Origin of the sequence: Streptomyces sp. WMMB 714 (assembly GCF_900090125.1) — a bacterium.
In the GTDB taxonomy this organism is placed as follows: domain Bacteria; phylum Actinomycetota; class Actinomycetes; order Streptomycetales; family Streptomycetaceae; genus Streptomyces; species Streptomyces daqingensis.
The window spans coordinates 57,672-270,093 of sequence record NZ_FMHJ01000009.1; the positions used below are offsets into that span (position 1 = coordinate 57,672).

171 protein-coding genes, 1 rRNA gene and 2 pseudogenes (1 of these 174 running past the window's edge) are annotated in these 212,422 nt (G+C 72.1%); 99 read left to right on the forward strand and 75 right to left on the reverse strand.

The genetic code is table 11. The annotated features are described in order from the left end of the window. From metH to H181DRAFT_RS17720, 3 genes are all read left to right on the forward strand, one after another. On the forward strand, positions 1 to 805 hold the 3' portion of the coding sequence (gene metH, locus H181DRAFT_RS17710) for a methionine synthase (protein WP_045865495.1). It extends 2,720 nt beyond the left edge of the window; the window shows 805 of its 3,525 coding nt (coding positions 2,721-3,525); its start codon lies beyond the left edge, outside the window; it ends in the stop codon at positions 803 to 805. 105 nt (positions 806 to 910) lie between these two features. Next, a complete protein-coding gene (locus H181DRAFT_RS17715) occupies positions 911 to 1,612 on the forward strand; it encodes an HAD family hydrolase (protein WP_045865496.1) in 702 nt (233 codons plus the stop codon). 343 nt (positions 1,613 to 1,955) lie between these two features. Continuing rightward, positions 1,956 to 3,548: an ABC transporter substrate-binding protein gene (locus H181DRAFT_RS17720; RefSeq protein ID WP_045865497.1), complete on the forward strand. Its 1,593-nt coding sequence runs from the start codon at positions 1,956 to 1,958 to the stop codon at positions 3,546 to 3,548. Positions 3,549 to 3,628: 80 nt separating this feature from the next. Here the strand turns inward: H181DRAFT_RS17720 and H181DRAFT_RS17725 are convergent, their stop codons facing one another. Continuing rightward, positions 3,629 to 4,297 carry a response regulator gene (locus tag H181DRAFT_RS17725; RefSeq protein WP_045865498.1) on the reverse strand — a complete coding sequence of 223 codons (669 nt, stop codon included), beginning with the start codon at positions 4,295 to 4,297 and terminating at the stop codon, positions 3,629 to 3,631. A 45-nt stretch (positions 4,298 to 4,342) separates the two neighbouring features. Further along, the gene (locus tag H181DRAFT_RS17730; RefSeq protein ID WP_045865499.1) at positions 4,343 to 5,263 is read right to left on the reverse strand and encodes a RecB family exonuclease; all 921 of its coding nucleotides are present in this window, start codon (positions 5,261 to 5,263) and stop codon (positions 4,343 to 4,345) included. A 191-nt stretch (positions 5,264 to 5,454) separates the two neighbouring features. On the opposite strand from H181DRAFT_RS17730, the gene H181DRAFT_RS17735 reads away from it, so the two are divergent. The 3 genes from H181DRAFT_RS17735 to H181DRAFT_RS17745 all read left to right on the forward strand — a co-directional run bounded on the left by H181DRAFT_RS17735 (position 5,455) and on the right by H181DRAFT_RS17745 (position 8,679). After that, complete coding sequence (locus H181DRAFT_RS17735) at positions 5,455 to 6,963, forward strand: site-2 protease family protein (RefSeq protein WP_107068794.1); 1,509 nt, start codon at positions 5,455 to 5,457, stop codon at positions 6,961 to 6,963. A gap of 32 nt (positions 6,964 to 6,995) precedes the next feature. Then, positions 6,996 to 7,928: a tRNA (adenine-N1)-methyltransferase gene (locus H181DRAFT_RS17740; RefSeq protein ID WP_045865501.1), complete on the forward strand. Its 933-nt coding sequence runs from the start codon at positions 6,996 to 6,998 to the stop codon at positions 7,926 to 7,928. Positions 7,929 to 8,109: 181 nt separating this feature from the next. After that, positions 8,110 to 8,679 carry a hypothetical protein gene (locus tag H181DRAFT_RS17745; RefSeq protein WP_175439793.1) on the forward strand — a complete coding sequence of 190 codons (570 nt, stop codon included), beginning with the start codon at positions 8,110 to 8,112 and terminating at the stop codon, positions 8,677 to 8,679. Between the two features lie 54 nt (positions 8,680 to 8,733). Here the strand turns inward: H181DRAFT_RS17745 and H181DRAFT_RS17750 are convergent, their stop codons facing one another. Next, the gene (locus H181DRAFT_RS17750; RefSeq protein WP_045865503.1) at positions 8,734 to 9,033 is read right to left on the reverse strand and encodes a ferredoxin; all 300 of its coding nucleotides are present in this window, start codon (positions 9,031 to 9,033) and stop codon (positions 8,734 to 8,736) included. Positions 9,034 to 9,276: 243 nt separating this feature from the next. Here H181DRAFT_RS17750 and arc point away from each other — a divergent pair, with 243 nt between their 5' ends. The 5 genes from arc (at position 9,277) to prcA (ending at position 14,980) form a co-directional block, all read left to right on the forward strand. Then, positions 9,277 to 11,043, forward strand: coding sequence for a proteasome ATPase (arc, locus tag H181DRAFT_RS17755; RefSeq protein ID WP_045865504.1), 1,767 nt, complete (start codon positions 9,277 to 9,279; stop codon positions 11,041 to 11,043). 257 nt (positions 11,044 to 11,300) lie between these two features. Beyond that, entirely contained in the window at positions 11,301 to 12,812 is a 1,512-nt protein-coding gene (dop, locus tag H181DRAFT_RS17760) for a depupylase/deamidase Dop (protein WP_074467925.1), read from the forward strand. Between the two features lie 141 nt (positions 12,813 to 12,953). Beyond that, positions 12,954 to 13,172, forward strand: coding sequence for a ubiquitin-like protein Pup (locus H181DRAFT_RS17765; RefSeq protein WP_045865506.1), 219 nt, complete (start codon positions 12,954 to 12,956; stop codon positions 13,170 to 13,172). A 132-nt stretch (positions 13,173 to 13,304) separates the two neighbouring features. Further along, entirely contained in the window at positions 13,305 to 14,150 is an 846-nt protein-coding gene (prcB, locus tag H181DRAFT_RS17770) for a proteasome subunit beta (RefSeq protein ID WP_045865507.1), read from the forward strand. 53 nt (positions 14,151 to 14,203) lie between these two features. Next, positions 14,204 to 14,980 carry a proteasome subunit alpha gene (gene prcA, locus H181DRAFT_RS17775; RefSeq protein ID WP_045865508.1) on the forward strand — a complete coding sequence of 259 codons (777 nt, stop codon included), beginning with the start codon at positions 14,204 to 14,206 and terminating at the stop codon, positions 14,978 to 14,980. A 147-nt stretch (positions 14,981 to 15,127) separates the two neighbouring features. On the opposite strand, the gene H181DRAFT_RS17780 is transcribed toward prcA, so the two are convergent. Beyond that, positions 15,128 to 16,234: a LacI family DNA-binding transcriptional regulator gene (locus tag H181DRAFT_RS17780; protein WP_078895815.1), complete on the reverse strand. Its 1,107-nt coding sequence runs from the start codon at positions 16,232 to 16,234 to the stop codon at positions 15,128 to 15,130. Between the two features lie 124 nt (positions 16,235 to 16,358). Here H181DRAFT_RS17780 and H181DRAFT_RS17785 point away from each other — a divergent pair, with 124 nt between their 5' ends. From H181DRAFT_RS17785 to H181DRAFT_RS17840, 12 genes are all read left to right on the forward strand, one after another. Next, positions 16,359 to 17,666, forward strand: a complete 1,308-nt coding sequence (locus tag H181DRAFT_RS17785) for an MFS transporter (protein ID WP_045865509.1) — start codon at positions 16,359 to 16,361, stop codon at positions 17,664 to 17,666. A gap of 9 nt (positions 17,667 to 17,675) precedes the next feature. Further along, positions 17,676 to 19,037: a Pup--protein ligase gene (gene pafA, locus H181DRAFT_RS17790; protein WP_045865510.1), complete on the forward strand. Its 1,362-nt coding sequence runs from the start codon at positions 17,676 to 17,678 to the stop codon at positions 19,035 to 19,037. A 172-nt stretch (positions 19,038 to 19,209) separates the two neighbouring features. Then, positions 19,210 to 20,088 carry an FKBP-type peptidyl-prolyl cis-trans isomerase gene (locus tag H181DRAFT_RS17795; RefSeq protein ID WP_254666894.1) on the forward strand — a complete coding sequence of 293 codons (879 nt, stop codon included), beginning with the start codon at positions 19,210 to 19,212 and terminating at the stop codon, positions 20,086 to 20,088. A 62-nt stretch (positions 20,089 to 20,150) separates the two neighbouring features. Further along, positions 20,151 to 20,525, forward strand: coding sequence for an FKBP-type peptidyl-prolyl cis-trans isomerase (locus H181DRAFT_RS17800; protein ID WP_045865512.1), 375 nt, complete (start codon positions 20,151 to 20,153; stop codon positions 20,523 to 20,525). A 161-nt stretch (positions 20,526 to 20,686) separates the two neighbouring features. After that, positions 20,687 to 21,661 (forward strand): helix-turn-helix transcriptional regulator, encoded by a 975-nt coding sequence (locus tag H181DRAFT_RS17805; RefSeq protein WP_045865513.1) that lies wholly within the window; start codon positions 20,687 to 20,689, stop codon positions 21,659 to 21,661. A 16-nt stretch (positions 21,662 to 21,677) separates the two neighbouring features. Further along, positions 21,678 to 22,640, forward strand: coding sequence for a helix-turn-helix transcriptional regulator (locus H181DRAFT_RS17810; protein WP_045865514.1), 963 nt, complete (start codon positions 21,678 to 21,680; stop codon positions 22,638 to 22,640). A gap of 106 nt (positions 22,641 to 22,746) precedes the next feature. Further along, positions 22,747 to 23,022 (forward strand): hypothetical protein, encoded by a 276-nt coding sequence (locus H181DRAFT_RS17815; protein WP_045865515.1) that lies wholly within the window; start codon positions 22,747 to 22,749, stop codon positions 23,020 to 23,022. Positions 23,023 to 23,245: 223 nt separating this feature from the next. Then, positions 23,246 to 23,533, forward strand: a complete 288-nt coding sequence (gene tatA / locus H181DRAFT_RS17820) for a Sec-independent protein translocase subunit TatA (RefSeq protein ID WP_045865516.1) — start codon at positions 23,246 to 23,248, stop codon at positions 23,531 to 23,533. A 68-nt stretch (positions 23,534 to 23,601) separates the two neighbouring features. After that, positions 23,602 to 24,591, forward strand: coding sequence for a twin-arginine translocase subunit TatC (tatC, locus tag H181DRAFT_RS17825; protein ID WP_074467926.1), 990 nt, complete (start codon positions 23,602 to 23,604; stop codon positions 24,589 to 24,591). 17 nt (positions 24,592 to 24,608) lie between these two features. Next, positions 24,609 to 25,502 carry a diacylglycerol kinase gene (locus H181DRAFT_RS17830; RefSeq protein WP_045865518.1) on the forward strand — a complete coding sequence of 298 codons (894 nt, stop codon included), beginning with the start codon at positions 24,609 to 24,611 and terminating at the stop codon, positions 25,500 to 25,502. Between the two features lie 45 nt (positions 25,503 to 25,547). Then, a complete protein-coding gene (locus H181DRAFT_RS17835) occupies positions 25,548 to 28,355 on the forward strand; it encodes a DEAD/DEAH box helicase (RefSeq protein ID WP_045865519.1) in 2,808 nt (935 codons plus the stop codon). 320 nt (positions 28,356 to 28,675) lie between these two features. Next, positions 28,676 to 29,860, forward strand: coding sequence for a phosphatidylinositol-specific phospholipase C1-like protein (locus H181DRAFT_RS17840; RefSeq protein WP_254666895.1), 1,185 nt, complete (start codon positions 28,676 to 28,678; stop codon positions 29,858 to 29,860). A 147-nt stretch (positions 29,861 to 30,007) separates the two neighbouring features. Here the strand turns inward: H181DRAFT_RS17840 and H181DRAFT_RS17845 are convergent, their stop codons facing one another. Together H181DRAFT_RS17845 and H181DRAFT_RS17850 are read right to left on the reverse strand one after the other, a co-directional pair. After that, positions 30,008 to 30,865, reverse strand: a complete 858-nt coding sequence (locus tag H181DRAFT_RS17845; RefSeq protein ID WP_045865520.1) for a siderophore-interacting protein — start codon at positions 30,863 to 30,865, stop codon at positions 30,008 to 30,010. Positions 30,866 to 30,942: 77 nt separating this feature from the next. Further along, entirely contained in the window at positions 30,943 to 31,872 is a 930-nt protein-coding gene (locus tag H181DRAFT_RS17850) for a 5'-3' exonuclease (RefSeq protein ID WP_045865646.1), read from the reverse strand. 394 nt (positions 31,873 to 32,266) lie between these two features. Here H181DRAFT_RS17850 and H181DRAFT_RS17855 point away from each other — a divergent pair, with 394 nt between their 5' ends. Beyond that, positions 32,267 to 33,013, forward strand: coding sequence for a helical backbone metal receptor (locus H181DRAFT_RS17855; RefSeq protein WP_045865521.1), 747 nt, complete (start codon positions 32,267 to 32,269; stop codon positions 33,011 to 33,013). A 71-nt stretch (positions 33,014 to 33,084) separates the two neighbouring features. Here H181DRAFT_RS17855 and H181DRAFT_RS17860 read toward each other — a convergent pair whose 3' ends face one another. Further along, on the reverse strand, positions 33,085 to 33,831 hold the full coding sequence (locus H181DRAFT_RS17860; RefSeq protein WP_045865522.1) for a helix-turn-helix domain-containing protein: 747 nt from the start codon (positions 33,829 to 33,831) through the stop codon (positions 33,085 to 33,087). A 53-nt stretch (positions 33,832 to 33,884) separates the two neighbouring features. Here H181DRAFT_RS17860 and H181DRAFT_RS17865 point away from each other — a divergent pair, with 53 nt between their 5' ends. After that, the gene (locus H181DRAFT_RS17865) at positions 33,885 to 35,114 is read left to right on the forward strand and encodes an MFS transporter (protein ID WP_045865523.1); all 1,230 of its coding nucleotides are present in this window, start codon (positions 33,885 to 33,887) and stop codon (positions 35,112 to 35,114) included. Positions 35,115 to 35,267: 153 nt separating this feature from the next. Here the strand turns inward: H181DRAFT_RS17865 and H181DRAFT_RS17870 are convergent, their stop codons facing one another. The 3 genes from H181DRAFT_RS17870 to H181DRAFT_RS17880 form a co-directional block, all read right to left on the reverse strand. Next, positions 35,268 to 36,008: a gamma-glutamyl-gamma-aminobutyrate hydrolase family protein gene (locus H181DRAFT_RS17870; protein ID WP_045865524.1), complete on the reverse strand. Its 741-nt coding sequence runs from the start codon at positions 36,006 to 36,008 to the stop codon at positions 35,268 to 35,270. Positions 36,009 to 36,149: 141 nt separating this feature from the next. Next, a complete protein-coding gene (eat, locus tag H181DRAFT_RS17875; protein ID WP_045865525.1) occupies positions 36,150 to 37,661 on the reverse strand; it encodes an ethanolamine permease in 1,512 nt (503 codons plus the stop codon). A 162-nt stretch (positions 37,662 to 37,823) separates the two neighbouring features. After that, positions 37,824 to 38,600 (reverse strand): FadR/GntR family transcriptional regulator, encoded by a 777-nt coding sequence (locus tag H181DRAFT_RS17880; RefSeq protein WP_045865526.1) that lies wholly within the window; start codon positions 38,598 to 38,600, stop codon positions 37,824 to 37,826. Positions 38,601 to 38,685: 85 nt separating this feature from the next. Here H181DRAFT_RS17880 and H181DRAFT_RS17885 point away from each other — a divergent pair, with 85 nt between their 5' ends. From H181DRAFT_RS17885 to H181DRAFT_RS17900, 4 genes are all read left to right on the forward strand, one after another. After that, a complete protein-coding gene (locus H181DRAFT_RS17885; protein WP_045865527.1) occupies positions 38,686 to 40,053 on the forward strand; it encodes a glutamine synthetase family protein in 1,368 nt (455 codons plus the stop codon). A 10-nt stretch (positions 40,054 to 40,063) separates the two neighbouring features. Then, positions 40,064 to 41,449: an aldehyde dehydrogenase family protein gene (locus H181DRAFT_RS17890; RefSeq protein WP_045865528.1), complete on the forward strand. Its 1,386-nt coding sequence runs from the start codon at positions 40,064 to 40,066 to the stop codon at positions 41,447 to 41,449. Then, entirely contained in the window at positions 41,446 to 42,252 is an 807-nt protein-coding gene (locus tag H181DRAFT_RS17895; RefSeq protein WP_045865529.1) for a 3-oxoacyl-ACP reductase, read from the forward strand. Before H181DRAFT_RS17890 ends, H181DRAFT_RS17895 begins: the two co-directional genes overlap by 4 nt. 124 nt (positions 42,253 to 42,376) lie before the next feature. Continuing rightward, positions 42,377 to 43,222 (forward strand): DUF2510 domain-containing protein, encoded by an 846-nt coding sequence (locus H181DRAFT_RS17900; RefSeq protein WP_052708629.1) that lies wholly within the window; start codon positions 42,377 to 42,379, stop codon positions 43,220 to 43,222. A gap of 82 nt (positions 43,223 to 43,304) precedes the next feature. Here H181DRAFT_RS17900 and H181DRAFT_RS17905 read toward each other — a convergent pair whose 3' ends face one another. After that, a complete protein-coding gene (locus tag H181DRAFT_RS17905; RefSeq protein WP_045865530.1) occupies positions 43,305 to 44,519 on the reverse strand; it encodes an amino acid deaminase/aldolase in 1,215 nt (404 codons plus the stop codon). Between the two features lie 431 nt (positions 44,520 to 44,950). On the opposite strand from H181DRAFT_RS17905, the gene H181DRAFT_RS17910 reads away from it, so the two are divergent. The 4 genes from H181DRAFT_RS17910 (at position 44,951) to H181DRAFT_RS17925 (ending at position 49,094) form a co-directional block, all read left to right on the forward strand. Further along, positions 44,951 to 46,087, forward strand: coding sequence for a hypothetical protein (locus tag H181DRAFT_RS17910; protein WP_254666896.1), 1,137 nt, complete (start codon positions 44,951 to 44,953; stop codon positions 46,085 to 46,087). Between the two features lie 182 nt (positions 46,088 to 46,269). After that, positions 46,270 to 47,424, forward strand: a complete 1,155-nt coding sequence (gene mycP / locus H181DRAFT_RS17915) for a type VII secretion-associated serine protease mycosin (RefSeq protein WP_045865649.1) — start codon at positions 46,270 to 46,272, stop codon at positions 47,422 to 47,424. A 77-nt stretch (positions 47,425 to 47,501) separates the two neighbouring features. Then, the gene (locus H181DRAFT_RS17920; RefSeq protein WP_045865531.1) at positions 47,502 to 48,248 is read left to right on the forward strand and encodes an SseB family protein; all 747 of its coding nucleotides are present in this window, start codon (positions 47,502 to 47,504) and stop codon (positions 48,246 to 48,248) included. 108 nt (positions 48,249 to 48,356) lie between these two features. After that, complete coding sequence (locus tag H181DRAFT_RS17925) at positions 48,357 to 49,094, forward strand: MIP family channel protein (RefSeq protein WP_045865532.1); 738 nt, start codon at positions 48,357 to 48,359, stop codon at positions 49,092 to 49,094. A gap of 35 nt (positions 49,095 to 49,129) precedes the next feature. Here H181DRAFT_RS17925 and H181DRAFT_RS17930 read toward each other — a convergent pair whose 3' ends face one another. Continuing rightward, positions 49,130 to 49,528, reverse strand: coding sequence for a DUF1844 domain-containing protein (locus tag H181DRAFT_RS17930; RefSeq protein WP_045865533.1), 399 nt, complete (start codon positions 49,526 to 49,528; stop codon positions 49,130 to 49,132). A 272-nt stretch (positions 49,529 to 49,800) separates the two neighbouring features. Between H181DRAFT_RS17930 and infC the strand changes: the two genes are divergently transcribed. The 8 genes from infC (at position 49,801) to H181DRAFT_RS17970 (ending at position 59,520) form a co-directional block, all read left to right on the forward strand. Next, positions 49,801 to 50,472 (forward strand): translation initiation factor IF-3, encoded by a 672-nt coding sequence (gene infC / locus H181DRAFT_RS17935; protein WP_074467927.1) that lies wholly within the window; start codon positions 49,801 to 49,803, stop codon positions 50,470 to 50,472. 107 nt (positions 50,473 to 50,579) lie between these two features. Continuing rightward, entirely contained in the window at positions 50,580 to 50,774 is a 195-nt protein-coding gene (rpmI, locus tag H181DRAFT_RS17940; protein ID WP_045865535.1) for a 50S ribosomal protein L35, read from the forward strand. Between the two features lie 81 nt (positions 50,775 to 50,855). Then, a complete protein-coding gene (gene rplT, locus H181DRAFT_RS17945; RefSeq protein ID WP_045865536.1) occupies positions 50,856 to 51,239 on the forward strand; it encodes a 50S ribosomal protein L20 in 384 nt (127 codons plus the stop codon). A gap of 162 nt (positions 51,240 to 51,401) precedes the next feature. Next, entirely contained in the window at positions 51,402 to 52,295 is an 894-nt protein-coding gene (locus H181DRAFT_RS17950; RefSeq protein ID WP_045865537.1) for a TrmH family RNA methyltransferase, read from the forward strand. A gap of 159 nt (positions 52,296 to 52,454) precedes the next feature. Next, positions 52,455 to 53,675 (forward strand): sensor histidine kinase, encoded by a 1,221-nt coding sequence (locus tag H181DRAFT_RS17955; protein ID WP_045865538.1) that lies wholly within the window; start codon positions 52,455 to 52,457, stop codon positions 53,673 to 53,675. A gap of 176 nt (positions 53,676 to 53,851) precedes the next feature. After that, positions 53,852 to 55,006 carry a phenylalanine--tRNA ligase subunit alpha gene (gene pheS / locus H181DRAFT_RS17960; RefSeq protein WP_045865650.1) on the forward strand — a complete coding sequence of 385 codons (1,155 nt, stop codon included), beginning with the start codon at positions 53,852 to 53,854 and terminating at the stop codon, positions 55,004 to 55,006. After that, positions 55,006 to 57,573: a phenylalanine--tRNA ligase subunit beta gene (pheT, locus tag H181DRAFT_RS17965; RefSeq protein ID WP_045865539.1), complete on the forward strand. Its 2,568-nt coding sequence runs from the start codon at positions 55,006 to 55,008 to the stop codon at positions 57,571 to 57,573. The genes pheS and pheT overlap by 1 nt, the downstream gene beginning before the upstream one ends. A 603-nt stretch (positions 57,574 to 58,176) precedes the next feature. Then, entirely contained in the window at positions 58,177 to 59,520 is a 1,344-nt protein-coding gene (locus tag H181DRAFT_RS17970) for a PP2C family protein-serine/threonine phosphatase (protein WP_074467928.1), read from the forward strand. A 30-nt stretch (positions 59,521 to 59,550) separates the two neighbouring features. On the opposite strand, the gene H181DRAFT_RS17975 is transcribed toward H181DRAFT_RS17970, so the two are convergent. Continuing rightward, positions 59,551 to 60,411: a 3-hydroxybutyryl-CoA dehydrogenase gene (locus tag H181DRAFT_RS17975; RefSeq protein WP_045865540.1), complete on the reverse strand. Its 861-nt coding sequence runs from the start codon at positions 60,409 to 60,411 to the stop codon at positions 59,551 to 59,553. 254 nt (positions 60,412 to 60,665) lie between these two features. Between H181DRAFT_RS17975 and H181DRAFT_RS17980 the strand changes: the two genes are divergently transcribed. After that, positions 60,666 to 61,928, forward strand: a complete 1,263-nt coding sequence (locus H181DRAFT_RS17980; RefSeq protein WP_045865541.1) for a glycoside hydrolase family 10-like protein — start codon at positions 60,666 to 60,668, stop codon at positions 61,926 to 61,928. Between the two features lie 39 nt (positions 61,929 to 61,967). Here the strand turns inward: H181DRAFT_RS17980 and H181DRAFT_RS17985 are convergent, their stop codons facing one another. From H181DRAFT_RS17985 to H181DRAFT_RS18040, 13 genes are all read right to left on the reverse strand, one after another. Beyond that, positions 61,968 to 62,687 carry an NADase-type glycan-binding domain-containing protein gene (locus tag H181DRAFT_RS17985; protein WP_078895816.1) on the reverse strand — a complete coding sequence of 240 codons (720 nt, stop codon included), beginning with the start codon at positions 62,685 to 62,687 and terminating at the stop codon, positions 61,968 to 61,970. A gap of 548 nt (positions 62,688 to 63,235) precedes the next feature. Next, a complete protein-coding gene (locus H181DRAFT_RS17990; RefSeq protein WP_045865542.1) occupies positions 63,236 to 63,793 on the reverse strand; it encodes a phage tail protein in 558 nt (185 codons plus the stop codon). Position 63,794: 1 nt separating this feature from the next. Next, positions 63,795 to 65,789 (reverse strand): putative baseplate assembly protein, encoded by a 1,995-nt coding sequence (locus H181DRAFT_RS17995; protein WP_045865543.1) that lies wholly within the window; start codon positions 65,787 to 65,789, stop codon positions 63,795 to 63,797. Further along, on the reverse strand, positions 65,786 to 66,196 hold the full coding sequence (locus tag H181DRAFT_RS18000; protein ID WP_045865544.1) for a GPW/gp25 family protein: 411 nt from the start codon (positions 66,194 to 66,196) through the stop codon (positions 65,786 to 65,788). Before H181DRAFT_RS18000 ends, H181DRAFT_RS17995 begins: the two co-directional genes overlap by 4 nt. 1 nt (position 66,197) lies before the next feature. Then, positions 66,198 to 66,473: a PAAR domain-containing protein gene (locus H181DRAFT_RS18005; RefSeq protein ID WP_045865545.1), complete on the reverse strand. Its 276-nt coding sequence runs from the start codon at positions 66,471 to 66,473 to the stop codon at positions 66,198 to 66,200. A 92-nt stretch (positions 66,474 to 66,565) separates the two neighbouring features. Beyond that, positions 66,566 to 68,506 carry a VgrG-related protein gene (locus H181DRAFT_RS18010; protein ID WP_045865546.1) on the reverse strand — a complete coding sequence of 647 codons (1,941 nt, stop codon included), beginning with the start codon at positions 68,504 to 68,506 and terminating at the stop codon, positions 66,566 to 66,568. Between the two features lie 9 nt (positions 68,507 to 68,515). Then, positions 68,516 to 69,415 carry a CIS tube protein gene (locus H181DRAFT_RS18015; RefSeq protein ID WP_045865547.1) on the reverse strand — a complete coding sequence of 300 codons (900 nt, stop codon included), beginning with the start codon at positions 69,413 to 69,415 and terminating at the stop codon, positions 68,516 to 68,518. Between the two features lie 3 nt (positions 69,416 to 69,418). After that, positions 69,419 to 69,850: a phage tail protein gene (locus H181DRAFT_RS18020; RefSeq protein WP_045865548.1), complete on the reverse strand. Its 432-nt coding sequence runs from the start codon at positions 69,848 to 69,850 to the stop codon at positions 69,419 to 69,421. 104 nt (positions 69,851 to 69,954) lie between these two features. Further along, entirely contained in the window at positions 69,955 to 71,307 is a 1,353-nt protein-coding gene (locus tag H181DRAFT_RS18025; protein WP_254666897.1) for a hypothetical protein, read from the reverse strand. Positions 71,308 to 71,758: 451 nt separating this feature from the next. Further along, a complete protein-coding gene (locus H181DRAFT_RS29495) occupies positions 71,759 to 71,899 on the reverse strand; it encodes a DUF6760 family protein (RefSeq protein ID WP_175439794.1) in 141 nt (46 codons plus the stop codon). Next, positions 71,896 to 72,357 (reverse strand): hypothetical protein, encoded by a 462-nt coding sequence (locus tag H181DRAFT_RS18030; RefSeq protein ID WP_045865550.1) that lies wholly within the window; start codon positions 72,355 to 72,357, stop codon positions 71,896 to 71,898. The genes H181DRAFT_RS29495 and H181DRAFT_RS18030 overlap by 4 nt, the downstream gene beginning before the upstream one ends. Next, complete coding sequence (locus H181DRAFT_RS18035; RefSeq protein WP_045865551.1) at positions 72,357 to 72,800, reverse strand: phage tail protein; 444 nt, start codon at positions 72,798 to 72,800, stop codon at positions 72,357 to 72,359. Before H181DRAFT_RS18035 ends, H181DRAFT_RS18030 begins: the two co-directional genes overlap by 1 nt. 160 nt (positions 72,801 to 72,960) lie before the next feature. Further along, positions 72,961 to 74,499: a phage tail sheath family protein gene (locus H181DRAFT_RS18040; RefSeq protein ID WP_045865552.1), complete on the reverse strand. Its 1,539-nt coding sequence runs from the start codon at positions 74,497 to 74,499 to the stop codon at positions 72,961 to 72,963. Between the two features lie 271 nt (positions 74,500 to 74,770). Here H181DRAFT_RS18040 and H181DRAFT_RS29975 point away from each other — a divergent pair, with 271 nt between their 5' ends. Then, the gene (locus H181DRAFT_RS29975; protein ID WP_254666898.1) at positions 74,771 to 79,522 is read left to right on the forward strand and encodes a phage tail protein; all 4,752 of its coding nucleotides are present in this window, start codon (positions 74,771 to 74,773) and stop codon (positions 79,520 to 79,522) included. Positions 79,523 to 79,614: 92 nt separating this feature from the next. Next, complete coding sequence (locus H181DRAFT_RS29205) at positions 79,615 to 80,169, forward strand: hypothetical protein (protein WP_139131721.1); 555 nt, start codon at positions 79,615 to 79,617, stop codon at positions 80,167 to 80,169. A 1,164-nt stretch (positions 80,170 to 81,333) separates the two neighbouring features. Here H181DRAFT_RS29205 and H181DRAFT_RS18055 read toward each other — a convergent pair. The 4 genes from H181DRAFT_RS18055 to H181DRAFT_RS18070 all read right to left on the reverse strand — a co-directional run bounded on the left by H181DRAFT_RS18055 (position 81,334) and on the right by H181DRAFT_RS18070 (position 87,930). Beyond that, on the reverse strand, positions 81,334 to 83,424 hold the full coding sequence (locus H181DRAFT_RS18055) for an ATP-binding protein (protein ID WP_045865553.1): 2,091 nt from the start codon (positions 83,422 to 83,424) through the stop codon (positions 81,334 to 81,336). Continuing rightward, positions 83,421 to 84,185 (reverse strand): Pvc16 family protein, encoded by a 765-nt coding sequence (locus H181DRAFT_RS18060; protein WP_045865554.1) that lies wholly within the window; start codon positions 84,183 to 84,185, stop codon positions 83,421 to 83,423. The genes H181DRAFT_RS18055 and H181DRAFT_RS18060 overlap by 4 nt, the downstream gene beginning before the upstream one ends. Before the next feature lie 55 nt (positions 84,186 to 84,240). After that, complete coding sequence (locus tag H181DRAFT_RS18065; RefSeq protein WP_254666899.1) at positions 84,241 to 86,973, reverse strand: HYR domain-containing protein; 2,733 nt, start codon at positions 86,971 to 86,973, stop codon at positions 84,241 to 84,243. A gap of 315 nt (positions 86,974 to 87,288) precedes the next feature. Further along, positions 87,289 to 87,930 (reverse strand): helix-turn-helix transcriptional regulator, encoded by a 642-nt coding sequence (locus H181DRAFT_RS18070; RefSeq protein WP_078895817.1) that lies wholly within the window; start codon positions 87,928 to 87,930, stop codon positions 87,289 to 87,291. 221 nt (positions 87,931 to 88,151) lie between these two features. Between H181DRAFT_RS18070 and H181DRAFT_RS18075 the strand changes: the two genes are divergently transcribed. Further along, positions 88,152 to 89,474 carry a COG1470 family protein gene (locus H181DRAFT_RS18075; protein WP_175439795.1) on the forward strand — a complete coding sequence of 441 codons (1,323 nt, stop codon included), beginning with the start codon at positions 88,152 to 88,154 and terminating at the stop codon, positions 89,472 to 89,474. A 213-nt stretch (positions 89,475 to 89,687) separates the two neighbouring features. On the opposite strand, the gene H181DRAFT_RS18080 is transcribed toward H181DRAFT_RS18075, so the two are convergent. The 3 genes from H181DRAFT_RS18080 to H181DRAFT_RS18090 all read right to left on the reverse strand — a co-directional run bounded on the left by H181DRAFT_RS18080 (position 89,688) and on the right by H181DRAFT_RS18090 (position 92,113). Next, positions 89,688 to 90,521: an eCIS core domain-containing protein gene (locus H181DRAFT_RS18080; protein WP_045865555.1), complete on the reverse strand. Its 834-nt coding sequence runs from the start codon at positions 90,519 to 90,521 to the stop codon at positions 89,688 to 89,690. A 245-nt stretch (positions 90,522 to 90,766) separates the two neighbouring features. Beyond that, positions 90,767 to 90,958 carry a DUF1918 domain-containing protein gene (locus tag H181DRAFT_RS18085; RefSeq protein WP_045865556.1) on the reverse strand — a complete coding sequence of 64 codons (192 nt, stop codon included), beginning with the start codon at positions 90,956 to 90,958 and terminating at the stop codon, positions 90,767 to 90,769. Between the two features lie 150 nt (positions 90,959 to 91,108). Continuing rightward, entirely contained in the window at positions 91,109 to 92,113 is a 1,005-nt protein-coding gene (locus H181DRAFT_RS18090) for a DMT family transporter (protein WP_074467930.1), read from the reverse strand. On the opposite strand from H181DRAFT_RS18090, the gene H181DRAFT_RS18095 reads away from it, so the two are divergent. Then, positions 92,112 to 93,608, forward strand: coding sequence for an aminotransferase-like domain-containing protein (locus H181DRAFT_RS18095; protein ID WP_074467931.1), 1,497 nt, complete (start codon positions 92,112 to 92,114; stop codon positions 93,606 to 93,608). The genes H181DRAFT_RS18090 and H181DRAFT_RS18095 overlap by 2 nt on opposite strands. A 239-nt stretch (positions 93,609 to 93,847) precedes the next feature. On the opposite strand, the gene H181DRAFT_RS29980 is transcribed toward H181DRAFT_RS18095, so the two are convergent. Beyond that, a complete protein-coding gene (locus H181DRAFT_RS29980) occupies positions 93,848 to 93,976 on the reverse strand; it encodes an LPFR motif small protein (protein ID WP_254666900.1) in 129 nt (42 codons plus the stop codon). Positions 93,977 to 94,218: 242 nt separating this feature from the next. Between H181DRAFT_RS29980 and ligD the strand changes: the two genes are divergently transcribed. After that, the gene (ligD, locus tag H181DRAFT_RS18100) at positions 94,219 to 95,238 is read left to right on the forward strand and encodes a non-homologous end-joining DNA ligase (protein ID WP_045865559.1); all 1,020 of its coding nucleotides are present in this window, start codon (positions 94,219 to 94,221) and stop codon (positions 95,236 to 95,238) included. Positions 95,239 to 95,314: 76 nt separating this feature from the next. On the opposite strand, the gene H181DRAFT_RS18105 is transcribed toward ligD, so the two are convergent. Next, positions 95,315 to 96,313, reverse strand: a complete 999-nt coding sequence (locus H181DRAFT_RS18105) for a hypothetical protein (protein WP_045865560.1) — start codon at positions 96,311 to 96,313, stop codon at positions 95,315 to 95,317. 153 nt (positions 96,314 to 96,466) lie between these two features. Between H181DRAFT_RS18105 and H181DRAFT_RS18110 the strand changes: the two genes are divergently transcribed. Further along, on the forward strand, positions 96,467 to 97,033 hold the full coding sequence (locus H181DRAFT_RS18110) for a histidine phosphatase family protein (RefSeq protein WP_045865561.1): 567 nt from the start codon (positions 96,467 to 96,469) through the stop codon (positions 97,031 to 97,033). 60 nt (positions 97,034 to 97,093) lie between these two features. Here the strand turns inward: H181DRAFT_RS18110 and H181DRAFT_RS18115 are convergent, their stop codons facing one another. The 3 genes from H181DRAFT_RS18115 to H181DRAFT_RS18125 form a co-directional block, all read right to left on the reverse strand. Next, positions 97,094 to 97,612 (reverse strand): hypothetical protein, encoded by a 519-nt coding sequence (locus tag H181DRAFT_RS18115; protein WP_045865562.1) that lies wholly within the window; start codon positions 97,610 to 97,612, stop codon positions 97,094 to 97,096. 202 nt (positions 97,613 to 97,814) lie between these two features. Further along, positions 97,815 to 98,825: a MerR family transcriptional regulator gene (locus tag H181DRAFT_RS18120; protein WP_045865563.1), complete on the reverse strand. Its 1,011-nt coding sequence runs from the start codon at positions 98,823 to 98,825 to the stop codon at positions 97,815 to 97,817. Positions 98,826 to 98,828: 3 nt separating this feature from the next. Beyond that, entirely contained in the window at positions 98,829 to 99,500 is a 672-nt protein-coding gene (locus H181DRAFT_RS18125; protein ID WP_045865564.1) for a HEAT repeat domain-containing protein, read from the reverse strand. Positions 99,501 to 99,658: 158 nt separating this feature from the next. On the opposite strand from H181DRAFT_RS18125, the gene argC reads away from it, so the two are divergent. Genes argC through H181DRAFT_RS18150 form a run of 5 tightly spaced genes read left to right on the forward strand, consistent with a single transcriptional unit; the run spans position 99,659 to position 104,693 of the window. Then, positions 99,659 to 100,687 carry an N-acetyl-gamma-glutamyl-phosphate reductase gene (argC, locus tag H181DRAFT_RS18130; RefSeq protein ID WP_045865565.1) on the forward strand — a complete coding sequence of 343 codons (1,029 nt, stop codon included), beginning with the start codon at positions 99,659 to 99,661 and terminating at the stop codon, positions 100,685 to 100,687. A gap of 49 nt (positions 100,688 to 100,736) precedes the next feature. After that, a complete protein-coding gene (argJ, locus tag H181DRAFT_RS18135; protein WP_045865566.1) occupies positions 100,737 to 101,888 on the forward strand; it encodes a bifunctional glutamate N-acetyltransferase/amino-acid acetyltransferase ArgJ in 1,152 nt (383 codons plus the stop codon). Next, on the forward strand, positions 101,885 to 102,844 hold the full coding sequence (argB, locus tag H181DRAFT_RS18140) for an acetylglutamate kinase (RefSeq protein ID WP_045865567.1): 960 nt from the start codon (positions 101,885 to 101,887) through the stop codon (positions 102,842 to 102,844). Before argJ ends, argB begins: the two co-directional genes overlap by 4 nt. Next, positions 102,841 to 104,103, forward strand: coding sequence for an acetylornithine transaminase (locus tag H181DRAFT_RS18145; protein ID WP_074467932.1), 1,263 nt, complete (start codon positions 102,841 to 102,843; stop codon positions 104,101 to 104,103). The genes argB and H181DRAFT_RS18145 overlap by 4 nt, the downstream gene beginning before the upstream one ends. Positions 104,104 to 104,126: 23 nt before the next feature. Next, positions 104,127 to 104,693, forward strand: coding sequence for an arginine repressor (locus H181DRAFT_RS18150; protein ID WP_045865568.1), 567 nt, complete (start codon positions 104,127 to 104,129; stop codon positions 104,691 to 104,693). Positions 104,694 to 104,744: 51 nt separating this feature from the next. Here the strand turns inward: H181DRAFT_RS18150 and H181DRAFT_RS18155 are convergent, their stop codons facing one another. Further along, the gene (locus tag H181DRAFT_RS18155; protein WP_045865569.1) at positions 104,745 to 105,713 is read right to left on the reverse strand and encodes a bile acid:sodium symporter family protein; all 969 of its coding nucleotides are present in this window, start codon (positions 105,711 to 105,713) and stop codon (positions 104,745 to 104,747) included. 188 nt (positions 105,714 to 105,901) lie between these two features. Here H181DRAFT_RS18155 and H181DRAFT_RS18160 point away from each other — a divergent pair, with 188 nt between their 5' ends. The 6 genes from H181DRAFT_RS18160 to H181DRAFT_RS18185 all read left to right on the forward strand — a co-directional run bounded on the left by H181DRAFT_RS18160 (position 105,902) and on the right by H181DRAFT_RS18185 (position 110,353). Further along, positions 105,902 to 106,276, forward strand: a complete 375-nt coding sequence (locus H181DRAFT_RS18160; protein WP_045865570.1) for a DUF488 domain-containing protein — start codon at positions 105,902 to 105,904, stop codon at positions 106,274 to 106,276. A gap of 187 nt (positions 106,277 to 106,463) precedes the next feature. Continuing rightward, entirely contained in the window at positions 106,464 to 107,660 is a 1,197-nt protein-coding gene (locus H181DRAFT_RS18165) for an argininosuccinate synthase (RefSeq protein ID WP_045865571.1), read from the forward strand. 103 nt (positions 107,661 to 107,763) lie between these two features. After that, positions 107,764 to 109,215, forward strand: coding sequence for an argininosuccinate lyase (argH, locus tag H181DRAFT_RS18170; RefSeq protein WP_045865572.1), 1,452 nt, complete (start codon positions 107,764 to 107,766; stop codon positions 109,213 to 109,215). Positions 109,216 to 109,299: 84 nt separating this feature from the next. Continuing rightward, complete coding sequence (locus tag H181DRAFT_RS18175) at positions 109,300 to 109,731, forward strand: phage holin family protein (RefSeq protein WP_074467933.1); 432 nt, start codon at positions 109,300 to 109,302, stop codon at positions 109,729 to 109,731. After that, positions 109,728 to 110,087 carry a DUF3618 domain-containing protein gene (locus H181DRAFT_RS18180; protein ID WP_052708632.1) on the forward strand — a complete coding sequence of 120 codons (360 nt, stop codon included), beginning with the start codon at positions 109,728 to 109,730 and terminating at the stop codon, positions 110,085 to 110,087. The genes H181DRAFT_RS18175 and H181DRAFT_RS18180 overlap by 4 nt, the downstream gene beginning before the upstream one ends. A gap of 5 nt (positions 110,088 to 110,092) precedes the next feature. Next, the gene (locus H181DRAFT_RS18185; protein ID WP_045865660.1) at positions 110,093 to 110,353 is read left to right on the forward strand and encodes a DUF4235 domain-containing protein; all 261 of its coding nucleotides are present in this window, start codon (positions 110,093 to 110,095) and stop codon (positions 110,351 to 110,353) included. 90 nt (positions 110,354 to 110,443) lie between these two features. Here the strand turns inward: H181DRAFT_RS18185 and H181DRAFT_RS18190 are convergent, their stop codons facing one another. Beyond that, positions 110,444 to 111,640 (reverse strand): YihY/virulence factor BrkB family protein, encoded by a 1,197-nt coding sequence (locus tag H181DRAFT_RS18190; RefSeq protein ID WP_078895818.1) that lies wholly within the window; start codon positions 111,638 to 111,640, stop codon positions 110,444 to 110,446. Positions 111,641 to 111,718: 78 nt separating this feature from the next. Beyond that, positions 111,719 to 112,399 (reverse strand): lysophospholipid acyltransferase family protein, encoded by a 681-nt coding sequence (locus tag H181DRAFT_RS18195; protein WP_045865573.1) that lies wholly within the window; start codon positions 112,397 to 112,399, stop codon positions 111,719 to 111,721. Between the two features lie 313 nt (positions 112,400 to 112,712). Between H181DRAFT_RS18195 and H181DRAFT_RS18200 the strand changes: the two genes are divergently transcribed. The 3 genes from H181DRAFT_RS18200 (at position 112,713) to H181DRAFT_RS18210 (ending at position 115,287) form a co-directional block, all read left to right on the forward strand. Beyond that, complete coding sequence (locus H181DRAFT_RS18200; RefSeq protein ID WP_045865574.1) at positions 112,713 to 113,867, forward strand: glycerophosphodiester phosphodiesterase; 1,155 nt, start codon at positions 112,713 to 112,715, stop codon at positions 113,865 to 113,867. A gap of 169 nt (positions 113,868 to 114,036) precedes the next feature. Beyond that, on the forward strand, positions 114,037 to 114,663 hold the full coding sequence (locus tag H181DRAFT_RS18205) for a sigma-70 RNA polymerase sigma factor region 4 domain-containing protein (protein WP_254666901.1): 627 nt from the start codon (positions 114,037 to 114,039) through the stop codon (positions 114,661 to 114,663). A 114-nt stretch (positions 114,664 to 114,777) separates the two neighbouring features. Next, positions 114,778 to 115,287: a GNAT family N-acetyltransferase gene (locus tag H181DRAFT_RS18210; RefSeq protein WP_045865575.1), complete on the forward strand. Its 510-nt coding sequence runs from the start codon at positions 114,778 to 114,780 to the stop codon at positions 115,285 to 115,287. Positions 115,288 to 115,412: 125 nt separating this feature from the next. Here the strand turns inward: H181DRAFT_RS18210 and H181DRAFT_RS18215 are convergent, their stop codons facing one another. Together H181DRAFT_RS18215 and H181DRAFT_RS18220 are read right to left on the reverse strand one after the other, a co-directional pair. After that, on the reverse strand, positions 115,413 to 115,799 hold the full coding sequence (locus tag H181DRAFT_RS18215; protein WP_254666903.1) for a hypothetical protein: 387 nt from the start codon (positions 115,797 to 115,799) through the stop codon (positions 115,413 to 115,415). Positions 115,800 to 115,866: 67 nt separating this feature from the next. Beyond that, positions 115,867 to 116,238, reverse strand: a complete 372-nt coding sequence (locus H181DRAFT_RS18220; RefSeq protein ID WP_045865577.1) for a hypothetical protein — start codon at positions 116,236 to 116,238, stop codon at positions 115,867 to 115,869. Between the two features lie 445 nt (positions 116,239 to 116,683). Here H181DRAFT_RS18220 and H181DRAFT_RS18225 point away from each other — a divergent pair, with 445 nt between their 5' ends. The 5 genes from H181DRAFT_RS18225 to H181DRAFT_RS18245 all read left to right on the forward strand — a co-directional run bounded on the left by H181DRAFT_RS18225 (position 116,684) and on the right by H181DRAFT_RS18245 (position 125,317). After that, positions 116,684 to 117,331, forward strand: a complete 648-nt coding sequence (locus H181DRAFT_RS18225) for a GNAT family N-acetyltransferase (RefSeq protein WP_045865578.1) — start codon at positions 116,684 to 116,686, stop codon at positions 117,329 to 117,331. A 187-nt stretch (positions 117,332 to 117,518) separates the two neighbouring features. Beyond that, positions 117,519 to 118,844: a precorrin-6y C5,15-methyltransferase (decarboxylating) subunit CbiE gene (cbiE, locus tag H181DRAFT_RS18230; RefSeq protein WP_045865579.1), complete on the forward strand. Its 1,326-nt coding sequence runs from the start codon at positions 117,519 to 117,521 to the stop codon at positions 118,842 to 118,844. 257 nt (positions 118,845 to 119,101) lie between these two features. Then, positions 119,102 to 122,890 carry a nicotinate-nucleotide--dimethylbenzimidazole phosphoribosyltransferase gene (gene cobT, locus H181DRAFT_RS18235; RefSeq protein WP_045865580.1) on the forward strand — a complete coding sequence of 1,263 codons (3,789 nt, stop codon included), beginning with the start codon at positions 119,102 to 119,104 and terminating at the stop codon, positions 122,888 to 122,890. Positions 122,891 to 123,165: 275 nt separating this feature from the next. Next, positions 123,166 to 124,434: a uroporphyrinogen-III C-methyltransferase gene (cobA, locus tag H181DRAFT_RS18240; protein ID WP_045865581.1), complete on the forward strand. Its 1,269-nt coding sequence runs from the start codon at positions 123,166 to 123,168 to the stop codon at positions 124,432 to 124,434. A gap of 76 nt (positions 124,435 to 124,510) precedes the next feature. Beyond that, positions 124,511 to 125,317 carry a TrmH family RNA methyltransferase gene (locus H181DRAFT_RS18245; protein ID WP_045865582.1) on the forward strand — a complete coding sequence of 269 codons (807 nt, stop codon included), beginning with the start codon at positions 124,511 to 124,513 and terminating at the stop codon, positions 125,315 to 125,317. A gap of 82 nt (positions 125,318 to 125,399) precedes the next feature. Here H181DRAFT_RS18245 and H181DRAFT_RS29210 read toward each other — a convergent pair whose 3' ends face one another. Further along, positions 125,400 to 126,911 (reverse strand): serine/threonine-protein kinase, encoded by a 1,512-nt coding sequence (locus H181DRAFT_RS29210; RefSeq protein ID WP_045865583.1) that lies wholly within the window; start codon positions 126,909 to 126,911, stop codon positions 125,400 to 125,402. A 758-nt stretch (positions 126,912 to 127,669) separates the two neighbouring features. Here H181DRAFT_RS29210 and H181DRAFT_RS18255 point away from each other — a divergent pair. Further along, positions 127,670 to 127,879: a hypothetical protein gene (locus H181DRAFT_RS18255; protein ID WP_045865584.1), complete on the forward strand. Its 210-nt coding sequence runs from the start codon at positions 127,670 to 127,672 to the stop codon at positions 127,877 to 127,879. A gap of 202 nt (positions 127,880 to 128,081) precedes the next feature. Next, positions 128,082 to 128,477, forward strand: a complete 396-nt coding sequence (locus H181DRAFT_RS18260) for a PPOX class F420-dependent oxidoreductase (RefSeq protein ID WP_045865585.1) — start codon at positions 128,082 to 128,084, stop codon at positions 128,475 to 128,477. A 128-nt stretch (positions 128,478 to 128,605) separates the two neighbouring features. Here the strand turns inward: H181DRAFT_RS18260 and H181DRAFT_RS18265 are convergent, their stop codons facing one another. Continuing rightward, entirely contained in the window at positions 128,606 to 129,130 is a 525-nt protein-coding gene (locus H181DRAFT_RS18265) for an ATP-binding protein (protein WP_078895819.1), read from the reverse strand. 213 nt (positions 129,131 to 129,343) lie between these two features. Next, the gene (locus H181DRAFT_RS18270; RefSeq protein ID WP_045865586.1) at positions 129,344 to 129,655 is read right to left on the reverse strand and encodes a hypothetical protein; all 312 of its coding nucleotides are present in this window, start codon (positions 129,653 to 129,655) and stop codon (positions 129,344 to 129,346) included. 117 nt (positions 129,656 to 129,772) lie between these two features. Between H181DRAFT_RS18270 and H181DRAFT_RS18275 the strand changes: the two genes are divergently transcribed. Next, positions 129,773 to 130,981: a PLP-dependent cysteine synthase family protein gene (locus tag H181DRAFT_RS18275; protein ID WP_045865587.1), complete on the forward strand. Its 1,209-nt coding sequence runs from the start codon at positions 129,773 to 129,775 to the stop codon at positions 130,979 to 130,981. A 272-nt stretch (positions 130,982 to 131,253) separates the two neighbouring features. On the opposite strand, the gene H181DRAFT_RS18280 is transcribed toward H181DRAFT_RS18275, so the two are convergent. Continuing rightward, positions 131,254 to 132,045, reverse strand: a complete 792-nt coding sequence (locus H181DRAFT_RS18280) for an arylamine N-acetyltransferase family protein (protein ID WP_045865588.1) — start codon at positions 132,043 to 132,045, stop codon at positions 131,254 to 131,256. 143 nt (positions 132,046 to 132,188) lie between these two features. Then, on the reverse strand, positions 132,189 to 133,025 hold the full coding sequence (locus H181DRAFT_RS18285) for a DeoR/GlpR family DNA-binding transcription regulator (RefSeq protein ID WP_045865589.1): 837 nt from the start codon (positions 133,023 to 133,025) through the stop codon (positions 132,189 to 132,191). A gap of 310 nt (positions 133,026 to 133,335) precedes the next feature. On the opposite strand from H181DRAFT_RS18285, the pseudogene H181DRAFT_RS18290 reads away from it, so the two are divergent. Beyond that, positions 133,336 to 135,537 (forward strand): annotated as a pseudogene (locus tag H181DRAFT_RS18290) (hypothetical protein); the annotation flags it as partial. Positions 135,538 to 136,121: 584 nt separating this feature from the next. Here H181DRAFT_RS18290 and H181DRAFT_RS18295 read toward each other — a convergent pair. The 3 genes from H181DRAFT_RS18295 to H181DRAFT_RS18305 all read right to left on the reverse strand — a co-directional run bounded on the left by H181DRAFT_RS18295 (position 136,122) and on the right by H181DRAFT_RS18305 (position 142,104). Then, on the reverse strand, positions 136,122 to 138,575 hold the full coding sequence (locus H181DRAFT_RS18295; protein ID WP_045865590.1) for a right-handed parallel beta-helix repeat-containing protein: 2,454 nt from the start codon (positions 138,573 to 138,575) through the stop codon (positions 136,122 to 136,124). A 175-nt stretch (positions 138,576 to 138,750) separates the two neighbouring features. Further along, on the reverse strand, positions 138,751 to 139,353 hold the full coding sequence (locus H181DRAFT_RS18300) for an Rv1733c family protein (protein ID WP_045865591.1): 603 nt from the start codon (positions 139,351 to 139,353) through the stop codon (positions 138,751 to 138,753). Between the two features lie 357 nt (positions 139,354 to 139,710). Continuing rightward, positions 139,711 to 142,104 carry a phosphoketolase family protein gene (locus H181DRAFT_RS18305; protein WP_045865592.1) on the reverse strand — a complete coding sequence of 798 codons (2,394 nt, stop codon included), beginning with the start codon at positions 142,102 to 142,104 and terminating at the stop codon, positions 139,711 to 139,713. A 128-nt stretch (positions 142,105 to 142,232) separates the two neighbouring features. Here H181DRAFT_RS18305 and H181DRAFT_RS18310 point away from each other — a divergent pair, with 128 nt between their 5' ends. From H181DRAFT_RS18310 to H181DRAFT_RS18320, 3 genes are all read left to right on the forward strand, one after another. Continuing rightward, complete coding sequence (locus tag H181DRAFT_RS18310) at positions 142,233 to 143,636, forward strand: GAF domain-containing protein (RefSeq protein WP_045865593.1); 1,404 nt, start codon at positions 142,233 to 142,235, stop codon at positions 143,634 to 143,636. 65 nt (positions 143,637 to 143,701) lie between these two features. Further along, entirely contained in the window at positions 143,702 to 145,225 is a 1,524-nt protein-coding gene (locus H181DRAFT_RS18315) for an acetaldehyde dehydrogenase ExaC (RefSeq protein ID WP_045865594.1), read from the forward strand. After that, the gene (locus H181DRAFT_RS18320; RefSeq protein ID WP_045865595.1) at positions 145,225 to 145,644 is read left to right on the forward strand and encodes a DUF779 domain-containing protein; all 420 of its coding nucleotides are present in this window, start codon (positions 145,225 to 145,227) and stop codon (positions 145,642 to 145,644) included. Before H181DRAFT_RS18315 ends, H181DRAFT_RS18320 begins: the two co-directional genes overlap by 1 nt. A gap of 312 nt (positions 145,645 to 145,956) precedes the next feature. On the opposite strand, the gene H181DRAFT_RS18325 is transcribed toward H181DRAFT_RS18320, so the two are convergent. Then, positions 145,957 to 146,811, reverse strand: coding sequence for an MOSC domain-containing protein (locus H181DRAFT_RS18325; RefSeq protein WP_045865596.1), 855 nt, complete (start codon positions 146,809 to 146,811; stop codon positions 145,957 to 145,959). A gap of 49 nt (positions 146,812 to 146,860) precedes the next feature. Beyond that, positions 146,861 to 147,421 carry a DUF6643 family protein gene (locus H181DRAFT_RS18330; RefSeq protein ID WP_045865665.1) on the reverse strand — a complete coding sequence of 187 codons (561 nt, stop codon included), beginning with the start codon at positions 147,419 to 147,421 and terminating at the stop codon, positions 146,861 to 146,863. 230 nt (positions 147,422 to 147,651) lie between these two features. Between H181DRAFT_RS18330 and H181DRAFT_RS18335 the strand changes: the two genes are divergently transcribed. Next, positions 147,652 to 148,917 carry a TerD family protein gene (locus H181DRAFT_RS18335; protein ID WP_045865597.1) on the forward strand — a complete coding sequence of 422 codons (1,266 nt, stop codon included), beginning with the start codon at positions 147,652 to 147,654 and terminating at the stop codon, positions 148,915 to 148,917. A 44-nt stretch (positions 148,918 to 148,961) separates the two neighbouring features. On the opposite strand, the gene H181DRAFT_RS18340 is transcribed toward H181DRAFT_RS18335, so the two are convergent. Then, positions 148,962 to 150,095: a glycosyltransferase gene (locus tag H181DRAFT_RS18340; protein ID WP_175439797.1), complete on the reverse strand. Its 1,134-nt coding sequence runs from the start codon at positions 150,093 to 150,095 to the stop codon at positions 148,962 to 148,964. Between the two features lie 117 nt (positions 150,096 to 150,212). Between H181DRAFT_RS18340 and H181DRAFT_RS18345 the strand changes: the two genes are divergently transcribed. Continuing rightward, the gene (locus H181DRAFT_RS18345) at positions 150,213 to 151,001 is read left to right on the forward strand and encodes a glutamate racemase (RefSeq protein ID WP_045865598.1); all 789 of its coding nucleotides are present in this window, start codon (positions 150,213 to 150,215) and stop codon (positions 150,999 to 151,001) included. A gap of 22 nt (positions 151,002 to 151,023) precedes the next feature. On the opposite strand, the gene H181DRAFT_RS18350 is transcribed toward H181DRAFT_RS18345, so the two are convergent. Next, positions 151,024 to 152,058, reverse strand: a complete 1,035-nt coding sequence (locus tag H181DRAFT_RS18350) for an O-antigen ligase family protein (protein WP_045865599.1) — start codon at positions 152,056 to 152,058, stop codon at positions 151,024 to 151,026. A gap of 322 nt (positions 152,059 to 152,380) precedes the next feature. Between H181DRAFT_RS18350 and H181DRAFT_RS18355 the strand changes: the two genes are divergently transcribed. Continuing rightward, the gene (locus tag H181DRAFT_RS18355; protein WP_045865667.1) at positions 152,381 to 152,851 is read left to right on the forward strand and encodes a hypothetical protein; all 471 of its coding nucleotides are present in this window, start codon (positions 152,381 to 152,383) and stop codon (positions 152,849 to 152,851) included. 100 nt (positions 152,852 to 152,951) lie between these two features. Here the strand turns inward: H181DRAFT_RS18355 and H181DRAFT_RS29500 are convergent, their stop codons facing one another. Beyond that, positions 152,952 to 153,101, reverse strand: coding sequence for a hypothetical protein (locus tag H181DRAFT_RS29500; protein ID WP_158715452.1), 150 nt, complete (start codon positions 153,099 to 153,101; stop codon positions 152,952 to 152,954). A gap of 252 nt (positions 153,102 to 153,353) precedes the next feature. Here H181DRAFT_RS29500 and H181DRAFT_RS18360 point away from each other — a divergent pair, with 252 nt between their 5' ends. Continuing rightward, a complete protein-coding gene (locus H181DRAFT_RS18360; protein WP_045865600.1) occupies positions 153,354 to 153,836 on the forward strand; it encodes an NUDIX hydrolase in 483 nt (160 codons plus the stop codon). 160 nt (positions 153,837 to 153,996) lie between these two features. Continuing rightward, positions 153,997 to 154,680, forward strand: coding sequence for a DUF309 domain-containing protein (locus H181DRAFT_RS18365; RefSeq protein ID WP_045865601.1), 684 nt, complete (start codon positions 153,997 to 153,999; stop codon positions 154,678 to 154,680). A gap of 54 nt (positions 154,681 to 154,734) precedes the next feature. Here H181DRAFT_RS18365 and dhaM read toward each other — a convergent pair whose 3' ends face one another. The 7 genes from dhaM to H181DRAFT_RS18400 form a co-directional block, all read right to left on the reverse strand. Continuing rightward, positions 154,735 to 155,187 carry a dihydroxyacetone kinase phosphoryl donor subunit DhaM gene (dhaM, locus tag H181DRAFT_RS18370; RefSeq protein WP_045865602.1) on the reverse strand — a complete coding sequence of 151 codons (453 nt, stop codon included), beginning with the start codon at positions 155,185 to 155,187 and terminating at the stop codon, positions 154,735 to 154,737. Beyond that, entirely contained in the window at positions 155,180 to 155,812 is a 633-nt protein-coding gene (gene dhaL, locus H181DRAFT_RS18375) for a dihydroxyacetone kinase subunit DhaL (protein WP_254666902.1), read from the reverse strand. Before dhaL ends, dhaM begins: the two co-directional genes overlap by 8 nt. Positions 155,813 to 155,891: 79 nt before the next feature. Next, on the reverse strand, positions 155,892 to 156,884 hold the full coding sequence (gene dhaK / locus H181DRAFT_RS18380) for a dihydroxyacetone kinase subunit DhaK (RefSeq protein ID WP_045865603.1): 993 nt from the start codon (positions 156,882 to 156,884) through the stop codon (positions 155,892 to 155,894). 369 nt (positions 156,885 to 157,253) lie between these two features. Next, the gene (locus tag H181DRAFT_RS18385) at positions 157,254 to 158,159 is read right to left on the reverse strand and encodes a GNAT family N-acetyltransferase (protein ID WP_078895821.1); all 906 of its coding nucleotides are present in this window, start codon (positions 158,157 to 158,159) and stop codon (positions 157,254 to 157,256) included. A 74-nt stretch (positions 158,160 to 158,233) separates the two neighbouring features. Continuing rightward, positions 158,234 to 159,685, reverse strand: a complete 1,452-nt coding sequence (locus H181DRAFT_RS18390; RefSeq protein ID WP_045865670.1) for an amino acid permease — start codon at positions 159,683 to 159,685, stop codon at positions 158,234 to 158,236. 204 nt (positions 159,686 to 159,889) lie between these two features. Further along, positions 159,890 to 160,846 carry a hypothetical protein gene (locus tag H181DRAFT_RS18395; protein WP_045865604.1) on the reverse strand — a complete coding sequence of 319 codons (957 nt, stop codon included), beginning with the start codon at positions 160,844 to 160,846 and terminating at the stop codon, positions 159,890 to 159,892. Positions 160,847 to 161,459: 613 nt separating this feature from the next. After that, complete coding sequence (locus H181DRAFT_RS18400) at positions 161,460 to 162,152, reverse strand: peptidoglycan-binding protein (protein ID WP_175439798.1); 693 nt, start codon at positions 162,150 to 162,152, stop codon at positions 161,460 to 161,462. Between the two features lie 233 nt (positions 162,153 to 162,385). On the opposite strand from H181DRAFT_RS18400, the gene H181DRAFT_RS18405 reads away from it, so the two are divergent. The 6 genes from H181DRAFT_RS18405 (at position 162,386) to H181DRAFT_RS29985 (ending at position 168,250) form a co-directional block, all read left to right on the forward strand. Beyond that, positions 162,386 to 163,171, forward strand: coding sequence for an MgtC/SapB family protein (locus H181DRAFT_RS18405; RefSeq protein ID WP_045865605.1), 786 nt, complete (start codon positions 162,386 to 162,388; stop codon positions 163,169 to 163,171). Positions 163,172 to 163,208: 37 nt separating this feature from the next. Beyond that, positions 163,209 to 164,816: a phytoene desaturase family protein gene (locus tag H181DRAFT_RS18410; protein WP_045865606.1), complete on the forward strand. Its 1,608-nt coding sequence runs from the start codon at positions 163,209 to 163,211 to the stop codon at positions 164,814 to 164,816. A 196-nt stretch (positions 164,817 to 165,012) separates the two neighbouring features. Then, positions 165,013 to 166,452 (forward strand): amino acid permease, encoded by a 1,440-nt coding sequence (locus H181DRAFT_RS18415; protein WP_045865607.1) that lies wholly within the window; start codon positions 165,013 to 165,015, stop codon positions 166,450 to 166,452. Positions 166,453 to 166,462: 10 nt separating this feature from the next. After that, entirely contained in the window at positions 166,463 to 167,185 is a 723-nt protein-coding gene (locus H181DRAFT_RS18420; RefSeq protein WP_045865608.1) for an alpha/beta fold hydrolase, read from the forward strand. 209 nt (positions 167,186 to 167,394) lie between these two features. After that, entirely contained in the window at positions 167,395 to 167,910 is a 516-nt protein-coding gene (locus tag H181DRAFT_RS18425; protein WP_045865609.1) for a VOC family protein, read from the forward strand. A 109-nt stretch (positions 167,911 to 168,019) separates the two neighbouring features. Continuing rightward, positions 168,020 to 168,250 (forward strand): DUF397 domain-containing protein, encoded by a 231-nt coding sequence (locus H181DRAFT_RS29985; protein ID WP_045865610.1) that lies wholly within the window; start codon positions 168,020 to 168,022, stop codon positions 168,248 to 168,250. A gap of 99 nt (positions 168,251 to 168,349) precedes the next feature. On the opposite strand, the gene H181DRAFT_RS18435 is transcribed toward H181DRAFT_RS29985, so the two are convergent. Further along, the gene (locus H181DRAFT_RS18435) at positions 168,350 to 170,656 is read right to left on the reverse strand and encodes a HelD family protein (protein WP_045865611.1); all 2,307 of its coding nucleotides are present in this window, start codon (positions 170,654 to 170,656) and stop codon (positions 168,350 to 168,352) included. A gap of 389 nt (positions 170,657 to 171,045) precedes the next feature. Here H181DRAFT_RS18435 and H181DRAFT_RS18440 point away from each other — a divergent pair, with 389 nt between their 5' ends. Then, on the forward strand, positions 171,046 to 171,543 hold the full coding sequence (locus H181DRAFT_RS18440) for a hypothetical protein (RefSeq protein WP_045865612.1): 498 nt from the start codon (positions 171,046 to 171,048) through the stop codon (positions 171,541 to 171,543). An 85-nt stretch (positions 171,544 to 171,628) separates the two neighbouring features. Here the strand turns inward: H181DRAFT_RS18440 and H181DRAFT_RS18445 are convergent, their stop codons facing one another. Next, positions 171,629 to 173,629: an N-acetylmuramoyl-L-alanine amidase gene (locus H181DRAFT_RS18445; RefSeq protein WP_045865613.1), complete on the reverse strand. Its 2,001-nt coding sequence runs from the start codon at positions 173,627 to 173,629 to the stop codon at positions 171,629 to 171,631. 394 nt (positions 173,630 to 174,023) lie between these two features. Beyond that, a complete protein-coding gene (locus tag H181DRAFT_RS18450; RefSeq protein WP_045865614.1) occupies positions 174,024 to 175,187 on the reverse strand; it encodes an aminoglycoside phosphotransferase family protein in 1,164 nt (387 codons plus the stop codon). Positions 175,188 to 175,427: 240 nt separating this feature from the next. Between H181DRAFT_RS18450 and H181DRAFT_RS18455 the strand changes: the two genes are divergently transcribed. Further along, positions 175,428 to 176,930, forward strand: a complete 1,503-nt coding sequence (locus tag H181DRAFT_RS18455; RefSeq protein WP_045865615.1) for a DNA-binding protein NsdB — start codon at positions 175,428 to 175,430, stop codon at positions 176,928 to 176,930. 59 nt (positions 176,931 to 176,989) lie between these two features. Here H181DRAFT_RS18455 and H181DRAFT_RS18460 read toward each other — a convergent pair whose 3' ends face one another. From H181DRAFT_RS18460 to H181DRAFT_RS18470, 3 genes are all read right to left on the reverse strand, one after another. Then, on the reverse strand, positions 176,990 to 179,212 hold the full coding sequence (locus H181DRAFT_RS18460; protein ID WP_199810834.1) for a glycoside hydrolase family 15 protein: 2,223 nt from the start codon (positions 179,210 to 179,212) through the stop codon (positions 176,990 to 176,992). Positions 179,213 to 180,490: 1,278 nt separating this feature from the next. Further along, a complete protein-coding gene (dnaK, locus tag H181DRAFT_RS18465; RefSeq protein ID WP_045865616.1) occupies positions 180,491 to 182,395 on the reverse strand; it encodes a molecular chaperone DnaK in 1,905 nt (634 codons plus the stop codon). 279 nt (positions 182,396 to 182,674) lie between these two features. Continuing rightward, entirely contained in the window at positions 182,675 to 184,198 is a 1,524-nt protein-coding gene (locus H181DRAFT_RS18470) for a PP2C family protein-serine/threonine phosphatase (RefSeq protein ID WP_045865617.1), read from the reverse strand. Positions 184,199 to 184,505: 307 nt separating this feature from the next. Here H181DRAFT_RS18470 and H181DRAFT_RS18475 point away from each other — a divergent pair, with 307 nt between their 5' ends. The 4 genes from H181DRAFT_RS18475 (at position 184,506) to H181DRAFT_RS18490 (ending at position 193,727) form a co-directional block, all read left to right on the forward strand. After that, positions 184,506 to 185,966 carry a hypothetical protein gene (locus H181DRAFT_RS18475; RefSeq protein WP_045865618.1) on the forward strand — a complete coding sequence of 487 codons (1,461 nt, stop codon included), beginning with the start codon at positions 184,506 to 184,508 and terminating at the stop codon, positions 185,964 to 185,966. 181 nt (positions 185,967 to 186,147) lie between these two features. Beyond that, positions 186,148 to 187,656, forward strand: a complete 1,509-nt coding sequence (locus tag H181DRAFT_RS18480; protein ID WP_045865673.1) for a hypothetical protein — start codon at positions 186,148 to 186,150, stop codon at positions 187,654 to 187,656. A gap of 154 nt (positions 187,657 to 187,810) precedes the next feature. Further along, positions 187,811 to 188,806, forward strand: coding sequence for a hypothetical protein (locus H181DRAFT_RS18485; protein WP_045865619.1), 996 nt, complete (start codon positions 187,811 to 187,813; stop codon positions 188,804 to 188,806). A 139-nt stretch (positions 188,807 to 188,945) separates the two neighbouring features. Continuing rightward, positions 188,946 to 193,727 (forward strand): coiled-coil domain-containing protein, encoded by a 4,782-nt coding sequence (locus tag H181DRAFT_RS18490; protein ID WP_045865620.1) that lies wholly within the window; start codon positions 188,946 to 188,948, stop codon positions 193,725 to 193,727. A gap of 81 nt (positions 193,728 to 193,808) precedes the next feature. On the opposite strand, the pseudogene H181DRAFT_RS18495 reads toward H181DRAFT_RS18490, so the two are convergent. Continuing rightward, positions 193,809 to 194,096, reverse strand: a pseudogene (locus H181DRAFT_RS18495) (hypothetical protein); the annotation flags it as partial. A 205-nt stretch (positions 194,097 to 194,301) separates the two neighbouring features. Here H181DRAFT_RS18495 and H181DRAFT_RS18500 point away from each other — a divergent pair. The 4 genes from H181DRAFT_RS18500 to H181DRAFT_RS18515 are packed head-to-tail and all read left to right on the forward strand — an operon-like array spanning position 194,302 to position 198,608. After that, positions 194,302 to 197,061, forward strand: a complete 2,760-nt coding sequence (locus H181DRAFT_RS18500; RefSeq protein ID WP_045865622.1) for a sensor histidine kinase — start codon at positions 194,302 to 194,304, stop codon at positions 197,059 to 197,061. Then, a complete protein-coding gene (locus H181DRAFT_RS18505; protein WP_045865623.1) occupies positions 197,058 to 197,486 on the forward strand; it encodes a roadblock/LC7 domain-containing protein in 429 nt (142 codons plus the stop codon). The genes H181DRAFT_RS18500 and H181DRAFT_RS18505 overlap by 4 nt, the downstream gene beginning before the upstream one ends. 38 nt (positions 197,487 to 197,524) lie before the next feature. Then, positions 197,525 to 198,004, forward strand: coding sequence for a DUF742 domain-containing protein (locus tag H181DRAFT_RS18510; protein WP_045865624.1), 480 nt, complete (start codon positions 197,525 to 197,527; stop codon positions 198,002 to 198,004). Continuing rightward, positions 197,985 to 198,608, forward strand: coding sequence for a GTP-binding protein (locus H181DRAFT_RS18515; protein ID WP_045865625.1), 624 nt, complete (start codon positions 197,985 to 197,987; stop codon positions 198,606 to 198,608). Before H181DRAFT_RS18510 ends, H181DRAFT_RS18515 begins: the two co-directional genes overlap by 20 nt. A 154-nt stretch (positions 198,609 to 198,762) precedes the next feature. On the opposite strand, the gene glpK is transcribed toward H181DRAFT_RS18515, so the two are convergent. Further along, positions 198,763 to 200,271, reverse strand: a complete 1,509-nt coding sequence (glpK, locus tag H181DRAFT_RS18520) for a glycerol kinase GlpK (RefSeq protein ID WP_045865626.1) — start codon at positions 200,269 to 200,271, stop codon at positions 198,763 to 198,765. Between the two features lie 811 nt (positions 200,272 to 201,082). On the opposite strand from glpK, the gene H181DRAFT_RS18525 reads away from it, so the two are divergent. Beyond that, a complete protein-coding gene (locus H181DRAFT_RS18525; protein WP_045865627.1) occupies positions 201,083 to 202,546 on the forward strand; it encodes an aldehyde dehydrogenase family protein in 1,464 nt (487 codons plus the stop codon). 305 nt (positions 202,547 to 202,851) lie between these two features. Here the strand turns inward: H181DRAFT_RS18525 and H181DRAFT_RS18530 are convergent, their stop codons facing one another. Next, the gene (locus H181DRAFT_RS18530) at positions 202,852 to 203,721 is read right to left on the reverse strand and encodes a M15 family metallopeptidase (RefSeq protein WP_045865674.1); all 870 of its coding nucleotides are present in this window, start codon (positions 203,719 to 203,721) and stop codon (positions 202,852 to 202,854) included. A 12-nt stretch (positions 203,722 to 203,733) separates the two neighbouring features. Further along, positions 203,734 to 206,181, reverse strand: a complete 2,448-nt coding sequence (locus tag H181DRAFT_RS18535) for a glycoside hydrolase family 31 protein (protein ID WP_045865628.1) — start codon at positions 206,179 to 206,181, stop codon at positions 203,734 to 203,736. A gap of 320 nt (positions 206,182 to 206,501) precedes the next feature. Here H181DRAFT_RS18535 and H181DRAFT_RS18540 point away from each other — a divergent pair, with 320 nt between their 5' ends. Beyond that, positions 206,502 to 208,538, forward strand: a complete 2,037-nt coding sequence (locus H181DRAFT_RS18540) for an acetoacetate--CoA ligase (RefSeq protein ID WP_045865629.1) — start codon at positions 206,502 to 206,504, stop codon at positions 208,536 to 208,538. 76 nt (positions 208,539 to 208,614) lie between these two features. Further along, positions 208,615 to 209,532, forward strand: coding sequence for a hypothetical protein (locus tag H181DRAFT_RS18545; protein WP_045865630.1), 918 nt, complete (start codon positions 208,615 to 208,617; stop codon positions 209,530 to 209,532). Between the two features lie 56 nt (positions 209,533 to 209,588). Here the strand turns inward: H181DRAFT_RS18545 and ptsP are convergent, their stop codons facing one another. Together ptsP and H181DRAFT_RS18555 are read right to left on the reverse strand one after the other, a co-directional pair. Then, positions 209,589 to 211,259 carry a phosphoenolpyruvate--protein phosphotransferase gene (ptsP, locus tag H181DRAFT_RS18550; RefSeq protein WP_045865631.1) on the reverse strand — a complete coding sequence of 557 codons (1,671 nt, stop codon included), beginning with the start codon at positions 211,257 to 211,259 and terminating at the stop codon, positions 209,589 to 209,591. A gap of 88 nt (positions 211,260 to 211,347) precedes the next feature. Continuing rightward, a complete protein-coding gene (locus H181DRAFT_RS18555; RefSeq protein ID WP_045865632.1) occupies positions 211,348 to 211,797 on the reverse strand; it encodes a PTS sugar transporter subunit IIA in 450 nt (149 codons plus the stop codon). A gap of 494 nt (positions 211,798 to 212,291) precedes the next feature. On the opposite strand from H181DRAFT_RS18555, the gene H181DRAFT_RS18560 reads away from it, so the two are divergent. Next, positions 212,292 to 212,422 (forward strand): 16S ribosomal RNA (locus H181DRAFT_RS18560); the annotation flags it as partial.

Here is a 212,422-nt window from a genome sequence, read left to right on the forward strand (position 1 = left end):
CGACAACCCGCTGCCGTCCCCGCCGTTCTGGGGGAGCCGCGTCGTGAAGGGCATCGGCCTCAAGGACTACGCGTCCTGGATCGACGAGGGCGCCCTCTTCAAGGGCCAGTGGGGGCTGAAGGAGTCCCGCAAGGGCGACGGCCCCAGCTACGAGGAGCTGGTCGAGTCCGAGGGGCGTCCCCGGCTGCGCGGCCTGCTGGAGAAGCTGCACACCGAGAACCTGCTCGAGGCGGCCGTCGTCTACGGCTACTACCCCTGCGTCTCCAAGGGCGACGACCTGATCCTGCTGAACGAGGACGGCAGCGAGCGCACCCGCTTCACCTTCCCCCGCCAGCGGCGTGGGCGGCGGCTGTGCCTGGCGGACTTCTTCCGTCCCGAGGAATCCGGCGAGCAGGACGTCGTCGGGCTCCAGGTGGTCACCGTGGGATCCAAGATCGGCGAGAAGACGGCGGAGCTCTTCGCCTCCGACGCCTACCGGGACTACCTGGAGCTGCACGGCCTCTCCGTGCAGCTCGCGGAGGCCCTGGCGGAGTACTGGCACGCCCGGGTCCGCTCCGAGCTGGGATTCGCGGGGGAGGACCCGGAGGCGATGACGGACATGTTCGACCTGAAGTACCGCGGGGCGCGCTTCTCCCTCGGCTACGGGGCCTGCCCGAACCTCGAGGACAGGGCGAAGATCGCCGATCTGCTGCAGCCGGAGCGCATCGGGGTGGAGCTCTCCGAGGAGTTCCAGCTGCACCCCGAGCAGTCCACGGACGCCATCGTCATCCACCATCCGGAGGCCAAGTACTTCAACGCCCGATAACGGGTATGAGCGAACCATCGTAGAATGGTCGGTCCGGTAGAGGCCGGTCGTCCGCTCCCCCGAGCGGCCGACCGGCCTTGTTGTCCCTTACGGAGGTGTACGCGGATGACCAGTTCCACCCCCGCGCTCGGCACTCTGACGGCCGAAGGCTCGTCCCTGCAGGCAGTGCTCCTCGACATGGACGGCACCCTTGTCGACACGGAGGACTTCTGGTGGGACGCCGAGAGTGAGGCATTCGCGGAACTGGGACACGTCCTGAAGGACGAATGGCGGCAGGTCGTGGTCGGCGGCCCCATGACCCGCAGCGCCGGCTTCCTCATCGAAGCCACGCAGGCCGACATCACGGTGGAGGAGCTGACCGGGCTGCTCAACGCCAAGTTCACCGAGCGGCTCCGGCGCGGCGTGCCGCTCGCCCCCGGGGCCCGGCGGCTCCTCACGGAGCTGCGCCTGCACGGCGTCCCGACGGCGCTGGTCTCCGCGTCGCACCGCGCGATCGTCGACGAGATGCTCAAGTCCCTGGGCCCGGAGCACTTCGACGTCACCATCGCCGGTGACGAACTGTCGCGCACCAAGCCGCACCCCGATCCGTATCTGACGGCCGCGAGGCGGCTGGGCGCCGATCCCGCCCGCTGCGCCGTCATCGAGGACACGGTGACCGGAGTGGCCGCGGGGGAGGCGGCGGGGTGCCAGGTGGTCGCCGTGCCGTCCGTGTCGCCGATCGAGGCCGCCGAGGGACGCACTGTCGTGAAGTCCCTCGAGGAAGTGAATCTGGCTTTTCTGCGGTCGCTCGTCATGGTGCCCCACTAGGCATTTCCCGCCGACTGCCAACTTTTCAGCGGTGATTCGCGAACTGGCCCCCTTGACGCGGCGCGTAGGGGACAGTGGCATACACCACGCACCGCTCGCCGCCGCCGGTTTCGGTGTGCGGCATGTCCCCTGAAGTGCGACGCAAATGCCGCTGTGTCCACATTGACCGACTGTTCGGACAGTTCGTTTCGGGCTATCCGTGCAATGGATCGGAGGTGATCCCCACGGGCCCCGAGTCCGTTGGCAGAACGAGCCTTCCGGATTTCTTTCTGTCGATGTTCCAGCTTTCCCTCCCGGCCTTCCGCCGCGTGGAGAATCCGGCCGGAGGAGAGGACCGCCGTTCATGATCCGCAAAACCATCGCGCTGCCCGCGGCAGCCGCTCTTCTGACGTCCCTGCTCGCCGGCTGCGGCGTGGAGCCCGCTGACGGAGAGGGGATCGTCGTGGGTACGACGGATTCCTTCGCAGTCACCGACTCCACCCCGGCGCCCTTCGACCCGGCGGCCTCCTACGACGTCAGCGCGTGGAACGTCATGCGCAACACGTTCCAGACGCTGCTGCGAATACCCCGCTCCGGCACCCGCCCCGTGACCGACGCGGCCGAGCGCTGCGGCTTCGTCGACAAGCAGAACGTCCACTACACCTGCACGCTGCGCAAGGGGCTCACCTTCTCGAACGGGCACAAGCTCGACGCCCGCGACGTCGAGTACTCGGTGCGACGGATACTGAACATCCGTTACGCCAACGGGCCCGTCTCGCTGCTCAGCGGCATCAAGAAGGTCAAGGCCACCAGCTCCCACGACATCGAGTTCCGGCTGAAGAAGTCGGACGCGACCTTCCCGTACAAGCTCGCCACCCCGGCCGCTGCCATCGTCGACAGCGAGACGTATCCCGACGACGGCTTCATCAAGAGCTTCAAGATCACGGGATCGGGCCCCTACCTGCTGGAGAGCCTCGACGACAAGGCGGGCAAGGCGGTCTTCACCCGCAACCCGGACTACAAGGGCGGGCTCAAGATCCGCAACGAGCGGATCGAACTGCGTTTCTACCCGAGCTCCAAGGCCATGGAGAAGGCGCTCCGCGACGGCGACATCGATCTGATGAACCGTACGATCTCGCCGAAGCAGGTGGCCGATCTGGAGGCGGCCGGCGACGACCGCGTCGACCTGGTCGAGCAGCCCGGCCAGGAGATCCGCTACCTCGTCTTCAACACCGAGGACGAGACGATGGGCCGGCGTTCGGTGCGGCGGGCGATGGCCGAGGTCATCGACCGCAAGGAACTCGTACGGGACGTCTACTCGCGCACCGCCGAACCGCTCTACTCGCTGGTCCCCTCCGGCGTGACGGGCCACCGCAACTCCTTCTTCAACGAGTACGGCGAGCCGGGGAAGGGCGCCGCGCGCGACATCCTGGAGGAGGCGGGCGTCGAGATCCCCGTGAAGATGGAGCTCGCCTACACCACGGACCACTACGGCAGTGTCACCGAGAAGGAGTTCGACAACCTCGAGAAGCAGCTGGACGACAGCGGGCTCTTCGAAGTGAAGACCAAGGGCGTGCCCTGGGCGAAGTACCGCACCGCGGCGCTGGAGGGCAAGTACGAGGTCTACGGCTATGGCTGGTTCCCCGACTTCCCGGACGCCGACAACTACATCGCCCCGTTCTTCGAGAAGAACAACTTCCTCGGCAGCTCCTACACGAACCCGGAGATCCGGGACCAGCTGATTCCGCTGACGCGCCGCGTGGCCGACCGGGTCCGCACCGCCGACGGCTTCGGACGCGCGCAGGACATCGTGGCCGAAGAGGTGCCGGTACTGCCGCTGTGGCAGGGCAAGCAGTTCATCGCCGCGCGGGACGACATCACGGGCGTGGAGTGGGCGCTCAACTCCTCATCCGTGCTGCAGCTGTGGGAACTGGGCCGCAGCACCGACGCGGGCTGAACCTTCGTCAGCAGGATTCCGCGGGCCGAAGGGTCCGAGCGGCCTGAGGAGCGGTCAGACGGCCTCGTCCGTCCCGGCGGTCACGTGCCGGGGCGGACGAGGCCGCTCTCGTAGGCGTAGACGGCGGCCTGCACGCGGTCGCGCAGCCCCAGCTTCGTCAGCACGTGACCGACGTGCGTCTTCACCGTCGTCTCGGAGACGAAGAGGTCGGCGGCGATCTCCGAGTTCGACAGGCCGCGTGCCACCAGCTTCAGCACCTCCACCTCACGGTCCGTCAGCTGGTTGAGGGCATCGGGCACCGGCTCCTCGCCGGAGGGGAGCTTCCCCGCGTACTTGTCCAGCAGGCGCCGGGTGATGCTGGGGGCCAGCATGGCCTCGCCGTCGGCGACCACGCGGATCGCCTGCACCAGTTCGGCCGCGGGCGCGTCCTTCAGCAGGAAGCCGCTGGCGCCTGCGCGCAGGGCCTCCACCACGTACTCGTCCAGGTCGAACGTGGTCAGCACCAGCACCTTCGCGGGGCCGTCCTTCGCGGGGCCGGTGATGCGGCGGGTCGCCTCGACGCCGTCCATCCTCGGCATCCGGATGTCCATCAGCACCACGTCCGGCTGCAGCGCCCGCACCTGGTCCAGGGCCTGGAGGCCGTCGCCCGCCTCGCCGACGACGGCGATGTCCTGCTCCGCCTCGAGGATCATCCGGAAGCCGGTGCGCAGCAGCGGCTGATCGTCTACCAGCAGAACGCGGACAGCCACGGAATCTCCTCCAGCAAGCGGCAGGTCATGTGGCCCCATTCTCGCTCAAGCCTGCGCGGGCGACTCCCGGGACCCTTCGGTGCGCGGCTCGGGCAGCCGGGGCTGGACGGTGAGCGGGTAGGGCGGGGGAGAGCCCCCGAACTCCGGGCAGTGCGCCTGATGGTCGCACCAGTCGCACAGCTTGCCCCGCCGGGGGCGCCAGTCACCCGTCTCCGTCGCACGGGTGATGGCCTCCCAGAGGGCGAGCAGCTTGCGCTCGACACGCAGCAGGTCGTTCTCGTCCGGGTCGTACGTCAGCACGTCGCCGCTGCCGAGGAAGACGAGCTGCAGACGCCTGGGCACCACGCCGCGCAGCCGCCACACGACCAGCGCGTAGAACTTCATCTGGAACAGCGGACCGTCGGCGAACTGCGGAGGCGGCGCCTTGCCCGTCTTGTAGTCGACGATCCGAACCTCCCCGGTGGGAGCGACGTCGACGCGGTCGATGATGCCGCGCAGCCGCAGCCCGGAGTCGAGCTTCGTCTCCACGAACAGCTCGCGCTCCGCCGGTTCCAGACGGGTCGGATCCTCCAGCGAGAACCACCGCTCGACCAGTGCTTCCGCCTCGGCGAGCCACAGGGCGAGCTGCTCCCCGTCGAGCGGAACCTCTCCGTCCTCTCCCTCCTCGCCGTCCGCGCTGCCACCCTCCGGGGTGAACAGCTGCCGCAGCTCGGGCCGTTTGGCCAGCAGCCGCTCCCACTCGCCCGCGACCAGGGACCGCGCCCGCCGCACGTCGCGGTGCTCGGCCGGCGCGTCGAAGAGCCGTTCCAGCACCGCGTGGACGACGGTTCCCCGCGTGGCGGCGGCTGAAGGTTTCTCAGGCAGTTTGTCGATCACCCGGAAGCGGTAGAGCAGCGGGCACTGCATGAAGTCGCTGGCGCGGGAAGGCGAAAGGGAGTTGGGCGGCGAGGCGACTCGGGTCTTCATGGGGTACGACCCTAGGGCCCCGCACCGACAGCGGACGCATACCATCGAGGACGACGCACAGCACTGCACGATCATGGGACCGGCAGCGCTGCGGAGTGCGAGGAAGCGGCAGAGGGGAACCCGTGGCGGACACGGACAACGGCGGCGGGCCGCACGACGGCTCCGGCGAACCGGAAAGGGAGGGAGCGGACATGGACCGTGCCCCCGACCGTCCCGGCAGCCGGACGCACCCCGAAGGGCAGCCGGAGCGCGGCGCGACGCCGGAGCCGGATCGAGATCGTGCAGGCGCTTCCCCCGGCGACGAGCCCGCAGACGGCGGCCCCGAATCCGGTGACTCCCGGCCCGGCGGCCCCCCGCCCGGCGCCGAGGAGGACGCGCGGGACGCGAAGGGCCCCGAGCAGCGCCCCGGTCAGGACGCCACGGCGCCCGGACGCGGCCCCGGCACCGGGAACGAGCCGCCACCCGCCGCGGGCCCGCGCCCGCCCGGCCCGGAGGCCGGGAGCTCGCAGCGCCCCACCCCCCTCGCCACCGACAGGGCCCGGCGCAACGGCCCTTTCGGCGGCGGCATCCTGATGGGCCGTCCCTTCGGCGTCCCCGTCTACGTGGCGCCCAGCTGGTTCCTCGTCGCGGCGCTCATCACATGGGTCTTCGGAGGCCAGCTCGACCGCGTCCTGCCCGAGCTGGGCGCCCTGCGCTACCTCATCGCGCTCTTCTTCGCGGTCGCCTTCTACGCCTCCGTCCTCGTGCACGAACTCGCCCACACCGTCGTGGCGCTCCGCTTCAAGCTGCCGGTCCGCCGCATCCAGCTCCAGTTCTTCGGCGGCGTCTCCGAGATCGAGAAGGAGGCCGAGAACCCCGGACGCGAGTTCTGGCTCGCGTTCGTCGGCCCGCTGCTCTCCCTGGTGCTCGCGGCGCTCTTCTACGGCGGGATGCAGGTCGTGCGGCCCGGCACCGTCCCCGGCGTGCTACTGGCCGGCCTGATGGTCTCCAACCTCATCGTGGCGGCCTTCAACCTGCTCCCCGGGCTGCCGCTGGACGGCGGACGCATGCTGCGCGCGCTGGTGTGGAAGCTCAGCGGACGCCCCATGACCGGAACCGTCTTCGCCGCCTGGACGGGCCGCGCCCTCGCCGTCGCCGTGCTGATCGGCCTGCCGCTGGCCACGTACGCGGGCGGCTTCACGCAGCAGAGCATCGGCGGCGTCGACTCGCTCATGGACGCGCTGCTCGCCGCCATCCTCGCGGCGATCATCTGGACCGGCGCCGGCAACAGCCTCCGCATGGCGCGGCTGCGCGAACACCTGCCGGACCTGCGGGCCCGGGCGCTCACCAGGCGTGCCGTCCCGGTGACGGCCGACACCCCGCTCTCGGAGGCGCTGCGCCGCGCGAACGAGGCCGGAGCACGGGCCCTCGTCGTCGTCGACGCCCTGGGCGCTCCGCTGTCGCTCGTACGGGAGGCCGCCATCGCCGGGGTCCCCGAGCACCGCCGCCCCTGGGTGGCCGTCTCGACCCTCGCCCAGGAGCTGAAGGAGGGCATGCGCGTCCCCGCGGAGCTGGCCGGGGAGGAGCTGCTGGAGTACCTGCGGGCCACCCCCGCCACCGAGTACCTGGTCGTCGAGGAGACCGGCGAGATCTACGGCGTCCTCGCCACGGGCGATGTCGAGCGGGCCTTCGTCGCGGCCATGGCGAAGCCCTCGGCGTGAACCGCGCAGGACACACCCGTTAGTCTGTGCGCATGTCCGAACCGACCGGTGCCGCCCGCCGTCGCGGGCCCTTCAAGGTCGGGGACCAGGTCCAGCTCACCGATCCCAAGGGACGCCACTACACGTTCACGCTCGAAGCGGGGAAGAGCTTCCACACCCACAAGGGAGCCTTCCCCCACGACGAGCTGATCGGCGCCCCCGAGGGCAGTGTCGTCCGTACCACGGGAAACGTCGCCTATCTCGCGCTGCGCCCCCTGCTCCCCGACTACGTCCTGTCCATGCCGCGCGGAGCCGCCGTCGTCTATCCCAAGGACGCGGGTCAAGTCCTTGCGATGGCCGACATCTTCCCCGGTGCGCGCATCGTCGAGGCCGGCGTCGGCTCCGGCTCCCTGAGCACCTTCCTGCTGCGCGCCATCGGCGACCAGGGCATGCTGCACAGCTACGAGCGCCGCGCCGACTTCGCCGAGATCGCGCAGCAGAACGTCGAGCGCTACTTCGGCGAGCCGCACCCCGCCTGGACGCTCACCGTCGGAGACCTCCAGGACCACCTCTCGGACACCGAGGTCGACCGCGTCATCCTCGACATGCTCGCCCCCTGGGAGTGCCTGGAGGCGGTCTCCAAGGCGCTCGTCCCCGGCGGCATCGTCTGCTGCTACGTCGCGACCACGACGCAGCTTGCGCGCATGGTCGAATCCATCCGCGAGCACGGCACGTTCAACGAGCCGCAGGCATGGGAGACCATGGTCCGCAACTGGCACGTCGAGGGTCTCGCCGTACGCCCCGACCACCGCATGATCGGCCACACGGGCTTCCTGCTCACCGCCCGCCGCCTCGCCGACGGCGTGGAGCCGCCGCTGCGCCGCCGCCGCCCCGCCAAGGGCGCCTACGGCGAGGACTACACAGGTCCGGGCAGCGCCTCCGGCGGCGCGAAGAAGGACTCCGGCGGCTCCTCGCCCGCGAGCTGAGCCGCCCCCGCGTACACCTGGACGCCCTGCCCCGCGGTTCTGAACTCGGGGGCGGGGCGCGGGTGTTGACGCACCGCCAGAGTTGCCGCGCCAAAGTGCGGACCCGGCCGTTCCGATGCGGTGTGACCTGTGGCACGATGCTGGGCATCCCCCGGCACACACTTCACAGGAGTCACCCGGCGTGACGGAACTGCCGCACACCCGTACCCGCATGGTGCACTGGCTGAGCACGGCTGTGGCCCTCGCCGCCGTCGTCGGCGCCTCGTCGTTCATCCAGCCCGCCGGCGCCAGCGCCCAGGCCCCGCTCACGACCAAGGCGGCCGGCCCCGCCCCGGATCCGGAGGCGGCGCGCTATCCCGTCGACTGCGGAAGAGGTCCCGGAGTCAAGGTCGATGTCGTGGACCAGGGTTCGGCGGACTTCGACGGGGACGGACAGAGCGAGACGGTCGCCTCCGTCCGCTGCCACTCGGGCACCGGCACGCCTCCCAACGCGCTGTACGTACTGGCCGCGGCGGCCGAACCGGATGCTCCGCCGCGGATAGTGGCCACGATGCTGCGCACCAAGGAGCGCATGACGGTCCAGGACCTGAAGGTCCGCGGCACCACGGTCTCCGCGAAGCTCCTCGGCTACTCGTCACCGTCCGTGCCCAGCTGCTGCCCCGACAAGCAGCGGAAGGTGAAGTGGGAGTGGAAGGACGGGAAGTTCGCCCTCAGGGCAGCGCCCGTCCCCGGAGCTCCGGAGAGCGTCTGAGAGCAACGGGCCGGTGCTGCCAGCCTTCTTCGATGACGCCGAGTGCCGGGCCGGTCACTCCGCGGAGTCGTCGGCGTCGGGGCCGTAGACCTCAACGCTGTCCGAAACCCTGCGTACATGGATGCAGTCGCCGGGGCACTCCTTGGCGGAGTCCACGACGTCGTTGAGGAGCGGAAGCGGCACCGGCGTCGCGGCGCCCTTCTCCTGAAGCAGCTCGTCCTGGGCGTCTTTCACGTAGGCCAAGCCATCGATGTCCAGCTCGAACACCTCTGGTGCGTACTGCGCGCAGATGCCGTCGCCGGTGCACAGGTCCTGGTCGATCCAGACCTCGAGTGCGTCGTTCCCGGTGCTCATCCTGTCGCCTGCCGTTCCTGCGGTCGTGAGGGAAGCTGCCGCCCATCAAGGGCTGTTGACCACCTCGACCCTACAACCGGCTGCTTCCGGATGATGATGGGTGGGTATCCCCCCTGTGGTGAGGGAGCGCGCAAGGGTGAAGATCAGACACACCGCGAGAGTCTTTCTGATCTAGGGTTTCAACCCGTACCGGTACAGGTAGGGTCAGGAAGCGTCCAGCTCCCCCTGGAGGAGGTGAGGACCGTGGCAGCCCACGACGACGACATCAACCGCGGCATCCGGCCCGGGCGGGGTTCCGAAGACCCCTCCGGCCAGGTCGCGTATCTCGAGCAGGAAATCGCCGTCCTGCGCCGCAAGCTCGCCGACTCTCCGCGGCACACTCGCATTCTCGAGGAGCGGATCGTCGAGCTGCAGACCAACCTGGCAGGCGTCTCGGCACAGAACGAGCGGCTCTCCAACACTCTCCGTGAGGCGCGCGATCAGATCGTGGCCCTCAAGGAAGAGGTGGACCGTCTCGCCCAGCCGCCCGCCGGATTCGGTGTCTTCCTGCAGGCCAACGACGACGGCACGGCGGACATCTTCACCGGCGGCCGCAAGCTCCGCGTGAACGTCAGCCCCAGCGTCGAACTCGAAGAGCTCCGGCGCGGCCAGGAAGTGATGCTCAACGAAGCGCTCAACGTGGTCGACGCGATGAAGTTCGAGAGCGCCGGCGACATCGTCACGCTCAAGGAGGTCCTCGAGGACGGCGAGCGCGCCCTGGTCGTCGGCCACACCGACGAGGAGCGCGTGGTGCGCCTCGCGGAGCCGCTGCTCGAAGCGACGCTCCGTGCCGGTGACGCACTGCTGCTGGAGCCGCGCTCCGGTTACGTCTTCGAGGTCGTTCCGAAGAGCGAGGTCGAGGAGCTCGTCCTCGAAGAGGTCCCGGACATCGACTACGCCAAGATCGGCGGTCTGCGCGGGCAGATCGAGCAGATTCGCGACGCGGTGGAGCTCCCGTACCTGCACCCCGACCTCTTCAAGGAGCACGAACTCCGGCCGCCCAAGGGCGTCCTGCTCTACGGCCCGCCCGGCTGCGGCAAGACGCTGATCGCCAAGGCCGTCGCCAACTCGCTGGCGAAGAAGGTCGCGGAAGTCACCGGGAAGCCCCAGGGGAAGAGCTACTTCCTCAACATCAAGGGCCCCGAGCTGCTCAACAAGTACGTGGGCGAGACCGAGCGGCACATCCGCCTGGTCTTCCAGCGGGCCAGGGAGAAGGCGAGCGAGGGCACTCCCGTCATCGTCTTCTTCGACGAGATGGACTCCCTCTTCCGCACCCGCGGCTCGGGTGTCAGCTCGGACGTCGAGAACACGATCGTCCCGCAGCTGCTCTCCGAGATCGACGGTGTGGAGGGCCTGGAGAACGTCATCGTCATCGGCGCCTCGAACCGCGAGGACATGATCGACCCGGCGATCCTGCGTCCCGGCCGTCTCGACGTGAAGATCAAGATCGAGCGTCCCGACGCCGAGGCCGCGAAGGACATCTTCTCGAAGTACCTGACCGCGAACCTTCCGCTGCACGCGGACGACGTGGCCGAGCACGGCGGGAACACGAACGCCGCAGTCGACGCCATGATCCAGTCCGTCGTGGAGCAGATGTACGCGGAGTCGGAGGAGAACCGCTTCCTGGAGGTCACGTACGCCAACGGAGACAAGGAAGTCCTCTACTTCAAGGACTTCAACTCCGGCGCCATGATCGAGAACATCGTCGGCCGTGCGAAGAAGATGGCGATCAAGGCGTTCCTCGACCAGAACCAGAAGGGTCTGCGCGTCGCCCATCTGCTCGCCGCCTGCGTCGACGAGTTCAAGGAGAACGAGGACCTTCCCAACACCACCAACCCCGACGACTGGGCCCGCATCTCCGGCAAGAAGGGCGAGCGGATCGTCTACATCCGTACGCTCGTCACCGGAAAGCAGGGTGCGGACACGGGCCGTTCCATCGACACCGTGGCCAATACCGGTCAGTACTTGTAAGCAGACAGCGATCCGGCTGCGGACGCCCCGGGTGGACCCCCGCCGAGAGCAGGGGGGCGGGGGCGGCCGTGGCCGGATCGTTTTGAGCAGACTGAGGAAGTCCGCTGAGTGATGTCCCGGCTTCAGTCCGTGCGTTCTAGGCTCGTGCGTAGTGCCGCTGCGTGCGGTGCCCAGGAGCGGAGCGCACGCGGGCAGATCGCGCAGCGGGACTTGAGCGGAGGCCCATCGGCGGGCCGTCGCCGGGCAAGGAGGGCCGCATGACCGTACGGCGAGTAATGGGCATCGAGACCGAGTACGGAATCTCCGTGCCCGGCCACCCCAACGCCAATGCCATGCTCACCTCGTCCCAGATCGTCAACGCCTACGCCGCGGCGATGCACCGGGCGCGCCGCGCCCGCTGGGACTTCGAGGAGGAGAACCCGCTGCGGGACGCGCGGGGATTCGACCTGGCACGGGAGTCCGCCGACGCGAGCCAGCTCACGGACGAGGACATCGGCCTGGCGAACGTGATCCTCACCAACGGCGCGCGCCTCTACGTCGACCACGCCCACCCCGAGTACAGCTCGCCCGAGATCACCAACCCTCTCGACGCCGTGCTGTGGGACAAGGCGGGGGAGAGGATCATGGCGGAGGCCGCAGAGCGCGCCGCCGAGGTCCCCGGCACCCAGGCGATCCATCTGTACAAGAACAACACCGACAACAAGGGCGCCTCCTACGGCACCCACGAGAACTACCTGATGAAGCGGGAGACGGCGTTCTCCGACATCGTGCGGCACCTGACGCCGTTCTTCGTCTCCCGCCAGGTGGTCTGCGGGGCCGGCCGCGTGGGGCTGGGCCAGGACGGCAGCGAGCACGGCTTCCAGCTCAGCCAGCGCGCGGACTACTTCGAGGTCGAGGTCGGCCTCGAGACGACGCTGAAGCGGCCCATCATCAACACGCGGGACGAGCCGCACGCGGACGCCGAGAAGTACCGCCGCCTGCACGTGATCATCGGTGACGCCAACCTCTCGGAGATCTCCACCTACCTCAAGCTCGGCACCACGGCTCTGGTGCTCTCCATGATCGAGGACGGGTTCATCGCCGTCGACCTGGCCGTCGACCAGCCCGTACGCACCCTGCACCAGGTCTCGCACGATCCGACGTTGCGGAAGCTGATCACGCTCCGCAGCGGCCGTACGCTCACGGGCGTCCAGCTCCAGATGGAGTACTGCGAGCTCGCGCGCAAGTACGTCGAGGAGCGCTGGGGGGCCGACGCCGACGAGCAGACGAAGGACGTGCTGACCCGCTGGGAGGACGTGCTCTCCAGGCTGGAGACGGATCCGATGAGTCTCTCCGGCGAGCTGGACTGGGTCGCCAAGCGGGAGCTCATGGAGGGCTACCGGCGCCGCGACGGCCTGGGCTGGGACGCGGCCCGGCTGCACCTCGTGGACCTGCAGTACGCGGACGTGCGCCTGGACAAGGGCCTGTACAACCGGCTCGCGAACCGCGGCAGCATCCAGCGGCTCCTGGAGGAGGACGACATCCGGCGGGCGGTGGGGAAGCCCCCGGAGGACACCAGGGCCTACTTCCGCGGCCGCTGCCTGGAGCAGTACGCGGACGACGTGGCCGCCGCCTCCTGGGACTCGGTGATCTTCGATCTGCCCGGCCGTGACTCTCTGCAGCGGGTGCCCACACTCGAGCCGCTGCGGGGTACCCGGGACCACGTCAAGGAGCTCCTGGACCGCTGCGGCTCGGCGGAGGAGCTGGTGAGAGTGCTTTCCGGACGTTGAAAAGGGCTATTCCGCGCCGGATACGGGAATCACCGGGGTGGTCCTCCGACGTTGGGAGAAGTGAAGGGCCGATGTCAGTCCCTGCTTGTAGGGTCTGATCTTGTACGTCACGCGTACACCGAACCGAGCGGGGTGAGGGATATGGCGACCAAGGACACCGGCGGCGGGCAGCAGAAGGCCTCCCGTCAGACCGAGGAGACCGAGGAGCAGGCCGAGGAGACGCAGGTCTCCGAGGATCTCAAGGAGCGCCAGGAGGCACTCTCCGAGGACGTCGACTCCGTTCTGGACGAGATCGACGACGTCCTCGAGGAGAACGCCGAGGACTTCGTGCGGTCCTTCGTTCAGAAGGGCGGAGAGTAAGGCGCGTGAGTCACCGTCCTGCGTCCCCGAAGCCCGGGGGCGCAGGACGGATGACATTCGAGCCTCCGGGTATGGTCCGATCAGCATTCCAAGATCCGTCTGATTCGACTTCCGACTCGTGGAAGGAAACGTGTGGAAGCCAACACTCGTGACACGGGGCGTCTGCCGGCAGCCTTCCTGACGCCCGGCTCGTCCTCGTTCATGGACTTCCTGTCCGATCACGCCCCGGACGTGCTGCCCGGCAACCGGCCGCTGCCGGCTGTCGAGGGCGCCGTACAGGCTCCGCACGGCACCACCATCGTCGCGGCGACGTATGCCGGCGGTGTGGTGCTCGCGGGCGACCGGCGCGCGACGATGGGCAACGTCATCGCGCAGCGGGACATCGAGAAGGTCTTTCCGGCCGACGAGTTCTCCGCGGTCGGCATCGCCGGCACGGCCGGCCTCGCGGTGGAGATGGTCAAGCTCTTCCAGCTGGAGCTGGAGCACTTCGAGAAGGTGGAGGGGTCCGCACTCTCCCTGGAGGGCAAGGCCAACAGGCTCTCCACGATGATCCGCAGCAACCTGGGCATGGCGCTGCAGGGCCTCGCCGTGGTCCCGGTGTTCGCCGGGTACGACGTGGACCGCGAGAAGGGCCGCATCTTCTCCTACGACGTGACGGGCGGCCGTTCCGAAGAGGTCGGCTTCACCGCCGTCGGTTCCGGATCCGTCTTCGCGCGCGGCTCTTTGAAGAAGCTGCACCGCGACGACCTGACGGAAGAGCAGGTCGCCACTGTCGCGTTGCAGGCGCTGTACGACGCGGCGGACGACGACTCGGCCACCGGCGGCCCCGACATGGCCCGGCGGATCTACCCGACCCTGACGGCCATCTCCGACGAAGGCTGCCGCAAGCTCCCCGAGGACGAGGTCTCCGGGCTCGTCCGCGCGATGCACGAGGGCAGGCTCGAGCAGCCCAACGGGCCGAAGGCCCCGCTCTCCTAATGGCCACGGGGCCTTCGGTGCCCTCTTACAGGACAGGAAGGGACGGATAGCCGGTGTCGACGCCGTTCTACGTCTCACCCCAGCAGGCCATGGCGGACCGCGCCGAGTATGCCCGCAAGGGCATCGCGCGGGGACGCAGCGTGGTCGTGCTGCAATACGCCGACGGCATCGTGTTCGTCGCCGAGAACCCCTCGAGGTCGCTGCACAAGATCAGTGAGATCTACGACCGCATCGCCTTCGCGGCGGTCGGCAAGTACAACGAGTTCGAGAATCTGCGCATCGGCGGTGTGCGGTACGCGGACCTGCGGGGCTTCACCTACGACCGGGCCGATGTGACGGCACGGGGCCTTGCGAACGTCTACGCCCAGACCCTCGGCACGATCTTCTCGAGCGCCGCGGAGAAGCCGTACGAGGTGGAGCTGATCGTCGCGGAGGTCGGTCCGGCCCCCGAGGACGACCAGATCTACCGGCTGCCGCACGACGGTTCGATCGTGGACGAGCACGGTTCGCTCGCCGTCGGCGGCAACTCGGACCAGATCAACAGCTTCCTGGAGGAGCGCCACCGCGACGACATGACGCTGGCCGAGGCCGTGAAGCTCGGCAAGGAGTCCCTCGCACGGGACAACAACGGCGGTGAACGAGAGCTGACCGCCGACCAGTTGGAGGTCGCCCTGCTGGACCGCAGCCGCGTGCAGCAGCGGAAGTTCAAGCGCGTGCTCGGCCCGCAGTTGCGGCGGTTGCTCGGCGAGGACTCCTCGTCCGGCGGTTCCTCCGCGACGTCGGGGAGCGGCGCTTCGGACAGCTCGTCGGAGGGCGACTCGGAGGAGTAGCGACAGCGAGGGTGCTGCCGGGTGTGCCCGGCGCATCCGGATCCGTATCCGCGCGGTGCCCTGGCGGGTTGCGACCTGCCGGGGCACCGCGCGTTGCGTGAGGGCCGGACGCAGGGGTGTCCTCGTCGCCTGGGCGGCTCCTGACGGTCAGGGGCGCTCTTCGTGCGGGGGGCGGGCCGTCGAGCCCCTGCGGACCAGTTCGACGGGGAGGACGGGCGTGCTGGCCGTACGCCCGTCGAGCACGGCCAGCAGAGCGCGCATACCTTCCGCGCCGACTTCCTCCGCGGGCAGCCGAACAGTCGTCAGCTCCGGTTCCAGCGCGGTGGCGAGGCTCAGGTCGTCGAAGCCGGTGACGGACAGATCTTCCGGCACCCGGAGCCCGAGCCGCCGCGCCGCCTTGCACGCACCGGCCGCCAGCAGGTCGTCGTCGCAGACCAGCGCGGTGGGCCGGGGGCCGGCCGCCTCGAGGATGCGCGTGGCGGCGTGCAGGGCGTCCTCCACGCTCAGGGGCGAGCGTTCCGTCCGGACGACCGTTCCGGCGGTTCCGGCGACCGCCTCGTGGAGCGCACGCGCCCGTACGCCGAACGTCCAGGTGTCGATCTCTGCGGCCAGGTGCGCGAGGCGCCGGTGGCCCAGCTCCAGCAGGTGGTCGGCGGCCTGCCGCATGCCGTCGGCGATGTCGAGGTTGACGGTAGCGGGGGAGTGGCCGGCGTCGGGGTCGCTGTCGAGCATGACCAGGGGCAGCTGGCCGCCGTCGCGCAGGGCGGCGAGGGCCTCGGGGGCCATCGAGGAGGCGATCACGCCGTCGAGGGCGGCGCGGGCGGACCCGAAGGGGTCGACGGCGGGGCCCGTCCCCTCGGGGGAGGGGTAGAGCACCACGCCGAAGTCGTGCTCTGCGGCGACGCGTGACGCGCCGGTGTGCACGCGGGCGAAGTAGTCGTGGGTCAGTGCGGGGACGACGAGCAGCGCGGTGCGGGTGCGCCCCAGCCGGAGGCTGCGTGCCGCGAGGTTGGGCCGGTACCCGAGAGCGCGCGCGGAGGACCGTACGTTTTCGGCCGTACGCGGAGAGACCCTCCCCTGCCACTTGCCGCCCAGGACGAGGGAGACGGTGGCCTGCGAGACGTCGGCGTGGCGGGCCACGTCACGGCTGGTGGGGCGGGCGCCGGCAGGGGTGCCGCCCTGGGAGGGGGGACCGTCCGCGGGCGGCTCCGCACGGGAAGGGGCAGCGGTGCCGGGCCGCCTGCTGCTGGCCATCCGTGCGCTCCCTCCCGCTGTCGGCGATGTCCCCCAGGTGGACCGCGGGTCAGCGACATGGTACGTATGACGCGGCTAGTTATACGTACAACGTTTCCGAGTGACGCGGAGAGAGGGGCCACGGATGGCCACGGGCTATGCCGAACTGCTCAGGGCCCGGCACGCGGTGCGGCTGCTCACCGGCACTCTGGTCGGGCGGCTGCCCAATGCCACGGCCGCGCTGATCATCGTCCTCTTCACGCGAGCGGAGGGCGGCAGCTACACGCTCGCCGGCGTCCTCTCCGCGGTCTACGGACTCGCGACGGCGGTCGGGCAGCCAATGCTGGGTCGTCTCGTCGACCTCTACGGGCAGCCGCGCGTGATGTTCCCGGCCGCGCTGCTCTCCGCGCTGGGCATGGCGCTGTTCGCCTGGACCGGAATCGGCGTGGTGGCGGTGGCCGTCGCGGCGGTGTTCGTCGCCGGGATCGCCACGCCTCCGCTGGAGGGCGGGCTGCGCGCGCTGTGGCCCGGCGTCCTCGACGGGCCCGGGAAGGTGCACAGGGCGTATGCGCTGGACGCCGTGGCGCAGGAAGTGATGTTCGCGGTGGGGCCCCTGCTCGTCACGCTCCTCGTCGCGTTCTGGAACGAGGCCGTCGCGCTGCTGGTCATCAACGTGTTCGGACTGGCGGGGGCCGTCTCGGTCCTCGTCTCGCCCCCGTCCCGGGCATGGCGGTCCGAGCCGAGGGAGGCGCACTGGCTGGGGGCGCTCCGCTCGGCGGGGCTGCTCGTGCTGCTGGGGGCCTTCTTCTTCGTGGGGTTCGCCCTCGGCGGCATCGCCGTCGCGGCGGTGAGTTACGCGGACGACCACGGCGAGGCGCTCATCTCCAGCTACCTCCTCTCGGCGCTGGGATTCGGGGCGCTCGTCGGCGGCGTCGTGTACGGGGCGCGGCACTGGCCGGGGGCTCCCGAGCGGCGCCTGAGGTGGCTGGTTCTCGCTCTTGCGCTGGGCTATGTGCCGCTGGTGCTGGTGCCCGGTGTGGTCGCGATGACGGCGCTGGCGGGCCTCGCGGGGGTCTTCCTCGCCCCGGCACTCGCGTGCGCCTTCGTCGTCGTGGACCGGCACGCTCCCGCGGGCACCGTCACCGAGGCCTTCTCCTGGCTCGTCACCACCTTCGGAGTGGGCGCCGCGGCGGGGACCGCCGTGGTGGGCCCGGTGATCGAACGCGGGGGACCGGCCGCGGGCTTCGCGGTCGTCGCCGCCGGAGGCGCCGCCGCGCTGCTGGTGCTGCTGCTGACCGGACGGGCTCTTTCGGTGGACGCCGGATCGTCGCGCGGCGGACCGCGGACCCGCCTCGCCGCAGGTCCCGGCCGTGCTCAGGAGCCGGTCGCGGCGGTGGAAAATGATCGGAACGGTGCCGCCGAACCCGGTTTCAGAACAGGCCGTCAGGCGTAATGTTCAGTCATGGACCGCCGAATCTTCGGGCTTGAGAACGAGTACGGCGTCACGTGTACGTTCCGGGGACAGCGCAGGCTCTCCCCCGACGAGGTGGCGCGGTACCTCTTCCGCCGGGTCGTGTCATGGGGCCGCAGCAGCAACGTCTTCCTCCGCAACGGCGCACGCCTCTATCTGGACGTGGGCTCCCACCCCGAGTACGCGACCCCCGAGTGCGACAACGTGACCGAACTGGTCACTCACGACAAGGCGGGCGAGCGCATCCTCGAGGGCCTCCTCGTCGACGCCGAACGCCGCCTGCACGAGGAGGGGATCGCGGGCGACGTCTACCTCTTCAAGAACAACACCGACTCGGCCGGCAACTCCTACGGCTGCCACGAGAACTACCTCGTGGCGCGGCACGGGGAGTTCTCCCGTCTCGCGGACGTGCTCATCCCCTTCCTCGTCACGCGCCAACTCGTGTGCGGCGCGGGCAAGGTGCTGCAGACGCCGCGCGGCGCCGTGTACTGCGTCAGCCAGCGGGCCGAGCACATCTGGGAGGGGGTCAGCTCGGCGACGACGCGCTCCCGGCCGATCATCAACACCCGGGACGAGCCGCACGCGGACGCCGAGCGCTACCGCCGCCTGCACGTGATCGTCGGCGACTCCAACATGTCGGAGACGACGATGCTGCTGAAGGTCGGCGCCACCGACCTGGTGCTGCGGATGATCGAAGCCGGCACCGTGATGCGCGACCTGACCCTGGAGAACCCGATCCGGGCCATCCGCGAGGTCAGCCACGACATCACCGGGCAGCGCAAGGTGCGGCTCGCCAGCGGCCGGGAGGCCTCCGCGCTGGAGGTGCAGCAGGAGTACTACGAGAAGGCGCTGGACTTCTGCGAGCGCCGCGGCATCCGCACCGGCCGGGTGGAGCGCGTGCTGGAACTGTGGGGCAGATCACTCGACGCCATCCGCTCCGGGGAGCTCGACAAGATCAACACCGAGATCGACTGGGTCATGAAGTACCAGTTGATCGAGCGCTACCGCGCCAAGAACAACATCACCATGTCGCACCCCCGGATCGCGCAGATAGACCTCGCGTACCACGACATCCACCGCCGTCGCGGCCTGTACTACCTGCTGGAGCGGAACGGTCAGGCGGCCCGCATCTGCAACGATCTCAAGATCTTCGAGGGCAAGTCGGTGCCCCCGCAGACGACGCGGGCCCGGCTGCGCGGAGACTTCATCAGGCGGGCGCAGGAGCAGCGGCGGGACTTCACCGTCGACTGGGTCCACCTGAAGCTCAACGACCAGGCACAGCGCACCGTGTTGTGCAAAGACCCCTTCCGGTCGGTCGACGAGCGGGTGGAGAAACTGATCGCTGGTATGTGAGTCGCGTCGAGTGGTGGCAGGGACGGGCGGGAGGGGCCGTAGGGTTGCCCCGACCGTCCGGACATCCCCTAGACCGCGAGTTGGACACATGCTGCAGACTCCCGGGGGAACAACCCCCCACCCCAGGAAGCCCTACACGCGCCGTTTCGCGACGGCGCTGGCTGTATCCGTCATGGCCGTGTCCCTCGCGGCATGCGGGAGCGAGGACGGCTCCAAGTCCGAGGACGGAGCCGTCCCGAAGGTCACCGGGGCCGCCGACAAGAAGCCCAAGGTCGAGAAGGGCAAGGGCAAGCCGCCGAAGGACCTCAAGGTCGACGTCCTCAAGGAGGGCAAGGGCCAGAAGGTCGAGAAGGGCGACTCGCTGAACGCGCACTACCTCGGCCAGCTCTGGAACGGCAAGGAGTTCGACAGCAGCTGGAAGCGCGGTCAGACCGCCACCTTCCAGATCGGCACCAAGAAGGTCATCAAGGGCTGGGACGAGGCCCTGGTGGGCAAGAGCGTCGGCAGCCGCGTCGAGATCGTCGTCCCGCCGTCGAAGGGCTACGGCAAGCAGGGCCAGCCGCCGACGATCCCGAAGAACGCGACGCTGGTCTTCGTCGTCGACCTGAAGAAGATTCTGCCGAGCACGATCGACGGCAAGCCCGTCGAGGGCGAGCACAACCCCGACCTGCCCGAGGTCAGCTCGAAGGTCGTGAAGAACGAGGCCCCCGAGATCAAGATGCCCAAGGGCGTCGACAAGGCGCCGGACGAGCTTCTGGACGAGACCGTCGTCGAGGGCGACGGCAAGAAGATCACGAAGAAGAGCACCGTCCTGACCAACTTCACCGCGAAGATGTGGAAGGACGGCAAGCAGCTGGACGACACGTGGGCGCAGAGCGGCCCGCAGGAGATCCCCGTCTCCAAGATCCCCGGCTGGGCCGACGCGCTGGACGGCAAGAAGGCCGGAAGCCGCGTGGTGATCTCCGTGCCCAAGAAGGAGTTCCCGAAGGAGCAGCAGAAGCAGTTCTCCTCCGGCGTCGTCTTCTCGGTGGACGTGCTCAGCGTGAAGTGAGACCTCCGCGACGTGAAACACTGGCGCGGTTGTCCGAATGATTCGTTGGTAGGAGCCATTTCGTGAGCATCGAGAAGCCCGAGGTCGACTTCCCCGAGGGCGCGCCGCCTGCCGACCTGGAGATCGTGGATCTCTGGGAGGGCGACGGGCCCGAGGCCAAGGCCGGCGACAACGTCTCCGTCCACTACGTGGGCGTCTCCTTCTCCAGTGGCGAGGAGTTCGACGCCAGCTGGAACCGCGGCAAGCCGCTGCAGTTCCAGCTCGGCGCCGGCCAGGTCATCCCCGGCTGGGACCGGGGAGTCCAGGGCATGAAGGTTGGCGGGCGCCGCCGGCTGACGATCCCGCCCCACCTCGCCTACGGCGAGCAGGGCGCGGGCGGCGGCCGTATCAAGCCGAACGAGACGCTGATCTTCGTCTGCGATCTGGTCTCCGTCTGACGCGGCTCCGCAGAGCGGCATCCGAGGACCTCGCCCTGGGGCGGGGTCCTCGGTCTTTGCTTTGGCGGGGCAGGCGAGGAGCGGTACGGTCAAGTGCCCGGCATCACACCGGGCGATCCCTGAACAGCACAGAGCAGCACGAGAAGAGGCACGAGGAGCCCATGGCGATTGCCAAGGCCGAGCGGCTGATGAATCTGGCGCTGTGCCTGCTCGGAACCCGGCGCCCGCTGACGAAGCGTGAGCTGCGTACCTCGATCGAGGCATACATGGAGGCGGGCAGCGACGAGTCCTTCAACCGGATGTTCGAGCGCGACAAGGACGATCTGCGTGAACTCGGCCTCGTCATCGACACGGTGGAGAACCTCGACGGAGACATCGGCTACCGCGCCCAGCACGACAACAACAGGCTCCCGCCCATCGCGCTCGACGCCGAGGAGGCCACCGCTCTGGGCCTGGCGGCGCGCGTATGGCAGCAGGCCCGTCTCGCCGGGGCGGCCAGCGGTGCCCTGCAGAAGCTGCACGCCGCCGGCGGCATGCCGCAGCAGGACGGCGGGTCCGACGGCGCCGAGCCGCCCATCCCGCACAGCACGCTGGAACCGCACATCCCCGCCCGCGAGGCCGCGTTCGAGCCGCTGATGCTCGCCTGCCGCGACCGGCGTCCCGTCGTCTTCGACTACCGCAAGTCCAACGCCGTACGGGCCGAGCGGCGCCACGTCGAGCCCTGGACGCTGGAGTGCTGGCGGGGCCACTGGTACCTGGCCGGCTACGACAGGGAGCGGCAGGCCGAACGCGTCTTCCGGCTCTCCCGCATCACGGGGGCCGTGCGCTCGCGTGCCGGAGCCTTCACCGCGCCCGTACCGGACCAGGTGACGGTGCGGGAGGCCGTCGAGCGCTGGGCGGGGGAGAGCGCGTCACGCACCGCGCTCATCAGGCTGCGTGCCGGATCGGGGTACCCGCTGCGGGCCCGTGCCACGCAGGTACGTGAACTCCCCGACGGCTGGGAGGAGTTGGAGATCCCGTACGGACACGGGCTGGACGCCTGGCTCGTGGAGTTCGGGCCCGACGTGATCGTTCTGGAACCGGCCGAACTGCGGGCCGAAGTGGTCGACCGGCTGCGCGCCGTCGCCAAGGGCTGAGGGGGAGAGCGACTCCGTGGCATCGAACGCCATCGACCAGACGCGGCGGATGCTGTCGCTGGTGACATACCTGCGGGACCGCCCCGGGGCCAGGATCGACGACGTGGCCCGTGCGTTCGGCATCTCCGCGGACGAACTGATCTCGGACCTCGACGTGCTGCCGATGTGCGGCACCAGCTTCCGCGGCGGCGACCTGCTGGAGATCGACACCGACGGTGAGCGGATCTGGTGGCGCAACGCCGACGCGCTGGGCAGCGACACGGCACAGCCGCTCCGGCTGGCCTCCGACGAGGCCACGGCGCTGCTCGTGGCCGCCCGTGCGGTCGCCACGCTGCCGGGCCTGCGCGAGAGCGACAGGGACGCACTGCAGCGCGCGACCGCCAAGCTGGAGGCGGCCGCGGGGGAGAACGCGGGGGCGAGCTCGCGGCTGTCGGTCACCTTCGAGGCGGAGGGCGGCGTCTTCGCCGACGTCGACAGGGCCATCGCCGAGCGGCGCAGGCTCTGGCTGCGCTACTACTCGCCCGCCCGGGACGAGCTGACCGAGCGCGAGGTCGACCCCATCCGGCTCTTCGCGGTGGGGCACACCTACCTGGAGGCGTGGTGCCGCCTCTCCGAGGCCCGCCGTACCTTCCGGCTCGACCGGGTCGCCGAGATCAAGCTGCTGGACGAGCCGGCCGATCCGCCGCCGGTCGAGCTGCGGGACCTGAGCGAGGGGCTCGTACAGCCGTCCGCCGAGGACCCCGAGGTCGTCGTGGAAGTCGGTCCCGGCGGCCGCTGGGTCGCGGAGTACTACCCGTACGACAGCGCCGAGGAACTGCCCGACGGCGGATTGCGCGTCACGCTGCGCACCCCCGATCCCGCGTCACTGCGCCGGCTGGCGCTCCGGCTCGGACGGGACGGCCGGATCGTGGAGCCGCGCGAGCTGGCGGACAGTGCGCGCGAGGCGGCGAGGCTCGCCCTGGCGGCATACGGGGAGTGAGCCCGCGGGGAGCGGACCGGGCGCCGGTCCGCCTCCGGCTCGTGCCGGGCCGCACGGCGGGGGGAGGCGGAGGTTCCGATCGGCGCCGAGCCACTAGGCTCGGCTCATGCTCTGGCCCATGTTCTTCCTCGCGCTCGCCTTCTGCGGCATCGCCGTGCTCGGTGTGCTGGCCGTCCGGGTCGGGCTGGAGGTGCGCCGTTTCACAAAGGCCGTCGGCGACAGCTCGGAGCGGATCACCCGGGCCGCAGAGGACCTGGAGCGCGCGGCCGGACCGCTGGCGGGACGGGCGGGCGCAGCGGGCGCCTCCGGTGGTGCCCGTGGTGGCGGTGCGGCTCAGGAGGGCCGTGTGACCGGGGGTTCGCACGAGCCCGGGCGTCCGTGAGGACGTGGTCCTTACGTGTACTGCCTGGCCCGTACCTTTGAACGGTAAGCTGCTTGGTGCCGCGTCCGCGGTGAAAGGGGACCGCAATCCGGAGTGGGAACGGGCATTGCCCGTCCTTCACTCCTCAGGGTTACGATCGCTGGCAGCACGCGCTTCACGCAGCCCGTCCGATTCACACGGCAGGCAAGGACTCACGCCGGCCCCGGCGAGAAGGTAGTGGCACATGATCGGCAATTTGAAGCCCCTGGAGATCGTCCTGATCGTCCTGGTCATCCTGCTGCTGTTCGGCGCCAAGAAGCTCCCGGACATGGCTCGTTCGCTGGGCAAGTCGGCCCGCATCCTCAAGAGCGAAGCCAAGCAGATGAAGAAGGACGGCGGCGACGACAACGACGCCGGCACCACCGCCGACTCCCAGCAGGCCGCTCCGCGCACCATCCAGGCGGCGCCCGGGGACGTGGCCAGCTCACGGCCCGTCGCGGAGCCGAGCGAGCAGCAGCAGAAGCAGTCCTGAATGCCGTCCGGCCACGGAGAGCCGGACATGTGAGGCACTTCCGACAACTCAGACAATGAGGACGAGGGTTGCTGAAGTCAGCCCGTAAAGAGGGCAAAAGGGAGAAGGACCCCGAGGGGCGGATGCCCCTCGCGGAGCATCTGAGGGAGCTGCGCAACCGCCTGATGAAGGCGGTGCTGGCGATTCTCGTGGTGACGATCGTGGCGCTGGTCTACTACGAGCCCATCGCCGCTTTCCTCACCGATCCCGTCGCCGCGTCCGTGGGCTGCGAGAAGGGCTTCGGGCGTGCGGCGTCCGAGGGCGAGACGTGCGCGGAGATCACCCTCAACGGCCTCATCGCGCCCTTCACCGTCATGCTCAAGGTCGGGCTCATGGTCGGTGTCGTCGTGGCGTCCCCGATCTGGCTGTACCAGCTCTGGGCCTTCCTCGCGCCGGGGCTCCACAGCCACGAGAAGAAGTACGCGCGCAGCTTCGTCGCCGCCGGCGTGCCGCTCTTCGTCGGCGGCGCCTACCTGGCGTACCTCATCCTCCCGAAGGCCGCCAAGACGCTGCTGGACTTCAGCCCCGAGGGCGTCGGCAACCTGATCCCGCTGGACGACTTCCTCGACATCGTCACCCGGCTCGTGATCGTCTTCGGCCTCGCCTTCGAGCTGCCGCTGCTGCTGGTGATGCTGAACTTCACGGGCATCCTCGGCGGACGCCAACTGCTGGGCTGGTGGCGGATCATGGTGCTGTGCATCACCGTCTTCTCCGCCGTGGCGACACCGACGGGCGACCCGCTGACGATGGGCGCCCTCGCGGCACCGATCGTCCTCCTCTACTTCGGTGCCGTGGCGATCTGCCTCCTCAACGACCGGCGGCGGGCCAAGAAGGACCCCTATGCCGGACTGGACGACGACGAGGCGTCGCAGATCGACCGGCCCGAGGCCCTGGACGAGGGCGAGACGGTGCCCTCGCAGCGTGCCCTCGCCGACGGTGAGGGAGAGGCCAGGCCGCGGGGCGAGACCAGGGGCTCAGGAGGCCCGGTGCGGCAGGACGGTTTCGACGACGCGACCTGACCCTGTAGGGTCCGCGCGTGACCAGCGAGATCACTCTTTTCGTCAACCCCACGGCCGGCCGCGGACGCGGCGCCGGAGCCGCACAGCCGGCTGCCCAAGCGCTGCGCGAGGCCGGATTCGCCGTGCGCACCGTCGTCGGGAACGACGCCCCCGACGCCCTTGAACGCGCCCGCGAGGCGGTCGGCGCGGGCACCGGAGCACTGATCGCGGTCGGCGGTGACGGAATGGTCTCCCTGGCCCTCCAGGCCGTCGCGGGGACGGACACCCCTCTCGGCGTCGTCGCCGTCGGGACCGGAAACGACTTCGCGCGGGCGACGGGACTTCCCGTACGGGCTCCCGCCGAGGCGGGACGGGTGGTCGCCGAGGCGCTCAAGGGCGGGCGCCACCGCACGCTCGACCTGGGGCGGGTGGGGGAGCGGTGGTTCGGCTCGGTGCTCGCCTCCGGCTTCGACTCCCGGGTGAACGACCGCGGCAACCGGATGCGCTGGCCGGCCGGACGCCTGAAGTACGACCTGGCGATCCTCGCGGAGCTGGCCGCCTTCCGTACGATCCCCTACCGGCTGACGCTCGACGACGGGGAGCCGCGGGACATCGAGGCCACCCTCGTGGCCGTGGGCAACGGGCCCTCGTACGGCGGTGGCATGCGCATCTGCCACGGGGCGGAGATGAACGACGGGCTCCTCGACGTGACGGTGGTCGGGGACTGCAGCCGGGGCACGCTGCTGCGCGTCTTCCCGCGCGTCTACAAGGGCACGCATCTCAGCCATCCGGCCGTCACCACGTACAAGGCGCGCAGCGTGCGCCTGGAGGCGGACGGCGTGACGGGGTACGCCGACGGGGAGCCCTTCGGGCGGCTTCCGCTGACCGCGCGGGTGGTGCCGGGGGCGGTGCGGCTTCTCGCTGCGGAGTAACGACCGTGAGCGGTGTCGGGGGTGGCCGGTAGGCTCGTAGTCACGATGACCGAGGACCTGTCCCCCGCGGAGCGATATGCCGAGGCGCGGAAACGCGCCCAAGAGCAGGCCACCGCTCTCGCCCCTTTCCGTGACCTCTACGACTTCGATCTCGACGATTTCCAGATCGAGGCGTGCCAAGCTCTCGAAGCCGGGAAGGGCGTGCTGGTTGCGGCACCGACCGGTTCCGGCAAGACGATCGTCGGCGAGTTCGCCGTGCACCTGGCGCTCACCCGCGGCCGCAAGTGCTTCTACACCACGCCCATCAAGGCCCTCTCGAACCAGAAGTACAACGACCTGGCCAAGAGGTACGGCGCCGACCGCGTGGGGCTGCTGACCGGTGACAACTCGGTCAACGCCGACGCACCCGTGATCGTGATGACGACCGAGGTGCTGCGGAACATGCTCTACGCGGGCTCCCAGGCCCTCGTGGGGCTGGGACACGTGGTGATGGACGAGGTGCACTACCTCTCCGACCGCTTCCGCGGCGCCGTCTGGGAGGAGGTCATCATCCACCTCCCGGAGTCCGTCACCCTCGTCTCGCTGTCGGCGACCGTCTCCAACGCCGAGGAGTTCGGCGACTGGCTGGACACGGTGCGCGGCGACACCCGGGTGATCGTCTCCGAGCACCGGCCCGTGCCGCTGTGGCAGCACGTCCTCGCCGGACGGCGGATGTACGACCTCTTCGAGGAGAAGGCCGACAAGCGGGAGGTCAACCCGGACCTGGTGCGGATGGCCCGGATGGAGAACAGCCGGGTCACCTCGCCCCGCGACCGCCGCCGCGGCAATCCACGCCGCGAGGCGGACCGGGAGCGCGAGCGCCGCCGCCGCGCCCGGGTGTGGACGCCGAGCCGGCCGGAGGTCATCGACCGGCTCGATTCCGAGGGGCTGCTCCCCGCCATCACCTTCATCTTCAGCCGCGCGGGCTGCGAGTCGGCGGTGCAGCAGTGCCTGTACGCGGGTCTGCGGCTCAACGACAACGCCGCGCGGGCCCGTGTGCGCGAGATCGTCGAGGCGCGCACCGCCGACATCCCGGACGCCGACCTGCACGTCCTGGGCTACTTCGAGTGGCTGGAGGGCCTGGAGCGGGGCATCGCCGCGCACCACGCCGGGATGCTGCCGACCTTCAAGGAGGTCGTCGAGGAGCTGTTCGTACGCGGCCTCGTCAAGGCCGTCTTCGCGACGGAGACGCTCGCCCTGGGCATCAACATGCCCGCCCGTTCCGTGGTGCTGGAGAAGCTGGTCAAGTGGAACGGCGAGCAGCACGCGGACATCACGCCCGGGGAGTTCACGCAGCTGACGGGCCGTGCCGGACGGCGCGGTATCGACATCGAGGGCCATGCCGTCGTGCTGTGGCAGCGCGGCATGGATCCTGCCGCGCTGGCGGGCCTGGCCGGCACGCGTACGTATCCGCTGCGCTCGTCCTTCAAGCCCTCGTACAACATGGCCGTCAACCTGGTCGGCCAGTTCGGGCGGCACCGCTCGCGCGAACTGCTGGAGACCTCCTTCGCGCAGTTCCAGGCGGACCGGTCCGTGGTGGGCATCTCCCGGCAGGTGCAGCGCAACGAGGAGGGGCTGGAGGGCTACCGCGACTCCATGACCTGCCACCTCGGCGACTTCGAGGAGTACTCGCGGCTGCGCCGGCAGCTGAAGGACCGTGAGACGGAGCTCGCGAAGCAGGGCGCCGTGCAGCGCAGGGCGCAGGCCGCGGCGGCGCTGGAGAAGCTCCGGCCAGGGGACGTCATCCACGTCCCGACCGGCAAGTTCGCCGGTCTCGCGCTCGTGCTGGACCCGGGGACGGGCGGGGGGCGCGGCCCGTCGCACCACAGGGGCTGGCAGCAGAACGACGGCCCCCGTCCGCTCGTACTGACCGCGCAGCGTCAGGTGAAGCGGCTCGGGTCGATCGACTTCCCGGTGCCGGTGGAGCCGCTGGAGCGGATGCGCATCCCCAGGTCGTTCAACGCCCGCAGCCCCGAGTCGCGCCGCGACCTGGCCTCGGCGCTGCGGACGAAGGCGGGCCACCACGCGCCGCCCCGGCACCGCAAGCAGCGTTCGGCCGCCGCCGACGACGGCGAGATCGCGCGGCTGCGCGCCGAGATCCGCCGTCACCCCTGCCACGGCTGCGACGAGCGGGAGAACCACGCCCGCTGGGCGGAGCGCTACCACCGGCTCCGCCGGGACACGAGGCAGCTCGAGCGCAAGATCGAGGGCAGGACGAACACCATCGCCCGCACCTTCGACCGCGTCTCCGCGCTGCTGACGGAGCTGGGCTATCTGCGCGGCGACGAAGTGACCGACGACGGGCGGCGGTTGGGACGTCTCTACGGCGAGCTGGACCTGCTGGCGAGCGAATGCCTGCGGGACAAGGTGTGGGACGGCCTCCCGCCGTCCGAACTGGCCGCGTGCGTCTCGGCGTTGGTGTACGAGTCGCGTGCCGCCGACGACGCGCTGCCGCCCAAGCTGCCCGGCGGCGGTGCCCGGGGTGCCCTGGAGGAGATGGTCCGCATCTGGGGCCGCCTGGACGCCCTGGAGGAGGAGCACCGCATCAGCCAGACGGAGGGCGTGGGCCAGCGCGAACCGGATCTGGGCTTCGCCTGGGCCGCGTACCGCTGGGCCGAGGGGCACGGCCTCGACGCCGTGCTCCGCGAGGCCGACATGCCCGCGGGCGACTTCGTCCGCTGGTGCAAGCAGTGCATCGACGTGCTCGGCCAGATCGCCGTCGCGGCGCCGGAGGGCGACAGCGTCGCGAAGAACGCGCGCAAGGCGGTCGAGGCGATGCGTCGCGGGGTCGTGGCGTACACGAGCGTGGGCTGACGGCGCGGCGGGCGGGGCGGCCACGGGGAGCGCCGTGGCCGGCTGTCCCGTCGCGGGTCAGGGAGCGTTAGGGGGCCGCCGGGCCCCGCTCCGCGCGAGGTGCGCAAGAGCGGTGCGGGTACCGGGTGTTGAGCACTGGCTCGGCCGGGGCATGTTCACCCCGGCGCCGCTGCGGACGGTACGCCGGAGTATTCGCCAGAGGGTGCGCTGTGCCGGAGCCCGTGCGGCACTGCGCGCGTCGGCGCGAGCCTCCGGCTCTGTCGTGACCGGGCTGTGGGCGCCGTCCTGTCCCCGTGTTCCTTGCCGCAACGGAGGTCGATGTGCGCACCACGATCAGATCCGGGGTCCGACGCTGGGCCGCCACGGCCGCCGCCCTCGCCGCCGTCGCGGCGCTGACCTCGGCGACGCCGGCGCCCTCCTCCCTCTCCGGGGAGGCCCACGACCCCGCGGGCAGGCTGCGGCTCACGCAGCTCCAGGCCATGGCGACACACAACAGCTACCACCGTGAAGTCTCCTTCGCCGAACAGAAGTTGATGGGTGAGCACGACCCCGGCTTCGGAACGCTGCTCTACAGCCACGCCTCGCTGCCCGTACAGCTCTCCCGCCAGCAGGTCCGGGGGATCGAGCTGGACGTCTTCCCCGACCCGGACGGCGGCCTGTACGCGGACCCGCTCATCCGGAAGGACGCCGGGCTTCCTCCGCTGGACGAACCGGAGTTGCGCGGGCCCGGCTTCAAGGTCCAGCACTGGGCGGACTTCGACTACCGCAGCAACTGCGTGAGCCTGCGCGGCTGTCTGCGGCAGGTGAAGAAGTGGTCCGAGGGGCGGCCCGGTCACGTGCCCGTGCCGGTGCTTCTCGAACTGAAGGAGACCGACCCGGAGTTGGAGGAGCGCGGCGGTGCCGTCAGTCCTCCGTGGGACACGGAGATGCTCGACGCGCTGGATGCGGAGATCCGCACGGTCTTCCCCGACGAGGCGACCCTCACCCCGGACGACGTGCGGCGTCCCGGGCAGACCCTGGGGCAGTCGGTGCGCGAACACGGCTGGCCGCGGCTCGCCGCGGCCAGCGGCAAGGTGATGTTCCTGATGGACAACGACGACCAGGAACTCCAGGACGCCTACCGTGCGGGCGGCCGGGAGAGCCTGCAGGGCAGGGTGCTGTTCACGGACTCCGAACCGGGGCGTGCGGATGCCGCGTTCATGAAGGTCAACGACCCCACCGGATCCGGCAAGGCCGGCATCCGGAAGCTGGTGGAGCAGGGCTACTTCGTGCGCACCCGCTCCGACGTGCCGCTCGACCAGGCCACCAGCGGCGACACCGCCATGCTCGAGGACGCTCTGGCATCGGGCGCCCAGATGGTCTCGACGGACTTCCCCGTACCGGGGCTCGCCGCGCGCTACGGCAGCGACTACGTCGCGGAGCTGCCCGACGGCTCGGGGCCGGTCCGCTGCAACCCGGTCACCGTGCGGCCGGGGGAATGCCCGAAGCGGCCGATCGAGCGCTGAGCGGGGCCGGCGGACGGCTGGGCGGCGCGCTGAGCGGAGGAACGCCGGCCTGAGTGCCGGAACGCGGACCCGGCCCCTGCCGGAGGACAGGGGCCGGGGCGTGGGCGCCGTGGGCGCGTCAGGTGGTGAGCGGGGGCCGGAACGGTGTCAGGCGCCGCCGGACGCCCCGCCCGCTTCCTGCTCGGCCTCCACCTGCGCGTTCCACTCCTTCTTGGAGGACTGCCAGCCGTCCTCGTCGTGACCCAGCCGCCAGTAGCCGGAGATGGACAAGTGCTCGCGTGCCACGCCCCGTTCGAGCCGCAGGTGGCGGCGGAGCTCCTTCACCGCACCTGCCTCGCCGTGCACGAAGGCCTGCACCCGTCCCGTCGGGAAGTCCAGCGCCCGCACGGCCTCCACGAGCCGCTCGCCGACCCGGGCAGGGCCCCGGTGGAGCCAGACCACGTGGGCGGTGTCCGGGACGCTGAGCTTGACCTCCTCCTCCGGGCCCGCGACCTCGATCAGTGCCTCGACGCGGGCGTGTGCGGGCATCGCCTCCAGAGCGGTGGCGATCGCGGGCAGGGCGCTCTCGTCGCCCGCGAGCAGGTGCCAGTCCGCGTCCGGCTCCGGGGCGTAGGCGCCGCCCGGCCCGAGGAAGAGGATCTCGTCGCCCGGGGCGGCGTTCCGCGCCCAGGGCCCGGCCAGCCCGGCGTCGCCGTGCACGACGAAGTCGAGGGTCAGCTCACGGGCCGAGGGCGCCCACGAGCGCACGGTGTACGTACGTGTGACCGGCCACTGGTCGCGCGGGTAGTCGGCGCGGATGCGGACGATGTCGAACGGCTCCGGATACTCGACGCCAGGGGCCGGGAAGAGCAGCTTGACGTAGTGGTCCGTGTACTCGCCCGCGAGGAACGCCTCCAGACCTGGGCCGCCCAGGACGACGCGCACCATGTGGGGGGTGAGCTGCTCCGTGCGGATCACTCGGCCCCGGTGGACGTGCGTCTTGCGGCTGGGCGTGCGGTCTGCCACGTGGAACTCCAGAGACGGTGGGCGCAGGAAGTGGTTAGGGTTACCTAAGCTACCACTCGCGCCCGTGGTCGGCCCGTTCAGCTCGGCCCGGCTCCGCCGTCCCGCTCGGCCAGCACCGTCAGCAGCCGTTCCAGGGAGCCGCCGAGGCCCCACCGCTCCGCCAGCGCGCCGAGGGCGTCCGGGTGGCGCGGTGCGGCGGGCAGCGAGCTGTCGAAGGGCGGCAGGGCGACGTCGTCAGCGACCCGCACGACCTTGGGCGCGACGGCGAGGTAGGGCCGCGCCTCCGCGAGACGCCTGCGCTGCGTGGGCGTGAGGCGGGACGACGGGTCGTCGACGGCGGCCATGACGCCCGCGAGGTCGCCGTAGCTTTCCAGCAGCTTCGCCGCCGTCTTCTCCCCGACGCCGGGGACGCCGGGCAGGCCGTCGCTCGGGTCGCCGCGCAGCAGCGCGAGGTCGGCGTAACCGGCGCCGTCCACGCCGTACTTGGCACGCAGCGCCGCGCCGTCGTAGACGTCGAGGTTGCCGACGCCCTTCACGGGATACAGCACCCGGACGCCGAGTTCGTCGTCGACCAGCTGGAACAGGTCGCGGTCGCCCGTCACGATGTCGACCGGCGTCCGCGCGCGTGCCGTGAGCGTGCCGATGACGTCGTCCGCCTCGAAACCGGCCGCGCCGACCCGTGCGATGCCGATGGCGTCCAGCACCTCGTCGATGACCGGGACCTGCGGACTGAGGGTGTCGGGAACCTCCTCCGCGTCCGGGCCCTGGTCCGTCTCCTCGACGACCCGGTGCGCCTTGTACGACGGGACGAGCTCCACCCGCCAGGCGGGGCGCCAGTCGAAGTCCATGCAGGCCACCAGGGAGTCCGGGTGCCGGTTGGCCACCAGCCGCGCGATGAAGTCGAGCAGGCCCCGTACGGCGTTGACCGGCGTCCCGTCGGGTGCCCTGACCGACTCCGGCACTCCGAAGTAGGCGCGGAAGTAGAGGGACGAGGTGTCCAGGAGCATCAGGCGTCGCGGCGTCGTCGTAGTCACGGGGCCGATGATGCCGTACGGCTCCGACAGCGGCCCCCAGGAGCCCGGCAGGGCGGCGGTGCCGGACGCGCCTCCTCCGGGACCGGGGCGCCGTCGTGCGGACGCATGGCCCGTGGGGGCACCGATGATCTCCCGCAAAGGCCCTAACCGGCCTTCCTGCCTCCAACACTTGTACGTGTGGCGCAAATTGGCCTGACTCATCGGCCTACCCGCGCCTACTCTCTTGTCCGTACGAGGACGTCCCTCCGGACCTCCGGCAGCGGTCGTGCGCGAAGAGCGCGACGGGCCTGCCGGGGGAGGACCGCCGGAGGAGCGGAACGCCGTCCGGGGGAGCAAGCCCGCCGCACGGGGGGCGTACGGTGCCGGTATGGCGCACACGAATACCGGCACCGTGCGGAGCGTGGTCTCCCTCGTCCCCTCCCTCACGGAGGCCCTGGCGGCCACGGCGCCCGAACTGCTCACCGGCGCGACGGACTGGTGCAGCCACCCTCCCGGCCTGGACGTCACCCGGGTCCGCGGCACCAAGAACCCCGACCTGGAGCGCATCGCCTCCCTCGCCCCCGACCTCGTCGTCGCCAACGAGGAGGAGAACCGCGGGAGCGACCTCGACGCGCTGCGGGCCGCCGGCATCGAGGTCCTGGTGACCGAAGTACGTTCGCTGCCGCAGGCGTTCGGCGAACTGGAGCGCATGCTGACCCGCGGATGCGGGCTGCCGCGCCCAGGATGGCTGCGGGAGGCGGAGGACGCCTGGCACGAGGCCCGGGCGGAGTTCGACCTGCGGGCGGTCGTGCCCGTCTGGCGCAGGCCGTGGATGGTCCTCGGCCGGGACACCTTCGCGGGTGCGCTCCTGGCCCACCTCGGCGTGCACAACGTCTACGAGACGCACCCGGAGCGGTATCCGCGGGTGACTCTCCAGGAGTTGAACGAAACGGGCCGCGCGGACCTCGTCGTCCTGCCCGACGAGCCGTACGCCTTCACGGCCGAGGACGGGCCGGAGGCCTTCCCCGAGCTGCCCGCCGCGCTCGTCTGCGGCCGTCACCTCACCTGGTACGGCCCCTCGCTCACCGAGGCGCCGGCGGTTCTGGCCGCGCAGCTGCGCAAGGCCCTGGACTGACCGGCCGGTCGGCAGGCCGGCTCCCTGCACGCACCCGGGCGGGCCTCAGCGGCCGAACGTGAACGCGGCGTTCAGGGGCGGCTGTTGTGGGTGCCAGGGGTGTAGCCGAAGGCTCGGCGGAAGACGTCGATGAAGGCGCTGGTCGAGGCCCAGCCGCAGCGGTGGGCGACCGCGGTGACCGGTTCGTCCGCGGCCAGCAGCCGAAGCGCGTGGTAGAGGCGGAGCTGGGTGCGCCACTGCGGGAACGTCATCCCCAGTTCCCGCCGGAAGAGACGGCTGAGCGTGCGCTCACCGGCACCCGCGGCATGCCCGAGCGCCGCGAGCGTGCGGGAGTCGGCCGGGTTCTCGTGGAGGAGGCCGCAGACGGTGCGCAGGCGGGCGTCCCGGGGCGCGGGGAGAGGGAGGGGCTGCTGCGGCGACACCTTGAGCTGGTCGAGCAGCACGGCGCGCAGGCGGCGCCGCTCGGGCCCGTCCTGCCCGCCGTCGCGTGTGCACTCGAGGATCAGCTCACGCAGGAGGGGACTGACGGTGAGGACCGTCGGCGCGTCCAGCCGGAGGGGGTTGACCGTGGCGGGGATGCCCAGCAGGTGCAGGTCCAGGTGCCCGTGGGCCCGGTGGGCGTGCACACACCCGGCGGGGACCCAGATCGCCCGGGTGCCGGGCGCGAACCAGGTTCCCGCGTCGGTGGTCACCGCCAGCACGCCCGAGCCGGCGTAGATGATCTGGTGGTCGTCGTGCCGGTGGGCGTCGATGCTCTGGCCCGCGGCCAGTGTCTGCGTGCGGGTCGGTGCCTGCGGGGTGTGGCGGATCTCCGGCATGAACCGGCAGATTATCGGAAGCGGGCCGGGGCCTCCCTGCGGACGATCGACGGATGGCAACGAAGCAGAGCCCACGCACCGGGCCGGTGGTGCGGCTGTCCCTCGGGCACGCCTGCGTGGACGTGTACCAGGGCGCGGTCGCGGCCCTCGTGCCCTTCTTCGTCCTGGAACGGGCGTACAGCTACGCGGCGGCCTCGGGCATCGTCCTGGCCGCGTCCCTCCTCTCCTCGGTGGTGCAGCCGCTGTTCGGCGCGCTCACCGACCGGTGGACCATGCGCTGGCTGCTGCCGGTGAGCACGCTGACGGGCGGCGCGGGGGTGGCGCTGGCCGGCGTCAGCGACTCCTACGCCGTCACGCTCGCCGTCGTGGCCGTCTCCGGCATCGGCGTGGCCGCCTACCACCCGGAGGCCGCCCGGGTGGCGCGTCTGGCGAGCCGGGGCAGTCACACCGCGATGGGCTGGTTCTCCCTCGGGGGCAATCTCGGCTTCGCGGCGGCCCCGCTGCTCGTCACGGCTGTCGTCGCCACCGGAGGACTGCGCGCCTCCCCGCTCCTCGTCGTACCGGCCCTGGCCGGAGCGGCGCTGTGCGTCGCGGCGCTGCGCGCGACCGGCCCCGCGAGCGGGACGCGGTCCGCCGGAGGGAGCGCCGGCAGCGAGGGCACGGACGACTGGCCCTCGTTCCTCAGGCTGACCGGGGCGATCGTGTGCCGCTCGATCGTCTTCGTCGGACTGAGCACCTTCATCGCGCTGTACGTGCGCCAGCGGACGGGGGGAGGGGAAGCCGTCGGCACCGCCGCGCTGACCGTGCTCTACCTGGGAGGGGCGGTGGGCACCGTGGCCGGGGGGAAGCTGGCTCAGCGCTCGGGCCGGATCCGGGTCGTGCAGTGGTCCTACGCGCTCACGGTTCTCGCCGTGGCCGGAGTGGTGCTGGTGCCCGGCCCCCTGGTCCTGGTCTTCGTCGCTGCCGCCTCGGCCGGTCTCTACGTGCCGTTCTCCCTGCACATCACGCTCGGCCAGGACTACCTGCCCCGCCGGGTGGGCACGGCCTCCGGCGTCACCCTCGGCCTGACCGTCAGCGTCGGCGGGCTCGCCAGCCCGCTCATCGGGACGGTGGCGGACGCCACGTCTCTCCGGACGGCGCTCGCGCCGCTGATCGTGTTCCCGGCGCTCGGCTGGCTGCTGCTGCGCCGCCTCGAGGAGCCCGGCATGTTCGCCGGGGCGACGACGGAGCGGACCGGGGACACCGGTGCTGAGGACGGTGCGGTGGCGCCCGACCGCGAGTGACGGGCCGCCCCCGCCACCGGCCGACGGCGCGTGCGGCCTGCTGGCGGGACGCGGGGAGCCTGGAGCCGTCGACCGGAAACCGTCAGCCAGGGCGCCCGTACGCCGGGACGTGCGCACCCGGGCTGCCGGGGGCGCACGTCCGCAGCCGCGGTCTCAGGCTCGCGTGACTTCCGGCTCCGGGGGCGCCGTGGCCGGTTCCGGGGCGCCGGAGGCCGCTTCCACCAGCGCCCGCATGACACGGGTGTCCTCGCCCTCCTCCGGGTGCCACTGCACCGCGAGGACGAACGGGTGCTGCTCGCTGCCGGGCAGCTCGACTGCCTCGACGGTGCCGTCCTCGGCGTACGCGCCCGGCACCAGCCCGCCGCCGAGGCTGCCCAGGGACTGGTGGTGGTACGTCGGCACGGAGACGGGTTCCGGGAGAGCCCGGGCGAGCCGGGTGCCCGCCACCGGCCGTACGTCGTGCTGGGCGAAGACCCCGGGGCCGCCCCTGTGGCCCTCCAGATGCTGGACGAGGGTGCCGCCCAGCGCCACGTTCAGCAGTTGCATGCCCCGGCAGATGCCCAGCAGGGGGAGGCCCCGTTCGAGGGCGGCCCCGATGAGGGCGAGCTCCCAGTCGTCGCGCTCCCGGTCGGGCGGCCCGCACTCCGGCTCGGGGGCGGCGCCGTAGCGCACCGGTTCCACGTCCGGGCCGCCGGAGACGACGAGCCCGTCCAGACGGGAGACGACCGCCTCCGCACGCTCCGGGACGTCCGGGGGCAGCATCACCGCGCAGCCGCCCGACCGCTGGACGAGGCGGGGGTATCCGGCGGGCAGCACCGCGGCGCGGTGCTGCCACACCCCCCACCGGACGTGGTTCTCCAGATAGGTGCTGATGCCGATCAGCGGCGTGTGCATCGGTGCCTCCGGCGGCGGACGGCCGCGTCCGGCCCCGGTGCCGGGGCCTCGGCGGTCTTGACGGTTCCGGGTTCGCGGAGCCCGCCACGTCCCGGCCGCCGGGCGGCCGGCGCGGTGGGCTCCCGCGGACCTTCTGGCAGCTTACGGACCGGCCTTGGCGGCAGGTGCCTCCGGCTCGCCCCGGCCGCTGTCCCGCTCCAGCTCCGCCTCGGCCGCCGCCAGCGCGGCGAACTCCTCCTCCGGGGCCGCGGCCACCAGGTGGTGGCGGCTGTAGAGGGCGAAGTAGCCGACGGCGACGGCGTACAGCACGAACGCGATGCCCGCCGCCTTCGGGTCCACCAGGAACGTGGCGACCACCGCGGCGCACGCGAGCACGAAGCCCACGGACGACGTCACGAGACCGCCGGGCGTGCGGTACGGGCGGGGCAGCTCGGGCTCACGGCGGCGCAGGACGATGTGGGAGAGCGTCATCAGGACGTAGCTGATCGCGGCGCCGAAGACGGCGATGTTCAGCATCCGCGCGCCGTCGCCGGTGTAGGCCGCCAGCGAGAAGCCGATCACGCCCGGCACCAGCAGGCCCAGGTAGGGGGCCTTGCGGCGGCTCGTCAGCGACAGGAACCGGGGCAGGTAACCGGCGCGCGAGAGGGCGAACAGCTGCCGCGACCCGGCGAAGATGAGGGAGAAGAAGGAGGCCACCAGCCCGGCCAGGCCCGCGTAGTTGACGATCCTGCTGAGGGTCGTCGGATCGCCGCCGGACGCCGCCTCCAGCGCCGCGACGAGCGGGTTGTCGGCGTCCTTGATCGCGTCGGAGCCGGCGGCGCCCGCCGCGGGCAGCAGCGTGAGGAGGGCCAGCAGCACCAGGATGCCGATGGACCACGCGAGGGCCTTCGGCATCGACCTGACGGGGTCGCGCGTCTCCTCGGCCGCGAGCGGTACGCCCTCGACGCCGAGGAAGAACCACATCCCGAACGGGAAGGCGGCCCAGATGCCCAGCAGGCCCAGCGGCAGCCACGAGTTGGAGCCGAAGGCCGACCCGTCCACGGCGACGTCGTTCAGCGAACCCGCGTCGAAGTGGGTGAACGCGCCGATGCAGAAGACGAGCAGCGCCGCGACCGCGATGCCGGTGACGACGAAGCTGAAGCGCAGCGCCTCCCCGACGCCCCACAGGTGGATGCCGATGAACAGCGCGAAGCACACGAGGTAGACGGGCCAGCCCGCTTCCACGCCGAAGAGGCCGAGGGACTCGACGTATCCGCCGATGAACACGGCGATGGCCGCCGGCGCGAGGATGTACTCGATGAGGATGGCGGTGCCGGTCAGGAAGCCGCCCCAGGTGCCGAGCGCGCGCCGCGCGAAGCCGTAACCGCCGCCGGCGGTGGGGAGGATCGAGGAGAGCTCCGCCAGGGAGAAGACGAGGCAGGTGTACATCGTGCCCATCAGCACGGTGGCGATGGCGAGGCCGCCGAACCCGCCCTCCGCGAGGCCGAAGTTCCAGCCCGCGTAGTCGCCCGAGACGACGTACGCGACACCGAGACCGGTCAGCAGCAGCCAGCCGGCGCTGCCGCGCCGCAGCGAACGGCGCTGGAGGTATTGTTCGGCGCTCTCCTGGCCGGTCTCCGATGACGGGTGCGAGGGTTTCGTTCCTTCGGCCATGACCGCTCCTGCCTACGGCATTGGTGTGGGGACATACCTTTGCCCTGCCGAGGACTCCAGCGCAACCCCCTGCACATTACGTCGGGGTCACACCTCGGGTACCGCCCGCCCCCTGCGTACAGCGCACGACAGCTGGCGTACTCGCCGCCGGCGCAGGGCCGTTCACCCCAGGAAGCCCCGCAGCAGGGCCGCCGTACCGGCGCAGTGCTCGCGCGCGACCGCGCGTGCGCGCTCCGGATCCCGGGCGAGGACGGCGTCGACGAGGGCCGCGTGCTGCTGCTGCGCGTGCTCCAGGTTCCGTACGAGCAGCGGTATCCGTCCCAGCAGGTCGTTGACCTTGGCGCGCACAGAAGCGTACTGGGCCGTCAGCGACGGGCATTCCGCCAGTTCGACCAGGGTGAGGTGGAAGAGGGTGTCGCTTCGCCGGTAGTCGGCGAGCGCGGCGTCACGGGTGTCGTCGAGAGCGGCGCGCAGCCGGGCCGCCCCCGGCTCCGACAGGCCCTGCGAGGCGCACAGTTCTGCGGCGCCCGCCTCCAGGACCTCGCGGAAGCGCAGCGCGTCGGCCACGTCCACGCCGGAGGCGCCGGCCAGGGCGCGCGGTTCGTCCGCCGAGTCGGCGCCCTCGACGGGCGGCTCGGGGTGGTGCACGAACGTGCCGCCGTAGCGCCCGCGGCGGCTGACGACCAGGCCCTCCTCGGCGAGGACGCGCAGCACCTCGCGGAGGGTGACGCGGCTGATACCGAGGCGTTCCGCGAGCTCACGCTCGGCCGGGAGGCGCTCGCCGTCCGGCACGAGGCCCAGGCGGACGATCTGCAGTATCTGCTCCAGCGCCTCCTCGAAACCGTTGCCTGCCCGCACCGGCCGCAGCACGGCGGCCAGCCGGTCCGGTTCGGGACGGCCCGCCGCGGCCCCCGCCCCGCGGCCGCCCCCGGACGTCACCGGCTCTCCCTCATCGGAACCCCTTCCGAACCAATGGTCTTCCGGACTACCTTATGACTTCCCGTGGAACGACAGGAGGCCGGACGTGGCAGAACGCACACCCCCACTCTCCGTCGACGAGCTGCGAGTGCTCGTCGAGAGGGAGGAGATCGACACCGTCGCGCTCGCCTTCACCGACATGCAAGGGCGGCTCCAGGGAAAACGGTTCGCGGCGCGCCATTTCCTCGACGAGGTCATGGACCACGGCACGGAGGGCTGCAACTACCTTCTCGCTGTCGACGTGGATCTGAACACCGTCGACGGCTACGCGATGTCCTCCTGGGAGCGCGGCTACGGCGACTTCGCCATGCACGCCGACATGAGCACCCTGCGGCGCGTCCCGTGGAACCCGGGCACCGCGATGGTCACCGCCGACCTCGCGTGGCACGACGGCTCTCCCGTCGTGGCCTCGCCCCGGCAGATCCTCCGGCGCCAGCTCGACCGGCTCGCCGAGCGCGGCTGGAGCGCGTACATCGGCACGGAGCTGGAGTTCATGGTCTTCCAGGACTCCTTCGAACAGGCCTGGAGCAGCGCGTACCGCGGCCTGACGCCGGCCAACCAGTACAACGTGGACTACTCGATACTGGGGACCGCCCGGGTCGAGCCGCTGCTGCGCCGCATCCGCAACGAGATGGGCGCCGCCGGGATGCAGGTCGAGTCGGCCAAGGGCGAGTGCAACCTCGGCCAGCACGAGATCGCGTTCCGCTACGACGAGGCGCTCACCACCTGCGACCAGCACGTCGTGTACAAGACCGGCGCGAAGGAGATCGCGGCGCAGTCCGGTCAGGCGCTCACGTTCATGGCCAAGTTCGACGAGCGTGAAGGCAATTCCTGCCACATCCACCTCTCGCTGCGTGACGAGGACGGGTCGCCCGTCTTCGCCGACGAGGCGGGCGAGTACGGCATGTCCGACACGATGCGGCACTTCCTCGCCGGACAGCTCGCGGCGCTGCGGGAGTTCACCCTCCTCTACGCCCCGAACATCAACTCCTACAAGAGGTTCCAGCCGGGTTCCTTCGCCCCGACGGCCGTCGCCTGGGGCCCCGACAACCGCACCTGCGCCCTGCGCATCGTCGGCCACGGACACGGCCACAGGCTGGAGAACCGGGTACCGGGCGGCGACGTCAACCCGTATCTCGCGGTGGCGGGCATGATCGCCGCCGGGCTGCACGGCGTCGACAGGAAGCTGGAGCTGCAGGACGCCTGCACCGGCAACGCCTACACCGGCGACGCGGATCACGTGCCCGCCACGCTGCGGGAGGCCTCGGAGCTGTGGGAGCGGAGCACGATCGCGCAGGAGGCGTTCGGGTCCGACGTGGTGGCGCACTACCTGAACATGGCGCACGTGGAGCAGCAGGCATACGACACGGCGGTCACGGACTGGGAGCGGTTCCGCTCCTTCGAACGGATGTAAGGACGCGACTTTGCACGACGAGCACCAGCAGTACGAACTCCCGGTCGTCAACCCGGCGACCGAGGAACTGATCACCACCGTTTCCGCCGCGACACCCGCCGACGTCGACGCGGCCGTGCGCCGGGCCGCGTCCGCCCAGACGGCCTGGGCGGCCCTCGCCCCGGGCGAACGCGCGAGGCTGCTGCGCCGGTTCGCGGTCGTCGTCGACGAACACCTGGAGGAACTGGCCCAGTTGGAGGTCCAGGAGGCCGGGCACCCGGTGGGCAACGCCCGCTGGGAGGCCGGCAACGCCCGGGACCTGCTCGACTACGCCGCCGGGGGAGTGGAGCGCCTCAACGGCAGGCAGATCCCCGTCGACGGGGGCATCAGCGTCACCTTCGCCGAACCGCTCGGCGTCGTGACCGTCATCGCCCCGTGGAACTTCCCGATGCCGGTCGCCGCATGGGGCACCGCTCCGGCGCTCGCCGCCGGGAACGCCGTGATCCTCAAACCGGCCGAGACCACGCCGCTGACCGCGCTGCGCCTCGCCGAGCTCGGCCTCGAGGCGGGCCTGCCCGAGGGCCTCTTCCAGGTCCTGCCGGGCGAGGGGCCTGTGGCGGGCACCGCGCTGGTGGAGCACCCCGGGGTCGCCAAGGTCGTCTTCACAGGGTCGACGGCGGTCGGCAAGGACATCATGGCCAGGTGCGCGGCGGGCGTGAAGCGGGTGACGCTCGAACTGGGCGGCAAGAGCCCCAACATCGTCTTCTCCGACGCCGACCTCGCGCTGGCCGCCACCGCCGCACCGGGCTCGTTCCTCGACAACACCGGACAGGACTGCTGCGCCCGCAGCCGCATCCTCGTCCAGCGCGACGTGTACGACCGCTTCCTCGAACTGCTGGAACCGGCCGTCAAGTCGTTCGTCGCGGGCGACCCCGCCGACCCCGCCACGCAGATGGGGCCGCTCATCTCCGAGCGCCAGCGTGAACGCGTCCGCGGCTACGTCCCCGAGGACGCCTCCGCGCTCATCCGCGGGGAGGTGCCGGACGGCAAGGGCTACTGGTACCCGGCCACGGTCCTGGAGGGTGCGCCGGGCGACCGGCGCAGCGCGGAGGAGATCTTCGGCCCCGTCGCGGTGGCGATCCCCTTCGAGGACGAGGCCGAGGCCGTGCGCATCGCCAACGCGTCCGACTACGGCCTCTCCGGCTCCATCTGGACCCGCGACGTCGGCCGCGCGCTGCGCGTCTCGCGTGCCGTGGCCGCCGGGAACCTGTCGGTCAACTCGCACAGCGCCGTGCGCTACACGACCCCCTTCGGGGGCTTCAAGCAGTCGGGTCTCGGCCGTGAACTCGGTCCGGACGCACTGACCGCCTTCACCGAGACCAAGAACGTCTTCATCAGTACGGAGGAGCAGCCGTGACCGATTCGCTCACAGGCTCCGCAGGAGCAACGTCCGAGTGCCGCCGACTCGTCGGCCGCACCGCCGTCGTCACGGGCGCCGGCAGCGGGATCGGCCTCGCGGCCGTGCGGCGCCTCGCGTCGGAGGGGGCGCGCGTGGTGTGCGCCGACGTCGACGCCGAGCGCGGAAAGGCGGCGGCGGAGGAGGCCGGGGGCCTGTACGTCGAGACGGACGTCACCGACCCCGACCAGGTCGAGGCCCTCTTCAAGGCGGCGTACGACACGTACGGCAGCGTCGACGTCGCCTTCAACAACGCGGGCATCTCGCCGCCCGACGACGACTCGATCCTCACCACCGGGCTGGACGCCTGGCAGCGCGTGCAGCAGGTCAACCTCACGTCCGTCTACCTGTGCTGCAAGGCCGCGCTGCCGTACATGCGCGAGCAGGGGCGCGGGTCCATCATCAACACCGCCTCGTTCGTCGCGGTGATGGGCGCGGCGACCTCGCAGATCAGCTACACCGCCTCCAAGGGCGGAGTGCTGGCGATGTCGCGGGAGCTGGGCGTGCAGTTCGCGCGCGAGGGGATCCGCGTCAACGCGATCTGCCCGGGGCCCGTCAACACCCCGCTGCTGAAGGAGCTGTTCGCGAAGGATCCCGAGCGTGCGCAGCGCAGGCTCGTCCACGTGCCGCCGGGGCGCTTCGCGGAGCCGGAGGAGATCGCCGCGGCCGTGGCGTTCCTGGCCAGCGACGACTCGTCCTTCGTCAACGCCACCGACTTCATGGTGGACGGCGGGATCTCCGGGGCGTACGTGACGCCGGTCTGATCCCGCACCGGCGCAAGGGTCCCGGGGTGGTTCCCCGTGCCGGTGATTTCCCGTCGGCGGCCACCCGGCCGGGCGGAGTCCATGTGACTCGCACACGTGTTGCCCTACAGTGCGAGAGGTGAGCATGACGACACCGCCCGGCTGGTACCCCGACCCGGGAAGCGCGTACAAGCCCAAGTCCCGCGCGCAGGAACGCTGGTGGGACGGGAGTGCGTGGAGCGGCCAGACGCGTACCCGCGGGGCGGTGCGCGGCCCGCTCGTGGCCGGGATCGTCGGCGGGCTCGTGCTCGTATCGGCGCTGCTCGTGGCCTCCGTGCTCGTCTTCGGCGCCGGCGTGGGGCGGAGCACGGGCGACGAGGCGGGCAGCGGGCCGCCCCAGCCGGAAGCCCCGCCCCGCGGCGACGGGCCGGGCGGCAGCGGCGAACTCCCCGAGGAGGACGGCGGGGAGGGGGAGGTCCCGGCGACCGGCGTCGACCTGCCCGTGCTGGACGGCTGGCAGCACGACCCCCTCGCGCCCATGGTCACCACGGGCGAGTACACGTGTCCCGGAGACGGGGGCGAGAACTGCCTGCGCGGCTCCGCGGTCATCGTCGTGGCCGGAACGGACACCGGCAGCGCGGAGGACGCGGCGAAGAGCGACATCGGCCGCTTCGCGAAGACCGCCTACAGCAAGGGCACGTACGGCGGCATCACCTCCCACAAGGCGGTGGCGTCGGAGAAGACCACCGTGGCCGGGGAGGAGGGCTACCGGGTGCGCTGGAAGATCGTCAACCGGACCAAGCCGGACGCGTACGTGGAGTCGCTGGCGTTCCCCCACCCCTCCGGCTCCGGGGAGATGCTCCTGCTGCGCAGCGGTTTCGACATCCACCGCTCCGCGCCCCCGCTGAAGGACATGGACAAGCTGGCCGAAGGCGTCAGGGAACAGCCGGACGCAGAGACCGGCGGAGGGCCCCCGGGCGAATCCGTCTGACCGCCACCGGCGGAACGCCGGCTCGGACGCTCCGGGCCGCGCCCCGTGACGTACCGGGCGGCGCGCGCCCCCGGCCACAGCGCTAGAGGAACGTGCGGCCCTCGCCCCGGTACGTCGGCAGCACACCCGTGACGCGGTCGCCCTCCACCATGTGCAGCTCGGCGAAGCGCTCGCACAGCTCGCCGGCCTTGGCGTGCCGGAACCACACGCGGTCCCCGACCAGCAGGTCGTCGGCGGGCGGTCCGAGCAGCGGCGTCTGCACCTCGCCTGCCCCCTCCTGGGCGTCGTAGCGCAGCCCCTGCGGCAGATACGGCTGGGGCAGCCGGTCCCTGCCGGGTGCGCCGGAAGCCGGGTAGCCGCCGCCGAGCACGGTCACCACGCCCACCCCGGGCCGCCGGACGACGGGCAGCGCGAACAGCGCGGCCGGACGGCCCGTGAAGGAGCGGTAGTTGTCGAAGAGGCGCGGAACGAACAGCCCGGAGCCGGCGGCGACCTCCGTCACCGCCTCCTCGGCGGCCGTGTGCTGCACGCTTCCCGTCCCGCCGCCGTTGACGAACTCCAGGCCGGGCTCGACACGGCGCACCGCCTCCACCGCCGCCGCCCGCCGTACCGCCAGCTCCCGTCTCGCCGCAGCCTGCATGAGGCGTACGCCGCGCGAGCGCAGCCGGCTGTCCGGGGCCGCGTCGCCGACGCCCGCGATGTGCCCCTCGTAGGCCATCAGGCCGACCAGCCGGAAACCCTTCCGGCTGGTCACCGACCGGGCCAGCTCGGCCAGTTGGAGCGGCGTGCGGACGGGGGAGCGGCGCGCCCCGATCCGTACCCGGCCGCCCAGCAGCCGCAGCGAGGTGTCGAGTTCGAGACAGATCCGGATCTCCTGCGTCCCGCCGTCCCGCGCGGAGTCGATGAACGCCAGCTGTTCCGGATCGTCGGCCATGACGGTCACGGCCTCCGCGAGCTTGGGGTCGGAGGCGAGTTCCGCGAACCCGGCCCTGTCGGCCGACGGGTAGGCGAGTACGACGTCGCCGATGCCCGAGCGGGCGAGCCACAGCGACTCCGCGAGCGTGAAGCTGAGCACCCCGGCGAAGCCGTCGCGGGCGAGCACCCGCTCCAGCAGTCCGCGGCAGCGCACCGACTTGCTGGCCACCCGGATCGGCTTTCCGCCTCCGCGGCGCACCAGGTCGTCGGCGTTCGCGTCGAACGCGTCGAGGTCCACGGCGGCGAACGGGGCGTCGAGAAGCGAGGTGGCCCGGTCGTACCGGGCCCGGTCCGCTGCGAGGTCGGCTGAGGTGTCGAACACCCGTGCAGCTTGCCAGAGCGAGGCGGCCCGCGACAGTGGACGAGGGGAGGCCGAGCCTCGCCGACCGGGTTGCCGGAACCACCAGTTCGCCCCGTAGAGTGACGGCCGCACGCTGCGTGAGGCCGACCCTGCGGCGTGTTGTCCGTTACGAACCGGCATGCCCCGAAAGGCATTCGTGTGGGGTGGGACTGCGCGCGGGAGGGGTGCAGATGAGCACTGACGCCGACCGCACGGAGCCCCCGGATTCACCCAGGCCCCACCCGGAGCCGCCGCGCGAGCACTCCAGGGTTCCGGCGCCGCCGGCCTTCCCGCCCCGCCCAGCGGTCCCGCCGCGTCCCAGCGCCCCGCCGATGCCTTCCTCGCCGCCGCAGCCCAACTGGCCCGGAAGCACGGCCGGTTCGGCCGCCGGGCGCGGCCAAGCAGGTAGGGGCGTGCGCGGCCCCGCGGAGCACACCCAGAAAGACGAGCCCACCGCACAGATGCCGCACGATTCGGAATCGGACGACGTCCGTACCGCCGCATCGAAGTCCCTTCCCGCACAGGACGCGAGGCTGCGCCTGCCCGCCCCGTCCGCGCCTCCGCAGCCTCCGCCGCCCACCGGCGCACCGCTCACCTCGGAGACGCTCCGCCGCAGGAGCTACGCCGGAGGCGCCGGACCGGGCGCGCTCCCGGCAGGCAACCCGATGCCGCCCGAGGCGGGCCGGGCAGAGTTCGGCTCCGCGCGCCTGCCGGAGGCCGACGTAGAAGGCGGGGCTTCCGGATACGGGCCGCCCACCGCCCGGCTGCTTCCCGTACGTGACGCCTCGGCGCACCGCCCCGCGCCCCGCACGGTCGCGGCGGCCGTCTGCCTCGTGCTCGGCGTGGGCCTGCTGGGCGGTGCCGGGGCGGGGATGACGCTCACCGACGACTCCTCCGAACCGGCCTCTCCTGAGCAGGTGTTCGAGCGGGCGGGGACGATGTGGCACGAGACCCCCGTGGACGAGCTGTTCCCGCGCGTACTCGAAGGGCTGGGCGCCGGCCCCGGCAGCGCCGACCGCAAGTGGGTACGCGTCGCCGTCGCACCCGACTCCGACTGCCGCAACGCGTTCGACCCCTTGCTGGCCAAGGCCCTCTCGCCGGTGGGCTGCGAGCGTCTGCTGCGCGCCACCTACGCCGACGAGACGACCAGCAGCGTCACCACGGTCGGACTGGTCTTCACCCGCAGCGGCCAGAGCGGCATGCGGAGTCTGCGCAAGCGCTTCGCGGTCGAGAACCTCACCGAGCGCACGGACCTGATGCCGCGCCCGTACCCGGCGCGCGGCACCGTCGCCGCCGACTTCGGCGACGCGCAGCGCGCCAGCTGGACGGTGCGGGTGCTCGCCGACGCGCCGGTAGTCGTCTACGCCGTCACCGGGTTCGCCGACGGACGCGTCGTCAGCGACCCGCAGGCGGCCGCGGAGGCGACCGAGAAGGGCGAGACGTCCGCCGCCGCGCAGGCGGGGCTCGGGCACGACGCACAGGGCATCGCGGACCGTATCGAGCGCCGGCTGCGCAACACGGCCGCAGGACGAGGGGGAGGCGACCGGTGACGCACAGCCGTCGCGAACAGCAGCGTGTACCCGCGGGGAGGGGCGGCCCGGCCGGAGCCGCACCGGCGGGCTCGTGCGGGAGCCGCCCGGGCCAGGCTCAGGCCCGGCTGCACGCCGAGTCCCGCTCGCGCCGTCCCGCCCGGCGGCACCGCGTGCGCCGCGCCGCCGTCCTTCCGCTCGCGATGCTGCTGGCGCTGCTGCCGGCGGCCGGGAGCGCGTACGCCGCCGGTGAGGACCTGCCGCGGGAGAAGTGGGGACTGAAGGCCATCCAGGCGCCGGACGCCTGGAAGACGACGAAGGGCAAGGGCATCACCGTCGCTGTCCTCGACACCGGTGTGGCGGCCGACCACCCCGATCTGAGGGGCAACGTGCTGCCCGGCCGGGATTTCGTCCGCGTCGGAGCCAAGAAGGGCGACCGCGAATGGGCCCGGCACGGGACCGCCATGGCCAGCCTCATCGCGGGGCACGGACACGGTGGCCGCGGCTCCGAGGGAGTCACGGGCGTCGCGCCCGAGGCGAAGATCCTTCCCGTGCGGGTGCTCCTCGAGGACGCCGACCCGCAGCGCAAGAAGGCCCGCGAGGAGAGCGCGGGAGCACTGGCCGAGGGCATCCGCTGGGCGGCCGACAAGGGCGCCGACGTCATCAACCTCTCCCTCGGCGACGACAGCGACTCCGCGCACCCGGAGGCCCGCGAGGACGCCGCCGTGCGGTACGCCCTGAAGAAGGGGTCCGTCGTCGTCGCCTCCGCCGGCAATGGCGGGGAGGAGGGCGACCACGTCTCCTATCCGGCCGCCTACCCCGGCGTGATCGCCGTGACCGCGGTCGACCGGCGCGGCGCGCGGGCCGCGTTCTCCACACGCCGCTGGTACGCGACCGTGGCGGCACCGGGCAAGGACGTGCTGATAGCGGATCCGGACCGCCGCTACTACGAGGGCTGGGGGACGAGCGCCGCGTCGGCCTTCGCCTCCGGCGCGATCGCGCTCGTACGGGCGGCACACCCCGACCTGAGCCCGGCCCAGATCAAGGAACTCGTCTCCGACACGGCCCGGAACACCCCCGAGGGCGGCCGCAGCGACGCCCTCGGCACGGGCGTCATCGACCCGGCGGCGGCGATCGAGATGGGTTCCAACATCAAGCCGCGCAAGCAGCAGCCCAGCCCGCAGCCGTACCGGAACGAGTTCTTCGGCGCGGGCCCGGACGACGGCCTCAGCGCGGGCTGGCTGGCCGCCATCACCGGATTCGTCGGCCTGCTGCTGATCGCGAGCGCGGTGGCGGTGCACCGCGGCGTGAACGTGGAGACGCTGCGCGGAATGCGCGGCCGCATGCCCTGGCAGTGACGCCCCGGGCGCAGACCGGGGCGCAGGCCGGGGCCGCCCGCAGCAGGTCCCGGGGCCACGGTCTAGGCTCGTGGCCCGTGGCGCTGAAGAACATCCCGGACCCCGGCTTCGCCGACGACACCGGCGCGGCGGACCCCGCGCTCGCCGAGGCCCTCGCGTCCTGGCACGCGGACCGCACGGACCCGGACGCGGAACCGGCCGTCCTGCGGGCGCTCCGGAAGGCGCGCCTGCTCGTACCCGTCGTCGCCGTCCTCGGCGAGAGCACGACGGACGCCTCCGGGCTGCGCCGCGACAAGTCCAGCGACATGGCGGTGCCGACGCTCACCGCCGCGGGCGGACGCCGCGCCCTGCCGGCGTTCACCAGCACCGACGCGCTGAACCGCTGGCGCGAGGACGCCCGGCCGGTGGCCGTCCGGCTGCCCCAGGTGCTGCAGGCCCTCGCGCAGGAGGAGGCCGACACCCTCGTCCTCGACCTCGCTGGGCCGGTCACCTACCAGCTCACCGGGCCCGCCCTGCGGGCCCTCGCCGAGGGCCGCAGCGAGCTCCGTCCCGGCCGCGACCCGGACGTCGTGGCGGCGCTGCGGGCGATCCTGGCCGCGGAACCGGACGTCGCCGGCGCGCATCTGCTGCCCGGCGGCGCGGACTGCGACGCCACGCTGGCCCTCGCGCTGACCCCCGGCGCGGAGGCGGCCGCCACGGCACGGCGCCTTTCCGGCGCCCTCACCGCCGACGGGACGCTCCGTGCCCGGCTGGTGCACGGCCTGGCACTGGCGCTCCTCCCCTCGGGCAGCGCGCTGCCCGAGGGCGCCTTCTTCGTGCGCTGACGGGCCTGAGGGCCCCTCCACCGGCATTCAACCGCTCGACGTGCGAGCCCGGCGGTGCCGCCACAGACTCGAAGCATGATGGAGCAATTCAGACATGTCAGGAGTGCCATGTCGGCCGACACCGAGCTGCAGACCACTGCGGCGGAGTTCCTGGGGACCCTGGTCCTCGTGTTCTTCGCGGTCGGCGCCTCGGTGCTGTCGGGCGAGTACATCGGCACCCTCGGTATCGCCCTCGCCTTCGGCCTCACGCTGCTGGCGCTCGCCTACGCGATCGGACCCGTCTCGGGTGCACACGTCAATCCAGCCGTCACCCTGGGCATGCTCCTCGCCAAGCGCCTCGACATGCAGACGGCCGTGCGCTACTGGGTCGCGCAGATCGCCGGTGCCATCGCCGGAGCGGCGCTGCTCTTCCTGGTGGCGAAGCAGGTCCCCGGCCTGCGCACGAGTGAGGCCTTCGGCACCAACGGCTTCGGCGACCGCTCGGCGGTGCGCATCAACCTCGGCGGAGCCTTCATCACGGAGCTGCTGCTGACCGCGCTGCTCGTGTACGTGTTCCTGTGCATGACGCACAAGGTGACCGTCGCGGGCTTCGCGGGCCTCCCGATCGGCATCACGCTGGCCGTCGTCAGCCTCATCGGCATCCCGCTCACGGGCGCCTCGGTCAACCCGGCCCGCAGCCTCGGCCCGGCCATCTTCGCAGGCGGTGCCGCCCTGACGCAGTTGTGGCTGTTCCTGGTGGCACCACTGCTGGGCGGCGTGCTGGCGGTGGTCGTGCACCACGTCACGCACCCCGCCGCGGGCGCCGAGATGAACAGGAACCTGCAGCCCTCGGGAAGCCCCCGCTGAACGGAGGCCGCAGAGGCGTCAGGCCGGTGCCGGACTCAGCCGATCACGGGGCCCGTGAACTTCTCACCGGGCCCCTGCCCCGGCTCGTCCGGCACGGCCGAAGCCTCCCGGAAGGCCAACTGCAGCGACTTCAGGCCGTCACGCAGGGGAGCGGCGTGGTACGTGCCGATCTCGGTGGCGCTCGCGCTGACCAGGCCGGCGAGGGCGTGGATCAGCTTCCGCGCCTCGTCCAGGTCGCGGTGCTCCTCGCCCCCTTCCGAGAGCCCGAGATTCACCGCCGCAGAACTCATCAGGTGCACGGCGACGGTGGTGATCACCTCCACCGCCGGCACGTCCGCGATGTCGCGCGTCATGCTGTCGAAGTCGGGGGTGCCGGACGTACCGGGGGAACCGCCGGCGGACCCGGCCGGGCCGGTGGATGCGGAGTCGCTCATGCGTGCCAGCCTAGAGCTTCCGGCCTCCGGGGACCCCGGTGGGGAGCACCCCCGGCCCCTGGTATGCTGGGATATCGACCGGCTGGAGAACATCTCTTCAGCCCGCAAGTGGAGGCTCCGAACTCCCACCTGACGGTCCCCGGGACCGCGGGTCAACGGTCAGGCTGCGCCCCCGCGGAATGTCGCGTCGGTGCTCCCGGTCTTTGAGGAGCCCCGCCTGTGTCCGTGAGGGGCTTTTTGTGCGTCCCGGCGCGGTGGTCATCGAAACCTGACTGCGCGCGGCCGTCCGCCAGACCGCCGCGTGGTGTACCCGAGGAGGCCCCATCAGCGCCGAGCCCCGCATCAACGACCGGATTCGCGTCCCCGAGGTGCGACTCGTCGGTCCCAGTGGCGAGCAGGTCGGCATCGTGCCGCTTGCCAAGGCCCTGGAGCTTGCGCAGGAGTACGACCTCGACCTGGTCGAGGTGGCAGCGACGGCACGTCCGCCCGTGTGCAAGCTCATGGACTACGGAAAGTTCAAGTACGAGTCGGCCATGAAGGCCCGTGAGGCGCGCAAGAACCAGGCGCACACGGTCATCAAGGAGATGAAGCTCCGGCCGAAGATCGACCCGCACGACTACGACACCAAGAAGGGTCACGTCGTCCGGTTCCTCAAGCAGGGTGACAAGGTCAAGATCACGATCATGTTCCGCGGACGTGAGCAGTCCCGCCCCGAGCTGGGCTTCAGGCTGCTGCAGCGCCTCGCGGACGACGTAGCCGACCTGGGTTTCGTGGAATCCAACCCGAAGCAGGACGGCCGTAACATGATCATGGTGCTCGGTCCGCACAAGAAGAAGACCGAGGCGATGGCCGAGGCCCGTGAGGCTCAGGCGGCCCGCAAGGCCGGCCGCCAGCAGGACAGCAGCCCTGTGGAGGAGCCCGCCGAGGAGCCCGCCGAGGCGTGAGCCCTCCTGGGGCCCCGCCTCGGAAACCCGAAACAGCGACACATGACGCTTCCGTATGCCGGTGCGCCGGCGGACCGGGACGTCTCCGACGAGGAGTGAACGGCGACATGCCGAAGAACAAGACGCACAGTGGTGCCCGTAAGCGCTTCAAGATCACCGGCTCCGGCAAGGTGATGCGCCAGCGTGCCGGTCGCCGCCACCTTCTCGAGCACAAGCCGTCCACGCTGACGCGCCGCCTTGCCGGCAAGACCGAGATGGCCCCGGCCGACGCCAAGAAGGTCAAGAAGCTTCTCGGCAAGTAAGGCCAGCCCGACCGGGACCCAATCGATTCGGGCTGGGTGGTCCACCCACCAGACCGGCCCCGTGTACCAAGGAGTTATCAAGTGGCACGCGTCAAGCGGGCAGTGAACGCACACAAGAAGCGCCGGGCGATCCTGGAGCAGGCCAGCGGCTACCGCGGCCAGCGCTCGCGGCTGTACAGGAAGGCGAAGGAGCAGGTCACCCACTCCTACGTCTACAACTACAACGACCGCAAGCGGCGCAAGGGCGACTTCCGGCAGCTGTGGATCCAGCGGATCAACGCCGCCGCCCGCGCCAACGGCATCACCTACAACCGCTTCATCCAGGGTCTGAAGGCCGCCAACATCGAGGTGGACCGCAAGATCCTCGCCGACCTGGCGGTCAACGACGCGGGCGCCTTCACGGCTCTCGTCGAGGTGGCGCAGAAGGCCCTTCCGAGCGACGTCAACGCTCCGAAGGCCGCCTGAAGCACGCGCCGCGCACGCGTATGACGCACAGCAGCGGACCGGCAGGCACGTGCCTGCCGGTCCGCTGCTGTGCGTGGCCGCCCGCCGGCCGGCCGTGCGTCCCCCGCCGCGGGTGCGCTGAGCCCGCCGAGCCGCAACGAACCGTGAAGTGAGCCGCCGCCCATGGGCACCACCCCCGATCCGATCTCGCCTCGCTCCGCCCGCGTCGCCGCCGCACGGCGGCTGGTCCGGCGCAACTTCCGTGCCAAGGACCGGCGTTTCCTCGCGGAGGGCCCCCAGGCCGTACGCGAGGCGGCCGCACGGAGCGCCGCCTCCGGTGAGCGGGGCAGCGGGGAAGGCCCCGTGCTGCTGGAACTGTTCGCGACCGCCGAGGCCGCCGAACGGCATCCGGAGATCCTGGAGCAGGCCCGCGCCGGCGGCGCACGCGTCCATCTCGCCGAGGGCCCGACCCTGGACGGCATCGCGCAGACGGTCAGCCCGCAGGGGCTCATCGGGGTCTGCCGCTTCGTCGACCGCCCGCTGGACGAGCTGATCGCCGCACGGCCCCGCCTCGTGGCCGTCCTCGCGCACGTACGCGACCCCGGCAACGCGGGCACGGTGCTGCGCTGCGCCGACGCCGCGGGAGCCGACGCGGTCGTCCTCACCGACGCCTCCGTCGACGTCTACAACCCCAAGGCGGTGCGGGCGTCGGCCGGTTCGCTCTTCCACCTGCCAGTGGCGGTGGGTGTGCCCGCCGCCACCGCCGCGGAAGAGCTGCGGGGCGCCGGGGTGCGCGTGCTGGCCGCCGACGGCACGGGGGAGCGCGACCTCGACGGTGAACTCGACGCCGGCACGATGGGCCGTCCCACCGCGTGGTTCTTCGGCAACGAGGCCTGGGGCCTGCCCGAGGAGACGCGTGCTCTGGCCGACGCGGCGGTGCGGGTCCCCATCCACGGCCGGGCGGAGAGCCTGAACCTCGCCACCGCAGCCGCCGTCTGCCTCTACGCCTCCGCCCGCGCGCAGCGTTCGCCCGGCGGGTGCCGGGCGGGGACGCAGCACGAGGAAGCACGGGCATAGACACGGTGCGGGCGTGCGCTCCGGTTCGTACGCCTGGCGCGCTCCCCCCGGCTCGCGTGCGGCTTCAATGCCACGTCACGGGGAGGGACAGTGCGCAGAGCGCCTAGTAGGGTGGCTCGCCCGGGGGCGGAGGCGAGTGGTCAGAAGGGGGCGGCGTCGATGGACGTCCGGGCGTACGGCACCCAGGCACGCGGGGTGGTCTCCGGCGCCGACGGCCACGGCAGGAGGACCGGGGGCCTCACAGACCCGGCCCCGGGTCCGCCGGCGGGTCCCGCCGCCGGGCAGGCTTCCGGGGAGACCGCCGCGAACCGCCACTCCTACGGCGAGGGACAGGCCGTGCACCCCGACGATCTTCCCGACGGGCTCGTCGTCGCCGACAGCACCGGGCACGTCGTCTGCTTCAACGCCGCCGCCGCACGCCTCACGGGCTGCGACCCGTCCGAAGCCCTCGGACTGCCGCTGCACAGCGCGCTGCCTCTCGAGGACCTGGAAGGCCGGCGCTGGTGGCAGCTGACCGACCCCTACGGCGGTCTCGCCACCCGCACCCGCCAGCCCGAGCGGAACCTGCTGCTGCCGGGCGGCCGCGAGGTGCTGGTGGCAGCGCGGTACGTACGCGCACGCCCCCAGGGCCCCCTGGAGCGGCTGGTCGTGAGCCTGCGGGGAACGGAGGCCCGCAGGCGGGCGGAGCGCAGCCACGCCGAGCTGATAGCCACCGTCGCCCACGAGCTCCGCTCCCCGCTCACCTCGGTGAAGGGCTTCACCGCGACGCTGCTCGCCAAGTGGGAGCGCTTCACCGACGACCAGAAGCAGCTGATGCTGGAGACCGTCGACGCCGACGCCAACCGCATCACGCGGCTCATCGCCGAACTGCTCGACATATCGCGCATCGACTCCGGGCGCCTCGAGGTGCGCCGGCAGCCCCTGGACATCGCCGCCGCCGTGCGCCGTCACGTCGGGGCGCACATCGCCGCGGGACGCTCCGCCGACCGCTTCGTCGTGCGCATCGCCGACCGGCTGCCGGGGCTGTGGGCCGACCCGGACAAGGTCGACCAGGTGCTGGGCAACCTGCTGGAAAACGCCGTGCGCCACGGGGAGGGAACTGTCACGATCGATGTGGCACCCGCACGTGCCCGCAGCGACGAGCAAGGGACGGCAGTCACCGTGAGCGACGAAGGCCCCGGCATCCCCGAGGAGTCGATGAGCCGCGTCTTCACCCGCTTCTGGCGGGGCAGCCGGCGCGGCGGCACCGGCCTGGGCCTGTACATCGTCAAGGGCATCGTCGAGGCGCACGGCGGAACGATCACGGTGGGCCGCTCGGCCGCCGGCGGCGCCGAGTTCCGATTTACCCTGCCCGTGAGCGCCCCGGCCTTCATGGCCTGAGCGGCGCACACGGGCTTCTCCGGCCCCTGGGGCAGGCACGCCTCCCTCCCGGCTGCGAGCGGGGGAGGGGGAGGGCGCCCGGTGATCACATCCGTGTACGAGTGGTCACGCCCGCCCCTCTAGACTCGGCTGTCGGCACTCTGCGCAGCCAAAGCCAATCGGAAGCACGGGAAATGATGTCCGCACCCAATAAGTCCTACGACCCTGTCGAGGTCGAGGCGCTCAAACCGGAAGTGATCGACCAGGCCAAGGCCGAGGCGCTCGCCGCCGTCGCCGCCGCCGGTGATCTCGAAGAGCTGCGTGAGGTGAAGGCCGCCCACGCCGGCGACCGATCCCCGCTGGCCCTCGCCAACCGCGAGATCGGCGCGCTGCCCCCGCACGCCAAGGCCGAGGCCGGCAAGCGCGTCGGCCAGGCCCGCGGGGCGGTCGGGCAGGCGCTCAAGCAGCGGCAGGAGGAGCTCGAGCGCGAGCGCGACGAGCGCGTGCTCGTCGAGGAGGCCGTCGACGTCACGCTGCCCTACGACCGCATGCCCGCAGGCGCCCGCCACCCGCTGACGACGTTCTCCGAGCGCGTCGAGGACATCTTCGTCGCGATGGGGTACGAGGTCGCCGAGGGGCCCGAGGTCGAGGCCGAGTGGTTCAACTTCGACGCCCTCAACATCGCCCCCGACCATCCCGCGCGCACCATGCAGGACACCTTCTTCGTGAAGGCCGGCCAGGGCGCCGGGGACGGCGGGGAATCCGGCGGGGACGAGGAGGGGGAGAGCGGCGTCGTGCTGCGCACCCACACCTCGCCCGTGCAGATCCGCACGATGCTGGAGCGCCGGCCGCCCCTGTACGTCATCTGCCCCGGCCGTGTCTTCCGCACCGACGAGCTGGACGCCACGCACACCCCCGTCTTCACGCAGGTCGAACTCCTCGCCGTGGACGAGGGCCTGACGATGGCCGACCTCAAGGGCACCCTCGACCACATGGTGCGCGAGCTGTTCGGCGAGGGCGTCCACACGAGGCTGCGTCCCAACTACTTCCCGTTCACCGAGCCTTCGGCCGAGATGGACATGGTCTGCTACCGCTGCCACGGCGCGTCCGTCGGTGACCCGGACCGCCCGTGCCGCACCTGCTCCAGCGAGGGCTGGATCGAGCTGGGCGGCTGCGGGATGGTCAACCCCCGTGTCCTGACGGCCTGCGGTGTGGACCCGGAGAAGTACAGCGGGTTCGCCTTCGGATTCGGGATCGAGCGGATGATGATGTTCCGCCACAACGTCGAGGACATGCGAGACATGGTCGAGGGTGACGTGCGCTTCACCAGGCCGTTCGGGATGGAGATCTGATGCGCGCCCCGCTTTCGTGGCTGCGAGAGTACGTAGAGCTGCCTGCCGGCGAGACGGGCCGGGACGTCGCGGCGAAGCTGATCGAGGCCGGCCTGGAGGTCGAGACCGTCGAGCAGCTCGGCGCCGGGCTGAAGGGCCCGCTCGTCGTCGGCAAGGTCCTCGCCATCGAGGAGCTGATCGGTTTCAAGAAGCCCATCCGCTACTGCCAGGTCGACGTGGGCCAGGCCGGTCGAGGGGCCGGCGAGCCGCAGAACATCGTCTGCGGCGCCACCAACTTCGCCGTCGGCGACAAGGTCGTCGTCGTGCTGCCCGGCGCGGTGCTGCCCGGTGACTTCGCCATCAGCGCCCGCAAGACCTACGGCAAGGTCTCCGAGGGCATGATCTGCTCCGCCGCCGAGCTGGGCATGGGCGACGACCACGCGGGCATCATCGTCCTCCCGCCCGAGCACGAGCCGGGTGCCGACGCCATCGAGCTGCTCGAACTCGTCGACGAGGTACTGGACATCGCGGTCACGCCGGACCGCGGCTACTGCCTGTCCATGCGCGGCATCGCCCGCGAGACCGCGACGGCGTACGGTCGGCAGCTCCGCGACCCGGCGCTGCTGGACGTCCCCTCGCCCGACGAGCACGGCTTCCGCGTCGAGGTGGCCGACCCGAAGGGGTGCGACCGCTTCTCCGCCCGTACGGTCACCGGTCTGCGCCCCGACGCCAGGTCGCCGATCTGGCTGCAGCGGCGGCTGCAGAAGGCCGGGATGCGCCCTGTCTCGCTGCCCGTCGACATCACCAACTACGTGATGCTGGAGCTCGGTTCGCCTCTCCACGCATACGACAGGGAGCGGCTGCACGGGCACATCAGCGTCCGCCGCGCCGCGCCCGGCGAGCGGCTGACGACCCTGGACGGCGGCAAGCGCAAGCTGGATCCGGAGGATCTGGTCATCGCCGACGAGCAGGGGCCGATCGGGCTCGCCGGCGTGATGGGCGGCGTCAACAGCGAGATCGCCGACCCGGAGCAGGACCCGGCGACCGGCGAGTGGCGCGGCACCACCGAAGTCGTCGTGGAGGCCGCGCACTTCGACCCGGTCACCGTGGCGCGCACCAGCCGCCGCCACAAGATCTCCTCGGAGGCGTCGCGCCGCTTCGAGCGCGGCGTCGACCCGGAGGCGGCGGCAGCAGCGGCGCAGCGGACCGTCGACCTGCTGGTGCTGCTGGCCGGAGGCACCGCGGAGGCGGGCGTCACCGAGTTCGCCGCTCCGCACGGGCCGCGCACGATCAAGATCGACGCGGGGCACCCCGACCGCGTCGCGGGCGTCACCTACGGCCGGGAGGCGGTCGTACGCCGGCTGCAGCAGGTGGGCTGCGACGTCTACGGGCAGGACGAGCTGACCGTCACCGTGCCTTCGTGGCGGTCCGACCTGACGGACCCCAACGACCTCGCGGAAGAGGTCATCCGCCTGGAGGGGTACGAGAACCTGCCCTCCACGCTGCCCCGCCCGCCCGCCGGCCGGGGCCTGACCGAACGGCAGCGGCTGCTGCGGCGGACGGGCCGCGCGCTGGCCGGCGCCGGATACGTCGAGGCCCTCAACTACCCCTTCGTGGGGGCGGCCTCCTTCGACCAGCTGGGCCTCCCCGAGGACGACCCGCGCCGCCGCACCGTCACCCTGGTCAACCCTCTCTCCGACGAGGAACCGGGGATGCGCACCACGCTGCTGCCCGGGCTCCTCGCCACGCTGCGCCGCAACGAGGGACGCGGCAGCCAGGGCGGCCAGGGCGGTCTCGCCCTGTTCGAGACGGGCCTCGTCTTCCGGCCGACGGGCGCCGAGACCCGCGCCACGCGGCTGCGCGTCGACGCACGCCCCGGCGACGAGGAGATCGCCGCGCTCGGGAACGCCCTTCCCGAACAGCCGCGGCACGTCGCCACCGTGCTGGCGGGCCAGCGCGAGACCACCGGCTGGTGGGGCAAGGGACGTGTGGCGGGGTGGGCGGACGCCGTCGAGTCGGCCCGTACCGTCGCCCGCGAGGCAGGCGTGGAACTGACCGTCCGCAACGCGCAGTACGACCCCTGGCACCCGGGGCGCTGCGCCGCGCTGTACGTCACGCACGACGGCGCCGAGGTACTGGCGGGGCACGCCGGCGAGTTGCACCCGCGGGTGGTCAAGGCCATGGGGCTGCCGGAGCGCACCAGCGCCATGGAGCTCGACCTGGACCTCCTCGGCCGGGCGGGCGGCGGCGTCGTCCCGGCGCCGCGTGTCTCCGGATTCCCAGTGGCGACGCGGGACGTGGCGCTGGTCGTGGACGAGTCCGTGCCCGCCGCGGAGGTGGAGTCGGCGCTGCGGGGCGGCGCGGGCGAACTCCTGGAGTCGGTGCGCCTGTTCGACGTCTTCACCGGTGAGCAGCTCGGCGAGGGCAAGAAGTCGCTGGCGTACGCCCTGCGCTTCCGCGCTGCCGACCGCACCCTCAAGGCGGAGGAGGCCTCCGTCGCCCGGGACGCGGCCGTCGCGGCGGCCGTGGAACGTACGGGCGCGGTGCTGCGGGGCGCCGAAGCGGGGTCGGAGGCTCCGGCGGGCTGACGCCCCTGATCGCCGGCTGCCGGCGCTCGCCCGACGCGGCGGTGGTGCGGAACGTCCCGAGGTGGACGCCCCGCACCACCGCCGCTGTGCTTCACCCCCGCACCCGGCCGCCGGCGCACCGCTGGCTCGTCATGCCCACATCCGGGGGCTGTTCACGGCGGCGAACCCGCGGGTCCGCCGGCCTTTCGAGGGGCGCACGGAGTGAGCGCGCGGACTGAAGTCCGGGCGCCTCCGCCGAAGTTCGCACGACTGTGCGCACTGCGCGTGCCCGCTCTCACTCAATCGAGTGAGGTATCGCGGACCCAGGGCATCCGCCTCCCGGCCTCGACCACCATCGTGCTGATCGCAGACAGGCCCTGGGCCCTGTCTGACAGATCTCGCCTTGCTCGCGACGGCTGGCACGCACATCCCCGGCGTTGTCGCATCGGCCGAGTAGCCCACTACGAGGGCGATCCTCCGCCTCGGGGCTGCACGCGCCGTCCGCCGCGAGCACCGCCTGCGGTGGACGGCGCTATTTGTCGGACAGGCCCTGGGCGCGGGAGGGAGCCGAGCGACAGCACGGGTGAGGCGGGCGACCGCCGCACAGGCCGGAGGGACCGCCGTATGACCGCACACCGGGCAGCGAGCGCCGACGTCAGGACTCCTGAAGGTGCCGGGCCTGCCGCGGAGGCACCCGGCGTCCACCGGCACTTCTCCATCCGGCGCCTCGTGGGCCGTCTCGCGCCTGCCCTGTGGGTCGCCGGGATCATGCTGTGGGAGTGCAGCCTCCCCGAGGGGACGCACGTCCTCGCGCTGCTGGCGGCGACCCCCGCCCTCGCCTGCGCCGGCAGCGCGGGCCGGTCGGGCATCTGGCTGGGCGGCGCGTGCGCGCTCCTCGCGCTCTACCCCCTCGGCCTGTGCTCGGGCTACCAGCAGTTCGGCGGCCGGGCCGCGACGACCGCCTCCATCCTCTGCGTCGCACTGGCCAGTTGCTACGCGGTGCGCCGCCGGACGCGGCTCGCCGACGAGCTGGCGAGCACCCGCGAAGTGGCCACCGCCGCGCAGCAGGCGCTGATAAGGCCGCTGCCCCCGCGTATCGAGGGTTTCACGGTGGCGGGCGTGTATCTCTCCGCGGCTCGCTGCGCGGCGGTCGGCGGCGATCTGTACGACGTGGCGGCCACCGCTCACGGCGTGCGCGTCGTCATCGGCGACGTACGGGGCCACGGGCTGGGTGCGGTCAGTACGGTCGCCGCCGTGCTCGGCGCCTTCCGAGAGGCGGCGCACGACGAGAGCGAACTGGCGCAGGTGCTGCGCCGTCTGGAGAGGTCCCTCGACCGGCATCTGAACTGCCGCCGGCTGTCCGTGCCGGGGAAGGCCGCCCCGGGCCCGGCGCAGCCGCCGGGGGCCGGGGACCCGGCGGCAGCCGGCGGATACGACGACGCCGACGAGGAGTTCGTGACGCTCCTGCTGCTGGAGGTCCGCACCGAAGGCTCCGTCACGGTGCTCAACTGCGGCCACCCGTGGCCCTACCGGCTCTCCCAGGAGCGTGACGGGGCACCGGTCGTCGAACCCGTGGCGGGAGGCGAACCGCTGCCCCCGCTCGGGCTGCTGCCGCTGCCGCCGGGGGCGCCGCGGCCGTTGCGGCTCCAACTCCCGCCCGGCGAGACGTTGTTCCTCTACACGGACGGGGCGGAGGACGCCCGTGACCGGTCCGGCGAGTTCTTCCCGCTGCCGGAGGTGCTGCGTGCCGCTGTCACCGAGAGGACGCGCGCGGTACCCCCGGTCCCGGCGGCTCCGGCCGAGATCGTCGGCCGCGTACGGCACGAACTGCTCGGCCACACGCGCACCCGGCTGCCGGACGACGTGGCGCTTCTCGCTCTGCGCAACGACCGGTGCCGGGTGCACGGGCAGGCGCAGGGACCCGTCAGGGAACGGGTCGCGGTGCGGCTGCCGTGCTCGTGCCCGTGAGCCCTTCCGGCGTCGGCGGGGTGGGGGCGGTCAGCTGTAGGCGTAGAAACCCGCGCCGGCCTTACGTCCCAGCCGTCCCGCGTCCACCATCCGCTGCAGCAGCGGGGGAGCGGCGTACAGGGGCTCCTTGAACTCCTCGTACATGGAGTAGGCGACGGACGCGACGGTGTCCAGCCCGATGAGGTCGGTGAGCTTGAGGGGGCCCATCGGGTGGGCGCAGCCCATCTCCATGCCGTTGTCGATGTCCTCGCGGCTGGCGATCCCCGACTCGAACATGCGGATCGCCGAGAGCAGGTACGGGATGAGCAGCGCGTTGACGACGAAGCCGGAGCGGTCCTGGGCGCGGATCGTGTGCTTGCCCAGGAGACCGGTCACCGCGGCCTCGGCCCGCTTGATCGTTTCTTCGCTGGTGGTGAGCGCAGGGATGATCTCCACGAGCTGCTGTACCGGGGCGGGGTTGAAGAAGTGGATCCCGATGACCTGGTCGGGACGGGACGTGGCGACCGCGAGCCTGACCAGCGGGATCGAGGACGTGTTCGACGCGAGGATGGCGTCGCCGCGGGTGACGACCTGGTCGAGGACCTGGAAGATCTCCGTCTTGACCTGCTCGTTCTCGATCACGGCCTCCACGACGAGGTCGCGGTCGGCGAAGTCTCCGAGGTCCGTGGTGAAGGCGAGCCGGTCGAGCGTGGCGTCCCTCTCCTCCTCGGTGATCTTGCCTCGCTGTGCGGCCTTGCCGAGGGAGTTCACAAGCCGGGTGCGGCCGAGCTCCAGCGCTTCGCCCGTGGTCTCGGCGACCATGACGTCCAGACCTGCCCGCGCGCACACCTCGGCGATGCCGGCGCCCATCTGGCCGCAGCCCACCACTCCGACGCGTTCGATGTCCGTCACCTCGTGCCTTTCGCTGATCCAGTGGTCCGGGGCGGCGCGGGCATGCGCGGCCGTCCCCTCAGAGCCCCGTATGCCGCTCGACGTTACCCCCCACGTCCGGTCATCGTGGAGCGGGGGCGACCGGCGCGGGGGGTTGTCCGTACGCGGTCAGCGCGACAGCATCGGCGAATTGGTCTCCGCCGCTGCGAGGGACCATGGAGCCAGGGACCGCGGCTCACCGGACGGCAGAGCGACGAGGACGCAGGGGGATAGGGATGCGACGGATCACGCGAAGGAGCTTCGCCGCGGGCACGGCGGGAGCGGCCGGGACGCTGTGGGGCGCCACCGGCTCGACCAACGCCCGCGCGGCGGCCTACGACCGCAAGCGGCTCAGCGGCGGCGCCCGCCACGGAGGCGGCCACCGCGACGTACGCGGCATGTGGATCGCGACCGTCGACAACCGCGACTGGCCGAGCGAGGCCGGCCTCTCCCCGAAGGAGCAGCAGGCGGAGCTGGTCGGCCATCTGGAGACGGCGTGCCGCCGCCGCCTCGACACCGTCTACCTGCAGGTCCGCCCGACCGCTGACGCGTTGTGGCCCTCGCGTTACGAACCGTGGTCGCAGTGGCTGACCGGCACGCAGGGCAAGGAGCCGGGCTGGGATCCGCTGCGTTTCGCCGTCCGCGAGGCGCACCGGCGGGACCTGGCCGTCGAAGCGTGGTTCAACCCGTACCGCGTCGCGCTGCACGACGATCCCGGGAAGCTCGTCGGCGACCACCCCGCGCGCAGGCACCCGGAGTGGGTCGTCCCCTACGGCGGCAAGCTCTACTACAACCCCGGGCTGCCGCAGGTCAGGCGCTTCGTGCAGGACGCCATGCTGGACGCGGTGGTGCGCTACGACATCGACGCCGTCCACTGGGACGACTACTTCTACCCCTATCCGGTGCCCGGCGAGACCTTCGACGACAGCGACGCCTTCGAGCAGTACGGCAAGGACTTCCCCGACCTCGCGTCCTGGCGCCGCAACAACATCGACCTGCTGGTGAGGGAGTTCGCCCACCGCGTGCACCGCGTCAAGCCCCGGCTGCCGTTCGGCGTCTCGCCCTTCGGGGTCTGGCGCAACAAGACGAGCGATCCCGCCGGTTCGGACACCGCCGCGCAGGTGCAGAGCTACGACGACAACTTCGCGGACACCCGCCGCTGGGTGCGGGAGGGCTGGATCGACTACATCCTCCCGCAGATCTACTGGCACATGGGCTTCGAGGACGCCGACTACGCGAAGCTGGCGCCCTGGTGGGCGGAGACCGTACGCGGCACCGGCACCCGCCTGTACCTCGGTGAGGCGCTGTACAAGGCGGGCGACCCGGCGCAGCCGGAGGCCTGGCAGGATCCCGCTGAGCTGTCGCGGCACCTCACGCTCTGCAAGCCGCTGCCCGAGGTGCGGGGTCACGTCTTCTTCTCCGCGAAGGAGGTCGGCGAGGACAAGATCGGTGCGATGGACCGCGTCGTGGCCGACCACTACACGGCGCGGCGCCGCTGAAACAGCCGTGGCAGCCCGCGAGTCGAGGGCGCCGCTGTCTCAGCGGTGCCCGAAGAACTCGAGTTCGGCGATCGCGGGGCGCCGTCCAGGGCGTGCTCCGTAGGCGTCCTCGACCGCGACGGTGACCTGTACGACGTCCGAGCCGCGTACGTCGAAACTCTGGTCGCCCGCCTGGTCCTTGAGGCGGATCGGCTTGGTGGACCGCTCGCCGGACTCCTCGTGGAGCGTCAGCGTGAGATGCGAGGGCCGCGCCTCCTTGAGGTACTCGTCCTGCTTGGCCGAAGTCCCCGGCGTGATCAGCAACTTGGTCAGGCGGACCGGCTTCTCGAACGACGCGCGCACGTAGTGGCCGGTGAACGTGCCGGCCCGTTCCGGGGCCCAGTAGCGGTTGCTGAGCTTGTCGAACGCGGCGGCCGGGGCGTGGCCGCGTGCGGAGCTGGAGGCGGTGGGCCGGACCACCTGCAGCGCCTCCGGCTTGCCCGCGCTCTGCCGGGCGAAGTCGAAGGCCCCGGCCAGCTCCGCACGGAAGATCCACGCGAGGCACGCGAGAAGCAGCAGCACCAGAGGCAGAGCGAGCCGCGGGCGGGACATCACGCGATGCCGCGGCCGGCTGCCCGCCGCCAGGCGGCGCTCCGAGCGTGCGCCGAACAGCCGCCGCCACCACGGGAGTTCCCCGGCATCCGGCGGCGCTCCCGCGGTCCGCGAGGGGCCCAGGACGCTGCCGCAGCCGAGGCAGAGCCTGCGGTCGCCGGGGTTCACCGTGCGGCAGCGGGGACAGGTACGGGTGGTTCGCGGCGGCTGCGGCAAAGGCGTGCCAGGGGGAGCGGGCGGCGGCTCCTCGTGGTGGCGGGGGCCCGTGCCGCCGGTGAGTTCGTCGCCCGGGCGGCGGGGCGCGGCCGCCGCCGGCTCCGGTGCCGCGGCAGGCGGGACCGCCGGAGGGGTCGGCGGAGGGGCCGGCGGTGCCGGGGGTGGGGGCGCTGCGGGCGGGGAGGTTCCCGGGGCGGCGTCCGGGGCGCGCCGCGGCAGGGGCGGAGTGACCGCGTTCTCCGGCCAGTTGGCGCCGGGCGGTCGTCCGCTCTCGTTCCCTTCTTCCGGGGCGCGGGGTGGAGAGGCGACGGGATCCGGTGAGCCGGGAGGCCCGCCGGGGGGCTCTTCGCCGGACGGGCCGGGCCGCCCCCGCGGCCGCTGTCCGCCCTGCGCGCCCTGTCCGGCCTGGCCGTCCTCGTCGTCCCAGCCGAGGAACGCCTGGCAGGACGTGCAGAACTGCGTGTCCGGCGGGTTGTTCCGGCCGCATTCGGGACAGGTCGTCACGGTCCCGCTCCCTCCGTCTCGGGCAGGATCTCCAGCTCGTACCGCACGTGCGCCGGAACCTCGGCGGTGATCAGCTTCTCCAGCCGCGCCCGGTCCATCCGGTCCGGTTCCCGTGTCGTCAACCGCACGCGCACCCACGGGACTTCGTCACCGGGAAGCTCCACGTCCGGGTCCGCCGACCACGTGCACGCGCCGCTCTCCGCGATCTCGGGTTCGAGGCCGGTCTCGACGCGCAGGGCGGCAGCGAGGCCCTCCTTCGTGCCTCGCCTCCGGTGCCGTACCACTGCGCTGGAGACCACGGCACGCCGCTGGGTGAGCGGGCGCTCCTCGTCGACCTCCACCGACACCCAGCTCGCCAGCCACGTGAGGAAGTCGTCCGGTGCGGTGACGGGGTGCAGGTGCGCCGGGAGGTTGTCGAGGGTCAGCAGCACCGGCGCCAGCACCTCGTCCAGGGCGCTGAGGAAGCGCTGGAGGAAGTCGTCCTCCACGTACAGGGCGGGAAGCTGGTTCAGCAGCGGGTAGGGGGTCGGCAGCCGGGGGACGGAGGCGCGCATGTCAGGCCTCCCGTACGCGGAACTGGTGCTCGTAGCTGAAGACGAGGGCGTGCCGGTCGAGGGTGATCTTGTCGGTGGCCTCGTCGCGTTCCCCCGTGACGGGGTCGGCGGGGAAGAGCCGCACGTCCTCCACAAGGTCGACGCCCCGCACCCGCTGGAGCACCGCGAAGGCCTCGCCGGAGTGCACCGGACGCCCGAACGGCCAGCCGTGACCGTCGGGACCTCCGGTGAGCGCGTTGAAGTAGCCGTACAGCGCCGCCAGCGCCTCGTCGCGCAGCCTCTCGTGGGAGGCGCCCCGCACCGCCTGGACGGAGGCGACGATCGTGACGCCCTGGTAGTACGGCGGCCCCACGACGAGCCGGGCGCCGATGGGCCGCCGCGACTCCAGATGCGCGGCGATCGTGGCGAGGGTGTCCTCCGGCGGTTTCAGCTGCCCGAACTCGATACGGCCCAGCGCGTCGCTGCTGCCGGCCGGGACCACCAGCAGCCTTACGCCGCCGCCCTGTTGACCGGAGGCTTCGCCGCCCTGCGGGCCGTCCGGCCCGTCCGCGCCTGCGGCGCCCACCGGGACGCAGCACACGCGGGCGGCGTCCGGGGCGACCTCCGCGGCGAGCTGCTCGTAGTCCGCGGGAACCACGGCGCGGTGCAGCGTACGCAGCGTCATGGGGCCCCGCACGCGGACGTTGTCCATGCTCTCCCCGTCGACACCGCCCAGGGCGGGACGGCGGTTCTCCACCCGCGCCACGTAGGGCAGCGAACTGCGCAGCACCCGCAGCGCACCGCGGGCCACGTTGCCCGGACTCCCGCCGCCCGTGCGGTAACGGCGCACCCGGACGTGGCACCCCTTGGGCGGCACGGCCCCGTTCAGCCGGAGGCTGCCGTCCCGTTCGCGCAGGGCCGGACCGAACTCCACGCGGCCCGAGTTGGGGTCGAGCGTGATGTGCCGGTCGGCGGGCGTGGAGTGCGCGAAGCTGTCGACGCGCGTCCACTCCACCCAGCCCTCGCCCTCGGCCACCTCGACGGTGAACGGCTCCTCGTCCTGCACCACCGGCGGCCGGGCGACGTGGAACTGCTGCCCCGGCACCCCCTCCGACAGCCCCAGCGACTCCTCGTGGACTGTCTCGGCGTGCGCGGCCTCGACCGTCCCGCCGATGGTGAACGCCGTCACGCCCCGCACGGTCGGCGACTGCAGATACGTCGGCTGTCCCTCGACCGCCTCCACGAGGCGGCAGCGGACCCAGCCGCCCGCATGGCCGGCGACCGTCGTGACGCCGTGCGTGGCGGGCATGTGCAGGATGACCTCGCCCGCCTTGTTGAAGCCGCCCGTGTCGTCCTTGTCGACGTCGCAGGGCGCCCAGTTCTCGCCGTCCCACGCCTCCCACAGCAGCGGCGGCCGGCGCGGGTCGACACCGACGCCCTCCACGCGGCAGTCGAGCCGCAGCACCAGCACGCAGCCCGGCACAGGACCGGACAGGCCGATGTACAGGCAGTCGCCCGGCACGGGCGCGGCCTGGAAGCACGTCACGTCCCGCTGGAGCGTCAGCTCCTCCGAACGGTCGGCGGGCCGTCCGGAGCCGGGCGACGTCGCCAGGTTCGCGTACGAGCACGGCACCACCGACAGGTCCCGCCGGGTCGTGAAGACCACCGCCTCCTCCGTCTCGGTGCGCAGCGTCGCCACCTCCGTGCCCGCGCGGACGCGCACCGGCTCCGGCTGCGGGGCGGACAGCCAGAACGTCACGTCCGTACGTGCCGCGGTCGGCGGATACAGCCGGACGCCGATCAGGTCGAGGAAGGCCAGGTAGTTCTTGTCCGGAACCCTGTTGAGCCGGTAGACGAGCTGGTCGACCATCGACGCGAACGCCTCGATCAGCGTCACCCCGGGATCGGAGACGTTGTGGTCCGTCCACTCCGGACAGCGCTGCTGCACCAGCCGCTTCGCCTCGTCGACCAGGGTCTGGAAGCGCCGGTCGTCCAGGTTGGGACTGGGGAGCGTCATGCTCCGCCCTCCTCGCGCTGCGGGATCACATAGAACGGGAAGACGAGGTTGCGCGGATCGTTGGTGCCGCGCACCGCGTAGCTGATGTCGATGTACAGGACTCCGTCGTCCGCGGCGTCGAACCGCACGGCCACGTCCGCCACTTCGATGCGGGGCTCCCAGCGCTCCAGCGCCAGCCGCACCTCGTACGAAAGCTGCCCGGCGGTGGCCGCGTCGGCCGGAGCGAAGACGTACTCGCCCAGCGCGCAGCCGAACTCCGGCCGCATGGGCCGCTCACCGGGCGAGGTGCCCAGAACGATCCTGATGGCCTCCTCGATCTCCCGGTCACCCCCCACCAGGGCGATGCTTCCGGTCGCGTCGGTACGGGGCGGGAACGCCCAGCCGCGGCCGACGAACTGCTGCGCCACCTCACCCTCCGATCAGGACGGTCGGGCACCCGGACGTGACGGCGGCGCCGCAGCCGGCCTTGTCGCCGACGCGTGCCGCGGGCTTGCCGCCGATGAGGACGCTCGAACTCCCGGGCCCCACAAGGGGACCGGGCGGGTGAGCGGCGGGCGACGCGCACTGGTGCGAGGTCCCCACGGTCGCGGCGGGCCTGCCGCCGACGAGCACGCTGGGAACGCCGGGGGGACCGACGGTGCCGGGGTGCCCCGTGGGGTCGCCGACGCGTGCGGCTTGCGGCACTGGCTCTCCTCCTGTTCTTTCGCACGGCGTCCCCGGGGACTCCCGCGCGGGCCCGGCCGGGCCCGAAAGGCTCGCGGTATCGGTTCAGGGACTCAATTCAGGCGCACCATGGGCGCGTTGACGGTGACGGTCTGACCGCCCCTGACCTCCGTACGGGTGTCGCCGGACACGGTCACCCGGTCACCCTTGACCTCCATGGCGCCGCCGGTCGTGAGCTTGACGCCGCCGCTGCCGCCGTCGACGTCGACGCCGCCACGCGAGGTCAACTTCACGGAGCCGCCCGAGAGTTCGAGAGCGCCGTCCCCCGCGTCGAGCGCGACTCCGTTCCCGGCCTCGATCGACACCTTCTCCTTCGCGTCGATCTGGACGGTGCCGTCGCTGTGCAGGACGATCGTCGTGCCCTTGCGGTCCAGAGCCAGCTTCAGCTTGCCGTCGCCCGTCACCAGCCGCACGCCCTGCGCACCGTTGGCGGCGTCCAGGACCTCCAGCTTGTTGCCGCTCTTGGAGCCGAACGCCCGCTTGTTGACCGCGCCGGTCGTCGGGTCGACGGACTCGCCGTCCTCGCTCCCGGCACCGCCTCCCGCTCCGCCGGGACCCCCGGCGGCCGCCGCACCGCCGCCGCCACCTCCTCCCGCGCCCGCCCCTCCTCCGCCGCCGGGCTTGTCCTGCCCGTTGTAGAGCGCGGCCAGGACGAACGGGCGGTCCAGGAAGCCCTGTTCGAAACCGACCAGCACCTCGTCGTCCACCTCCGGGATGAACGCCTCGCCGCCGCCCGTGCCGCCGGCCTGCGCCGTACGGGCCCAGTCGCTCGCGTACTCGTCGGACAGCCACGGGAAGCGGACCTTGACCCTGCCCAGGCCCTCCGGGTCCTTGGTGTCGGTGACCGTGCCGTTCACCAGGCCCGTGCAGCGTGCCCCGCCCGCTGGCCCCCGTCCGTCACTGCCGGTGAGGCCGAACAGAGTCCGCTCCTGCTGGCCGGAGACCGTCACCCATGTCTCGTAGCCGCGCCGGGAGTCGAAGACGTGGCGGGAGGAGGTCACGGTGTAGCGGCCCTCGAAGGGCGCGCCGACTCCGGCCAGCGTGACCGCTCCGCCCGCCCGCACCTGCGGATTGCCGCGGACGACGGCCTCAAGCTCGGCGAAGGAGCCGGCGATGCGCTCGGCGACGGCCTTCGCCGCCTGGTCGACCTCGGCCTGCGTGCCGTACGCGGCGTCGCTGACGACGAAACCGGCCTCTCCGAACGGTTCGGTGACCTGCGCGGCGGTCACGCCCAGTTCGAGTGTGCCGGTCCTGCCCGCGGGCGCCCGCCCCACCAGGGCCTGCTTGGCCTTCACGTCCCAGCCCCGCACCTCGACGGTCGAGACCTGCTCGGCCGCGGAGACCGCCGCCCGGCAGCGCAGCAGGTTGTCGCCCATCTCCAGCACGAGCGGTTCGCGGGCGGCCCGCGCCGAGACGCCCGGCGCGCCGGCCGCTTCGGTGGGCTTCGTGATGTGCACCTGCCCGTCGGCGACGTACATCTGCGCCCCCGCCTCCTCGGCGAGAGCACGCAGGAACTCCCAGTCGGAGATGTTGGGCTGGGCCACGTGCTCGCGCACGGGCCCGGTGACGTCGACCTTGCCGGGCTTGAGCCCCGCACGCTGCGCGACGCGGGCGCAGATGTCGGAGAGCGTCATGTTCTGGTAGCTGGCCACCTGGCGGCCGCGGAAGAGGCGGTACGACTCGTCCAGGCCGCGCACCACCGTGAACGTCCCGGTGTCGTCGATCTCCAGCTCCAGAGCGGTGACGCTGCCCGTCAGCAGCGGCTGCGTCGACGTGCTTCCCGCCCTGGCCAGCAGCCGCACCCGCGTACCGACCTTGACGCCCGCCTTCTCCAGCAGCGTCCGGCTCGGATCGCGGAAGCGGAGCACGAACAGGTCGGGCAGCGTGCGGCTGTCGTCGACGTACCCCTCGACGAGGGTGTTCGCCAACGCGGATGGCAGCGCGCGCCCTTCGAACTCCACCACCACCGACTTCGCGACGCTCTGTCCGGCCATGACCCCGCCTCACCGCCCCGTGGTGCCGGTGCCGAGGGCCGTGCCGGAGTACGGCGCAGAGCCCCCCGGAGGCAGGGCGGGGTTTCCCGGACGTCCCGTCACGGCTCCCTGACCGCGCTCCCGGAGCACCTCCGGAGGGTGCGGCGCGGACTGGAGGCGGTCCAACTCGTCCAGCGCCGGCAGCAGCAGCTCCCGCCCACCGGCCAGCCGCATCGGGTCGTCGATGCCGTTGGCCTCGGCGATCACGCGCCAGGCCGTCGGATCGCCGTACTCCTGCCACGCGAGATGCGCCAGCGTGTCACCCGTCTGCACCCGGTGCACGCGCCGCGCGTGCAGGGAGCCCGAAGTGGGGTTCTGGCCGGGCGTCTCACCGGTGATCTCCTCCATCGTCACCTGGCACACGGCCCGGATCGGCACCCCGGACGTGGTGAACAGCGTGTACTTCACCTGCACTTGGCTGACGTACCCGGGGAAGCCGGTGAGGCCGCCCCAGTGGAAGACGACCCACGGCGGCGACGAACGCTGCTGCTGCCGCGTCTCGCTCGTCGGCACGCAGCAGGCGAAGAGCTGCTCGACCGACTTCACGACGCTGCTGTCCTGCGTGTCGCTCGCGTCGAAGAACATCTCCACCGTGAGCTTGCTGGGCTGCGGCCCCTGGTACTCCGGAGGGCCGGCGCTCTTCGCCCCCTTGGCCGGGCTGCGCTTCCACGCCGCAGCCTTGGTCAGGCTCAACTCCTTGGGGTTGAACTGGAAGTCGATGCGCCCGCACGGACCGCCAGGCGTGAGGCTGCCGCCGGGCGGCGGCGTACGCAGCTCCAGGTAGGCGTGCTCGAGCTTGGGCCTCCCGCCTCCCGCACGGGCGGCGCCGCCACCCGAGGCGGCGGCGCTGAACGCTACCGGCGTGCTCATCCCTCAGCCCTCCATCACGAAGCCGTGGTGGGCGATCTCGATCGTCTCGACGGCCACCTTCGGCTGCTCCGCGTTGAGCACGGGCCCGGTCCAGCGCACCGGCACCACCTCCAACAGCCCCCATCTGGCGACGGGTTGGCCGTCACCCGTGCGCGCCTCGATGTGCGCCGTCTTGCGGCTGAAGCCCGTCGTCATCGAGGCGAACCAGCGGGCCACCTTCTCCGTGTCGCGCGTCAGGGGCCGCGACAACTTCACGTTGGGGTACTTCAGCCGCGTGGGAAGCTGCCAGATGTGGTGGTTGTTGCCGCCCTCCTCGCGCGGCTCCAGCACCACCTCGGCACCCAGGCCCTGGCAGCTGTTGAACGAACCGAGCTCGATGTCGTCGATGGTGACGACGAAGCAGACGCTGACGGCGGGATCGTCGGTGGCCGGCATGTCCGGCTCCTCTCTCCCGGCTCGTCCCGGGCTCGGTATCGGGAAGTGCTGTAAGTCGGTTGGTGCTGCGGGTCGTTCGCATGCCGGTCCGTGCAGCGTGCCGGTCAGTGCCGTGTGTCGATGAGGAAGCCCGCCCGCTCACGGTCGAGCCGCAGCTCCGCCTTGAGCATGCGGCTCAGCGGGGCGAACAGCGCCCGGACCAGCTCGTCCGTCACCTTCGGGGCGCCGCCCGGCCCGCCGGGCGATCCGGGGGGCCCGTGGGCGTCCGACGGGCCGGGCCGACCGGCGGGGCCCGGGTCCGAGTCGGACACCGGTTCCGGCTCGGGCTCCGGTTCCGGGGGCGGGTCGACGGGGTCGTCGGGGACGTCCGACGGGGGCGGCGGTTCGGCCGCCGCGTCCGTGGCCGGGGCGTCCGGGTCGACGTCCCGCTGGAGGGACGGAGACCGGAAGACGACGGACCCGTCCGCCATGCGCTGAGCCACACCGGCCGCTACGGCCACGGCACCGGCGTCGGCAGGCGATCCCGCGACGCGCGGCCCGTTCAACGGGGCGCTCGTGAGCGTGCGTTGGAGCGTGCCCGAAGCCGACGGCCTCGGGGCGGTGACGGGAACGTGCACGGTGGCAGCCCCCGGGGCCGCAGGCCGGGCCGTGACGGTTCGCTGTACGGGTGTGACCGCGCTCGGCGCATCACCGCCGGCCGGGACGACCGGGTTCGCTGTCCGGGCGCCGGCAGTGGTGTGCGATTCGGGTTCGCTCCACCGGACGGGGACGGCCGGCGGGGCGTGGTTCAGCGGGGCCGACGGGGCGTCGTCGAGCGGAGTCTCCGACGCGACCTCTGCCCCTGAGAACAACGGGATGAAACGCTGAGCGACAAGTGGCGCGACCGGCGCGGGACTTGGGGCCCGCACGGGGGGCAGGGGCGTGCCGTTCTCGGCCGCACGCTGAAGGGGGACGGGGTCGTGCGGCGCGGCAGGCATCGGGGCCGGCTCCGGCGACGCCGGGCTCTCTCCCGTCTCGGCGGAGGTCTCGTCCGTCCAGGAGACGGTCGTCAGCGGGTCGTCACCGAGCAGCGGCCGGGGCGGCAGGCCGCCGGCGTCCTCGGCGTCGGCCGGGCCGGACGGCGAAGTGGCGTCGGACGACAGCGGGTTGAGCGGCGCGACGGGCTGAGGGGTGTGCCCTGCCGCCGTTCTCTGGGCGGTGGGCGGCAGGCTGTGCAGTGGCTCGCCGAGGCCCGTCCCGCGGGGCCTGGGAGCCCCGGACGGGAGAGCGGAGGTGGAGCCCTCGTCGGTGATCGGGGCGGTCGCCGCGGGTGGGACCGAGCGCTGTACGGGAGCGGTCGCCGGAGTCGATGTGCCGACAGAGCCGGTGCCCGTACTGGTCGACGCGCGCGGCGGCGGGGCGACGGTGAGCTGCGGCAGGTCGCGCAGCGAGGTCCGCAGCGGGCGGGCGGACGCCAACGAAGCATCGGCAGCAGCCCGTTGGACCGGAACGGGACCGCCTGTGCCGCCGCCAGGGGCGTTCTGAGACGCGAACTCCGAGACGGCCGACTCCTCTTCGGCGTCGCGGCTGACAGTGAACGCGCTGGTGAGTCCGTGCCCGAGCCCGGAAGGCGCCTCCGGACTCACGAGGTGACCCAACGGCCTGTGGAAGGACGTGTCCTGCCAGGCGCTCAGCGATCCACGAAAGCCCACCGGGTCCGTGAGAAGGCCAGGAGCCGTCAACGCACGTTGCACGGGCGGCAGTTCACCCCAGGCGGGAACGGCCGGCGCAGCTGCCGGCGGTGGTGCCTCCGCCCGCACGGACGACGCGCCGGCCGGTGCTTCCGCACCGCCTCGGCGGCCGGTCAGCCAGGACAGCAGTCCCATCGCTTCCTCGTTCCCCCTCGCTCTCGCTCGTCTCGCGACGCCGTCAGCCGCCCAGCCGGGCGATCTGCTCCACGTACCGCAGGCGGTCGGCGTGCTCCAGATCGAGGATCTGGTCGAGCGACCAGTGGAAGTGGTAGGCGACGTACGCGACTTCCTCGTGGATGCGGTCGGCCGCGTACGTCACGATTCCCCCAGGCGACCACCGCCGGCGAGGTCCACCGCGAAGCTCTCCTGGCACGACGGGCAGGTCACGGCGGCCCGCGAGTGCCCCTCGGCGTTGATGCGGCGGTAGAAGTCCTGCAAGAAGGCCAAGTCGGAGGCGAACAGGTCCTCCACGACCCCCGGATGGACGTCCTCGACGGTGCCAATCCGCACCAGCACACGCGAGATGAGCACCACCGACAGGTACGCCGAGTTCTCCCGCACCCGGTCGTCCCGCAGCGGGATCAACTCGTCCCGGGCGGTGGCCAGTCGCATCACACCCGTACGGTGCACGGTGCCCGACTCGTCGACGTACCCTCGCGGCAGCTCGAAGGGGAACTCCGTGCGCAGCGCCTCCGGACGCGGAGACGGCGAGCCGCCGGCCGCCGCCTCCGGCGGCTCCGTCCGCGACGGCGCGACCGCGGTGTTCGCGCGCCGCATCAGTCGACTTCCATGTTCTCGTACGTGATCACGAGCTTCTCCGTGAGCACGGAGGTGTCGCCCGCCTTGAGGGTGCTGATCTCAAGGGACTTGGGCCAGGCGTTGATGAGCTTGTAGCGCTTGATCGGAACGCCCTCGTAGTCGTAGACGATGATGGCCCCGTGGCGCCGGGCGCTGTGCATCCGCCCGAACCGCGAGTCCTTGATCCAGCGTTCGAAGCTGTTGTCCTCCGTCAGACCGCGGGTGAGCGTGACCTCGCCCGCCTTGGGACGCCCGGGCAGCTTCTTGATCGCGTACTTGCCGTCCGTGCTGTTCTGCTTCAGCTCGATGACGTCCTGCTCCATCTTCAGACCACTGACCTCGGTGATCTGCCGGATGAGAACGGCGTCCAGTTCGAGTCCGAAGGAATGCCCGACCGAACTGTCGAGATCGGGGAGTGGCATGCCGGCCTCCTTGCCTGCGTCGCTCGCGTCGTTGCTGGTGGTGGCGGGAACCCTGGTGCTGCCAGTGCTCGCCTGTCAGTCCTCGGCGTCGGTCGACGGCGGGCGCTGCGACCCCACTTGGCCGCGGTGGTCCCTCGTCCGGTCCCTCGTCGTCGTCCGGTCACTCGTCCACGGCGCCGGAACCGCCGGAGAGCTGCGCGAGCCGGAACACCACGAACTCCGCAGGCTTCACCGGGGCGACGCCCACCTCGCAGACGACCTGGCCGTTGTCGATGCTCTCCGGCGGGTTCGTCTCGTTGTCGCAGCGCACGTAGAAGGCGTCGTCGGGAGTGAGGCCGAACAGGGCGCCCTTGCGCCACTCGTTGACGAGGAACGCCGATACCGTCCGACGGACCCGCGCCCACAACGCGTCGTCGTTGGGCTCGAAGACGACCCACTGCGTGCCCTCGAGGATCGACTCCTCCAGGTAGTTGAACAGCCTCCGCACGTTCAGATACCGCCACGCCGGGTCGCTGGAGAGGGTCCTGGCACCCCAGATGCGGATGCCGCGGCCGGGGAACGCCCGTATGCAGTTCAGGCCGATCGGGTTGAGCAAGTCGTGCTCACCCTTGGTCAGTTGGGTCTGCAGCGCGACTGCGCCCCGCAGCACTTCGTTGGCCGGGGCCTTGTGCACGCCGCGCGTCTCGTCATTGCGCGCCCACACACCGGCGATGTGGCCGCTCGGCGGGACCAGGGCGTTCCGTCCGGCACCGGCGTCGAACACCTTGATCCACGGGTAGTACATCGTCGCGTACTTGGAGTCGAAGCCGGTGCGCTCCATGCGCCACGTGCGTGCCTGCTGCGGGCTCAGACCGGGCGGAGTGTCGAGGATCGCGACGCGGTCGCCCATGGCCTCGCAGTGCGTGATGATCCCCTGCTGGACCGAGATCACCGTCTCCAGATTCAGCACGCCCCGCTCGTAGGCGCTCATCAGGTCCGGCGCGGCGACCATCGTCACGTCGTCGACGGCCTCCAGACCGCCGAGGCCCGTGCGCTGGTCGGGGTCGCCCACGTAGGAGTCCGTCGACAGGTCGTCGGGTGCGGACGCCCCACCGGCCCCCACGACCGGCGGGGCAGCCAGGGTCACCGACTGCGCCTCCGGGCGCGCCGGTGCGGCGCCCTTGCCGGGCTCCTCCAGCGAGATCAGCGACGACTGGGCCTTCACCTTCGTCGCGACGTTCTCCTTGCTGCGCTTGGCGGTGACGGAGGGGTAGGTCTCCTCGACGCGGCCGTCCCGCTTCACGACGAGGGTGAAGACGTCCCGCGGTGGGTCCTCCTCCTCCGGGTCGGTCACCTCGACGGTGATCTCACCCGTCACGCCGGGGAGGGTCCGTACGACGTAGGGGCCCAACTGCGCCTGAGCGCCGGCGGGCAGCTCCCTGCCCGCCTCCTGGTCGCTGCCGCCGATGCGTACGACGTAGCAGATGCCGCCGCCGTTGGCGAAGAAGCCCTGCACGGACGTGGCGAGGTACGTCCCCTCGACGAAATCGCCGAAGACCGTGGTGAACTGCGTCCAGTTGGTGATGAGCGTGGGCTCGTTCAGCGGGCCCTTCTGCGCGAAGCCGATGAATGCGGCGACCGACGTCCCCACACCTTGGATCGGGCGGGAGCCGGACTCCACCTCTTCCACGTAGACGCCCGGCGACAGGTACGACGGCATGCCACGCTCCTCCTTGACCTGGACCTCGAAGTCCTGACCTTGGTCGGGAAACGCAGGCGATTCTTGTTCTTGTCCTGGATCATCTGAAAGGGCTTTCGGCCGCCCCCGCGTACAAGACCGCGTGCCCGAAGGTGCAGCGGGCGGTGCCTTCTTGCCGTGACGCGCGCTTGAGCTGAGGGCCCCTGCCGGTGGCGATGCTGGCGGCCATGTCCGGGTCTATGGGTCGGGGGCGCGCGGGTCACGGGGTCGGCGGTGCCGGCCGGGTGGCGCGGTGAAGGCGGCCCCGGACAAGCCCTCGAAGACTGCTGCCAAGTCCGGGCAGGAGACGGGCCGTTCGGCGACGGCGACGGTACAGCAGACCGCCGAGGCAGCGGCGGCTCCCACCACCTCCGGTCCGGGGTTGGACCGCCGAAGTCTCCAGCGCCTGCAAGGGATTGCCGGGAACGCGGCGGTCTCCCGTCTCGTCGCGCAGCGCTACACGGCGCCGGTCAAACCGCCGCCGTCCAGCGCGCCGGGCTTCCGCAAGGTCACCTCGGATGTGGCGGCGAAGAAGCAGAAGGTCGCTCAACATCCGCCCGCGGAGGGCGAGTCGAAGTCGGCGCAGGACGCGGCGAAGGCGCCGGACGACGACAAGGAGGCCCAGGGAAAGGTCGCCAACTCCGAGAAGATGGACAAGGCGAAGCCCGGGGAGTTCGACAAGCAGGCCTTCATCGACGCCGTCAACAAGGCCATCGCCGACCAGGCCCCCAAGAACCTCGACGAGGCGGAGAAGTTCTCCGAGTCGGGCAAAGCGGAGAACGTCAAGGAGCAGGTCGACGGGAAGGTCTCCGACGGCAAGAAGACCTCCGCGAAGGACATCGAGTCCGAGACCAAGGCCGACCCCGACACGTCCGCGGCCAAGGAAAAAGAAGTCAAGCCGATGTCGCCGGACAAGCCCCCGGCGAACCCGGGCGCACCCGACGCCGAGGGTGCCGTCCCGGACAAGCAGCCGGACGAGGTGACGGACTTCTCCGACGGCCCGAAGGCCAACGACAAGGCGATGGCCGACGCCGAAGTCACCGAGGAGCAGCTGAAGAAGGGCAACGAGCCGGAGTTCGACGCGGCGCTCGGGGAGAAGAAGAAGGCGGAGGCGGACTCGGCGAAGGCCCCGGGGGAGGCAAGGGGAGCGGAGAAGGAGCAGCTCGACAAGGCAAAGGAGGGCGCCGCCGCCGAGGGCACCAAGGCCATGGCGGCGATGACGGCCAAGCGGGGCGAGGCCGGAAAACAGGTCGAGGGCGGCAAGAGCGAGACCAAGTCCAAGGATGAGCAGAAGCGCGAGCAGGTCACAGCGAAGCTGCAGAAGGTCTTCGACGCCACGAAGAAGGACGTCGAGGGAATCCTGGACGGACTGGACAAAAAGGTCGACGACCAGTTCACCAAGGGCGAGAAGGCGGCCCGCAAGGCATTCGAGGCCGACCAGTCCCGGCGCATGAAGGAGTACAAGGACAAGCGGTACTCGGGCTGGACGGGCAAGGCCCGCTGGGTCAAGGACAAGTTCGCCGGCCTCCCGGACGAGGCGAACCAGCTCTACCAGCACTCCCGCAAGCTCTACGTCTCCAAGATGCAGGGCGTCATCTCCTCGATCGCCGACACGATCGGCGCAGAGCTCGGCAAAGCCAAGGCCCGCATCAAGAAGGGCCGTTCGGAGCTGAAGGCGGAGGTCGACAAGCTTCCCGAGGACCTGAAGAAGTACGGCCAGGACGCTGCCAAGGACTTCGCCGGCAAGTTCGACGACCTCGAGTCGGAGGTCAACGACAAGTCCAAGCAGCTCGTCACGGACCTGGCGACGAAGTACACCGAGGCGCTCAACAAGGTCGACGAGCGGATCAAGGAGCTCCAGGAAGCCAACAAGGGCCTGATCGAGAAGGCCAAGGACGCGATCGTCGGCGTCATCAAGACCATCAACGAGCTCAAGGATCTGCTGCTGGGCATCCTGGCGAAGGCCGCCGGCGCGATCATGAAGATCATCAAGGACCCGGTCGGCTTCCTGAAGAACCTGGTCAAGGCGGTCGGCGCCGGCCTGGAGCTGTTCATCAGCAACATCGCCGACCACCTGAAGAAGGGCCTCGTCGCCTGGCTGCTGGGCACGGCGGTCAAGGCGGGCATCGAACTCCCGGCGAAGTTCGACCTCAAGGGCATCATCCAGCTCATCGCCTCCACGTTGGGCCTGACCTGGGACAACATCCGCGCCCGCGTCACCCGCAAGGGCGTCCCCGACCAGGCCATGGAGGCCGTCGAGTCCCAGGTGCCGGTGGCCAAGGCACTCGCGAAGGAAGGCCCGTCCGGCGCGGCCGACGAGATCTCAGCGCAAGTGGGCGACCTGAAGTCCACGATCCTCGAAGACCTCAAGTCCTACCTGATTCCCACGGTCATCATCGCGGGCATCACCTGGATCGTCTCCCTGCTCAACCCCGCCTCCGCCTTCGTCCGCGCGGTAAAAGCAATCATCGACATCGTCTCGTTCGTGGTGAACCAGGGCGCCCAGATTGTCGAATTCGTCAACGCGGTCCTCGACGCGGTCATCGAAATAGCGAACGGCGGCGCGGCGGGCGTACCCAAGATGGTCGAGACGGCGTTAGCAGCGAGTATCCCGCTTCTGATTGGGCTTCTGGCTTCCCTGTTGGGCATCGGCGGCCTGGCGAACAAGGTCAAGCAGGTCATCCAGAAGGCGTCCAAGCCGGTTAATCGGGCGATCGACAAGATCGTCGACAAGGTTGTGAGGGCGGGGAAACTTCTTTGGAAAAAGTCTAGAGGTAGAGAAAAGAACAAGCGGAAAAATTCACATCCAGCCAGCGCGCTGGATAAGCTGCATCGGGTCGCTCGGCGGACAGCTACCCGCGGATGGGAAGCGGCAGCCCAGCGGAGTGCGAACGAAGTCCTGAGGCCGGACGACCTACAGTCGACACTGAAGGAAGTTGCGAATGCACGCGGTGGTGTCCGGGTCTCGCTCGAAATCGTCGAGAGTCGCAACACCTGGCGGGTGAAGGCTCGTGCGGCGAAAGCTGGCAAGGGATCGATCGCCCAGGCGGGAAGGGGCTGGGTTGCCCAAGGGCGGCACCGCGAGCCCTGGTACGCCGCCCGTGATCTTTCCGAGTTCAACCGGTCGCTGGTAGACAGCGCCTTCGCCGAGCTGCGCGGCAATATTAACGACTCCGGCGACGCGGGGGATCTGCAAGAGAGCTACCACCAGAAGGTCAAGGCAGGGCGACGCATTGAGAAGATCCAGCAAGCCCTTCTGGACGGCCAGGTTAAGGGGCTTCGCTTCTCAATAGTAACCGAGCCATTTTCCAGGGTAAAGAACGACAAAGAGATTCAAACGAACATGAAGGTCACGCCCAACGAGACGTCGAAGACCGGAACCGTACCGCTAAATGGAGTGGTGTTCCCGTTCAAGATTGGAAAGGCGGTAGCGGAGCCGATTAAGCTTACCAAAGTTCGGCAGCCGATCGAGAACCTGAACCGTATTCGTGTGCCCATGTTAGGGCGAGAGGTGATGAATGGCTACGTAGTGAATATGGCAGCACAGCCCGGGGAGGTGGAGGCGGACCTCGCATCGCGCTACATGAATCAGGCGTGGGAGGGATCTGAATCGGGGGGGCTGGCTACAGCGAGCACGGCTGTGGTGATCGGCGTCAATACATACAAGAGATTGGACCCGCAGGAGAATAGGGAGGGGAAAAATGCAATCCGAGCGGCCATGGCCGGCATTGAACAACCGAAACATCTCCGTATGGCCATCATGGGATTTACATGGACACCGACTTGGGAACACGTCACGAAGGGGCGTGTTCCATTAACGGAAGTACGTGAAGCATATCACAAGTTGTCCGATGCGGATAAAAGTCAGGCTATCGCTGACAACGAGTCAGACTGGCGTAAAGGGAAGCTGCCCTATGGGATATTCCGCGAGGCGGTACTTGGCTCATCACACACCGCGAAGGCCGTGTCAATCCTGTCTGAGAAAAATCAAAGCGTACACATCGTGAGCCAGGACGCCGACGGTGGAGTACACACCCCAAGTGAACGCGGATTCTTGGCAGAGTATAGTCGAATCCTCAAAGCAATGCAGAACGATCCGATTCTCACGATCGGCGGGTACATGTACGACCGCTTCGACTGGGGCGAGTTGGCCGACTCGCGAACAGCTCAGCTGACCACCCTTGCCAATGTGGTAGACCGGGCGATCCGGGCAGCCATCGCCGAGGTGCATCCATTAATGCTGTATCCGACCGAGCCAAACTCGATGATGAAGGCGCATGACAGGAGGGTGGGTGACGGCATTTTGCAGAACCCATTGATAAGGGAGGGGCTTGACGCGTCTCAGGGTTCGCTCTACGGCGTCGGCGACGCTGAGGGGCGCACGGCCAGGAACGCCTTGATGCGGGCGTACGGTAGGGAAAAGTTCTCCGTGGCCTACACGCCGAGTGCGAGCATCGTTACGAGTCCGCTCCCTGATAATCGGCAACGCGGACTCACGATAACGCCTGAGGACGTGCATGAAGTAGCGAACCGAGAGCGCTTCCCGAAGAATAGGGCGGAGCATCTACGGCGCAGTCACCGTGCGTATGTATTGATTATGCAGTCCCAGACGATGGCGAGTGCGGTAAACCTGGCTCGCGAATTCCGTCTAGCGAATCCCCAAGGGTTGAGGGCAACTGACCAGAGCGTCTTGGAGCAGGAGATATTCAGGCATGTTGAGGAAATGGTCAAGCTCATGACCGACGAGCCCTCACTGACAATGGAGAGTGACGAGATAAAAGAACGTCTTGCTGCGCTAGAGGCGAGTGCACGAGAAGTTTCGCAGCAGCCGAGGGTCGCTGATAGAGAAGAATCGCTGGCGGCTATCGAGCTATCCTTTCGCATTGTCGACAAGATTATCGAGGCCATGACAGCTGAGGACCTCAGGAACACGTGGGAAAATTTGCACACCTTGCTCGAGGAGATCATGAGGGATCCCAGACCGAGTCAGGGAGGTCCGCGATGAATGAGAACGCGGTAAGTCGAGCACGCCAAGAGGCCTCCCGTGGGGATTATTCTTCAATGGCTCGTCTAGCGCGAGTATTGTACGAAGCTGGGATGGCGCCTCGTGAGGTAATCCGCGAGTGCTACGAAACGGAATTACCCGAGGAGTTCTTCCTTATCTCTGAGGTGGGCCCCTACAGGCTGGACTGGCAATTTCTCTTCACGAACCAGCCTTGGCAGCTAGCTGTGCCTCTAAGTGAGGGCGGCCCACCACCAGAGCCTTATCTCCTCCTGGATCGGGTAGAACGCAGGATCTTCGGCCGTGATCCCGGACTCATCCCCCTCGTGCGAGCCTTGAATCTCGACGCCTATCACGGTGGCCTAATTATTTGCTACCACGTGGATGAATTGAGTGTCAACTGCCCAATTACCTTCGGTATTCCGATGGAAGTGGGCCCGGACGATGAGATCGAGCGCTACGATTCATCCCTTCTGGGCGTGATCCATCAGCACCATAGTGAGACTCTCAACCTCCTCATCCAAAGGTACAATCTATCGTCGAATCGTGGTGCGGGTGCTGTGGACTGGGGTGAGGTCGAGGAGGCCCGGGAGGCCGTAGCTCAAATCGAGGAATTGCAATTACAAGTTGAATCTAGGAATCTGGAGTAAGAGTGAGATGATCGACCTAATGGGGGGTCGTGAACGGGATTCTACTAGTCCCCGAAGGCGGCCGTAGTTACTTCTCTATGCAATTCCGCTCGATGGAAGTCGTAGGTTTCTATGTCCGAGACCTTAATTATGATGCTGAAGCGTTTAATTGAGGGAAGGATTTTGGCTACCTGCGCATGCTCGCGCCGTAGGAAGTTTACTGCTGCCAAATTGCCCATTGCCGTTTGTCCAGCTATCAGAAACACGGGGCATTGTGATTCCGATGGCAAGAACTTCGCCACGAGAGCGTACTCGTCGTTCCCTGGGTCAAACAAGAATTTCTCTCTACCGACCTGAATGGCCATTGAGTCCGAACTGGTGCCGCTATGAGGGTGAATTGTGACCCCGGGAAGGTGAGCGGCGAGGTGGCCACCCGTCCGTGGGTTGGCGCCGCCGATGGGGCCGCCCACGCAAAATTCTGTGCGATCACCGTTGCCCCCTCGAAAATCGCCGGGTACTATGATCACGTGGCAGCCTAAATCACCCACAAGTAGTGTTAGCTCGGTAATGGCCCGTACGTCTCGATAATGCGCGGTGCCGGGTGCATCATACTTGCTTCCAAGCACTATGAGGCATCTCTGGCCAGGGCGGACACCAAAGAATTCTGCCCTCCGGTTTTCCGCTCGAGTACGCTTGAATCGCTCCCACACCCAGACCGATGCACCGCCAAGTAGGCTGGTTACTAGCCCGATCGCTATGTTTGCAAGCACCGATTGAATTGGCGTCCTCCTTCTTCTTTGAGGTATCATCTCACGGCCGGGGAGTTTGCACCAGACCGTCTCTGTGCTGTGTGGTTGAGCTCTCTTTATGTGCTGAGAGGCGTTAGTAGGAGTCTGTGCTTGACGTACGAATTCTTGAGTGTGTTGACGTGTTTTTTTGGCGCCGATACGTGATTCGCACAGTAGAGTGTCGAATTCTCATCGCTTGAGCTGGGGGTCCGACCCAACTGCCTGGGATTATTCTTGTGCTTGAATTTCTTAATGCGTCTCTGGTGCAAATGGGATCTAGGTTGGCGGTCGTCCCGAACGGGCCTGCACCAACGGTGCGTAACCAGTCATTTTTGTTTGCAGAATGAGTATCTGGACTTGTTCGACACTCGTCCCATTGAACCAATGGTGAGCACACTCAGCTCAGCAGGCTGAGGTATTGACCAAACTCGGAGAAAACTGTCAGACGGCCGAGCTTCTGATATTCTCGCTGCACTGCATGTATCAGTCTCCGCATAGTCAGCGGCGCTCCCGATTCCGCCGTCAGATAAGCCGCTGTCACAGCAATAGACCTAATATTGCCGCCCGCAAGCTCGAAGGATTCCGCGCAGAAGTCGAGGTCCAGGTCCTCCGCGTCGGGGAGTAGGGGAGCGAGGCAGCGTTCCCAGAGCACCCGGCGTTCCGCAGCCTCCGGTAGGGGGAAGTCGATGACCAGGTCGAGGCGGCGGGTGAAGGCGTCGTCCAGGTTGGCGCGGAGGTTCGTGGCCAGGATGGCCAAGCCGTCGAAGGTCTCCATGCGTTGGAGCAGGTAGGCGCTCTCGACGTTCGCGTAGCGGTCGTGGGCGTCCTTGACCTCGGAGCGTTTGCCGAAGATCGCGTCTGCCTCGTCGAAGAGCAGGACGCCGTTGATGCCGGCGGCCTCCGTGAAGATGCGCTCCAGGTTCTTCTCCGTCTCGCCGACGTACTTGTCGATGACCGTCGACAGATCGACCGTGTAGAGGTCCAGGCCCAGGTCGGCCGCGATGACCTCCGCGGACATTGTCTTTCCCGTGCCCGAGTCGCCGGCGAAGAGTGCCGTGACGCCCCGGCCGCGGCCGCCACCCGGCCGCATGCCCCATTCGCCGAGCACACGGTCGCGGTGACGGGCGCGAGCCGTCAGTTCGCGGAGTTGGGCCAGAGGGTCGGGTGGGAGCACCAAGTCGTCCCAGCCGACGGCCGGTTCGATGTGGCGGGCCAGGCGGTCGAGGCCCGCGGCGTTCTGGGCGCGGGCGCCTGCGCGGACGTGGTCCGGGGTGAGTCCGCTGCCGTTGAGCACTGCCGTCTGTGACGTGGCGCGGGCCGCGCCAGCGATCTGGTCCGGGGTGAGGAGGAACGGGGAGAGGGTCCGGGTCAGGTCCAGGCTGGACGGGACCTCCGTGCCGTATGACGCCTTCCAGAGCTCCGCTCTCGCTGTGGGCTCCACTCGCGGGGCCTGGAGGAGGAGCGGTGGGTGCTTCGACCACGAGGCGTCCCAGGGCGCGCGGCCCACGAGGATCACCGGGGCGTCCGCTTCCGTCAACTGCCGGATTGCGCCGACCTTTTCCGGGAGGAGGGCGTCGACCGGGCCGCAGACCAGGCCCGCGCCGGTCAGCCGCGCCTCACGTGTCAGGACGCGTACCGCCTCCGTCGGGTTCGGGTCCTCGGCCAGGCGGTGCAGGTCGGTGCCGAGCGGCGTGCGGCCTGAGCGGACAAGCGCCGAGGCGGCCAGTGAGGTGCCCGCGCCGCCCTGGTCCTCCCGTAGGTAGGCCAGCCGGACGCCACCTCCGAGGGCGCGCGCCAGGGGAGCCGGGTCGCCGACGCCGGGGATGTCCGGGCGGGGAACGAGCAGGTCGGTGATGCGGGGGTCCGGGGTGTTGTCTCCGAGCAGATGCGCCGTCACGCGGTCGGGGACGCGTAACGCGCGGGCCAGGAAGGGGCGTTCAGGTTCCTCTACGAGGAGGAGACCTCCTGCCCGCAGCGGGGAGAGCGGGTGGAGGCGGGCGCGGGCAGCGGAATCCGCCGGCGGCATGCCGCAGAGGCCGAGGGCAAGGCCCGCGCTGGGGCGACGGCGTGTCACATCGTCGTTGAGATAGCCGTAGAAGGCCTCGAAGCGCTCGTCCAGGTCGGGGAGGAGCGTGATGAGGAGGATGTCGACGTCCAAGGCAGAGAGGGCGAACTCCCGGGCCAGGACGTGGAGTCGGGATGTGGTGTCCGCTCGGGACTCCGCGTCCGACAGCCGGTCCCGCTCGGTCTCGGCCGGGGCGGGGACGGAGCGGCCCTCTTCCAGGAGCCGGAGCACTGCCTCGTCGTTGAGGTAGAGGCCGCGGAACTCGTCGTCCGGGTGGGGGTCGGTGGCGCGTCGGAGATGGACCGCCCGGCGGACGCGTTCCTCGATGATGACGGCGCGGTCCAGCAAGTGGCGCAGCGAGACGTCGAGTTCGGCTCCGTCGCCCGCCCCATCCGCGTCGCCGTGTGGAGTCTCCCGCGTCATTCGCCGCCCTCGGAGATATGGGAGGCGATGCCGCCGCGGCGGGTACGCGTACGGGGCTCGGGGTCCGCTCCGTCGTCGGCCGCGCGGGGCGGCGCACCGGGGCGCGTGCCGTAGATCGGCTGCTTCACGCCGTTGGGTGCGGTGCGGTACGCGGTCGGTTCGTGCCCCGGACGTTCGTCGGGCGGCGGGGCGTCGAAGAAGCCGAGTTGCAGGCCCTCGTCGCTGACCGGTGGCCCGGCCGGGTAGACGGGGGACGCGGTTGCCGGGACGCTCACTACGAGGTCGAGTGACGGTTTCAGTTCGCCGCCCAGCGCGCTCCACACGTCCGCGAACGACCTGTCCTCGGGCGGCGGCAGCGCCACCGTCATCGGTACGGCGACGCCGATCTCAGCGAGCGTGCCGGTCAACCGCTCGGCAGGCAGCGCCTCGTACTGGAGCAGGCACGTCAACAGCGAGGAGAGCAGGCGGTGTTCGTCCTCGGGCCGCTTCGTCCACGCCGTGATCAAGTACGACAGTTTGAAGTAGCGGGGCGGGCGGCGCCGGGCGACGACGATGCCCTGCTCGTCGTACTGGTTGTGCAGGCCGCGCTCGCGGAGCTGCATGTGCTCGCGGATGTCGTACAGATACAGGTTCACCGTGGGGGCGTTGACCGTCGCCGCCCAGTCGCGGGTCGGCGCGTCGAAGACGACGGCGATCTGCCCGCCCTCCAGCGGCTCCGCGCGGAACAGGGCGCGCAGCGCTTCGTCGACCTCGTGGATCACGGTGCCTCCTCCCAGCTACGCGTCGTCGCGCTGCCCTTCCGTCGAGATGCGTTGCTCAGCCCCGTCCTGCGAAGTCCGGTGGTTCCAGGTGTCGTTGGACGACCAGGAACGGCTTCTGCAGCCGGTCCAGCGCACGGACGTCGGCGCGCAGCTTTCGCGGACCGATCTGGTCCTTGCGCAGTACCAGCACCGGTGCCTCGAACTCTCCGTCCCGGCCGACCCGTACGGGGGAGCGGGCGGCGGTGATGCCGGGCTTCCACGTCAGGCTGACCGTGCTGCCCGGGGGGAAGTCCTTGCCGCGTGCCAGTACGGCCTGGCCGGGCGGTCCGGCCTTCGGCGTCACCGTCAACTTCGGTTCGAGGACGCGGAGATGAGCGCTGTCCTTGTTGTTCTTCCGGTCCGGATCGCTGGGGGAGCTGCTGACGGTGGCTTTGACGTCCCCGCTCTCCGCCTCGCGGTAGACGGCTGCCTGTGCCACGACGAGCCGGCCGCCGGGCTTGATGCTGCACGGGTCGCTGAGGGTGCAGCCCGTGAGAGGGCCGAGGGCACGGCGCTTCGCCTTGTCCGGCTTGGGCCACTCGGCCGTGACGACCACGTCCTTGGCTGTCTTGGGGCCCGCGTTGGTGAGGACGAAGCGGGCGACGGTCTGCCTGCCGACGTAGTTCTCGGCGGGCGCGACGCTCGTCTTCACCGCGACATCCGCCTCGTTCGGTACGGGCGGCGGCAGCACGGTGAACTCAGCCGTGTCCTTGCCGGTGTTGCCCGCGGAGTCGGTGGCCTCGCAAGTGACCTTCGTCGTACCGACCTTGAAGCGGGAGCCGGACTCCGGTTCGCAGCTGACGGGGAGTTCGCCGTCGACGGCGTCGATCGCCGTGGCGGGGAAGTCGATTTCGGCTCCTGACTTGCCCGGGGCTTCCACCGTACGGTCGTCCACCGTCACCTCCGGGGCGTCGACGTCCTCGACGGTGATGGTGATGACCTCCTGGTAGTCGGGTACGGGCTCGTCGTTCCCGCCGTCATCGCCGTCGGTGTCACCCTCGGTGTCACCTTCCACGTCACCTTCGACGTCGCCCTGTACGTCACCTTCCACCTCCCCCTGAACGTCCCCTTCGACGTCCCCCTGTACATCGCCTTGGACATCCCCCTGTACATCGCCTTGGACGTCGCCCTGCACATCCCCCTGCACGTCTCCTTGGACGTCGCCCTGCACGTCTCCTTCGATCGTTCCCCCGTCGTCGCATCCGCCGGACCCGCCGCCGAGCAGCCCTCCCAGCAGGCCGCCCAGCGCGCCCAGGGTGTCGCCGCCCGTCAGCCCCGCGAGGGCTCCGCCCACCAGGCCGACCGTGCTGCCGTCGCACCCGCCGGTGCCGGCGATCGCGCCCGCTGCCGCTCCGGCGATGACCTCGCCGTCCGCGCCGCCGACGCCACCGACCGCGGCCCCGGCAATGAGGCCGCCCTCCGAGTCGCCCGTGCCGGCGATGAGCCCGGCCGCGGCGCCCGCGGCCGCCGTCCCGTCCGCGCCGCCCACCGCGCCCGCCGCCGCACCGGCGATGGCACGGCCTCCCGAGTCGGCCCCCGCACCCGGTCCCGAGTCGGCGCCCTCCAGCCCCGCCACGTACGGGTCGCGGTTCTGGTGCGCGGCCGCGTCTTCGACGACGGCGTCCGGTGAACTGCCGTCCGGGAGTTTCCCGTCGGCGAGGAACTGGATCGTGCACTCCAGGTCGGCGCCCTGCGGCGCGTCCTTGTCGGCCTTGACGGTCTCCGTGAACGTCGCCGTCTTGCCGCTGGTCACCGTGCGCGTCGACGGTTCGAGCGAGACGGACAGGGACGGATCGCAGTCCAGGGTCTGGTAACTGATCGTCGTGGGAAGGTTGGTGAGCCCTTCGACGACCTTGTCGGAGACCTCGTCGGCGTCGATGCCCTCGAAGAGCTCGCCGTTGGTCTCCTCCGCGACCTTCGTCGCCTGGTTCGGCTCGTGCGTCGGGTCCTGGTTGTCCTCCTCCCCGTTGCCGTTGTCGCCGTTGCCGTTGAGGCCGTCGCCCAGTTCCGTCGTCACGTCGACGGCGAGTACGCGAACTCCCGCCTCGCGCAGTGCACTTGTCGTGTCCCCCAGGGAGTGGCCGAGGCTCGGGTCGTGGCTGGACGCGTCGCCGACGAGGACGACGACCGGGCTGGCGCCCTCCCTGAACTCGGTCTGCCCACCGCTTCCGTGGGCGATCTGCCACAGCGCGTTGATCCAGTCCTCGGCCGGGCCGTTGCTCTGGTAGCCGCGGTCGGTGTCCAGGCGGTCGACGCCGTTCTTCTGGACGTCGTCGATGTTGTCGGTGAGGCCCTGAAGCACCGTGTAGGCGCGGGGGCCGTCGGTGACGTCGCCGTAAGTGGCCACGGCGAAGCGGGCGTCGGGCTGCTCGTCGGTCACCGATCGCGTAATACTCCGAAGGTTCTCCTGCACGTCCGCGATCGGCGGCCCCATGCTGCCCGTGCCGTCGACGAGCATCACGACGTCGGGCCGCGGGGGCACGACGGGTGTGCGCACCTTCTTCTCGACGGTCAACGACTCGCCCGGCGACAGGGATTCCTCGACGCGGTCGGGGGTGACGCTCGGGCCGCGGTCGCCGGGCTCGGACCATGCCACGACACCGGGCAGGAAGCTGATCGCGAGTACGAGCACGAGCGTCAGTGCGCCGATGTGCAGGGCGGCCGTCCCGGTTGCCAGCCGCCTGACGGAGTGTGCCGCGGTGCGCCATCCCGCCGCGCCGGGTCGTCGAAGGCGCTGAACACCCCGCACAGAAGCCCCCCTTGTGATCCGCCGATGCGCGCTTCACCCTCGCCCGCCCGCCCCGTCGGTGGAGAGCGGAAGGGAGCCAACCCTTCGGGTACGGGCCCGTGCCCGAACGTGCATCGAGGCCGGGTCCGCGCCGCATTGCGTCCGTCGTGCCCCGCCCGCGGCCCCTTCCGGACCGGCGACTCAGGGCCCCGGTACGGGCATCGGGACAGAGGCAGCGCCCGCGCCGGAGTAGGCCGACAGGCGCTGCCCGTCACATCGTGCTCAGGGCTCAGGGCTCAGGGCTCAGGGCTCATGGCTCATGGCTCAGGCTCAGGCTCAGATCAGACCCTGCCGCAGCGCGTACGCCACCGCGTGCGAGCGGTTCCGCAGGTTCAGCCGCGTCATCACCGCGTGCAGCACGTTCTTGATGGTCCGCTCCGAGTAGGCGAGCTTGAGGGCGATGTCCGCCGTGTCGCACCCCTCCGCGACGAGCCGCAGCACCTCGATCTCCCGCGTGGCGAGCCCCGTGAAGTTCAGTCCGCGCGGCCCCAGCACCTCCCCCTGGAGCTTGCCGACCTGTTCGAGGAGCGTGCCCAGAAGGTCCGGCGGTACATGGCCCTCCCCGTTGGCCACGGCCTTGATGACCTTCACCAGGCGCTCCGGCGTGGCGTCGGCCCGCCGTACGATCCCGACGAAGCCGCATTCGGCCGCGCTGAGCAGCTGCTGCTCGTCGATGTGCGTCGTGACCAGAACCCCCCGCGCGGCGCTGGTCCGGTGGATCTGCCGTAACGCCCGTAACACCGATTCGTCGACGGCGTCCGCGACGACGACCACCACTTCGGGCGGTTCCTCGGCGTCCTGGTCCACGAGCCGCACTTCGGGCCGCGTCCGCAGGTGGCTGGCCAGACCGGCCTGCGAGATCGGGTCCTGGGCTCGTACGTCGACGGTGACGCGGTCCACGGAAGTGTGCTGGTTCATCCCGTGCTTCCCTCCCCCTCAGTCAGGCGCCGGTGCGCCTGCCTATGTGCAATCGGTCTCTCTTCCAGTCGCTGCGGCTCTGTGCGGCAGAAGGCTCCCCCGCCGTCCGTGCCGTGCGACAGAGGGCAGAACACGATGGCTCAGAGAGAACCCGCATTTGCCCGAAAGCGTTCCTGTCCGGCCGCTCCTCGTGGTGCCGGTGTGAACGTACGGTGCGCGCCATGAGTGTTTCGGCGAGCCTCGACGAGTCCACCGTCAGCCTGGAGCCCGGCAGCGAGGCGGCCTTACCCGTCCAGGTGCTCAACTCGGGCACCACGGTCGAGGAAGTCCGCTTCGAGGTGGTCGGGCCCTGCGCGGGCTGGGCCGCTGTCGAGCCCGAGAGCCTGTCGCTCTACCCCGGCGCGTCCGGTACCGCGACCATCACGCTGCACCCGCCGCGCAGTTCGTCCGTCATGCCGGGCGAGACGCCGCTGGGCCTGCGCGTCATCCCCACAAGTGACCCTGCGCAGACGGTGGTTCCCGAACGCTCCGTCGAGGTACTGCCGTTCAGCGACGTCACCTCCGAGATCGTCCCCCGCGCCTCGCACAGCGCGTGGAGGGGACGTCACGAGGTCGCCGTCGACAACAGGGGCAACACGCATGCCTCTTTCGACCTGGAGGCGCGGGAGGAGACCGAGCGTGCACGGCTGGTCTTCGAGCCCGCGCAGCTGGACGTGCCGCCGGGCGAGGCGAAGTTCGCGAAGCTGAAGGTGCGTCCGGTGCAGCGCGTGTGGCGCGGGGCGCCGGTCACCCATCCCTTCCAAGTGCTCGTGACCCAGCGCCCGTTCGGGGATGGCGCCGAGCCCGGGATGCCCGTGGTGCTGGACGGCACGTACGAGCAGGAGGCCATCCTGCCGCGCTGGCTGCCCCGCGTGCTCATCGCTGCTGTGCTGCTGGTGGGCCTGCTGGCCGGGCTCTGGTACGGGCTGCTGAGGCCCACGGTGCGGTCGGCGGCGAAGGAGGCCATCACGCCGGAGGCCATCAACTCGGCGGAGGCCGAACGCGCCAAGAACGCAGCGGAGAACGGGAAGAGCGCGGGTGGCGGCGCGAACAGCGGGGCGAGCGGCTCGGGCGGGCAGAGCGGCGGCCGCAACGGCGGCGGGGCGAGCGGCTCCGGTGGCGCGGGCGGCGGAGGCGGCGCGCCGAAGAGTGCGCGTGTGCAGGTCAAGGACTCCGTCGGCGGTGGTGCGACGGACAAGACCGCGTACACGGTCGAGGGCGGCAAGGTCTTCTCGCTCACCGACATCGTCGTGCAGAACCCTCAGGGCGACTCGGGCACAGTCGTCGTCTCCAGCGAGGACGGGCAGGTGCTCGACCTCGCGCTGGAGAACTTCCGCGACTCCGACTACCACTTCGTGACTCCGATCGAGGTCTCGGCCGGCGGCAAGATCACCATCTCCATCACCTGCCGCGAGGTGGGCAAGCCCGTGAAGGCGCCCAAGCCGTCCCAGTGCAGCGAATCGCTGTTCCTCGGCGGCTCGTTGAGGGACGCGAAGGGCGACTGACGGGCACGCCGGGCCGGGGTCCGGCCTCCGGGGCGCGTAGGGCCGCACGCCGTACGCGCCCCTTCGTGGTCCTCAAGGCCCGCGTCTCGTCCTCAAAACCCGGGCAGGGCCAGCCAGTTCGGGTGCCGCAGCCAACCGGGGGCCGGGTGCCCCGCCGGTCCGCACGGCGTGCGTCTCCGCCGTGCCGGTCAGCGGCCCCCGCCGTACGGCGGCTCACTCCGGAGGTGGCTCCTCCTCCTCTTCGGCTTTCGCGTCGCCGGCGGCGCGCTGCACGAACGACCCCTGCACGTCCGCCGGTTCCTCCTCCTCGTCCTCGGCCTGCCGCTGAACGGCGGCGGCCGGGGAGGGCGCGGCCGTCGCGCCCGCCGCAGGACCGGAAGCCGTCTCGGACGCGGGAGCGGGCTGTGCCATGACGCGTTCGGCGTTGGCGCTGGCCTCCTGCTCGAAGCGGTCGGACGGGTCGCTGACGCGGATACCGCCCGGCGCCTCGGTTCCCTCCACGGGCCCGCTGCGCTGCTGGATGACGTGCGTCAGCTCGTGGGCGAGAGTGGTGCGGCCCTCGTGGGACGAGGGGTCGTAGGCGTCGCGCTGGAAGACGACGTTGTTGCCGACCGTGTAGGCGCGGGCACCGACGTCCTTCGCGGAGTCGTGCGCGGCGGAGCCGGTGTGGACCCGTACGTCGGAGAAGTCGGCACCGAGCCTGCCCTCCATGTCGGTCCGTGTGTCCTGGTCCAGGGACTGCCCGCCGGAGGAGGAGATCACGTCGTGGACGGAGGACCTGGCAGCGGACTGCCCGGCGCCTTCCTCCTGCTCGCGCCCGTCCCCGGCGCCCTCCCGCTGCACCATCGACGTCACGGCGCCGTTGCCGACCGTCCGCTGGAGGGCCCCCATGCCGGACCGGCCGACGACGTCCGTCCGGCCGGAGGCAGCGGCGCGCAGCAGATGCGGCAGCTCCGCCGGGGCGCGCGTGTCACCCGGCGTCCCGTCCCGCCTCAGCACCTCGTCGTGTTCGTGGCCGTGTTCCCGGTCGTGCTCGTGTGCGCGCATCGTGCCGCTCCCCCTCGAACTCCGCCGCGTACGAACGTCGTTACGGGGGCCCAGCGTGACGGGGCGGGGGCAGAGCGTAAAGGACGTACAGCGGCACCGGAGGTGCACTTCCGCTTGCCCTTTCAGGCAGGATTGCCCGGACCTGGGCGGATAGCGCAGGGCCGGGGCGGGCCTGTCGCGCATACGGGGGCGGCGGCCGCACGCTCATGCGCGGCCGCCGCCCGGCGTACGTCCGTCAGGGGCCGTCAGGCCTTCTTGCGCTCCCGCACCACGGTGTCGGGTCCCGGTGACATGACGGCCTCGTGGCCGTCGTCGAAACGCACCCGGTAGGGCGGTTCGCCGTCGGTGCCCAGTACTTCGACGATCTCCGCGACGCGGTCGTGGTCGCCCACGACCCGCCCGTGCATCAGCAGGCTGTCGCCCGTCTTCGCTCGCATCAGGAGGACCCTCCTGTCCGCAGGGTGTGCACGGGTGGTTCCGTGCAGTCCGCACTGTGCCTGTCTGCACCGATAAGTCTACGGCGGTGCGGTGAACTGCGCCCGGGCTGAGGCCCGTCAGCCACCGCCGCCGAAAGCGGTACCGGCCCGTCAGGTACGGCTCCGGCGCACGACCGCTATGCAGACCAGCACCGCCACCGCCGTCAGCGGCGCGGCCGCGGAGAGCTCCTCTCCCAGCAGCAGCACCGACCAGCCGAGTGTGAGCAGCGGCTGCGCGAGCTGCGTCTGACTCGCCCGGGCCACTCCCGCGACGCTCAGTCCGCGGTACCAGAGCGTGAGGCCGAGCAGCTGGGACCCGGCGGCCACCCACAGCAGCCCGAGGACCGCGTGCACGGTCGGCCCGCCGGAGGGCTCCAGGGCGAGGGCGACGGCGGCTCCCGGCACGGCGAGCGGCAGGCACCCCACGAGCGCCCACCCGACCACCTGCGTCCCGGTCAGCTCACCCACCAGGCGCGCGCCCTCCGCGTACCCCGCCGCGCACAGCAGCAGCGCGACGCCCAGGAAGAGGTCGCCGGTGGTGGGGGCGCCGCCGGACTCGTGCACTGCGAAGGCGATGACGGCCGCCGCCCCCGCGAGAGCGGCCCCCCAGAAGACACGGGACGGCCGTGCCCCGGTGCGCAGGGAGGAGTACAGCGCGGTCGTCAGCGGGAGCAGTCCGACGACGACGGCCGCGTGCGCGGTGGTGGACGTCTGCAGGGCGAGCGTCGTCAGCAGCGGAAACCCCACCATGACGCCCGACGCCGCGACGGCCAGCCACGGCCAGTGGCGCCGCGCCGGCACGGGCACGCGGAGTACGGCGACCAGGACGCTCGCGAGGACGGCAGCCAGCAGCAGCCGCAGGAAGGTCGCCGACCAGGGGCCGAAGCCCTCCAGCGTCCAGGCGGTGGCGGGAAAGGTGAGGGAGAAGCAGACGACGCCCAACGCGGCGAGCAGCAGCCCGCCGCCGCCCGCACGGGGTGCGCCCGGGGCGGTCCGCACGGCCGGTGCGGGCGCCGCGAGGTGGTGCCGCGGCTGTGCGCCCTTCGCGTCGACGTCCGCCCCGCGAGGTGGAACCGCTACTCCCTGCGAACCAATAGCGCTATCGTTGTCTCTCATGCATGAGCGTAGCAGCGTCGCTGAACTGGCGAAAACTCTCCGTGCGCACCTCAACCGCTACTTGCCGGGTGAGAAGCTGCCGTCGAGCCGGGAGCTCGTCGAGGCTCATCGCGTGAGTCCCGTGACCGTCTCCCGCGCTCTCGCCCGCCTCGCCGCCGAAGGGCTCGTCGTCACCCGCCCCGGCGCCGGGGCCTTCCGTGCGGAGCCGCGGACGGCCCCGGCGGTGAAGGGCGACACCTCCTGGCAGGAGGTCGCGCTCAGCGCGGACGCCTCCGCCGATCAGGTGCCGCGCAGCGTGGACGCCGGGGGAGTGCTGGCGACCCTGGCGGTGCCGCCCTCCGGCGTCGTCGAACTCAGCGGCGGGTACCTGCCCGCGAACCTGCGCCCCGAGCGCGCGCTGTCGGCGGCGCTCGCGAGGGCAGGGAGGCGCCCGGGGGCGTGGTCCCGGCCGCCGGTGGAGGGCGTCGAGGAGCTGCGGGACTGGTTCGCGAGGGACATCGGCGGTCCCTCGGGGAGCGTCACGGCCGCGGACGTGCTCGTCACCGCGGCAGGCCAGAGCGCCATCACGACCGCCCTGCGCGGACTCGCGGCACCCGGAGCGGCGATCCTCGTGGAGTCCCCGACATACCCGGGGCTGCTCGCCGCGGCGCGGGCCTCCGGACTGCGGCCCGTCCCCGTGCCCGTCGACGCGGACGGGGTCCGGCCGGAGCTGCTCGCCGCTGCGTTCCGCGCCAGCGGGGCGCGCGTCTTCGTCTGCCAGCCCCTCTTCCAGAACCCCACCGGCGCCGTACTGGCGGCAGGGCGGAGGGAGGCCGTCCTGGCGGCCGCCGCGCAGGCCGGGGCGTTCGTCGTCGAGGACGACTTCGCCCGCTGCCTCGCCCACGAGGACGCCGGCCCGCTGCCGCCCCCGCTGTGCTCGGAGGACGCGGACGGCCGGGTCGTCCACCTGCGCTCTCTGACGAAGATCACGTCGCCGAGCCTGCGCGTGGGGGCGCTCGCGGCGCGCGGGCCGGTGCTGGAGCGGTTGCGGGCCGTGCAGACAGTGGACAGCTTCTTCGTCTCGAGGCCGCTGCAGGAGGCCGCGCTCGAACTCGTCGGAGCTCCCGCGTGGCAGCGTCATCTGCGCACGGTGGCGGGGGAGTTGAGGAGCAGACGGGAGGTCATGCTCACCGCGCTCGCCAGCCGGCTGCCCGACCTGGTGCCCGCCCGGGTGCCCCGCGGCGGTTTCCACCTCTGGGCGCGCCTGCCCGCCGGTACGGGTGAGACGGCGCTCGCCGGTGCCGCGCTGCGGGCCGGTGTGTCCGTAGCAGCGGGACGCCCGTACTTCCCCGCCGAATCACCGGCGCCGCACCTGCGGCTCAGCTTCGCACCGGCGAGCGGCGAGGCCGACCTGGTGGAGGGCGTACGGCGGCTGTGCGACGCGTTCGAGGAGACGGGCGGCCGCAGCGCACCACCGGCCGGAAGCGACGTGGCCGGCCCGGCCGCGCCGGAGTGACGCACCGCTCTGCCTGGTGAGCGCGGACGGCGGGACGACAGCCCAACGCGCTTCAAAGCCCGGCCGGTTGACCCACTCGGCGCGGCGCTCTGGCCGGGCGGGGCGGCTCGCGACGCGCGGAGCGCAACCGTGCGGAGGCAGAGCCGCGCCCGCCGCGGTCGTCACCTCGCGGCGGGCGCGGTCGTTCCGTCCCCCACACGCCCGTCCGGTCCGGGACCGGACGGGCCGTCGTCAGGCCGTCAGTGGCGGCCGTGGGCGGTGTCGGAGACGCCGCCGAAGAGCCTGGCCACGAGGCGGAAGGGCAGAGTCACGACGGTGGCCACGGCGCCGCCGATGGTCCGCAGCATGTCTGCAATCGCCTTCAGCATGGGTGAACCTCCGTTTCCGGCCCGTCAGCGGGCCGGTGTATTGCCATGTGTTCTGCCGTGGTCCCCGCTTGCCCCGCGAATCCGGGCGGAAACGGGGCGGATCCGGTCCGCTTCCGCCCGCGGTCCGCACGCCCTGCCCGTCCCCGGCCGTCCCGGCATGGCGGCCGCCCACGGGGGTACGCGCGACGTCCCTGACGCCACAGGAACACCGCGCTCAGCCCCACCGGCACAGAGGACGAACCATGGACCGCTCCCTGCTGGACGCCCTCCCCGAAGACCACCGCGCCCGCCTCCGTGACGCGCCCCCCGGCAGGGATCTGGCGGCCCGTCCGATGCTCGCGACCCTCAGCGACAGGCGGGACTTCGAGGGCGGTGGGTGGCTCTTCGAACGCAAGCTGGACGGCATCCGCGTCCTCGCCGTACGGGAGGGCGACGACATCCGCCTGCTGTCGCGCACAGGGAAGCCGCTCAACGGCAGCTATCCGGAGATCGTGGACGCCCTCGCCGCGCAGGGCTGCGACGACTTCACAGCCGACGGCGAGATCGTGGCCTTCGCCGGCGGCCGCACCTCCTTCGAGCGGCTGCAGCAGCGGATGCAGCTGACGGACCCGCGCCAGGCCCGCGCCACAGGCGTCGCCGTCACCTACTACCTCTTCGACCTGCTGCGCCTCGACGGGGCCGACGTCAGGGCCCTCCCGCTGCGGACACGCAAGCAACTGCTGCGCGGCGCCCTCCACTTCCGGGCCCCGCTGCGCTTCACCTCGCACCGCAACCAGGGCGGCCCGCGACTCCTCGACGACGCCTGCCGCCGCGGCTGGGAGGGGCTGATCGCCAAGGTGGCCGACGGGCGGTACGTCACCCGCCGCTCGCCGGACTGGCTGAAGCTGAAGTGCGAGGCGGGCCAGGAGTTCGTCGTCGGCGGCTGCACCGAGCCCTCCGGCACCCGCGTCGGGTTCGGGGCGCTGCTGATCGGCTACCACCAGGGAGGGAAGCTGCGCTACGCCGGGAAGGTGGGCACCGGCTACGACAACGCGACACTGGTCTCACTCCGCCGCCGCCTCGACGAACTGGCCGTCGCACGCTCGCCGTTCGCGGATCCCGTACGGGAGCGGGGCGCCCGGTGGGCGTCGCCCGAGCTCGTCGCCCAGATCGGCTTCACCGAGTGGACGCGGGACGGCAAGCTGCGCCACCCGCGCTTCCTCGGCCTCCGGGACGACAAGGACCCGCGGGAAGTCGTCCGCGAGGAGCCGCGGCAGGGGTGACCGGGCCGGGCGTCCCGGCGGCAAGCGGTGTCCCCGCCCGCCGATTCGCGAGCGCCCCCGGCGGGGGCGGTGTGGCTCAGCGCCCCCGGCGTCCGCCGCGAGGGGCGGCCTTGCCGCTCCGCCCTCGTCCCGCCGAGGGGGCCGCGTCGGCCGACTGCCTCGCTCGCTTCCCGGCTTCCTCCGCGCGGCGGCGTGCCTCCCGCGCCGTCCGGTCGGTCTCCCGCTCGTTCTTGCGGCGACGCGTGTGCTCCCGTTCGGCCTCCCGGAGTTCCTCGCGCAGCCGCTCCACCCTCTCCCCGGCCTCCTCCCGCGCCGACCGTGCCGCCTCCGCGTCGCCGTCAGCCGCCTCCGCCTCCCGCTTCAGCTCCTCCGCCCGGGCGTCGGCTTCCTCGGCGTCCCGGCGGGTGCGCTCTTCGGCCTGACGGGTGCGCTCCCCGGCCTGACGGGCCTTCCCGTCCGCTCGTGACCTGCCCCCGTCCGCGGTGCTGTCCGAGCGCCGTGCGCTCTTCCCGGAGGACGACGCGGTTCCGGCGGAGGAGGACTTCCGCTTCCGTGTGCGTCCGGCCCCGGTGCGGGTCTGCGGGCCCGCGGCCTCGGCGGCGGCGTCGAACCCGACGGCAACGGACAGGGGCTTCGCGAGCCTTCCGCCGGCCCACTCCCGCGCGGCACCCGGGTCCGACAGCACCGCCTGCAGCGTCTGCGCCACCTCCTGCTGGGCCTGCGGGCCGAGGGGCTGCCCGGCGTCCGAGGCGAGCTGCCCCGCCTGCCGGGCCAGGGCGGCCACGAGCTGGTGCTGCCGGTGGGAGAGGGCGCGCAGCTCCTGCCCGTCCAGGTCGCGGTGGGCGTCGCGCAGCTGCTCGCCGAGCCGCAGCAGCGGGGCGACGTCCTCCTGCTGCTCGCGTACGAGGAGGTTGCTCGCCCACGCGGCGAGGGTGGGGCGCCGCAGGCCGCGGATCTGGCCGGCCAGGTCGCGTTGCCCCGCGGCGCGTGCCTGCCGTGCGCGGTCGTCCCGGGCGGCGGTGAACTCCTCCGGCCGCAGCCCGTACAGCTCGTCCGCCACTTCGTCCAGGTCCACACGGGCCTCCCGTGGCCGGTCCGTCTTTTCGCGACGCTCACATCGATTTCACCACCTGAGGTGCGCGGCGTCCCACGGGACGCCTACCAGCGCAGTCGTGCTCCCTGCGGACGATCTGTCGAACAAGGCCCCCGCTCGTTCTACGATCGCCGAATGGCCCTTCGCCTCACACTGCTGGCCGCGAGCCGCAGTGCGTCGGTGCTCGACGCGCGGTTCGCCGACAGCCGGCCGCTCGACCCGGCGGGGTGGCACGAGGTGCGCAGGGCGAAGCCGGCGCTGTCCTACCTGGCCGCCGCCGAGCTGCGGTACTGCTCGCCGTCGGCTCGCTGCCGGGAGACCGCGGTCTCCCTCGGCCTGGCGCCCCTCGCCCAGCCCGCGCTGCGCGACTGCGACATGGGCCGCTGGAACGGCTCCACGCTCCAGCAGGTCACGGCCCGCGAACCCCGGGCCGTGAACGCCTGGATGACCGACCCCCGCATGACACCGCACGGCGGCGAGTCGCTCGTCGCCTTCATCCAGCGCATCGGCGCGTGGATCGACACCCGCCCGGTCGGCGACGGCTGGGTCGTCGCGGTCGTCGAGCCGGGCGTGCTGCGTGCCGCGCTGTGCTACGCGCTGAAGGCGCCGCCGCACTCGTTCTGGCACATCGACGTGAAGCCGCTCGCCGCCGCGACGCTCTCGGGACGTGCGGGCGAGTGGAGCCTGAGCCTCCAGTCCTGAGGCCGAGATCGAAGCCGAAGCCGGGGACGGGGACGGGACCGGACCGGGGCGCCGCCCGGGTCACGACCGCCAGGGGCTCCTGGGGGGCATGACGTCCCTGTCGCGGAGCCGTCCGCTGATGGCGTGCAGCGGTCCGTGCCAGTGCGGGCGCAGCGCGGTCAGCACCAGGTACCGGGAGCGGGCGTCGAGGGCGCGGGCCGCGGAAGTGGCCGCGCGCAGCCCGCCGGCGTGGAGCACTTCGACGAGGTGGTGGAGCGTTCCGCCGCAGGTGGCCGTCACGGCCTGGGTGTCGGTGAGGTGGGAGAGGCTGCCGCCGGTCCGGCGAGCCGCCGATTCGATCGCGCCGAGGACGCGCACGAGGTGTACGGGACCGTCCTCGTCGTCCTCCGCCAGCAGCCGTGCCGCCTCGTCGGCCGCCTCAGGGCCGGCGGCCCCGCCGTTCTCCCACGAGGCGAGGAGGCGGGTGAGCGGCGCCTGGTCGATCCGGCGGGACGGCGCGTCCTCGTAGTCCGTGGAACGGATCCGGGGGAGGCGGTGCGACGCGGCACCGCTCGGGTTCGCGCTCTTGTGACGTGCCACTTCACTTCGCTTCTACTCGGCCGGGACCCGCAGCGCGGCCGGCTCTGCTGCCGCCGTTACGTCCCGGTCTGTCGCAAGCAGAATCCTCGCCGTCCCCGGGCGGAGGGGCATGTCCGGTCTCCGGCAACGTTCGGACCGTGCTCGTTGCCCGATTCGCACGTCCGAGCAGGCCGCTCCCCGCCGGACCGGCCGCCATGCCCGCTCAGGAACCGCCGTCGTGGCCGCGCAGCTGAAGCAGGTATGCGGCTGTCAGGGCGACGGCGCGGTCCTCGTCGTGCGACAGCTCCACCAGGGCGCGGGAGGCCGTCGTGCCGGGGATGTCCGCGAGCGCCTGGGTCAGCCGTCCGCGGGCGGGCGCCCCGGCGGAGGTGCCGGCTAGGCGCTCGACGAGCCGGCTCGCGATCTCCTCCGCCGTCGCGTCCTCGGCGGCCAGCACGCTCAGCGCATCGGCCGCGTCGGTGTCGTTCCTTCCCTCCGCGATCATGTCGATCAGCACCGGGATCCCGTCCGCCACCCCGCGCGACCCGAGCGCCAGGGCCGCCTGCCCGCGGACCAGCACGTCCGGGCCCGCGAGGGCGTCACGCAGCAGCCCGGCGGCCTCCTCGCCGGGAATCTCGGCCAGGGCGCGTACGGCGCGCTCCCGCACCGCCGCAGCCGGCGAGCCGAGGCCTTCCGCCAGCAGCTCCGCGCCCCGGCCGCCGGAGCGTGCCAGCGCCCATCTGAGGGCTCCGGCGACGTTCGGATCCGTCTCGCCCAGCGCCGCCTCGGCCAGGGCCTCGACGGGTACGGGAGGTTCGTCCGCGGACAGGGCCGCGCGCTGCCGCGTGCCGGCGCTCTTCGATCCCAGCGCCTGGAGGAGCGCGACGGTGCGGAGGACGTCGTCCCAGCAGCCGGGCTCCGCGGCGTCGATCCGGCGCAGCCGCGTGAGCAGTTCGGTCTCGGCGGCGATGCGTTCGCGCGTCCGGTGGACGAGGTCGCCGACGAGCGCCGAGGGCGTGAAGCCGGGGTCCTCCAGCGCGCGAGCGATCTCGCGCAGCGACAGCCCCAGCGTCCGCAGGCTCTCCACGTGGAAGATCCGCCGGATGTCGTCCTCGGAGTACTCCCGGTAGCCGGAGCCCGTGCGGCCCGAGGGCCGCACCAGGCCGAGCGACTCGTAGTGCCTGAGCATGCGGGCGCTGACCCCGGACCGCCGCGCCACCTCACCGATCAGCACGTCCTACCGTCCCTCCTCACCGGGCCCTCCGAGAGCCACGATGCGCTTGGCCTCCTCGATCGCGGACTCGAATCCTGCGTCCGGCTCCTCCAGGAGGCGCCGGGTGGCGAGCGCGTGGGCGCATACGCGCGGGTCCCGCGCCGCCCCCGCGGCTTCGAGTGCCGGCTCGATCACATCACCCAGCGAGACGAGTGCACGGCTGAGACTCAACTGCATCTCCCGCCCGCCGCGCCCGAGTTGCCCCACCAGCACCGTGGCCAGCGCGGACCGCTCGCCGTCCGGGACGAGCACGGCCGCGGCCCGCCAGGCGCTGCGCGCCACCTCCTCGTCGGCGTCCGTCAGCAGAGCCGGAGTGATCGCGGGCCAGGCCCGCGGATCTTCGATCTTGGACAGCGTGTGCAGGGCCTGGCTGCGTGCCTGACCGCGACCCGAACGGACTTCGCGGAGCAGCGCCGGGAGCGTCAGTTCGACGGAGTGGCGGGTGAGCGCCCAGGTCAGCATGTCGCGGACGAAGAACTCCGGCTCGACCGCGCACCGTTCGACGAGCTTGCCGACGAAGCGCGCGTCGGGCGCGGTGCCGACGGCCAGAGCGGCCCGCAGCCGCGCGGACGGCCGGTCGTCCTCCAGTCCTCGCAGCGCTCGTACCGCGTCCGCGTCCCATTCCGTGATCGTCATCGAGGCACCTCCTGACCGGCAGTGAAGGCCTTGCCACGGTGTCAAGGTCAAGCGGCGACCACGCGGACGGCGGTCGTCAGCCCCGCGCGGGGGTCTCTGGCCGCTTTTGCATAAAACTGCCGTACTGCGTATAGTCATGCTACCGAGGAGGAGGTCAGATGGCAGTGCGAGCAGCGGTCGCGGGGGCGAGCGGATATGCGGGCGGGGAGATCCTGCGCCTGCTGGCCGCCCATCCCGAGGTCGAGGTCGGAGCGCTCACGGCCGGTTCCAACGCGGGTTCGCGGCTGGGTTCGCTCCAGCCGCACCTGACGCCGTACGCGGACCGCGTGCTGGAGGAGACCACGCCCTCCGTGCTCGAAGGGCACGACGTCGTCTTCCTCGCGCTGCCCCACGGCCGGTCGGGCGCCGTCGCCGAGGCCCTGGACGAGGACGTCCTCGTCGTGGACTGCGGAGCGGACTTCCGGCTCTCCGACGCCTCGGCCTGGGAGCGCTTCTACGGCACGCCCCACGCGGGGACATGGCCGTACGGGCTCCCCGAACTGCCCGGAGCGCGCGACGTGTTGCGGGGAGCCACCCGCATCGCCGTCCCGGGCTGCTACCCGACAGCCGTCTCGCTCGCGCTGGTCCCCGCCTACGCGGCCGGACTCGCGGAGCCGGAAGCGGTCGTCGTGGCGGCGACGGGGACCTCCGGCGCGGGCAAGTCGCTCAAGCCGCACCTGCTGGGCAGCGAGGTGATGGGCTCGATGAGCCCGTACGGAGTGGGCGGCGTGCACCGCCACACACCGGAGATGGTCCAGAACCTCAGCGCGGCGGCGGGAGGCCCCGTGAGCGTCTCCTTCACGCCGACGCTCGCGCCCATGCCCCGCGGCATCCTCGCCACGTGCAGCGCGAAGGCGCTGCCGGGAGCCGGGGGCGAGTCCGTACGCGCCGTGTACGAGAAGGCGTACCAGGACGAGCCGTTCGTCACGGTGCTCCCCGAGGGCCACTGGCCCGCCACGGGCGCGGTGACCGGCTCGAACAACGTCCACCTCCAGACCGCCGTCGACGCGGACGCCGGCCGGATCGTGGTCGTCGCCGCGGTCGACAACCTGACCAAGGGCACCGCCGGCGGCGCGGTGCAGAGCATGAACATCGCCCTCGGACTGCCGGAGGCGCTCGGGCTGCCCGCTGCCGGGGTAGCCCCGTGAACGCCCGGGGCGACCGTACGGCCGGCGGCGAAGCGAACGGAGAAGCAGAGTGAGTGTGACAGCGGCGAAAGGTTTCACCGCGGCCGGCGTCGCCGCCGGCATCAAGGACAGCGGCGGCCTGGACCTGGCGCTCGTCGTCAACGCGGGACCGCGCCGCGCGGCGGCGGGCGTCTTCACCGCCAACCGCGTCAAGGCGGCACCGGTGCTCTGGTCCGAGCAGGTGCTCAAGGGCGGGCAGGTGGCCGCCGTCGTCCTCAACTCCGGTGGCGCGAACGCCTGCACCGGCCCCGAGGGCTTCCAGGACACCCACGCGACAGCGGAGGCGGCGGCCCGGGCGCTGGAGGACAGCGCGGGCGAGATCGCCGTCGCCTCGACCGGCCTGATCGGCACGCGCCTCCCCATGGACCGGCTGCTGCCGGGCGTCGCCGAGGCAGCCGGGCAGCTGTCTCCCCACGGCGGTGAGAAGGCGGCCATCGCCATCAAGACGACCGACACGGTCCACAAGACGGCGGTGCACGAGGGCGACGGCTGGACGGTCGGCGGCATGGCCAAGGGCGCGGGAATGCTCGCCCCCGGGCTCGCCACCATGCTGGTCGTCCTCACCACGGACGCCGACCTCGACGCCCCCGTGCTCGACAGGGCCCTGCGGGAGTCGACGCGTACGACCTTCGACCGCGTCGACTCCGACGGCTGCATGTCGACCAACGACACGGTGCTGCTGCTCGCCTCGGGAGCGTCCCGAGCAGTCCCGGACGAGGCGGAGTTCACCGAGGCGGTCCGCGCCGTCTGCGCCGACCTGGCCCAGCAGCTCGTCCGCGACGCGGAAGGCGCCTCCAAGGACATCCGCATCGAGGTGGTCGGCGCGGCGAGCGAGGAGGACGCGGTCCAGGCCGGGCGGTCCGTCGCCCGCAACAACCTGCTCAAGTGCGCCGTGCACGGCGAGGACCCCAACTGGGGCCGGGTGCTCTCCGCGATCGGCACCACCGACGCCGTCTTCGACCCGGACCGGCTGAACGTCGCCATCAACGGCGTGTGGGTCTGCAAGAACGGCTCCGTGGGGGAGGACCGGGACAAGGTCGACATGCGCTACCGCGAGGTCGCCATCACCGCCGACCTCGCCGCCGGCTCCTCGTCCGCCGTCATCTGGACGAACGACCTGACCGCCGACTACGTGCACGAGAACAGCGCCTACAGCTCATGAGCACACCGACCACATCCGCCGCATCCCTCCCCGCCGCACGCAAGCACACCGCCCTGCCCAAGGCCCGCACCCTCATCGAGGCGCTTCCCTGGCTCACCCGGCACAACGGCAGGACCGTCGTCATCAAGTTCGGCGGCAACGCGATGGTCGACGAGGAGCTCAAGGCCGCCTTCGCCCAGGACGTCGTCTTCCTGCGGCAGGCCGGGCTGCGTCCCGTCGTCGTGCACGGCGGAGGACCGCAGATCAGCGCCCAGCTCGAAAGGCTGGGCCTGGAGTCGGAGTTCAAGGCCGGACTGCGCGTGACGACGCCCGAGACCATGGACGTCGTACGGATGGTCCTCGCGGGCCAAGTGCAGCGCGAGCTGGTCAACCTGCTCAACCAGCACGGCCCCCTGGCCGTCGGGATGACGGGCGAGGACGCGCACATCATGGCGGCGACCAAGCGCTACGCCACTGTCGACGGGCTCCCGGTCGACATCGGCCGCGTCGGCGACATCGCGAGTATCGAGACCGGCGCCATCCAGGCCCTGCTCGATGACGGCCGCATCCCCGTGATCTCCTCCATCGCCCGCAGCACCGACGACGAGGACGGCGGCCCCGGCGGGGGCGTCTACAACGTCAACGCCGACACGGCGGCCGCCGCGCTCGCCGCCGCCCTCGGCGCGGAGACGCTGATGGTGCTCACCGACGTCGAGGGCCTGTACGCGGACTGGCCGCACAGCGACGAGGTCGTCAGCGAACTCACGGCCGCCGAACTGGAAGAGCTGCTCCCGGGGCTGGCGAGCGGCATGGTCCCCAAGATGGAGGGCTGCCTGCACGCCGTACGCAACGGCGTCCGCACGGCCCGGGTGCTGGACGGCCGCGTGCAGCACTCGATCCTGCTGGAGATCTTCACCGACGAGGGCATCGGCACGATGGTCGTACCGGACAAGCGCGAAGGGGAGCCCACACCATGAGCACCGCGAGCGGAGCGGGGAGCACCACCGCCGCAGCGGCGGGCGCGGTCCGCGACGGCGCGGACGGCACCGCCAACTCCGCGCTCACCAGGCGCTGGCAGTCCTCGCTGCTGGACAACTACGGCACTCCGCGAGTGCCCCTCAGCCACGGCCGGGGCGCCACGTTCTGGGACGCCGAGGGCAACGCCTACTCCGACTTCGTCGGCGGTATCGCCGTCAACGCGCTCGGCACCGCGCACCCCGCCGTCGTACGGGCCGTGTCCGAGCAGATCGCCACCCTCGGGCACGTGTCGAACCTCTTCGTCGCCGAGCCCCCGGTGGCACTGGCCGAGCGGCTCCTCGAACTGGCCGGCAGGGACGGGCGCGTCTACTTCTGCAACTCCGGGGCGGAGGCCGTCGAAGCGGCCGTCAAGGCGGGCCGGCGCACCGGCCGTACGCACATGGTCGCGGCCGAAGGCGGCTTCCACGGCCGCACGATGGGCGCCCTGGCGCTGACGGGGCAGCCCGCGAAGCAGCAGCCGTTCGAGCCGCTGCCCGGCGACGTCACGCACGTTCCCTACGGGGAAGTGGACGCCCTCCGCGCCGCCGTCACCACCGACACGGCCCTCCTCGTGCTGGAACCGGTGCAGGGCGAGAACGGGGTCGTGGTGCCGCCCGAGGGCTATCTCGCGGCGGCCCGCGACATCACCCGCGAGACCGGCACGCTCCTCGTCGTGGACGAGATCCAGACAGGTGTCGGACGTACCGGCCACTGGTTCGCGTGCCAGGCGCAGGGCGTGGAACCGGACATCGTCACGCTCGCCAAGGGCCTCGGCGGCGGGCTGCCCCTGGGCGCGACGATGCTCTTCGGGGAGGCGGCGCAGCTGCTGACCCCGGGTCAGCACGGCTCCACCTTCGGCGGCAACCCCGTCGCATGTGCGGCGGCCCTCGCCGTGCTCGACACCCTCGCCGAGGACGAACTCCCAGCGCACGCACTGCGGTTGGGGGCGCGGCTGCGTGACGCGATCTGGTCGCTCGGGCACCCGCTCGTGGAGCGGGTCCGCGGGGCGGGACTGCTGCTGGGTATCGTGCTCACCGAGCCCGTCGCACCCCGAGTGCAACAAGCGGCTCAGGATGCGGGATTCCTGGTCAACGCGGTCGCGCCGGACGTCGTACGGCTCGCTCCGCCGCTGATCGTCACCGACGACGAGGTGGACGCTCTCGTCAGGGCTCTCCCCGGCGTCCTGGACGCGGTGGACGGCGGGCGGCCGAGCCGATGAGCCGAAGGGGATGGACCGGGGCGATGACCGAGGGGTACCCGCACGAACGGGAGCTGGGAAACGGGCACGCCGGGCAGGCGGTACCGCAGACCCGTACGGCCCGGCACCGCCGGATCGTCGACATCCTCAACCGGCAGCCGGTCCGCTCGCAGAGCCAGCTCGCCAAGCTCCTCGCCGACGACGGGCTGTCGGTCACGCAGGCCACCCTCTCCCGCGACCTGGACGAACTGGGCGCGGTGAAGATCCGCAACACGGGCGGAGAGCTGATCTACGCCGTGCCGGGCGAGGGCGGCGACCGCACGCCGAAGGCGCCGCTGGGCGAGTCCGCGAGCGAGGCCCGCATGGCGCGGCTGGCCGGTGAACTCCTCATCTCCGCCGAGGCGTCGGCGAACCTGGTGGTGCTGCGCACGCCGCCCGGCGCCGCGCAGTTCCTCGCCTCGGCGATCGACCAGGCCGGCGTGCACGACATCATCGGCACCATCGCCGGTGACGACACGCTCCTGCTCATCAGCCGGGAGCCGGAGGGCGGCCAGGCGCTGGCGGAGCACCTGCTGAACCTGGCTCAGAAAGAGCACCAGGGACGGCCGTAGCGACGGCCGGACGGCCGCCCGCCCAGTGCGACGGCCGCCGGGCCGGTCGCGTCAGGCCCGTGGCCGGTCCCTGCGGGCGAACCACGCCGCGACCAGCGCGCCCGAGACGTTGTGCCACACGGAGAAGATCGCGGAGGGCAGCGCGGCGAGCGGACTGAAGTGGGCCGTGGCGAGCGAGGCGGCCAGGCCGGAGTTCTGCATACCGACCTCGAACGTCAGGGCCCGCCTCGCGGGCTCGTCCAGCCCGGTGAGTCTGCCGGCCAGGTAGCCGAGCCCGAGCCCCAGTCCGTTGTGCAGCACCACGGCGAGGAAGACGAGCGCCGCCGCGGACCTGATGGCGTCCGCGCTTCCCGCGACCACGACGGTCACGATCACGGAGATGGTCAGAGCCGACAGCCACGGCAGGGCCGGCAGGGCACGCTGCACATACCGGCCCGCGACGAGTCGCACGACCAGGCCGGCGAGTACGGGCAGCAGCACCGTCTTGAGGATGTCGGTGACCATCGAACCCGCGTCGACCGGCAGGTACTCGCCCGCCAGCAGCAGCGTCAGCGGCGGGGTGACCAGAGGTGCCAGAACGGTGGACAGGGTGGTGACCGAGACGGACAGCGCCACGTCTCCGCGTGCGAGGTAGGTGACCACGTTGGAGGCCGTCCCGCCGGGAGCGCAGCCCACCAGGATCACGCCGGCCGCGAGCTGTGGCGGCAGGTCCAGCGCCTTGACGACCACCCAGCCGAGGGTGGGCATGATCAGGTACTGCGCGCCGAGGCCCACCGCCACGGCCCACGGCCGCTTGGCTATGCCCTTGAAGTCGGGCGGGGTCAGGGCGACGCCCATGCAGAACATGACCACGCCGAGCAGGTACGGGACGGCGTCCGCGGCGCCCGTGAAGCTGCCCGGACTGATGAGGCCGACGACTCCGGCGAGCAGCACCAGCAAGGGGAACAGGGTCACTGCGCGCCGAGCGGCACGATCATCTGCGGTCGTCTTGGTTTCGCTTCTGTTCGTTTCGGAGCCCACCGCGCGATGGAACGCCCTGCTCCGCAAGTGGTGCAACCTTGTCTCGCCATCCGGTCCTCCGCCGCCGCGCGCCGGTGCCGCCCCGGTCCGGCGGCCCAGGGCTCGGCCCCGGCCTGGACCCCTGGGCTGCGGGCCCCGTGCGGTTCCCCGGCCGTGCGTCCGGGCTGCGTCTGTCCCACCCTTGAGGCATGGCGAAGGTGAAGCGTGTGCGGCTGCGGCGTGTGTACGAGGCGGCCGATCCCCGTGAGGACGGTCTGCGGGTGCTCGTGGACGGCGTGTGGCCGCGCGGCATGAAGAAGGAGGACGCGCGGCTCGACGAGTGGGCGAAGCAGGTCGCCCCCTCGACCGGTCTGCGCAAGTGGTACTCCCACGACCCCGGCAAGTTCGGCGAGTTCGCCGAGCGCTACCGCGACGAGCTGGCGGAGCCCGAGGCCGCCGAGGCGCTCGACGGGCTGAAGGAACGCGCGGCCGGCAAGACGCTGACGCTGCTGACCTCGGTCAAGGAGGAGCAGCTGGACTACAGCCACGCTGCGGTGCTCCGGGAGGAGCTGGAGGGCGGCTGAGCGACGGGGCGCCCGGGCGCGGACGGCGTCCGGTGCCGCCCGCTCCTGGTGGATCGGAAGCCCGGCCTCCGCCCGGGCGGGCGTAGCTCCGTGTGAGGTCCACACCGTGCTGACCAGGTGCTTTGACGAAGCATACGGTCGAGTGCATACTTATACCAGTCAGCGTATGCACCGTAAGGAGAACCCCGTGACTGAGCGCGTCGTACTCGCCTACTCGGGCGGCCTTGACACCTCCGTCTGCATCGGCTGGATCGCCGAGGAGACCGGGGCCGAGGTCGTCGCCGTCGCCGTCGATGTCGGCCAGGGTGGCGAGGACCTGGACGTCATCCGCAAGCGCGCGCTCGCCTGCGGTGCCGTCGAGGCCGAGGTCGCCGACGCGAAGGACGAGTTCGCCGACGAGTACTGCCTCCCGGCGATCAAGGCCAACGCGCTCTACATGGACCGGTACCCGCTGGTCTCCGCCCTCTCCCGGCCCACCATCGTCAAGCACCTGGTGCACGCCGCGAAGAAGCACGGCGCCACCACCGTCGCGCACGGCTGCACCGGCAAGGGCAACGACCAGGTGCGGTTCGAGGCCGGCATCTCCTCCCTCGCCCCGGAGCTGAAGTGCATCGCCCCCGTCCGGGACTACGCGATGACCCGGGACAAGGCCATCGCCTTCTGCGAGGACAAGGGCCTGCCCATCGCCACCAGCAAGAAGTCCCCGTACTCCATCGACCAGAACGTCTTCGGCCGTGCGGTGGAGACCGGCTTCCTCGAGGACATCTGGAACGCCCCCATCGAGGACGTCTACGAGTACACCGAGAACCCCGCCACCCCGCGCGAGGCGGACGAGGTCGTCATCACCTTCGACAAGGGCGTCCCCGTCGCGATCGACGGCCGGCCGGTGAGCGTCCTGCAGGCGATCCAGCAGCTCAACGAGCGGGCGGGCGCCCAGGGCGTCGGGCGGATCGACATGGTCGAGGACCGGCTCGTGGGCATCAAGTCGCGTGAGGTCTACGAGTCCCCGGGCGGCATCGCGCTGATCACCGCGCACCAGGAGCTGGAGAACGTCACCGTCGAGCGCGAACTGGCCCGCTACAAGCGGCAGGTGGAGCAGCGGTGGAGCGAGCTCGTCTACGACGGCCTGTGGTTCTCCCCCCTCAAGCGGGCCCTGGACGGCTTCATCGAAGAGGCCAACGAGCACGTCAGCGGCGACATCCGGATGACGCTCCACGGCGGCCGGGCGGTCGTGACGGGGCGGCGCTCCGAGAAGTCGCTCTACGACTTCAACCTCGCCACCTACGACAGCGGCGACACCTTCGACCAGTCGATGTCCAAGGGCTTCATCGAGCTGTTCGGCATGTCGAGCAAGATCGCCGCGAAGCGGGACCAGGCCCAGTAGTCTGCGGTCCCGCCCTCGTGCGGGCCGTATCCGCAGTTCAGCCGCCTCCCCGCCGCATCCGGCGGGGAGGCGTCGCATTGACACACCCCGAGGAGAGCAGGCAATGCCCAGCAACGAAGCCCCGCAGCAGGAACCCGCTGAGCAGGACGTACGCCTGTGGGGCGGACGTTTCGCCGACGGGCCCTCCGACGCGCTGGAGAAGCTCTCCGCCTCCGTGCACTTCGACTGGCGGCTCGCGCCCTACGACATCGCGGGCTCACGGGCCCACGCCCGCGTCCTGCACAAGGCGGGGCTGCTGACCGCCGAGGAACTCGCGCAGATGACCGCCGGCCTCGACCAGCTGGAGCGGGACGTCGCCGACGGCACCTTCACCGGCACCATCGCCGACGAGGACGTGCACACCGCGCTGGAGCGCGGCCTGCTGGAGCGCCTCGGCCCGGACCTGGGCGGCAAGCTGCGCGCCGGGCGTTCCCGCAACGACCAGATCGCCACCCTCTTCCGGATGTACCTGCGCGACCACGCCCGCATCATCGGCGGCCTCCTCGCCGACCTCCAGGAGGCGCTCGTCGGGCTCGCGGAGGCCCACCCCGACGTCGCGATGCCCGGCCGCACGCACCTCCAGCACGCCCAGCCCGTGCTCTTCGCGCACCACGTGCTCGCCCACGCCCAGGCCCTCTCCCGCGACGCGGAGCGGCTGCGCCAGTGGGACGCGCGTACGGCCGTATCCCCGTACGGCTCCGGCGCCCTCGCCGGGTCCTCGCTGGGCCTGGACCCCGAGGCGGTCGCCGCCGACCTGGGCTTCGAGCACGGCTCCGCGGCGAACTCCATCGACGGGACGGCCTCCCGGGACTTCGTCGCCGAGTTCGCCTTCATCACGGCCATGACGGGCGTCGACATCTCCAAGATCGCGGAGGAGGTCATCCTCTGGAACACCAAGGAGTTCTCCTTCGTCACGCTGCACGACGCCTTCTCCACCGGCTCGTCGATCATGCCCCAGAAGAAGAACCCGGACATCGCCGAGCTCGCCCGCGGCAAGTCGGGCCGCCTGATCGGCAACCTCACGGGGCTGCTCGCCACGCTCAAGGCGCTTCCGCTCGCGTACAACCGCGACCTGCAGGAGGACAAGGAGCCCGTCTTCGACTCCTGCGACCAGCTGGAGATGCTGCTGCCGGCCTTCACGGGGATGATGGCCACCCTCACGGTGCACCGGGAGCGGCTGGCGGAGCTGGCGCCCGCCGGGTTCTCGCTGGCCACGGACGTCGCCGAGTGGCTGGTCAAGCGGGGTGTGCCGTTCCGGGTGGCGCACGAGGTCGCGGGGGAGTGCGTCCAGGTCTGCGAACGCGAAGGCATCGAACTGGACGAGCTGACCGACGCGCAGTTCGCCGCGATCTCGCCCCACCTGGACCCCTCCGTGCGCGAGGTCCTGAACGTTCCGGGCGCGCTGGCGGCCCGGGACGGACGCGGCGGCACGGCCCCCTCGGCCGTGGCCGTGCAGCTCGGAGAGGTGAAGGCCGACCTCGCCCGGCAGCGTGAATGGGCCGCCGCCCGCCGCTGAGGCATCCGCACGTGGACGCACGCGTATCAGCCGTTCAGTCGGGCACCCGAATGACCTCCCGACAGTGAAGCGAGGCGAGACGCGATGATCGGATCTGTGCGTCACCGGCCTGACGCGATGCACGACGGCAAGAACCACGACACGGTGGCCGAGCTGGTCAAGCAGGCTTCCGAGCAGCTCACCGACGTGGTCCGCAGCGAGATGCGTCTGGCGCAGGCCGAGATGAAGGAGAAGGGCAAGCGCGCGGGCTTCGGGGGCGGCATGTTCGGCGGCGCGGCGATCATGGGGCTGCTGGCCCTGTGGTCCCTGGTCTTCGCGGCCATCGCGGGCGTCGCCCTGGTGCTGCCCGTCTGGGCCGCTGCCCTGATCATCGGCGGCGGGCTGCTGCTGGTGGCCGGCGTGCTGGCTCTGGCGGGCAAGAAGCAGTTCGGCTCCGCCACTCCACCGAAACCCGAGCGGACCATCGACAGCGTCAAGGCGGACGTCGAAGCGATCAAGGAAGGAGCCCACCGATGACGCACAAAGCCCAGGAAGGCTCCGCGGACACCCGGCAGCTGCGGGCGGAGGTGGAGGAGGCCCGCGAACAGCTGGCCGACACCGTGGCCGCTCTCGCGGGCAAGGCCGACGTGAAGGCGCACGCGCGGGAGATGGCCGCGCACGCCAAGTCCAAGGCGCTCTTCGAGGCCAACGAGGCGAAGGCCCGCATGCAGCACACGGCCGAAGAGGCCGCGAACCGCGGTTTCACCAGGCCCGGGCCCGTGCTGGCAGTCGTCGGAGGACTCGGGGCCGCCGCGCTGGTCACGTACCTGCTGCTGCACCGGAACCACCGGAACCACCGGAACCACCGGAGCCACTGGAAGACGTGGAGGTGACCCGGATGGTCAAGCTCCTCTACAAGCCGTTCGGCATCGTCTTCGGGCTCCTGGGCGGTGTGCTCGCCAGCGCGCTCTTCGGCAAGGTCTGGAAGGCCGTCACGCACCAGGACGACGCCCCCGACCCGTCGGACGAGGACCGCGGCTGGAAGGAGATCCTGCCCGCCATGGCCCTCAAGGGCGCGATCGCCGGAGTGGTCAGGGCTCTGATCCACCGCGGCGGCGCCACCGGCGTCCGCGGCCTGACCGGCACCTGGCCCGCCTGAGAGACGGGCGCGGCCCACGGACTGGGAGCGCCGGCACCGCGGATCCGCGGTGCCGGCGCTCCCAGTCCGTGGGCCGCCGGGTCGGGGGCGTCACGCCGCCCGTCGGGGCCCGCCGTCCTCCCCGCTCTCCCCGGGAGGGGGCTCGCCGGGCCCCGGCCGGCGTCCCCTGTGCTCTTCCGTTCCCGCCTCGCGGGCACCGTGCCCGGGTCCGGCCGTGTCCTGGCCGCGGTCGCCGGGCGGCTGGTCCCCGGGGCCGGGCTCCGGGCCTCCCTCGGGCTGCCGGACTCCGGAGTCGGGCCACTTGCGCGTGTCACGGGGAGCGACGTACGGCTCCTCCTGGAGGGGATGTCCGCCGCTGATGGCCCGCTGCCGCGCCAGCTCCGCGTCGAACTCGAGGCCGAGCAGGATCGCCAGATTGGTGATCCACAGCCAGACCAGGAAGATGATGACGCCGGCCAGGGTGCCGTACGTCTTGTTGTACGACCCGAAGTTGGCCACGTAGACCGCGAAGCCCGCCGACGCGGCGAGCCAGATGAGCACCGCCAGCGCACTGCCCGGGGTGACCCAGCGCAGGCCGCGTCCCTTCACGTTCGGCGCGCCCCAGTACAGCATCGCGATCATGAAGGCCACGAGGAGCAGCAGGACCGGCCACTTCGCGTAGTTCCAGGCGGTCAGCGCCGTCGAGCCGAGCCCGAGTGCGTCGCCGGCCTGCTGGGCGAGGGGCCCCGTGAAGACCACCAGCAGCGTGCTGACGGCGAGCAGGACCATCAGCAGCAGCGTCAGCCCGACCCGCACCGGCGTGACCTTCCAGGCGGGCCGGCCCTCGGGGAGGTCGTAGACCACGTTCGAGGTGCGGATGAAGGCGGCCACGTAGTTGGACGCCGACCACAGGGCGCCCAGCAGGCCCACGACGGCCAGCACGCTGCCGGTGCTGCTGCTGCCCTGAAGTTGCTGGATCGCGTTGGTGAGAATGTCGCGCACGGAGCCCGGCGCGAACTTCGAGACGTTGCTGAGGAGCTTGTCGATGGACCCCTTGCCGAGGATCCCGAGGACGGAGACGAGCACCAGCAGCGCCGGGAAGATCGACAGCACCGCGTAGTACGTCAGGGCCGCCGCGCGGTCGGTCAGCTCGTCGTCCTTGAATTCCTTGAGGGTGCGGCGCAGAACCGACTTCCACGACCGGCCGCCGAACTTCCCGGGACTGTCCGCGGCTGCTTCCTCGGTCCTGGCGTCCGGGCCCGCGACGGGTTTCTCCGGCCGTCGGCCGTTGCTTTCGCTACCAGACATGCCTCCGGGGTTGCCCCCTCGGCCCCGGCCAATCAGAGGCGCGGGCGCTTCACCCGGGCGGCCCGTTCCGGCTGGTGTTCAGGCTGCCTTGGCCTTGGTCGCGTAGATGTCGACGTACTCCTGGCCGGAGAGCCGCATGACCTCGCTCATGACCTCGTCCGTGACGGCGCGCAGCACGTAGCGGTCCCGGTCCATGCCGTCGTAGCGGGAGAAGTCCAGGGGCTCGCCGAAGCGGACGGCGATGCGCTTGCCCGGCGCGGGGCGCGGGATGCCGTTGCCGCCCGGCTGGATCGCGTCGGTGCCGATCATCGCGAAGGGGACGACGGGCGCCCCGGTCATCAGGGCGAGGCGGGCGATGCCCGTCCGGCCCCGGTACAGGCGGCCGTCGGGGGAGCGCGTCCCCTCGGGGTAGATGCCGAAGACCTGGCCCTCCTCCAGCACCCGCCGGCCCGTCATCAGGGCGGCGACGCCGCCGCGTCCGCCGTCCCTGTCCACCGGGATCATGCCGACGCCGCTGAAGAACCAGGCCATGGCCCGGCCCTTGAGCGACTTGCCCTTGACGTACTCGTCCTTGCCGATGAAGAAGACCTGCCGGTGCGTGACCAGCGGAAGCACCATCGAGTCGATGAACGTGAGGTGGTTCCCGGCCAGGATCACCGGCCCCGAGCCGGGGATGCGCTCGGCCCCTTCCACCTGCGGGCGCAACAGCACGCGCAGCAGCGGGCCGAGGGTTGCCTTGATCAGACGGAAACGGGACAACTGTTCCTCCGGTCGATGACGTTCGGGCGCGTAGCCGCGCAGGTGAGGACGATACTTGCCGGTGGACGCGCCGCGGACACCGGGTTCACCGCACCGATACGCAGAGTTGACGTGTGCCACGTCTCCCGCCCCCTCATGCCCGGGTGGGGGAGCCTCCCCGGCGTCCGGGTGTCATCTGCCCCGAGTTTCCCGCTTGTTCGGCCCTAAGCCTCCCCTCCGCGGTGAAGCCGCACCTACGATCAGCCAGGCGTCCGCCGGGGCCTTTCCGTGTCCGGGCGGGCGCATTCGGATGAGACGAGCTGAGGGAGAGCCCATGGGACAGGAGCAGAAGCCGGGTCGCAGACTCGTGCTCGGAGCGGCCGTGCTGGGTGCCGCGGGCGCGGCGGCGGTGGGCACGGGCGGCAGCGCGCTCGCGGACGACAGGAGCGGGCAGCGCGGTAAGGACAGGCCGGGCAAGCTGCCGGTGCCGGCCGTCGTGGCGCACCGGGGGGCCAGCGGCTACCGCCCCGAGCACACCTTCGGCTCGTACCAACTCGCCCTCGACATGGGCGCGGACGTCATCGAGCAGGACCTCGTGCCCACCAAGGACGGGCACCTCGTCTGCCGTCACGAGAACGACATCACCGCCACCACGGACGTCGCGGACCACCCGGAGTTCGCGGACCGCAAGACCACCAAGACCGTCGACGGCACGCCGCTGACCGGCTGGTTCACCGAGGACTTCACCCTCGCCGAACTCAACACGCTGCGGGCGAAGGAGCGCATCCCCCAGACGCGCCCCCACAACACCCTCTACGACGGGCGCTGGCAGGTGCCCGCGTTCGAGGACGTCCTCAAGTGGGCCGACGAGCAGGGCCGGAAGCGCGGCCGCCCCGTCTGGCTGCACATCGAGACCAAGCACCCCACGTACTTCCGCAAGCTCGGGCTGGAGCTGGAGCCGCGCCTGGCGAAGCTGCTGCGCAAGTACGGGCGGCACCGCTCGCACTCGCCGAACTTCGTGCAGTCCTTCGAGCCCAGCAGCATCCAGCGGCTGAAGAAGCTCGTCGACTGCCCCGGCGTGTGCCTGCTGGACGCCCCCGACTCCCAGCCCTGGGACTTCGTGGAGGCCGGGGACCCGCGGACCGTGGCCGACCTGGTCAAGCCCGAGGGCCTGAAGTGGATGGCGCGTTTCGCCGACGGCATCGGGCCGGTGGTGGACCTCGTCATCCCGAAGAACCCCGACGGCAGCCTCGGCGAGCCGACGACGCTCGTGCGGGACGCGCACGCGGAGAACCTCGTCCTGCACCCGTACACGATGCGCAACGAGAACACCTTCCTCCCGCTGGACTTCCGCAAGGGCACCGACCCCAACGCGTACGGGGACGCCTTCGGAGCCTTCAAGGCGTACTTCAGCACCGGCATCGACGGCATCTTCACCGACAACCCGGACACCGGGAAGCTGGCGGCGGCCGACTTCCGCAAGGGCTGACGCCGGGGGCGGCCCGGCACCGTTCCGGGCCGTCACGGCCGCACGGTGCGGTCTGGCGGGGCGCGTGCTCCGTCGGACCGCACCGCTGTGTGCGCCCCCGCACTCGCCCGCTCGGGTGGCGTGACGCGGGTGCGGAAACCACGGCGCCCACCCGCCCGTCGCGACGGGCATGGACTCCCGTACGGCCACCGCCGAGCACCGCACGCACCTCCCGCCGGGCCGTCCGCCCGGCCCGCTCCGCCCACTCCATGAGCGGCCGCCGCAACTGCCGCCGCGGCTGCGCCGGTTGGTCGCGGCCGAATGCGCCGCCGAAGCGCCCGCCGCCGGCGTCGAACCGGAGGACCTCCAGCAGGAGGTGTGGCTGCGCTGGCTGGAACGGGAGCATGCAGGGCGCGGTGCCACGCCGGAGGACCGCCGCGGCGCCCCCGAGGACCCTTCCGTGAAGTGGCTGCGCTCCGCCGTCCGGGCGGAGGCACGGCGGGCGCGGCGCCGCGCGGGGAGGGAGGTGCCCCTGCCGCGGGAGGGCGTCACCGGCTTGTCGGGAAGCGCGCCGCTGCACCAGCCTGCGGAGCTTCCCGTCCTGGCCGCCGAACACCGCCGCCTGCTCGACGCGGCAGTCACCCGCCTCCCCGGGCGCTGCCCCGCGCTGCTGCGGGCGATGCTGTCCCAGTGGGACCTCACCTACCCCGAAATCGCACGTGAGTTGGGAATGTCACAGGGCAGCCTGGGGCCGCTTCGTTCCCGATGTCTGGGTTGCCTGCGCACAATGCTCGCGGCGTCAGATTGCGGAACCTGAACTTGGGGGAATGCTGCGGACAGCAATCGGCGTCATCAGGGCAGACAGTCCGGACACGGCACCCTCGTCTTCTCCGTGCCCGGACTCATTCATGGCAAGGGGAGGCAGGCGCACATGGGCATGAGCGTGACCATCTCTGCGGCGGACGAGAGCGACGCCGAACAGATCCTCAAACTCCAGTACCTGTGCTTCCAGAGCGAGGCGGAGGCCTACGGCGACTACGCCATCGCGCCGCTCACGCAGTCCCTGGACGCACTGAGGGCGGAGATGGCCGCGGGTTGCGTGCTCGTCGCCCGTCTCGGCGAGGAGATCGTCGGGTCCGTGCGCGGCGCCGTCGACCCGGACGGAACGGCCCGCATCGACCGGCTCTGCGTCCATCCGCGGCTCCAGCGGCACGGTCTGGGCGGAAGGCTGCTCGCCGGGATCGAGGCCAGGCTCGCCGCGGAACGGCAGGCCAAGCGCTACCACCTCGTGGCCGGTCACCGCGGTGAGGGCAACCTGCGGCTGTACCGCAAGTACGGCTACACGCCTGTGAGCACCGAGCGGGACAGGAAGGTGACGCGCACCTCCATGACGAAGGACGCCGGGGGCACCGCTCCCGCGGCGTTCACCGCGAGCGCCTGACAGCCGTCCCCGCGAACAACAGCCCTGGTCCGTCCGCCTGTCCGTCTGTCCGGTTGCGTGCCTGCGTGCCTGCGTGCCCGCGTGGCTGCCGTCTGCCTGGGGAGGACGCCGGGCGGCCGGACGCCTCAGCCGCGGTCGGGCTGCGACCGACGCAGCCACAGCAGTCCCGTGACCGGCAGGATCACCGGGATGAAGAGATAACCCATGCCGTAGTCGGACCACACCGTCGCGTCGGGGAAGGCCGAGGGCGCCGCCAGTGTCCAGGTGCCCACCGTCAGCACCCCCAGCAGCTCCACGCAGCAGCAGGCGAACGCGGCCTTGCGGGCCCGTTCGCCGCCGCGCACCAGGGAGACCGTGATGAAGGCGTACACGAGCGCGGCCAGCGCCGAGAGGAGGTAGGCGAGCGGCGCCTCGTCGAACCGGGTGCTCAGCTGCACGATCGAGCGTGACGCCGCGCCCACGGTGAAGATGCCGTAGAGCGTCAGCAGCAGCGTGCCCGGGCCGCTTCCGATACGGCTCCGGGCGCCACTGCGCCCAGGGGGCGGCTCCGGCGGAGCCTCGCCGTCCCCGTGCGCGGTCTCAGCCACCGGTGCCGCCTCCCCACACGTCGTGGAGGCGGGCCTGGAGCGCCGCCAGCACCAGCGCGCCGGCGGCCACGGTCAGCGTGCCCCACTTCGTCCGCTCGGTCAGCGAGATCAGTCCCACCAGCGGCATGCACAGCACGACGGAGGCCAGGTACGCCACGAAGACCGCGGTGCCCTCAGCGGGCTCCCCGCCGCGGGCGAACTGCACGATGCCCACCACCAGCTGCACCAGTGCGAGCAGCGTCACCGCCGCCATGCCGAGGAAGTGCCAGTCCTTGGTCGGCTGATCGCGCAACGCCGCCCAGCCGCACCACAGGGCCAGGAGGACGGCGGCCACGGCGAGCGTGACGGTGAGTGGCGTGAACATGGCCCGAGTTTATGAGGGGCCCGTTCCGCGTCCGCGTGCGGGCCTCACCCCGCGAGCGGAGGCGGAACGGGCCCCTCCTCCGGCGAGGTCCGGCCCCGCTCCCGGACGGGCCCCGGCGGAGCTCCTCCGGTCCACGCCCGCGGACTCCCGGCTTCCGCCCGCCGGGGGAGACGGGCCGGTGCCGGGATGTTCACGGACCGTAGCCGCCTGGGGCGGCGGGCAGTCCCCGTATCGACATATCGGTACGTGACCCCCGTTCCCGCCTGCGAAGCCGCCGCCGACGCTGCGGCGAACCTGTTTCATGCTGCATGCTGTGCACTGCTGCAATCGTCTGGAACACCTTCAAGGACCCGCTGCCGCGGTCCTCCCAGAGCGACCGGCAGACCTGAAGTGGTCCTCCGGGGAGAGCGACACCCCCAGACCCTCGATCCGTATGGAGCGGCGCATGACTTCGACCTTTCCGGATGTCTCGATCAGTACGGACCGGCTCGTGCTGCGCCCGCTGGAGGAGGCGGACGTCCCCTCCCTCACCGAGATGATGCGGGACGAGCTCGTAGCCGCGTGGACGACCGTCCCCGTGCCCTACCGCGACGCCGACGCACGGGAGTTCATCCTCAGGCGGGCTCCCGCCATGCGCACCGAGGGCGAGGGCATCGTCTTCGCCGTCACGGAGTTCCTCACGCACCGGCTCGTCGGGCTCGTACAGCTGGAGAACACCGACTGGCGCACTCTGGCGGCCGAGGTCGGCTACGTCACCGCGCCCTGGGGCCGGGGAGAGGGGTACGCCTCGGAGGCGGTGCTCGCGCTCGCCCAATGGCTGTTCGGGGACCAGAAGTTCGAGCGCCTCGAACTGCGCACCGCCGCGGACAACACGGCCGCGCAGCAGGTCGCCCAGAAGCTGGGCTGCATCAGCGAGGGAGTCCTGCGGAACGCCTGGATAGCGCGCACCCGCACCGAGGACGGCGGCTGGGCCGAGATCCGCACCGACCTGCTCGTGTGGAGCCTGCTGCCGGAGGACCTCGAAGGCATCCCGGAGGAACTCGCCGACGCGGGCGGCTACGCCTCGTACCCCGACTGGCTCCACTCCCGCTGACTCACGCCCGGGTACCGCCGCTGATTGAGGGGCCCGGCGCTCCCGCTGGTCGTCGGCCGCCCGGCAGACGCGGCGGCACGCGGTTTCCGCATGCCGGGAACGGTCCGCACCCGGGGTCGGCCGGGAGTCGCCGCAGAGGTAGGCTCGACGAGCCCCGACCTGCGACATGCCCAGGAGAGACGCACCGATGGCCGACCGCGTCACCGTGATCGGGTGGGACGGTTCGCCGTTGTCCGGCGCCGCCCGCTCCGCCCTCGGCGCGGCCACCCTCGTCGCCGGGGCCGCACACCACCTGCAACTCCCCGAGGTGCCGCGGGGCGCCGAGCACGTGAGGCTCGGCAGCGTCTCGCTGGCCGCGCGGCGCATCGCCCGCCACCGCGGTACGGCAGTCGTCTTCGCCGACGGCGACCCCGGATTCTTCGGCGTCGTACGCGCGTTGCGCGCCCCGGAGCACGGACTCGAGGTCGAGGTCGTCCCCGCCGTCTCCGCGCTCGCCGCCGCTTTCGCCCGTGCCGGAATGCCGTGGGACGACGCCCAGTTGGTCGTCGCGAACTCCCGCACCCTGCGCCGCGCCGTCAACGTCTGCCGCGCGCACACCAAGGTCGGCGTCCTCACCTCACCCGGCGCGGGCCCCGCCGAACTGGCCCTGCTGCTGGGCCCCGTGCACCGTACGTTCGTCATCTGCGAGGCCCTGGGCACCTCCAGCGAAGAGGTCACCGTCCTCACCTCGGACAAGGTCGCCGACCACACCTGGCGGGACCCCAACGTGGTGATCGTGGTGGGCGGTTCGCAGCAGGGCGCGTCTCCGCCGCCGGGAACGGCGGGCGCGCAGCCCGGCGAGGCCGGGGCGGGCGCTGCCGGCGGCGCGGCGCACGGGTGGACCAACATGGGCCACCAGGGCGGCGGTTGGCTGGCCGCGCAGTCGCCGGGCTACCCGCCCCCGATGCGCGGGTGGGCGCTGCCGCACTCGTTCTACGCGGCCCAGGACCCGGCGGCGGGGCACGCCCGGCCGCCTCGGGCAGGCGAGTCGGCGCAGCTCCGCGCGGGCCAACTGGCCCGTCTGGGGCCCCGGATCGGCGACCTCGTGTGGGACATCGGCTCGGGCAGCGGCGCGCTCGCCGTCGAGGCCGCGCGTTTCGGTGCCGCCGTCATCGCGGTCGACCGCGACGCCGACGCGTGTGCCCGCACGGCCGACGCCGGCAGGCGCTTCGGCGTGCAACTGGACGTCGTGCAGGGCACGGCGCCGCAGATCCTGGAGGACCTGCCCGAACCGGACGTGGTGCGGGTCGGCGGGGGCGGTGTCCGCACGGTCACGGCTGTCGCCGAGCGCCGTCCCGGCCGCATCGTCACGCACGCCGTGACGCGGGACGAGGCCGAGGCGATCGGAAGGGCGCTCGCCGAAGGCGGTTACGCCGTCGAATGCGCTCTGCTCCAGTCCGTCCAACTCGACACGGACGAGTGGGTGGAGAGCGAGCGGGCCGTCGTCTTCCTGCTGGCAGGAGTCCGCAACTGAGGCACTGCGGCCGGAAGGTGACGAACTCCGACGAAGTGCTGTTTCTCACCCTCCCGTGGCCGGAGGCCTCCCTGGCCCCGGGTAGGCTGACCGATCGTTGTGCCGCTGTGCGGTGTTGAGGGTTCGTCCGTCAATGTCCGGATGGCGCGTAGGCGGGGAATCGTGCCGCACCGTGCGGATGCTCGTTCTCCGTCTACGGGGGCCCGGCGGCCGTTCGCAGGGTTGGAAGAAGCACTACCGATGGGCGAGGGGTACGCATGACTGACACCGGCCGGATCCCGGGTGAGGGGCAGCCGGAGAATGCAGGCGGTCAGCCGGAGGTCCAGCAGCCGGGCAATCCGGCGGCGGACTCCTACCCCTACGCGGGGCCGGCCGACGCCGCGGTCGGCGCTCCCGCACCCGCCCCCGGTGCCGAGGGGGACCTGCTGCTCCCGGGCTCCCACGGGGCCTGGAACGAGGCGCAGCCGGGGGTCGCTGCGCACGAGGCGTACGGGCAGGAGCTCTACGCCCAGCACGAGGCGTACCCGCAGCAGGACGCCTACGGCAACCCGCTCGCGTACGGCCGGCACGCCGCCGCCCCCCAGCACGGTGAGCAGCAGCAGGAGCAGACGCCGCCCGTCCCGGGACCGCACGAGACGGAGGGCCGCGACTCGGGCTCGTTCGACTACGCAGCCGTACGGGCCTCCCTCGACGGCCATGCCGATCCGCAGAGTCCCGGAGCCGGCGTGGGCGATGCGCAGCAGACGGTGGACGGACACGGCGCCGAATCCGGCGCGGCGCAGGCGCCGGCGGCCGAGCCCGCCGCACCGGCACCGCCCAGGCGCCCCCTCCACATGGGCCCACCGGAGCCGGAACCGTCCGGGGCGGTGCTGCCGCTCTCCGACAGGGGACCCGGCAACCCCGCGCCGGGACCGGGGCAGAAGTCGGCGCCCGTACCGGGGGCCGTGACCGCCGCCCCGCAGCGCCCGCCTGCCGCGCACGCGGCGCAGCAGGCCGAGAACGCGGTGCCGCAGGGCGAGAACGCGGTGCCGCAGGGCGAGTTCGCGGCCGAGCAGGGTCCCTCCACGGGCGGCCCCGAGTACTACGAGTTCGCGCACCAGGACCCGGAGACCCTTCCCGGCCCCCAGCTCGGTGCGCTGCCGCCGCACGACGGTCAATGGGACTACCAGGGACAGGCCGCGGAAGCGGCTGTGCCGGGCCCCGCGCCGCAGGACGCCGCCTACGTCGCCGACGGCAACGCCCCTGGCTCTCCCGCTCCTGCCGCGCCCTCCGTCCCCGAGGCCGAGACGCCTGGGCAGCCGGGCGACCACCTCCAGCCGGGCACGGTCCCGGCGGCCGGGCTTCCCACCGACGTCCAGGAGCCGCAGGAGCTCCCTCAGGAGCAGGGGTTCCAGCACCACCCGGACCAGGTCCCGGACCAGCAGCCGGGCCAGGTCCCGGACCAGCAGGTCCCGTACGAGCAGCAGGCCCCGGCAGAGCAGGCGCCGGAGGCGGCACCACCGGCCGACGGCGCCCCGCCGGAGCCGCAGGGACCCGAGGAAGCCGCCGCGGGGGAGCCGAGGCGGCGCCGGGCGGCAGACGAGCCCGAGCCGGAGAGCACGGGCAACACCTGGGTCTCGACGCCGGGTTCGACAGCCGTCGAGGCCATCGAACCGCAGGCGGCGCAAGGTGCGGAGACGGACCAGGCGCAGGCCGGGGAGGCGCAGGCCGAGGTGCCCGCTCAGGCCGAATCCCCTGAGGACGGCGGCCTGGGGACAGCCGCGGCCGAGGCCGGTTCCGCAGAGGGTCCCGATGCGGGGGACGGCCGGAGCGAGGCCGCGGGGCAGCAGGTCCCGGTCCCGTCCCAGGCGCAGCAGCCCGGGGACGGGGACGGCCCCCCGGAGGAGGGCGCGGCGGCAGCCGAGTCCGAGAAGGGTCCGGGCGACGGCTCCGGTGCCGCTGAGGCGTCGCCCGCCGAGACGGCAGTCGCGGAGATTCCCGCCCAGCAGCAGGCGGAGCATGCCGATGCCGTGGCGGCCGGCAGCCCAGGCGTCGAGCCGGGCGGAGCGCCCGGCGACGAGGACGGCGCCGCAGGAGCGGAAGCCGGCGGGAACGAGGCCGCCGGCATGGTCCCCCGCCAGGGCCAGCACGGGGAGCCGGAGGCGGAGCCCGCCGCGGAGGACGCCGAGGCCGCGGCCGCGGCGCCCGCTGCCGAGGAGGACGCGGCGCCCCTCGCGGACGGCGCCTCCGGCGTCGAGGAGACGGCCGGCGAGTCCGGCCCCGGCTCCGAACCCGGCGCCACCGAACCCGTCGGGCCTGCCGAGCCGGCCGGGCCCCCGGCCCCCGGTTTCGCGGACGACGAGCGCGAAGCCGTCCACCGCCTCATGCGTGAGCGGCGGGACATCCGCAACGGCTTCCGTTCCGACCCGATCCCGCACGAGGTGCTGCTGCGCGTCCTGGAGGCGGCGCACACGGCGCCCAGCGTGGGCCACTCCCAGCCCTGGGACTTCGTCGTCATCCGCTCCGAGGAGACCCGCCGGGCCATGCACGAGCTGGCCGAGCGTCAGCGCGAGGCGTACGCCAAGTCCCTGCCCAAGGGCCGTGCCAAGCAGTTCAAGGAACTGAAGATCGAGGCGATCCGCGAGACGCCGGTCAACATCGTCGTCACCGCCGATCCCACCCGCGGCGGGCGCCACACGCTCGGCCGCCACACGCAGCCGCAGATGGCTCCGTACTCCTCGGCGCTCGCCGTGGAGAACCTGTGGCTCGCCGCCCGGGCCGAGGGCCTGGGCGTCGGCTGGGTCAGCTTCTTCGACGAGCGTGAGATGGTCCGCGCCCTCGAACTGCCCGAGCATCTGGAGGTCGTCGCCTACCTGTGCGTGGGGTACGTCGACGAGTTCCCGCCCGAGCCCGAGCTGGCCCAGGCGGGCTGGTCCAAGCGGCGCCCCCTGTCGTGGGTGGTGCACGAGGAGTCCTACGGGCGCAGGGTGCTGCCCGGATCCGAGCCGCAGGACCTGCTCTCCGACACGGTCGCCGCGATCCGCCCGCTGGACGCGAAGGCGCTCGGCGAGGCTTGGGAGCGGCAGAAGCGCATGACGAAGCCGGCCGGTGCGCTCGGCATGCTGGAGATCATCTCCGCGCAGCTGTGCGGACTCTCCCGCAAGTGCCCGCCGCCGCTGCCGGAGCCCGCCGCGGTCGCGATCTTCGCGGGCGACCACGGTGTGCACGCCCAGGGCGTCACCCCGTGGCCGCAGGAGGTGACGGGCCAGATGGTCGCCAACTTCCTGGGCGGGGGAGCCGTCTGCAACGCCTTCGCCAACCAGGTCGGTGCCGAGGTCTGCGTCGTCGACGTGGGCGTGGTCGCCGAACTCCCCGCGACGCCGGGCCTGTTGCCCCGGAAGGTCCGGGCCGGGACGGCCGACATGACGCAAGGGCCGGCGCTGACCCGCGAGGAGGCCCTCCGCGCGGTCGAGGTGGGCATCGAGACCGCCAGGGACCTCGTCGCGGCCGGCAACAAGGCGCTGCTGACGGGCGAGATGGGGATCGCCAACACCACGGTCTCCGCCGCGCTGGTCTCCGTCTGCGCGGGAGTCGACCCGGCCGAGGTGACCGGGCGCGGCACGGGCATCAACGACGAGACGCACGCCCGCAAGGTCGACGTCGTGCGCCGCGCGCTGGAGCTCCACCAGCCGGACCCGGCCGACCCGCTCGGCCTGCTGGCCGCGGTCGGCGGCCTGGAGCACGCTGCGCTCGTCGGTCTGATCCTCGGCGCGGCCTCGCTGCGTACGCCGGTGATCCTGGACGGGGTCAGTGCCGGGGCGGCCGCGCTCGTGGCCCGCTGCATCGCGCCGGAGTCGCTGGCCGCGTGCATCGCGGGGCACCGCAGCTCGGAGCCGGGCCACGTCGCCGCCCTCACCAAGCTGGGCCTGCGTCCCCTGGTCGACCTGGACCTGCGGCTCGGCGAGGGAACCGGTGCGCTGCTCTCGCTGCCGCTGGTGCAGAGCGCGGCCCGCGCCATGCACGAGGTCGCGACTTTCGATTCGGCAGGGGTGACGGGCAAGAGCTGACGGCCGCGGCCGTCAGCCCGCCGGCCGCACCGTGATCCGCGGAACTGCGGATGCGCCGCATCCCGCCATAGGCTGTACGGGTGTACGGGCCGCGCCCGTACACCGGCCGCATCAGGCGGCGCACCGCCCGGCCGGCGCACCCCGTGGCGCCGCCGGCCCGCGGCGTCCCCGTGCCCGGCCGAACCCGCGACCGCCCGTCCCACGTCCGCACCACGCACATCACGCCGCTCCAGCGCCGCAGCGGCCCACTCCGCAAGCAAGGAGCCGCAAGCGCCATGTCCGAGTCCCCGACCGGGCCCGCCTCCCACGCCCCTGCGCAGGCCGGGGCCGACCACCCCGCCTACCCCGTCGGCCTGCGCCTCTCCGGGCGGCGGGTGGTGATCGTCGGAGGCGGGACCGTCGCGCAGCGCCGGCTGCCCGCGCTGCTCGCGGCGGGAGCCGACGTGGTGGTGGTCTCGCCCGCGGTCACGCCGTCCGTCGAGGCCATGGCCGACGCGGGCGAGGTGACCTGGGAACGCCGCCCGTACGCGCCGGGCGACCTGGCGGAGGCGTGGTACGCGCTGGTCGCCACCGACGACCCGGCCACCAACACCGCGGCGTCCGCCGAGGCCGAGGAGCGCCGCGTGTGGTGCGTACGCAGCGACGAGGCCGCCGCGGCGACGGCGTGGACACCCGCGACCGGACACAGCGAGGGCGTCACGGTGGCCGTGCTCACCGGCAACGATCCGCGCCGCTCCGCCGCCGTGCGCGACGCCGTCGTCGAGGGGCTCCACGACGGCACGCTGAGCGCTCCGCGCCACAGGGCCCGCCACGCGGGAGTGGCGCTCGTCGGCGGGGGCCCGGGCGATCCCGACCTGATCACCGTGCGGGGCCGCCGCCTGCTGGCGGAGGCCGACGTGGTCGTCGCCGACCGCCTCGGGCCGCGCGATCTGCTCGCCGAACTCCCCCCGCACGTCGAGGTGATAGACGCCGCGAAGATCCCGTACGGCCGGGCCATGGCACAGGAGGCCATCAACGACGCGCTGATCGAGCACGCCAAGGCCGGCAAGTCCGTCGTACGGCTGAAGGGCGGCGACCCCTTCGTCTTCGGACGCGGCATGGAGGAGGCCGAGCAGCTGGCCGAGGCGGGCATCCCCGTCACGGTGGTGCCCGGCATCACCAGCGCGGTGAGCGTCCCCGCCGCCGTGGGAATCCCGGTGACGCACCGCGGCGTCGCCCACGAGTTCACCGTCCTCAGCGGCCATGTGGCTCCCGGCGACCCGAGTTCGCTCGTCGACTGGGAGGCTCTGGCACGCCTCGGCGGCACCCTGGTCCTGCTGATGGCGGTGGAGCGGATCGGGGCCATCGCCGAGACGCTCGTACGGTACGGCCGCGACGCGGCCACGCCCGTCGCCATCGTGCAGGAGGGGACGATGGCGGGGGAGCGCCGAGTGGACGCCACCCTGGCGACCGTGGCCGAGCGTGCCGCCGCGGAGGCCGTGCGCCCCCCGGCGGTCGTCGTCATCGGCGACGTCGTCTCCCTGGGCGCCCGTTCGCGTCCCTGACGCCGTATCCGGCGCCCTCCGTCCGCGCTCGCCCCCGCCGCAAGGACATGCACCGCAACCACAACCGGAAGCAGCAGTGGCCCGATTCATCACCGTCGACGATCCCGACGACCCCTCGCTCGCCGACTTCACAGGCCTGACGGACGTGGAGCTGCGCCGCCGCCGCGAGCCTGCGGAAGGACTGTTCATCGCCGAGGGCGAGAAGGTCATCCGCCGTGCGCTGCAGGCCGGTTACCCGATGCGCTCCATGCTGCTGTCCGCCAAGTGGGCCGAGCAGATGCGCGACGTCCTCGACACCGTCGACGCCCCCGCGTACGTCGTCGCACCCGAACTGGCCGAGCAGGTGACGGGTTACCACGTGCACCGGGGCGCGCTCGCCTCGATGGGCCGCAAGGCCCTTCCCGGCCCGGAGGAGCTGCTGGCCGCGGCCCGCCGCGTCGCGGTCATGGAAGCGGTCAACGACCACACCAACATCGGTGCGATATTCCGGAGCGCCGCCGCTCTCGGGATGGACGGGGTGCTCCTCTCGCCGTCCTGCGCGGACCCGCTCTACCGCCGCTCGGTGAAGGTCTCCATGGGGGCGGTCTTCTCCGTTCCCTATGCGCGGCTGGGCAGTTGGCCCCACGATCTGCGAACCGTGCGGGACGCGGGATTCCTGCTGCTGGCCCTCACGCCCGACGAGCGCGCGGTGCCCCTGGACGAGGTGACGTCACGCCGCCCGGACCGTGTGGCCCTGATGCTCGGCGCGGAGGGCGACGGGCTGACCCGCCGCGCATTCGAGGCGGCCGACGAGCAGGTACGCATTCCGATGGCGCACGGCGTCGACTCGCTGAACGTGGGCGCTGCGGCGGCCGTCGCCTTCTACGCGGTCACGAGGGAGTGATGGGGCGCCACAGCGGAGTGACGGGGGTCCGGGGTACGGGGCCCGCGGGAGACCGGTCGGCCCGCCCGCCCGGGGTGACCGCTCAGGGCTGCCGCGCGGCCCCGTCCGCGTGCGGACGCTCCGGCAGCGGCGCCAGCGGAACGGAGCGCTGCGGTGCCGACCCCGCACCGCCGTCCGGTCCCTGGCAGCCCTGCGCCGTCGCGATGCCGAGTGCGACCAGCACCGTGACCGTCACGAAGACCACGAGCCGCTGCCGCAGCAGCCGCCGGTCGGGCGCCGGTGTGCGCCGCGGGCCGGTCGCCGGCCCTCGGGTGCGGCTTCCGTGCGGGCCGGGCCGGCCGGGGCCGCCGCGGCCGGCGGTCCTGGGCGCGTTGCGGCCCGCTGCCGCGCGCTCGCCTGTCCTGCTCGCGGACCCGCGCGGCGCCCCCGCGTCGGGGCCGTGCCCGCTGCCTGCGCCGTGCCGGGTGCCGCTCACGGACGTGTGGCCGCGGTCCCCGCGCTCGCGGCCCCGCTCGGGGCCGCGCCGCTCGGTGCGCTGACGGCTCTGGTACTCCTCCGTCCGGCGGCCGCGGGTCCGCTCTGCGGGAGCCCTGCCCCGCACTCCGCCGGAGCTCCCGCGCGGACCCGGTGCCCGGGACGAACTCGACGCCGGGCCGGGCCTGTTGGGCCCGTGCCCCCCGGAAGCGGTCGCTCTGGCGACGCCCTGCGCTCCACCGGCGCCCTCCCCGGCGGACGAGGGCCCGTGCGGCCCTCCCGCGCCCTCGGGGAAGCCGCGTGCCTCCCGCGCGGCGATCTCCTTCAGACGCAGCGAGAGCTGGAGCGGGCTCGGGCGCTCCTCAGGAGCCTTGACCAGGCATGCGTGGATCAGCGGCGCGAGCGCGGCGTGTACGTGTTCCAGCTGGGGCTCCTCGTGCACCACCCGATAGAGCATCACCTCCGAACTGCCCTGCCCGAAGGGCGAGTCGGCCGTAGCGGCGTATGCGAGCGTCGCCCCGAGCGCGAACACGTCCGTGGCGGGGGTGACCAGAGCGCCCCGCACCTGTTCCGGGGCGAGGAAGCCGGGAGAACCGACGGCGGTGCCCACGTGCGTGAGCGTGCTCGCGCCCGTCGCCCACGCGATGCCGAAGTCGATGATGCGCGGGCCCTTCGGCGAGAGCAGGATGTTGGACGGCTTCAGATCGCGGTGCACGACCCCCGCCTCGTGCACGGCCACCAGGCCCTCCGCCAACGAGGCGCCGACGGAGGCGACTTGGCTGGGCGGCAGCGGCCCGTGCTCGTTGACCTTGTCGTGCAGTGAGGGGCCGGGAACGTACTGGGTGGCGAACCACGGGCGGTCGGCGTCCAGATCCGCCGCGACGAGGCGCGCGGTGCAGCCGCCGCGGATGCGCCGCGCGGCCGACACCTCCCGCGCGAACCGCGACCGGAACTCCTGGTCCTCCGCCAGATCGGGGCGGATGACCTTCAGCGCGACGCGCTGCCCCCGGCGGTCCGACCCGAGGTAGACGACGCCCATGCCGCCCGCCCCCAGCCGCCGGTGAAGCTTGAACGTACCGACGACTCGCGGGTCCTCGCGTCGGAGCCGCATCATCGCCATCTCGTTCCCCTGCCTCCGGTGGGAAGGCCCCGCCCCTGCCCACGGGGTAGGCCACTTCATCCGTAACCCGGTTACGTCCGTCTGACGAGCACAGCTTACGGACTGCCGTGACGCGGCGACGACAGGCCGCGCACGCGGCGCAGCAGGGATTGCCGGGCGCGGTGGCCGGATCGCTGCCCTTGCCGTCAACGGAACGGAGGATGCAGGTGTGCCGCCCGTGCCCGCGGGCAACACCCCGTTCACACAACCGATTTGACGGGGCGGCATCTCGCAGCGGCTCAGCCGGCAACCGTGCGGGGCGTGTCCGGTGCGGCAGCGGCACGCCTGCGCGCCGCGGGCCGGCCGGCCGTCTTCCAGGTGGACGGAGAGGAGCCCGGGGTGAGGGATCTCACCGGCGCACCACCCGGAACACGCACGGGTGTTGGGCGAGGCGAACGCCCGGATGCCGGGCGCGGGCGCCGCGGCGGCGGCAGGAGAGCGGCGCCGGTGCGGAGCGCCCCGGTGGTGCCGCGAGCGTCGCGGAAGCCGCCGGGCCCCCGGCCGACCCCTCCGGGCAGACCCCGGTACCTGGCGCCGCGCCTCCACCTTGGGGAGTATCCGGCGGCCTCCGCCGTCATCCTGCGGGAGGCCCCGCAGTCGATACGCGGGCATGACGCCCGGAGGTACCGCCCACACCTAGTCTTGTGGCAAGCGGCGGGCGCTGCACTCGTCCCCCGAGGTCAAACGTCCGCCGCCCTTGGATCCGACGGGAGCTGACCATGGCGCACACAGCAGGGCGCACGGCAAGCCGGACGCGGGAGCGGCTGTCGGCCGTCGCCGACATCGGCACCCGGCCGGGCGGCCGCAGGCATCCGCTCGTGGCCGCCGCCATGGTCCTCCCCTTGGCCGTCGTCCTCGCGATCGTCTTCGGGGCGGTCCAGGCGGTGGTCACACAGGCGTCGTCCGTGGCCGGAATGCTGGGGTACTGAATTCGGTGCCCCAGGCTCGGGAGAGCGGCCCGAGTCGGGGATACCCGGCCGTCAGCCCCGTGGGGACGGGGGTGCGGCGGACGGCATTGAGGTCCGGGCAGCTGGGGAGCTGCCCGGACCTCACGCATGTGTCCCGGCCGTCGGCTCCGTCCGACGGGCCGTGCGGGTCCGCCGGTCTCCCCGGTACTACCCTCGCCCCGTGATGACACCTCAGATCGCCGGCAGCCGGTACGTCAGCCTCACCACGTTCAAGCGCGACGGCACCGCCGTGCCCACTCCGGTGTGGGCCGTCGAGGACGAGGGCGAGCTGCTCGTGTGGACCAGGGACGACAGCGGCAAGGTCAAGCGCATCCGCAACAGCGGACGCGTCACTGTCACGCCCTGCGACGTGCGGGGCCGTACCGTCCAGGACGCGCCCGTGGCCGAGGGCAGCGCGAGGCTGATGACGGAAGCGGGCGGGCTGAAGCGGGTGCGCAGGGCCATGGCCCGGAAGTACGGATGGCAGTTCCGCCTCACCGACACGGGCGGCGCGCTCGTCAGGCTGGGGAAGCGCCCGCACGTCGGGATCGCCGTCACCCTGCGGGAGCCCGCCGCCTGACGTTCCCCGCCTTCCGGAGGGCAGGCGCCGCACCGCCGCGTACTCCCCGCGAGGTAGCCGCGGTTCCGCCGGACGTACGACGACGAGGCGGGCCGCCGGGTGCGTACCGCCGCCCGCCCAGGGGAGGGTCAGGCCGGCGGGCCCTCGTCGTCGCCCGGCGCCGCGGGCATCGGGCCCGCGGCGGCGAGCGCGGGGAGCGCGGGTGCTTTTCCGGTCAGGTCCGCGCACTGGAGCGGTGTACCGAGAACGACGGGGAGCGTGAACCAGACGACCTTTCCCGAGCCGTCGTGCTGTGCGCGCATGCCCCAGCTGTCGCTGACGGCCGCGATGAGGGCCAGGCCGCGCCCGTTGGTCGCCGTGGACCGGGCGGCGCGCAGCCGCGGCAGCCGGGGGTCGTGGTCCCGCACGGAGACGGTCAGCCGGTCCCTGAGGTAGACGAGTTCGACGGTGCAGTGTTTGTCCGGCCCGGTGTGCCGGTGGACGTTGGTGAGCAGTTCGGTGACGCCGAGCGCCGCGGCGTCGATCAGCGGGTCCAGACGCCAGTGGTGCAGCTGCGCGGTGACGATGCGGCGCACCTGCCCGATGCGTGAGGGCAGAGCGTTGAACTCGACCGCGCAGTGCGTGCGCGACCGCGCCGCGGCCCGGCCCGTCATGCCGGCCGCTCCCGCCCAGGGGGCGTACCGGAGCATTGCGAGATGCATGTGAGGAAGGACACAGCCACAGGATGGGCCGATGAGGCAGCGCCCGCAACGCGGCCGGGGCCCGGCCGCACCGGCACGGCACAGGGCCTCCCGGCGCGCCGCGACGCGCCGGGAGGTACGGGAAACGTCCTGGCCCGTGCCCTCGGAACCGGGTGTCCGCCTCGCTCAGGTGCCGAGCACGCCCCGTTCGGCGGCGGCCTTCGCACGCGCGGTGCGCACGGCGCTCAGCAGCCCTTCCCGCCGGCCGAGGCCGAGCTGGAGCACGTACCGCGTGCCGCCCATCGTCGCCAGCGCGCTGTCCGGCATCCCGTAGCCGCTGATGCGCACCTTGTCGAGAGGGGCGCTGTCGATCTCGCTGCCGTAGCTGGTCATGAGCACCAGCTGGCCGTCGCGTACCTGGACATGGCCCGCCCGGGTGAGTGAGCGCAGCATCCGCCGTATCTGGACCCCACCCGCGTCGTACTCCGGCTCCGCCACCGTTACCTCCCACCAGTCCCCAGCGGCGCGGGTGCCCCCGACCGGCCGCTATATACCCTCTGTGAAGTGTGCACGCAAGCTGCGTGCTCCACCAGAGGGCCCTCCTATGATCGGCCTGTGAGCACCACCGATCCGCCTCCCGCCGGCGCGGCCGAGCAGACGTCCGCCGACGGGACGGCCCGCGCCTCCGCCGACGCGGCAGCCGCAACCCTCGACGTCGACCGCAGCGACGCCGGCTACCGCGCCTGGCTGAAAGAAGCCGTCCGCAAGGTGCAGGCCGACAGCAACCGCAGCGCCGACACGCATCTGCTGCCCTTCCCCCTGCCCGAGCAGTGGGGCGTCGACCTGTACCTCAAGGACGAGTCGACCCATCCCACCGGCAGCCTCAAGCACCGGCTCGCGCGCTCCCTGTTCCTGTACGGACTCTGCAACGGCTGGATCCGGCCAGGCAGACCCGTCATCGAGGCGTCGTCCGGCTCCACCGCGGTCAGCGAGGCGTACTTCGCGAAGCTGATCGGCGTCCCCTTCATCGCGGTGATGCCGCGCACGACGAGCCGCGAGAAGACACGGCTGATCGAGTTCCATGGCGGGCAGTGCCATCTCGTCCAGGACGCGCGGACGGTGTACGAGGTCTCCGCCGCTCTCGCGGTGGAGACCGGCGGTCACTACATGGACCAGTTCACCTACGCCGAGCGGGCGACCGACTGGCGGGGCAACAACAACATCGCGGAGTCGATCTACGAGCAGATGAAGCTCGAACGGTATCCGGAGCCCGCCTGGATCGTCGCCACCGCGGGGACCGGCGGCACCTCCGCGACCGTCGCCCGCTACGTGCGCTACATGCAGTACGACACCCGCGTGTGCGTCCCCGACCCGGAGAACTCCTGCTTCTTCGACGGATGGCTCGGCGGGGACGACGGGGCCGCCAGCGAGCGCAGTTCACGCATCGAGGGGATCGGCCGCCCCCGCATGGAGCCGAGCTTTCTGACCAGCGCGGTGGACCGGATGATGAAGGTGCCGGACGCGGCCAGCGTCGCGGCCGTGCGGGCGCTGGAGCGTGCCACCGGCCGCAGGGCCGGAGGCTCCACGGGCACGGGGCTGTGGAGCGCCCTGAAGATCGTCGCGGAGATGGCCGGCCGGGGCGAGACGGGCAGCGTGGTCACGCTGATCTGCGACCCCGGGGAGCGCTATCTCGACAAGTACTACTCGGACGCGTGGCTTGCCGGGCAGGGGCTCGACATCGCCCCGTACACCGCGACGATCGAGACGCTCCTGTCGACGGGCCGCTGGCCCGGCGACGCCCGCCCGGAGCCCGGGGAACGCTAGGGCCTCTCTCGGATCTCCGCGGGTCCGCGGCGTCAGCCGCGGCACTTCCCTGCGTTGCCGAGTCGTCCGAGTGCGCCCCTGGCCTTCGGCGGGAGACCCTAGGGCGTGTCTCAAAGTAGCGTCGTCCGGCCGTAGGCCGGGGGGGACGCGGTGTCTGGTGCGTGCGATCGCAAGGCGGAGGGAGGAGAGCGCAGCGGGCTGCGCCGACGACCGACAACGCAGGCAGCGTGCGTGCCAGGCACCGCGGCCCAGACGGGACTTTGAGACACGCCCTAGGCGCGACCGGCTCTGAGAGCGGGGACGCGGTCGAGGGCGATGCCGAAGTGCTCGCGGTAGGCGGACAGTACGGCGTCGTCGCCGGCGAGCTCCTCCTCGTGCCGTTCCGCGCTGCCGGTGGAGGTGAGGGTCCGGCCGCTCAGCGTGATACGGCCCTCCTCGGTCAGCAGGGAGCACACGAGCGACCGTGTGAAGTGGGACTCGGGCGAGGTGCGGTGCCACCAGCAGCCGAGCCCGAAGTCGGCCAGGGTGCGCGGACGTTGCTCGACGCGGTACTGCGCGACTCCGTCGCGGAGGACGTCCAGGTCGCCCTGCGGGGTCTCCTTGATGCGGAACAGGCCGCCGGGGTCGGCCTGTTCGTCCGGCGAGTCCAGGCGCAGCGGGTACGTGCTGTGCCGTCCGAAGCCGACGTCCACCAGCCAGGGCCGCGGCGTCTCCACGCGCAGCGCCAGGTGGTCGAAGAGCGGCCCGGGCCCGTCGTCGCCGAAGACCCGCGCGGCCAGGAGCGTCACGGGGAAGCCCAGGGTGGTGAGCAACGCGGCGAAGGCGCCGTTGAGTTCGTAGCAGAAGCCCCCACGGCGGCGCTCGACGATCTTGTGCGTGAGCGCGTCCGCGTCGAGCACGATGTCCTCGCCCATGTGCACGCTCAGGTTCTCGAACGGAACCGTGAGCAGGTGCCGCCGGTGCAGCTCACGCAGAGAGTGCGAGTCGCGTCGTCCGGGGCGCGCGGCGCCGATGCGGGCGAGATAGGCGGAGGTGCGGGCATCGTCGATCCTGAGGCCGTTCATGGCCCCTGTTATCGCAGCTCGGCGGCGGATGCGCATCCGGCGGGCGGACTACGTCCCGCGGTGTAAGGGCCCGTGGCGCCGCCGCGTCCGAGGGCCCGGGCAGCGGGGGAGGACTCAGCCGCTGGAACCCCGCCGGACGTCGCTCACCCGGGTGCTCTTTCCTCGCCCGCGACGACGAGTTCCGGCAGATGGTCCTGGATCTCCGCGCGTGCCCCGTCCGGCAGCCCGCCGTCCGTCACCAGGGCGTCGACCTCGCGGAGCGTGGCGAACGAACTCAGGCCCACGGTGCCCCACTTGGTGTGGTCCGCGACCACGACGACACGGCGCGCGGCAGCGACGAAACGCCGGTTCGTCTCCGCCTCCGCCAGGTTGGGGGTCGACAGTCCGGCCTCCACCGATATGCCGTGCACGCCGAGGAAGAGGACGTCGAAGTGGAGCGAGCGGATGGCGGCGTCCGCGACCGGACCCACCAGGGAGTCCGAGGGAGTGCGCATCCCGCCCGTCAGCACCACCGTCGCCGCACCGGGGCGCGGGGAGCGCGCACCGGCGGGGCCGCGGTGCGCGGTGTGGAACACGTCCGCCACCCGTACGGAGTTGGTGACCACTGTCAGGTCGGGAACGTCCACGAGCTGCTGCGCCAGCGCGAACGTCGTCGTGCCGCCGGAGAGCGCGATGGCGCTGCCCGGCTGCGCCATCACAGCAGCCGCCCGGGCGATCTCGCCCTTCGCCGACGTCTCCAGGGACGACTTCGCCTCGAACCCGGGTTCGTGGGTGCTGGCGTCCGCGAGCGGCACCGCGCCGCCGTGCACCTTCTCCAGTGCGCCCTGGCGGGCGAGGGTGTCGAGATCGCGACGGACCGTCATGTCCGAGACCATCAGCTTCCGGGTCAGTTCGTTGACCCGGGCGCCGCCGTGCCGCCGGACCTCTTCGAGGATCAGCGCCCGCCGCTGCTCGGCCAGCAGGTTGTGGTTGTCGCCCACCGCGAACTCTTCCCTTCCTCGGCCGCACACCCCGCGCGGACATCCTCCCACGTGGTGAAGGGCCCGGCGGACGTCACGATTTCGCGTGGCTTCTGCGGTGGGAGCCTGCACGCGTCCCCCGGCGGGCAGGATGCTGAGCGATCGCGACCGCACGACGACCCGGGGGAGCAGCACATTGCCGGAGCACGGGAACAGCAGCGCACTGCCGAGCGTGGCGCGAACTGCCCCGCCGGAGTCGGGAGTCGAGCCGCCGCCCGGCCTGAACCTGGAACTGCTCGTGCACGGAGTCGGGGGGACCACCCCGGAGGAGATGCTCGGCGACCCGCGCATCGAACGCGTCACAGGTGACGCGACGGCCGCCGTGTACCGCCGGGCCGACGACGTCGACGCCGAGGCCCGGCCCCAGGACTACCGCGACAAGCCCGTCGCGGAGGCCTACTCGTGGTCCAACCTCACCTCCGGCAACGGCGCGCGCGCCCTGTGGCTGATCTTGCTGCCGTTCATGGTCGCCAACCTCGCCCACTGGATGCGCCCGGCCGCACACGGACGGCACACCGCGGTCCGTCTGCACGGCGTGCTGGTACGGCTCGTCGGGCTCAGCCTGACGGTGCTGCTGGTGGCGGCGGCCTGCGAGGTGGCCCTGGACCTCGTCGCCTGGCAGTGCGCGGGCTCCGACGCCTGCGTCGACGAGCGCTCCTGGCTCGGGTTCATGGCGCAGAGCCCGTCGGGGGAGGGCGGCTGGTGGAGCCAGCCCGGCCGCCGTCTGGCGCTGGCCGCGGTGGTGCCCGCCGTGCTCACCGTGCTGCTGTGGTGGCTCTCGCACCGCACTTGGGCTGCGTACGAGTCGCAGCGTCCGCTGCGCACCGAGGTCACCGAGTACGACGCGGAGGCGCAGGAGCGGCCGGCGCTGTGCCTGCCCGGGTTCTGGTACGGCAAGCGCCTCGTGGCCCGGCTGCGGGCGGCGCACACCGCGGCGGGATTCCTCACGGTCGCCGCCGCGCTGGCCGCCGCGTCGACGCGCTACGACAGGAAACCCGGCGGCAGCGCGGGACTCGACGCCGTGGGCTGGCTGCTGGAGGTGCTGATCGTCGGCTGCGCGGTGTGGGTCGTGTACGTGGTGTGCAGGCGCGGCCGCAAGGAGAGCGAACCCGACGACGCGCTGGACAAGGTCACGGTGCGCGCGCTGCCCGGTCTGACCGTCGCCGTCCTGCTGCTGGCCGCGGTCCACGCCGCCTGGGCCCGGCCGGGGTGGATCTCCTCGGGGGGCGAGCTGCCGGGCGACGAGACGTTCGGCGTACTGGCCGTAGGGCAGGGCGCACTGGTGGCGGCCCTCGGAGTCATAGGGCTGCTGCTGCACCGGCGGCAGCCCGTCCCGCGGACGGTGCTGAAGGGGCTGGGCGCCCCGGCCGTCGCGATGCTCGCCTGCGCACTGGGCGGGGTGATGTCCGGAGGTGTCACGCAGCGCGTCGGCGACTGGCTGGACGGGCCCGGCACCCCCGGAGCGGGCGGCGGGCTCATCGAGGGGCCGCCGATCCTGCTGACGTGGCAGTCCTCCGCCATCCCCGTGCTGCTGGGCGCCGTACTGGTGATGCTGGCGTTCTTACTGGTCCGGCTCTCCCGACGAAGCGCCGAGCTGACGGACGACGTGGAACGCGGCTATCCCGGCTCCCTTCCCGACCCGTCCCGTTCACGCCGCATCGCCTCCACCGTCGCGCGGGCCGCGCTGACCGACTCGGCGCCCTGGATCGTCGGCACCGTCGCCCTGTTCACGCTGCTCCTCGGCGCGGCAGGCGTGCTGGGCACCTGGCTGACCCGCCAGGTGCCGGGCCGGGCCGCCGACGGCCTGCCCGGCATCATCGACGGATTCGCCGACACCGCGCAGGCCCTGGGCTCCTGGCTCGTCGGCCTCGCCTTCGTGCTGCTGGTCGCCTGGGGCCGCCGCGCCTACCGCGACCCGTCCGCGCGCCGCACCATCGGCATCCTGTGGGACGTCGGCACCTTCTGGCCCCGGGCGGCGCATCCCTTCGCCCCGCCCTGCTACGCCGAGCGCGCCGTCCCCGACCTGGCTTGGCGGATGGCGACCTGGACCGAGCAGACCGGCGGGCGCCTGGTGATCTCCGGCCACTCGCAGGGCAGCGTCCTCGCCGCGGCAGCCGTGTGGCACCTGGAGCCCGGGACACGCGGGCAGATCGCGCTCCTCACGTACGGGTCGCCGCTGGAGCGTCTCTACGGCCGCTGGTTCCCCGCCTACTTCGGCCCGCGGCAGCTCGACGACCTGCACCACCAGGTGGACTGCTGGCGCAACCTGTGGCGCCTGACCGACCCCATCGGCGGCCCGGTCGACCACGCCGGCGGTGGCGACGTACCCGGAGTGGACAGAGGACCGCTGCTGGACCCCCTGGAGTACGGGCGCACGCTCCGGCATCCACTTCCCTCACCGATCCTCGGGCACAGCGAGTACCAGGCCGACCCCGCGTTCGACGAGGAGCGGGACCGTCTGCTGGCACGGCTGCGCACGCGGGAGCCCGGACCTGCGTGCGCGGCTTCCCCGTCAACGGACGGTCAGGCGACCCGGGTCGGACCGGACCCGGGCGGGCCGCGGGACGCGGGCGAGCCCGAGCCGCCTCAGACGCCCCCGGATGACGGCACCGCCGCCACCCCGGTGCAGCCGGACGCACAGCCGGTGCGCCGCGGCGACGAGAAGGAAGCCGTCCCGTCCTCGGTGCCGGCTCCGGCCTCTCCCTCGGCCTCTCCCTCGGCATCGGCAGCGTCGTCGTCGGCGGTGTGGCTGCTGGGGTACGCCGCGCTGGCCTTCACGGTGGCGGCCCTGTGCGCGCCTGCGGCGCTGGAGGGCTCGCATCTGGCGGTGCCGGAAACCGCACAGGTCGTGGCGTCCGCCGGGGGCGCCGTACTCGCGCTGTGCACCGGCGTCGCCGCCGTGATCCGGGCGGTCTCGGAGCTGAGGAGAGCGAACACCGACCGGCTGCGCCTGAACCGGGGACTCGACGCGGACGGGCGGGACGACGGTCCGGGAACATCCGATCCGCAGCAGCCACCGGACCTTCCGCACCAGGCGGGAGGCGACGGCGACCGGAGTCAGAGCGAGCCGGGCAGGTCCTCCATGTAGAGGAGAGTCAGGTCGTCGGTGTCGGGGTCGGGAAGCTGCGCGACCCGGCCCGCATGCCGCTCGACCATCGCCTCGAATGTCTGCCGGGCGGTGCGCCCGTTGCCGAACGTCGGCCCCTTCGGCAGCTCCGCGAAGTACTTCAGCAGCGCCTCGGTGGCGCCGGGCGCGAGCTGGTACTCGTGCTCCTGCGCCTGCTGCTCCACGATGCGCAGCAGCTCCTCGGGGGCGTAGTCGCCGAAGGTGATGGTCCGTGAGAAGCGGGACGCCACACCGGGGTTGACCGCGAGGAAGCGGGTCATCTCCGTCGTGTAACCCGCCGCGATGACGACGACCTCCTCGCGGTGGTCCTCCATCAGTTTCACCAGGGTGTCTATCGCCTCGCGCCCGAAGTCGCGCCCGCCGTCCTCCGGCGAGAGGGCGTAGGCCTCGTCGATGAAGAGCACGCCCCCGCGGGCCCGGTCGAACGCCTCCTGCGTGCGGATGGCGGTCGAGCCGATGTGCTCGCCGACGAGGTCGACGCGGGAGACCTCCACGAGGTGCCCGCGCTGAAGCACCCCCAGGGAGTGGAGGATCTCCCCGTACAGCCTCGCGACGGTGGTCTTGCCGGTACCGGGCGACCCGGTGAAGACCAGGTGCCGACGCACGGAGGCGGCCTTGAGCCCCGCCTCCTGCCGGCGGCGCCCCACCTCGATCATGTCGGTGAGGGCCCTCACCTCCCGTTTGACGCTCTCCAGGCCCACCAGGGCGTCCAGTTCGCCCAGCACCTCCTGCGCGGGGCGGGCGGGCTCCGCGTCGCTCCCTGACGCGGCACCGGACGCGGGGGCGGCCGCCTTGGACGTCTCGGTCTGCTGCCCGGAAGCCTTCTTCGGTGCCGTCAGCGGCGCGGTGAGCAGGCCGGCACCGGCGGGGGAGGGGTCGGCCGGCGGCGGTGTGGGGGCGGCGCTGACGGGAGCGGCGCTCTGGTCGCTCGTGCAGTCCTCGACGACGTGCCCCTCCTCGGCGAACTCGTAGCCGCCCCGTGCGCACCGCTCCGCCCGGCAGCGGCGCAGCGTCGTGCGGCAGCCGTCGATGACGTGGAAGCCGTAGCCCTTCGAGCCGGTGACCCGGCAGCCGTGGAAGGTGCCGCGCCCGCCCGCGGAGACGTAGAAGCCGGCCTCCTCGGGTGAAGTGACCGTGCACCGCTCGACGTCGGGGTCGGCGCCCTTGGTGACGATGAAGCCGGTGGCGACTCCGTCGACCGTGCAGTTGGCGAGGGTGCCGCCGCTGCCGTGGTCGCGGAACCAGGCGCCGGTGGCCGCGTCGCGGATGCGGCAGTCGTCCAGCTGCACCGTGGCACCGTCGCTGACCGACACCGCTGTGCCGCGCACCTGGGTCAGGTCGCTGTCGACGACGTCGGCGCGCGAGCCTCTGTCGAGGACGAACAGGGCGTCGGGGACGGTGTGCACACGGCAGGAGTCGAGCACGACCGTGGCGCCGTCACTGATCCACACGGCCGGGTAGTCGCCCGTACTCTCATGGATCTCGCAGTTGTTGGCGTCCGCTCGCGTGCCCGGGTCCCACACGGACAGGCCGTTGCGGCCGAAGCGCCGCACAGTGGAGCGGGTGAGGGTGAGAACGGAGCGGGAACGCAGGTCGAGGGCGTTCTCGGGAATGTCGTGGATGTCGCAGTCGGCGAGGGTGAGGACGGCGTCCGTGTCCATGGTGACGCCGTCGGCCGAAGTGCGGTGCACCCGGCAGTCGGTGAGGTGGCCGGTGGCGCGGGAGACGACCTGCACGCCGGTGCCCTTGATCTCGTAGACCTCGCAGCCCACGGCCTCCGCCGCGCTGTCCTCGCCGTGCAGCGAGAGCCCGGCTCCGGTGGCGTGGTGGACCCGGCACCGTTCCAGCCTGGGATGCGCGCCGTCGCGCACGGATATGCCGGACTGGCCCGCGGAGACGACCTCGCACTCCTCGTAGACGCCGCCCGCACCGCCGGTCACGCTGATCCCGATGCCGGCGGGGTTGTCGACGGTGCAGCGCCGCACGGTGGGCCGGGCCCCGGACCGCACCTCGATGCCTGCCGCCGAACGCGTCATCACGCGGAGGCCGTTGAGCTCCGCTGCGCCGTCCTCCACGAGGAGCGCGGGCGAGGCGGCGTCCTGCGCCTCGATCTGCAGGTCCTGCACGACGGCCGAGGACCGGACGGTCAGAGCCACCCCCTCGGCCGGGGCGATGCGCACGGATCCGGAGGCGGCGCGCTCGGGGCCGCGCAGGGTGACGGTGCGGTCGAGAACCAGGTTCTCCCGGTACGTTCCGGGTGCCACGGTCACCACGTCACCGTCGGAGGCGACCTCCAGGGCGGCGGCGAGAGAGGCGTACTCTCCCGTGCGGCGCCGCCACCGCGACGTTCCGGCGTGCGTCACCTGCACCGAGCCCTGTGCCATTGACAGTTGTGCCCCAACTTCGATGGTTTCCACTGCGCGTGGGAGGCACGCGCACGAGAGATGCACCACCGTAGCGTGCGTGCCGAGGTGCTCACTGCACGCGTCCGTACTCCGGGCACCGCCACGGGCACGGAGAGCCGCGCGGGAGGCGGTCCCGCGAGCGGCCGGAGCACGCTCAGTAGTTGGAGCCGGTGCGTCCCCAGTCGGGGCCGATGCGCGCCCACTCGGCGTCCCAGCGCGCGTAGCGGCGCCGCAGCAACTGCCGGACGGTCAGGCGGCGTCCGGTCTCCGCGGCGGCGGCGGCACCGACCGCGGCGGCGAGTCCCGCCAGAGCGGCGTACGAGGAGGCCGTCCCGGGATTCATGGGGCTCTTGACGACGCGTCCGTGCGCGTCCGTCCAGACCCGGAAGCGTTCACCGGGCTGCACACGGGTCTTCGCGGTGACAGTGCCCTTGTGGCTGCTGCCGTCCGGACCGGCCCAGTGCGCCACGACCCGGTGGCGCTCGGGACTCTGCACGGCGGTCTCGGGATCGGTGTCCAGCGGAGCGCGCGTCTGGACGGACTCGGCGGTCGCCCAGATCTGGTGCCGGCTCCGCTGCTGTTCGTCGATGTTGTGCAGCAGGGCATCGTGCGCGGCGGAAGTTCCCAGCCATCCGACGACTGGGCTGATGACGACGATCAGAACTACGGCACACAGTGCCAGCCACGCTTCGCGGCGGTCGCTGCGGCGGCACAGCGGATTCTTGCGCCAGCGCCACAGGCCGACGATCGAGCGCATGACTTCTCACCCCCTTCTCCACGTTCGCAGGTACCTCTCGTAAGCCGGTACATGCCTGGGACAGGCGCAAAGAGACTCAAATCACCGGAACGAGGTCAGCGTTCCGATCGGTTCTCCGGACGCCCGGACCTGCGGTGCGGGGCGCCTCGCAGGGTCTCCGTGTGCCTCCCGCGTGGAGCACTGACTCTACTCCGGGGTGCCGCGTCCCGCCGTGACGGGGGGCACCCGGTGACATCTTCGGTACACAACCGCGGCCACGGGGTGTCCCACCGGCAGCCCTCGACCCGGCGGGGGCGCGCCTCATCCCGGTGTGAGGGTGTGAGGGTGTGAGGGTGTGAGGCGTACGGGGGCGAGGCGTCAGGCGCCCGGCCACCTCCACTCCGACACCTCCGGCAGGTCCGTGCCGTGTTCGCGGACCCACGCGTGATGCCGCGTCCGCACGTCCTCCATCCTCTGCCGCAGGCCGATCGCCTCCGCTCCCAGGCCCGGAGTGCGGTCGATGACATCCATCACCAGCCGGTAGCGGTCCATGTCGTTGCGCACGACCATGTCGAACGGCGTCGTCGTGGCGCCCATCTCCTTGTAGCCGCGCACGTGGAGCGAACCGTGCACCGCCCGGCGGTAGGCGAGGCGGTGCACCAGCCACGGATAGCCGTGGTAGGCGAAGACGACGGGTCGGTCACGGGTGAAGACGGCGTCGAACTCTGCGTCCGGCAGCCCGTGCGGATGCTCGGAGCGCGGCATCAGACGGGCGATGTCGACGACGTTGACCACGCGTACGGCCAGCTGCGGCAGATGCTCGCGCAGCAGCGAGGCGGCCGCCAGCGTCTCCTGCGTGGGCACGTCCCCGGCGCAGGCCAGCACCACGTCGGGCTCCCTGCCGCCCACTTCGGTGCCCGCCCACTCCCAGACGCCCAAGCCGCGGGCGCAGTGGCCGCGGGCCTCCTCCAGGCCCAGCCAGTCGAAGCACTGCTGCTTGCCGGCCACCACGACGTTCACGGTGTCGCGGGTGCGCAGCACGTGATCGGCCACGCACAGCAGGGTGTTGGCGTCCGGCGGCAGGTAGACCCGCACGACCTCCGGGCTCTTGTTGAGGATGTGGTCGATGAACCCGGGGTCCTGGTGGGAGAAGCCGTTGTGGTCCTGCCGCCAGGCGTGCGACGTGAGCAGGTAGTTGAGCGAGGGGAGAGGCTGCCGCCACGGGACGTCGCGCGCGCTCTGCAGCCACTTGACGTGCTGCCCGGCCATGCTGGCGACGATGTGCGCGAACGCCTCGTAGGAGGCGAACAGGCCGTGCCGCCCCGTGAGGACGTACCCCTCCAGCCAGCCCTGGCACATGTGCTCCGAGAGCACTTCGAGGACACGGCCGTGGGGGCCCAGGTCCTCGTCGGTGCCGAGCGTGCCCGCCTGCCAGCCCCGTGCGGTGGCGGAGAAGACGCCGTCGAGGTGGTTGGAGGCCGTCTCGTCCGGTCCGACCATGCGGAAGTCGCGCCGCTCCGCGGTCGCCTCGAACAGCTCCGTCAGCAGCCCGCCGAGCACGCGGGTCGGCTCGTGGGAGCTGCCGCCGGGTGTCTTCAGCGGTACGGCGTACCGCTCAAGCGGGGGGAGCGGCAGCTCGCGCACCAGCCGTCCGCCGTTCGCGTGCGCCACCGCGCCCAGCCGCCGGGCGCCTTCGGGCACGCAGGCCAGGACGTCCGCCGACGGCCTGCCGTCCCCGTCGAAGAGCTCCTCCGGCCGGTACGAGCGCAGCCACTCCTCCAACTGCCGCAGCCGGTCGGCGTCTTCGGTGACGCCGGTCAGGGGGACCTGGTGCGAGCGCCAGGTGTCCTCCACGGGTTTGCCGGAGACGTACCGGGGGCCCGTCCAGCCCTTGGGCGTACGCAGCACCAGCATCGGCCAGCGGGGCCTGTGCTGTACGCCGCCGCTGCCGTCGCGGGCGCGGGCCTCGCGCTGGTAGAGGGCGATGCGCTCCAGCGCGGTGTCGAAGGCGCCCGCCAGCGAGCGGTGCGCCTCGGCCGGGGGAGTGTCCGGCTCCGCGGTGACGTGGAGGGGGTCGTACCCGTAGCCCCGCAGCAGGGAGTCGAGTTCGTCCTCCGGGAGACGCGCCAGCACGGACGGATTCGCGATCTTGTAGCCGTTGAGGTGGAGCACCGGCAGCACCGCGCCGTCGTGCACCGGGTCCAGGAACTTGTTGGAATGCCACGACGCGGCGAGGGGGCCCGTCTCGGCCTCGCCGTCCCCGATCACGGCGCAGACCAGCAGGTCCGGATTGTCGAACGCCGCCCCGTAGGCGTGCGCCAGCGCATAGCCGAGCTCGCCGCCCTCCTGGATCGAGCCCGGCACGTCCGGGGCCGTGTGGCTGGGCAGGCCGCCCGGCTGGGAGAAGTCGCGGAAGAGCCGGAGCATCCCCTCGGCGTCCCGCGCCCGGTCCGGGTCGTACTCCCCGAACGTGCCCTCCAGCCAGGCGCCCGAGAGCACAGCCGGAGCACCGTGGCCGGGCCCCCACACGCACAGCGCGTCCGTGCCGTGCTCGCGGACGACCCTGTTGAGGTGCGTGTAGACGAGCCCGAGGCCCGGTGACGAGCCCCAGTGCCCCAGGAGCCTCGGCTTGACGTGCTCCGCGCGCAGCGGTTCCCGCAGCAGGGGGTTGGCGCGCAGATAGAGCTGGCAGGCGGAGAGGTAGTTGAGGGCACGCCAGTGGGCGTCGAGCTGTGCGGCTTCCTCGTCGGAGAGAGCGGAGTGCGTATGCATGCCGGATGGGTACCAGGGAGCACGGCGGCTGACACCCGCGCCGCATGCCGGGGAGAAGCATCCGAACCGTGGCGGATTGTCCCGGTCCAGGCGTTGCCTGGCGCTGCGCCGGGCGGCACGATGACGGTGTGCTGAATCCATGGCTGGCGCTCGAGGCGGGTGCCGACGCGGCCGAGCGCGCCGGCCAGGTGCGGCGCGCCCACGAGGAGTTCGTGACGGGCGGCGGGATCGGGGCGCTGGTACGGGGCGTGGTCGCCGAATCCTGGCAGCGGTGCGCCGGAGCGTCCGTCGAGCCGGAGAGCGTCGCAGGTATCGACCTCGCCGACGGCGAACTGGAGGTCTACCGCGCCGCGCACCCCCTCGCACGCGTCATGCCGCTCTTCCGCGAACTGCTCGGCACGGTGGCCGACGACGGCGCCCACCTGCTGTCCGTGTGCGACGAGAACGGCCGGATGCTCTGGGTCGAGGGCCACGCGCAAGTGCGGCGGCACGCCGAGCGGATGAACTTCGTGCCCGGTGCCCGCTGGTCGGAGCGGTACGTCGGGACCAACGCCCCCGGCACGGCGCTCGCCGTCGACCACGCCGTGCAGATCTTCGCCTCGGAGCACTACTGCCGGCCGGTGCAGGCGTGGACGTGCGCGGCCGCTCCCGTCCACGATCCGCGTACGCACCGCCTCGTCGGCGCCGTCGACATCACGGGCGGCGACCATCTCGCCTCGCCGCAGAGCCTGGCCCTCGTCCAGGCCACCGCGCGGGCCGCGGAGGCCCTCCTCGGCGAATCCGGCGGCGGCCCCGGCGCGTCCGCTCCCGCCGGACCCGTCCTGAACGTACTGGGCTACGACGAGGCGCTGTTCGACGCGGGCGCCGGACGGAGCGGCAGCGCCGACGGCACGGCGGGGCGGGTCGGGACGGGCGCTCCGCTGCGCCTGGGGCGGCGCCACAGCGAGATCATGATGCTGCTGGCAGCGCACCCCGAAGGGCTGACGGGCGAGCGGCTCGCGCTCGAACTCTACGGCGAGCGGGACGTCAACCCGGTGACGTTGCGAGCCGAAGTCTCCCGCCTGCGCGGCCTGTTGGGGCCCCTGCTGGACTCGCGTCCGTACCGTCTGAGGAGGCGGCCCCACACCGACTACGACGCGGTCGGCGACGCCCTGTCGGCGGGGGACCCGCGGGCCGCGCTCGCGGCCTACCGGGGGCCGCTGCTCCCGCTGTCCGAAGCCCCGGGCGTCGTCCGCCTGCGCCGGCTGCTGGAGGACCGGCTGCGCCGCGCGCTGCTGAGGAGGCCCGATCCGGTGCTGCTGGAGGAGTGGGTTCGAACACCCTGGGGCGAGGACGACCTGGAGGCATGGGAAGCGCTCCTGACGTGCCGCGGCGCCGGAGAGACGCGGCGGCTGGCGCTGGCCTCGCGCGTGCGTGAACTGCGGCGCTCCTACGGGCTGGCGGAGACCGCGGGCGGCGGCGGGGACCGGCCCCGCCCGCACGCAGCGGGCAGGGAAGCACACGCAACGTATCCGCAACGTTCCCGCCCATAGCCTCACCCGCAGAACGAGCCCGCCCCGCCGGGCGGGCCGCACGCGTCACAAGGGGAGGCAAGCAGATGAGCCGCTACGCCGCGCCCGGGTCCGACGGGGCCGTCATGGACTACCAGTCACGCTACGACCACTGGATCGGGGGCGCCTACGTCGCCCCCGCACAGGGCGGCTACTTCGAGAACCCCACACCCGTCACAGGAGCGTCCTTCACGGAGATCGCCCGCGGCACCGCGGACGACGTGGAGCGCGCACTCGACGCAGCCCACGCGGCGGCCCCCGCCTGGGGCCGCACCCCCGCCGCGGACCGGGCCGCAGTGCTCAACCGGATAGCCCAGCGCATGGAGGACCACCTCGAAGAGCTGGCGGTCGCCGAGACCTGGGAGAACGGCAAGCCGGTGCGCGAGGCACTCGCCGCCGACATCCCCCTGGCGATCGACCACTTCCGCTACTTCGCGGGCGCGCTGCGGGCCCAGGAGGGCTCCCTGTCGGAGATCGACGAGGACACCGTCGCCTACCACTTCCACGAACCGCTCGGCGTCGTCGCGCAGATCATCCCGTGGAACTTCCCCATCCTGATGGCCGCCTGGAAGCTCGCGCCCGCGCTGGCGGCGGGCAACGCCGTCGTCCTGAAGCCCGCCGAGCAGACCCCGGCGTCGATCCACTTCTGGATGAGCCTGGTGGCCGACCTGCTGCCGCCCGGCGTGGTCAACATCGTCAACGGCTTCGGCGTCGAGGCGGGCAAGCCGCTGGCCGCCAGCCCGCGCGTGGCCAAGGTCGCCTTCACGGGCGAGACGACCACGGGGCGGCTGATCATGCAGTACGCCTCGGAGAACCTCAAGCCCGTCACGCTCGAACTCGGCGGCAAGAGCCCCAACATCTTCTTCGACGACGTCTCCTCCGCCGACGACGACTTCCTCGACAAGGCGCTCGAAGGCTTCACCATGTTCGCCCTCAACCAGGGCGAGGTGTGCACGTGCCCGTCCCGTGCGCTCATCCAGCACGGCCACTTCAGGGACTTCCTCGACGCGGGGATCGCGCGCACCGAGAAGATCGTCCAGGGGCACCCGCTGGACACCGGGACGATGGTCGGGGCCCAGGCCTCCAACGACCAGCTGGAGAAGATCCTCTCCTACCTGGACATCGGCAGGAAGGAAGGCGCCCGGGTGCTGACGGGCGGCGCGCGGGCCGAACTGGGCGGCGAGCTGGAGGGCGGCTACTACGTGCAGCCGACAGTCCTCGAGGGCGACAACAAGATGCGCGTCTTCCAGGAGGAGATCTTCGGCCCGGTCGTCGCCGTCACCGGCTTCTCCGACTTCGAGGACGCCATGCAGACCGCCAACGACACGCTCTACGGCCTCGGCGCCGGCGTGTGGACCCGCGACGGCGGCACCGCCTACCGGGCGGGACGCGCCATCCAGGCCGGGCGGGTGTGGACGAACTGCTACCACGCCTATCCGGCGCACGCGGCCTTCGGCGGCTACAAGCAGTCCGGCATCGGCCGCGAGAACCACCGGATGATGCTCGACCACTACCAGCAGACCAAGAACCTGCTGGTGAGCTACTCGCCGAAGAAGCTCGGGTTCTTCTGATGGCCTCCGGGGAGCGGACGCGGGAGGCGCCGCGGCAGACCGGAGAGGGGCCCGCGCCGGACGGCCCCGAACGGGTCGCCGTCACCGGCGAGGCGGCAGACGTGATCAGGCGGCTGACGGATCAGCACGGGCCGCTGATGTTCCATCAGTCCGGCGGCTGCTGCGACGGCAGCTCTCCCATGTGCTACGAGCGCGGAGAGCTGCGGACGGGCGACTCGGACGTCCTCCTCGGCGAGCTGGGCGTGGAAGGCGTCGCCGAGCCGGTGCCGTTCTGGATGTCCGCCGGCCAGTACGCCTACTGGAGCCACACCCACCTCACGGTGGACGTGGTGCCGGGGCGCGGCAGCGGATTCTCCCTGGAGGCGCCGGAAGGTGTGCGCTTCCTCATCCGCTCCAGGCTGCTGGAGGAGAGCGACTAGGGTCCCTCGTCTGGATCTCCGCGGGTCCGCGACGCCGGCTACGGCACCTCCCTGCGTTGTCGGAGTCGTCCGAGTACGCCCAGTACGAGGACGATCCACCGCCTTGCGATGTACCGCATCCGACGCCGCGGCCTGATCCACGAAGATCCAAACGAGAGACCCCGGGGCTGTCCGTCCGGCACTCCGTGATCCGACGGGGTGCCGGACTGAAGGGCCTGTGGAGAACGGCCGGCCGGCGGGTCGGGAGAAGTGCCTGCCGGCCGGTTTCCGAGACGGCTCGGGAGAGGACGTCCTGCCCAGGTGGTCCGGCACCTACTGGTCGAGAACCTCGAACGAGTCACCGCTGCGCACCCTGCCCGTGTGCTCGGGGATCAGATTCTGGCCGAACACCAGCTGGTCCCCGAAGCGACGGTGGCGGGCCAGGGTGCGCAGCGGTTCCTTTCCGCGTTCGGCGGTCGACTGGTCCGTCGTGGTCACCACGCAGCGGCCGCAGGGCTTGGCGACGCGGAAGACGACCTCGCCGATCCGCACCCGGCGCCATCCGTCCTCGGCCCACGGGGCGGTGCCCTCGATGACGATGTTGGGACGGAAGCGGCTCATCGGCAGCGGCCCCTCGTCGGCGTGATCTCCCTGCGCGATCAGCGAGTTGAGGGCGTCGAGCGAGGAGAGCGACGTCAGCAGCAGGGGAAAGCCGTCCGCGAAGGAGACCGTCTCACCAGGACGTGCGAACGCCCCGATCTGCCGCCGGTGCTCCGGGGCGTCCATGTACACGAGCTGCGCGGGCGTTCCGAGGTAGCCGGAGAACCAGGCGCTCGCCTCGGGTGCCGCGGGCGCCGCCTCGACCTTCCTCCCGAAGATCTGCACCACGACCGTCCCGCCGTCCCGCGGAGGAACCGCGACCTCCAGCGGCTCCCTCCCCGGAGCCGCCACCCGGACTCCCCCTTCCCCCGCACCCTGTGCGAAGGTGATCCCGGGCAGCGGTTCGGCGCGGGCCAGTGCGAGACGCGGATGCTCCCGCTGCGTGAGCTGGTTGCCGTCGGGTGACGTCAGCATCCAGCGCCGGTCGCCTGCAGGGCCCCACGGTTCGACCGTCAGCTCGTCGAGGGCCGTCCCCGCGAGTGCTTTCACCGGGTAGACGTGCAACGCGGACGGTCTCGGCTCGCTCATGCGGCCATCCTGTCACCCGGCAACCCTGTTCCGGCAGTTGAGCCGGTGTTCAGTAGCCGCGGCCCTGGTACTGCTGCCCGCCGTAGGGGTCCTCGTACGCGTTCGGCATCTGGCGGGGCGGTGCCGGGCGGGGTGCGGCCGGCCGGGGTGCCGCGGGCCTCGGTGCCGCCGGGCGCGGGGCCACGGGGCGCATCTGCTGCGGCGGAGGGGTCTGTTGAGGCTGCTGTTGCTGCGGGTACTGCCGTGGGTCCGGGTACCCTCGCTGCGCGGGAGCCTGCTGCGGGATGTACGGAGCGGGCGTCTGCTGCAGCGGCGCCGACTGCAACGGAGCCGGCTGTGCCATTCCGGGCGGCGGAGGCTGCTGGCCCATGCCGCCGGGGTAGCCCTGCGGCGGGGCGTTGTACTGCTGGGGGCCGCCTCCGGACGGAAGAGCGGGACGCGCCGGAGGCAGGGCGGGGAGCGAGGAGCCGATGGGCTCGTACGCCGACGGGACCCGGATCGGCGCGATCTGCGGGGTGCCACGCTCGTTGACGAGCATGTCGTAGATCGGGGTGTCCGGGTAGGACGGGCCAGCGTAGTAGCCGCCAGGGGAGTAGCGGGGGGAGGTCATGCCCATAAGGTAAGCCCAAATTGTGGCCGTTGGGGAGCCCGGTCATGGGGCCGATTCTTGCGCTTGCAGTACCTCCGTATCACCAAACCGAGCGAACGTGTGGAAAACGGTCACGAGGTGATGTCGAGATCCTGTAAAGGAGCGCCGCTCGCCGTTGCGTGGCGCGTCGATTAGGTTTGCCGCCGAGCCGCACGCACAGCGCGACGGCCACCGGATGAAGGGGGAGTGGCATGACGATGCAGAAGGGCGCCAACGTCCCGGTCGCCGCGGCGTCCGTACGCATCGAGCTGAGCTGGCGGGCGGGTCCCGGGGTTCCCGACGTGGACGCCTCCGCTCTGCTGCTCGCCGGGGGAAAGGTGCGCTCGGACGGCGACTTCGTCTTCTACAACCAGCCGCGCCACGCCTCGGGAGCGGTGCGCCACGAAGGCAAGCAGCCTCAAGAAGCAGGCGTCACCGACGCGTTGAGCGCCGACCTGGGCGCCGTCGAGGGGGAGATCGAGCGGATCGTGATCGCCGCGTCCGCCGACGGCGGCACCTTCGGCCAGGTCCCGGGTCTGTGCGTACGGGTGCTGGACGCCGCGGGCGGAGCCGAACTCGCGCGCTTCGACAGCGGCGACGCCACGGTGGAGACGGCCTTCGTGCTCGGCGAGCTCTACCGCAGGCAGGGCGCCTGGAAGTTCCGCGCGGTCGGGCAGGGCTACGGCAGCGGACTGGCCGGTCTGGCAACGGACTTCGGCATCAGCGTCGACGAACCCGCCGAACCGGTGCGTGCGCCGGCGCAGGCCGCCCCGTCCGCACCGGCGCACACCCCGCCGGCGCCGCCGGCGGCACAGCCCACGGCTCCGCCGCCCGAACCGGTACGCCTGACGAAGGTGACGCTGACCAAGGAGGCGCCGAGCGTCTCCCTCACCAAGCAGGGCGGCACCTCGGGAACGATGCGCGTCAACCTCAACTGGGAGGTGCAGAAGCAGTTCTCCGGCTGGGGCAGGAAGCTCGGCAAGGCCATGGCGATGCACTCCGACCTCGACCTCGACCTGTGCGCGCTCTTCGAACTCTCCGACGGCCGCAAGGGCGTCATCCAGGCGCTCGGCAACGCGTACGGGTCGCTCCACCAGCCGCCGTTCATCCACCTCGACGGCGACGACCGAACGGGCGCGAACGCCTCCGGCGAGAACCTCACGATCAACCTCGACCACGCCAAGGAGCTGCGGCGCGTCCTGATCTTCGTCACCATCTACGAAGGGGCCCGCAGCTTCGCCAGCGTCAAAGGGACCGTCACCCTCCAGCCCCAGCACGGCGCTCCGGTCGAGTTCCACCTCGACGAGTGCACCGTCTCCTCCAACGTCTGCGCGCTGGCCCTGATCACCAACGAGGGCGGCGACCTCGTCGTCCACCGCGAGGCGCGCTACCTGGTCACGCCGCGCGGCAGCAGCCCTCAGCGCACGGTGGACGCGGCCTACGGCTGGGGCATGCAGTGGACGCCGGGACGCAAGTGATCCGTGCGCGGCCTGCGTGGCGGCGGCCGGAATTGCGCGGGGCGTCAGGCGTAGGTGCGGCCCTTCCAGGCGGCGCCGCGGCCCCGGTGGTGGCGCAGAGCTGAGTCGAACGTCATCAGCAGGTAGAGGGCGGCCGTGGCGGGCAGCGCGAGAGCCCGCCACGGCGGCTGACCGTAGTAGCGCAGCATCGGCACGTACGTCAGCGCCATCACCGCCCACGCCGCCGCGCCCACCGGCGAGCCGGCCAGCGCCGTCACCGGCGGTGCGAGGTAGACCAGCGCGAGTCCCGCGAGCGTCCCGGCCAGCACCAGCGGGTTGTGTCCCAGTTGTGCGTACGCGCTGCGTGCCACCATCTGCCACAGCTGCGGCAGGCGTTCGTAGGGGCGCACGCTCGTCACCTTGTCCGCGAGCCCGAGCCAGATGCGTCCCCCCGCCTCGCGCTTGACGGCCCGGGCCAGCGTCACGTCGTCGATGACGGCGCCCCGGATGCGCTCGGGGATGCGGGCGCGCACGGCCGTCTCGGTCCGCAGCAGCACGCAGCCGCCGGCGGCCGCCGCGGTGCGCGAGGCGGGCCGGTTCACGCGGCCGAACGGATACAGCTGTGCGAAGAAGTAGACGAACGCCGGGACGATGAGCCGTTCCCAGCCGCTGTCCGCGCGGAGCCGCGCCATCTGGGAGACGAGGTCCAGGCGGGCGCCGAGGGCCGCGCTCACGAGGCTGCGCAGCGAGTCCGGGTCGTGCGCGATGTCCGCGTCCGTCAGCAGCAGGAACTCGGCGTCCGTGCGCTCGCGTGCGACGGACATCGCGTGCCGCAGCGCCCACAGCTTCCCCGTCCACCCGGCCTCCGGGTCGCCGGGGTGGTGCACCGAGAGCGGGAGACCGTCCGGGCGGGCCCGCGCGAGCCGCAGCGCGAGGTCGCCCGTGCCGTCCCTTGAGCCGTCGTCGACGAGGATGATCTCCGCGCGGCCGGGATAGTCCTGGCCGAGGAGCGTCGGCAGACTCGACGGCAGGACGGCCGCCTCGTCCCGCGCCGGGACGAGTACGGCCACCGACGGCCAGGAGTCCGGCTCCCCGCCGGGCGGCAGGCGGATGTCCGTGCGCCAGAAGAGGCCCTGCCCGACCAGCAGCCACAGCCAGGCGGCGAGTGAGGCGGCGGCGGTCCAGGTGAGCACGCTCATCGCCGCAGTGTCCCCCAGCCCGGCCGCGTCGCGGCGCAGGCGGGCGCTCCGCCGCCGCGGCACGTGCCGGAGACGTGGGGACATGCCCCGGATGGCCCATCGACTACAGTTCCTGCCGTGAAGATCGCGCTCGTCGACTCGGGACTCGGGCTGCTCGCCGCGGCAGCGGCGGTGCGCCGCCTGCGGCCGGACGCCGACCTCGTACTCTCCAGCGACCCGGCGGGCATGCCCTGGGGCCCCCGCACCCCGGAAGACATCACCGCGCACGCCTTGGCCTGCGCCGAGGCCGCCGCCGCGCACGGCCCGGACGCGCTGATCGTCGCCTGCAACACCGCCTCCGTGCACGCGCTGCCGGCGCTCCGCGCCGAACTGGAACCCAGCATTCCCGTGGTGGGGACGGTGCCGGCGGTCAAGCCCGCCGCGAGCGCGGGCGGCCCCGTCGCCGTATGGGCCACGCCCGCCACGACGGGCAGCACCTACCAGCGCCGCCTCATCGCGGAGTTCGGGCAGGGCGCACAGATCGCCGAGGTCCCCTGCCACGGCCTGGCCGACGCGGTGGAGAGCGCCCAGGAGGACGCCATCGACGTCGCCGTCGGGGCGGCCGCCGCGCTCACGCCGCCCGGTGTGCGCTCCGTCGTGCTGGGCTGCACCCACTACGAGCTCGTCGGGGAACGCATCCGTGCCGCGGTCGCGCAGCCCGGCGGACCGCTGCCCGTGCTCTTCGGTTCCGCGGAGGCGGTCGCGGCGCAGGCCCTGCGGCGCGGCGGGCACCGGCCGGATCCCTCGGCGCCCGGGACCGGCGGGCTGACGGTGCTCTTCAGCGGACGCGCCGCCGAGCGGCTCCCCGAAGCCGCGGCCACCTACGCCGAGGGCCGGCTTCTCACCGCGGCCACCCTGACGCCGTAACGGCCCGCCGGGCAGGGGCCGTTCACAGGTGGACGGACCGCCGCGCGGCGGCCGTGCCGGCCAGCAGCGCGGCTCCCGCCGTCACCTGGGTGAAGCTCAGCGCGTTGCCGATCGCGCTCAGCGCGGCAAGAGCCGAGAGCGCGGCCGCGGCGGTGAGCACGACGGGCGTCTGCCGGGGAGAGGCCCGCAGTGCCGCCATCAGCCACACGTACGCCGCCGCGAGCAGCAGCAGCCCCACGAGGCCCTGCTCGGCGGCGAGTTGGAGCGGCGCGGAGTGCGGCTTGCCGTCGGCTCCCGCGGCCTGGTGGGTGGTGGGGCTCAGCTCGCGGAAGGTGTCGGGCCCCGTTCCCGTGAGCGGCTTCTCGCGCAGGAGGTGGAGCGCGTCCTCCCACAGCTCGGTGCGGTGCTCCGTCAACTGGCCTTGGAGGGCGGCGGTCACCGGTCGCGGCAGCGCGTCCGCCGCCACGGCGAGGGTGACGCCCGTGACCGCCGCGGCGGCCAGGGAGAGGGCGGCGAGCGCGGGCAGCCGCCGGCGGACGCGTCCCGCCGCCAGGGACCACAGAAGTACGGCCAGTCCCGCCGCGAACCCGACCGGCGTCCCCAGGACCAGGGCCAGCACCACGATGCCCGCCGCGGCGAGGCGCAGCACGACCCTCACGGCGTTGACGGGGGTGGCCCACGCGGCGCAGCAGGCGGCTCCCACGGCGAGGGTGAGCAGCGCGGCCGTCACCCCGGAACGCCCCTCCGGGCCCGCGAACTGGATGCTCCCCGCGACCATCCGGGTCGGCACGGGGCCGAACAGAGCGAGCAGGACGCCGAGTGCCGCGGCGCCCACGTGGGCGCCCACCGGCAGCAGGGAGCCCGCGATGCGCCCGGTGGCGTAACCCGCGGCGACGGCGAGGACGGCGAGCAGCAGGCCCTCCGGGCGGGCGTCACGCCCGGCCGCCGTGATCAGCGCCCAGGCGGCGCAGGCCCCGAGCACGAGCACGCCGGCGACGTCGGCCGCGTTGCTCTCCCGCTGCTCGACTGGGCATGGCACCAGCGTTGGTGACGTCATTCGCGCGACCCCCCGGAACCCGCGCACCCGTACCGCCTGCGACGTCGGCGGACGGACTGCGACTCGCGGGCTCAACCGTAGTGCGCGAACGACGAGTTGTGGATGGGTTGCGACCGAATGATGTGCTTGGTGCGAAGATGACCGCCTCCGCGGACCGTGCGGAGGCGCGTACGGGAGGGGCACGGCCCCGTCCCTCCCCGCGCCGCACCGGTGCCGGCGATCCGGCCCGGCACTCCGGCGATGCGCCCTCCTCCCCGCGGAAGTCGTGGGGCACCCCGAACGGGGGCGTTTCCGGCGCGGCAGCGAGGCAACCACGGCGGGCATGCTGCTCAGGACACTGACAGGCGCGGCGGCCGGAGCCGCCGGGACGACCGCGCTCAACGCCGTCACTTACGCGGACATGGCGCTGCGGGGCAGGGGCGCGAGCTCGGCGCCGGCGGATGTCGTCGACGCGCTCAGCGACCGCACGGACGTCGCCGTCCCCGGCACCGGAGAGACCCGGGCGAACAGGGCCGCCGGGATGGGCGCGCTGCTCGGCATGGCCACGGGAGTCGCTGTGGGCGCGTGCTACGGCCTGGCCAGAGCGTCCGGGTGGCGTCCGGCTGTGCCGGTGGCGGCAGTCGCGACGGGCGTGGCGGCCATGGCCGGTTCGGACGTGCCGATGGCGGCCCTGGCCATCTCCGACCCCCGCGGATGGACGCCGTCCGACTGGCTGACGGACCTCGTGCCGCACCTGGTGTACGGGCTGGTCACCGCCGCGGTCTTCGAGCTGGCGACGGGGCGCGGCCGGTAGCGTCGGCTGCTTCCGCGGACCGCACGGCGCGTCCCGCTACCCGGACAGCGCGAGGCCCCGCCCCCGGCCGTCCGGAGCGGGGCTCGTCGCGCCGACACGGCTACTCCTCCAGGAGCTCCGCACCCGCCTGTCCGGAGCCGGGAGTCCCGGGCGGGAGGCCGGGCCGGTCCGGACGGCGCAGCACCTGCGTCACCCGTCCCGAACCCTTGCAGGATTCGCACGACTCGACGTAGCAGCCCCGGCCGTTCATGACCGTCTGCCCCTTCCCGGTACCGCTGCAGGAAGTGCACCGATAGGGCGGTGGCACTGCCGTCATACGGCATCACCTCCAGGCTGAGGCGCTTGCCCGTCCCGGGCCGGACCACACGTCGCCAGTGCCCACCGGCCAGGTGCATGCCCGGCGCCTCCGGTCTGCGCAGGCCCAGAGGGACCCTTCCGCGGAGCAGCGGCCCGCCCGTCGTCCGGCGTCGCGCCTGACGCCCGGGCACGTAGAGTCGGGCCCATGGCGACACCCGAATTCATCCGCACCCTCCGCGAGAGCGCAGGTCATCAGCTGCTCTATCTCCCCGGCGTGAGCGCCGTCGTCTTCGACGACGAGGGGCGGGTGCTGCTCGGACGGCGGGCGGACACCGGGCGCTGGGCGATCATCGGCGGCATCCCCGAGCCGGGGGAGCAGCCCGCCGCCGCGGTGGCGCGGGAGGTCCACGAGGAGACCGCCGTGACATGCGTGGCGGAACGGGTGGTCCTCGTACAGGCGTTGCCGGAGCCCGTCACCTACCCGTCCGGCGACATCTGCCAGTTCATGGACGTCTGCTTCCGCTGCCGCGCCGTCTCCGGTGAGGCCCGGGTCAACGACGAGGAGTCCCTGGAGGTGGGCTGGTTCTCCCTGGACGCGCTTCCCGACCTGGAGGAGTTCGCCGTCACCCGCATCAAGATGGCCGCCGGCGACGGACCCACCTGGTTCGAGGGGATCGGCGCGGACTGAGCGCGAAGCTGCTGTGCCGTCCGCCCCGGCCGCAGGTCGTGGGGCCGTGGGGCGGAGAGGGTTACGTTGGAAGGCGGAACGCCGGGGCCCGGAGGGACGGCGGGGGAGAGCCTGCCCCGCGGGAGCCGGCGGCCGGGGCCGCGCAGGAGGTGGGAGTCACGTGCAGGGCAGCGAAGAGCGCGAGGGCGGAGAGCCAGCGTGCTGGCTGAACCAGGTCTGCGAGGAGTGCGGCCGGGTGCGTGAGCAGCCGGGACGCACCGACTGCGAACACTGCGGCCACGACCCGGCAGCGGACAGGCGCGAAGCCGCGGCCGGTCGCGCGGCCACGGCAGAGACTCCGGCCGGCGGCCGCCGGCGGGAACGCCGCGATCGCGACCCGGAGGGGAAGGCCCGCAGCGCGCGCCCGCGGGACGGGCTCGGACGTCCGCTCCCGTACGGGGAGGAGGGCGTCGCCCGGCAGCCCGAGGGCGTGGTGCGCACCCCGGCCGAGACCCTGAGCGAGGCGCAGAGGCTGCTCGACGAGGGCAAGCCCTTCCACGCGCACGAGGTCTTCGAGGACGCCTGGAAGTCCGGTCCGGAGCGGGAGCGGTCGCTGTGGAAGGGCCTGGCGCAGATCGCGGTCGGCGTCACGCACCTCGCCCGGGGGAACACCACGGGCGGCGCGCGCCTCCTGCTGCGGGGCGCCGACGGGATCGCTCCCTGGGCGCCCGGTCCCCCGCACGGCATCGACGTGGCCGCCGTGGAGACGTGGGCCCGGCGGACGGCCGACGGGATCGAGGGGCGCGCCACGAGCGGGCCCGTGACGGTGCGGCCCCCCTCGCTGCGCGGCACCCGCGCAGGCTGACACCGCCCGGCAAGGGCCGTGGCCCGGAGCCGGGACGGCCCGTGACCGTCCCGCTCACACCTTCCGGAAGTGGTACGCCTCCTCCGCGGCCGCGGCGACCTCCTCGAGGTCCGCACCTCCCGCGGAGGCGACCACCGCGGCGATCGCCCCCTCGACGAGGGGCGCGTCCACCAGCTGCGAGTTCTCCGGCAGTTCGTCCCCTTCGGCCAGCAGCACCTTCACCGTCAGCACGGCACTGCCGAGGTCGACGAGGATCGCCACCCCGGCTCCCGTGTCGACCTTGTGGGCCGCGGCGCTGATGAGTTCCGCACTGGTGCCCAGACCGCCGTCCGGCCCGCCGCCCGCGCCCTCCACCGGAGCGCTGTCGCGTCCGGCGGCGAGTCCCACGGCGAGACGGGCGACCGAATCGGCCACCTCCTTGCTGTGCGAGACCAGGACGATTCCCACACGCGGTTCCGGCTTCCCCGACGCCTGGGGGCGGGGTTGCGCGTCGTGCTGCTCACTCATCGGCGACCGCCCCGGCCAGTGCGGTGAACAGGAGCGCGGACGATGTCGCTCCCGGGTCCTTGTGCCCGACGCTTCTGTCGCCCAGATAGCTGGCCCGGCCCTTGCGCGCACGCATCGGCACCGTTGCCTGGGCACCCTCGTCCGCCGCGGTGCGTGCCGCGCCGTAGGGGTCGGGCCCTCCGGCGGACAGCGCCTCGACGCCGGGGTAGAGCGCGTCCAGCATCGTCTTGTCTCCCGGGGCCGCGCCGCCGAGCTGGGCCACAGCGTCGACTCCCACGCGCAGGGCGTCCGCCAGCTGACGGCCGGTCACCTGCTCGTCGTCGCCGAGTGCCTTGCCCGTACGGCGCAGCAGTGTTCCGTACAGCGGCCCCGAGGCACCGCCGACGCTGGAGACCAACTGGCGCCCGGCCAGGATCAGTACGGCGCCGGGCGCGCTGGGCGACTCCTTGCCGAGCGCGGTGACGACGGCCGCGAATCCGCGCTGCAGATTGCTGCCGTGGTCCGCGTCCCCGATCGCCGAGTCGAGCTCGGTGAGCAGGTCGGCCTCACGCTCGACGGAGGCGGCTGCGGCGGTGAGCCAGCGGAAGACGGCGCCTGCGTCCAGCTCATCGGTCAGGTCGGTCAAGACAACTCCCTTTCACGAGGGCTCTCGGGCGAGACGCCCGACGGCGGCCGCTGCCCGGTCCATTGCTCACGGCTCATGCTCAGCAACCCCAGCGCAGACCCGGCGTGCTCACCGGCGCGTCGTACAACCGCAGCATCTCCTCGTCGGCCCGGCAGAGTGTCACCGAGGCCCCCGCCATGTCCAGCGAGGTGACGTAGTTGCCGACGAGGGTACGGGCGACGGGCACGCGGCGCTCATCGAGGACGCGCCGCACCTCGGCGCAGAATCCGTACAGCTCCAGCAGGGGAGTGCCGCCCATGCCGTTGACGAGGGCCAGTACGGGGCCGTCGGGCTCCAGGTCGGTGAGCACCGCGTCGACCGCGAAGTCGGCGATCTCACCCGAGGTCATCATGGGGCGGCGCTCGCGTCCCGACTCGCCGTGGATGCCGATGCCGAGTTCGAGCTCTCCGGGCGGCAGGTCGAAGGTCGGGCTGCCCTTGGAGGGCGTGGTGCACGGGTTGAGCGCGACGCCGAAGCTGCGTGCGGAGTCGGCGACCTGGCGCGCCATGGACTCCACCCGCTCCAGCGGCGCCCCCTCCTCGGCGAGCGCTCCGGCGATCTTCTCCACGTAGAGGGTCGCGCCCGTGCCGCGCCGGCCGGCGGTGAACTCGCTGTCGGTGACCGCCACATCGTCCTGCACGAGCACCTTGGCGATCTGGATGCCCTCGTCCTCGGCCAGCTCCGCGGCCATGTCGAAGTTCAGGACGTCGCCGGTGTAGTTCTTGACGACGAACAGGACGCCCTTGCCGCTGTCCACGGCGGCCGCCGCCCGCGTCATCTGGTCCGGCACGGGGGAGGTGAAGACCTCGCCCGGGCACGCGGCGTCGAGCATGCCCCGGCCCACGAAGCTGCCGTGCAGGGGCTCGTGCCCCGAGCCGCCGCCGGAGACGAGGCCGACCTTGTCGGCGACGGGCGCGTCGCCGCGAACGATCACCCGGTTCTGCACATCGACCGTGAGCTCGGGATGGGCCGCGGCGACCCCGCGCAGCGAGTCCGCGACGACGTTCTCCGGCACATTGATCAGCATCTTCATTGATACCTCCGAGTGAGCGAATGACTGTCTCTCTGGCCGGTGCTCCTACAGGTCAGAGCTGGAATCGCGGGTACGGCACCGAGCCCGGCGTCCGCGGGCCGCGGCCGTGACGCACCGTCGGCACCGTGCCGCCCGCCCGCCGCTGAGCGCGTGTCAGCGGTACCGGCGCTTCTCCGTACCGCTGCCGCGGGCACCCCTCGGCGCCGGCGGGCGGGGCGGCACGTGTCACGGGACGTGACCTGGTCGGTCTGCACATCTACAGCCTGCCGCAATGCGCGGCAGCTGAAGAGATCCGCGCGGGGTTCCCGGCGGGTTTCGCCGCCCTGCCGGTGCGGGGCTCGCGCTGCGGGGCGCACGGCGTGGGACCGCTCAGCCCAGCTCGAGGCTGGTGACCCCGAACACGCGCTCCGCGTCCACCGGCGGCGGCGGACCGGCGTACATGCGGACGGTATGGGACCCGGGTTGCAGACCCCGGGAGGCGGCGAGGGCGACCGCCGCCTCGTGGGTCTCCGGAACATCGACATGGACCTCCTCGTCCTGACCGGCGTGAGCGGTGAGTGCGTCGAAGAGCGCTTCGGCCGTCCGGCGGTCGTCGGCGAAGAGAGGCCCGATGCGGCTGCCGGAGCGCGCCTTGCGGACGACTCCGTACCCGGCGACCTCGCCCCCGCGCAGGAAGACGTATGCCGAGTGGCCCTCAGCGGTGAGCCACCGCTCCAGGAAGGCGCGGCGTTCTGCGGGGAAGCACCGGCGGTCGTACTCCGCGACCGCGTCGAAGTGGGTCTCCGTGACGGCTGTGACGTCCGGGGAGGGGGTGCCGGAGGTCGTGGGGCGGCCGGAGTAGCGGCCGGTGCGGTAGGCGGGGACGAACCCCGAGCGCCGGTAGGTCTCCTCCTGGGCGGGGACCGCGTCGAGGCCGATGGTGCGCCCGCCGGCGTGCGGTACGGCTTCGTTCCAGGTCGCCATGCCGAGGCCCTTGCCGCGGTGCGCGGGGTCCACGAGGTAGTAGCCCAGGAAGGCGAAATCGTCGGAGTAGTTGACGACGGAGACCGCGGTGACGGGCTTGCCCTCCGCCCGGCCGAGGAAGAACCCGGCCGGGTCCGTGGGGTGGAAGCAGGCCGTGTCGCCCAGGCCCGGGTTCCACTCCTCCTCGGCGGCCCACTCCTCCACCTGCAGCCACTCCTCCGAGGAGGCGCGGCCGAGGACGAGCCCGGCCGCGGCGGCGGGCGGTTCCGCGGGGGAGGGCTGGTGCGGGGCGTCGTCGCTGAGGGGGGTCATTCCGTCTGTCCGTCCTTTCCCGGGGCCTCCGCGGCCGGGCGGGCCGGCCGCGGAGGCGGTGCGTCGGTCGTGCGTCAGATCAGGTCCATCGCGGCCACCTCGTCGGGGCGGCCGTAGCTGACGGGGCCCTGGAAGCGCCGGCGTGCGGTGGCGAACCACCAGACGGTGGCGATGATGAGCACCACTGCCAGCGCGATCGGGGCGTAGTTGAACGTGGTGGGAGTGATCGGCGAGGCGTGCGGCAGCATGAACAGCACGTTGCTGACCAGGATCCACACCACGGCGACCGTCCCGACGGGCTTGCCCCAGCGTCCCAGGTGCCACGGGCCCGGCTCGAAGTCGTTCAGCTTCAGGCGGAGGTAGATCGGGACGGCGTAGGCGAGGAAGAGGCCCACGACGTTGACGCTGACGATCGCCGTGAACGCCGTCTCGGACCACCAGCCCGGGATCACGAGCACGAGAGAGCAGGCCGCCGCCAGCCACACCGCCTTGACGGGCGTACGGGTGCGGGAGGACACCGAGTGCCACCAGCGGGAGCCGGGCATGGCGCCGTCCCGCGAAAAGGCGAAGATCTGCCGGGTGTTGCTGGTCATGTTGGCGAGACCGCAGAAGAGCATCGCGCCGATGACGATGAGCAGCAGGAATTTGGCCGTGCCGGCGCCCAGGGAGTTGACGAGAATCTGCACCGGGGGAGCGTCGGCCTTGGCTTCGGCGCTGTAGTCGCGGATCGAGTACACGAGCGCGAGCATCAGGATGAGGCCGGTGATCGCGGAGTAACCGATGGCGCGCATGATGCCGCGAGGTGCGTTCACCGTGGCCTGCACGGTCTCCTCGGACATGTGGAAACTGCCGTCGAAGCCGGTAAAGGTCCAACTGGTGACGAGCAGGCCCAGCATGCCGCCGTAAATGGCGCTCTCGAAGCCCGTGTTGTTCACGAAGTGCGTGACGAACGAGGCCGGCTGGTGGTCGGAGGGCATCACCGTCAGCGCGGTCACGATGACGACCATGCCGATGAGCAGCCACCACACGGAGATGCGGTTGAGCAGGGCCACGAGCTGCACCGTGTAGGTGTTGGCCAGCGCCTGGAGCAGCAGGATCACCGCCGTGATGATGACGGTCTTCTGGATCGTCACCTCGTACGTGTGCCACTGCATCGCGAAGAACGCCTGGAGGAACGTGGCCGCCGCGAAGCCGGTGGCTGCCGTGCCTCCCACCTGGCCCACGAAGTTCAGCCATCCCGTGTACCAGGACCACGCGCCCTTGTGCTTCTTGGCGAGCTTTCCGGCGGAGAAGTACAGCGCGCCGCTCGTCGGATACGCCGAGGCGATCTCCGCCATCGAGGCGCCGATGAAGAGCACCATCACCGAGACGCCGATCCAGCCGAATATGAGAATCGGCGGGCCGCCCGCGTTCATTCCGAATCCGAAAGAGGAGAAGATTCCGGAGATGATGTTGATGATGGTGAACGAGATGGCGAAATTGTCGAACGCGCGGAATCGCCGCGTGAGTTTACGCGGATATCCCATCGCGTGCAGTGTGGCGTCGTCGTCGAGAGCGGGGGGAGTCTCCCGCTGTCGCGTCCTCGCACGGGCGAGGAAGGAAGAGTCGGGCACGGAGAACCTTTCTGGGTGGGTCAGAGAAGAACCGTCTTCGGGATGGTCGGCGGTGCGCCGCCCGTCTGCGCCGCGAGCCCGGCCCGGGGCGCGTCCCGGTCGCGAAGCGGCCCTGCGTCAGCGGGAGTTGGGTACCGGCAGTCCGCACGCTCTTCGGGCCTTGGTCAGCTGCTCCTCGGGATCGCCCAGCGCGCTCCACGGCATCCGCGCGGCGTACGGCCCCATGGCGGCGAAGACCGGCCGGGCCTCGAACTCGCACTGCGCCATGAGCAGCGCGTGCGCCAGGTACGACAGGTCGATGACGGGGGTGAACTCGTAGCCCGCGACCTCGGGAAGCCAGTGCTGGTAGGCGCCCAACGCCGTGGCCTTCCACTGCGGTTGCTCCCAGGTGCGGCTCGCGAGGAGCGAGGAGGGGTCGTGCCCCTCGACGAGCGCCACCAGCGGGAGGAGCCGCAACGCCGAGGTGGCGGGGGCGCGTTGGCCGAGGAAGGCGGCGACGTCCCACGCGGCGTTGGTCGAACCGCCGTACCGGGCGAAGAAGAAGGACAGGAACCGGTGATGGGCCTCCCGGTGCCAGGGGTCGAGGCGGAGGATGTGGGAGAAGAGCGTCCAGGGGCCTGCGGGCGCGGTGAGGAGCCCCTGCGGTGCGGGGTCGCGGGGGCGTTGCAGACGTGCCAGCGTCAGCTGGGTGACCCACGGTGTCGGGTCCCTCGGGGCCATCAGCGCGGCGCGCTGGCAGGCGGCGAAGGCGATGCGTCCGAGGTCGGGGGCGCGTCTGTCCTCGGAGTCGGCGGCCCGCAGGGCCCGGAGCGAGGCCACGCGTGCCCACAGCAGCGCGGCCTCCCTGCTCGGGTCCTCGGCCAGCCACCGCTCGGCGAGGTCGGAGTCGGCGGCCTCCGAGGCGAGCACGAGCGAGCGGTGTGCGCGCAGTCCGTTGTCCGTGCGGGCGTCCTTGAGTGCCTCGTTCGCGCTGAAGTAGCGGCCGGCCCGCACGTCCACGCAGGCGCGTGCCAGCTGGCGGTCATCGGCCGCCGGGTGCCACTGGTACTGCCCCTCGAAAAAGCCCGCGGTCATGCTCTCCTGCCGAATCTGCCGTCTCCGCCGATGCCGCCCCCATGCGCACAATTCGGGCAAGCCGAATTCGACCGGAACTCATCCAGTGCCTGGCAGCAACGCACACCCTACTCAGCGTCATGACGGACCGGAACCTCCGATCCGTATCGCTATGGCAACGCTGCCCATTCCTCCCCACTTAGGCGTCTCCGCTGGGCCTCTAGAGGGGATTGGAGTATGTGGTGAGCATATGTCAGACCGCTGCCGCGCCTTTTCGGCGGTGGCCGGCGCACATCTGGAGAGCTGAACACGCGTGGTGAGTACAGCGTTATGCGGGGCGGCCGACCCGGGCGGTTGCGACTTCAACAGGAGTGCCGGGGAAGGCTGTTCGAGTAGTAAGGGATTGCTGTTCCTTGAATCTCGAACTTCCGGCTCTGCTTTCAGTCGGCGCGCCGTCGGATAGGTGGTCGCTCTACGGGAATTCTCAGAGCGCTCTCAAGTCCGGTGCCCGGAACGGCGGTCGGGGAGAGGGGGCGGAGAGGGGGCGCGGCGGAGGCTCCGGTGGCCGCGACCCCTCCGCCGGTGCCGCCGAGGCGGTGCGGGGAAGGGCCGCGGTCCGGAGAGTGCCGGTCCGTCAGGGAATCGGCGGAACCGTCGGGCCCTCCTGGGCGAGAAGGTCGCGCGCGAACTGCTCCCACTGCGCGTACCGGTCCGGATAGGCCGACCTCTGGACGGCCTGGCACACCTCACCGGGAGGCATCGTCTCCCAGCCCTGGATCTGGATGAGGCCGGGATTGCTGCCGAACGGGGCGACGCCGTAGAAGGACTTGGAGGACGTGGGGACGTCCGTGATCTGCTCGGGCGTGCCCCACCCGGTGCTGGGGCGCTGCTGGAAGATGCCGAGCGAGTCGTGGTCGACGGGTTCCGTGTAGTTGACGAACTTCGACTCCTGCATCGCCGTCATCAACGCGATGACCTGGCCCTGTTCGGGTATCTGCGCGCCCTTGCCGACCCCGATCACCGTCCGGGCGTTCGCCAGTTCCTCCGGTCCGAGGTCCGCGGGCGTCGCGAACACCTTGTGCAGTTCCGAGTCCGGGGCGGCCTGGAGCGCTCGGGCCGTCGCCGCGTCGACCTCGCCGGTCGCCTTGAGGCCGTGCTTCGCCTGGAACCACTCCAGGCCGTGCCCCGCGTCCTCGGCGGAGGCGGACGAGCCGGCCGCACCGGACTGGGAGGCGACGGCCGACGGGGCGGCGAGCAGTGTGCCCGCCGCGACGAGTGCCGCCGCTGCCGCGGCTGTCGCCCTCCTGCTCCGCATGTTTCGCTGCATGCTTGCTTCTCCTCCCGTTGGGCGTGCGGGGGAAATCCGCACGCGGTTCCGGAGCCCCTCCCGCTGCGGTCGTGCCGTTTCGGATTCCGCTGCGGGCCGGTCCGGGTCTGTCCCCGCCATACGTGCGCGAGCGCCTCGCCGTATGACACGCCCCGGTGTGATGCGGGCCACTTCCGCCGCCGCGGCTGAGGGGCTGGTAGTTTCCGGACGAAACCATTCAAAAGGAGGCGCTCGTGCAGGAGTTGGCGGCTCCTCTGTGGGACGTGCAGAACAATCAGGGACTGCGGGAACTGGGCGAGTTGGGCCTCGCCCTCGTGCTCTCCACGCTGATCGGCTTCGAACGCGGCTCGCAGCAGAAGAGCGCGGGGCTGCGCACGCACGCGCTGGTGGGCATCGCCAGCGCTCTGATGATGCAGATCTCCCAGTTCGGATTCAGCGCCGTGCTGGGTGTGGAGAACGCCTCCTTCGACCCCTCGAGGGTCGCTTCGCAGATCATCACCGGTATCGGCTTCATCGGCGGCGGCCTGATCTTCGTCAGCAGAGGCGCTGTCCGAGGCCTCACCACGGCCGCCACGGTCTGGCTCACCTGTGCGGTCGGCATGGCATGCGGCGGCGGGCTGGCGCTGCTCGCCACGGTGACCACGGCGCTGCACTTCCTCGTCGTCCGCGGCTACCCTCTCGTCGCCTCGCGGCTCTCGGCGGGACGGGCGCCGGCCCAGTCCGCGGTCCGGCTGCGCTACCGCACGGGCGAGGCGCTGCTGCCGCAGCTGATGGAGATGTGCACGGAAAGGGGTTTCCGCATCCTGGGAGTCAGGGTCGACCGGCTGCCCCGCATGCCGCAGCGGGGGCGGCTCGGAACGGCCGTCGAGGAGCCCCTCGAGGAGGAGGCGGCGGAGACGGCCCGCGTCGTGCTGCGTCTGGAAGGCACCGCCGACGTACGGCAGATGGCGTCGGAGATGTTCAACACCCCGGGCGTGCTGGGCATGGACGTCTCACTCGAAGCCGATCTCGACGAATGAGCGTGTGGGACGGGCTCGTGACGTGCTACGAAGAAGCATGCCTGACGCCCCCCACCGCACCTCCGGTGACTCAGCAGTCCACGACGCCGTCATCGTCGGCGGAGGACACAACGGCCTCGTAGCCGCTGCCTATCTGGCCCGTGCCGGAAAGCGCGTCCTCGTGCTGGAACGCCTCGGCCGCACGGGCGGCGCCGCCGTGTCGACCCGGCCGTTCGCCGGCGTCGACGCGCGGCTGTCCCGCTACTCGTACCTGGTGAGCCTGCTTCCCCAGCAGATCGTCGACGACCTGGGGCTGCGCTTCGCGGTGCGCAAGCGCAGCGTCTCCTCCTACACGCCCGCCGTACGCGACGGCAGGCGGACCGGCCTGTTCGTCGGCGGAGGCACCGCCCGCACCCGGGAGTCGTTCGCCCGACTCACGGGAGGGACGCGGGAGTTCGAGGCGTGGGAGGACTTCTACGCCATGACGCAGCGCGTCGCCCAGCGCGTCTTCCCCACCCTCACCGGGCCTCTTCCGAGCCGGGCGGAGCTGAAGGAGCGCGTCGGCGACGACGCCGCCTGGAGTGCACTCTTCGAGCGGCCCCTGGGCGAGACCGTGGAGGAACGCTTCAGCGACGACCTCGTGCGCGGCGTCGTGCTCACCGACGGCCTCATCGGGACCTTCAGCCACGCCCACGACCCGTCCCTGCTGCAGAACCGCTGCTTCCTCTACCACGTCATCGGCGGAGGCACGGGGGACTGGGACGTCCCCGTCGGCGGGATGGGCGCACTCACCGAGGCCCTCGCGGAGTCGGCGCGGGCGGCGGGGGCGGACATCGCCACCGGCCACACCGTGCACCGCATCGAGACCGACGGAAGCACCGCCGAGGTCCACTACCGCACGGAGGACGGCGAGGGCACCGTGCCGGCCCGCCGCGTGCTGGTCAACGCCTCGCCCGAGGCGCTCGCGGAGATGCTCGGCGAGACGCCGGAAGGCCGGACCGGGTCCGTCGCCGGATCGCAGCTGAAGGTGAACATGCTGCTGCGCCGGCTCCCCCGCCTGAAGGACTCCGCGGTGGACGCCCGAGAGGCGTTCGCCGGCACCTTCCACGTCGCGGAGGGGTACCAGCAACTGGCCGACGCGTACCGCCAGGCGCAGCAGGGGACCCTGCCCGAGGTGCCGCCGTCGGAGGTGTACTGCCACTCGCTGACCGACCCCTCGATCCTCGGTTCCGGGCTCGCCTCCGAGGGCTACCAGACGCTCACGCTCTTCGGACTGCTCACGCCTCCCGAGTGCTTCGCACCGTCGGCAGGGGACGGACAGGACGGCAAGGCGCTGAAGGAGAAGGCGCTAGCGGCGACCCTCGCCCAACTCGACGCGCACCTCCAGGAGCCGATCAGCGAATGCCTCGCCCTGGACGAGGACGGAAACCCCTGCATCGAGGCCAAGACCCCGATGGACCTGGAGGACGAACTGCGCCTCCCCGGCGGGCACATCTTCCACGGCGACCTGTCCTTCCCCGTCGCCGAGGAGGGCACCGGCCGCTGGGGCGTCGAGACCGCGCACGCCAACGTGCTGCTCTGCGGGGCGGGAGCCGTGAGGGGCGGCGGAGTGAGCGGCCTCGGTGGACACAACGCGGCAATGGCGGTACTCGAGAACGAGGAGTAGGCGTACGGAGGCGGTGCCGCCCCCTCGTTGAGGGCGGCATGGCGGGCAGGACCCGGACGGCGAACCGGAACGGTGCCCGTGGCCGCTGGTCACGGGCACCGTGCGGTGCCTTCGTCCGGGCGCGGGCGCCCGCCATGATGAGCCCGACGGGCGGGCCGGTGCCGCCGTCGGCACAGTCACCTTGAGGAGGACCTCTATGGCCGGGCTCTGGAGCACGCAGGGTGTCCTGCGACGCAAACCCATCGAGCAGATCAGCGAGGGCGAGGGCGGGGCCGGTCAGCAGCTGACACGGGTGCTGAGCCTGTGGCAGCTGACGGCCATCGGCGTGGGCGGCATCATCGGTGCCGGCATCTTCACGCTCGCCGGCACCGTCGCCAACGGGAAGGCGGGGCCGGCCGTGCTGGTCTCCTTCCTCATCGCCGGGGTCGCCAGCGCGGCCGCGGCTCTGTCCTACGCCGAGTTCGCGGGCCTGATCCCGAAGGCGGGTTCCGCGTACACCTACGGGTACGCGGTCCTCGGCGAGATCGCCGGCTGGTTCATCGGCTGGGACCTCCTGCTGGAGTACACGGCCATCGTCGCGGTGGTCGCGATCGGCATCTCCGGCTACTTCTCCTTCCTGGTGCAGCAGGCGGGCGCCGAGGTGCCCGCGTGGATGCTCGGCGCTCCGGGCACCGGGGACGGGCACCGCGTCGACCTGTTCGCCGTCGTGCTCTGCCTGCTGATCGCCTTCCTGCTGAGCCGCGGCATGAAGAGCGCCGCCCGGTTCGAGACCTTCGTCGTCGCGCTGAAGGTGCTGGTCGTCCTGCTCGTCGTCGTGGTCGGCTTCTTCTACGTCGACACGGCGAACTACGAACCGTTCTTCCCCTTCGGCGTCTCCGGCGCCTTCACCGGCGCGGCCACCGTCTTCTTCGCGGTCTTCGGCTACGACGCGATGAGCACGGCAGCGGAGGAGTCCCGGGACTCCCAGCGCCACATGCCCAAGGCGATCATCTACTCGCTGGCCATCTCGATGGTGCTGTACGTGCTGGCCTGCCTCGTCCTGACGGGCATGCAGAACTTCACCGAGATCGACAAGGAGAGCGGGTTCTCCACCGCCTTCAAGTCGGTCGGCCTGTCCGGCATTGCGGACGTCATCGCGGTGGGCGCCATCATCGGCATCCTCACCGTGATGTTCACCTTCATGCTGGGCGTGACCCGCGTGTGGTTCTCGATGAGCCGCGACGGGCTGCTGCCGAAGTGGTTCGCCAAGACCCACCCGACCCGCCACGTGCCCACCCGCGTCACCTGGATCGTGGGCGTCGCCTCGGCCGCCATCGCGGGCTTCCTGCCCATCGAGCAGGTCGCCGAACTCACCAACATCGGCATCCTGCTGGCCTTCGTCGTCGTGTGCGCCGCCGTGATCGTGCTGCGCTACCGGCAGCCGGAGCTGCCCCGTACCTTCCGCACCCCGGGCATGCCCTTCGTGCCGGCGATCGGCGTGGGCTTCTCGCTGTGGCTGATCACGTTTCTGGCCTGGCAGACGTGGCTGCGGTTCGCCGTCTGGCTGCTGATCGGCCTCGTCGTCTACTTCGGGTACTCCTACCGCCGTTCGGAGCTGGCCCGGCGGACGCCGGAGGCCGGGGAAGGCAAGGAGTAGCGTCGGGCGTATGAGTGAGGAAGTCAGCACCGTCTCCGTGAACGGACTCCGCATCGCCTACCGCACCTGGGCGGAGGACAACGCGGAGGGCACTCCCGTCGTCCTGCTCCACTGCCTCGGCGAGGACGGCGAGGACTGGCGCGGTCCGCTGATCAGCCGGCTCGCCGCCGCACACCCGGTCTTCGCCCCGGACCTGCGGGGGCACGGCCGCAGCGACTGGCCGGGGGAGTACGGGCTGGACGCCGTCTGCGCGGACGTCCTCGCCTTCCTCGACGCGCTGGGGCTGGACCGCGTCATCCTCATCGGGCACTCCTACGGATCGGTCGTCGCGGGCATCCTCGCGGGGAAGCACCCGTCCCGCGTGGAGCGGCTCGTCCTCGAGGAGACCCCCGCCATGCTGCCGCTGGACCCGCCGCGGGAGATCCGCGATCAGCCGGACGAGCCGCAGACGTTCGACTGGGAGGTGCGCAGGCAGTTCGACCGCCAGCGCAACGACCCGGACCCGCGCTGGTGGGAGCGGCTCACGGAGATCACCGCTCCGACGCTGCTGATCGGCGGAGGCCCTTCCAGCCATCTCCCGCAGGAGGACATGGCGGTCATGGCGGAGCGCATTCCGGAGGCCGCGCTGGTCACCGTCGAGGACGCCGGCCACCTCGTGCACGAGGACAGGCCGGGTGAGTTCGCGGCCGCTGTGCAGACCTTCCTCGCGGGCGGTTCCCCTTCCGGCAGGTGACGCCCGGTGCGGTGCCCGCGGGTCCGGGGACGCCGCGCGAGCAGGCGGTAGGCAGCCCCTCCGCCCCATCGGCGGTCCCGCAGCGGAAGGTTCCGCTACGACCGATCCGGCTCCGACGAGTCAGCCGCTGACGGTTTTCCCATGCGGCGCAGTGGACACCCGTAGAGTGATAGTTGAACAGCAAAGCACTTCTGCGAGGAAGGTCCCTGATGGCTGAGCCCGAAGGCACGGCGCTGGAGGAACTGCGTGTCAGGCGTGAGGCTGTGCGCACGCGTTACCTGCGGGAGGGCGCGCGGCGACCGGCGACCACGGCGCGCGGCGTCCACCACGTGGCTTTCATCTGCCGGGACGTCGAGGAGACCGTCCGCTTCTACCAGGACCTGCTCGGCTTCCCCCTCGTCGAGATGGTCGAGAACCGCGACTACCGCGGTTCCACGCACTTCTTCTTCGACATCGGCAACGGCAACCTGCTCGGGTTCTTCGACTTCCCCGGCCACGACCATCCGCCCTTCGCCGAGACGGTGGGCGGCGTGCAGCATCTGGCCCTGGCGATGGACGGCCCGGAGCACGCGGCGGCCCGCCAGGCTCTGGACGGGGCGGGCATCGAGTACGCCGGCCCGGACCGCGGCGTGGAGGAGAGCCTGTATCTGCGGGACCCCAACGGCGTCCCCGTCGAGCTGTACCGAGAGGACCTCGGCCTCTTCAACGGCAACAAGATCGTCTGACCTGCCCGTGTGCGGGCCCGGAGCGAACCGGGCCCGCACACACCTGTCGGGGCACCGCCCGCGCTGGTTACGCTGATCGTCCGGACAGCGAGACGCGGGAGGATCGCACGTGGCGGAGCGCACCGTGACCAGCACGGCGGTAAGGCCGGACCTCGACCTGACCAACGCCCGCTGGCAGTCGGGCACTCAGGAGATGGGCGGCGTGGAGATCGCCTTCGTCGAGGGCTGGATCGCCATGCGCAACGGCCGCACACCCGAGGTTCCGGCCGTGATCTTCTCCCCCGGGGAGTGGAACGCCTTCGTGCTCGGTGCGCGCGACGGGCGCTTCGACCTCACCTAGGGGGTGTCGCAAAGTCCCGTCCGGCCCCCGGCCTGCGGCCGGAACGACGCTACTTTGCGACACCCCCTGGCGTCTCTCGTCCGGATCTCCGCGGTGCGCCTACGGGCTGCCGTCGCGGGCCGGCTGGTCCAACTGCCCCAGCGGCTCCGGCAGATGGCCCTCATGCACGACGGTCAGCCGGTGCGTGACGCGCGTGATCGCCACGTACAGGTCGTGACCGCCCTGCGGTGACTGGGCGAGGATGCCTGCCGGGTCGGCCAGCACGACCCGGTCGAACTCCAGGCCCTTGGCCTGGGCCACGCTCAGCACCGCCACCTCGGCGTCGAGCGCGGCGCGGCCGCTCCCCGTGGCCGCCTGAGGCAGGGCCCGGCACAGGGCGGGGATCCGGTCGTCGGGGGCGATGACCGCCAGCTTGCCGCCACCCGCCTCGCCCAGCGCCGCCTGTTCACGGGTCACGCACCGTACGGCCCCCGCGACCAGCGCCCCCGCCTCGCAGCGCACCGCGCGCGGGCGTACGCCCTCCCGCCGCACCGACTCGGGCGGCTCCTGATCCGGCGACACGGCGGCGAGCACGCGCGCCGCCGGCTCCATCACCTCAGCGGGAGTGCGGTAGTTGACCGTCAGGCGCTCCTCCCGCCAGCGGCCCGCAGCGTGCGGGGCCAGCACCTCCTCCCAGCTCCGGGCGCCGGCCGCGTTCCCGGTCTGTGCCACGTCCCCCACGAGCGTCATCGAACGGGAGGGCGCCCTGCGCATCACCATGCGCCAGGCCATGGGGGACAGCTCCTGCGCCTCGTCGACGATGACATGTCCGTACGCCCAACTCCGGTCGGCCGCCGCCCGGTTCGCCGTCGTACGCGCCGCCCCGGGATCGCGCATCCCGACGGCGAGGTCCGACGCCTCGACCGGCCCGGACTCGTCGAGCCCCAGGATCTGCAGGACTTCCCGGGCGTACCGCTCCTCCTCGGCGCGCTCAGTACGCGCGGCGCGAGCGCGGGCACGGGCGGACGAGTCGTCCTCGCCCAGCAGTTCGGCGGTCTCGTCGAGCAACGGCACGTCTCCGACCGTGAGTTCGGCTCCCGGTAGGCGGAGCAGAGCCGCCTGCTCCGCGTCGTCGAGCAGGCCCGCCGCCGCCCCGGCCAGCAGGGCGCTGTCGGAGAGGAGCCGGTCCACCAGCCCGGCCGGAGTGAGCAGCGGCCACAGCCGGTCCAGCGCCGACCGCACAGATCTCTGCCGCCACAGCTCTCCGGGGCCGTGCCGCAACTCCTCGTCGTCCAGCGGACGTCGGTTGTGCTCCGCGCGGGCGCGTACGAGGGCGGCGAGCATGTCGGTGACGAAGCGCTTGCGTGCCGCGTTGTGCGGCATCCCCAGCGCTTGTGCGCGTCGCAGCGCACGGACGGACACCTCGTGGGGCACGCGGACGCCGGTCTCCTCTTCGTCGAGCGGCACCGATAGGTCGCCGTCCGGGACGCGCTGGTGCAGCCGCACGGCCTCGGCCAGTACCCGGGCCATCCGCAGGGAGCCCTTGACCACGGCTGTCGCGGCGCCGTCCTCCGCGCTCGCCTCCACGCCGGGGAAGAGCCCGCCGAGCGAGGTGAGCACCACGTCCGTCTCGCCCAGGGACGGCAGCACCTCGCCGATGTAGCGGAGGAAGACCGCGTTCGGCCCGACGACGAGCACGCCCCGGCGGGCGAGCGTGCCGCGGTGCGTGTAGAGGAGGTAGGCCGCACGGTGCAGCGCGGCCACCGTCTTGCCCGTCCCCGGGCCGCCCTGGACGACGAGCACCCCTTGCAGGGGCGAGCGGATCACGCGGTCCTGCTCGGCCTGGATCGTGGCCACGGCGTCGGTCATCCTGCCCGTGCGCGCGCCGTCCAGCGCCTGGAGCAGCGCCGCCTCGCCGACGAGTCCGGAGCCGCCGCCGGACTCAGGGCCCGGCTCCCGCAGCAGACGCGGGTCGAGGATCTCGTCGTCGACGCCGGTGACCGTACGGTTCTGCGAGTGCAGGTGGCGGCGCCGTACGAGGCCGGAGGGCCGGGCGGGCGAGGCGGTGTAGAAGGGCCCGGCCGCCGGGGCCCGCCAGTCGACGAGCAGCGGGTCCATCGCAGGAGTGCGCAGGCCGATGCGGCCGATGTAGAGGGCCTCGCCCTCCGCGGTGTCGATCCGCCCGAAACACAGTCCGCTCTCCACGGAGTCGAGCTGCGCGAGGCGGCGGGAGTACTCGTCGGACAGCACCTCGCGCTCGGTCGCCGCCTGGCGTGTGCCGCCGTCGGCGCCGCGGGCATGCACTTCGGCGAGCGCCTTCGCCGTCGCGGAGCGCTCCTGTTCGAGCCGGTCGTAGAGAAGGTCCGTGTATCTCTGCTCCTGCTGCAGGGCAGCGGCCAGAAGGGCCGCCGGTTGACTCTTGGTCATGGGGCTGATAAACTCCTCAACGGACGTGTTGTGCAAGGAAGTTGAAGCACGTGAACCGTCGAGCTTAACAGCTCCGGTGCTCCGCGTCAGCGATCTCGCACTCTCCCGCGCTGCTCCGCCGCTCCATCCCGCACTCCCGCACTCCCGCACTCCCGCACTCCCGCACTCCCGCACTCCGGCGCTCTGCCGCACGCCGCATCTCCCGCGCGGTCTCCCGGTGCACGCACGTCCGCGGGACGCTCCCGCGGCCCCGGCCGGGGGCGCACCGCGTGCCGGGTGAGAGGTCCGCTCCCGGAGGCTCCGCGCCGCACGGGCGCCCTGGGTCCCGAGTCCCGGTAGGCGGGGGATGCCCGGCGGGGCTGCCGGCCGAGGGCACGTACCATGTCCGCATGTCGTTCCTCCGCCGTCGCAGTGCGTCCGTGCCCGCGGGCCCCGACTTCGATGTCCTGGCCATGGACCCGACCGACTGGCCGGGCAATCTCGGGGCAGGTCTGCTTCCCGCCCCGGACGGCAGCTGCCAGGGCGTCTTCCTGCGCTACGACCTCTTCGGCGGCCGCGGCCCGGCCATGATCATCGGGAATCTGCCGGAGGGCTCGCCGGCCCGCGAGGTGAGCGGCAGCCAGGTGCCCTTCGAGGTGGCCCAGCTGATGTCCGCGCTGGAGAACGACGAGCCGGTCGAGGTCACCGGCGTCGAGGACGACCCGGTCATGCACGAGGACAACCTGCTGATCGTGCGCCGCGTGAAGTGCACGGAGGAGCGCATCTCCTGCGTGCAGTTCGACCGCAGCGACGGCGTGCTCGTGACCATCGCGAGCTGGGACCGTCCGATCACCAACGACCTCTACGCCCTGCTGAAGCCGCTCCCGGCGGAGATGTTCCAGCACTAGGACCAGCCCGGCGGACGTACCGCCGCCGCGCACGAGGGCCCGGTACCCCCGCGGGGGTACCGGGCCCTCGTGGCGACCGGTGAGGCTACGAGGAGGAGCGGATCAGCTTCACGTCGTCCGCCTTGACGAACGCCACGCGGTGGCCGAGCTGGATCTGGTAGTACGCGAGGTCGCCGCGGACCACCTTGAACTTCTCCGCCTTCGGGTCGTAGTCCTTCGCGTACAGGTACTCGCCGCGCGTCTTGAGGCCGACGGCGTACGCCTGCCCCTTCCCGATCTTGTACGGCAGGGGGGAGAGCTCCTGGAACGGCACGTCCGCCGGGTACGCCTCCTTCTCGGGGTAGGCCCGCCCGTACACGGGGACCTCGTCCTTGCCCGCCTTCGGGGTGACCATCCGGCCCCGTGCCGGGACGGCGGTGGGCTGCTTCCGGGGGTTGTGGAACCAGGCCTTCTCACCGAGGTACCACACCGCGGTCCACTCGCCCTTGCGGCCGGCGACGGCGTACTGCTGGCCGGTGCCGGCACGGGCACCCGTGTCGTTGACCCCGGTCGTGGAGTCCTCGCCCCCGGGGCGCAGGCCGGCGTCCTTCACCAGGGGCGACGAGGCGTCGGGCGCGGTGTGGAGCCGTACGGCACCCGAGCCGTGCGCCGGGCACGGGTCGCCCGAGTCGTCGCACCCGGTGTACTCCGGCTGGTGCTTGTCGTAGTCGGGCCTGATCGTCACCAGGTCGCTGCCGGCGCCGCCACCGGGCTCGAAGGGCTTGCCGAGCAGGGTGAAGTAGTGCTGCCAGTCGAAGTACGGGCCCGGATCGGTGTGCATGCCGGGGATGTTGGCGGAGGTGGTGCCGGGCACGTTGTCGTGGCCGATGACGTGCTGCCGGTCCAGCGGGATGTCGTACTTCGCCGCCAGGTACTTCACCAGCCGCGCGGAGGAGCGGTACATCGCCTCGGTGAACCACGCGTCGGGGTCGGTCAGGAAGCCCTCGTGCTCCAGGCCCACCGACTTGGCGTTGACGTACCAGTTGCCCGCGTGCCACGCCGCGTCCTTGCCGCGGACGTGCTGGGCGATGTGGCCGTCCGAGGAGCGGAGCGAGTAGTTCCACGAGACGTAGGTCGGGTCCTGGATCAGGTCCATCACGACGTTCCAGGGGCCCTCGGTGTCGTGCACCACGATGTAGTCGATCGAGGCGGACTCGGGCCGGTTCGCCTTGTCGTGGTTGCCGTAGTTCGGCCGGCCCTCGTCGTCCGTGTACTCCTCGTACGGTGCGGGGAGCCACTCGCAGGACACGTTCCGCGGGCACTCCGGCCCGGCCTTCCCCGCCGCGGAGCCGTCCCGCTCGCGCGCGTCCCCGGCCGCCCGCGCCTCGCCGGCGCGCAGCGAGGGCGCCGCGTCGAGCGTGACCCGCTGGCCGGTGTCGTTGGTGCGCCGCGCGCCCGAACGCAGTACGTCGAAGACGTCGTTCGCGAAGGCTTCGCCGGCCGCGCGTTCCGTGGCGGCCGGGAAGGCGGCCACGGCGCCGAACCAGTCCGCGGGGTCGGAGCTGAGGGGGCGGCCCAGCTTCTTCTGCGCGTCGACCAGGAGCGCCGCACCGCCGCGCACGTTGGCCGCCGCCGACTCGCGCAGCTCCTTCCGGGAGAGGCCGGTCAGTTCGGCCGCCCGTTCGGCGGTGCGCAGCCGGGCGGGCACCTTCCCCTTGCCGAGCGTCGCCGCATGGGCGGCCGCGGTGCGGGCCGTGCGGGCGGTGTCGCCGCGGGAGTCCTCCGTGCCCGCGTGGCCGTGGCCCGTCGGTGCCGCTTCGGCGAGTGCCGTACGGGCGTCCGTGAGGTGCATGGGGCCGTAGCCGCCGGTCACGCTGGGCGCGCCGTCGTGGGCGTCCCAGCGCGACTGCAGGTAGGAGACGCCGAGCAGGACGCTGCGCGGCACGTTGTACTGCTCCGCGGCGTCGGTGAAGTGCTGCTGGAGCCTGGAGGAGTCGCGCTGCCCGGCCGTGGCGTACGGGCCGGGCGAGGCGAGCGGCAGCAGCAGTGCCGCCGCTGCGGCACCGGCGGCGGTGACCGTCAGGGCGCGTGCGGAGCGCCCCCGCACGGGCAGCCGGTCCAGTGCGCGCCCGAGACGGCGTCTGAGAGGGTCTGGGGCGTCGGGAGCGGGGCCGGACGATTCATGGAAACCGGGCAAGGAAGCCTCCTCGGACTGGGCTCGCCGCATGCGGCGGACGCGAGCAGGCCTCAGAGGTATCGGTTGTACGATCATCCGTCAATGACCGTGAGGTGGGCACAAGTCGCACGTCAGCGGCGTACGTTCGGCTCCCGGCCTCCCGGCCCTATCCGTGCGGGCGCCGGTGCCGCGGACCGGCGGGCCGGCCGTCGGGGACGGTGGCGGCCGGGCCTGCGGGGCGTCATCGGTATGGACCGATGACGCCCCGCTCGCCCCCCGGACCGTCAACGCCCGGGTCGTCAACGCTCGGTGCGCGGCGGCGCGTTCAGCGCGTGCCGACGGCCGCCCGCACGGCGCCCCGCGCCTGGGCGCAGTCGTCGTGCAGCCTGCGGAGTAACAGCCGCTGCTCCTCGCCCCTCGCCATCCCGCCGGGACGCTCGGCCGCGCCCTGCGGGGCGACCTGAGGTGCGGGCTCGCGCATGGTGCGCCGCACCGCTGTCTCGTAGTGGCGGATCTCCCGGGTCAGCACCAGCATCAGGTTCACGAGGAAGGCGTCCCGGGCCGCGCGTCCCTGAGCCTGCGCCAGCTGGCTGATGTGCCGGCGCGCTATGGGCGCGTCGCCCAGAACCGCCCACAGCGTCGCCAGGTCGTAGCCGGGCAGGTACCAGCCCGCGTGCTCCCAGTCGACCAGCGCCGGGCCGGCGGGGGCCAGCAGCACGTTCGTCAGCAGCGCGTCCCCGTGGCAGAACTGCCAGGGAGTGCCGCTCCCGTTCCCGTACGTACGGGCGATCCCGTGCAGCAGCTTCTGCAGGTCGCCCAGGTCGCGGTCCGTCAGCAGTCCCTGTTCGTGGTAGCGGCTGAGCTTCGCCGGATAGTCGACCGGCCGCTCGAACCCGGAGACGGGAGGCTGCCACAGGTTGAGCCTGCAGACCGCCCCGAGAGCGGCGCGCAGATCGGAGCGGGGCGGCGCGTCGAGCAGGTGGCGCCTCATGGCCGCCACCCGCCCGGGCATCCGCTCGATGACGAGAACGCACTCGTCGGGGTCGGCGGCCACGAGCTTCGGCACACGCACGGGGGGACGGTGCCGTACGAATGTGCGGTAGGCCCCTATTTCGTGCCTGAAGCGCTCTGTCGGAAGCTGCGCACGGTCCACCAGGCACTTGGCGACCACGCTCTTGCGTCCCGCTGTGCCCGCCACCAGCACCGAGCGGCCGACGCGGCGCAGCACCTGGACCGGCTGGAACTCCGGGCAGATGCGCTGGACCGAGTCGAGAGCCGCGCGGATCCGCTCACCCTGAGGGCCGGTCAAGTCCAGCCTCCCGCTGACGGACTGGGCTCCGACGGCGCCGGAGAGCCTGCCCCGCGCGGTCCCGCCGCGGGTGAGAGGGCCCCGGCCCGTGGTGGGCGGGAACGCCGGAGAGCCGCCGGCGTAGGGCGGGTTTCCGAGCGGCCGCAACGGTGCCGACACGGAGGACGTCGCTGGATGCATGGTGAGCAGGGTCCCTTCGTGCGCCGACAGGTCGCCGCGCCCGCCGGCCCGCCCCGTGCGGTCCGCACCCTGGGGAATGCGGGCCGTCCCGGGGACCTGGCCGGAGTGGCGCGTGCATACAGGACACCCGGGCGCGCGGGTGGCACACCATCTGGCGGACCCTGGCGAACCCTGGCGAATAGTTCCGGGGCAGTTGGGCGGGGGTTAATGTCAACTAAGCCGAGAACCTGGGGGCTTGACGTGACCAAGGGACCCAACACCCGCCTCGCGGACCTTTTCGGGCTGGCCGGATGGTCCAAGGGCGAACTCGCGAGACTCGTGAACCGGCAGTCGGCGGCCATGGGGCACGCGCAGCTGGCGACCGACACCTCGCGGGTGCGGCGGTGGATCGACATGGGGGAGACCCCGCGCGATCCGGTGCCGAAGGTGCTTGCGGCTCTTTTCACCGAGCGACTCGGCCGTGTCGTGACCATCGAGGACCTCGGGTTCAGCAAGCCGGGCAGAGCTGCCGGACGGCAGCATTCCGGGCTCGACGGGATGCCGTGGGCACCCGAGCGGACTGCCGAGGTCCTCACCGAATTCACGGGAATGGACCTCATGCTCAACCGACGCGGCTTGGTGGGTGCGGGCGCCGCGCTCACCGCAGGATCGGCACTCACCAGTGCCATGTACGACTGGCTCCGCACGGCGCCGGCCCCCGCTTCCGTCTCCTTCGCCCCCGGCCCGGCCCGCTACGCGGACCAGGCAGCCATCGACAGGTACGACGCGGCCCCGGTCGGGTCCCAGGAGATCGAGGCGCTGGAGCACTCGGTCGAGGTCTTCCGCGCCTGGGACGCGGCCCGCGGCGGAGGACTCCAGCGCAAGGCGGTGGTCGGCCAGCTCAACGAGGTGGGAGGCATGCTCGCGTACCACCATCCCGACCGGCTCCAGCGGCGGCTGTGGGGCGTCGCCGCCAACCTGGCCGTGCTCGCCGGGTGGATGTCGCACGACGTGGGCATGGAGCCCACCGCCCAGAAGTACTTCGTCATCGCCGCGCACGCCGCGCGCGAGGGCGGAGACCGTCCGCGGGCGGGGGAGGCCCTCTCCCGTGCGGCGCGGCAGATGGTGCATCTGGGACGCCCGGACGAGGCCCTCGACCTGATGAAGCTCGCACGAGCGGGCTCCGGCGAGGAGACGCTGCCCCGTACGCAGGCCATGCTGCACACCATCGAGGCCTGGGCGCAGGCGTCCATGGGGCGCGGCCAGGCGATGCGCCGCACCCTCGGCAAGGCCGAGGAGCTGTTCGCGTCGGACAAGGGCGATGTGCCGCCGCCGAGTTGGATGCAGATGTTCGACGAGGCGGATCTGCACGGCATGGAGGCGCTGGCCTACCGCACGCTCGCCGATCACGAGCCCGCAGCGGCGGGCTCCGCGGAACGCCATGCCAAGCAGGCGCTGCGGCTGCGGGCGAACGAGCGGCAGCGCTCGAAGATCTTCGACTGGATCTCCCTGGCCTCCGCCTACTTCATCGCCGACGAACCCGAGCAGGCCGACCGCTACGCCCGGCTGGCCCTCGTCAGCATCGGCGAGAACTCCTCCCACCGCACCTGGGACCGGCTGCGTGAGATGTACCGGCTGACGGGCCAGTACGCGAGCCACGCCGGCATCGCGGACCTGCGGGAGGAGATCAAGCTCGCGATGCCGAGGCACCACAAGCAGACGGCTCCCCGGCTGCCCGGCGCCCGCGGCCTGCGCAGCGTCTGAGCGCGGGCCGGAGGGCACCGGGGCGGGCCGGGGAGCCGTAGCGGGGTCTCCCGGATGCGTCAGCGGCGCACGTAGCGTTCGGCGACCACGGAGGGGAACTCCACCGGCGCGCCATGCTCGAGAGACCGCGCGAGACGCAGGTACTGCGCGTGCGTCCACGCCAGAGGCGTTGCCGAGGCGGTGGGGGTGCCCGGCTTCTCGCGGGGAACCGGCGGCCTCTCGTCCCAGACCTGCTCCGGAAGCGTCAGCGTCTCGCTCGCGGTGCGGGCCATGTCGCGCAGCCTGCCCGCCGCCGACCGCCGGTCCCCGCGGAGCAGTTCGTACTCTCCGCGCTCACCGGCGAAGATCGGCCACAGCCGGCCGTGCGTGGTCTTCACCTCGGGGCGGTTGACGGTCCACTGCTCGCCGTTCGGCTGCTCGCCGTAACCGTCGCCGGTGTAGCGGTACCAGTGGCGGCCCGAGGGCGTGTCGACGGCGATCTTGCGGTCGACGACGTCGAGGGAGTTGAGGACCACCGGGTCGTCGGCGGGCTTGACCCCCAGACGGACGAGCTCCAGGAATCCGGCGTCCACGACGGTGCGCTGGTCGACCGGGGTCTCGCTGTTGTTGCCGAGCTCGTACTTCATGCCGGAGTCCGGCTTCCCGTTCTTCGTCAGCCGCAGGTAGTAGGGCTCGTCCGAGTCGGGGCCGTTGGTGGTGACGGTCCACTTCTCGACCGACTCCTGCCACTTGTCGGCGGCCTCCAGGTACTTGGCGGCCTTGGCGCCCCGGCCGCCGCGGTCCAGCAGGTCCGCGAGGCAGACGAGTCCGGCGATCACGGAGGCGATCGTCGCGGGCGAGTACCCCGACTGCTCCTCCCAGCGCTCCTGCTGGGTGTAGGGCGCCTTGTAGCCCTCCTCGCTCTCGTAGCCGAGGATGAAGTCCGCGGCCCGTTCGAGCTGTTCGAGCGTGCTTGCGTCGTAGCGGTCGAGCAGCCAGGCCAGCAGCATCGGCGCGGCCGTCTCGTCGAGCTGGATGTTCGTCCAGAAGGGCTCGCCGTCGACCTTGCAGTTCTGCGGCCAGTGCCCGTCGGGAAGCTGGGTCCGGAGCATGTAGTCCAAGGCGCGGCCGGCCGCCGCGCGGTCGCCGGCGGCGAGGAGCCCGGTGCCGATCTGGTACTGGTCGCGCGGCCAGACGAGGTGGTAGGGACCCGTCTCCGGGACGACGTGCCGGGAGCCGAAGTCCCAGGGCATGGAAGGGGAGGCGATGAACGCACCCGGGTTCTTCTTGTCCTCGCTCGCCGCCAGCGTCACCACGGACGCCGTGTAGAGCGCCCGGTCCCCCGGAGTGCGCAGGCACGCGGGGGGCTGCGGGAGCGTCGCGAGGTAGGCGGTCCACCCGGCGTCGTACGAATGCGCGGCGGCGTGGAACCCGGCCCGCAGCGAACGGCGGGCCGTCTTCACGGCGTCGCCGGCCCGCTTGCCGAAGCCCAGCACCACGGTCTGCCGGGTGCGGGTGCGGCCGTCCACCCTCAGCCGTCCCAGCTGGACGATGTTGCCGGGCCCCGCGGTGGCGTAGTGGTTCTGCAACCGGCCGTCGTTCTCGGAGAGTTCGGTCCAGCCGTCGTTCACGCCGAGATAGCCGACGGTCGACTCGGCGAAGCCGTCCTGGGCCAGCAGCGCGCTCGCGACGTGCTTGTCCCGGGCGACGAGGGCGCCGTCCTGCGGGAATGCCTCGTCGTCGTTGCCGTCACCCGAGAGCGCGGGGTCGTGAAGGACGTAGACCTGCAGCGGCGTGCCGTTCCGGGACCGGACCTCGATGTCCATGACGACGCTGGAGCGCTCCGGGTCCGTGACGTAGTGCGTCACGGCGCACCAGCCCTCGCCCTGGCTCGTCTGCCGGTAGCGGGGGGCGCCGCCGCGGCCGACCAGCTCGGTGCGCGTGTCCGCCTGTCCGACCCGCTGGACGAACGTCTTGCCGTCGGTGACGACGAGCTCCGTGTGGCGGCTGGCGGGCGTGCTGAGGTCGGGGTAGTACGTCTCGCTCATCCGGCCGCCCTGCAGGGTGAACCACGCGAGACTGCTCTCTCCGCGGGCGGTGCCGAAGCCGACCTTGTCCGCCGGGTCGAACCGCGCGTCCTTGCCCGGACCTCCCGGTGCCTCCCCGGTCGCTGTCGCTGCGCCGCTGCGCGTACCGGACCGCCCGGCTGCCGCGGCGGTGCCGGCCAGCGGCACGGGTGCCGCGACGGCCGACGCACCCACGAGCGCGGCTCTGAGGAAGTTCCGGCGGGAGTTCGTAGACACGCGTCCTCCAGGTGAGGCGTGAAGTCGGGCCCCCACAAGGCCCGTTCAGATGTGTTCACCATGTGAAGGCGTCCGTCCTGACGGCCTCCCATGAGTGAGCGAAAGCCTTACCTCGGAAGACCTCTGCGTCAAGAGAGCTTGAAGTGACTCCAAACTATGAACGCACACGCGGAATTTGGGAGGAGTGCACGGCATGTCCCGCTTTCCTGCTGGCAATTACGGGACCCCACTGCGCCGGTGCGGTTCCGCACCGGCGCACGCCCGTCCTGCGGCGCCCCGCGCCGGGCGCCGCGGCAGGCCCGCCGGCCGCGGCACACCGCCCCCTGCGCGCTCCGGCGTCGCGGACCCGCTCACCCCTTGCCCTGGCCCTCCTTCTTCGCAAGACGCCGGCGCTGCCTGGGAGTCGTCTCCTTGCGTCCGGTCTGCCGTAGGTAGACCTCTCGGCGCTCCTGATTCGTCACACGTGTGGACCCTTCCGGTCGGCGGGACGGTCACGCCGCGTCTCCCCTCGCCGGGCGCGGTATGCGGTGCCGCCCGCGAGGCCGGAACCGGACGGGCCGGACTCCCGCGTGCGACCGAGCACCCGGGGACGCCTGCCGGCGCCGCGGAGCGGCAGGGCGGCGGGTGACACCGGCGCACTTCGCCAAACGCTGCCATTGCGGTGCCGACCGGGGCACGGTCCCCGGACATCCCGGGTACCCGGCCCGGTACGGCCGCGGCAGAGCGCGCGCGGCGGAGAGTTCCGAGGAGGACGGATGACGCGGTCCACTCGCGGAAGCGTGACGAAGGCGAACGGGACGCCGGGCCCCGCTCTCAGGGAACCCGCCCCTCCCACGCCCGGTCCGGGGCCGGGGCCTCCGGGACCCGAGCCCGGACCCGCACCGGGGCCGGCTCCCGCCCCCGGCCCCGATCCGCTGCCGCCTCCTGCGCCGGGGCCCGGAGGGCCCGATCCCGTACCGCCGAACCCGCAGCCCCCGACACCGGGGCCCGAGCCGGGTCCCGCTCCCGACCCGGCTCCCGGCGGTGAGGCCGGGGCGAAGCCGGCCGGCTGACCTCGCCGCGCACGTCGGCTGTCCGCTCCGCCCGCGTGAGGCGGGGCGGGCAGCCGGATCGCGAGTCGCTGCCTGACGGCGGCCCGCCCTGTCAGGGGGTGAGCCGCCGTCAGGGTTCCCAACTCGCGCCGGGCGCTGGCACTCGGGCCGGGAACGCGGGGCACTCGGCGAGTGCCCCGCGTTCCCGGCCTCAGCTTGACGGCTCGGGACGGACGGTGACGGGCGGTTACGCGGCGCCCCTCTCCTCCCCCGTGTCGTCCCCCTTCTCGTCGTCGACGATCTCGGCGTCCACGACGTCCTCCTGGGAGTCCGCTCCGCCGGGCCCGGAGGACTCGGTCCCGTCCGCTGCCCCGCCTGCGGCGGCACCGCCCGCGGCGCCTGCCTGGGCGTCGCCGTACATCGCCTGCCCGAGTTTCTGGCTGACGGCGGCGACCCGCTCGCTCGCCTGGCGGATGGCGGTGGTGTCCTCGCCCTTGAGGCGCTCCTTCAGATCCGCGACTGCTTCCTCCACCTCCGACCTGACGTCGCCCTGGACCTTCTCCTGGTTCTCCTTGAGGAAGTCCTCCGTCGTGTAGACGAGCTGTTCGGCCTGGTTGCGCGTCTCCGCGTCCTCGCGGCGCCGGCGGTCCTCCTCGGCGTACTGCTCCGCCTCCCGCATCATGCGGTCGATCTCTTCCTTCGGCAGGCTGGAGCCGCCGGTGACCTGCATCTTCTGCTCCTTGCCCGTGCCCTGGTCGCGGGCGGAGACGTGCATGATCCCGTTGGCGTCGATGTCGAAGGCGACCTCGATCTGGGGGACGTTGCGCGGTGCCGGGGGCAGGCCCGTCAGCTCGAAGGAGCCGAGCTTCTTGTTGTAGGCCGCGATCTCGCGCTCGCCCTGGAAGACCTGGATCGTCACCGACGGCTGGTTGTCCGCCGCCGTGGTGAAGACCTCGGAACGCCTCGTCGGGATGGTCGTGTTGCGCTCGATCAGCTTGGTCATGACGCCGCCCTTGGTCTCGATGCCCAGGGACAGCGGGGTGACGTCGAGCAGCAGGACGTCCTTGACGTCGCCCTTGATCACTCCGGCCTGCAGCGCCGCCCCGATGGCGACGACCTCGTCCGGGTTGACGCCCTTGTGCGGGTCCTTGCCCGTGAGGTCCTTCACCAGCTCGGTCACGGCCGGCATGCGCGTGGACCCGCCGACCAGGATCACGTGGTCGATCTGCGACACCTCGATGCCGGCGTCCCTCACCGCCGCGTGGAACGGCTCCTTGCAGCGCTCCAGCAGGTCCGCGGTGAGCTGTTCGAACTGGGCGCGCGTGAGCTTCTCGTCCAGGTGCAGCGGACCCTCGTCCGTGGCCGTGATGTAGGGGAGGTTGACGGTGGTCTCGGTCGCGGACGAGAGCTCGATCTTGGCCTTCTCGGCTGCCTCCCGCAGCCGCTGGACCGCCATCCTGTCCTTCGACAGGTCGATGCCGTGGCCGTTCCTGAACTGCTTCACCAGATGGTCGACGACCCGCTGGTCCCAGTCGTCGCCGCCGAGGCCGGTGTCGCCGGACGTCGACTTCACCTCCACCAGGCCGTCGCCGATCTCCAGGAGCGAGACGTCGAAGGTGCCACCGCCGAGGTCGAAGACGAGGACCGTGTGGTCGTCCTCCTTGTCCAGGCCGTAGGCCAGGGCCGCCGACGTCGGCTCGTTGATGATCCGCAGGACGTTCAGGCCCGCGATCTCACCGGCCTCCTTGGTGGAGGTGCGCTGGGAGTCGTTGAAGTAGGCGGGCACCGTGATGACCGCCTCGGTCACGTCCTCCCCGAGATACGCCTCGGCGTCCCGCTTCAGCTTCTGCAGCACCCTGGCGGAGATCTCCTGCGCGGTGAACCGGTTGCCGTCCACGTCGCCGGACTCCGGGAAGCGCCACTCCGGATCTCCCGCGTGCCGTTTCACCGAGCGTGCGGTGCGGTCCACGTTCGTCACCGCCTGCCGCTTGGCGACCTCGCCGACGAGGACCTCCCCGCCCTTGGCGAAGGCCACCACGGACGGGGTCGTCCTGGCTCCTTCGGCGTTCGGGATGACGGTGGGTTCACCGCCCTCGAGAACGGACACCACGGAGTTCGTGGTCCCCAGGTCGATTCCGACTGCTCGGGCCACCTCGACTCACCTCTCCTCCTCCGCCGTCGCCGTCGCGAAAATCGGCGAGCGGCCCCGGAGCAGCAGGCGAACGGGCCATGGCCGGTGCCGCCACCGGCCTGCCGCGCCCCACTGCCGCAAGGCCGGCGAATGCCTACACTCCCTGCATAAAAGTTGAGCGGGGCAGTGTCAAGGGCTGCCGGGGGTCGGTTTGACGGCGGTCGGCCTCGTGTGAGCACCCGCGGCGCCTCCGCGAAGGCGCACACCGAACAGTGGCGGTGGGCGCCGCGCCTCGCGGTGTCAGCCGCTGACCCGGGCGACCAGCACGCAGGCGTCGTCCCGGCCCTCGCGGTCGCCGAACTCCTCGACGACGGCGCGCACGCACTCCTGAGCCGTACGCGCAGCGGCGAACCGGCCGGCGAGGGCCAGCAGCCGCTGCGAGCCGCCGTCCTGCACATGCCCGCCGGGCAGCAGGGGATCGAGGGCAGTCCCGGAGGGGGCGTCGCCGTACGAGGTGAGTCCGTCGGTGTGCAGGACGAGCAGGTCGCCCGCCTCCAGCACTTCGGTGCGCTGCCCGTAGGCGGCGCCCGGGGCCGCGCCCAGCAGGACACCCTCCGGCGGCCGCAGCACGCGCCCCTCGCCCCCGCGGAAGAGCAGCGGTGCGGGATGCCCGGCCTGCGACCACGTCAACGTGCGGTCCGCGGGCCGGTAGCGGCAGCAGACCGCGCTGCCCAGGGCCGGCTGTGCGGCGGAGTCGAGCAGCTGGTTCAGGTGACCCATCAGCGCCCCCGGCTCGACGCCCGCCACCGCCATGCCGCGGACGGCGCCCAGCAGCATGGCCATCCCCGACGTCGCGGCGACTCCGTGGCCGGTCAGATCGCCCGCGGACAGCAGCGTGGCTCCGTCGGGCAGTTCGAGGGCGTCGTACCAGTCGCCCCCGATGAGGGTGCTCGTCGCCGACGGGAGGTAGTGCGAGGCGATGTCGAGGGAGCCGTCGGCGTGCCCGCCGGAGCGGGAGAAGCGCCGCGAGCCCCGCCACTGCGGCAGCACCGACTCCTGCAGCTCGACGGCGATCCGCCGCTCGGCCTGCGCCGCGTGCTGCTCGTGCCGCACCGTCTCGCGCGTCTCGAGGACGGCCAGCTCGCTCCGGCGCAGCTCGCTGACGTCCCGGACGACCGCCCACATGGCCGCGGTGCCGCCCTGGTCGTCGAGTACGGGTTCCCCGAGGAGGTGCAGCGTGCGTACGGCGCCGTCCGGCCGCATGATGCGGAACTCGCGGTCGATGGGGCGGCTGTCCACGAGGCAGTCCGTCACCGCCGCGGCGAGCAGCGGCTGGTCGTCCGGCAGCACCCACGAGGGAAGCTCGTCCAGGGAGAGCGGGCCCTCGGACGGGGCACGCCCGAAGATGGCGTACAGCTCCGCGGACCAGGAGACCACGTCGGTCAGCAGGTTCCACTCGGCACTGCCGGACCGCGCCGGTAACCGGTCTCCGGGAGGCGCCTGGCCTGCGGCTGCGACGCCCTCCGCGGCCGCGCCGCCGGAGCCGTGCCACTCCGGGGTGTCCGCGCCCGCTGCCGGGGCGCCCGCACGGAGCTGGCCCAGGTGCTCGCCCAGGCCGTCCAGGTGGCGGGCGGCGAGATCGCACAGCGCCCGCTTCCAGCGCGACGTGGGATCGCCCGCCTCTTCTCCGCCCGCGCCCGCCGCGCTCGACCGGACCGCGTCGATCCCGCCGCGCAGCCGGCGCGCCTGCGTGATGAGCGAGTCCAGCGTGCCGCGCTCGGGCGGCTGGGACGCCGGGCGGTCCGCATCGAGGTGGGAGGGCATGCGTTCTCTCCGATACGGGATGAGGGCTCGGTTACGACTGTTGCACAGGCTGCGACCGGCCGTAAGTGGTTTTGCCATACCCGATCCGGTGGTGCTGCGGGCATTTGTCCGCGGCCTGGGGGCAGTTGGAGCCGGGGAAGGGCCCTCGGCGCGCCGCGGAAGGGCTGATTCCCGGTAGGCTCCCGACGCCGGACACGCGCGTTCCGCATCGCCGGGGAGCCCAGGAGTAGAACCGCGTGCAACGGCAAGGATGCTGGTCAACGGAAATTCCGTTGCCAGTTGAGACCCCGCACCGGATGCTGACCTCATGTTCGTCGAGCCCGTCGATTCAGACATAGCGCCCAGCGGTACGCTGCTCGGCCTCCTGCAGCGAGGCCGCGGCGACGGCACGCTGCACGCCTTGGCGGCGCCGCGTGCCGAAGCTCTGGCCGCGCTCAGGCAGTGCGTACTCAACGACCCGCGCCGCGACTGGCAGATCGAACACCGTTCTCTCTACTACGCGCGTCTGCACATGGAGCTGGACGCCGCCCTCGACGACATCGAGGAGCACCTCTTCCACCCGGACGACCAGCTCACCGCCGAGGACGACGCGGAGGTGCGCACGGGTCTCGCCCTGTCCGTGCTGGGCCACCTCGCCTCCTACCAGGACGACCGTGCGCTGGAACTGCTGCGCCGCTACGCCGAGTCCGGTGCGAACTGGCAGTGGGCCCTCGACGAACTGGCCGTGCGCGACGACGACGAGGCGCTCCGCGCGCTCGGTCCCGCCGTCCTCGCCCGCTTCCCGGAGGACCGCCGGGGGGACGCGGCGCTGGCGGCCGCGGCACGCAACGCCTTCGAACCGCGCCCCTGGCGGCTGTGGGCGGAGGACTCCGCACGTCCCGGCCAGGGCGAGCGGCTGCTGCGCGTGCGCGAACACGGCTCCTTCGACCGCTGGCAGCGTCAGATGCACGGTTCCGGCCCCCGCCCGGGCTGGAGCGTCCGTGCCGTCCTCGACTGGGCGCAGGAGGGCCACGACCAGCATCCGCGCGTCGCACGGGAATCGGCGGCTGCCCGCTGCCTGTCGGCCGTGGCGGGCCCCGAGGACCGCGCCGAGCTGCTCGCCGCCGCCCGCGGACCGCGCGAAGCGGCACGGGCCGCCGCGCTGCGCCACCTGGCCGAGCGCGGGGACGAGGACGCCCTCACGCTGATCGAGGAGGCGGCCGCCGACCCCGCCGCGCTGGTCTCCCAGGCCGCCCTGGCCTCCTTCGCGCGGATGCGCAGCACCGCGGCGGTCGTCCGGGCCAGGCAGTGGGCGGCCGCGCCGGAGGGGACACTGCCCGGCGGCCTGCGGACCGCCGCCGCCGAGATGCTCGCCTGCTGCGGCGGCGCCCAGGACGCCGACGCGGTGCTCCGCGCGCTGCGCCGCACCGTCCGCGACGAGGGCCCCGACAGCGGCGCGCTGTGGCCGCTGGTCGACGGAGTCGGCAGGCTGGGCGTCGACTGCGCCGCGCCCGTGCTGCGGCACGTCTACCGTGAGACGGCCTCCTCGCAGCTGCGGGGCCGCGCGGCTGCCGCACTCGCCCTCACCGACCCCTCGTTCGCGGCGGGCTTCGCCGTCGAGTGCCTGTGGGACTGCGAGGAGACCACCCGGGCCCTGGCCGCCGAGTACGCGGCGACGGGGGACGAACGGGTCGTCGAGCGCCTGCGGCGGCTGGCGGCCGATCCCGCCGAGGAGGCGGGCGTGCAGAGTGCGGTACGCGGAAGGCTCAGCCCGGACGCAGGGCGCTGAAGGCTCAGCCCGGACGCAGGGCGCTGAAGGCTCAGCCCGGACGCAGGGCGCTGAGGGTGCCGCGAGCGGCGGCTTCCCGCCGGTGCGGCGGCCTGCGGGCCCGAGGAATGTCCCGAGGGATGTAACGCCGCATCAGGGGCCGTTTCGGGCGTTGTCGGTGTGACCGCATAGTGTGTCCGTCGTGACTGAGCACGCCCCGCCGATCATCCCGTCCCCGGCTCCCGGCCCCGCCGCCGACGAGGGCCTGGCACGGCGGCTGCGCGCCCTGGCCTGCACCGCTCCGCTGCACGACCTGGACGTCCGCAAGGCCAACCTCGCGGGGGAGTACAGCACTTACGCGATGGCGGAGGTCGCTCTCAGCGCCATCGACGTCGTCACCCTCCAGATGGACTTCGACACCGGAGCCGACCACGAGGACGTGGTGGCCCGGCTCCTGCCCCGCATCGCCGCCCAAGCGCCCGGCCGTCCCGCCGCGGAGCACGAGCGGGTCGCCCGCTGGGTGCTGGAGAACCTGGTCAACGTGGGCAGCGTCGACCGCGGATTCCGGGCCGTCTACGGCACGTTCGGGCCGGACGGCGCCTACGTCCGCCGCGACTACGACTTCAAGCTCATCGAGGAGGTCCCGGCCCCCGGCGGGAGCGTCTACCTCCGCACGACCGACGAGGCGGTCAACGTCCTGGTCGGCGCCCTCGACACGGACGTGACCAGCGCCCAGATCGCCGCCGAGGTCAAGCTGGAGGTCCTCATCAGCCGCGGCCGCCTGGCGGACGCCCAACTCGCCGCCGAGCAGGCGCGCTACCGCACGGTCCAGTACGCCGAGACGCTCCGCCGCACGCTGGAGGCCACCCGGCGGGACGTACGCGCCGTCGACTGGCTGCGCACCGTCCCGGACATGATCAGCGAGGCGCTGGAGCACGTCGCCGACCGCTACCGCCACGAGAACGCGATCCTGACCAACATCCGCCGCGCCCGCGACGAGGCGGCGTCCGAACGCGGCCCCGACCACAAGCGGCGCGCCGCCGAGCTCGTCGACATCGTGAAGGACTGCATCCGCCGCCACACCCAGCTCCAGTCCCGGCTGCTGGCTGCCGGGCCGCTCTTCCGGGCCGAGCAGGACCGCCAGGCGTTCGCGCCGCCGGCGGCCCGCGCGGGGCTCGACCTGTACGGGCAACTGCTGGCCCCCGTGCTGCCGTTGCCGCTGGAGCAGGCGGGCCGGGTGACCGACGCCTTCTTCGCGCGGGCGGGGCTGCGCACCCCCGGGGCCGTCCGCGTCGGGGATCTGATCGACCTGCTCCTCACGCCTCCGGCCCCCCGCGAGCACCTCGGGGCCGAGATGCCGGAGCCGGACCTGATCGCCACGCCCGACGACAGCAGGTTCAGCGAGGAACAGCTGGAGCGGGCCATGGAGTTGCTGGACCTGCCCGCCGACGCGCCACGCCGCCTCTCCGGCCTCCTCGCGGAGGCGAGGCGTCAGGACCCGGAACTCCCGTACCTCGTCTCCCTGCTGGCGGTCCATGCGGCCTCTCCGCCCGTGGGCACCGCCTACCGGCAGGGCGAGCAGCGCCTCCTCTTCGCCGTGGACGACGGGGAGGAGCTCGACGACCCCGAGTTCGGCGGAGCGGACCTCATCGTCGGCACGGCCCTGCTGGACGCGGAGGGCATGGCCTCGGACCGCACGGAGGTGGCATGAGGCGGCCCTGGCCCGGCGTGGCGAAGTCCCTTCGCGCGCACGCCACTTCGGGGTGCTCGCCGGGTGGGCCGCACGGCCTGCCCGTCCGGTCCACCCAGCGAGCGGACCGCGGCACGGCCCGCGGCCGGAGAGATCCACGAGGAGTACCGCACCCGTGAGCGACCACCGTGACGAGGCGACCCGCGACGACGGCCCGGCCGGTGACGCCGTCGCAGCAGCCGCCGGACCGACCACCCCGTCCGGGGACTTCGCGGCGCCCGCCCTCCCGTCCGAGGGGAGCCGCGGCGAACACCCCGGCCGCGCCGAACACCCCGGGGACGCGGGCCGGACGGCCGTCACGCCGGCCGACACCGCCGACGCCGCCCGCCTCGTGTCCTTCGGACTCCACCCCAAGCTGCTGCCCGCCCGGGACGCCGAGTACGCCGAACTGCTCCGGCGGTACCGGGACGAGCCCGCCTTCGCGCGCCTCGCGGACGCCGTGGCCACCGGCCTCGGCCTCGTCGTCCTGGAGGTCTCCACACGCGCCGGCATGGCACTCGCCGCCGACGAGGAGTCGGTCTTCGCCGTGCGCATGGGCGACTATTCGCGCCGCGCCACCGCCGACTCCGCCGACCGGTTCCTCCACGGGCTCGCGCACCTCGCCGTAGCCGCGATGGCCTTCCCGCGTCCCGAGGACCTGGCCGACGACGGCTACATCGGCCGCATCACCGTCAACGGCGTGGACTCCTTCGTGCGGCAGGCGTGCCGGAGGCTGGAGGAGCGCGCCGAGGAGGCGGGGGAGAACGCCGACCCGGTCACGGGGGCACCCGGCCTGGAAGCCGCCTGGCGGGTGTACGCGCGCCGCAGCGCCACCGGAGCCACCAAGGACGCACGGCGCCTGGCGGGTTCGACGACCGGCATCATCGGCAAGGCCGTGGCCTTCCTCGTCGACTCCGGCTTCCTCCAGCGGACCGGCGATGACGCCGGAGGCACCTACCGCACCACGCCCCGCTACCAGTTGCAGGTGCGGGACATGGCGGGCAGCGCCGCGATGTCGGAGCTGCTGGAGCTGGGCGTTGTACCCGTCAGCGACGGCACGGCGAGCCTGCTGCCGCCGGGCGAGGGCGAAGTGGAGATCACCGGGGACGCCGCGCTTCCCTTCCACTCCTGAACCGCCCCGGCCGCGAGGGGCCCGCCTCCCGGGCCCGCCCGCACCACGTCCCCCCGCCCGCCTGACGCAAGCACCCTCCGCCCGCACGAAGTTCCGCATCCACACGACGTTCCGCATCCATACGACGAGAGCCCCCGCCATGTACGAGCTGTCCCGGATCCGCCTCTACTCCATCGGGCCCGCCGGTGCGCGCTACGCCGACACCGTCCTGGACCTGCGCGGAGTCGGCGGTCCGGTGCCCAGCCCCGCCCCCGCCCAGGCCGACTTCTTCGAGGACGAGCCGGCCGGGCCCCCGTGCCGCCCCGCTCCCGCCGGGGTCCTCTTCCTGGAGAACGGCGGCGGCAAGTCCGTACTGCTGAAGCTGATCTTCTCCGTGATGCTCCCCGGGCACCGCAACACCCTCGGCGGCGCGAGTTCCGGCGTGCTGCGCAAGTTCCTGCTCGCCGACGACTGCGGCCACGTGGCGCTGGAATGGCAGCACACCCGCACCGGCGAGACGGTCGTCGTCGGCAAGGTCAGCGAGTGGCGCGGCCGCCAGGTGTCCAACGATCCGCGGAAGTTCGCCGAGGCGTGGTATTCCTTCCGGCCGGGCCCCGGCATGAGCCTGGACTCGCTGCCCGTGGCGGAGTCGGCCGCCCTGCGCTCGGCGGCGGAGGGCACCTCGACGGCGCGGGGCCGCCGTCGCACGATGAAGGGCTTCCGCGACGTCCTGACCGAGACGGGCAAGGCGTACCCGAATCTCGACGTGGCCTGGGAGGAGGTCCACGAACGCTGGACCGAACGTCTCACGGGGCTGGGCCTGGACCCCGAACTCTTCCGCTACCAGCGGGAGATGAACGCCGACGAGGGCGAGGCCGCCGGGCTCTTCGCGGTCAAGAACGACTCAGACTTCACCGACCTGCTGCTCCGTGCCGTCACCGACACCCGCGACACGGACGGACTCGCCGACCTGCTGCACGGCTTCGCGCACAAGCTGGGCCGCCGCAGCGAACTCACCGCGGAACGCGACTTCACCGCCGGCTCCCTCGAACTCCTCAACCGCATCGCGGACTCCGCGCAGCAGCGCGAGCGTGCCCGCGACATCCACGCCGGTGCGGAGCAGCGCACGCGGGCGCTCGTCCGCAGACTCGCCGCCCGCGGCGCGGACGAACGCCGGCGCGGCGCCGAACTCGCCGAGCAGGTCGCCGAAGCCGACCGCGCGGTGGCCGCCGCCGCGGACGCGCGTGCCACGGCCTCCCTCACCGCGGCCGAACTCGCCTACAGGCACGCGTCCCTGGCGCTGGCCCGCGCGGAGAAGGCTGCCACCGCGCAGCGCCGCGAACTGACCGACGCCCGTACGCTGCACTCCGCCTGGCAGGCGGCGGAGACCGTACTGCAGCACAGGGCGGCGGCCGACCGTGCGGCCCGTGTCTCCGCCGCCATCCGCGAGGCCGAGCGCGACGCGGCGCCCGCCTTGGCGGCCCGGGCCACGGCCGCCGCCGACCTCGTACGGGCCCTGCACGCCGCGGCGGAGGAGGGGGAGAGCACGGCCGCGGCCGAAGAGGAGCGCTCCGCGGCCCTCCAGGCCGACAGCGAGGCGGCACACCGTGACGCGACGGCCGCCGCCACCGAGGCCCAGCGCGCCCGCAGCGAGAGCGAACACCTGCGGCAGCGCCTCGCGGAGGTCGAGCGGGAGACCGACGAGGCGGTGCGGGCGGGCTGGATCGAGGATTCCGGCAGCGGCGACGGCGAAGCCGACCCCGCGCGGGCGGCCCTCGCCGCGAGCGACGCCGAGAAGAGCGCCGTCGCGTCATGGGAGCAGGCCCGCGAGACCGCCCGCCGCACGGCCGAGCGCGCACAGGAGACCGCGGCGGAACTCTCCCGCTCCGAACTCGCCGCCGCCCGCGCGTCGGACGCGGCCGAAGCCGCGGCCTCCGCCTGCGCCGCCGAGCGCCGTACGGCCGAGGACCTGGGCCGCGAGCAGCGCCTCGCCGAGCTCCTCGGGCTTCCGCACGCCTCTCCGGCGTCCGCTTCCGCCTCGGCCTCCGCTTCCGCTTCCGCTTCCGCCTCCGTGCCGGGCCCCCGCGCCGGGGACGGCCGCGACGGGCAGGACGGCGCCGCACCGGGCCCGGCGTCCCCCGTCCAGGACGGCGCGGAAGTCTCCCCGGCCCCGCTCACCGCGGAGGAGCTGGACAGGGGAGGCGAATCCCTCACGGAGCTGCTGGAGGAAGCCGTCGCCACGTGCGAGCGCCAGCTCTTCGAGCTGCGGACGGCGGCGGCCGAGGACTCCCGCATGCTCGGCGCTCTCGGCGACGGCGGCCTGCTGCCTCCCGGGCCCGACGTCACGGCGACGGTCGAGTTCCTCGGCGAGCACGGCGTCCCGGCCCTTCCCGGCTGGCGCTACCTCGCGCAGGCCGTCGACCCCGCGGACCACGCCGACGTCCTCGCGGCCCGACCGGAGTTGGTCGACGGCGTCATCATCACCGACCCCGGCAGCCACGCCCGCGCGCGTGACGTCCTCGCCGGGGCCGCCCTGCTGCCGCGCTCGGCCGTGGCGGTCGGCACGGCGGCGGCGCTCCTGGCGCCGACGCCCTCCCCGGAGGCGGCGGCAGCCCGCCGGGAGGACGTGTTCCTCGTCCCGCCCAACCCCGCCATGCACGACGAACTGGCCGCCGACGACGAGCGCACCCAGCTGCGCCTGCGCGCACAGGCCCGCGACGAGGAGATCCGCACTCTCGCCGCGCGCCTCGCCGCCGACCGCACGCTCGCGGCCCGCCTCGCGTCGTGGCGTACGGGGTGCCCGCCGGGCCGCCTCGCGGAGCTGGCGGCAGCGGAGGAGGAGAGCCGCGAGGCCGCCGAGGCAGCCCGCGGCCGGCTCGCACAGGCCCGTACGGCGCGGCAGGAAGCCGAGGACGCGGCCGCCGACGCCGCCCGCGTACGGGACGAGAAGCAGGAGGCGGCCCAGCGCGCGCGGCGCGCGGCGGACGCCCTGGCCGGGCTGGCGTTCCGGCTGCGCGAACGCACGAAGTGGCTCACCAGGCTGCGCGGCCTGGCCGACGAGGCGGCGGAGGCGGAGGAGCGGGCACAGTCCTGCCTCGCGCGGGCCCGCGCGGCCGACGAGGACCGGCGCGCCGCGCAGCGCGCGGCGGACGACGCCCGCCGGACGGCACGTACGCTGCGCGCCGAGCGCGCCCAGGTCGCGGGCGTACCCGACGACGTCGACGAGAGCGCGCCGCCGCCGGAGGGCTCGCTGCCCGCCCTGCGTGAGGCCTACCGGTCCGCCTCCCAGCTGTACGAGCAGGTCGGCGTCGGCGCCGACCTGCGAGCCGAACAGGCGCGTGCGGAGGGGGACGAGTCCGCGGCGCTCGCCACCCTGGACCGGCTGACCAACAAGGTCCGCACCCGCGCCGCGCAGCTCCTGGAGGGCCCGGACGGGGCCGACGGGCCGGCACGGCAGGCAGCCGCGGCGCGTGCGGAGTCCCTCGTGCAGATGCTGGAGACCCGCGCCGCCGCCGCGAGCGAGCAGCTCGGCAGGCTGCGCGGCGAGGCGGAGCGCCTCGCCCCCGCTGAGGGCGGCGCCCACACCGAACTGCCGGACTCCCTGGTCCCGGAGGACGCGGAGCACGCCCAGAGCCTGCTGCGCACCGCGAACAGCGAACTCGCCGCCCGCAGCGACGAACTGGACGCCGCGCGTGCGGCCCACGCGCAGCTGACCCGCGCCCACCAGGCCGCCCTCGACGCCGCGGAAGGCTTCGAGGAGACCGGCTCGATGCTCCGCGACCTGCTGCGCGATCCGCAGAGCGCCGCGGCCGTCGACGACGAGGAGCCCCCCGAGCCGTACCCCGGCACACCGGCGGAGGCCCGCCAGGCGGCGGCCGAGGCGCGCCGGTCGCTGCGCGGGTGCGCGGCGGACCTGTCGGCGGCCGAGCAGGCGGTCCGGGAGGCCTGCGAGGTGCTCGTCCGGCACGCCAACTCCGCACGCTTCGAGCAGGTCCGCACGCCGGCGCGGCAGCAGATCCGTGAACTGCCCGCGTCGGCGCTGCCGGAGCACGCCGCGTCGTGGGCCGGGGCGTTCGCCCCCCGGCTGCGCGTCCTCACCGACGAGTTGGAGCAGCTGGAGCGCAACCGCGACAGCATCGTCGACCGGCTGCGCGGGCTGGTGGAGTCGTCGCTGGCGACGCTCCGCGCGGCGCAGCGGCTGTCGCGGCTGCCGGAGGGGCTGGGGGAGTGGTCGGGGCAGGAGTTCCTGCGCATCCGCTTCGAGGACCCCGACCAGGCATTGCTCGCCGAGCGGCTGGGCGAAGTGATCGACGAGGCCACGCGCGCCGCCGTACGGAAGAACTCCGACCTGCGGCGGGACGGAATGACCTTGCTCCTGCGGGGAGTTCACGCCGCGCTGGAGCCGCGTGGCGTGTCCGTGGAGATCCTTAAACCGGACGCGGTGCTGCGGGCGGAGCGCGTGCCGGTCGGCCAGATGGGAGACGTCTTCTCGGGCGGGCAGCTGCTGACCGCCGCCATCGCCCTGTACTGCACCATGGCAGCGCTGCGGAGCAACGACCGCGGCCATGACAGGCACCGGCACGCGGGCACGCTCTTCCTCGACAACCCCATCGGACGCGCCAACGCCACGTATCTGCTGGAGCTGCAGCGCGCGGTCGCGGATGCGCTCGGCGTCCAACTGCTCTACACGACGGGGCTGTTCGACACCACGGCGCTCGCGGAGTTCCCGCTCGTCATCCGGCTGCGCAACGACGCCGACCTGCGGGCGGGGCTGAAGTACATCAGCGTCGAGGAGCATCTGCGCCCCGGGCTGCCGTCGCAGGACCCCGAAGGGGAGACAGTGCACGGCGAGATCACGGCGACGCGCATGTTCCGCCGTCCGGAGGCGGGGGAGGGACGGCCCAGGGTTCCCTCGCAGGCGGACCCGCGCGGAGAGTCCTGAGGGGCGGGGCCCGCCCCAACCGCCGTGGCGGTGCGGTCAGTCGGCCGTGCCGCGCCTCGTCCGCACGCGCGGGCGCGGACGGGCCGCGCTGCTGGGTTCGGACAGGACGCCGTGCCGCTGCCGCCACACCTGCCGCGTCACCCACACGTCCAGCACCGCCCAGGTCGCCACGACAGTGCTCGCCACCGTGGAGATCACCATCGGGAAGGCCAGCCAGACAGCGGCGAGGGAGCACAGCACGGCGACCATCAGCTGCACCAGCGTGACCGCCACTATGAGGAGCGCGCGTACCGCGGCCGTACGAACCGGGTCCGGCAGCCGAGGCTTTGCGTACATGGTCTCTTCACTTCCCCGCTCAACAACCCCCACATGCTTTCACGTTTCCACGGGCGCCGGGTGCGCCACAATCGGCTGGGCAGGTCCGGGCATCAGCTGACATCTGTGGACGAGGCACCCTGGACGGCTGGATTTGCCGCTCGGACACATCTACGACTACGTCACGCGGCAGTAGTAGGCTCACGCCGTTTGCTGTCGGAACTCGCCCCCGAGCGGAGGGGGTCGACTAGGGGAGGCCATGCGCTTTCGCGGTAGGTCCATCCGCCGGAAGATAGTGGCGCTGTTGCTGGTGCCGCTGCTGTCACTGGTGTCCATCTGGGCCTTCGCCACCTACATCACCGGGCGCGAGGCCCAGGAGCTCCTCAACGTCGTCAACACCGTCGACGAGGTGGGCGATCCGGCGCAGGAGGCCGCCCAGGCAGTGCAGCAGGAGCGACGGCGGACCCTGGTCTACCTGGCCGACCCGCGGGGTTCGGAAGCGCTCACCCTGCTCGAGAAGCAGCAGCAGGCCACGGACCGCCAGGTCGGCCGACTCCGCGCCAACGCCCGCGAGCCCGGCATGCGTTCGAACCTCTCCGTCGACGCGCACGCCCGCCTCGACTCCATGCTGGAGAAGTTCGGCGAGCTCGAGGACATCCGCGGCAAGGTCGAGGAGAACACGATCACCCGCGGCGGCGCGTTCCAGGCGTACAACGAACTCGTCGACCCCTGCTACGCGTTCGTCGCCGCTCTCGGCGGACTGAACGACGTCGACCTCGACAAGCAGGGACGCGCCCTCGTCGGCCTGGACAGGGCCCGCGAATACCTCGCCCGCGAGGACGCCCTGATGGCCGCGGCGCTGGCCTCGGGCAAGATGACCAAGGGCGACCGCCGCGCCTTCTCCGACCGGGTCGCCGAGCGCAACCTCACCTACACCACGACGCTCTCCGAACTGCCCGCCGAGGAACGGCAGATCTTCCAGACCTACTGGGACGGCACCGACGGCCGCACGCTGCGCAGCTACGAGGACGCCATCATCGCGGCCGGCGCCCGGGGCACGGAAGGTGTCAACGCGGAGCGGTGGTCCTCCGCGACGTCCACCGTCCTCACCGACCTCGAGCGCATGAACTTCGAGGCGGGCAACCGCTACGAGCAGCGCGTGCAGCCCGCCGCCACCAAGGTGCTGATCCAGGCGGGGGCGGCGGGAGTGCTCGGGGCCGCGGCGGTCCTCGCGTCGATCGTCATCTCCTTCCGGGTGGGCCGCAGCCTCGTAAGGGACCTGCGCACCCTCCGCAGGGAGGCGCAGGAGGCCGCCGGAGTCCGGCTGCCGAGCATCATGCGCCGTCTCGCGGCCGGCGAGACCATCGACATCGAGACCGAGGCTCCGCGGCTGGAGTACCCGCAGGACGAGGCCGGGCAGGTCGGCCAGGCGGTCAACACCCTGCAGCGCGCGGCGGTCGAGGCGGCGGTCAAGCAGGCCGGCATGCGCCGCGGCGTCTCGGAGGTCTTCGTCAACCTCGCCCGGCGCAACCAGGTCCTGCTCCACCGCCAGCTCACGCTGCTCGACCACATGGAGAGGCGCACCGAGGACTCCGACGAGCTGGCCGACCTCTTCCGGCTCGACCACCTCACGACCCGTATGCGCAGGCACGCCGAGGGCCTCGTCATCCTCTCCGGGGCGGCGCCGTCCCGGCAGTGGCGCAAGCCGGTGCAGCTGATGGACGTCGTGCGGGCGGCCGTCGCGGAGGTCGAGGCGTACGAGCGCATCGAGGTGCGCCGCCTGGCCCGTCTCGCCGTCGACGGCGGCTCGGTCGCCGACCTCACGCACCTGATCGCCGAACTCCTGGAGAACGCCACGGTGTTCTCCCCGCCGCACACCGCCGTGCAGGTGCTCGGCGAACGCGTCGCCAACGGCTTCACCCTGGAGATCCACGACAGGGGACTGGGCATGGCGGCCGACGCGCTCCTCGAAGCCAACCTGCGGCTGGCCGAGACACCCGAGTTCGAGCTCTCCGACACCGACCGCCTCGGGCTCTTCGTCGTGGCCCGCCTCGCCCAGCGCCAGGGCGTGCGGGTCTCCCTCCAGCCCTCGCCGTACGGAGGGACCACGGCCGTGGTCCTCATCCCCGGCCGGATCCTCTCCGAGAGCTCGGGGGCGCCGGAGTCCGAGACCGACCGCGACACCGGGAGCTTCCCGTTCCGGGGCGGGGTGACCGGGCAGCGGCTCGACGCCCTCACCCGCAAGGAGCCGGCCGCGTCGCTGCAGGCCTCGGACTCCGGGAGCCGGCCCGCCCTGGACGGGCCCATCGAACTCGAGGGCCCACTGGGTGAGTTGGAGGAGGCGAACCGCGTCGCCTCGCGTCCGTTCGCCGTCGAAGACGACCGCACGCCGGAGCACGACGACGACGGGGCCGCCACGCCCGTGCGCCGCTCCGGCCCCGTGCCGCTGCGTGCGCCCAGGCCAGGGCTGGAGCAGCACCAGCAGGCGGACGACGAGACCGAGTCCGCTCGGCCGTCGAGTGAGGGAGAGGCCCGCGGGGACGGCCTCGCCCCGCTTCCGCGGCGGCGCCCGAACACCCCTGTGCTCGTCGCGGACCACGGCCGTACTGTCGACGGCGGGAACCGGCCCTCCCTCGCCGGAGCCTCCGGCGAGGCGGCGGAGCGCAGCGGGGGCGAGGAGCGCCGGGAACGCCCGGAGAGCCCGCCGGAGACGGACTCGGCACCCGGTCGGTCGGCCGGAGGGACACGATCCGGTACGGTCAGCGGTCTGCCGCGCCGCGTGCGCCAGGCGAGCCTCGCGCCTCAGCTCAAGCGGGACACAGGCGACGGCGTGTCAGCTCACGACGATCGCGGGACGGGTTCCGGCGGCCTGTCGGACCGGGACGCGGAAGAGGTCCGCAACCGCATGGCCTCGCTCCAGCGAGGCTGGCAGCGGGGCCGCCGGCAGAACGCCGAGGAGTCCGCCGACGAATCGGCGGAGTCAGCACCAGGAACGACACCGGAGGGGAACGGTCGATGACCGCACCGAAAGCCACAGCGAACACTGCCCCGGGAAGCGGTGAACTCAACTGGCTCCTGGACGAGTTGGTCCAGCGCGTCGGCAGCATCAGCAAAGCACTCGTGCTCTCCGGGGACGGACTGGCACGCGGAGCCTCGCAGGAGCTGACGGGTGAGGACGGCGAGCACCTGGCGGCCGTCGCCTCCGGCTTCCACAGCCTCGCCAAGGGCGTCGGCCGCCACTTCGACGTGGGCGGCGTGCGGCAGACGGTGGTGGAGCTCGAGGACGCCTTCCTCTTCGTCACGGCCGCGGGCGACGGCAGCTGCCTGGCCGTGCTCGCCGAGGCCGACGCCGACGTCGGCCTGATCGCCTACGAGATGACGCTCCTCGTCAAGCGCGTCGGCGTGCACCTCGGCACCGCTCCCCGCTCGGGGTCCGAAGGGTGACGCAAGCAGGCGCCGAGGGGATCTGACGGGACGCAGTGATGACGGACCCCTGGTTCGACGACGCCGCAGGGCCCGTTGTGCGGCCGTACGCCATGACGCGCGGCCGCACACGCAGCAGCTCGGACGAGGCACGTCTCGACCTCATCGCATTGGTGATCGCGCAGAGCCCGGACGGTGAAGGAGACGCGAAACCCCAGGAGGACGCCGCCGGATCCGGGCAGGGTGACGGTGGCGGTGCGGCCGTCCGTCCCGACGGCGGCAGCCACCGCGACGCCGACGTGATCTCGGACAGCACGCTGGCCCCGGAGCACGTCGACATCGTCCTCCGCTGCCGGCGTGCGCCGCAGTCCGTGGCCGAGCTCGCCGCCGAACTCGATCTGCCGGTGGGCGTGGTGCGCGTTCTCGTCGGGGACCTCATCGACTCCGAATGGGTACGCGTGAGCCGCCCCGTCCCTCCGGCGGAGCTGCCGGACGAAAGCATTCTCAGAGAGGTAATCGATGGCCTTCGGGCGCTTTAAGCGCGGCGCCGCGGCGCCGCCCGCAGAGCCGGTGACGCTGAAGATCCTGGTGGCGGGCGGATTCGGCGTCGGCAAGACGACCCTCGTCGGATCCGTCAGCGAGATCAAACCGCTGCGCACCGAGGAGACGCTCACCGAGGCGAGCCGGCCCGTGGACGACACCGCCGGCGTGGAGGCGAAGTCCACGACCACCGTCGCCATGGACTTCGGCCGCATCACCATCAACGACAGCCTGGTGCTCTACCTGTTCGGTACGCCCGGGCAGGACCGCTTCTGGTTCCTCTGGGACGAGCTGGCCCAGGGCGCGCTGGGCGCCGTCGTCCTCGTCGACACCCGCCGACTCGAGGACAGCTTCGCCGGGATCGACTATTTCGAACGCCGGCGGATCCCGTTCACCGTCGCGGTGAACCACTTCGACGGGGCGGACCTCTACCCCGCCGAGACGGTGCGCGAGGCCCTGGACCTGGACCCCGAAGTGCCGATCATGGTGGGAGACGCGCGGAGCCGGGAATCGGCGCGCGACATCCTGGTCTCCGTCGTCGAACACGCGATGCGCAGGGCGACGTCCGCCGCCCAGCAGCACGAACCCGCTCCCGCGCGCTGAGACGCGACGACGGGACGAGGCCGCAGCCCCGTCCCGTCCCATGCGACGCGCGGCCGCCCGCTCCACCGGATTCCGGGGACGCGAGGCCGGCGTGACCGGTCCCGTGCCGGATCGCTCGCCCGGGCCCGCACGCCGTACCGCCGTGCGGCCTGTGTCAGTCGCCTTCCTCGACCCAGCCGAAGCTGCGCTGAACGGCCTTGCGCCAGTTGTGGTACTCCCGCTCCCGCACCTCGGGCGTCATGTCCGGCGTCCACTCGGCGTCCCGCTTCCAGTGGGCGCTCAGCTCGTCCAGGTCGGACCACACCCCGGTCGCCAGGCCCGCGGCGTACGCCGCTCCCAGGCACGTCGTCTCCGCCACCACCGGCCGGATCACCGGTACGCCGAGGACGTCCGCCTGGTGCTGCATCAGCAGGTTGTTGCCGGTCATGCCGCCGTCGACCTTGAGGCTGGTGATCTCCACACCGGAGTCCTTGTACATGGCGTCCACGACTTCCCTGGTCTGCCAGCTCGTCGCCTCCAGCACGGCACGCGCCAGGTGGCCCTTGGTGACGTACCGGGTGAGCCCGGCGACGACGCCCCGCGCGTCCGAACGCCAGTACGGGGCGAACAGCCCGGAGAAGGCGGGGACGATGTACGCGCCGCCGTTGTCCTCGACGCTCGCCGCCAGCGTCTCGATCTCGGCGGCCTCCCGGATGATGCCCAGCTGGTCGCGGAACCACTGCACGAGCGCACCGGTGATGGCGATGGACCCTTCCAGGCAGTACGCCGGCGGTTCGCCGCTGAGCTGGTAGCCCATCGTCGTCAGCAGTCCGCTCTTGCTGGCGACGGGGCGGCCCCCGGTGTTCAGCAGCAGGAAGGAACCGGTGCCGTAGGTGTTCTTGGCCTCGCCCACCGAGAAGCACGTCTGCCCGAAGAGGGCGGCGTGCTGGTCGCCCAGCGCGGACGCCACGGGAACGCCGGCGAGCTGGCCCACAGCCGTCCCGTACACCTCCGAGGACGACCTGATCTCGGGAAGCATCGAGGCCGGGATGCGCATGGCGTCCAGGATCGACTGGTCCCACTCCAGCGATTCCAGGTTCATCAGCATGGTGCGCCCGGCGTTGGTGACGTCCGTGACGTGGACGCCGCCGTCGGTGCCGCCGGTGAGGTTCCAGATGAGCCAGGAGTCGATGGTGCCGAACGCGAGCTCGCCCGCGTCGGCCCGCTGCCGCAGTCCGGAGACGTTCTCCAGCAGCCACAGCGCCTTCGGCCCCGCGAAGTAGCTCGCCAGGGGCAGACCCGTGCGGTCGCGGAAGCGGTCCTGGCCGTCCGAGCCGCCCAGTTCGGCACACAGGCCGGCGGTCCGCGTGTCCTGCCAGACGATGGCGTTGTGCACCGGCTGCCCGGTCTTCCTGTCCCACACGACCGTGGTCTCGCGCTGGTTGGTGATGCCCAAGGCGCTGAGCTGGTCGGCCCGCAGACCGGCCTTGGCGATCGCGCCGGCCACGACGGCCTGCACCTTCGACCAGATCTCGGTCGCGTCGTGCTCCACCCAGCCCGGCTTGGGGAAGATCTGACGGTGTTCACGCTGGTCGACGGCGACGATCGCGCCGTCCTGGTTGAAGATGATGCAGCGGCTGGACGTGGTGCCCTGGTCGATGGCGGCGACGAATTTGTCCGACATGATCGCGTTCCCCTTTTCCGGATCTACTGCTGAGGAATGCCCGGAGGACCGGCAGGCCCCGGGAGAATCAGAAAGCGGGCTGCGGGGCGCCGCCGTGGTGGTTCCGGTGAGCCCTTTCGCCTGCCGGGCGGCGGAGGCGGGACGCGACCGGCGGGAAGCCCGTATCGGCGTGCTCTCATCACGGCTCCTCGTTGTCTCGGCCGGGTGCGGCCCGAACCCGGTCCGCCCGGGTTCCCGGCCCTGACCGGGCCCTCGCGAACGGCTTCCGAACCTGGTCGCGGGGCGCGGACGTCGACTGCGGCCGGTGTCGTGACCCGGGCCCCGCCGGCCTTGCCCCGGCGGTGCGGCGGTAGTCGTTCTGCGCAGCGAAAAGGCCGTCGTGGCCAGGGACATCATGAATCGTGGAGACAGCGGCGGTCATTGACATCCCTGCCGTGTCGGCGTGATCGGAGACGTATTTCCCCCGTATTCCGGCGGGCCCGGCCGGCATTCGGCAGGGCCCCGGAACGTCCTCGGGGCGCTGCCGGACCCCACCGCTTCTCTCTTCGCGAAGTCGTCCGGAACCGCGGACGCGGCGGTGCACACGGACGCCGCGGACCGAGGCCCGCGGGACGGTTGAAGCCGCAAGTACCGTTGACACCGGACACCCGCGGCCGGAGACTCCGGCGAGCCCGGCGCTGATCCGCCGGCCCGGGCGACCGCGGTCCCGCTCCTCCCGCTTCGGGACACCTCCGGCCGGGAGACGGCACGCGTGCCGGCACGGAGCGCGGACCGAGCACGACCGCAACGCCGCCTCGGAAGGGGACCGACGATGAAGACCGACCACCGCGACCTCCTCATCGGCGGCCAGGAGGTCCCGGCGGCCTCCGGCCGCACCGCGGACGACCTCGACCCCTCGACCGGTGAGGTCTGCGCCACGGTCGCGGCGGGACGCGCGGAGGACGTCGCCCGCGCCGCCGCGGCGGCCGACGCCGCGTTCCCCGCGTGGGCCGCCACAGCCCCCGCCACCCGCCGCAGGATCTTCCTCAAGGCCGCGGACGTCCTGGAGTCCCGTGCGGAGGAAGCAGCGGCACTGATGGCCCGCGAGGCCGGCGGCACCCGGCCCTGGGCGCTGTTCAACGTGCAGCTCGCCGCCGGAATGCTGCGGGAGGCCGCGGCCGCGGTCACCGCCCCCAGGGGAGAGGTCCTCACCTCCCAGGACGAGGGGACGCTCAGCCTCGCCGTCCGCGAACCCGTCGGTGTCGTCGGCGCGTTCGCCCCGTGGAACGCGCCGGTGATCCTCGGTACCCGCGCTGTCGCCGCACCCCTGGCGGCGGGGAACACCGTCGTCGTCAAGCCCAGCGAGGACGCTCCGCTCGCCTGCGGGTACTTCGTCGCGGACGTACTGCGCGAGGCCGGACTGCCGGACGGGGTGCTGAACGTCGTCAGCAACGCCCGAGAGGACGCGGCCGAGGTCGCCGAAGCCCTCGTGGCCCATCCGGCCGTGCGCGCCGTCAACTTCACCGGATCCACCGGCGTCGGACGTCGCATCGGGAACCTGGCGGCTCAGCATCTCAAGCCCGCCGTGCTGGAGTTGGGCGGCAAGAACTCCGTCGTCGTGCTCGAGGACGCCGACGTGGACTACGCCGTCGACGCCGCCACGTTCGCCGTCTTCATGAACGCCGGCCAGATATGCATGTCGGGCGACAGGATCCTCGTCCACGCCTCCCTGGCCGAGGAGTTCACGGAGAAGTTCACCGCGAAGGTCGCCTCCCTGCCGCACGGCGCACCCACCGATCCGGGCACCGTCATCGGCCCGCTGGTCAGCTCCGCGTCAGCCGGCCGACTCGCCGCCCTCGTCCGGGACGCCGTCGAGAAGGGCGCGAAGGTGCTGGCCGGGGGAGGGGAACCGAGTGGCGCCGTCCACCCGGCCACCGTCCTCACCGGTGTCACCCCGGAGATGGAGCTGTACCAGGGGGAGGCGTTCGGCCCCGTGTGCGCGCTGTCCACGTTCGCCGACGACGACGAGGCCGTCGAACTCGCCAACGCGACCGAGCACGGCCTCACTTGCGGGATCATCACCGAGAACGCCACCCACGGACTGGGCGTGGCACGCCGTATCCGCACCGGCATCGTGCACGTCAACGACCAGTCGGTCGCCGACGAGCCGCAGGCGCCGTTCGGCGGGATCGGAGCCTCCGGGTACGGGCGCTTCGGAGGCCGCTGGGGCATCGAGGCCTTCAGCAACACCCGCTGGGTCACCCTCGCCGGCAACCACGCCCACTACCCGTTCTGACGCCCGTGAGCGGGCCCGTACGGCCCGCTCACGCTCACGTCGCGCGGGAGCGCCATGCCGCCGCGTCCCACGGGAGCGCCTCACCGCCGGGCCTCCCGGGACGGCTGCTGAGCTGCACCGGAGCAACAAGTGTCACGAGCAGGTCACCGGAGGCGCACACGCGTGTCCGGACGCGGGATGAGCTGAACCACACCCCGGGTCGCCGCGTCCACCATCAGCAGACGGCGGCACGGGAACCACGGGGGTGATTCCGTGCCGCCGTCGCCCCGGCCGCGTGGCGGACACAGCCGGCGGAACAGTCCTGTTCAGTGGTTGTGCAACGCCCGCCGCCAGACGGGGAAGTCGAAGAACGTCTCGGGGAACGTCTCGTCCTCCAGCGTGAAGTGCCACCATTCCTCGGGGAGGTTGGTGAAGCCCGCCTCCTCCAGGGTGTCCTTCAGCAGCAGCCGGTTCTCGCGCTGCTCCCCCTTGATCCGGGGGTCGAGCGTGTGCGACAGGGTGTCGAAGCAGTCGTAACCGGTGCCCATGTCGATGGAGTTGTCCGGGAAGCGGACGCTCTGGGGCGCGAAGCAGGAGACGAGCGGCTCTCCCGGCCGGTACGGACGCGTGGGCTTCGCAGGCAGCTCGACAAGGGTCAGATCGACGGTGCTGCCGCGGCTGTGCCCCGACTTCTCCGCGATGTAACCGTCCTCGAACAAGCGGTCCTTCTCCACCCGGGGATAGAACTCGTCCTTCATCGACTCGTCGTCCAGGTCCTTCGCCCAGTCCACGAACTGGTCGACGGCTCGCTGCGGCCGGTAGCAGTCGTAGACCTTCAGCGAGTAGCCCTTCCGGAGGAAGGCGTGCTGGGCGACGCTCAGCGCCTTTGCCGTGTCCCGGGTGACGATGCACATGGGCTGCCGGTATCCGTCGACGCGTTGACCGACGAAGTTGTGCCGCGTGCGGTAGCGCATCTCCTGAAGGATCGTCGGAGCGACGTCCCGGAGAGCGACGAACTCCTCAGGGGCGGAGGGCTCTTCGGCTCCTCGCCCGTTCTCTGCCGTGCTCCGGCCCTGGGCGTCCTGTACGGTTCCCGCCGACGGCGCCGCGGCAGCCGGCGCGGCCGGGGCGAGGGCGGTGAAGGCGAGCAGTGCGGCGGCGAGTCGTGCCGCGCGGAACGATCCTCTGAATGGCATGGCCATCGTCTATCAGTTGCGCACCCGCACCGGGTACCCCGCGGCGGTGCCGTCTTGCCGGGTGACCACCGTCCTGCCCTCCTCCAGCGAGACCGTGAACCGCTCGGGCGGCTTCCGCTCCCAGCCCTCTCCCGCGTCGGGGATCACCAGACCGCTGCCCTTGCGTCCCGGTGCGGGCGGCCAGACCTCCAGCTCCGTACCTCCGTCCGGTCCCGCCACCGGCACGGCCGCCCCCGCCCGCGCGAGCACGGGAATGCGGGACAGCGGGGCGTCCAACTGCACCTCGCCCGGCCCCTCGTGGACCGCGCGGGTGGCCGTGTCGTACCAGCGGCCGTGCGGCAGCCGCACCGTCCGCCGCCGCGCCCCGGCCTCGAACACGGGCGCCACGAGGAGCGCGTCCCCCAGCAGGAACGCGTCGCCGCACTCGCGCAGCGCGCGGTCACGCGGATGCTGCCACCACAGGGGACGCACGTACGGCGCTCCCGTGCGGTGGGCGAGCTGCGCGAGCGTGCTGAAGTACGGGCGCAGCCGCTCCCGTTCGGCCATCGCGGCGGAGCAGTGCGCCAGCACCTGCGGCCCGAAGCCCCAAGGGACGGGCGTACCCGCACCCTTGGTGCCGCGGGTGCGGAACAACGGCAGATACGCGGCCAGTTGGAACCAGCGCAGATACAGCTCCGGCGACGGTGCGGCCGCGCCGCCCGCGATGTCCGGCCCCGCGTAGGGGACTCCGCAGAGCCCCAGTCCCACCACGAGTGCCAGCGACGCCCGGAGCGCCTGCCAGTCGGCGGCCGACTCGCCCGGCCAGGTGCCGCCGTACCGCTGCATGCGCGCCCAGCCCGACCGCGACAGGAGGAAAGGGCGCTCGGAGGGCCGTAGTCGCTCCAGCCCCGCGTGAGCGGCCTGCGCCATCGCCAGCGCGTACACGTTGTGGGCCTGGCGGTGGTCGCCGCGCCGCCCCTCCAGGGAGTGCTGCGCGGCACGCGGCACCGTCCGCCCGCCGCCCGGGGCAGCCTGGGGGGACGCCTCGTCCAGCTCGTGCGACACCCCGGCGAAGCCCTGCGCCAGCCGTTCCGCGTACAGCTCGCCCCACCACTTCCGTACGCGCGGCTCGGTGAAGTCCGGCAGCAGCGCCTTCCCCGGCCGCCGCAGCACGGCCTGGACGCGCCGCCCGTGTCCGTCCCGTACGAAGGCGTCCACGGCCGTGCCGCTGTCGTACACGGCGTTGCCCGGTTCGGGCCGCACCGCGGGATTCACGACCGACACCAGACGCACGCCCTCGGCTCTCAACTCCGCGGCCAGCGACGGCAGATCGGGGAAGCGCGCGGTGTCCGTGGTGAACACGCGGCAGCCGTCGAGATGTTCGGCACCCAGATGCACGGCCGCCAGAGGGAGCCCTCTGTCCCGGTAGGCGGCAGCGGTGGCACGGACCTCCCGCTCGGAGCCCGTGCCGCTTCCGCTGTGCTGATGCCCCAGCGCCCAGCCGGGCGGCAGCGCCGGCGCACCGGACAGGCGCGCCCAGCTGTGCAGCACCCGCGCCGGGGGACCGGCGATCACCCAGTAGCGCAGCGGACCGCCGTCCATCCGGGTCTCGCTCCGGCCGGGACGGTCATGCCCCGAGCCCCGCCCTTCCTCACCCTCCGTGATCGTGACCCGCCCGTCCCAGGAGTTGTCGTGGAAGACCAGGTGGGTTCCCACGTCCGCGACGACCAGCTGGAGCGGCATCGTGACGGGCAGCGGATCGGTGTACGGCCCCGCCGGGCCGTGGTCCGCGTTCCACAGGCGGTACGAGCCGTTGCGCAGCGGCGGGCCGCACGCTCTCGCGCCGAGCCCGAAGAAGCGTGCGTCGGCGGCGACTTCGGACCGCTGCAGCCACCTCGCGCGCCCCGCGGAACCGGCAGGCGGCGCCGCACCGGCCGCACCACCTCCGGTGCGACCGGGCGCTACGGGACCATCTCCCGGCCGGGGCCCGCCGGAGGGGCCGCGTTCCCCGCCCGTCGCCGCGCTCTCCCACCACCGCGGCGGCAGCTCCCTGCGCAACAGCTCGCCCCCCGGGGTGCGCACCTCCACCGCCCCGTGCCGGGAGACCGTCACCAGCAGCCGCTCGGAGACCACCCGCCAGCCGCCCGCCTTGTCCGGTTCCAGCTCCGCCCGTCCGTCCGGCTCCGGCACGGCTTCGGCCAGCGCGTACGAGGGCGCCGGCTCCGCCCCGTCCCAGCCGAGGAAGACGGCACCGCCGACCGCCACCCGCACGCACAGCGAGGAGCGCTCGAACCGGATCACCCCGCCGCCCGGCCGCGCCTGCGCGCCGCACGCGGCCCCCGGGACACGGGCCCGCTCCGTCCCGGCCTGCCGCAGCGCCCCCGCACCCTCGCGCCGGCGTCCCCACGGAGTGCGCGCCTGCCGTTCCCGCCATGCCGTCCCGACCCACATCACCGACCGCACCAGGTCACGCGCATCCATGCTCCTCAGAGTGCCAGGACAGGGGGAGCCCGTCAGGGGCGTTCAACTGGCGTTCATCCAGCGCCCATCAGCCCTTGACGTGCGCCCCTGCGCCCCCGGCACGCCATGCCCCCACTCGGCGCCGCCCGGCCCGTGCGGCTGCCGCGTCCAGCACTCCGGACCGTGGTGGCGCCACATTCCGGATCAAGGAGGCATGTGGCGTCCGCCCTGGCGCATGGGGTGATCGCGTGGCATCGTCCTGACCATCCGTACGTACGCCCACCGGTACGCCCGCGCCCGTGCGGAGTACCGCCAGACGAGCCGGACCGGGAGCCGCCCCCATGACCACCGCGCACAGCACACCGCAGCCGCAGCCCGTCACGCCGGAGCCCCTCTGGCAGCCGGGCCCGGACCGCGTCGCTGCTGCGCAGATCACACGGTTCCAGTCCTGGGCGGCCGAGCACCACGGCGCCCCCGCCGCCGTGCCGGACGACCCCGCCGCGAGCTACGCGGCGCTGCACCGCTGGTCCGTCGACGAACTGGCCGCCTTCTGGAAGGCCCTCACCGAGTGGTTCGAGGTGCGCTTCTCCTCCCCGTACGAGACCGTGCTGGCGGACGCGGCGATGCCCGGCGCGACCTGGTTCCCCGGGGCGACGCTCAACTACGCGGAGCACGCGCTGCGCGCCTCCGAGGACCCCGCACGGGCCGGTGAGCCCGCGCTGCTGCACGTCGAGGAGGCGCACGAGCCGCGCACCGTGACCTGGAGCGAGCTGCGCCGGCAGGTCGGCTCGCTCTCCGGCGAGCTCCGCCGCCTCGGCGTACGGCCCGGCGACCGCGTCAGCGGCTACCTGCCCAACGTCCCCGAAGCCGCGGTGGCGCTCCTCGCGACCGCCGCGGTCGGCGGCGTATGGACCTCCTGCGCACCCGACTTCGGCGCGCGCAGCGTCCTCGACCGTTTCCAGCAGGTCGAGCCCGTCGTGCTGTTCACCGTCGACGGCTACCGGTACGGCGGCAAGGAGCACGACCGCAGCGAGACCGTCGCCGAACTCCGCCGCGAACTGCCCACCCTGCGCGCCGTCGTCCATGTGCCGCTGCTCGGCACCGACGCCCCCGAAGGCACCCTCGAGTGGTCCGGCCTCGTCGCCGCCCCGGCCGGCTCCGAGGACGCCTCGCCCGTCTTCGAGCAGGTGCCCTTCGAACACCCCCTCTGGGTGCTCTACTCCTCCGGCACCACCGGCCTTCCCAAGGCCATCGTCCAGTCGCAGGGCGGCATCCTGCTCGAACACCTCAAGCAGCTGTCCCTGCACAACGACATCGGCCCCGGCGACCGGTTCTTCTGGTACACCTCCACCGGCTGGATGATGTGGAACTACCTCGTCTCCGGCCTGCTCACCGGATGCACGGTCGTCACCTACGACGGAAGCCCCGGCCACCCCGACGTCTCCGGGCAGTGGCGCGTCGCCGCACTCACCGGGACGACCTTCTTCGGCACTTCCGCCGCGTACGTCATGGCCTGCCGCAAGGCCGGCATCCACCCGGGACGCGAGCTCGACCTCTCCCGCGTCAAGTGCGTCGCCACCACAGGCTCACCGCTGCCGCCCGACGGCTTCCGCTGGATCCACGACGAGATCTCCGACGACATGTGGATCGCCTCCGTCAGCGGCGGCACCGACGTGTGCAGCTGCTTCGCAGGAGCGGTCCCCACGCTCCCCGTCCACACCGGCGAGCTGCAGGCACCCTCGCTCGCCACCGACCTGCAGTCCTGGGACGCGCAGGGCGAACCCCTCACCGACGAGGTCGGCGAGCTCGTCGTCACCCGGCCGATGCCGTCCATGCCGGTCCGCTTCTGGAACGACCCCGACGGATCGCGCTACCGCGACAGCTACTTCGAGATGTACCCGGGCGTCTGGCGGCACGGCGACTGGATCACGCTCACCGGCCGCAACACCGTCGTCATCCACGGCCGCTCCGACTCCACGCTCAACAGGCAGGGCGTGCGGATGGGTTCGGCCGACATCTACGAAGCGGTCGAACGGCTCCCCGAGATCCGCGAATCGCTGGTCATCGGCGTCGAACAGCCCGACGGCGGCTACTGGATGCCGCTCTTCGTCCACCTCGCCGAAGGCGCCGTGCTCGACGACGCCCTGCGGGACCGGATCAAGGCCACCATCCGCGAAGCTCTCTCACCCCGGCACGTGCCCGACGAGGTCATCGAGGTCCGGGGCGTGCCCCACACCCTCACCGGCAAGCGCCTCGAAGTCCCGGTCAAGCGCCTCCTGCAGGGCGCCCGCCTGGACAAGGCCGTCAACCCGGGCTCCGTCGACGACGTGGAGCTGCTGCGCTTCTACGAGCAGCTGTCGAAGGAACGCACCGGCTGACCGGGCGGCGGCACGCCGTTGTCACACCCCCTGATTACTGTGAGTGACCAGTGACCGCAGGAATCAGGGGGAGACCATGGCTCACACCCGCAGCCGTAAGCGCAGGGCACGCCGTTCGCTGCGCCGCGAAGTGCCCAGCATCGTCCCGGTGCTCGCGGACGGTGCGCACTTCGCGCGGATGCGCGCGTACGGCTCGTTCGCCTTCGAGGAGCACGGCGGGTATCTGCGCCGGCTGGAAGGGCTGCTGCGCGCTCTGAAGGCCCAGCAGATCCCTGCCCGTCTGGTGCTGTTCGACCCCGTCGACTACGAACTGTTCTGCCAGGCCGAGGGGATCGACCCGGACACGCCGGACAGCCGCGTCCGCTACGTCGCCGAGGTCGCCGCGTCCGGCACCGCGATGCCCTACCGGGGCCAGGCCCTCCGGCACCTGCTCCCGCAGCTCCGCGAAGCACACGCGTGCCGGCTCACCTGGCATGCGGGCACAGAGATCCTCGCCCGCGCGGGCTCGTGCGCGCGGTGCGGAACCGACATCGGCAAGGCCGCGTTCGACCGCGCCGCCCACGTCCTGACGTCACTGCTGGAGCGGGCAGGCCGCGGCACGCACCATCTCGTCGCGAGCGTCGCGGTCCCAGGGGCACCCCTCGTTACCGCGCTGGACGTGCGGCGTGCGCCGCGAGGCGAACTCCGCGCTCCCGAACAGGCGGCCCTCGCTCTGACCACCGCACTGGCGGCGGGATTCGCGACGGCGAGCGCCGGAGGCCTCGTCCTCCGCACGGACGCCGGCGCGCAGGGGGAGACGGGCTTGGCGCGCGACACCGTCCGCGGCTGGTCCCTCGACAGAGCGGAGTGCTGGCTGCGCCCGCTCACGGCATCCGAGGTCTTCACCGCCTACTGCACCGATCCCGCGACGCGGGAGCCCCTGGCCCCCGAACCCGGCGTCGACCATGCCCCGGGGTTCGGCCTGCCCCACCCGGGAGGCGCGATGCACTGCTGACGCAGGCGGCCCGGCCGGAAGCAGCCGTGCTTCACGGCCGGTGCGGCGGCTGCCGCTCACTCGCCGGAGAGCACCGCCTGCGCGGCCACCTTGGCCTCGTGCGCGCTGTCCGACGAGCGGGCGGCGTCCGCGGCGCGCGAACACTGAGCGAGAGTGTGCTTCGCCAGGGTGGCCCGTACATAGGGAATCGACGCGGCCCCCATCGAAAGACTGGTCACGCCCAGCCCCGTCAGCACGCACGCCAGGAGCGGATCGGCCGCCGCCTCCCCGCACACCCCGCAGCTCTTCCCCTCGGCCCGGGCCGCGTCGGCAGCAGACGCGACGAGGTCCAGCAGGGCCGGCTGCCAGGGATCCTGCAGCCGGGAGACGGCGCCGACCTGCCGGTCCGCCGCGAAGGTGTACTGGGCGAGATCGTTCGTCCCCAGAGAGAGGAACTCCACCTCCTGCAGCACCGCCCGCGCACGCAGAGCCGCGGACGGAATCTCCACCATCACCCCCGCCTTCGCCTGCAGCCCGGCCGTACGGCACGCCTCGGCGAACGCCCTGGCGTCCACGCGGTCCGCCACCATCGGGGCCATCACCTCGAGGTACACGGGCAGCCCTTCCGCGGCCTTCGCGAGCGCCGTGAGCTGGCCCTGCAGGATCTCGGGGTGGTCCAGCAACGTCCGCAGCCCCCGCACTCCGAGCGCCGGATTGGGCTCGTCCCCCGGCGTCAGGAAGTCCAGCGGCTTGTCCGCCCCCGCATCCAGAACCCGCACCACGACGCGACCTTCCGGGAACGCCTCCAGCACCTGCCGGTACGCCGTGACCTGCCTCTCCTCCGACGGCGCCTTCGTACTGTCCTCGAGGAACAGGAACTCGGTCCGGAACAGTCCCACCCCCTCGGCGCCCGCCTCCACGGCCGCGGCGACGTCGCCCGGCCCGCCCACGTTGGCCAGCAGCGGAACCCTGTGCCCGTCGGAGGTGGCCCCCGGCCCCTTCGCGGCGTCGAGAGCCGCCCTCCGCTCCGCCGCCTCAGCCCGCAGCGCGGCCTGCTCCTCCTCGCCGGGCGAGACGGAGACGGCGCCCGTGCTCCCGTCCACAGCGACGACCGTGCCCTCCGCCACCTCGCACGCCCCTGGCAGAGCGACCACGGCGGGCACCCCCAACGCCCGGGCCAGGATGGCGCTGTGACTCGTCGGGCCGCCCTCCTCCGTCACGAAACCCAGTACGAGCCCCGGGTCCAGCAGCGCCGTGTCCGCGGGAGCCAGATCACGCGCGAAGAGCACGAACGGGCGGTCGCTGTCGGGCACTCCCGGCATGGGGACCCCCATCAGCCGCGCGACGATCCGGTTCCGTACGTCGTCGAGGTCCGCCACACGCCCCGCGAGGTAGTCGCCCGCGCCGGCCAGCAGAGCCCGGTAGGCCGCGAACGCGTCGTACACGGCCCGTTCCGCCGTGCTCCCCACAGCGATACGGCGCTCGACGTCGGCCATCAACTCGGGGTCCTGCGCCATCATCGCCTGCGCCTCGAGGACGGCCTGCGCCTCACCACCCGCCAGATTGCCCCGCGCGGACAGGTCGTTGGCCACAGCCTCGACGGACTGCCGTGCCCGCTGCTGCTCGCGCGGCGCCTCGGACTCCGCGATCTGCTCGGCAGGCGGCTCCAGCACGGCCGTCCCCATGTGCCGGACCTCACCGATCGCCACTCCGTGGCTCACGCCGACGCCTCGCAGGGTTGCGTCCATCTCTCTCATCTCCCGTCGATGCGGTGGGTCCGTCACCGCTGCACTTCACGCGTACCCGGCCTCACCCCGCGGCGGCAGGGGCACGGCGTCACTTCCACTTGAAGAGCGTCGTGCTCGTCTCGACAGGTCCCTCTTCGACGACGGCCGCCAGCGCGTCCGACGATGCCTCGAGAGCGATCACCGGCGAGATCGGCGACTTGCCCGCGTCCACCACCGCGACGGGGTTCCAGCTCACGATGGACTGTCCACGCTCCACCGAGTCCCCCTTGGCGGCGAGGAGTTCGAAACCCTCGCCGTTGAGCTGGACGGTGTCGATGCCGAGATGGGTCAGCACTCCGCGTCCGTCGGCGTCGACCACGACGAAGGCGTGCGGATGCAGCGAGACGATGATCCCGTCGACGGGCGAAACGGCCACGGTCGGCTCCCGCACGGGGTCCACGGCGGTGCCGGGGCCCACCATCGAGCCGGAGAAGACGGGATCGGGCACCGCGGAAAGCCCGACAGCGGCACCGGAGAGGGGGGACGTCACAGTGGTCATGGGATGCCTCCCGATGGGGGGACGAGCAGCCGCCGTCTCCATCAGGCCTGGACGGCGCACCGATCTGCAGAGTAAGTCATCGCAACGGCCCGCTCCGTGAGAGCGCGGCGTGTGGCGTATGCCTCCCCACCCCCGCCCACCAGGCGTTCTCCACCCGGCCGATTTGCTCCCGTCCCCGGGGACCGCTACTGTCTCCCTCGGTCCGAGCCCCCGGCCTCGGACCTGAAGCCCCAATTTCGTTGCGGGGCAAGGAGTTTGATAGCGTCGGGATCACCGAGAGGGAAGCGCCCGGAGTGGCCTGTGACAGGGTTGCGATGGAAGCGTCCGTTCTTTGAGAACTCAACAGCGTGCTAAAAGTCAACGCCAGATATGTTGATACCCCGTCCCCTTGGTTTATGGGGGCGTGGATTTCTTTGATACAGACAGCGAGGATGCTGTGCACACTGGGATTATTCCTCCTGGTTGTGCCGCTCTCGTGTGTGCTGTTTGCAGCATTCACGGAGAGTTTGATCCTGGCTCAGGACGAACGCTGGCGGCGTGCTTAACACATGCAAGTCGAACGATGAAGCCCTTTCGGGGGTGGATTAGTGGCGAACGGGTGAGTAACACGTGGGCAATCTGCCCT

Bases quoted from the DNA above. Each gene is read 5' to 3' on its own strand.
- H181DRAFT_RS17780 (WP_078895815.1), bottom strand. From the start codon at position 16,234: ATGGCCAGCAGCAGGCGGCCCGGCACCGCTGCCCCTTCCCGTGCGGAG.
- H181DRAFT_RS17900 (WP_052708629.1), top strand. From the start codon at position 42,377: ATGACGACACCGCCCGGCTGGTACCCCGACCCGGGAAGCGCGTACAAG.
- H181DRAFT_RS18185 (WP_045865660.1), top strand. From the start codon at position 110,093: ATGGTCAAGCTCCTCTACAAGCCGTTCGGCATCGTCTTCGGGCTCCTG.
- H181DRAFT_RS18090 (WP_074467930.1), bottom strand. From the start codon at position 92,113: ATGAGAGACAACGATAGCGCTATTGGTTCGCAGGGAGTAGCGGTTCCA.
- H181DRAFT_RS17855 (WP_045865521.1), top strand. From the start codon at position 32,267: ATGGCGCACACGAATACCGGCACCGTGCGGAGCGTGGTCTCCCTCGTC.
- H181DRAFT_RS17850 (WP_045865646.1), bottom strand. From the start codon at position 31,872: ATGCTCCTGGACACCTCGTCCCTCTACTTCCGCGCCTACTTCGGAGTG.
- H181DRAFT_RS18080 (WP_045865555.1), bottom strand. From the start codon at position 90,521: ATGCGCGCACACGAGCACGACCGGGAACACGGCCACGAACACGACGAG.
- H181DRAFT_RS18415 (WP_045865607.1), top strand. From the start codon at position 165,013: ATGGCCGGGCTCTGGAGCACGCAGGGTGTCCTGCGACGCAAACCCATC.
- tatA (WP_045865516.1), top strand. From the start codon at position 23,246: ATGATCGGCAATTTGAAGCCCCTGGAGATCGTCCTGATCGTCCTGGTC.
- H181DRAFT_RS18015 (WP_045865547.1), bottom strand. From the start codon at position 69,415: ATGAGCACGCCGGTAGCGTTCAGCGCCGCCGCCTCGGGTGGCGGCGCC.
- H181DRAFT_RS18500 (WP_045865622.1), top strand. From the start codon at position 194,302: ATGCGCTTTCGCGGTAGGTCCATCCGCCGGAAGATAGTGGCGCTGTTG.
- ligD (WP_045865559.1), top strand. From the start codon at position 94,219: ATGGACCGCTCCCTGCTGGACGCCCTCCCCGAAGACCACCGCGCCCGC.
- H181DRAFT_RS18325 (WP_045865596.1), bottom strand. From the start codon at position 146,811: ATGAGCGAGCCGAGACCGTCCGCGTTGCACGTCTACCCGGTGAAAGCA.
- H181DRAFT_RS18160 (WP_045865570.1), top strand. From the start codon at position 105,902: ATGGCGAAGGTGAAGCGTGTGCGGCTGCGGCGTGTGTACGAGGCGGCC.
- pafA (WP_045865510.1), top strand. From the start codon at position 17,676: ATGGACCGCCGAATCTTCGGGCTTGAGAACGAGTACGGCGTCACGTGT.
- dhaK (WP_045865603.1), bottom strand. From the start codon at position 156,884: ATGAAGATGCTGATCAATGTGCCGGAGAACGTCGTCGCGGACTCGCTG.
- H181DRAFT_RS18210 (WP_045865575.1), top strand. From the start codon at position 114,778: ATGGGCATGAGCGTGACCATCTCTGCGGCGGACGAGAGCGACGCCGAA.
- H181DRAFT_RS18315 (WP_045865594.1), top strand. From the start codon at position 143,702: ATGAGCCGCTACGCCGCGCCCGGGTCCGACGGGGCCGTCATGGACTAC.
- cbiE (WP_045865579.1), top strand. From the start codon at position 117,519: ATGGCCGACCGCGTCACCGTGATCGGGTGGGACGGTTCGCCGTTGTCC.
- H181DRAFT_RS18020 (WP_045865548.1), bottom strand. From the start codon at position 69,850: ATGCCGGCCACCGACGATCCCGCCGTCAGCGTCTGCTTCGTCGTCACC.
- H181DRAFT_RS18190 (WP_078895818.1), bottom strand. From the start codon at position 111,640: ATGTCTGGTAGCGAAAGCAACGGCCGACGGCCGGAGAAACCCGTCGCG.
- H181DRAFT_RS18330 (WP_045865665.1), bottom strand. From the start codon at position 147,421: ATGACCTCCCCCCGCTACTCCCCTGGCGGCTACTACGCTGGCCCGTCC.
- H181DRAFT_RS18075 (WP_175439795.1), top strand. From the start codon at position 88,152: ATGAGTGTTTCGGCGAGCCTCGACGAGTCCACCGTCAGCCTGGAGCCC.
- H181DRAFT_RS18320 (WP_045865595.1), top strand. From the start codon at position 145,225: ATGGCCTCCGGGGAGCGGACGCGGGAGGCGCCGCGGCAGACCGGAGAG.
- dop (WP_074467925.1), top strand. From the start codon at position 11,301: ATGACCGTACGGCGAGTAATGGGCATCGAGACCGAGTACGGAATCTCC.
- H181DRAFT_RS17950 (WP_045865537.1), top strand. From the start codon at position 51,402: ATGGGCACCACCCCCGATCCGATCTCGCCTCGCTCCGCCCGCGTCGCC.
- H181DRAFT_RS29205 (WP_139131721.1), top strand. From the start codon at position 79,615: ATGGCGCCTCGTGAGGTAATCCGCGAGTGCTACGAAACGGAATTACCC.
- H181DRAFT_RS17730 (WP_045865499.1), bottom strand. From the start codon at position 5,263: ATGAAGACCCGAGTCGCCTCGCCGCCCAACTCCCTTTCGCCTTCCCGC.
- H181DRAFT_RS18390 (WP_045865670.1), bottom strand. From the start codon at position 159,685: ATGGGATATCCGCGTAAACTCACGCGGCGATTCCGCGCGTTCGACAAT.
- H181DRAFT_RS17785 (WP_045865509.1), top strand. From the start codon at position 16,359: ATGGCCACGGGCTATGCCGAACTGCTCAGGGCCCGGCACGCGGTGCGG.
- H181DRAFT_RS18070 (WP_078895817.1), bottom strand. From the start codon at position 87,930: ATGAACCAGCACACTTCCGTGGACCGCGTCACCGTCGACGTACGAGCC.
- H181DRAFT_RS18035 (WP_045865551.1), bottom strand. From the start codon at position 72,800: ATGCCACTCCCCGATCTCGACAGTTCGGTCGGGCATTCCTTCGGACTC.
- H181DRAFT_RS18205 (WP_254666901.1), top strand. From the start codon at position 114,037: ATGGACTCCCGTACGGCCACCGCCGAGCACCGCACGCACCTCCCGCCG.
- glpK (WP_045865626.1), bottom strand. From the start codon at position 200,271: ATGTCGGACAAATTCGTCGCCGCCATCGACCAGGGCACCACGTCCAGC.
- H181DRAFT_RS18260 (WP_045865585.1), top strand. From the start codon at position 128,082: ATGACACCTCAGATCGCCGGCAGCCGGTACGTCAGCCTCACCACGTTC.
- H181DRAFT_RS18300 (WP_045865591.1), bottom strand. From the start codon at position 139,353: ATGCGCTCGATCGTCGGCCTGTGGCGCTGGCGCAAGAATCCGCTGTGC.
- H181DRAFT_RS18255 (WP_045865584.1), top strand. From the start codon at position 127,670: ATGGCGCACACAGCAGGGCGCACGGCAAGCCGGACGCGGGAGCGGCTG.
- H181DRAFT_RS18040 (WP_045865552.1), bottom strand. From the start codon at position 74,499: ATGCCGTCGTACCTGTCGCCGGGCGTCTACGTGGAAGAGGTGGAGTCC.
- H181DRAFT_RS18435 (WP_045865611.1), bottom strand. From the start codon at position 170,656: ATGACCAAGAGTCAACCGGCGGCCCTTCTGGCCGCTGCCCTGCAGCAG.
- H181DRAFT_RS18335 (WP_045865597.1), top strand. From the start codon at position 147,652: ATGACGATGCAGAAGGGCGCCAACGTCCCGGTCGCCGCGGCGTCCGTA.
- H181DRAFT_RS18180 (WP_052708632.1), top strand. From the start codon at position 109,728: ATGACGCACAAAGCCCAGGAAGGCTCCGCGGACACCCGGCAGCTGCGG.
- H181DRAFT_RS29980 (WP_254666900.1), bottom strand. From the start codon at position 93,976: ATGCTGAAGGCGATTGCAGACATGCTGCGGACCATCGGCGGCGCCGTG.
- H181DRAFT_RS18510 (WP_045865624.1), top strand. From the start codon at position 197,525: ATGACGGACCCCTGGTTCGACGACGCCGCAGGGCCCGTTGTGCGGCCG.
- H181DRAFT_RS17860 (WP_045865522.1), bottom strand. From the start codon at position 33,831: ATGCCGGAGATCCGCCACACCCCGCAGGCACCGACCCGCACGCAGACA.
- H181DRAFT_RS18425 (WP_045865609.1), top strand. From the start codon at position 167,395: ATGGCTGAGCCCGAAGGCACGGCGCTGGAGGAACTGCGTGTCAGGCGT.
- rpmI (WP_045865535.1), top strand. From the start codon at position 50,580: ATGCCGAAGAACAAGACGCACAGTGGTGCCCGTAAGCGCTTCAAGATC.
- H181DRAFT_RS18030 (WP_045865550.1), bottom strand. From the start codon at position 72,357: ATGCGGCGCGCGAACACCGCGGTCGCGCCGTCGCGGACGGAGCCGCCG.
- ptsP (WP_045865631.1), bottom strand. From the start codon at position 211,259: ATGGACGCAACCCTGCGAGGCGTCGGCGTGAGCCACGGAGTGGCGATC.
- H181DRAFT_RS17955 (WP_045865538.1), top strand. From the start codon at position 52,455: ATGGACGTCCGGGCGTACGGCACCCAGGCACGCGGGGTGGTCTCCGGC.
- argC (WP_045865565.1), top strand. From the start codon at position 99,659: ATGGCAGTGCGAGCAGCGGTCGCGGGGGCGAGCGGATATGCGGGCGGG.
- H181DRAFT_RS18555 (WP_045865632.1), bottom strand. From the start codon at position 211,797: ATGACCACTGTGACGTCCCCCCTCTCCGGTGCCGCTGTCGGGCTTTCC.
- H181DRAFT_RS18125 (WP_045865564.1), bottom strand. From the start codon at position 99,500: ATGACGATCACGGAATGGGACGCGGACGCGGTACGAGCGCTGCGAGGA.
- H181DRAFT_RS17970 (WP_074467928.1), top strand. From the start codon at position 58,177: ATGACCGCACACCGGGCAGCGAGCGCCGACGTCAGGACTCCTGAAGGT.
- H181DRAFT_RS18340 (WP_175439797.1), bottom strand. From the start codon at position 150,095: ATGAGCGTGCTCACCTGGACCGCCGCCGCCTCACTCGCCGCCTGGCTG.
- H181DRAFT_RS18395 (WP_045865604.1), bottom strand. From the start codon at position 160,846: ATGACCGCGGGCTTTTTCGAGGGGCAGTACCAGTGGCACCCGGCGGCC.
- H181DRAFT_RS18450 (WP_045865614.1), bottom strand. From the start codon at position 175,187: ATGCATCCAGCGACGTCCTCCGTGTCGGCACCGTTGCGGCCGCTCGGA.
- H181DRAFT_RS18385 (WP_078895821.1), bottom strand. From the start codon at position 158,159: ATGACCCCCCTCAGCGACGACGCCCCGCACCAGCCCTCCCCCGCGGAA.
- H181DRAFT_RS18145 (WP_074467932.1), top strand. From the start codon at position 102,841: ATGAGCACCGCGAGCGGAGCGGGGAGCACCACCGCCGCAGCGGCGGGC.
- cobA (WP_045865581.1), top strand. From the start codon at position 123,166: ATGTCCGAGTCCCCGACCGGGCCCGCCTCCCACGCCCCTGCGCAGGCC.
- H181DRAFT_RS18490 (WP_045865620.1), top strand. From the start codon at position 188,946: ATGTACGAGCTGTCCCGGATCCGCCTCTACTCCATCGGGCCCGCCGGT.
- H181DRAFT_RS18085 (WP_045865556.1), bottom strand. From the start codon at position 90,958: ATGCGAGCGAAGACGGGCGACAGCCTGCTGATGCACGGGCGGGTCGTG.
- H181DRAFT_RS18295 (WP_045865590.1), bottom strand. From the start codon at position 138,575: ATGGCACAGGGCTCGGTGCAGGTGACGCACGCCGGAACGTCGCGGTGG.
- H181DRAFT_RS17795 (WP_254666894.1), top strand. From the start codon at position 19,210: ATGGCCGTGTCCCTCGCGGCATGCGGGAGCGAGGACGGCTCCAAGTCC.
- pheS (WP_045865650.1), top strand. From the start codon at position 53,852: ATGTCCGCACCCAATAAGTCCTACGACCCTGTCGAGGTCGAGGCGCTC.
- H181DRAFT_RS18225 (WP_045865578.1), top strand. From the start codon at position 116,684: ATGACTTCGACCTTTCCGGATGTCTCGATCAGTACGGACCGGCTCGTG.
- H181DRAFT_RS17925 (WP_045865532.1), top strand. From the start codon at position 48,357: ATGTCGGCCGACACCGAGCTGCAGACCACTGCGGCGGAGTTCCTGGGG.
- H181DRAFT_RS17715 (WP_045865496.1), top strand. From the start codon at position 911: ATGACCAGTTCCACCCCCGCGCTCGGCACTCTGACGGCCGAAGGCTCG.
- H181DRAFT_RS18420 (WP_045865608.1), top strand. From the start codon at position 166,463: ATGAGTGAGGAAGTCAGCACCGTCTCCGTGAACGGACTCCGCATCGCC.
- H181DRAFT_RS18055 (WP_045865553.1), bottom strand. From the start codon at position 83,424: ATGACGCGGGAGACTCCACACGGCGACGCGGATGGGGCGGGCGACGGA.
- H181DRAFT_RS29500 (WP_158715452.1), bottom strand. From the start codon at position 153,101: ATGAACGGCCGGGGCTGCTACGTCGAGTCGTGCGAATCCTGCAAGGGT.
- H181DRAFT_RS18220 (WP_045865577.1), bottom strand. From the start codon at position 116,238: ATGTTCACGCCACTCACCGTCACGCTCGCCGTGGCCGCCGTCCTCCTG.
- eat (WP_045865525.1), bottom strand. From the start codon at position 37,661: ATGGCCGAAGGAACGAAACCCTCGCACCCGTCATCGGAGACCGGCCAG.
- H181DRAFT_RS18475 (WP_045865618.1), top strand. From the start codon at position 184,506: ATGTTCGTCGAGCCCGTCGATTCAGACATAGCGCCCAGCGGTACGCTG.
- H181DRAFT_RS18350 (WP_045865599.1), bottom strand. From the start codon at position 152,058: ATGACGTCACCAACGCTGGTGCCATGCCCAGTCGAGCAGCGGGAGAGC.
- H181DRAFT_RS18545 (WP_045865630.1), top strand. From the start codon at position 208,615: ATGGCTCACACCCGCAGCCGTAAGCGCAGGGCACGCCGTTCGCTGCGC.
- H181DRAFT_RS18515 (WP_045865625.1), top strand. From the start codon at position 197,985: ATGGCCTTCGGGCGCTTTAAGCGCGGCGCCGCGGCGCCGCCCGCAGAG.
- H181DRAFT_RS17740 (WP_045865501.1), top strand. From the start codon at position 6,996: ATGTCCGAACCGACCGGTGCCGCCCGCCGTCGCGGGCCCTTCAAGGTC.
- H181DRAFT_RS17735 (WP_107068794.1), top strand. From the start codon at position 5,455: ATGGACCGTGCCCCCGACCGTCCCGGCAGCCGGACGCACCCCGAAGGG.
- H181DRAFT_RS17980 (WP_045865541.1), top strand. From the start codon at position 60,666: ATGCGACGGATCACGCGAAGGAGCTTCGCCGCGGGCACGGCGGGAGCG.
- H181DRAFT_RS18410 (WP_045865606.1), top strand. From the start codon at position 163,209: ATGCCTGACGCCCCCCACCGCACCTCCGGTGACTCAGCAGTCCACGAC.
- H181DRAFT_RS18175 (WP_074467933.1), top strand. From the start codon at position 109,300: ATGATCGGATCTGTGCGTCACCGGCCTGACGCGATGCACGACGGCAAG.
- H181DRAFT_RS18470 (WP_045865617.1), bottom strand. From the start codon at position 184,198: ATGCCCTCCCACCTCGATGCGGACCGCCCGGCGTCCCAGCCGCCCGAG.
- cobT (WP_045865580.1), top strand. From the start codon at position 119,102: ATGACTGACACCGGCCGGATCCCGGGTGAGGGGCAGCCGGAGAATGCA.
- H181DRAFT_RS18525 (WP_045865627.1), top strand. From the start codon at position 201,083: ATGAAGACCGACCACCGCGACCTCCTCATCGGCGGCCAGGAGGTCCCG.
- H181DRAFT_RS17765 (WP_045865506.1), top strand. From the start codon at position 12,954: ATGGCGACCAAGGACACCGGCGGCGGGCAGCAGAAGGCCTCCCGTCAG.
- pheT (WP_045865539.1), top strand. From the start codon at position 55,006: ATGCGCGCCCCGCTTTCGTGGCTGCGAGAGTACGTAGAGCTGCCTGCC.
- H181DRAFT_RS18355 (WP_045865667.1), top strand. From the start codon at position 152,381: ATGCTGCTCAGGACACTGACAGGCGCGGCGGCCGGAGCCGCCGGGACG.
- H181DRAFT_RS17720 (WP_045865497.1), top strand. From the start codon at position 1,956: ATGATCCGCAAAACCATCGCGCTGCCCGCGGCAGCCGCTCTTCTGACG.
- H181DRAFT_RS18535 (WP_045865628.1), bottom strand. From the start codon at position 206,181: ATGGATGCGCGTGACCTGGTGCGGTCGGTGATGTGGGTCGGGACGGCA.
- H181DRAFT_RS18440 (WP_045865612.1), top strand. From the start codon at position 171,046: ATGTCGTTCCTCCGCCGTCGCAGTGCGTCCGTGCCCGCGGGCCCCGAC.
- H181DRAFT_RS17930 (WP_045865533.1), bottom strand. From the start codon at position 49,528: ATGAGCGACTCCGCATCCACCGGCCCGGCCGGGTCCGCCGGCGGTTCC.
- H181DRAFT_RS17815 (WP_045865515.1), top strand. From the start codon at position 22,747: ATGCTCTGGCCCATGTTCTTCCTCGCGCTCGCCTTCTGCGGCATCGCC.
- H181DRAFT_RS17805 (WP_045865513.1), top strand. From the start codon at position 20,687: ATGGCGATTGCCAAGGCCGAGCGGCTGATGAATCTGGCGCTGTGCCTG.
- H181DRAFT_RS18400 (WP_175439798.1), bottom strand. From the start codon at position 162,152: ATGCAGCGAAACATGCGGAGCAGGAGGGCGACAGCCGCGGCAGCGGCG.
- H181DRAFT_RS17995 (WP_045865543.1), bottom strand. From the start codon at position 65,789: ATGACGCTCCCCAGTCCCAACCTGGACGACCGGCGCTTCCAGACCCTG.
- H181DRAFT_RS29210 (WP_045865583.1), bottom strand. From the start codon at position 126,911: ATGGCGATGATGCGGCTCCGACGCGAGGACCCGCGAGTCGTCGGTACG.
- H181DRAFT_RS18280 (WP_045865588.1), bottom strand. From the start codon at position 132,045: ATGAACGGCCTCAGGATCGACGATGCCCGCACCTCCGCCTATCTCGCC.
- H181DRAFT_RS17865 (WP_045865523.1), top strand. From the start codon at position 33,885: ATGGCAACGAAGCAGAGCCCACGCACCGGGCCGGTGGTGCGGCTGTCC.
- H181DRAFT_RS18540 (WP_045865629.1), top strand. From the start codon at position 206,502: ATGACCACCGCGCACAGCACACCGCAGCCGCAGCCCGTCACGCCGGAG.
- H181DRAFT_RS18360 (WP_045865600.1), top strand. From the start codon at position 153,354: ATGGCGACACCCGAATTCATCCGCACCCTCCGCGAGAGCGCAGGTCAT.
- H181DRAFT_RS18200 (WP_045865574.1), top strand. From the start codon at position 112,713: ATGGGACAGGAGCAGAAGCCGGGTCGCAGACTCGTGCTCGGAGCGGCC.
- H181DRAFT_RS17835 (WP_045865519.1), top strand. From the start codon at position 25,548: ATGACCGAGGACCTGTCCCCCGCGGAGCGATATGCCGAGGCGCGGAAA.
- H181DRAFT_RS18110 (WP_045865561.1), top strand. From the start codon at position 96,467: ATGGCCCTTCGCCTCACACTGCTGGCCGCGAGCCGCAGTGCGTCGGTG.
- H181DRAFT_RS17750 (WP_045865503.1), bottom strand. From the start codon at position 9,033: ATGAGCACCGGGAACGACGCACTCGAGGTCTGGATCGACCAGGACCTG.
- H181DRAFT_RS18530 (WP_045865674.1), bottom strand. From the start codon at position 203,721: ATGCCATTCAGAGGATCGTTCCGCGCGGCACGACTCGCCGCCGCACTG.
- H181DRAFT_RS18095 (WP_074467931.1), top strand. From the start codon at position 92,112: ATGCATGAGCGTAGCAGCGTCGCTGAACTGGCGAAAACTCTCCGTGCG.
- mycP (WP_045865649.1), top strand. From the start codon at position 46,270: ATGCTGCTGGCGCTGCTGCCGGCGGCCGGGAGCGCGTACGCCGCCGGT.
- argB (WP_045865567.1), top strand. From the start codon at position 101,885: ATGAGCACACCGACCACATCCGCCGCATCCCTCCCCGCCGCACGCAAG.
- H181DRAFT_RS18505 (WP_045865623.1), top strand. From the start codon at position 197,058: ATGACCGCACCGAAAGCCACAGCGAACACTGCCCCGGGAAGCGGTGAA.
- H181DRAFT_RS18010 (WP_045865546.1), bottom strand. From the start codon at position 68,506: ATGGCCGGACAGAGCGTCGCGAAGTCGGTGGTGGTGGAGTTCGAAGGG.
- dhaM (WP_045865602.1), bottom strand. From the start codon at position 155,187: ATGAGTGAGCAGCACGACGCGCAACCCCGCCCCCAGGCGTCGGGGAAG.
- H181DRAFT_RS18150 (WP_045865568.1), top strand. From the start codon at position 104,127: ATGACCGAGGGGTACCCGCACGAACGGGAGCTGGGAAACGGGCACGCC.
- H181DRAFT_RS17870 (WP_045865524.1), bottom strand. From the start codon at position 36,008: ATGCACACGCCGCTGATCGGCATCAGCACCTATCTGGAGAACCACGTC.
- H181DRAFT_RS18305 (WP_045865592.1), bottom strand. From the start codon at position 142,104: ATGCATACGCACTCCGCTCTCTCCGACGAGGAAGCCGCACAGCTCGAC.
- H181DRAFT_RS18265 (WP_078895819.1), bottom strand. From the start codon at position 129,130: ATGACGGGCCGGGCCGCGGCGCGGTCGCGCACGCACTGCGCGGTCGAG.
- H181DRAFT_RS17990 (WP_045865542.1), bottom strand. From the start codon at position 63,793: ATGCGCGCCTCCGTCCCCCGGCTGCCGACCCCCTACCCGCTGCTGAAC.
- argH (WP_045865572.1), top strand. From the start codon at position 107,764: ATGCCCAGCAACGAAGCCCCGCAGCAGGAACCCGCTGAGCAGGACGTA.